General features: G+C 66.3%; 183 protein-coding genes, 1 tRNA gene, 1 other RNA gene and 2 pseudogenes. 79 read left to right on the forward strand and 108 right to left on the reverse strand.

Annotation, left to right across the window (positions count from 1 at the left end; genetic code table 11):
- Both A5624_RS08815 and A5624_RS08820 read left to right on the forward strand, forming a co-directional pair.
- Positions 1-428: SRPBCC family protein (locus A5624_RS08815; RefSeq protein ID WP_066864706.1), on the forward strand; the 428-nt coding region annotated here is incomplete at its 5' end.
- Positions 412-957 carry a TetR/AcrR family transcriptional regulator gene (locus tag A5624_RS08820; RefSeq protein ID WP_066864709.1) on the forward strand — a complete coding sequence of 182 codons (546 nt, stop codon included), beginning with the start codon at positions 412-414 and terminating at the stop codon, positions 955-957. The genes A5624_RS08815 and A5624_RS08820, both read left to right, overlap by 17 nt.
- Here the strand turns inward: A5624_RS08820 and A5624_RS08825 are convergent.
- Positions 929-1,501 carry a TetR/AcrR family transcriptional regulator gene (locus A5624_RS08825; protein ID WP_066864712.1) on the reverse strand — a complete coding sequence of 191 codons (573 nt, stop codon included), beginning with the start codon at positions 1,499-1,501 and terminating at the stop codon, positions 929-931. The genes A5624_RS08820 and A5624_RS08825 overlap by 29 nt on opposite strands.
- 102 nt (positions 1,502-1,603) lie before the next feature.
- On the opposite strand from A5624_RS08825, the gene A5624_RS08830 reads away from it, so the two are divergent.
- On the forward strand, positions 1,604-2,524 hold the full coding sequence (locus tag A5624_RS08830; protein ID WP_066864715.1) for an SDR family NAD(P)-dependent oxidoreductase: 921 nt from the start codon (positions 1,604-1,606) through the stop codon (positions 2,522-2,524).
- On the opposite strand, the gene A5624_RS08835 is transcribed toward A5624_RS08830, so the two are convergent.
- From A5624_RS08835 to A5624_RS08845, 3 genes are all read right to left on the reverse strand, one after another.
- Positions 2,521-4,059, reverse strand: coding sequence for an NAD(P)/FAD-dependent oxidoreductase (locus A5624_RS08835; RefSeq protein ID WP_066864718.1), 1,539 nt, complete (start codon positions 4,057-4,059; stop codon positions 2,521-2,523). The two genes, A5624_RS08830 and A5624_RS08835, sit on opposite strands and share 4 nt — an antisense overlap.
- A 153-nt stretch (positions 4,060-4,212) precedes the next feature.
- The gene (locus A5624_RS08840; protein WP_156748738.1) at positions 4,213-4,941 is read right to left on the reverse strand and encodes a TetR/AcrR family transcriptional regulator; all 729 of its coding nucleotides are present in this window, start codon (positions 4,939-4,941) and stop codon (positions 4,213-4,215) included.
- 80 nt (positions 4,942-5,021) lie between these two features.
- Positions 5,022-5,804 carry a helix-turn-helix domain-containing protein gene (locus A5624_RS08845; protein ID WP_197497871.1) on the reverse strand — a complete coding sequence of 261 codons (783 nt, stop codon included), beginning with the start codon at positions 5,802-5,804 and terminating at the stop codon, positions 5,022-5,024.
- 75 nt (positions 5,805-5,879) lie between these two features.
- On the opposite strand from A5624_RS08845, the gene A5624_RS08850 reads away from it, so the two are divergent.
- Entirely contained in the window at positions 5,880-6,347 is a 468-nt protein-coding gene (locus A5624_RS08850) for a glyoxalase/bleomycin resistance/extradiol dioxygenase family protein (RefSeq protein WP_066864725.1), read from the forward strand.
- 63 nt (positions 6,348-6,410) lie between these two features.
- Here the strand turns inward: A5624_RS08850 and A5624_RS28970 are convergent, their stop codons facing one another.
- The 8 genes from A5624_RS28970 to A5624_RS08890 all read right to left on the reverse strand — a co-directional run bounded on the left by A5624_RS28970 (position 6,411) and on the right by A5624_RS08890 (position 16,115).
- Complete coding sequence (locus tag A5624_RS28970) at positions 6,411-7,385, reverse strand: AraC family transcriptional regulator (protein ID WP_066864728.1); 975 nt, start codon at positions 7,383-7,385, stop codon at positions 6,411-6,413.
- A gap of 279 nt (positions 7,386-7,664) precedes the next feature.
- Complete coding sequence (locus A5624_RS08860) at positions 7,665-10,520, reverse strand: RND family transporter (protein ID WP_066864731.1); 2,856 nt, start codon at positions 10,518-10,520, stop codon at positions 7,665-7,667.
- Entirely contained in the window at positions 10,517-10,960 is a 444-nt protein-coding gene (locus A5624_RS08865; protein WP_066864734.1) for an MmpS family transport accessory protein, read from the reverse strand. The genes A5624_RS08860 and A5624_RS08865 overlap by 4 nt, the downstream gene beginning before the upstream one ends.
- A gap of 71 nt (positions 10,961-11,031) precedes the next feature.
- The gene (locus A5624_RS08870; protein WP_066864737.1) at positions 11,032-11,934 is read right to left on the reverse strand and encodes an SAM-dependent methyltransferase; all 903 of its coding nucleotides are present in this window, start codon (positions 11,932-11,934) and stop codon (positions 11,032-11,034) included.
- Between the two features lie 159 nt (positions 11,935-12,093).
- Entirely contained in the window at positions 12,094-14,259 is a 2,166-nt protein-coding gene (gene nrdE, locus A5624_RS08875; protein WP_066864740.1) for a class 1b ribonucleoside-diphosphate reductase subunit alpha, read from the reverse strand.
- The gene (nrdI, locus tag A5624_RS08880) at positions 14,229-14,750 is read right to left on the reverse strand and encodes a class Ib ribonucleoside-diphosphate reductase assembly flavoprotein NrdI (protein WP_232002227.1); all 522 of its coding nucleotides are present in this window, start codon (positions 14,748-14,750) and stop codon (positions 14,229-14,231) included. The genes nrdE and nrdI overlap by 31 nt, the downstream gene beginning before the upstream one ends.
- 32 nt (positions 14,751-14,782) lie before the next feature.
- Positions 14,783-15,022 carry a redoxin NrdH gene (locus A5624_RS08885; protein ID WP_064877378.1) on the reverse strand — a complete coding sequence of 80 codons (240 nt, stop codon included), beginning with the start codon at positions 15,020-15,022 and terminating at the stop codon, positions 14,783-14,785.
- Between the two features lie 505 nt (positions 15,023-15,527).
- A complete protein-coding gene (locus A5624_RS08890) occupies positions 15,528-16,115 on the reverse strand; it encodes an NAD(P)H-dependent oxidoreductase (RefSeq protein ID WP_066864743.1) in 588 nt (195 codons plus the stop codon).
- A 59-nt stretch (positions 16,116-16,174) separates the two neighbouring features.
- On the opposite strand from A5624_RS08890, the gene A5624_RS08895 reads away from it, so the two are divergent.
- Together A5624_RS08895 and A5624_RS08900 are read left to right on the forward strand one after the other, a co-directional pair.
- The gene (locus A5624_RS08895) at positions 16,175-16,783 is read left to right on the forward strand and encodes a TetR/AcrR family transcriptional regulator (RefSeq protein WP_066864746.1); all 609 of its coding nucleotides are present in this window, start codon (positions 16,175-16,177) and stop codon (positions 16,781-16,783) included.
- Positions 16,780-17,817: a DNA polymerase IV gene (locus A5624_RS08900; RefSeq protein ID WP_066865206.1), complete on the forward strand. Its 1,038-nt coding sequence runs from the start codon at positions 16,780-16,782 to the stop codon at positions 17,815-17,817. The genes A5624_RS08895 and A5624_RS08900 overlap by 4 nt, the downstream gene beginning before the upstream one ends.
- Here the strand turns inward: A5624_RS08900 and A5624_RS08905 are convergent.
- Positions 17,752-18,681 (reverse strand): SDR family oxidoreductase, encoded by a 930-nt coding sequence (locus tag A5624_RS08905; protein WP_066864749.1) that lies wholly within the window; start codon positions 18,679-18,681, stop codon positions 17,752-17,754. The two genes, A5624_RS08900 and A5624_RS08905, sit on opposite strands and share 66 nt — an antisense overlap.
- 30 nt (positions 18,682-18,711) lie before the next feature.
- Positions 18,712-19,347 (reverse strand): TetR/AcrR family transcriptional regulator, encoded by a 636-nt coding sequence (locus A5624_RS08910; RefSeq protein WP_066864752.1) that lies wholly within the window; start codon positions 19,345-19,347, stop codon positions 18,712-18,714.
- A gap of 114 nt (positions 19,348-19,461) precedes the next feature.
- Here A5624_RS08910 and A5624_RS08915 point away from each other — a divergent pair, with 114 nt between their 5' ends.
- Entirely contained in the window at positions 19,462-20,940 is a 1,479-nt protein-coding gene (locus tag A5624_RS08915; RefSeq protein WP_066864755.1) for a cytochrome P450, read from the forward strand.
- Between the two features lie 108 nt (positions 20,941-21,048).
- On the opposite strand, the gene A5624_RS08920 is transcribed toward A5624_RS08915, so the two are convergent.
- Positions 21,049-21,555 (reverse strand): homocitrate synthase, encoded by a 507-nt coding sequence (locus A5624_RS08920; protein WP_066864758.1) that lies wholly within the window; start codon positions 21,553-21,555, stop codon positions 21,049-21,051.
- Positions 21,556-21,803: 248 nt separating this feature from the next.
- Here A5624_RS08920 and A5624_RS08925 point away from each other — a divergent pair, with 248 nt between their 5' ends.
- Both A5624_RS08925 and A5624_RS28120 read left to right on the forward strand, forming a co-directional pair.
- The gene (locus A5624_RS08925; protein ID WP_156748952.1) at positions 21,804-22,052 is read left to right on the forward strand and encodes a hypothetical protein; all 249 of its coding nucleotides are present in this window, start codon (positions 21,804-21,806) and stop codon (positions 22,050-22,052) included.
- A gap of 357 nt (positions 22,053-22,409) precedes the next feature.
- On the forward strand, positions 22,410-22,631 hold the full coding sequence (locus A5624_RS28120; RefSeq protein WP_066864764.1) for a hypothetical protein: 222 nt from the start codon (positions 22,410-22,412) through the stop codon (positions 22,629-22,631).
- Between the two features lie 67 nt (positions 22,632-22,698).
- Here the strand turns inward: A5624_RS28120 and A5624_RS08935 are convergent, their stop codons facing one another.
- The 3 genes from A5624_RS08935 to A5624_RS08945 form a co-directional block, all read right to left on the reverse strand.
- Positions 22,699-23,691 (reverse strand): sensor histidine kinase, encoded by a 993-nt coding sequence (locus tag A5624_RS08935; RefSeq protein ID WP_066864767.1) that lies wholly within the window; start codon positions 23,689-23,691, stop codon positions 22,699-22,701.
- Positions 23,692-23,832: 141 nt separating this feature from the next.
- A complete protein-coding gene (locus A5624_RS08940) occupies positions 23,833-25,290 on the reverse strand; it encodes a FadR/GntR family transcriptional regulator (RefSeq protein ID WP_066864770.1) in 1,458 nt (485 codons plus the stop codon).
- Between the two features lie 22 nt (positions 25,291-25,312).
- Complete coding sequence (locus A5624_RS08945) at positions 25,313-26,506, reverse strand: thiolase family protein (protein ID WP_066864773.1); 1,194 nt, start codon at positions 26,504-26,506, stop codon at positions 25,313-25,315.
- Between the two features lie 56 nt (positions 26,507-26,562).
- On the opposite strand from A5624_RS08945, the gene A5624_RS08950 reads away from it, so the two are divergent.
- On the forward strand, positions 26,563-26,898 hold the full coding sequence (locus A5624_RS08950) for a Zn-ribbon domain-containing OB-fold protein (RefSeq protein ID WP_066864776.1): 336 nt from the start codon (positions 26,563-26,565) through the stop codon (positions 26,896-26,898).
- Between the two features lie 3 nt (positions 26,899-26,901).
- On the opposite strand, the gene A5624_RS08955 is transcribed toward A5624_RS08950, so the two are convergent.
- Positions 26,902-29,091: an acyl-CoA dehydrogenase gene (locus A5624_RS08955; RefSeq protein WP_066864779.1), complete on the reverse strand. Its 2,190-nt coding sequence runs from the start codon at positions 29,089-29,091 to the stop codon at positions 26,902-26,904.
- Positions 29,092-29,223: 132 nt separating this feature from the next.
- Positions 29,224-29,991 (reverse strand): SDR family NAD(P)-dependent oxidoreductase, encoded by a 768-nt coding sequence (locus A5624_RS08960; protein ID WP_066864782.1) that lies wholly within the window; start codon positions 29,989-29,991, stop codon positions 29,224-29,226.
- Positions 29,992-30,103: 112 nt separating this feature from the next.
- On the opposite strand from A5624_RS08960, the gene A5624_RS08965 reads away from it, so the two are divergent.
- From A5624_RS08965 to A5624_RS08985, 5 genes are all read left to right on the forward strand, one after another.
- Positions 30,104-31,633: an ATP-dependent DNA ligase gene (locus A5624_RS08965; RefSeq protein ID WP_066864785.1), complete on the forward strand. Its 1,530-nt coding sequence runs from the start codon at positions 30,104-30,106 to the stop codon at positions 31,631-31,633.
- Between the two features lie 54 nt (positions 31,634-31,687).
- Positions 31,688-33,949, forward strand: coding sequence for a carbon starvation CstA family protein (locus A5624_RS08970; RefSeq protein ID WP_066864788.1), 2,262 nt, complete (start codon positions 31,688-31,690; stop codon positions 33,947-33,949).
- Between the two features lie 100 nt (positions 33,950-34,049).
- On the forward strand, positions 34,050-34,352 hold the full coding sequence (locus tag A5624_RS08975) for a hypothetical protein (protein ID WP_066864791.1): 303 nt from the start codon (positions 34,050-34,052) through the stop codon (positions 34,350-34,352).
- 183 nt (positions 34,353-34,535) lie between these two features.
- Positions 34,536-36,053: an Hsp70 family protein gene (locus A5624_RS08980; RefSeq protein WP_066864795.1), complete on the forward strand. Its 1,518-nt coding sequence runs from the start codon at positions 34,536-34,538 to the stop codon at positions 36,051-36,053.
- A gap of 14 nt (positions 36,054-36,067) precedes the next feature.
- A complete protein-coding gene (locus tag A5624_RS08985) occupies positions 36,068-36,733 on the forward strand; it encodes a nitroreductase family protein (RefSeq protein WP_066864798.1) in 666 nt (221 codons plus the stop codon).
- 11 nt (positions 36,734-36,744) lie between these two features.
- On the opposite strand, the gene A5624_RS08990 is transcribed toward A5624_RS08985, so the two are convergent.
- Positions 36,745-37,701 (reverse strand): LLM class F420-dependent oxidoreductase, encoded by a 957-nt coding sequence (locus A5624_RS08990; RefSeq protein ID WP_066864801.1) that lies wholly within the window; start codon positions 37,699-37,701, stop codon positions 36,745-36,747.
- Positions 37,702-37,782: 81 nt separating this feature from the next.
- Here A5624_RS08990 and A5624_RS08995 point away from each other — a divergent pair, with 81 nt between their 5' ends.
- The 5 genes from A5624_RS08995 to A5624_RS09015 all read left to right on the forward strand — a co-directional run bounded on the left by A5624_RS08995 (position 37,783) and on the right by A5624_RS09015 (position 44,182).
- On the forward strand, positions 37,783-39,597 hold the full coding sequence (locus A5624_RS08995; protein WP_232002228.1) for a glycoside hydrolase family 15 protein: 1,815 nt from the start codon (positions 37,783-37,785) through the stop codon (positions 39,595-39,597).
- A gap of 141 nt (positions 39,598-39,738) precedes the next feature.
- On the forward strand, positions 39,739-40,947 hold the full coding sequence (locus tag A5624_RS09000) for an acetyl-CoA C-acetyltransferase (RefSeq protein WP_232002232.1): 1,209 nt from the start codon (positions 39,739-39,741) through the stop codon (positions 40,945-40,947).
- Between the two features lie 2 nt (positions 40,948-40,949).
- Positions 40,950-41,726: an enoyl-CoA hydratase/isomerase family protein gene (locus A5624_RS09005; RefSeq protein WP_066864804.1), complete on the forward strand. Its 777-nt coding sequence runs from the start codon at positions 40,950-40,952 to the stop codon at positions 41,724-41,726.
- Positions 41,723-42,865, forward strand: coding sequence for a CaiB/BaiF CoA-transferase family protein (locus tag A5624_RS09010; protein WP_066865216.1), 1,143 nt, complete (start codon positions 41,723-41,725; stop codon positions 42,863-42,865). The genes A5624_RS09005 and A5624_RS09010 overlap by 4 nt, the downstream gene beginning before the upstream one ends.
- A 21-nt stretch (positions 42,866-42,886) precedes the next feature.
- A complete protein-coding gene (locus A5624_RS09015) occupies positions 42,887-44,182 on the forward strand; it encodes an acyl-CoA dehydrogenase family protein (RefSeq protein WP_066864806.1) in 1,296 nt (431 codons plus the stop codon).
- 13 nt (positions 44,183-44,195) lie between these two features.
- Here the strand turns inward: A5624_RS09015 and A5624_RS09020 are convergent, their stop codons facing one another.
- Positions 44,196-44,879 carry an MspA family porin gene (locus A5624_RS09020; RefSeq protein ID WP_066864809.1) on the reverse strand — a complete coding sequence of 228 codons (684 nt, stop codon included), beginning with the start codon at positions 44,877-44,879 and terminating at the stop codon, positions 44,196-44,198.
- Positions 44,880-45,050: 171 nt separating this feature from the next.
- On the opposite strand from A5624_RS09020, the gene A5624_RS09025 reads away from it, so the two are divergent.
- On the forward strand, positions 45,051-45,296 hold the full coding sequence (locus A5624_RS09025; RefSeq protein ID WP_066864812.1) for a hypothetical protein: 246 nt from the start codon (positions 45,051-45,053) through the stop codon (positions 45,294-45,296).
- 14 nt (positions 45,297-45,310) lie between these two features.
- Here the strand turns inward: A5624_RS09025 and A5624_RS09030 are convergent, their stop codons facing one another.
- From A5624_RS09030 to A5624_RS09045, 4 genes are read right to left on the reverse strand one after another with little or no spacing between them, the layout of a single operon-like run.
- Positions 45,311-46,276 (reverse strand): phosphotransferase family protein, encoded by a 966-nt coding sequence (locus A5624_RS09030; RefSeq protein ID WP_066864815.1) that lies wholly within the window; start codon positions 46,274-46,276, stop codon positions 45,311-45,313.
- A complete protein-coding gene (locus A5624_RS09035; RefSeq protein WP_066864819.1) occupies positions 46,273-47,079 on the reverse strand; it encodes an SDR family NAD(P)-dependent oxidoreductase in 807 nt (268 codons plus the stop codon). The genes A5624_RS09030 and A5624_RS09035 overlap by 4 nt, the downstream gene beginning before the upstream one ends.
- A gap of 60 nt (positions 47,080-47,139) precedes the next feature.
- A complete protein-coding gene (locus A5624_RS09040; RefSeq protein ID WP_156748954.1) occupies positions 47,140-47,577 on the reverse strand; it encodes a DoxX family protein in 438 nt (145 codons plus the stop codon).
- Positions 47,574-48,497 carry an alpha/beta fold hydrolase gene (locus A5624_RS09045; RefSeq protein WP_066864822.1) on the reverse strand — a complete coding sequence of 308 codons (924 nt, stop codon included), beginning with the start codon at positions 48,495-48,497 and terminating at the stop codon, positions 47,574-47,576. The genes A5624_RS09040 and A5624_RS09045 overlap by 4 nt, the downstream gene beginning before the upstream one ends.
- A gap of 57 nt (positions 48,498-48,554) precedes the next feature.
- On the opposite strand from A5624_RS09045, the gene A5624_RS09050 reads away from it, so the two are divergent.
- From A5624_RS09050 to A5624_RS09095, 11 genes are all read left to right on the forward strand, one after another.
- Complete coding sequence (locus A5624_RS09050) at positions 48,555-48,878, forward strand: multidrug efflux SMR transporter (protein WP_082972124.1); 324 nt, start codon at positions 48,555-48,557, stop codon at positions 48,876-48,878.
- Between the two features lie 254 nt (positions 48,879-49,132).
- Positions 49,133-51,577: a glycogen/starch/alpha-glucan phosphorylase gene (locus tag A5624_RS09055; protein ID WP_066865222.1), complete on the forward strand. Its 2,445-nt coding sequence runs from the start codon at positions 49,133-49,135 to the stop codon at positions 51,575-51,577.
- Positions 51,578-51,753: 176 nt separating this feature from the next.
- Entirely contained in the window at positions 51,754-53,244 is a 1,491-nt protein-coding gene (locus tag A5624_RS09060) for a hypothetical protein (protein ID WP_066864828.1), read from the forward strand.
- A gap of 31 nt (positions 53,245-53,275) precedes the next feature.
- Positions 53,276-53,449, forward strand: coding sequence for a hypothetical protein (locus tag A5624_RS28530; RefSeq protein ID WP_197497970.1), 174 nt, complete (start codon positions 53,276-53,278; stop codon positions 53,447-53,449).
- Between the two features lie 36 nt (positions 53,450-53,485).
- Positions 53,486-53,911, forward strand: coding sequence for a hypothetical protein (locus A5624_RS09065; RefSeq protein ID WP_066864831.1), 426 nt, complete (start codon positions 53,486-53,488; stop codon positions 53,909-53,911).
- 205 nt (positions 53,912-54,116) lie between these two features.
- Positions 54,117-54,560: an MmpS family transport accessory protein gene (locus A5624_RS09070; RefSeq protein WP_197497969.1), complete on the forward strand. Its 444-nt coding sequence runs from the start codon at positions 54,117-54,119 to the stop codon at positions 54,558-54,560.
- Positions 54,557-57,385, forward strand: a complete 2,829-nt coding sequence (locus A5624_RS09075) for an RND family transporter (protein WP_066864837.1) — start codon at positions 54,557-54,559, stop codon at positions 57,383-57,385. The genes A5624_RS09070 and A5624_RS09075 overlap by 4 nt, the downstream gene beginning before the upstream one ends.
- Positions 57,386-57,439: 54 nt before the next feature.
- Positions 57,440-58,057: a TetR/AcrR family transcriptional regulator gene (locus tag A5624_RS09080; RefSeq protein WP_066864840.1), complete on the forward strand. Its 618-nt coding sequence runs from the start codon at positions 57,440-57,442 to the stop codon at positions 58,055-58,057.
- The gene (locus A5624_RS09085) at positions 58,050-59,618 is read left to right on the forward strand and encodes an NAD(P)/FAD-dependent oxidoreductase (RefSeq protein WP_066864843.1); all 1,569 of its coding nucleotides are present in this window, start codon (positions 58,050-58,052) and stop codon (positions 59,616-59,618) included. The genes A5624_RS09080 and A5624_RS09085 overlap by 8 nt, the downstream gene beginning before the upstream one ends.
- Positions 59,615-60,442 (forward strand): mycofactocin-coupled SDR family oxidoreductase, encoded by an 828-nt coding sequence (locus A5624_RS09090; RefSeq protein ID WP_066864846.1) that lies wholly within the window; start codon positions 59,615-59,617, stop codon positions 60,440-60,442. Before A5624_RS09085 ends, A5624_RS09090 begins: the two co-directional genes overlap by 4 nt.
- A 45-nt stretch (positions 60,443-60,487) precedes the next feature.
- Positions 60,488-63,370 (forward strand): ATP-binding cassette domain-containing protein, encoded by a 2,883-nt coding sequence (locus tag A5624_RS09095; protein ID WP_066864849.1) that lies wholly within the window; start codon positions 60,488-60,490, stop codon positions 63,368-63,370.
- A gap of 5 nt (positions 63,371-63,375) precedes the next feature.
- Here the strand turns inward: A5624_RS09095 and A5624_RS09100 are convergent, their stop codons facing one another.
- On the reverse strand, positions 63,376-64,656 hold the full coding sequence (locus A5624_RS09100; protein WP_066864852.1) for an enolase C-terminal domain-like protein: 1,281 nt from the start codon (positions 64,654-64,656) through the stop codon (positions 63,376-63,378).
- Between the two features lie 164 nt (positions 64,657-64,820).
- Between A5624_RS09100 and A5624_RS09105 the strand changes: the two genes are divergently transcribed.
- A complete protein-coding gene (locus A5624_RS09105) occupies positions 64,821-65,012 on the forward strand; it encodes a ferredoxin (RefSeq protein WP_066864855.1) in 192 nt (63 codons plus the stop codon).
- A gap of 13 nt (positions 65,013-65,025) precedes the next feature.
- Here A5624_RS09105 and A5624_RS09110 read toward each other — a convergent pair whose 3' ends face one another.
- From A5624_RS09110 to A5624_RS09155, 10 genes are all read right to left on the reverse strand, one after another.
- Positions 65,026-65,577, reverse strand: coding sequence for a carboxymuconolactone decarboxylase family protein (locus tag A5624_RS09110; protein WP_066864859.1), 552 nt, complete (start codon positions 65,575-65,577; stop codon positions 65,026-65,028).
- A 1-nt stretch (position 65,578) separates the two neighbouring features.
- Positions 65,579-66,424 (reverse strand): TauD/TfdA family dioxygenase, encoded by an 846-nt coding sequence (locus tag A5624_RS09115; RefSeq protein ID WP_066864862.1) that lies wholly within the window; start codon positions 66,422-66,424, stop codon positions 65,579-65,581.
- Between the two features lie 41 nt (positions 66,425-66,465).
- Positions 66,466-66,804 (reverse strand): hypothetical protein, encoded by a 339-nt coding sequence (locus tag A5624_RS09120; protein WP_066864865.1) that lies wholly within the window; start codon positions 66,802-66,804, stop codon positions 66,466-66,468.
- Positions 66,801-68,063, reverse strand: coding sequence for an aromatic ring-hydroxylating dioxygenase subunit alpha (locus A5624_RS09125; RefSeq protein WP_066864869.1), 1,263 nt, complete (start codon positions 68,061-68,063; stop codon positions 66,801-66,803). Before A5624_RS09125 ends, A5624_RS09120 begins: the two co-directional genes overlap by 4 nt.
- Positions 68,064-68,076: 13 nt before the next feature.
- A complete protein-coding gene (locus A5624_RS09130) occupies positions 68,077-68,820 on the reverse strand; it encodes an SDR family NAD(P)-dependent oxidoreductase (RefSeq protein ID WP_066864872.1) in 744 nt (247 codons plus the stop codon).
- A gap of 22 nt (positions 68,821-68,842) precedes the next feature.
- Positions 68,843-69,931, reverse strand: a complete 1,089-nt coding sequence (locus tag A5624_RS09135; RefSeq protein WP_082990522.1) for a ferredoxin--NADP reductase — start codon at positions 69,929-69,931, stop codon at positions 68,843-68,845.
- Positions 69,932-70,008: 77 nt separating this feature from the next.
- Positions 70,009-70,461 (reverse strand): MarR family winged helix-turn-helix transcriptional regulator, encoded by a 453-nt coding sequence (locus A5624_RS09140; RefSeq protein ID WP_066864875.1) that lies wholly within the window; start codon positions 70,459-70,461, stop codon positions 70,009-70,011.
- A gap of 11 nt (positions 70,462-70,472) precedes the next feature.
- Positions 70,473-71,720: an amidohydrolase family protein gene (locus A5624_RS09145; protein WP_066864878.1), complete on the reverse strand. Its 1,248-nt coding sequence runs from the start codon at positions 71,718-71,720 to the stop codon at positions 70,473-70,475.
- Positions 71,717-72,052, reverse strand: coding sequence for a hypothetical protein (locus A5624_RS09150; RefSeq protein ID WP_197499536.1), 336 nt, complete (start codon positions 72,050-72,052; stop codon positions 71,717-71,719). The genes A5624_RS09145 and A5624_RS09150 overlap by 4 nt, the downstream gene beginning before the upstream one ends.
- Entirely contained in the window at positions 72,049-73,317 is a 1,269-nt protein-coding gene (locus tag A5624_RS09155; protein ID WP_066864881.1) for an aromatic ring-hydroxylating dioxygenase subunit alpha, read from the reverse strand. The genes A5624_RS09150 and A5624_RS09155 overlap by 4 nt, the downstream gene beginning before the upstream one ends.
- 185 nt (positions 73,318-73,502) lie before the next feature.
- Between A5624_RS09155 and A5624_RS09160 the strand changes: the two genes are divergently transcribed.
- Positions 73,503-74,906 (forward strand): aldehyde dehydrogenase, encoded by a 1,404-nt coding sequence (locus tag A5624_RS09160; RefSeq protein ID WP_066864884.1) that lies wholly within the window; start codon positions 73,503-73,505, stop codon positions 74,904-74,906.
- A gap of 4 nt (positions 74,907-74,910) precedes the next feature.
- Here the strand turns inward: A5624_RS09160 and A5624_RS09165 are convergent, their stop codons facing one another.
- Positions 74,911-75,105, reverse strand: coding sequence for a long chain fatty acid-CoA synthetase Faa4p (locus tag A5624_RS09165; protein ID WP_066865232.1), 195 nt, complete (start codon positions 75,103-75,105; stop codon positions 74,911-74,913).
- Positions 75,106-75,403: 298 nt separating this feature from the next.
- Here A5624_RS09165 and A5624_RS09170 point away from each other — a divergent pair, with 298 nt between their 5' ends.
- Positions 75,404-75,619, forward strand: coding sequence for a hypothetical protein (locus A5624_RS09170; RefSeq protein WP_066864887.1), 216 nt, complete (start codon positions 75,404-75,406; stop codon positions 75,617-75,619).
- A 20-nt stretch (positions 75,620-75,639) separates the two neighbouring features.
- Here the strand turns inward: A5624_RS09170 and A5624_RS09175 are convergent, their stop codons facing one another.
- The 5 genes from A5624_RS09175 to pgm form a co-directional block, all read right to left on the reverse strand.
- Complete coding sequence (locus tag A5624_RS09175) at positions 75,640-77,769, reverse strand: hypothetical protein (protein WP_066864890.1); 2,130 nt, start codon at positions 77,767-77,769, stop codon at positions 75,640-75,642.
- Positions 77,770-77,907: 138 nt separating this feature from the next.
- Positions 77,908-78,204 carry a hypothetical protein gene (locus tag A5624_RS09180; protein ID WP_066864893.1) on the reverse strand — a complete coding sequence of 99 codons (297 nt, stop codon included), beginning with the start codon at positions 78,202-78,204 and terminating at the stop codon, positions 77,908-77,910.
- Positions 78,205-78,250: 46 nt separating this feature from the next.
- Positions 78,251-78,326: transfer RNA gene (locus tag A5624_RS09185), tRNA-Ala, on the reverse strand.
- Positions 78,327-78,382: 56 nt separating this feature from the next.
- Complete coding sequence (locus A5624_RS09190; protein ID WP_232002234.1) at positions 78,383-79,570, reverse strand: MFS transporter; 1,188 nt, start codon at positions 79,568-79,570, stop codon at positions 78,383-78,385.
- Positions 79,571-79,644: 74 nt separating this feature from the next.
- Positions 79,645-81,276 carry a phosphoglucomutase (alpha-D-glucose-1,6-bisphosphate-dependent) gene (gene pgm, locus A5624_RS09195; RefSeq protein WP_066864900.1) on the reverse strand — a complete coding sequence of 544 codons (1,632 nt, stop codon included), beginning with the start codon at positions 81,274-81,276 and terminating at the stop codon, positions 79,645-79,647.
- 102 nt (positions 81,277-81,378) lie between these two features.
- On the opposite strand from pgm, the gene crcB (A5624_RS09200) reads away from it, so the two are divergent.
- A complete protein-coding gene (gene crcB / locus A5624_RS09200) occupies positions 81,379-81,777 on the forward strand; it encodes a fluoride efflux transporter CrcB (RefSeq protein ID WP_066864904.1) in 399 nt (132 codons plus the stop codon).
- Positions 81,774-82,157, forward strand: a complete 384-nt coding sequence (crcB, locus tag A5624_RS09205) for a fluoride efflux transporter CrcB (protein ID WP_066864908.1) — start codon at positions 81,774-81,776, stop codon at positions 82,155-82,157. Before crcB (A5624_RS09200) ends, crcB (A5624_RS09205) begins: the two co-directional genes overlap by 4 nt.
- Before the next feature lie 7 nt (positions 82,158-82,164).
- Here the strand turns inward: crcB (A5624_RS09205) and A5624_RS09210 are convergent, their stop codons facing one another.
- Both A5624_RS09210 and A5624_RS09215 read right to left on the reverse strand, forming a co-directional pair.
- Complete coding sequence (locus tag A5624_RS09210; RefSeq protein WP_066864911.1) at positions 82,165-82,791, reverse strand: GNAT family N-acetyltransferase; 627 nt, start codon at positions 82,789-82,791, stop codon at positions 82,165-82,167.
- Between the two features lie 8 nt (positions 82,792-82,799).
- Entirely contained in the window at positions 82,800-83,156 is a 357-nt protein-coding gene (locus A5624_RS09215) for a DUF488 domain-containing protein (protein WP_066864914.1), read from the reverse strand.
- Between the two features lie 52 nt (positions 83,157-83,208).
- Here A5624_RS09215 and A5624_RS09220 point away from each other — a divergent pair, with 52 nt between their 5' ends.
- Positions 83,209-84,483 (forward strand): HNH endonuclease signature motif containing protein, encoded by a 1,275-nt coding sequence (locus A5624_RS09220; protein WP_066864917.1) that lies wholly within the window; start codon positions 83,209-83,211, stop codon positions 84,481-84,483.
- Between the two features lie 3 nt (positions 84,484-84,486).
- Here the strand turns inward: A5624_RS09220 and A5624_RS09225 are convergent, their stop codons facing one another.
- Positions 84,487-85,410, reverse strand: a complete 924-nt coding sequence (locus A5624_RS09225) for a CoA ester lyase (protein WP_066864920.1) — start codon at positions 85,408-85,410, stop codon at positions 84,487-84,489.
- Between the two features lie 92 nt (positions 85,411-85,502).
- Positions 85,503-86,465 (reverse strand): hypothetical protein, encoded by a 963-nt coding sequence (locus A5624_RS09230; protein WP_066864923.1) that lies wholly within the window; start codon positions 86,463-86,465, stop codon positions 85,503-85,505.
- A gap of 341 nt (positions 86,466-86,806) precedes the next feature.
- On the opposite strand from A5624_RS09230, the gene A5624_RS09235 reads away from it, so the two are divergent.
- From A5624_RS09235 to A5624_RS09245, 3 genes are all read left to right on the forward strand, one after another.
- Positions 86,807-87,079, forward strand: coding sequence for a WGxxGxxG family protein (locus tag A5624_RS09235; RefSeq protein WP_066864926.1), 273 nt, complete (start codon positions 86,807-86,809; stop codon positions 87,077-87,079).
- 230 nt (positions 87,080-87,309) lie between these two features.
- Complete coding sequence (locus A5624_RS09240; RefSeq protein ID WP_066864929.1) at positions 87,310-87,876, forward strand: hemerythrin domain-containing protein; 567 nt, start codon at positions 87,310-87,312, stop codon at positions 87,874-87,876.
- A 30-nt stretch (positions 87,877-87,906) separates the two neighbouring features.
- Positions 87,907-89,382 (forward strand): YdiU family protein, encoded by a 1,476-nt coding sequence (locus A5624_RS09245; protein WP_066864933.1) that lies wholly within the window; start codon positions 87,907-87,909, stop codon positions 89,380-89,382.
- Positions 89,383-89,384: 2 nt separating this feature from the next.
- Here A5624_RS09245 and A5624_RS09250 read toward each other — a convergent pair whose 3' ends face one another.
- The 5 genes from A5624_RS09250 to A5624_RS09270 all read right to left on the reverse strand — a co-directional run bounded on the left by A5624_RS09250 (position 89,385) and on the right by A5624_RS09270 (position 93,236).
- Positions 89,385-90,212: an LLM class F420-dependent oxidoreductase gene (locus A5624_RS09250; protein WP_066864936.1), complete on the reverse strand. Its 828-nt coding sequence runs from the start codon at positions 90,210-90,212 to the stop codon at positions 89,385-89,387.
- Positions 90,213-90,244: 32 nt separating this feature from the next.
- Positions 90,245-91,816, reverse strand: coding sequence for an adenylate/guanylate cyclase domain-containing protein (locus A5624_RS09255; RefSeq protein WP_066864939.1), 1,572 nt, complete (start codon positions 91,814-91,816; stop codon positions 90,245-90,247).
- A gap of 70 nt (positions 91,817-91,886) precedes the next feature.
- Positions 91,887-92,297, reverse strand: a complete 411-nt coding sequence (locus tag A5624_RS09260) for a DUF4267 domain-containing protein (protein WP_066865234.1) — start codon at positions 92,295-92,297, stop codon at positions 91,887-91,889.
- 58 nt (positions 92,298-92,355) lie between these two features.
- Entirely contained in the window at positions 92,356-92,628 is a 273-nt protein-coding gene (locus A5624_RS09265; RefSeq protein WP_066864943.1) for a hypothetical protein, read from the reverse strand.
- A gap of 11 nt (positions 92,629-92,639) precedes the next feature.
- Entirely contained in the window at positions 92,640-93,236 is a 597-nt protein-coding gene (locus A5624_RS09270) for a TetR/AcrR family transcriptional regulator (protein WP_066864946.1), read from the reverse strand.
- A gap of 97 nt (positions 93,237-93,333) precedes the next feature.
- On the opposite strand from A5624_RS09270, the gene A5624_RS09275 reads away from it, so the two are divergent.
- The 3 genes from A5624_RS09275 to A5624_RS09285 are packed head-to-tail and all read left to right on the forward strand — an operon-like array spanning position 93,334 to position 95,497.
- Positions 93,334-94,338 (forward strand): oxygenase MpaB family protein, encoded by a 1,005-nt coding sequence (locus A5624_RS09275; RefSeq protein WP_066864949.1) that lies wholly within the window; start codon positions 93,334-93,336, stop codon positions 94,336-94,338.
- 50 nt (positions 94,339-94,388) lie between these two features.
- Entirely contained in the window at positions 94,389-94,886 is a 498-nt protein-coding gene (locus A5624_RS09280; RefSeq protein ID WP_066864953.1) for an RNA polymerase sigma factor, read from the forward strand.
- Positions 94,887-94,900: 14 nt separating this feature from the next.
- Entirely contained in the window at positions 94,901-95,497 is a 597-nt protein-coding gene (locus A5624_RS09285; protein WP_066865237.1) for a methylated-DNA--[protein]-cysteine S-methyltransferase, read from the forward strand.
- A 46-nt stretch (positions 95,498-95,543) separates the two neighbouring features.
- On the opposite strand, the gene A5624_RS09290 is transcribed toward A5624_RS09285, so the two are convergent.
- Positions 95,544-95,933: a DUF732 domain-containing protein gene (locus A5624_RS09290; RefSeq protein WP_066864956.1), complete on the reverse strand. Its 390-nt coding sequence runs from the start codon at positions 95,931-95,933 to the stop codon at positions 95,544-95,546.
- Positions 95,934-96,117: 184 nt separating this feature from the next.
- On the opposite strand from A5624_RS09290, the gene A5624_RS09295 reads away from it, so the two are divergent.
- The 3 genes from A5624_RS09295 (at position 96,118) to A5624_RS09305 (ending at position 100,259) form a co-directional block, all read left to right on the forward strand.
- Positions 96,118-97,575 (forward strand): phospholipase D-like domain-containing protein, encoded by a 1,458-nt coding sequence (locus A5624_RS09295; protein ID WP_066864959.1) that lies wholly within the window; start codon positions 96,118-96,120, stop codon positions 97,573-97,575.
- 82 nt (positions 97,576-97,657) lie between these two features.
- Positions 97,658-98,524, forward strand: coding sequence for a phytanoyl-CoA dioxygenase family protein (locus tag A5624_RS09300; RefSeq protein ID WP_066864964.1), 867 nt, complete (start codon positions 97,658-97,660; stop codon positions 98,522-98,524).
- A gap of 193 nt (positions 98,525-98,717) precedes the next feature.
- Positions 98,718-100,259, forward strand: a complete 1,542-nt coding sequence (locus A5624_RS09305) for an LCP family protein (RefSeq protein WP_066865240.1) — start codon at positions 98,718-98,720, stop codon at positions 100,257-100,259.
- A gap of 7 nt (positions 100,260-100,266) precedes the next feature.
- Here the strand turns inward: A5624_RS09305 and A5624_RS09310 are convergent, their stop codons facing one another.
- Positions 100,267-101,763: a serine hydrolase domain-containing protein gene (locus A5624_RS09310; RefSeq protein WP_369827462.1), complete on the reverse strand. Its 1,497-nt coding sequence runs from the start codon at positions 101,761-101,763 to the stop codon at positions 100,267-100,269.
- A 192-nt stretch (positions 101,764-101,955) separates the two neighbouring features.
- Here A5624_RS09310 and A5624_RS09315 point away from each other — a divergent pair, with 192 nt between their 5' ends.
- Complete coding sequence (locus tag A5624_RS09315; protein ID WP_066864970.1) at positions 101,956-102,660, forward strand: M15 family metallopeptidase; 705 nt, start codon at positions 101,956-101,958, stop codon at positions 102,658-102,660.
- Between the two features lie 28 nt (positions 102,661-102,688).
- Entirely contained in the window at positions 102,689-103,198 is a 510-nt protein-coding gene (locus tag A5624_RS09320; protein ID WP_066864973.1) for a DUF2505 domain-containing protein, read from the forward strand.
- A 95-nt stretch (positions 103,199-103,293) separates the two neighbouring features.
- On the opposite strand, the gene A5624_RS09325 is transcribed toward A5624_RS09320, so the two are convergent.
- Genes A5624_RS09325 through A5624_RS09340 form a run of 4 tightly spaced genes read right to left on the reverse strand, consistent with a single transcriptional unit; the run spans position 103,294 to position 106,602 of the window.
- Positions 103,294-104,172, reverse strand: coding sequence for a TIGR03619 family F420-dependent LLM class oxidoreductase (locus A5624_RS09325; RefSeq protein ID WP_066864976.1), 879 nt, complete (start codon positions 104,170-104,172; stop codon positions 103,294-103,296).
- Positions 104,169-104,999, reverse strand: coding sequence for a TauD/TfdA family dioxygenase (locus A5624_RS09330; RefSeq protein ID WP_066864979.1), 831 nt, complete (start codon positions 104,997-104,999; stop codon positions 104,169-104,171). The genes A5624_RS09325 and A5624_RS09330 overlap by 4 nt, the downstream gene beginning before the upstream one ends.
- Before the next feature lie 5 nt (positions 105,000-105,004).
- Positions 105,005-105,328, reverse strand: a complete 324-nt coding sequence (locus A5624_RS09335; RefSeq protein WP_066864982.1) for a hypothetical protein — start codon at positions 105,326-105,328, stop codon at positions 105,005-105,007.
- Positions 105,325-106,602, reverse strand: coding sequence for an SRPBCC family protein (locus A5624_RS09340; RefSeq protein WP_066864985.1), 1,278 nt, complete (start codon positions 106,600-106,602; stop codon positions 105,325-105,327). Before A5624_RS09340 ends, A5624_RS09335 begins: the two co-directional genes overlap by 4 nt.
- Positions 106,603-106,699: 97 nt before the next feature.
- On the opposite strand from A5624_RS09340, the gene A5624_RS09345 reads away from it, so the two are divergent.
- The 3 genes from A5624_RS09345 to A5624_RS09350 are packed head-to-tail and all read left to right on the forward strand — an operon-like array spanning position 106,700 to position 108,274.
- Positions 106,700-107,623, forward strand: coding sequence for a LysR family transcriptional regulator (locus tag A5624_RS09345; protein WP_066864989.1), 924 nt, complete (start codon positions 106,700-106,702; stop codon positions 107,621-107,623).
- Positions 107,624-107,651: 28 nt separating this feature from the next.
- Complete coding sequence (locus A5624_RS28535) at positions 107,652-107,810, forward strand: hypothetical protein (protein ID WP_165827775.1); 159 nt, start codon at positions 107,652-107,654, stop codon at positions 107,808-107,810.
- Between the two features lie 26 nt (positions 107,811-107,836).
- On the forward strand, positions 107,837-108,274 hold the full coding sequence (locus tag A5624_RS09350) for a nitroreductase family deazaflavin-dependent oxidoreductase (protein WP_066864994.1): 438 nt from the start codon (positions 107,837-107,839) through the stop codon (positions 108,272-108,274).
- 32 nt (positions 108,275-108,306) lie between these two features.
- On the opposite strand, the gene A5624_RS09355 is transcribed toward A5624_RS09350, so the two are convergent.
- Complete coding sequence (locus A5624_RS09355) at positions 108,307-109,812, reverse strand: adenylate/guanylate cyclase domain-containing protein (protein ID WP_066864997.1); 1,506 nt, start codon at positions 109,810-109,812, stop codon at positions 108,307-108,309.
- An 86-nt stretch (positions 109,813-109,898) separates the two neighbouring features.
- Between A5624_RS09355 and A5624_RS09360 the strand changes: the two genes are divergently transcribed.
- The 3 genes from A5624_RS09360 (at position 109,899) to A5624_RS09370 (ending at position 112,748) form a co-directional block, all read left to right on the forward strand.
- Entirely contained in the window at positions 109,899-110,357 is a 459-nt protein-coding gene (locus A5624_RS09360; protein ID WP_066865000.1) for a hypothetical protein, read from the forward strand.
- Positions 110,358-110,565: 208 nt separating this feature from the next.
- A complete protein-coding gene (locus A5624_RS09365) occupies positions 110,566-111,582 on the forward strand; it encodes a UDP-glucuronic acid decarboxylase family protein (RefSeq protein ID WP_369827457.1) in 1,017 nt (338 codons plus the stop codon).
- Positions 111,579-112,748, forward strand: coding sequence for a glycosyltransferase (locus A5624_RS09370; protein ID WP_066865243.1), 1,170 nt, complete (start codon positions 111,579-111,581; stop codon positions 112,746-112,748). Before A5624_RS09365 ends, A5624_RS09370 begins: the two co-directional genes overlap by 4 nt.
- 7 nt (positions 112,749-112,755) lie before the next feature.
- Here the strand turns inward: A5624_RS09370 and A5624_RS09375 are convergent, their stop codons facing one another.
- Both A5624_RS09375 and A5624_RS09380 read right to left on the reverse strand, forming a co-directional pair.
- Positions 112,756-113,484: a class I SAM-dependent methyltransferase gene (locus A5624_RS09375; protein ID WP_066865006.1), complete on the reverse strand. Its 729-nt coding sequence runs from the start codon at positions 113,482-113,484 to the stop codon at positions 112,756-112,758.
- 134 nt (positions 113,485-113,618) lie between these two features.
- Positions 113,619-114,947: an adenylate/guanylate cyclase domain-containing protein gene (locus A5624_RS09380; protein WP_066865011.1), complete on the reverse strand. Its 1,329-nt coding sequence runs from the start codon at positions 114,945-114,947 to the stop codon at positions 113,619-113,621.
- A gap of 60 nt (positions 114,948-115,007) precedes the next feature.
- On the opposite strand from A5624_RS09380, the gene A5624_RS09385 reads away from it, so the two are divergent.
- The 5 genes and pseudogenes from A5624_RS09385 (at position 115,008) to A5624_RS09400 (ending at position 118,210) form a co-directional block, all read left to right on the forward strand.
- Positions 115,008-115,376, forward strand: a complete 369-nt coding sequence (locus A5624_RS09385) for a VOC family protein (protein ID WP_066865015.1) — start codon at positions 115,008-115,010, stop codon at positions 115,374-115,376.
- Positions 115,304-116,083, forward strand: a pseudogene (locus tag A5624_RS29460) (BadF/BadG/BcrA/BcrD ATPase family protein); the annotation flags it as partial. The gene A5624_RS09385 and the pseudogene A5624_RS29460, both read left to right, overlap by 73 nt.
- 96 nt (positions 116,084-116,179) lie before the next feature.
- Positions 116,180-117,082 carry an N-acetylmuramic acid 6-phosphate etherase gene (gene murQ / locus A5624_RS29465; protein WP_369827463.1) on the forward strand — a complete coding sequence of 301 codons (903 nt, stop codon included), beginning with the start codon at positions 116,180-116,182 and terminating at the stop codon, positions 117,080-117,082.
- A 217-nt stretch (positions 117,083-117,299) separates the two neighbouring features.
- Complete coding sequence (locus A5624_RS09395) at positions 117,300-117,872, forward strand: N-acetylmuramoyl-L-alanine amidase (protein WP_255362943.1); 573 nt, start codon at positions 117,300-117,302, stop codon at positions 117,870-117,872.
- A gap of 107 nt (positions 117,873-117,979) precedes the next feature.
- Positions 117,980-118,210: a hypothetical protein gene (locus A5624_RS09400; protein WP_066865019.1), complete on the forward strand. Its 231-nt coding sequence runs from the start codon at positions 117,980-117,982 to the stop codon at positions 118,208-118,210.
- A gap of 50 nt (positions 118,211-118,260) precedes the next feature.
- On the opposite strand, the gene A5624_RS09405 is transcribed toward A5624_RS09400, so the two are convergent.
- From A5624_RS09405 to A5624_RS28985, 19 genes are all read right to left on the reverse strand, one after another.
- Positions 118,261-118,671 (reverse strand): cupin domain-containing protein, encoded by a 411-nt coding sequence (locus A5624_RS09405; RefSeq protein WP_066865023.1) that lies wholly within the window; start codon positions 118,669-118,671, stop codon positions 118,261-118,263.
- 12 nt (positions 118,672-118,683) lie between these two features.
- Entirely contained in the window at positions 118,684-119,454 is a 771-nt protein-coding gene (locus A5624_RS09410; RefSeq protein WP_066865026.1) for an SDR family oxidoreductase, read from the reverse strand.
- Complete coding sequence (locus A5624_RS09415; RefSeq protein ID WP_066865029.1) at positions 119,451-119,861, reverse strand: GNAT family N-acetyltransferase; 411 nt, start codon at positions 119,859-119,861, stop codon at positions 119,451-119,453. The genes A5624_RS09410 and A5624_RS09415 overlap by 4 nt, the downstream gene beginning before the upstream one ends.
- A gap of 5 nt (positions 119,862-119,866) precedes the next feature.
- Complete coding sequence (locus tag A5624_RS09420) at positions 119,867-120,178, reverse strand: hypothetical protein (RefSeq protein ID WP_066865033.1); 312 nt, start codon at positions 120,176-120,178, stop codon at positions 119,867-119,869.
- A 93-nt stretch (positions 120,179-120,271) separates the two neighbouring features.
- Positions 120,272-120,802 carry a cupin domain-containing protein gene (locus tag A5624_RS09425; protein WP_231998451.1) on the reverse strand — a complete coding sequence of 177 codons (531 nt, stop codon included), beginning with the start codon at positions 120,800-120,802 and terminating at the stop codon, positions 120,272-120,274.
- Between the two features lie 17 nt (positions 120,803-120,819).
- Positions 120,820-121,587: an SDR family NAD(P)-dependent oxidoreductase gene (locus A5624_RS09430; protein ID WP_066865036.1), complete on the reverse strand. Its 768-nt coding sequence runs from the start codon at positions 121,585-121,587 to the stop codon at positions 120,820-120,822.
- A 563-nt stretch (positions 121,588-122,150) separates the two neighbouring features.
- On the reverse strand, positions 122,151-125,087 hold the full coding sequence (locus A5624_RS09435) for an RND family transporter (protein ID WP_066865039.1): 2,937 nt from the start codon (positions 125,085-125,087) through the stop codon (positions 122,151-122,153).
- Positions 125,084-125,509, reverse strand: coding sequence for an MmpS family transport accessory protein (locus A5624_RS09440; RefSeq protein WP_066865042.1), 426 nt, complete (start codon positions 125,507-125,509; stop codon positions 125,084-125,086). The genes A5624_RS09435 and A5624_RS09440 overlap by 4 nt, the downstream gene beginning before the upstream one ends.
- Positions 125,510-125,750: 241 nt before the next feature.
- Entirely contained in the window at positions 125,751-126,779 is a 1,029-nt protein-coding gene (locus tag A5624_RS09445) for a methyltransferase (RefSeq protein WP_066865045.1), read from the reverse strand.
- Positions 126,780-126,824: 45 nt separating this feature from the next.
- Positions 126,825-128,294: an MFS transporter gene (locus A5624_RS09450; RefSeq protein ID WP_066865048.1), complete on the reverse strand. Its 1,470-nt coding sequence runs from the start codon at positions 128,292-128,294 to the stop codon at positions 126,825-126,827.
- Positions 128,295-128,301: 7 nt separating this feature from the next.
- Positions 128,302-128,967, reverse strand: coding sequence for a nitroreductase family protein (locus A5624_RS09455; protein ID WP_066865051.1), 666 nt, complete (start codon positions 128,965-128,967; stop codon positions 128,302-128,304).
- Positions 128,964-129,353, reverse strand: coding sequence for a RidA family protein (locus A5624_RS09460; RefSeq protein ID WP_066865053.1), 390 nt, complete (start codon positions 129,351-129,353; stop codon positions 128,964-128,966). The genes A5624_RS09455 and A5624_RS09460 overlap by 4 nt, the downstream gene beginning before the upstream one ends.
- 33 nt (positions 129,354-129,386) lie before the next feature.
- Entirely contained in the window at positions 129,387-130,286 is a 900-nt protein-coding gene (locus A5624_RS09465; protein WP_232002229.1) for an NADP-dependent oxidoreductase, read from the reverse strand.
- 97 nt (positions 130,287-130,383) lie between these two features.
- Positions 130,384-131,862, reverse strand: coding sequence for an NAD(P)/FAD-dependent oxidoreductase (locus tag A5624_RS09470; RefSeq protein ID WP_066865059.1), 1,479 nt, complete (start codon positions 131,860-131,862; stop codon positions 130,384-130,386).
- Between the two features lie 81 nt (positions 131,863-131,943).
- Positions 131,944-132,372: a cupin domain-containing protein gene (locus A5624_RS09475; protein WP_066865062.1), complete on the reverse strand. Its 429-nt coding sequence runs from the start codon at positions 132,370-132,372 to the stop codon at positions 131,944-131,946.
- A 17-nt stretch (positions 132,373-132,389) separates the two neighbouring features.
- Positions 132,390-133,310 carry an NADP-dependent oxidoreductase gene (locus A5624_RS09480; protein WP_066865066.1) on the reverse strand — a complete coding sequence of 307 codons (921 nt, stop codon included), beginning with the start codon at positions 133,308-133,310 and terminating at the stop codon, positions 132,390-132,392.
- On the reverse strand, positions 133,310-133,555 hold the full coding sequence (locus tag A5624_RS09485) for a hypothetical protein (RefSeq protein ID WP_156748961.1): 246 nt from the start codon (positions 133,553-133,555) through the stop codon (positions 133,310-133,312). Before A5624_RS09485 ends, A5624_RS09480 begins: the two co-directional genes overlap by 1 nt.
- 120 nt (positions 133,556-133,675) lie before the next feature.
- Entirely contained in the window at positions 133,676-134,905 is a 1,230-nt protein-coding gene (locus A5624_RS09490; protein WP_066865072.1) for a PPE family protein, read from the reverse strand.
- A gap of 400 nt (positions 134,906-135,305) precedes the next feature.
- Positions 135,306-135,521 carry a hypothetical protein gene (locus tag A5624_RS28985; protein WP_231998329.1) on the reverse strand — a complete coding sequence of 72 codons (216 nt, stop codon included), beginning with the start codon at positions 135,519-135,521 and terminating at the stop codon, positions 135,306-135,308.
- 161 nt (positions 135,522-135,682) lie between these two features.
- Between A5624_RS28985 and A5624_RS28550 the strand changes: the two genes are divergently transcribed.
- The 10 genes from A5624_RS28550 to A5624_RS09545 all read left to right on the forward strand — a co-directional run bounded on the left by A5624_RS28550 (position 135,683) and on the right by A5624_RS09545 (position 153,090).
- On the forward strand, positions 135,683-136,045 hold the full coding sequence (locus A5624_RS28550) for a hypothetical protein (RefSeq protein WP_197505192.1): 363 nt from the start codon (positions 135,683-135,685) through the stop codon (positions 136,043-136,045).
- A 213-nt stretch (positions 136,046-136,258) separates the two neighbouring features.
- On the forward strand, positions 136,259-139,054 hold the full coding sequence (locus A5624_RS09505) for a LuxR family transcriptional regulator (protein WP_066865082.1): 2,796 nt from the start codon (positions 136,259-136,261) through the stop codon (positions 139,052-139,054).
- 91 nt (positions 139,055-139,145) lie between these two features.
- Positions 139,146-141,953 (forward strand): LuxR family transcriptional regulator, encoded by a 2,808-nt coding sequence (locus A5624_RS09510; RefSeq protein WP_066865085.1) that lies wholly within the window; start codon positions 139,146-139,148, stop codon positions 141,951-141,953.
- Positions 141,954-142,039: 86 nt separating this feature from the next.
- The gene (locus A5624_RS09515) at positions 142,040-144,844 is read left to right on the forward strand and encodes an AAA family ATPase (protein ID WP_066865089.1); all 2,805 of its coding nucleotides are present in this window, start codon (positions 142,040-142,042) and stop codon (positions 144,842-144,844) included.
- 336 nt (positions 144,845-145,180) lie between these two features.
- Positions 145,181-146,269: an alpha/beta fold hydrolase gene (locus tag A5624_RS09520; protein WP_082984743.1), complete on the forward strand. Its 1,089-nt coding sequence runs from the start codon at positions 145,181-145,183 to the stop codon at positions 146,267-146,269.
- A 453-nt stretch (positions 146,270-146,722) separates the two neighbouring features.
- Positions 146,723-148,999: a LuxR C-terminal-related transcriptional regulator gene (locus A5624_RS09525; protein ID WP_066865095.1), complete on the forward strand. Its 2,277-nt coding sequence runs from the start codon at positions 146,723-146,725 to the stop codon at positions 148,997-148,999.
- Positions 149,000-149,383: 384 nt separating this feature from the next.
- Positions 149,384-149,974 carry a GNAT family N-acetyltransferase gene (locus tag A5624_RS09530; RefSeq protein WP_066865098.1) on the forward strand — a complete coding sequence of 197 codons (591 nt, stop codon included), beginning with the start codon at positions 149,384-149,386 and terminating at the stop codon, positions 149,972-149,974.
- Positions 149,975-150,211: 237 nt separating this feature from the next.
- Positions 150,212-150,727 (forward strand): YkgB family protein, encoded by a 516-nt coding sequence (locus A5624_RS09535; protein ID WP_066865101.1) that lies wholly within the window; start codon positions 150,212-150,214, stop codon positions 150,725-150,727.
- Between the two features lie 50 nt (positions 150,728-150,777).
- Positions 150,778-152,016 carry a thiolase family protein gene (locus A5624_RS09540; protein WP_066865103.1) on the forward strand — a complete coding sequence of 413 codons (1,239 nt, stop codon included), beginning with the start codon at positions 150,778-150,780 and terminating at the stop codon, positions 152,014-152,016.
- Between the two features lie 75 nt (positions 152,017-152,091).
- Entirely contained in the window at positions 152,092-153,090 is a 999-nt protein-coding gene (locus tag A5624_RS09545; RefSeq protein WP_066865106.1) for an NAD(P)/FAD-dependent oxidoreductase, read from the forward strand.
- Here the strand turns inward: A5624_RS09545 and A5624_RS09550 are convergent.
- The 8 genes from A5624_RS09550 to A5624_RS09585 form a co-directional block, all read right to left on the reverse strand.
- Complete coding sequence (locus A5624_RS09550; protein ID WP_066865109.1) at positions 153,027-153,518, reverse strand: DUF421 domain-containing protein; 492 nt, start codon at positions 153,516-153,518, stop codon at positions 153,027-153,029. The genes A5624_RS09545 and A5624_RS09550 overlap by 64 nt on opposite strands.
- Before the next feature lie 179 nt (positions 153,519-153,697).
- On the reverse strand, positions 153,698-154,126 hold the full coding sequence (locus A5624_RS09555; RefSeq protein WP_066865112.1) for a Rid family hydrolase: 429 nt from the start codon (positions 154,124-154,126) through the stop codon (positions 153,698-153,700).
- A gap of 78 nt (positions 154,127-154,204) precedes the next feature.
- Complete coding sequence (locus tag A5624_RS09560; RefSeq protein WP_066865115.1) at positions 154,205-154,855, reverse strand: RraA family protein; 651 nt, start codon at positions 154,853-154,855, stop codon at positions 154,205-154,207.
- Positions 154,855-155,130 carry a DUF6510 family protein gene (locus tag A5624_RS09565; protein ID WP_066865118.1) on the reverse strand — a complete coding sequence of 92 codons (276 nt, stop codon included), beginning with the start codon at positions 155,128-155,130 and terminating at the stop codon, positions 154,855-154,857. The genes A5624_RS09560 and A5624_RS09565 overlap by 1 nt, the downstream gene beginning before the upstream one ends.
- 14 nt (positions 155,131-155,144) lie before the next feature.
- Positions 155,145-155,873, reverse strand: coding sequence for a ferredoxin reductase (locus tag A5624_RS09570; protein ID WP_066865121.1), 729 nt, complete (start codon positions 155,871-155,873; stop codon positions 155,145-155,147).
- A 13-nt stretch (positions 155,874-155,886) separates the two neighbouring features.
- A complete protein-coding gene (locus tag A5624_RS09575) occupies positions 155,887-156,486 on the reverse strand; it encodes a sulfite oxidase-like oxidoreductase (RefSeq protein WP_066865125.1) in 600 nt (199 codons plus the stop codon).
- 23 nt (positions 156,487-156,509) lie between these two features.
- Positions 156,510-157,925, reverse strand: coding sequence for an NAD(P)/FAD-dependent oxidoreductase (locus tag A5624_RS09580; RefSeq protein ID WP_066865128.1), 1,416 nt, complete (start codon positions 157,923-157,925; stop codon positions 156,510-156,512).
- Between the two features lie 247 nt (positions 157,926-158,172).
- The gene (locus A5624_RS09585) at positions 158,173-159,588 is read right to left on the reverse strand and encodes an NAD(P)H-quinone dehydrogenase (protein WP_066865131.1); all 1,416 of its coding nucleotides are present in this window, start codon (positions 159,586-159,588) and stop codon (positions 158,173-158,175) included.
- A 490-nt stretch (positions 159,589-160,078) separates the two neighbouring features.
- On the opposite strand from A5624_RS09585, the gene A5624_RS09590 reads away from it, so the two are divergent.
- A complete protein-coding gene (locus tag A5624_RS09590) occupies positions 160,079-160,774 on the forward strand; it encodes a sigma-70 family RNA polymerase sigma factor (RefSeq protein WP_082984603.1) in 696 nt (231 codons plus the stop codon).
- 281 nt (positions 160,775-161,055) lie between these two features.
- On the opposite strand, the gene ctaD is transcribed toward A5624_RS09590, so the two are convergent.
- From ctaD to A5624_RS09620, 5 genes are all read right to left on the reverse strand, one after another.
- Positions 161,056-162,762, reverse strand: coding sequence for a cytochrome c oxidase subunit I (gene ctaD, locus A5624_RS09600; RefSeq protein WP_066865134.1), 1,707 nt, complete (start codon positions 162,760-162,762; stop codon positions 161,056-161,058).
- A gap of 45 nt (positions 162,763-162,807) precedes the next feature.
- Positions 162,808-163,896, reverse strand: a complete 1,089-nt coding sequence (tal, locus tag A5624_RS09605) for a transaldolase (RefSeq protein ID WP_066865140.1) — start codon at positions 163,894-163,896, stop codon at positions 162,808-162,810.
- A 155-nt stretch (positions 163,897-164,051) separates the two neighbouring features.
- Positions 164,052-164,600 carry a peptide-methionine (S)-S-oxide reductase MsrA gene (msrA, locus tag A5624_RS09610; RefSeq protein ID WP_066865143.1) on the reverse strand — a complete coding sequence of 183 codons (549 nt, stop codon included), beginning with the start codon at positions 164,598-164,600 and terminating at the stop codon, positions 164,052-164,054.
- Positions 164,597-165,085: a peptide-methionine (R)-S-oxide reductase MsrB gene (gene msrB / locus A5624_RS09615; RefSeq protein ID WP_066865146.1), complete on the reverse strand. Its 489-nt coding sequence runs from the start codon at positions 165,083-165,085 to the stop codon at positions 164,597-164,599. The genes msrA and msrB overlap by 4 nt, the downstream gene beginning before the upstream one ends.
- 68 nt (positions 165,086-165,153) lie before the next feature.
- Positions 165,154-165,924 carry an SDR family NAD(P)-dependent oxidoreductase gene (locus tag A5624_RS09620; RefSeq protein WP_066865148.1) on the reverse strand — a complete coding sequence of 257 codons (771 nt, stop codon included), beginning with the start codon at positions 165,922-165,924 and terminating at the stop codon, positions 165,154-165,156.
- A gap of 582 nt (positions 165,925-166,506) precedes the next feature.
- On the opposite strand from A5624_RS09620, the gene A5624_RS29470 reads away from it, so the two are divergent.
- Entirely contained in the window at positions 166,507-166,818 is a 312-nt protein-coding gene (locus A5624_RS29470; protein ID WP_082984604.1) for an antibiotic biosynthesis monooxygenase, read from the forward strand.
- Between the two features lie 277 nt (positions 166,819-167,095).
- Here A5624_RS29470 and A5624_RS28125 read toward each other — a convergent pair whose 3' ends face one another.
- The 12 genes from A5624_RS28125 to prfB form a co-directional block, all read right to left on the reverse strand.
- Positions 167,096-167,410, reverse strand: coding sequence for a hypothetical protein (locus tag A5624_RS28125; RefSeq protein WP_066865155.1), 315 nt, complete (start codon positions 167,408-167,410; stop codon positions 167,096-167,098).
- A 376-nt stretch (positions 167,411-167,786) separates the two neighbouring features.
- Positions 167,787-168,154, reverse strand: a transfer-messenger RNA (tmRNA) gene (gene ssrA / locus A5624_RS09630).
- 88 nt (positions 168,155-168,242) lie between these two features.
- Entirely contained in the window at positions 168,243-169,088 is an 846-nt protein-coding gene (locus A5624_RS09635) for a maleylpyruvate isomerase family mycothiol-dependent enzyme (RefSeq protein WP_066865158.1), read from the reverse strand.
- 18 nt (positions 169,089-169,106) lie between these two features.
- The gene (locus A5624_RS09640; RefSeq protein WP_066865161.1) at positions 169,107-170,144 is read right to left on the reverse strand and encodes a tetratricopeptide repeat protein; all 1,038 of its coding nucleotides are present in this window, start codon (positions 170,142-170,144) and stop codon (positions 169,107-169,109) included.
- A 6-nt stretch (positions 170,145-170,150) separates the two neighbouring features.
- Positions 170,151-171,398 carry an AAA family ATPase gene (locus A5624_RS09645; protein WP_369806902.1) on the reverse strand — a complete coding sequence of 416 codons (1,248 nt, stop codon included), beginning with the start codon at positions 171,396-171,398 and terminating at the stop codon, positions 170,151-170,153.
- 58 nt (positions 171,399-171,456) lie between these two features.
- Complete coding sequence (locus A5624_RS09650; protein WP_156748963.1) at positions 171,457-172,299, reverse strand: DMT family transporter; 843 nt, start codon at positions 172,297-172,299, stop codon at positions 171,457-171,459.
- A complete protein-coding gene (smpB, locus tag A5624_RS09655) occupies positions 172,296-172,805 on the reverse strand; it encodes an SsrA-binding protein SmpB (RefSeq protein ID WP_065052255.1) in 510 nt (169 codons plus the stop codon). The genes A5624_RS09650 and smpB overlap by 4 nt, the downstream gene beginning before the upstream one ends.
- 2 nt (positions 172,806-172,807) lie before the next feature.
- The gene (gene ftsX, locus A5624_RS09660) at positions 172,808-173,701 is read right to left on the reverse strand and encodes a permease-like cell division protein FtsX (protein WP_066865170.1); all 894 of its coding nucleotides are present in this window, start codon (positions 173,699-173,701) and stop codon (positions 172,808-172,810) included.
- Positions 173,702-174,391: a cell division ATP-binding protein FtsE gene (ftsE, locus tag A5624_RS09665; protein ID WP_066865258.1), complete on the reverse strand. Its 690-nt coding sequence runs from the start codon at positions 174,389-174,391 to the stop codon at positions 173,702-173,704.
- Between the two features lie 43 nt (positions 174,392-174,434).
- Complete coding sequence (locus A5624_RS09670) at positions 174,435-174,932, reverse strand: hypothetical protein (protein WP_066865173.1); 498 nt, start codon at positions 174,930-174,932, stop codon at positions 174,435-174,437.
- The gene (locus tag A5624_RS09675; protein WP_231997745.1) at positions 174,929-175,915 is read right to left on the reverse strand and encodes a mechanosensitive ion channel family protein; all 987 of its coding nucleotides are present in this window, start codon (positions 175,913-175,915) and stop codon (positions 174,929-174,931) included. The genes A5624_RS09670 and A5624_RS09675 overlap by 4 nt, the downstream gene beginning before the upstream one ends.
- Positions 175,905-177,017, reverse strand: coding sequence for a peptide chain release factor 2 (prfB, locus tag A5624_RS09680; protein ID WP_066865179.1), 1,113 nt, complete (start codon positions 177,015-177,017; stop codon positions 175,905-175,907). The genes A5624_RS09675 and prfB overlap by 11 nt, the downstream gene beginning before the upstream one ends.
- A gap of 171 nt (positions 177,018-177,188) precedes the next feature.
- On the opposite strand from prfB, the gene A5624_RS09685 reads away from it, so the two are divergent.
- Entirely contained in the window at positions 177,189-178,550 is a 1,362-nt protein-coding gene (locus A5624_RS09685) for an FAD-dependent oxidoreductase (RefSeq protein WP_066865182.1), read from the forward strand.
- Between the two features lie 71 nt (positions 178,551-178,621).
- Positions 178,622-179,053, forward strand: a complete 432-nt coding sequence (locus A5624_RS09690; protein WP_066865185.1) for a pyridoxamine 5'-phosphate oxidase family protein — start codon at positions 178,622-178,624, stop codon at positions 179,051-179,053.
- Here A5624_RS09690 and A5624_RS09695 read toward each other — a convergent pair.
- Entirely contained in the window at positions 178,995-179,468 is a 474-nt protein-coding gene (locus tag A5624_RS09695) for a group III truncated hemoglobin (RefSeq protein WP_066865188.1), read from the reverse strand. The two genes, A5624_RS09690 and A5624_RS09695, sit on opposite strands and share 59 nt — an antisense overlap.
- A gap of 195 nt (positions 179,469-179,663) precedes the next feature.
- Positions 179,664-180,449, reverse strand: a complete 786-nt coding sequence (locus tag A5624_RS09700; RefSeq protein ID WP_066865261.1) for a universal stress protein — start codon at positions 180,447-180,449, stop codon at positions 179,664-179,666.
- Between the two features lie 144 nt (positions 180,450-180,593).
- Between A5624_RS09700 and A5624_RS28130 the strand changes: the two are divergent.
- The 3 genes and pseudogenes from A5624_RS28130 to A5624_RS09710 form a co-directional block, all read left to right on the forward strand.
- Positions 180,594-180,842: pseudogene (locus tag A5624_RS28130) on the forward strand (slipin family protein); the annotation flags it as partial.
- A 474-nt stretch (positions 180,843-181,316) separates the two neighbouring features.
- A complete protein-coding gene (locus tag A5624_RS09705) occupies positions 181,317-182,486 on the forward strand; it encodes a PPE family protein (protein ID WP_066865191.1) in 1,170 nt (389 codons plus the stop codon).
- Positions 182,487-182,577: 91 nt separating this feature from the next.
- Positions 182,578-183,678: a PPE family protein gene (locus A5624_RS09710; RefSeq protein ID WP_066865194.1), complete on the forward strand. Its 1,101-nt coding sequence runs from the start codon at positions 182,578-182,580 to the stop codon at positions 183,676-183,678.
- Between the two features lie 7 nt (positions 183,679-183,685).
- On the opposite strand, the gene A5624_RS09715 is transcribed toward A5624_RS09710, so the two are convergent.
- Complete coding sequence (locus tag A5624_RS09715; RefSeq protein WP_066865197.1) at positions 183,686-184,036, reverse strand: hypothetical protein; 351 nt, start codon at positions 184,034-184,036, stop codon at positions 183,686-183,688.
- Positions 184,037-184,103: 67 nt separating this feature from the next.
- On the opposite strand from A5624_RS09715, the gene hisN reads away from it, so the two are divergent.
- Together hisN and A5624_RS09725 are read left to right on the forward strand one after the other, a co-directional pair.
- Positions 184,104-184,904 (forward strand): histidinol-phosphatase, encoded by an 801-nt coding sequence (gene hisN / locus A5624_RS09720; RefSeq protein ID WP_066865200.1) that lies wholly within the window; start codon positions 184,104-184,106, stop codon positions 184,902-184,904.
- 80 nt (positions 184,905-184,984) lie between these two features.
- Positions 184,985-185,436 (forward strand): acyl-CoA dehydrogenase family protein (locus tag A5624_RS09725; RefSeq protein WP_197518937.1); only part of this gene is annotated, 452 nt, incomplete at its 3' end.

Consider the following 185,436-nt stretch of genomic DNA (forward strand, 5'->3'; position numbering starts at 1 on the left):
TCGAGATCGACGCACCGCCCCGACTCGTCTGGGACGTCTTCACCGACGTCGAGCACTGGCCGGACTGGACCGCCTCGGTCACCTCCCTGACCGGGCTGGACGGCGCGGCCCTCGCCGTCGGCAGGCGCTTCGCGATCAAGCAGCCCGGCATGTCGAAGCTGAAGTGGCGGGTCACCGAGCTCGACCCCGGCAGGTCCTGGACCTGGGTGCAGCGCTCGCCCGGAGTGCGGGTGCGCGCACGCCACGACGTCATCGCCCAACCCGGCGGCCGCACGTTGGTGCGCCAGCAACTCGACCAGGGCGGCGCGCTGGGGGCCCTCGTCGGGCGGTTGATGATCAAGAAGACCAAGCGCTTCCTCGACCTGGAAGCCCAAGGCCTCAAGGCCCGCGCCGAGCAGCTCAGCCGCGCCGATGGCGCGCACCCCTGACACCGGGCGGCGCCAACAGCTCCTCGAGGCACTCGTCGCCGAGTTCGCCACCGGCGGCATCGGCGACCGGTCCCTGCGCGAGGTGGCCGCCGCAGTGGGCACCAGCCACCGAATGCTGTTGCACCACTTCGGCTCTCGCGAAGACCTGCTCCTGGCAATCGTCGAGGCGGTCGAGCACCGGCAGATGGGTGTGCTGTCCGAACTGCCGACCGGCCCTGCCGAGGGCTTCGCGGCGATGTGGGCCGACCTGCGTCGACCCGAGCTGCGCCAAGCCGAGCGCTTGTTCTTCGAGTGCTACGCCCGCGCCGCCCAGGGCGAAAAGCCTTTTGCCCGAATGGTTCCCGGGGCCGTCGAGAGTTGGCTGGCCGAGGTCGACGCGATCGCCGAGGCTCCGGTCGATCCCGCCTTGGCCCGGCTCGGGTTGGCCGTCGCACGCGGCCTGCTGCTGGATCTCGTCGCGACCGACGACGAGGCCGGCGTGGATGCGGCCGCGCAGGCTTTCATCCGGCTTTTGGCAACACCGAAATAAGCGTGTCGACGAGTTCCTCGGCGCTGGTGTGCCACTTGTCCAGATCCATGTAGCCACTCAAGTCGAGGCCCGTAATGCCATGCGCGCTCGTCAAAATGAGCGCCCCGTAGCGCGGGGCCTGCTGCGGACCGGTGATGCGACCGACCATCTGAAGAAACAGCTCCTGCGTGCGTTGGGCCGCCTGCATCGCCGCGGTCGGGTCACCCGCCGGCGGGGTGAACATCAGGCGGTAGAGATGCGGGCGGGTGCGGCCGATGTCGATCAGCGACAGCAGGGCCGACCGCAGACATTCCTGCGGCGAATCTTCGCTACCCACCAACGCTTCGAGCGCGTCACCCAGTTCGCGCAGTGCGTTGGTGGCCAACTCGGCGAGCAGAGACTCCTTGTCGGCAAAGTGCCGATACGCCGCCGAGCGCGACACGCCGCTGCGGGCGCCGACCTCGCGCAGCGTCACCGCGTCGACACCGCCGAGGTCGAGCAACACCCCCGCCGCCTCGACCAACGAACGGCGCGTCGCCGCCGCGCTTTCGGCCCTTGTCGTCACCCGCAGAGCATAAGCCGGTCGTTGGGTTGACAATGTCAACTCGACTGCTAGTTTGAGATGACAGCGTCAACTCAAACTAGGTCCCCTCGATCGGAGAACCCCATGATGTCGTCGAATCGCGCCAACCGTAATGAGCTGATCGTCGTCACCGGCGCCTCGACCGGCATCGGCGCGGCCACCGCTCGAGAATTGGCCCGCAAGGGTTTTCATGTGCTGGCCGGTGTGCGCCGCGACGCGGACGCCGAGGCGCTGCGCGCACAAAACATCGAGCCGCACATCCTGGACATCACGATGGAAACGGACGTGGCCGCCATCGCCGACCGCGTCGCGCGCGATCCGCTGCGCCGTCCCCTGCGCGCGCTGGTCAACAACGCCGGCATCGCGGTCAATTCTCCAGTCGAAACGCTGCCGATCGACCAGTGGCGCCGGCAATTCGAGGTAAACCTCTTCGGCCACATCGCGATGACCCAGAAGCTGTTGCCGGCCCTGCTGCTCAGCGGAGGCACCGTCGTCAACATCAGCTCGGTCGGCGGCAAGGTGGTGTTGCCGACGTATGGCGCGTATGCCGGTTCGAAGTTCGCCCTGGAAGCCGCCAGTGACGCGTTGCGGCGGGAGGTCGCCGAACTCGGCATCAAGGTGGTCGTCGTCGAACCCGGCGCGGTCAAGACCGAGATGGCCGAGCGCGGCATCAGCACCGCCGAGGGCCTGATGGCCAGCCTGACCGAGGCGCAACTCGCCCGCTACGGCGATCTCATCGGGGCCGTCACGGCGCAAGCCCGGTCGTTCGGCGAGGAGGGCGTTTCGGCCGAACACGCCGCGAAGGTGGTCGCCAAGGCCGCGACCGCACCGCGTCCACGCACGCGCTACACCATCGGACGCGATGCCGCAATCCTGTTGTGGATCAACCGCGTGGTGTCCGACCGGGGGCTGGACCGCATCGTGCGGCAGAACCTGCGATCCTTCGCCAGGAAGTCACAGGCCCGCGAACAACGCAGCGCCGCAACAACTTCGGTCGGCCTTTAGACCGCCGCCCGTGCGCCCGTGTTGACGCCGTAGAACTGGTATTCGTCCCGCTTCACCGAACGGGTCGCCCGCCAGTACTCCCAGGTGTAGCCGCCCCAGAGCACGGTGTTCTTGCCGTGCTCGTCCAGATACCAGCTGCTGCAGCCACCGCTGTTCCACACCGAGGGGCCCAGCCTGCGCTGCAGCTCGTCGTTGAACTTGTCCTGGGCGGCGCGGGTCGGGGCCAGCGCCTGGGCGCCCAGCTTGTCGCAGGTCGCGATCGCGTCCGCGACGTAACGGATTTGGGATTCGATCATGAACACCACCGAGTTGTGTCCCAGCCCGGTGTTGGGTCCCAGCAGGAAGAACAGGTTGGGCACGTCGGCGACGGTGATGCCGCGGTGCGCGCCGATGCCCTCGCGGTTCCAGCGGTCCACCAGGTCCTCGCCGTGCAGCCCCTTGATCTGGACGTAGGTGTAGGAGTCGGTGACGTGGAAGCCGGTGGCGTACACGATCACGTCGGCGGGCCGGTGGGTGCCGTCGGCGGTGACGATGCCGTCGGCGGTGATCCGCGAGATGTGGTCGGTGACCAGTTCGGTCTTCGGGTCCGCGACCGCGCCGTAATAGGTGGAGGAGTTCAGGATTCGCTTGCACCCAATGCGGTAATTCGGGATCAGCTTGCGCCGCAACTCCTTGTCCTTGACCGCTCGGCGAATGTTGTATTTGCAGTAGGACTCGATGAACTTGAGCAGGTTCGGCCGCTTGGTCATGCCGAAGGCCAGCGCTTCCTGCCCCCAGTAGATCGCGAGCCGCACCAGCGCGCGCAGCCCGGGCACGTTCTCCATGGCCCGGCGCACCGCCGGCGGAATCTCGGGGTTCGACCGCGGCACCACCCACGGCGGAGTGCGTTGGTAGAGCTGAAGTTCGGCGACCTTCCCGACGATCTCCGGCACGATCTGGATCGCACTGGCGCCGGTCCCGATGACGGCCACCCGCTTGCCGGTCAGGTCGACGCTGTGGTCCCACTCGGCGGAATGGAAAGCGGCGCCGGCAAACTCGTCGCGGCCTTCGATGTCGGGCATGGACGGGATGTGCAGCGCGCCCGCACCCGAGATCAGGAACTGGGCGACGTATTCGCGCCCGTCGGCGGTGAACACGTGCCAGCGGTTCTCGTCATCGTCCCAATGGGCCCGATCGACCAGCGAGTCGAACTCTATGTAGCGACGCAGCCCGTACTTCTCGGTGACGCCCTTGAGGTAGTCCCAGATCTCGGGCTGAAAGGAGAACGGGTTCTTCCAGTCGGGCTTGGGCTCGAACGAGAACGAATAGAGGTGCGACGGGATGTCGCAGGCGCACCCCGGATAGCTGTTGTCCCGCCAGGTGCCGCCGATGTCGCCGGCCTTTTCCAGGATGACGAAGCCGACGCCCTGCTTTTGCAGCGCGATCGCCATCCCCAGACCGGAGAACCCGGTCCCGATGATGACGGCGCGCGTGTGCACGGGCTTCGAGGCGCTGGCCGCAGGGGTTGTCTCGGTTTGTGTCACGACGTCGGTCACGGTCGATCGGTCCTTCTATCCAGGCGTGTCGCGGGTCGGCGTCAGCCGGCGTCTTCGGCTGCGGCCCCGGCCGGCGCAGATACCCAGTACCCAGGGTATCGGTTTGGACGAGTGTTATCGATGGCCGCGGCGGTTGTCAACGCGGAACCGCGCTCAGCCCACGGCCGGCTTGACGGTCACCATGTCGTGAATCGGCAGGTCAGGATTCATCGTGATGCCCAGCGCCTCGGCGGTCCCGACGATGACCCCCATCATGATGGTGGTCAGGTGCGCGACGAACTGCTCGCGCGACATCAGCCGGGGGCTGTCCGGCTCGGGGCCCAGCCACCACTCCGTGGCCGACGCGGCGCAGCCGAACGCCGCGTTGCCGGCCAGTTCGACCGCCGCGTGGTCGAGTTCCATCTCGCGCAGCTCGTTGTCGAACATGTCGGCCACGGCCAGGGTGATGCCGCGTCCCTCGTCCAGGATCTGGGGGCTGGCCGCCGAGCGGCCCTGGATGAAGACGCGCAGCACATTGGGGTGCTTGTCGACCAGGATCACGTACTCCTCGACGCTGCGCCGGATCACCTCACGGGCCGAGTCCGTTTTCAGGTCGATGGACGCGAAGATCGCGGCCCACAGCATGTCGCGTAGCCGCTCCCCGATCGCCTGGAACAGGTCCGACTTGTCGTGGAAGTGCCGGTAGATCTTCGGCTTGGCGGTGCCGGCCTCCTCGGCGATTTCCCGCACGGACAGTTCGGGGCCGAGCCGGTCGATGGCGCGGAAGGCCGCGTCGACGATTTCGCTGCGCACTTTCTTGCGGTGCTCGCGCCAGCGCTCGCTGCGCGCGTCGACCTTGGCCCCAGGCTTGACAGCCGGGTGGGGTCTAGGAGGCCGAGGAATTCTCACCACATCAAGCACTGTACCGCGCGACGGGCGCTGACCTGGGCAGACTGCCCGATCAAACGGCTGGGCGTGCCCGTTCAGGCGTATCGCTGGGCGTACTCACCGGGACTGCAGCCGAGCATCGAGCGGAAGTCGTTGGTGAAGTGGGCTTGGTCATACCAGCCGAGGCGAACCGCCAGATCGGCCAGATCGACGGATCGATCGGTCTCGATTGCCAACGCCGCCTGCTGCAGGCGGTAACGGCACAGGACCCATTTGACCGGAACCCCGACGTAGTGGCGGAAAACCCGCTGGGTGGTTCGCACGCTCCACGGTGAGCACGCCATCACGTGCTGTACTCGCTGGATGGCGTCGTCGTCACGGATCCGGTCTAGCAGCGCGTTGAGTGACGTATAGGTCGGGTCGGGGTCGGTGCGTGTCCCGATCATGGCGTCCAGTTGCGCGGTCGTGCCATCGATATCATCGTCGAAAAGCGCTGGGCTGTCGAATAAGTCGTCATCGACGCACACAACCCGGCCGGTCAGCGCGCTTGCATCGCGTCGGAATCGGGCGGTGAATCCGCCCGGCCGGAAGCGCGCGCCGACCACCGCGCCGCGTCCCGACAACTCGATGGCGAAGATCCGCTGAACCACGCCGTGCACCAAGGTGGCCGGCAGGGTGAACCCATGGCGGGGTGAGTCGGTGCCCCACTCATGGGTGAGATTGATGGATGGGAAAGTGATGACCAAGCTTTCCTGCGGGGTCCGCCCGGTCAGGTCCCAGCGCACCGACCAGAAGTGCTCGACGAATTCGGCAGCCGCCACCGAGGGCACCGTGCGGTCGAGCTCGAATATCGAGCCGGTGGCAGCCCGCCCGACCACACCGGGCTCCGGCGCTCCCGCCGGTGGCGTGTTTTTACAAGCGTCCACGCGACGAATCTAGCCAAGCTGAACGACATGAATCCCGAACCGATCCCCGAGGGCTACACGAGTTTGACCCCTTTTCTCGTTGTCGACGGAGCCGCAGCCGCCATCGAGTTCTACACCGACGTCTTCGGCGCGGCACTCGTCGAGAAGATGCTCGGGCCCGATGGCACGGTCGCGCACGCGGAGTTGGACTTCGGGCGCGGCAGGTTGCAGCTGTCCGACCCCAACCCCAGCTATCAGCTTGAAGCCCCGAGCCGCACCGAGGCGGTCACCCACTCGATCGCGCTCTACTGCGCGGACGTCGACGCCGTGCTGGCGCGGGCCCAGAACGCGGGGGCCACACTGCGGGAGGCGGCCCAGACCTTCGTCACCGGCGACCGGTTCGGGTCCATCACAGACCCGTTCGGGCAGCGGTGGTCGATCATGACGCGGGTCGAAGACATCGACTCAACCGAACGCGAACGCCGGCTGGCCAACTGGGGCGCCGAGAACCTTTGATCGGTCGCGGTCCTCGAGCATGCAAGACACGCAGCCCTCGACTTCTGTTCCGCCGATGCGTCGCTACGGCCCGTGCAGTACCTCGCTCGGTGAGCGGCCGAACTCCCGCCGGTAGTCGGCCGCGAACCGGCCGAGATTGCCGAAACCCCAGCGGTATGCGACGGCGGCCACCGTCGTCCCGTCCTCGACTGATGACTGCCTGAGCTCCGCGTGCGCTCGCGCGAGGCGGATCGACTTCAGGTGTGCCATGGGAGTCGTGTCCAGGTGCCTACGAAAGGCCTCCTGGAGGGCACGAGTGCTCAACCGTGCTGCGGCCGCGACGTCACCGATCCTGATGTCCTCAGCGGCCGCGTCCTCGAGGTAGGCGATCGCACGCCGAACGGCCGGAGGTTCGACGCGGCCACTCGGACCCGCATCGGCCGCCGGAAAAATGCCGGCGTAGGCCTCCACGATGCTCGCTATCAACATGCGACGTATCTGGGCGGACAGCAATGTCTCGGACGTGAGGAGCCCGTTCGGTCCGGCGTTGCGGAGCAGGAACTGCATCACCTTCGCAACGGCCACCGTTCCCGCCCGGGAGGCGTGCCGGTCCAACGGGAATCGGACCGCGGCCGGCTCGCCCGCGCCGGTGAATTCACCAACCGCCGCCTCGAACTCGGTGCGGCCGATCCGCACATGGAAGAGGTTGCAGTTCTCTTCCCAACGCAACTGATACGCGGTGTGCGCGTCCAGCACGACATGTTCGCCGGGCAGCAGCAACCGTTCCCCACTCGCGGCACGGACCGCAAACCGCCCGCTGATCTGCTGGGAAACCAGGACGAAGTCGTCGAACGTCGACGATTCCATCAGGGTTGTAGCCGACCCATACGAGAGGGCGTAGACGCCTAGCCCAGTGGTGCCGCCCTCGGCGTGCCGGGCCCGGAACGCCGATAACCTGCCTTTTACAGCGAGGCGATGGGGACAGTAGACAGACGCGACTTGAGTTCTCGCGTCGTCCGGATCCGAGGTGTCGATCCGGATGCGCAGGCCGTCGATCATCAGGCTGTGGCCCGTTCGTGGATCGCCGTCGCCATTTCAAGCACGCTCAAGCCCCGCCCGACGGCTGACGTCGTCGGTTTCGCCGGCAGGCGCGGAGGGCGCCGCGACGAGGGAAAGGCCGCGGAGGCCGGCGGCGCGGTCGCGCGCGCAATCGCCTGCAAGCGGTGTCACCTCGTTCACGCTCGTCGTTTGGTAAGGGCCAATCAAGCCTGCACCAGCGCAGCGCGATTCACCCATGGCTATCGAGCCGTTGTGCCCACGAAATGCGACACCCTGACGTCAAGGAACAGCCGCGTATTCGATCGGCATCACCGGACGCCCGGTGGCGGCGCGCGCCGGCCTGGAGCGGACCAGTCGGGGCCACCAGAAGAAGGGTCCGAGGAGCCGGGCAAGCGCGGGGGTGACGAACGAACGCACGATGAGAGTGTCGAGCAGCAAACCGATCCCGATCGTCGATCCCATTTCCCCCACCGAGACCAGCTTCCCGGAAACCATCGCCATCATGGTGACGGCGAAGACCAGGCCCGCGGTGGTGACCACCTTGCCCGAGTTGGCGACCGCTCTGATCAGACCGGTGTTCAGGCCCGCTCGGCTTTCTTCGAGGTAGCGGGCGATGAGCAGCAGGTTGTAGTCAGAGCCGACCGCAACCAGGATGATGAAGGTGAGCGGCAGGCCAAGCCAGCTCATCGGGATGCCGAGCACGTGCTGCCAGATCAGGACCGATAGGCCGAACGCTCCCGAGTAAGAAAACGCGACGGTTCCGATGATGACCAACGCCGCGATCACGCTTCGTGTGATGAGCAGCATCACCAGGAAGATCAACGCGAATGCTGCGGTGGCCGCGATGATCAGGTCCGTTTTGGCCGCATCCTGGATGTCCCAGTACGTCGTCGCCGCGCCGCCGAGATAGACGCGGGCGCCACCGAGGGTGGTGCCCTTCAGCGCCTCCTGCGCGGCCGCCAGATAGGTCTGGTCATGCTGGATGCCTTGCGCAGTGAGCGCCTCACCGTCGTGGTAGATCATGTATCGCGCGGCTTTGCCGTCCGGAGACACGAAGTATTTCAGGTCGATCCGGAAAGAGGGATTCGCGAAGGCGTCTGGTGGTAGGTAGAAGAATTCGTCGTTCTTCGCACTGTCGAAAGCGTAACCCAGGTCCATCATCTGGCGGCTCAGCTCGTCGAGTTGGGCCAACTGGGGTTCGATCGTGCTGTGCTCAGCCAGGATGACCCGGTGGAGTTGGTCGAGCTCATCGACGTTGCGGCTGAGTAGTTCGACCAGTTGTGGCAGCACCGAGTCCTGGATCAGTGCAGCTTGAAGATTCTTGTCCATCTGCTCGTCCAGCTGGTCGAACTTGTCGGTCGCGTCGAACAGCGATCGCAATGACCAGCAGAGCGGGATGTCGAAACAATGCTTCTCCCAGTAGAAGTAGCTTCGGACCGGACGCCAGACGTCGTCGAACTCGGCGATGTTGTCCCGCAGCGCATCCGTGACGTCTTTCATGCCCTGGGCGGCGTTGGCGGCGAGATGCGTCGCGCCGGCCTGTTGTGACGTCAATTGCTGCTGATGACGCATCAGTTCGGTCATGCGACTCGTGATGTCGGCCATGTCGGTCAGCCGGGTGTTCAGGTCGGTGAGGAACGGCACGAGCTCCTTGATCTTCGTTCCCATCGAGCCCATTGTGTAGGTGAAGGATGAATGCTCGAGCGGAGTCCCCAGCGGCCTGGTGACGCTCTGGATCAACCCCACGCCCGGAGTGTGAAAGACGCTGCGCGCCACCCGATCTAATGCGATCATATCCGTGCTGTTACGCATATCGTGATCGGACTCGACCATGAGCATGTCGCCGTTGAGCCTGCTGACCGGGAAGTGCCTGTCGCTCGCGGCATATCCCAGCTTCGACGGGCTGTCATCGGAGATGTAGATGCGGTCGTCGTAGTTGGGCCGGTAGCTGGGCAACGTCAGCGATCCCACAAGCACCACCAGGCAACTTGCCAACAGGACCCGGCCAGGCCACCGGACGGTAACCGTGCCGATCTTGCGCCAAATGCCGGCGCCTCCTTGGCGTTTCGGTTCGAATACCCCAAATCTGCTGCCGAGTGCCAGCACGGCCGGCCCGAAGGTCAGGGCGGCGCTGACCGCGGTGAGCATTGCCACGGCACAGGGGATCCCACAGGTGTTGAAGTAATTGAGCCGGGTGAACTTGAGGCAGAACGTCGCGCCGGCAACCGCAAGACCAGACCCCAGGATGACGTGCGACACGCCGTTGACTGCGGAATAGTATGCGGTTTCCCGGTCTTCGCCAGCGTGGCGTGCTTCGTGATAGCGGCCGATCAAGAAGATCGCGTAATCGGTGCCCGCGCCGAGGATGAGGGATACCAAGAGGTTCGACGCGAACTCCGATATCCCGATGAGCTTGTGGAAGGCCAACAAGGACACCAAGCCCCGCCCGCAGTTCAGTTCCAGCATCACCATGAGCAGGACGAGCAGCGCGGTCGAGACCGAGCGGTAGACGACCAGCAGCATCACGGTGATCAGGACGATGGTGACGAACATGATCATGATCAGGCTCTCGTTACCGGCTTCGAGCATATCCGCCGACAGCGGTGCCGAACCCGAGACGTAGACCTTCAGACCGGGCGGGGTTTTGTTCTGCGAGACCAGGTCTCGCACCGCCTTGATCGACTCGTCCGAGACCGCCGAGCCGAGGTTGCCGGCGGTCCGTACCAGCGTGTAGGACGCCTTTCCGTCGTTGCTCTGCACCCCCGCGGCGGTGGTTCCCTGCCCCCAGAGGTTCATCACGTATTGAACGTGTTTGTCGCGCCGTAGTTTTGCGACCAGATCGTTGTAGAACACATGGTCGCCTTCGTCCAACTTGTGTTCGCCTTCCAGCACGACCATCACCAGGCTGTTGCTGTCGGACTCTTTGAATACCTGCCCGATGTGGATGAGTGCTTGTGACGATGGCGCGTTGACCGGGACCAGCGGACCCCGGTTCGCTTCGGTGACCGGCTCCAGCTGCGGAACGACCGTGTTGAGTACAACCATGAGGGCGATCCACGCGAGCACCACGGGCACGGCGAACCTGCGAATGGCCTTGGCGAAGAACGGCCTTCGCGTGTTATCACTATGGTTCATGCGGACAGCACCTGGCACCATACGCCGGCATGGTCACCGGTTGCCGTGTGTTCGGAACGCACCTGCCCGTCGACAGTGATACGGCAGCCGATGTTGCCGCCTGCCACCTGCGCGGCGATATCGGCGGTGGCCGTCGTCAAGACCGTTACTTCGGTGTGTGTCCACGGCAGCGCCGCGAGGTCGACCAGTACGGGGCGGGAGTTCACGTCCCAGTAGCTGGCCCTTCCCCACCCCGCGAGATCGCCGAAAATGTCGTATTCGATGCGTTTGGGATTGAACTGGGCTATCGAGAATTTGTTGCCCGGACTTCGAGTTCGGTCCTGGGAACCGAAGATCCCGTGTGCGGAGTCGATGATGAATGCAGCCAGGACAACCACGACGGCCACCAGGGCGGGCAGCCAGAGCCTGCTGACCAGCCGCCGACGTACGGACGCGACCATGAGTGTGACCCCTCCTGCGGGCCAAGGAAAGACATGCGGGGATGACAGTGAACGCAGCTGCGACGAAACCGCTAGGTGCGCAACCCGCTGAGCATCCGGGTGAAACTCGCAAGCTCGGCGAAGCCGTCCCCGGTGGGAGCGGGTCGCCCGGCGTCCCGAAAGACGGTGTCGAGATCCGCACTGCTTGCCTTCCAGCCACGCTCGGCCAGATACGCCACCGGATCGGCGTGCTTTCCGGCGAAAGTCAGGTCGCGCATGTCTATTTCGGGGTCCCGCTCATTCCACATCGCATGGTGCATTCGCAGGTTATCGCCAAGCGCGTCGGCCCGGGGGCTGTCGATGTAGTCGGCCCCGAGCCGGCTGCCAGGGGCACTCAAGGCGGTGATCGCGTCGAGTATCTCGTCGTGTGTCTCGGGCGGTAGGTACCCGATGAGTAGGCCCTCGACGATCCAGACGGTCGGCTGAGCGCCATCGAAACCCGCTTGCCGCAATGCCGTTGACCAGTCCTGGCGCAAATCGATGCCCAGGCAGTGGTGCCCCTCTGCAGGCGGCCAGCCCAATCCGGTCAGGACGCTGCGCTTCCACTCGATTACCCGCGGTTGGTCGACTTCGTAGATGGACATCGCCGACGGCCAATCCAACCGGTAGGCGCGACAATCCAATCCGGCGGCCAGGATCACGGCTTGCCGAATGCCCGACCGACACGCGTCGAGGGCGAAGTCATCGAGGCTGCTACTGCGCATCCCGAAGTAGGCGGGCATCCAGGCGACATCGAGGTCGGAGAAACTGATTGTGCCGTCGACTATTTGGGTGAACAATCGTAGTCCGACCGCCCGGACCAATACCTCGGCGAACGGATCCCTGATTACCGGGTCGGTTTGCCTGCTGGCGACCGCCCGTGCCGCGGCCACCATCGTCGCCGTCGCGCCTACGCCGGTCTTGAGGTCCCAACTATCGTCACGGGTCCGTGGCATGATCGCCCCTTTGCATCATCTGGCCCCCGAACGAATCTGCGTCGCTCGGGTCGCTGTCTGATGCAAAGTTAGGGCGGCTACGACAGCCGGTCTACCCGGATTACGCGGGCGGTGGCCGGAAAACGCGGTGGCGCCCGGCTTTACACCGGGCGCCGGGCCTTAGAGCATGCAGGACACGCAGCCCTCGACCTCTGTTCCCTCCAAAGCCATCTGCCGCAGCCGGATGTAGTACAGCGTCTTGATTCCCTTGCGCCAGGCGTAGATCTGCGCCTTGTTCACGTCGCGGGTGGTGGCGGTGTCCTTGAAGAACAGCGTCAGCGACAGGCCCTGGTCCACGTGCTGGGTGGCCGCGGCATAGGTGTCGATGATCTTCTCGTAACCGATCTCGTAGGCGTCCTGGTAGTACTCCAGGTTGTCGTTGGTCAGATACGGCGCCGGGTAGTAGACACGGCCGATCTTGCCTTCCTTGCGGATCTCGATCTTGCTCGCCACCGGGTGGATCGAGCTGGTCGAGTGGTTGATGTAGCTGATCGATCCCGTCGGCGGGACGGCCTGCAGGTTCTGGTTGTAGATGCCGTGCTGCTGCACCGACTCCTTCAGCCGCTGCCAATCCTCCTGCGTGGGAATGCGAATGCCCGCCTCGGCGAAGATCTCGCGCACCCGCGGGGTGGCCGGTTCCCACACCCGCTCGGTGTACTTGTCGAAGAACTCACCCGAGGCGTACTTCGACTTCTCGAAGCCGCCGAACTTGCTGCCCCGCTCGATCGCGATGCGGTTCGAGGCGCGCAGTGCGTGGTAGAGCACGGTGTAGAAGTAGATGTTGGTGAAGTCGATGCCTTCTTCGGAGCCGTAGTGGATGCGCTCGCGGGCCAGGTAACCGTGCAGGTTCATCTGGCCGAGGCCGATCGCGTGGGACTCGTTGTTGCCCTGCTCGATTGAGGGCACCGAGGTGATGTGGGTCTGATCGCTCACCGCCGTCAGCGCCCGGATCGCGACCTCGATGGTCTGCGCGAAGTCGGGCGAGTCCATCGTCTTGGCGATGTTCAGCGACCCCAGGTTGCACGAAATGTCCTTGCCCACTTTGGCATACGACAAGTCATCGTTGAACACCGACGGCGTGGAGACCTGCAGGATCTCCGAGCACAGGTTCGAGTGGGTGATCTTGCCGTCGATCGGGTTCGCCCGGTTCACCGTGTCCTCGAACATGATGTAGGGGTAGCCGGATTCGAACTGCAGCTCGGCCAGCGTCTGGAAGAACTCGCGCGCCTTGATCTTGGTCTTGCGGATGCGGGCGTCGTCGACCATCTCGTAGTACTTCTCGGTGACCGAGATGTCGGCGAACGGCAGGCCGTAGACCCGCTCGACGTCGTACGGCGAGAACAGGTACATGTCCTCGTTCTTCTTGGCCAGCTCGAAGGTGATGTCGGGAATCACCACGCCCAGGCTCAGCGTCTTGATGCGGATCTTCTCGTCGGCGTTCTCGCGCTTGGTGTCCAGGAACCGGTAGATGTCCGGGTGATGGGCGTGCAGGTACACCGCGCCGGCGCCCTGCCGCGCGCCGAGCTGGTTGGCGTAGGAGAAGGAGTCCTCGAGCAACTTCATGATCGGGATGACGCCAGAGGACTGGTTCTCGATGTTCTTGATCGGGGCGCCGTGCTCGCGAATGTTGCTCAGCAGCAACGCAACTCCCCCGCCACGCTTGGACAGCTGCAGCGCGGAGTTGATCGATCGCCCGATCGACTCCATGTTGTCCTCGATGCGCAGCAGAAAGCAGCTCACCGGCTCGCCGCGCTGCTTTTTGCCCGAGTTCAGAAACGTCGGGGTGGCCGGCTGGAATCGCCCGTCGATGATCTCGTCGACCAGCTTTTCGGCCAGCACGGTGTCGCCGGCGGCCAGCGTCAGCGCCACCATGACCACGCGGTCCTCGAAGCGCTCCAGGTAGCGCTTCCCGTCGAACGTCTTCAGCGTGTAGGAGGTGTAGTACTTGAACGCGCCCAGAAACGTCGGGAACCGGAACTTCTTGGCGTAGGCCCGGTCCAGCAGCGTCTTGACGAAATTGCGGCTGTACTGGTCGAGAACCTCGCGCTCGTAGTAGTTCTCCTTGATCAGGTAGTCGAGCTTCTCGTCCTGATTGTGGAAGAACACCGTGTTCTGGTTGACGTGCTGCAGGAAGTACTGATGCGCGGCCTCGCGGTCCTTGTCGAACTGAATCTTGCCGTCCGCGTCGTACAGATTCAGCATCGCGTTGAGCGCGTGGTAATCCGTCTCCCCCGGCAACGCGTGGGCTCCGGTGGTTACAGGCTCTGCAGCGACGGTTGGTGGCACGTCTGTTCCTTCCAAAAATTGGCTAAGCCCGCGCGGACGGCATCCACGTCGTCCTGGGTTCCCATGAGTTCGAAGCGGTAGAGGTACGGAACGCCGCACTTGCGCGAGATCACGTTGCCCGCGTAGGCGAATTCGGCGCCGAAGTTGTTGTTGCCCGCGGCGATGACGCCGCGGATCAACGACCGGTTGTGCTCATTGTTCAAAAAGGCGATGACCTGCTTGGGCACGTAACCGCCGGCGTTGAGGTCCGGGGTGGCCCGGCCGCCGCCGTAGGTGGGCAGGACGAGGACGTAGGGCTGGTCCACCTCGATGCGGCCGTGCAGCGGAATCCGCGTGGCGGGGATCCCCAGCTTCTCGACGAAGCGGTGGGTGTTCTCCGACACCGAGGAGAAATAGACCAGTGGCGATGCCGCGGACGCGGCAACCAGGTCCGGAGCCGCGCGCAGCGGGTCGCCACTCGTCCAACCTGGGTTGCGCCCCCTGACGTCCATGGCACCGCAACCTCCTTACCTGACGTCTTGCCTTACGCGCTCAGTTCCGCCGCCGATAGCGCCTTGATGCGGTCCGGCCGGAAACCCGACCAGTGGTCGTTGCCGGCCACCACGACGGGAGCCTGCAGGTATCCCAGGGCCATCACGTAGTCACGCGCCTCGGCGTCCAGCGAGATGTCGACCTTCTCGTAGGCGATGCCCTGCTTGTCGAGCGCCTTGTAGGTGGCGCTGCACTGCACGCATGCCGGCTTGGTGTACACGGTGATGCTCATAGAATGCCGCTCCTTTGCGGAAGAGGGGGACCCAATGGACTGGCAACTACTTTTGGACTGCGTCTTTGCTAGGTTCAGCGATCCGCCAGGCCCCCTGATTCCCGTCGTACGGCGGGCGAGTTCGAACGACCTGTGGGTGCCGATTTCGGGGGGTTCGCCGAGCCTGGCTGGCTCGGCGGCCCGGGGATCTGCCGGTGCTCGAAACACTACACCTAGTGGGTGACAAGTTGTCGAGATACAAGATGTTCTGAATAACAATTTTGAAATTCCCTGGTCGTGAGCCTTGTCGCGGAAAAATCCGGACACCCGCTCGGCGTGTCGCAGATCACACGCCGGGGCGGGGGTTCCGATAGGGATTGGTATAGCAGCGGCCACCGACAACACCGCCGGCGGCGACGAACCCATCCGCAGCCAGCAAAGCCGCCAGGCGGACCTGGCGGCTTCTGCTATTCGGTTAGGGCAACCGCGCTGGTCGCCCGGCGAGCGGCTTGTTGACTTCTGCCAATCAGTCGACTTCGGCGGCCAGCTTGCCGACCACGTCGCGCACGTTCGCCGTCACCTCGGGGTGCTCGCCGGGCGCCTTGCCCGCCAAGGTCTTGAACGGCACCGACAGTTTGATCGCCTCGACCACCCGTGCGCCGGCGATGCCGAAGGACTTGCGGGTGTCGTCGTGCGCCCACACCCCGCCGTACTGGCCGAAGGATCCCCCGATGACCGCCAGGGGCTTGCCTTTCAGCGCGCCGTCGCCGAACGGGCGCGACAGCCAGTCGATCGCGTTCTTGACGACGGCCGGGTAGCTGCCGTTGTACTCGGGAGTCACCACCAGGGCGGCGTCGGCATCGGCGGCCGCGGCGCGCAGCGCGGTCACCGGGGCCAGCGGCGGCGCGCCGGTGTTCATCGCGTCGTCGATCTCTTCGTTATAGAAGGGCAGTTCCGCGAGGCCTTCGAAGATCGTGACGGTCACGTCGTCGGCGGCGACCTCCCGCGCCAGTTCGGCGATCTGGCGGTTGATCGACGCGGCCCGCAGGCTTCCCACTAACGCCAAGATTTTGATTGCCACTGTTCCCAGGTTCCCTTCGATCGTTGCGTACATCCTCGCACGGCCTAACCGGACTGTAGTCCACTTTATTCCGGCGGCGTTAAAGTTCAGGGGTGAGCGAGCGGTCCGGTGAGTTGCACGTGTGCGCGCCCCAGGTGGTGCACCAGGAACGGGGCGACGCGGCGCGCAACCGCGCCCTGCTCCTCAAGGCTGCCCGAAACCTGGTCGCCGAGCGCGGCGCCGACGCCGTCACCACCGACGACATCGCCGCGGCCGCCGGGGTGGGCAAGGGCACGCTGTTCCGCCGCTTCGGCAGCCGGGCCGGTCTGATGATGGTGCTGCTCGACGAGGACGAACAGGCCGTTCAGCAGGCGTTCCTGTTCGGTCCGCCGCCCCTGGGCCCCGGCGCGCCCCCGGCGGACCGGCTGGTCGCGTTCGGCCGCGAGCGGATCCGTTTCGCTCACGACCACTGCGAACTGCTGTCCGCCGCCAATCGCGACCCGCAGAACCGGCACAACGCACCGGCGATGGTGTTACGCACGCACGTGCGGATGCTGCTCAAGGCGGCCGATTCCACCGGCGACCTCGATGCCCAGACCGACGCATTGCTCGCGCTGCTGGACGTCGATTACGTCGAACATCAACTGGCCGAGGGCGGTCACACGCTGGCGACGTTGGGCGACGCGTGGGAGAGCCTGGCACGCAAGCTGTGCGGGCGGTGAACGCCACGGATTGGGTCCTGCACGTCGACCTCGATCAGTTCCTGGCCTCGGTCGAGTTGCGCCGCCACCCCGAATTGGCCGGGCTGCCGGTCATCGTCGGCGGCAGCGGCGACCCGAACGAACCGCGCAAGGTCGTCACCTGCGCCTCGTACGAGGCCCGGGAGTTCGGTGTGCGGGCGGGCATGCCGCTGCGCGCGGCCGCCCGCCGCTGCCCCGAGGCCACCTTCCTACCCTCGGATCCGGCCGCCTACGACGCGGCCTCCGATCAGGTGATGGGGGTGCTGCGCGATCTGGGCCATCCGGTCGAAGTGTGGGGCTGGGACGAGGCCTATGTCGCGGTGACGGCACAGGACCCCGCCGAGGTCGCCGAGCAGATCCGCAGCGTCATCTCCTCGGAAACCGGGCTGTCCTGCTCGGTCGGCATCAGCGACAACAAGCAGCGCGCCAAGGTCGCCACCGGATTCGCGAAACCGGGCGGCATTTTTGTGCTGACCGATGCGAACTGGCTGCCGGTGATGGCCGAGCGCCCCGTCGACGCGCTATGGGGCGTGGGCCCCAAGACGGCGAAAAAGCTTGCCGAACTTGACATCACGACGGTCCGGCAACTGGCCCACTGCGACGCCGAGCTGCTGACGGCGACGTTCGGCCCGCGCACCGGGCTGTGGCTGCTGCTGTTGGCCAAGGGCGGTGGCGACAGCCACGTCAGCGCCGAGCCGTGGGTGCCGCGCTCGCGCAGCCACGTCGTCACCTTCCCGCGCGATCTCACCGATCGCTCCGAAATGGACACGGCCGTAACGGATTTGGCCGAACAGGCGCTGACGGACGTGCTGGCGGCGGGCCGGGTCGTGACCCGGGTGGCGGTCACCGTACGGACCGCGACCTTCTACACGCGCACCAAGATTCGCAAGCTCGACGCGCCCAGCACCGACCGCGACGTCATCGTGGCCGCGGCCCTGCGGGTGCTCGACCTATTCGAGCTCGACCGGCCGGTCCGCTTGCTGGGGGTGCGCCTCGAGCTGGTCATGGGGGACTAGCGGCGGGCCGGGCCGCAGCGCCTTGGTGAAGATCACGTTCACCTGGCGCATCGCCACGCTATAGGGCCACCACGCAAGCCTTTTGAAGGCGTAGAACGCGCGGATGTCGGCCGAGGTGTAGATCAGGTATCGGTTCTTGGCCACCCCGGCCAGGATCTTGTCGGCGGCCTTCTCCGGCGACACGGCATGGCCGGTGAATCGGCGCACCCACCGCGCGACGTTGGGGTCTTCGCGGTCCACGCCCGCGATCTCCACGGTGTTCACCAGCGGGGTGTTCACCGCGCCGGGCACCACCACCGACACGCCTATCCGGTGGCGGGCCAGGTCGAAGCGCAGCACCTCCGACAGGCCGCGCAGCCCGTACTTGCTGGCGCTGTAGGCGGCATGCCAGGGCAGGGCCACCAGCCCGGCCGCCGAGGACACGTTGACCAGATGCCCGCCGCGCTTGGCCGCCACCATCGGCGGGACGAACGTCTCGATGACGTGGATCGGGCCCATCAGGTTGATGGCGATCATCTTGCTCCACTGCTCGTGGGTGAGCCGGTCGACCGTGCCCCACGCCGAGACGCCGGCGATGTTCAGCACGACGTCCATGCTGGGATGTGCGGCGTGGATGTCGGCGGCGAACGCCGCCACCTGCTGGTAGTCGGCGATGTCCAGGGCCCGATGCTTGGGGACCTGAGCGCCCAGTGCGCGCGCGTCGGCGACCGTCTGCTCCAGGCCGTCGCGATCCCGGTCGGTCAGATAAAGTTCGGCGCCCTGCGCGGCCAGCCGTAACGCCGTGGCACGCCCGATGCCGCTGGCCGCACCGGTGACCAGGCACCGCTTCCCCGCGAAAGACCGCCCGGATCCCCTCTGCGCCATGGCGGTGACGATACCGGCGGTACCACCGCGCTAGGGACGGCCCGCCCACAGCGCGTGCAACCACAGCCGCTCGAGCACGCGCACCCGCCGGTCCCGATCGCTGTCGGCTCCGGCCAGCACCGGGTCGCCGGTCAACATCAGCGCGGTGGTGCCGGCCAGGGTGCGGATCAGGGTCGGCAGGTCGTCGCTGATCGGATTGGCGGTTCCGGCCTTCATCTCGGCCTCCACAATCGCGACGATCTGGCCCAACACCACCTCGAACTGCTGGTCCAGCAGGTCGCGGATCTCGACGTCGGTGTGGCGGGCCTCGTTGCAGGCGGTCATCAGCGGGTCGTTGTGCGCGTACACCACGGCCGCGCTGCCGACCATCCGCTTGGCGAACTCCTCGGGCGACTCCCCCGGCTGGCGTGGCGCGAAGTACTGCGTGAGCTCTTCGAGTTCCTCGGTGGCCTCGGCCATCAGTTGCGCCAGCACCGCGTATTTGGAGTCGAAATAGAAATAGAAGCCGGACCGGGCCACCCCGGCCCGCAGGCTGATGGTGCTGACCGACAGCTCCGCAAAAGGCTTTTCCTGCAGCAATTCACGCACCGCAGCCACGATCGCCTGGCGTTGCTTGTCGCCACGCCGTCGGGCGCCCGGCTCGGGAGTGGCAGGGTCGCTGGTCACTCCCTGACCTTGCACCACGCCGCCCGAAAAGCAAACTTGACAGCCGTCAAGTTTTTCAGCGAAGGTTATGAATCAGTGACGGCCGTCACCGGGAGGGCACGCAAAGGAGCGTTTATGACCGCCACCATCAGCACCCCGCAGTACCTGTTGGATCAGGCGCGGCGCCGGTTCACCCCGACACTGCAGACCATCCCGGGGATGGGGGCGATCGAGAAGCGTCTGCTGGCCCACGAGTGGCAGACCAAGATCCTGGCGGAACCGCCGGCGGGCAGCGACCTCAAACCCGTGCTGGGCGACGCCGGGCTGCCGATCCTCGGCCACATCATCGAGCTGTTCCGCGGCGGCCCGGACTATGCGTTGCACCTCTATCGAAACCACGGCCCGCTGATCTATCTGGACTCGCCGATCATGCCGGCGGTCACCGCGCTGGGACCCGACGCCACCCAGGCCGTCTTCTCCAACAGGAACAAGGACTTCTCGCAGAAGGGCTGGCACCCGGTGATCGGGCCGTTCTTCAACCGCGGCCTGATGATGCTCGACTTCGATGAGCACATGTACCACCGCCGGATCATGCAGGAGGCCTTCACCCGCAGCCGGCTGACCGGATATGTCGAGCACATCGATCGGGTGGCGACCGACATCGTCGCCAACTGGCCGACCAATGACGCGCGGTTCCTGTTCCACCCGGCGATGAAGGAGCTCACCCTCGACATCGCGTCGCTGGTGTTCATGGGTCACGAGCCGGGGTCCGACCACGACCTGGTCACCAAGGTCAACCAGGCGTTCACCACGACGACGCGCGCCGGCGGCGCCATCATCCGCCAGCCGATCCCGCCGTTCAAATGGTGGCGGGGCCTGAAGGCCCGCAAGTTGCTGGAGGACTACTTCGTCGAGCGGGTCCGAGATCGCCGCAACGCCACCGGCAACGACATGCTCACGGTGCTGTGCCACACCGAGGACGACGACGGCAACAGCTTCACCGACTCCGACATCGTCAACCACATGATCTTCTTGATGATGGCCGCCCACGACACGTCCACCTCGACGACCACCACGATGGTCTACAACATGGCCGCCAATCCGCAGTGGCAGGAGCGGGCGCGCGAGGAGTCGGCCCGCCTCGGCGACGGGCCGCTGGACATCGAGTCGCTGGAGAAGCTGGAAACGCTCGAACTCATCATGAACGAGTCGCTGCGCATGGTGACTCCGCTGCCGTTCAACATGCGGATGGCGGTGCGCGACACCGAGTTGCTGGGACACTACATCCCGGCCGGAACGAACATCACCATCTGGCCCGGCATGAACCACCGGCTGTCCGAATTGTGGACGGAGCCAGACAAATTCGACCCGGAGAGGTTCGCCGAACCGCGCTCGGAGCACAAGAGGCACCGGTATGCGTTCGCGCCGTTCGGCGGCGGCGCGCACAAGTGCATCGGCATGGTGTTCGGTCAGCTGGAGGTCAAGACCGTCGTACACCGGCTGCTGCGCCGCTACCGCATGGAGCTGGCCCGGCCCGGCTACCAGCCGCACTGGGATTACGGCGGCATGCCGATTCCGATGGACGGCATGCCGATTGTGCTGCGCCCGCTGTAGAGCATCCCCGGCGGTGGCCGCCGTCGGGGTAGGGACGGAGTTTCATGTGCGCTATCACCGGCGCTAGCGCACATGAAACTCACCCCGTGATCGCCGAGAGCGGCCGCCTCACTCGAGAGCGAAAAGCCGGTTGGCGCAAGCGATCACCGCACGCAGCGCGGACTGCGTCGCATCGTCCGACCAGCCCATCGCCCATTCGGTGCGCGCGCCGTCGCCACCGCGGATGAACGTGGCGATGCCGGTCGCCGACCGCATCTGATGAAATCGGACGATCTCGACCGTCGTCCCGCACTCATGCAGCATCGCGGTCAGCGCCGCGATCGGCCCACCGGCGGCGGCGGTGAGCGTGCTGATGCGATCGCCCATCGCGATCACCGCCCGGAAGTCGCGGGCCTGCGGGCCCAGCCGGGTCGCGACGCGATCTGCGTCGGCGCATTCCCAGTGGCCGAGCCGCAGTGGGCCGGTGTTGCGTCCGTAGGTCGCGACGAAGCCCTCCCAGGGCATGGTGTCGGCCTGTTCGCGCAGGCCGCGGGGCAACGCGACGCCGAAGCGTTCGCCGAACCACGCGCTGGCGGGGTGGAAAGAGTGGAGCTGATTGCGCTCGGGAAAAGTCATCGTGCCGGTCTTCGCTGGCCTGCTGGAGCGACCGACGGCAGTAGCTTCCGACCCACAGCGGGGGGTCGGTCAGGATCAGACCCCGCTGCGGGTGCTAGCTACTACGAAACGCTCGAAAAGACGCACGAGCGTTGACATTAGACCTCCGGGCGCCGCAGCTGCAACTCCCGCCCGACCACAAACGCACCGTACAAAAAAATATAGAAACTAATCCTAAAAGTTTGGTTTACCCATGTTTAACAGGGGGTATGACGGCGATCGACAGTCAATTAGACGGCTGTTCAACTACCCCTCACATGGAAGGCACGATCATGAAGGCGAAGAGCACCAAGAAAACCCTCAAAGCTGCCGTCGCGGCCCTCGGGGTGGCCGTGGTGTTAGCAGTACCGGGGTGCGCGACAACGGTTACCGGGGGCGCCGGGGGCTCGGGCCTCATCGGCGGCGCCGGCGGCGGCGTCGGCACCATTGGTGGCATTCTAGGCAGCCTCGGCCTTTAATCCGATTGAGCTAGCGTCCCGCCGGGGACCGCCGTTCTCGGCGGGGCGCTATTTCCGCACTGACCCGCGTTCGACCGGGTAGCAATTGCAATTCCGCGCATTGATGAATGCTCTATCGATGCTGCAATTCAGCCGGTAATTCGTCGCGCGGCGTACGTCACCGCGTCCTTTCGCGCCCGTCGGCCGCTCCGGTCAATCATGTTGTCTTAGTTGGTGTTTGCCGCGCGCTGGCACACGCCCCGCATGACAAATTGATTGCTGATTGCCTCTTTACGCGTGTTGAATAGCCGTTATAACATCCGATCAGTCGGGCGGTTCACCTGCGGGGCTATGCCCTCCAGACGAAAGGATGTTTCGATGAATTCAACGGGGACAAAGAAGGCCCTCAAAGTTGCCGCGGCCGCCGCGGGATTTGTCGTGGTGTTGTTCGCACCGACCGGATGTTTGGTGACGGGGACGACCGGTGCCACCACCGGCGGCACGCTGGGCGGCACCACCGGCGGGACGGTCGGCGGCACGATCGGCGGCACCATCGGCGGCGTGGTGGGCGGTATCACCGGGGCGCTCGGCGGCCTCTGACCGAAAAACGAGCGACCCGCTGGGACTGACGTCTCGGCGGGTCGCTTTTTGCCTGGGACCCTTACGGCTAGCCGGCCGGCCCTGCGGCGGGCTCGAACCGCAGATACGCCTGGATCGTCGTACCGGTGCGGGTGGTGTGGGTGCGCACCAGATCCGATATGGCGTTGACGAGGTACAGACCGCGACTCGCGGGACCGCAGGGGCCCGGGTCCAGGCGGCCCACCAGCGGGTCGTCGAGTCGTCCGGAGTCGCGCGCCTCGCAGACCAGATGGCCGTCGTCTTTCCAGAAGGCCAACCGACAGGCGCCCCCGGTGTACATCAGGCTGTTGGTGGCCAACTCGGTGGCGACCAGTTGCAGATCTTCGATGCTTTCCTGGGACAGCCCCATCCAGCCCGCGTAGTCGACGGCAAAGGACCGGGCGGGCCGAAGGTCCGCCGATTTGCGGACCATGTACGTGACGGCCCCGGGACCGGCGGCCAGCGGCCGGTTGCAGCGTTCCAGGACGTCGCCGGGAGCATACGCCGGGCTGTGCTGCAGCGCACCGGATTCCCACAGCAGCGGATGGGTCGCGCGCGCGTCCGCCAGCACCTCATCGTCGAGCTGGCTGGCGTCGTACAGGCACAGGCTGGTCGCCGGGTAGCCGTCCATGGCCTCGTTGACCAGAGCCTCGTGCTCGATACAGGCGACGAACTCCTCATCGCTGCGGCCGGGCCACGCGAGCTGGCTGACGATCCGCACGCGCTGCTCCGGGTGCTCGTCGATGAACGCGCCCTCCGTCGCCATGAACCGGCTCGGATTGCGTGCCACCTCGGTGACGTCGACCATGCGCACGCCTGCGGGCAGCTGGTCGCCGCCGTACAACGCATCGCGCAGCACCTTGAGCGGCTCGGGCGGCACGGCAAGCAACACCGCCTCGTCCAACGCCAAACCGTCGCCGACGAAGCGGCCCACCAAGTCCACAAACTCCTGCTGAGAGTGGTAAATCCCTGCGGTGTGGACGAAACCGTATTGTCTGGTTTCGTTACCCGCCGTCACTTCAGCGCTCTCGCTTTCGATCACTTACGCCAACCCCCTGCTGGATCGGCTGACGCCTTTCCCCCGTGTCAGTACCCAAGTCGGGCCTTCGCTATACCGCGCAACGGATCACATTTAGGTTCACCTCATATGGCGGGGCCGTTTCGACGGCCGCCGCCGCGGCGGCTACAGCCACCAGGAGGCGGCGGCGTCGAGATGACGGCGGAGGCGATAGCAGGCGACGCTGTCGTCGGCGGCCTCGACCGCCTCGACGATCCGCAGGTGGGCGTGGTGCACGGCGAGCACGTCGGACCAGGTCGGCAGCGCCTGTCCGGTGCTCGACCAGTGCCGCCGGAACAACTCGACGATGATCCGCAGGAACAGATCCAGCATTGCGTTGCCGGCGAGTTGCGCGAGGCCGACGTGGAAGTCGAACTCCTCCGCGATCGCCCGGCGCACCTCGTCGGCCGTCTGTCGGGAGTTGTCCGGCAACCCGTGCCGGTGGGTGGCCAGAAACGCCGCGACGTCGGATTCCCCGAGCCGCTTGACGACCTTGGTGACGTTGTCGATCTCGATGGCGTCGCGGACGCAGCGCAGGTCTTCGCGGCTCGGATCGCGGTATTGCAGGTACAGCGCGATCGTGTCGATGCTGGCCTGTGCCGCGGGTTCGGCGACGACGAGCCCGCCGCCGGGGCCGCGGCGCATGTGGGCTATCGAGTGGTATTCGAGCAGCCGTACCGCTTCGCGCAGCACCGCGCGGCTCACCCGGTAGCGCTCCAGCAGAGCCGTCTCGGTGCCGAAGACCGAACCCACCTGCCAACCGCTGGCGGCGATGTCGTCACCGATGGTGGTCGCGAGCAACTCGGCCAGTTTGCCCCGGGGCGCCTCAGAATCGAGTCGCCGGCGCGTCGCACGCCCCGGGCCGCCGTCGCCGGCGTGATGCCGCTGCAGCCAGCCGGTCACGGCCTCGACGTGTCGCTCCGACAGCGTCTTGGCGCGCGCCGAATCGCCGGCGGTGACGGCGGCGACGATCGCGGAGTGGTGGGCGTGCAGATGGTCGACCGCCTCGCTGGCCTCGGTTGCCGAATCCGTTCGCGACGCCAGGGCGTAGCGGGTGGTGAGCCGCATCAGGACGTCGATAAACAGTTGCAGCACCGGGTTTTTGGATTGCTCGGCCAGCGCGATGTGGAACTCGTCGCGCGGCGCCGGTAAGCCGGGCCGCCACTGCTGCTCGGCGTGCAGCACCGCACGCAGCCGCGCGATCCCGGCCTCGTCGATGCGCTCGGCGGCGAGCGAGGCCGCCAACGGCTCGAGCACGAGACGCGCATTGAGCAAGTCGCCCAGCGTCGTGCCGAGGTATTCGAGATAGATGACGACCGCGCGGGTGGCCGGTCCCGCGTCGGGCTCGCAGATGTACAGGCCGCCATTGGGTCCGCGGCGCATCCGCGCGACCTGATGGTGTTCGACCAGCCGCACGGCCTCGCGCAGCACCGACCGGCTCACCCCGAAGCGCTGCTGCAGGGCATGTTCGGATCCCAGCGATTCGCCGACCGCCCAGCCGCGGCGGACGATGTCGGCCTCGATGTCGCGGGCCACCAGCGAAGCGAGTTTGTTCGCCTGGCCGGTCGCGGGCTCCTCAGTCATCCGGGCTCGATCACGCTCGCGCTCAACAGGTCAGCAGCATGCACCCGGCGACGGGCCCACCGCCGACGGAGACCACGCCCACCTCGGGGCGGCGGGCGACCTGCCGCTCCCCCGCGTCGCCGCGCAACTGCAGACACCCTTCGTGCAGCGCCCAGTAGCCGTGCATGCGGCCGGCCGACAGTTGGCCGCCGTAGGTGTTCAGCGGCAGCTGCCCGTCCCGGGCGATCCGCTCCCCACCCTCGACGAACGGGCCACCCTCGCCGTCACCGCAGATGCCGAGCGCTTCCAGCCAGGCCAGGGTGAGGTAGGTGAATCCGTCGTAGAGCTGGGCGACCTGGAGGTCGGCGGGTGTCAACGTCGTGCGCGACCACATCTGGGCCGCGGCATCCGACATCGCCATCTTGGGGTAGTCGGCGCGGTGAAACCAGCCACCGGCGCCGTCGGACCCGCCGATCGCCTCCACCTTCACCGCGCGGTGCGGACAGTCGGCGGCGTACTCCGCGTGCGACACCACCACCGCGATCGAGCCGTCGATCGGGACGTCACAGTCCAGCAGCCCGAGTGGGGTGGACACCAATCGCGCGCCCAGGTAGTCGGCCATCGTCATCGGATCCCGGTACACCGCACGGGAATTCAACGCGGCGTTGCGCCTGCCGTTGAGCGCGATCCAGCCCAGCTGTTCTTTGGTGGTCCCGTACAGTTCCATGTGACGGCGGCAGTTGAGCGCCAGCCAGTTGGCGGCCGAATAGGCATGCGCGGCAACCAGATCGTTGACGTCGTCCATCGCACCGACGGCCGGCTTCGGCTCGCCCTCGGGGGTTTCGAACATCCGCGCCAGCGGCGGGGCCGCGGCGTTCCCCTCCTGCTTGACCGGCACCGTGCCGCCGAGCATTTGTATCGTCCGGTACACGACGACGTGGCGGGCCCGGCGTTCGGCGACCGCGCGGCAGGCCGACATCACCGGCGAGAGCAGCCCGCCGGTGCCGAAGCCCGCCCCGCAGTCCGCGGCGTCGATGTGCAGCTGGGCGTTGACGTCCGCGGCGGGCGTGTCGCCGAGGGTCGCGATGCCGTCGATGTCGGTCGCCGCAAGTCCGGCGTCCTCGATGGCGGCGCGCACCGCCTCCATGGTCAAGTCCAGGCCGGGGATACCGGTGCGGCGGCCGATCCGGGAGATCCCGATGCCGGACAGGATCGCGTCTTTCTCGAAATGCGTCATGCACACCGCCCGTCAGACCACACCGCATCGAATCAATAGAGTGTACTGTATTCGTCGTGTCAGACGGGCCGCTGCTCATCGAGTACTGCGACGACTGCGCGCGCTGGGTGCATCCAGGCAGCGGCGTATGCCGCGAGTGCGGGGGTTCGCTGCAGGCGCGGCCGGTTTCCGGGCGGGGCACCGTGTTCACCTACACGGTCAACCATCACCCCTACAACCCGGAGATCCCCACCCCCTACGTCATCGCCATCGTCGAGCTCGCCGAACAGAGCGGTCTGCGGGTCGCCGCCAATATCGTTGACTGCGAACCGGATTCGGTGATCTGCGGCATGCCCGTCGACCTGCGGCCAAAGCGTGGCAGCGGTGGCGCGGCGCAGTTCGCGCCGGCGTGACCCCTAGTTGATCAGCGGGTCGCGGGGCATGCCGAGGATCCGCTCGGCGATCTGATTGCGCGTCACCTCCGACGTGCCGCCCGCGATCGCCATGCCGCGGGCTCCCATCATCAGCCGGCCGGCCAGGGCGCCGGGACCGTCGGTCAGGGCGACCTCGGGACCCAGCAGCGCCGCCATGATCGCGGCGCCTTCCACCATGTGCTCGGCCAGCTTCAGCTTGGTGACGTTGCCTTCCGGTCCGGGGCCCGCGCCTTCCACGCTGCGCGCGGCGCGCCGCAGGTTCAGCAGCCGCAACGCGGTTTCCTCGGCGAGGTACGAGCCGACCCGAACCCGCCCGCCCGCCAACCGATCCGGGCGCTGCTCGGTCAGCTGCACCAGTTGGTCGGCCAGCCCCTCATAGAACGATCCGCTGCCGCCGATGCTGACTCGCTCGTTGCCCAGCGTCGCCCGCGCGACGGTCCATCCGGAGTTGGGCGTCCCGACGACGTCTTCGTCGGGGACGAACAGGTCGTTGAAGAAGACCTCGTTGAAGTCCGAACCGCCGGTGATCTGGCGCAGCGGCCGCACCTCGACCTCGGGCGCCTTCATGTCCACGATCACCGTGGTGATGCCGGCGTGCTTCGGGGCGTCGGGGTCGGTGCGCACCGTGGCCAGGCCGCGCGCACAGTAGTGCGCCCCGCTGGTCCACACCTTCTGGCCGTTGATCTTCCAGCCGCCGTCCACCCGGGTGGCCCGCGTCTTGATGGACGCGGCGTCCGAGCCGGCGTCGGGTTCGGAGAACAGCTGGCACCAGATCTCGTCCTTGCGCAGCGCCTTCTCCACGAATCTTTCGATCTGCCATGGCGTTCCGTGCTGGATCAGGGTCAGGATCACCCAACCGGTGATCCCGTAGTCGGGACGCTTGATGCCGGCCGCGCGGAACTCCTCCTCGATCACCAGCTGCGCGACCGCGTCGGCCGCACGTCCCCACGGCTTGGGCCAGTGCGGCATTACGTAGCCGGTCTCGATCAGCTTGTCGCGCTGGGCCTCCTTGCTCAGCCCGGCGATCTCGGCGGCGTCGGCGCGGATGCCGGCGCGCAATTCCTCGGCTTCGGGCGGCAGGTCGAGGCTGTTCTCCCGGACAGCGCCGGCGGCGGTGCGCTCGAACACGTCGGCGGCGGGGGCGTCACCGCCGAACAGCGCCGCGCTCACCACCGCCCGGCGCAGATGCAGATGCGCATCGTGTTCCCAGGTGAAGCCGATGCCGCCGTGCACCTGGATGTTGAGTTCGGCGTTGCGGACGTAGGCGGGAAAGGCCAGCGTCGCGGCCACCGCGGCGATCAGGCGGAACTGCGCTTCGTCCTCGGATAAGTCCTCGGATGCCGCCCGGGCGGCGTCCCAGACGGCGGCGATCCCGGATTCCGCACCGACCAGCATGTTGGCGCAGTGATGCTTGACCGCTTGGAAGGTGGCGATGGTGCGGCCGAATTGCTGGCGCACCTTGGCGTAGTCGACAGCGGCGTCGACGCAGTCCGATGCCCCACCCACGGCCTCGGCGGCCAGCAGGGTGCGGGCGCGGGCCAGCGCCGATTGCCTTGCCCCCGTCAAGATGTCGTCGTCGCCGACGCGCACGTCGCGCAGGCGGACGCGTCCGGATCGCCGCGTCGGATCGAAGTTCTCCGGCACCTCGACCGAGACACCGTCGCGGCCGCGCTCGAGCACCAGCACGTCGTCGCCCGCGGCGATCAGCAACAGGTCGGCCAGCCCGGCGCCCAACACGATTCCGGCCTCACCGTCGGCTGTCCGACCGTTCGAGCCGTCGTTGATTCGCACCTGGCTGTCCAGCCCGATGCCCGCGGTGACCGTCCCGTCGATCAGGCCGGACAACAGCCGCGACTTCTGTTCGGCGGTACCGTCTTTGGCGATCACCGCGGACGCGATGACGGTGGGCACGAACGGTCCCGGCGCCACCGCGCGGCCGAGCTCTTCGATCACCACGACCAGTTCGGGCAGCCCGTACCCGGAGCCGCCGTACTCTTCCTCGACGTGCAGGCCGAGCCACCCCAGCTCGACCAGGTTCGCCCAGAACCCGGGCCGCGGCTCGTCCGAGGCGTCGAGCAGCGATCGGGCCGCCCACCGCGCCTTCTGCGAGGTCAAGAACCCGCGGGCCACCTCGGCCAGTTCACGATGGTCGTCGGTTATTGCGATACCCATCAGGGCCCTCCTCGCGCAGCATGCCGGCCGGGTGTGATCGCCCCAGAAGCTGGGTGGCCTGCCCCGCTTCGAGGGGAAGCGGGGCGGCTGCCTAAAGAGTGTACTTAATGCGGGGAGGGCCCCGACGGGGGGTTACTTGGGTGCGAACCGCTGCCCGGCGTCCAGGCGCAGACACTGTCCGTTGAGCATCGGGTTGTCCACGATGGCGGCGGCCAGCTTCGCGTACTCCTCGGGACGGCCGAGGCGCTTGGGGAACGCCGCGTCCTTGGTGAGCTGCGTGGCGAACTCGTCCGGAATGCCCTGCGTCAGACCGGTCGCGAACAGGCTCGGGGCGATGGCCAGCACCCGGATGCCCACCGAGCCCAGGTCGCGGGCCATGGTCAGGCACATGCCGGCGATGCCCGCCTTGGCGGCGGTGTAGGCGACCTGGCCGATCTGGCCCTCGTAGGCCGCGATGGAGGCGGTGTTGATGATGACGCCGCGCTCACCGGTGTCGGGGTCCTCGGGCTCGTTCTTGGCCATGTGCGCGGCGGCCAGCCGGCTGATGTTGAACGTGGCGATCAGGTTGAGGTCGATCACGGACTGGAAGGATTCGAGGTCGTGCGGACCGGACTTGGTCAGCGTCCGCTTGGCGATGCCGCCGCCCGCGGTGGTGATCACGACGTGCAATCCGCCGAGCTTGTCGACCGCGGCCTGCAGCGTCTCCTCGGTGCCGGTGAAGTCGGTGACGTCGACGGGATAGAAGGTACCGCCGACGCCCTCGGCGACCGTCTTGCCGTCGGAGCCCTCGCGATCGAGGATGGCGACATCCGCGCCGCGTTCATGCAGCAGCTCGGCGCTGGCACGCCCCATTCCCGATGCGCCGCCGATGACGACGACCTTCTTCCCGTTGATCTCCATCCGGACGTCTCCTTCTTGGGTTGTCAGATCCTGTGCAATCTGTAACGTTACGTAGGCACGCTAGCGTGTCCGCACTCCAGGCCTGTCACCGAGCCGTGCCAAGCTGGCAACCGTGCTCCTTCTCGACGTGGCCGCGACGTCATCCGACGTCTCGAGCACGTCGTCGCGGCTGACCAAAGTCGCCCACATCGCCGACCTGCTGCGCCGCGCCGCGCCGGATGGCGCGCTGGTCGCCGTCATCGTGTCGTGGCTGTCCGGCGAGTTGCGGCAACGCCAGATCGGCGTGGGCTGGGCGGCGCTGCGCTCGCGCCCGCCCGCGGCCCCGCACGCCTCGCTGACCGTCGGCGGGGTCGACGCCACCTTCTCCCACATCGGCGCCGTGTCCGGCAAGGGCGCGCAGGCCCGGCGCGCCGCCCTGCTGAACGCGTTGTTCGCCGCCGCCACCGACACCGAGCAGGCCTTCCTGCTGCGGCTGCTCGGCGGCGAGCTGCGCCAGGGCGCGCTGGCCGGGATCATGGCCGACGCGGTCGCCAAGGCCGCGGGCCTGCCGGCCGCCGCGGTGCAGCGCGCCGCGATGCTGGGCGGCGACCTGCCTGCGGTGGCGGCGGCCGCCTTGTCCGGTGCACCCGCGGCGCTGGACCAGTTCACCCTGCGGGTCGGCCGTCCGGTCGGCCCGATGCTGGCGCAGACCGCGACGAGCGTTGCCGACGCGATCGAACGCCACGGCGGCCCAACCATTTTCGAAGCCAAGCTGGACGGGGCGCGGGTACAGATCCACCGCGCCGGTGACGAGGTCACCGTCTACACCAGGAGCCTGGACGACGTCACCGCCCGGCTGCCCGAGGTGGTGGACGCCACGCTGGCACTGCCGGTCGATCGCCTGATCGCCGACGCCGAGGCGATCGCGCTGCGGCCCGACAACTCACCGCAGCGCTTCCAGGTCACCGCCTCACGCTTCGGCCGCTCCGTCGACATCGCCGCAGCACTTGCCGCACAACGACTTTCGGTGTTCTTCTTCGACGTCCTGCATCGCGACGGCGTCGACCTGCTCGACGCCCCGACCGCCGACCGGCTGGCCGCCCTGGACGCGTTGGTGCCACCGGCGCAGCGGGTCGACCGGCTGCTCACCGCCGACCCCGCGGCGGCGGGCGCCTTCCTGGACGCGACGCTGGCCGCCGGGCACGAGGGCGTGATGGCCAAGGCGCCCGACGCGCCGTATCAGGCGGGGCGCCGCGGCGCCGGCTGGCTGAAGGTCAAGCCGGTGCACACGCTGGATCTGGTGGTGCTCGCGGTGGAGTGGGGCTCGGGGCGCCGCCGCGGCAAACTCTCCAACATCCACCTGGGCGCCCGCGATCCGGGCAGCGGCGAATTCATCATGGTGGGAAAGACTTTCAAGGGCATGACCGACGCCATGCTGGAATGGCAGACCGCCCGGTTCAGCGAACTGGCCATCGACGGTACGGACGGTTACGTCGTCGAGGTCCGGCCCGAGCAGGTCGTCGAGATCGCCCTGGACGGCGTGCAGAAGTCGTCGCGCTACCCCGGCGGCCTGGCGCTGCGGTTCGCCCGCGTGGTGCGCTATCGCGACGACAAAAGCCCCGCCGAGGCCGACACCATCGACGCCGTGCGCGCGCTGTACTGAACGAGCCGCTTTCCGGCAGGCACAGTTCATTTTGCGCGCGTAGGGTTTCCGTCCGTGGCGATCACAGGGCACGACAACGACGTCAGCTATATCCACACCGGCGCAGACCTGCCGCCCGTCGCCATCGTCGACCGCTCCCCCATCACCGCGCGGCACAAGATCGTGTTCGCGATCATCGCGGTGCTCGGCGCCGTCGCCTGGGCGATCATCGCCTTCACGCGAGGCGAGACGGTCAACGCGGTGTGGTTCGTGGTCGCGGCGATCTGCACCTACCTCATCGGGTTCCGGTTCTACGCCCGCCTGATCGAGATGAAGATCGTCCGCCCGCGCGACGACCACGCCACGCCGGCCGAGGTTCTCGACGACGGCACCGATTACGTGCCGACCGATCGCCGGGTGTTGTTCGGCCACCACTTCGCGGCCATCGCGGGGGCCGGACCGCTCGTCGGCCCGGTGCTGGCCACCCAGATGGGCTACCTGCCGTGCAGCATCTGGATCGTCATCGGCGCGGTGTTCGCCGGCGCGGTGCAGGACTACCTGGTGTTGTGGATCTCCACCCGGCGGCGCGGGCGCTCGCTGGGACAGATGGCCCGCGACGAACTCGGCGCCACCGGCGGGGTGGCCGCGCTGCTCGGCGCGTTCGTCATCATGGTGATCATCATCGCGGTGCTGGCGCTGGTGGTGGTGCGGGGGCTGGCCCAGAGCCCCTGGGGCGTGTTCTCCATCGCCATGACCGTTCCCATCGCTGTGTTCATGGGCTGCTACCTGCGGTTCCTGCGCCCCGGCCGGGTCGCCGAGGTTTCGCTCATCGGTGTGGCGCTGCTGCTGCTGGCCGTGGCCGGCGGTGCCTGGATCGGCGAAACCCCTTGGGGTGCATCGTGGTTGAACCTGTCGGCGGTCACGGTGTCCTGGCTGATCATCGGCTACGGGTTCGTCGCGTCGGTGCTGCCGGTGTGGTTGCTGCTCGCCCCGCGCGACTACCTGTCGACGTTCATGAAGGTCGGCGCCATCGCGTTGCTCGCGGTCGGCATCTGCATCGCCCGACCGGTCATGCAGGCGCCCGCGGTGTCGCAGTTCGCGTCCCGCGGCGACGGGCCGGTGTTCCCCGGCGCGCTGTTCCCGTTCCTGTTCATCACCATCGCCTGCGGGGCGCTGTCCGGATTTCACGCTCTGATCTCGTCGGGGACCACGCCCAAGCTGCTGGAGAAGGAAAGCCAAATGCGGCTGATCGGCTACGGCGGCATGCTGACCGAATCGTTCGTCGCGGTCATGGCGCTGATCAGCGCGGCGGTCCTGGACCAGCACGTGTACTTCGCGCTCAATGCGCCGGCCGCGCAGACCGGCGGCACCGCGGCCACCGCCGCGCACTACGTCAACGGCCTCGGGTTGCGCGGCGCCCCGGCGACCGCGGACCAGCTCGCCGCGGCCGCCGCCGGGGTGGGCGAGAAGTCGATCGTGTCGCGCACCGGCGGGGCGCCGACGCTGGCGGTCGGCATGTCCGAGGTGCTCTACCGGGTGTTCGGCGGTGCCGGCCTCAAGGCGTTCTGGTACCACTTCGCGATCATGTTCGAGGCGCTGTTCATCCTCACCGCCGTCGACGCCGGCACCCGCGTCGCCCGCTTCATGCTCTCCGACACCCTCGGAAACCTCGGCGGACCCCTCACCAAGCTGCGCAACCCGAGCTGGCGCCCGGGCGTGTGGCTGTGCAGCCTGGCGGTGGCCGCGGCCTGGGGCGGCATCCTGCTGATGGGGGTGACCGATCCGCTGGGCGGCATCAACACGCTGTTTCCGCTGTTCGGCATCGCCAACCAGTTGCTCGCCGCGATCGCGCTGACCGTGATCACGGTCATCGTCATCAAGAAGGGCCTGCTGAAGTGGGGGTGGATCCCCGGTATCCCGTTGCTGTGGGATCTCGCGGTCACGCTGACGGCGTCGTGGCAGAAGATCTTCTCTCCCGACCCGGCCGTCGGCTACTGGACGCAGCACTCGACGTACCTGGCGGCCAGGCAGGCGGGCAAGACGGTGTTCGGTTCGGCCAAGAACGCGCACCAGCTCGACGACGTCATCCGCAACACCCTCATCCAGGGCACGCTGTCCATCCTGTTCGCGGTGGCCGTCGTCATCGTCGTGATCGCCGGGGCCGTGGTCGCTCTCGGGGCGATCCGCGGGCCCGGCCGGCCGCTGACCGAGGACGACCCGGTGCCCTCGAAGTTCTTCGCCCCCTCGGGTCTGATCCCCACCGCCGCCGAGCGCGAATTACAGCGGCAATGGGACGAGCTGCCGAAGCGCGGGAGCGAGTCGCGCACAGATAGGTAGTCGACTACGCGTGCGTACCGGCGGGCACCGACCGTACGTTAACCGCATCAGCGGCCGAACTACCTGGTCAACGCGGCCGCACGCGAAGAAGGTGAACGAAATGCTGGTCACGCCAACGGGACTGCGGACCTCACCCCGCACTGCCAACGAGCCCACCGCACCACCGTCCTCGGCGGCGCCCTCGGTCGAGGTGGCCCCCGCCGAGGTACTGATCACCACCCAGCAGGTGCTCTTCGGCGCCGCCGTTGTCCAGGGGGCGCGTCGTGCCCCCCTCGCCCGCCGCATCGGCGCCGCGCTGCGGCGGATGGCCGCGAACGCGAACACACCGCGCCATCCCCACCCCCCGCGGTACTACGGCTACATCGAGGACGCCCGCATGGCACGCGCGATGGACCGGCTGTGAACGCAACCATCAGCGTCGTCTGCGCCGGGTTGATGGTGCTGCTGGCGATGGGGACCTACAACCTGCAGTGGTGGCTCGAGCGCAACGACTACGAGCGCCATTTCGAGGACTGACTCCAACGCGGACGGCACGCCGGGCAAAAAGGTTGTGCCCAAGCCCGCGCCGCGGTCCTAAACTTGCGCGATGAGAGTCGGTATCGACTTCGGCACCACCCACACCGTCGTCGCGGCCGTCGATCGCGGCAACTATCCCGTCGTCTCCTTTGAGGGCGACGATGCGTGGCCGTCGCTGATCGCCGCCAACGCCGCCGGGCAGTTGCGCTTCGGCCCGGACGCGGCCGCCGTTCGCCACGACCCGGCATGGTCGGTGCTGCGCTCGTTCAAGCGCCTGCTCAACGATGCCGGACCGCAGACCGAAGTCAGCCTGGCCGGGCGCGCCTATCGGCTGGCCGACCTGCTCACCGGCTTCCTGTCTCAGCTGAAAACCGCTCTGCAGCGCACCTCGAACGTCACCCCGTCCCCGGGCGAAGCCATCGAGGCCGCGATCAGCGTGCCGGCCAACGCCTCGAGCGCCCAGCGCCTGCTCACCCTGGACGCCTACGTGGCCGCCGGTTTCCGGGTCGTCGCGCTGCTCAACGAACCGTCGGCCGCCAGCCTGGAATACGCCCACCGGTACCGCTCTACCATCACCGCCAAACGCGAATACGTGCTCATCTACGACCTCGGGGGCGGCACGTTCGACGCGTCGCTGCTGAAGATGACCGGACACGCCAACGAGGTGGTGGTCAGCGAGGGCATCCAGCGCCTCGGCGGTGACGACTTCGACGACGCGATCGTCGAGCTCGTGCTGGCCGGCGCCGGCCTGCCCGGCCTCGACCCGGCACAGCGCGACCTGTTGGCCGAGGAGTGCGCCACCCGCAAGGAGGCCGTCGGGCCGCAGACGCGCCGCTTCCTGGTGGACCTGTCCCCGCTCGATCGGCCTCCCTTCTCCTGCCCCATCGACGACGTCTACGGCGTGTGCGCACCGCTGGTCGACCAGACGATGGTGCTGCTGCGCCGCGTCCTGCACGATCCGGCGCGCGGACGCACGGACGTGGACTGGTCGGAGGTGGCGGGCATCTACGTCGTCGGCGGGGCGGGCGGTTTCCCGCTGGTGTCGCGCATGCTGCGCAGCACCTTCGGCGAGAAGCGGGTGAAACGCTCGCCGCATCCCTTCGCCGCCACGGCCATCGGCCTTGCCGTCTTCCTCGACAAGGAGTCCGGTTTCGCACTGTCCGAACGTTTTTCGAGGAATTTCGGGGTGTTCCGGGAGGCCGAGGCGGGCGCCGGGGTCGTCTTCGACCCCATCGTGTGCAAGGACGTTTCGCTGCCGGCCGACGGGCGTTCCCCGCTGGTGGTGAAGCGCAGATACCGAGCGGCGCACAACATCGGGCACTTCCGCTTCGTGGAGTGCAGCCGGCTGGTCAACGGGCGGCCGGACGGCGATGTCACGCCATATGACCCGGTGCTGTTTCCATTCGACCCGGCCCTGCACGACCGAGACGACCTGCGGCGTCAGCCGGTCGGCCGCTGGACCGACGGACCCGACGTGGAGGAACGCTACGTCATCGCCCCCAGCGGTGCCGTGGAGGTGACGCTGACGACGCACCCGGCGGGGTTCGAACGCACCTTCCGCCTGGAGCGGCGCGCGTCCGCGAGTTGATGAGCCATCCCGCCATGCAGCTGTACGACGTGATGCGAACGACCTTCGCGGCACGGGAATTCACCGACGACCCGCTGCCCGACGAGGTGCTGAGCCGCATCTTCGAGCACGCCCGGTTCGCTCCCAGCGGTGGCAACCGGCAGGGCGCCCACGTCACCGTGGTGCGCGACGAGGCGATCCGCCGGCGGCTGGCCGAGCTCGGCAAGCCCGCCGCCCGCCGTTACTTCGCCCAGCTGCAGGCGGGCGAAAACCCTTGGAACTCGGTGCATCCCAGCGGCGTGCCGCAAGACGTCGTTGACGCAACCGAGGTCCCCGACACGTTCGTGGCACCGATCGCCAAAGCGCCTGTCGTCCTCGTGATTTCGGTGGACTTGGCCGTCGTCGCGGCCGTCGATCAGGACCTGGACCGCGTCGGCATCGCCGGGGGCGCGTCGGTTTACCCGCTGATCTGGAACATCTTGCTCGCCGCGCGCGGCGAGGGTTACGGCGGCACCATCACGACGATGGCCATCGCGGCCGAAGATCACGTCCGTCGCCTGCTGGGCATCCCCGACCAGCATGCGGTGGCCGCGGTCGTGCCGCTGGGAAAACCGGTGCGGCAGTTGACCAAGCTGCGCCGGCGGCCGGTCGCGGAGTTCATCACTCGTGATCGATTCGACGGCCCGGCATGGTGCGGGTGACCGGCTGAGCCCTACCCGCGCACCTGGGGCAGCACGTCACGCTGCCACGCCGCGAAGAACCCGTCCATGTCGGGACCGATCTGCTGCACGTAGATCTCGTCGACGTCGGCGTCGATGTACTCGCGCACCTGCGCGACGTGCTTGTCGGGGTCCGGGCCACAGGCCACGCTCTCGCCGACGGTCTCCGTAGGCACCAGCGACTGCAGCGCGGCGAAATCCTTGGGCCGGGGCAGGATTTGGGACGTCTGGCCGGGCAACCCCTCGTTGGCCCACAACCGGTGCGCGGTTTTCAGCGCGGCGTCGGCGTCGGCGTCCCAGCACACCTTCGTTCCGCCCTGCACCGGCTTGTTGCCGCCCCCGGCCTCGCGGAACTGCTTGACCAGGTCGCCGTCGGGCATGGCGATGCTGTAGCCGTCGCCGATGCGGGCGGCCAGCTCCACGGCCTGCGGGCCGAATGCCGAGACGTAGATCGGCACCGGCTGCTCGGGCCGGGTGTAGACCTGGGCCTCCTGCACCTCGTAGTGCTTGCCGTGGTGGCTGACCTCGCCGCCCTTGTGCAGCTTGCGAATGACGTCGATCGCCTCCTCGAGCATCTCGAGCCGCACACCGGCCGACGGCCAGGGATCGCCCAGGATGTGCTCGTTGAGCGCCTCGCCGCTGCCGACCCCCAGCACGAAGCGCCCGTCTAGCTGCACGGCCGCGGTGGCCGCGGCCTGCGCGATGATCGCCGGGTGGATCCGAATGGTCGGGCAGGTGACGGCGGTGCTGACCGGTAACGACGTCGCCTCCGACAACGCACCGATCACTCCCCACACGAACGGGCTCTGACCCTGCTCGTCATTCCAGGGGTGATAGTGGTCGGAGATCCACAGCGCGTCGAATCCCGCGTCCTCGGCCCGCTTGGCCTGGTCGATGAGCTCCTTCGGGCCGAATTGCTCGCAGGTGAGAAAGTATCCGATCTTGGTCATGGCGCCCGGCTACCCGCTGCGCGCCCGGTTATGCACCCACCGCGCCGTTTACCTGCGGCGTGTGGGGGAACCCGTTCCTACGTGCCGGCGCCAGAACTTGATACCGAGACCTCGGCGCCGACCGAATCTTTCTACCGCACAGCCGGTTTCGCGGCGCTGAGTAGCTATGCGGCGATCGGTGACGGCCGCACGGTGGCGCTGGTGGCCGAAGACGGCGCCATTGATTGGTTTCCGATTCCGGATTTGGATTCGCTCCCGGTATTCGCCGCGCTGCTCGACCAACCCAACGGCGGACGCCTGGACCTGACGCCGACCGTCCCGTTTCACACGCGGCGGCGTTACCTGCCGAAGACCAACGTGCTGGAAACGACCTTCGTCACCGAGTCGGGACGGGTCCGGGTCACCGACGCGCTGAACATCGGCTTCGGTGGCCGGCTGCCGTGGACCGAACTCGCCCGCCGCGTGGAGGGCCTCGACGGGACGGTGCCGATGCGCTGGCGGGTCGCGCCGGGGACCTGCTTCGACCATTCCTCGCCGTGGGCGCGGCGCACCCCGCACGGCGCGGTGCTGCGAGCCGGGTCGCTCAACGTGGGCGTGTGTGTCTCGGAGCAGCTCGACGTCGAGTGGACCGACCAGACGGCGTCCGGAACGTTCACCGCGACGGCCGGCCTGCGGAGGCTGATCGGCCTGGTCGCCTCGGAGTCCGAACCGCTGATGCTGTCGTCGGCGTCCGACATCGACGAGGGGCTGGACAAGACCATCGCGTTCTGGGGGAACTGGTCCGGGCAGTTCGAATGCCCCGAGTCGTGGGCCGAGGCGGTGCGTCGCAGTGTGTTGCTGCTCAAGCTGCTCATCTTCAGTCCGACCGGCGCCATCGCGGCGGCCGCGACCACCTCGCTGCCCGAACGGATGTCGGGCGGAAAGAATTGGGACTACCGCTTCGCATGGATCCGCGATACCGCATACACGCTGTCCGCCTTGCGCCGCTTCGGGATTCGCGAGGAGACGCACGCCGCCGTGGCTTGGCTGCTGCGAACCGTCCGCCGGCACATTCCCGATGTGGGTGTCTTCTACTGCCTCGACGGTTCACCGCCTCCCCCGGTGAGCCGGTTCGAGGCGGCCGGCTGGCGCGGAATCGGCCCGGTGGTGACCGGTAACCGCGCCGACGGGCAGCTGCAGCTGAGCATCTTCGCCGACCTCTTTGACACAGTGCGGCTCTACGTCGACAGCGGCCACGTCCTGGATACCGAAACCGGCCATCTGCTGGCGGATTTCGCAGATCGGGCGTGCGACGCCTGGCGCCACCGCGACGCCGGCATGTGGGAATTGCCGCGGCAAGAGCACTACACGACGTCCAAGCTCGGCTGTTGGCAGGCGCTGCGGTGCGCGGTCTACCTGGCCGACCAGGGCCAGATTCCCGGCGACCCCGGCCGCTGGGCCGGCGAGGCCGAGCGGATCAGCGATTGGGTGCAGCGCCACTGCTGGAATGACGAGCTGGGCAGCTACGAATGGTTTCCGGGCAGCGGTCAGCTGGACGCGTCGATTCTGCTGCACGCCGGCAGCGGGTTTGACCGTGGCGAACGGATGTCCGCCACGATCGACGCACTACGTCGCGAGTTAGGCTGCGGGCCTTTGCTTTTCCGGTTCAGTGGCGCGCGTGAGGAGGAACGCGAAGGGGCGTTCGTCGCATGCTCGTTCTGGGCCGTCTCGGCGCTGCACCATGTAGGTCGCACGTCAGAGGCCCGTGACCTGATGGCCGAACTCGTCGAGCTGACCAACGACGTCGGCGTGTTGCCCGAAATGATCGATGCCGACGACCGCTCGTTCATGGGCAACCTGCCGCAGGGCCTCAGCCACCTCGCGTTGATCGGGGCGGCGCTCGACCTGGAGTCGTGACGACCTGGGGCCCCGAACGAGAACAGCTTCGCTAATTTTGAGAAGGCGGTTCTCCACTGCCGAGAGACGGATTACGATCGCTGGTGACCTGTGCCGGTCTCGTCCGAACCACAACGATCGGAGTCCCTCATCGACGCCTGGATTCTCGACGCGGTCCGCACGCCCCGCGGGCGCGGCCGCCCCGACGGCGGACTGCACGGCGTGCACCCGCAGGCCCTGCTCGCGCGGTGCCTGACCGCACTGGCCGAGCGGGTCGGCTTCGACCCGGCCGACGTCGACGACGTGATCGCGGGCAACGGCATCCTGTCCGGAGACCACGGCGACGACATCGCCCGCCTGTCGGTGCTGCTGGCCGGCTGGCCGCAGAGCGTGCCCGGGATGACGCTGAGCCGATTCTGCGGGTCGGGTCAGCAGGCGGTGACCGTGGCGGCCTCGGCCATCGCCGCCGGCAGCGAGAATCTGATGATCGCCGGCGGCGTCGAATCCATGTCACGCTGGGACGTCACCGCGGGAGTCCCGACCATCGACGGCAACAACCCGGATCTTCGTGCGCTGTATCCGACCGTCCCGCAGGGTATTTCGGCCGACCTGATCGCCACCCTGGAGGGATTCGACCGCGAGACCGTCGACGCCTACGCCGCGCAGAGCCAGCGCCGCGCCGGCGCGGCCATCGAGCAGGGCCGCTTCGAGCGGTCGCTGGTCGACGTGCCGACTCCGCACGGTCACGTCGAACGCGACGAGCATCCCCGCCCCGGTACCACCACCGAGTCGCTGGCCCGCCTCAAACCGGCCTTCGCCGCGCTGGGCGCCGCGTGCGCCGACGGCGAGCAGCGCACGTTCGACGAGATCTGCCTGCAGCGCTACCCCGACATCGACCGCATCGATCACGTGCACCATGCGGGCAACTCGTCCGGCGTCGTCGATGGCGCCGCGGCGGTTGCGCTGGCCTCGTCGAACTGGCTGCACACCCATCGTGTCACACCGCGCGCGCAGATCAGGGCCACCGCGGCCATCGGTAGCGAACCCATCATCATGCTCACCGCCCCCGGCCCCGCGGCCCAGCGATGTCTTCAGCGGGCGGGCATGACCGTGGCCGACATCGATCTGTGGGAGATCAACGAGGCCTTCGCCGCCGTCCCGCTCAAGACGATGCGCGACCTCGACATCGACCCCGAGGTGGTCAACGTCAACGGCGGGGCGATCGCGCTCGGGCACCCCATCGGCGCCACCGGCGCCATGCTGATCGGCACCGTCCTGGACGAGCTCGAACGTCGTGACCTGACAACGGGTCTGGTCACCATGTGCACCGGCGGCGGGATGGGCACGGCGACGATCATCGAGCGGGTGTGAACATGGCGGACACCGTGTCCCTCGAACGGCCCTGCGACGGGGTCGCCGTCCTGCGGCTGAATCGCCCGCAGCGGCTCAACGCCATCAACGAGGCGATGCAGACCGAATTGCGCGACGGGCTCGGCGATCTGGCCGCCGACCCGGCCGTACACGCCGTGGTGCTGACCGGCGCCGGACGCGGGTTCTGCGCGGGCATCGACGTGCGCGACTTCGGCCCCTCGATGCTCGAAGCGAGCGCACCCGCGTTGGACCGGATGCGCTTCCAGGAAAGGATGGCCGCCCTCGCCGAAGCGGTGCGCGCGTTGCCGCAGCCCGTCATCGCCGCGGTCAATGGCCCCTGCGTTGGCGCCGGACTCGCGCTGTGCCTGGCCGCCGACATCCGAATCTGTTCGACGGCAGCATCTTTCGCCAATGCCGCCATCCTGCTCGGGCTCTCGGGTGCCGAGATGGGCATGAGCTACCACCTGCCGCGCATCGTCGGCACCAGCGTGGCCGCCGACTGGATGCTGTCCGGTCGCACCGTTTCGGCCACCGAGGCCGACCGTCGCGGGCTGGTCAGTGAGGTCGTCGAGCCGGACCGACTGGCCGACCGCGCGGTCGAGCTGGCGTCGCTGATCGCCGGCCACGCCCCGCTGGGCGCGCAACTGACCAAGCGCGCCCTTCAAATCAACACCGACGCCCCGAGCCTGACGTCGGCGATGGAACTGGAAAACCGCAACCAGGTGATTTCCCACGCCACCGACGAGGCGGCGCAGCGCCGCAAGAAGTGGTCGTCATGACCGGTCCGCTGCGCGGTGTGCGCATCGTCATGATGGGCGGCTTGGGGCCCGCACCGCTGTGCGGAATGCTGTTGGGCGACTTGGGCGCCGAAGTCATCCGCATCGACGCGCTGGCCGGTGTCGACGGTCCGCCGCCCGTCGACCACACGGTCCGCCGCAACCAGCGGTCACTGGCCGCCGATGTGAAGGACCCACGCGGGCGCGACCTCGTCCACCGCCTGACCGCCGACGCCGATGCCTTCGTGGACGTGTACCGGCCTGGGGTGGCCGAACGCCTGGGCATCGGCCCGGATGCGTTGCGGACGCGCAACCCCCGGCTGGTCTATGCCCGCATGACCGGCTACGGACAGGACGGGCCCTTGGCCGGTCACGCCGGGCATGACATCAATTACCTTGCGCTCACGGGCGCCCTGCACGCCATCGGCACCGCCGAATCACCGGTGCCGCCCTTGAATCTCGTCGGCGATTACGGCGGCGGTGCAATGCTATTGGCGGTCGGGCTGCTCAGCGCGATCCTGGAGGCCCGCCAGTCGGGTCAGGGGCAGGTCCTCGACGTGGCGATGGTCGACGGCGTCGCCGCGCTGCTGGCACCGTATTTCGGCATGCTGTCGGCGGGCACGTGGCGCGACCGGCGTCAGGACAATCTGCTCGACGGCGCCGCGCACTTCTACGGCACCTACGCCACGGCCGACGGGGGCCACATGGCCGTCGGCGCCATGGAGCCGAAGTTCTACGCCGAACTGTGCGATCGGCTCGGCGTGGACGTGCCGCACGACGACGACGATCCGACGGCGTGGGCCGGCCACCGGGCCGCACTGGCCGCGCGCTTTGCCGAGAAGTCCCGCGCCGAATGGGAGCGCCTGCTGGGCACGCCGGGATGCTGTGCGACACCGGTGCTTTCGCTGACCGAGGCGCCGCGACATCCACACAACGTCGCGCGGCGCACGTTCGTCGAGCTTGACGGCCTCACCCAGCCCGCACCGGCCCCGCGCTTCTCCCGGACCCGTCCGGCCACGCCCGCGCCTCCGTCGCTTCCCGGCGATCACACCCGCGCGGTGCTGCGCGAGCTGGGCCTGGCCGCCAACGACATCACCGCGCTGGAGGATGCCGGCGTGGTGGCCCAGAGCAGTGCAAAGTGACCGATCCAGAGAGGACGACACATGTCGTGGGACTTCTCCACCGACCCGGAGTGGGCCGAACAACTGCAGTGGGTCGAAGGCTTCGTGCGCGAGGAGTGCGAGCCGATCGACTTGATTGTCACCGAATCCCACGACCTCAATGACCCGGTGCGTCAGGCGCTGATCCCGCCGCTGCAGGACATCGTGAAAAAGCGCGGGCTGTGGGCGACCCACCTGGGCCCGCACCTGGGCGGTCCGGGCTATGGGCAGGTGAAATTGGCGCTGCTCAACGAGATTCTGGGGCGCTCGGAATGCGCGCCGATCGTCTTCGGGTCACAGGCCCCCGATTCGGGCAACAGCGAAATCCTGGCGCACTACGGCACGCCCGAGCTCAAAGAGCGCTATCTGGAGCCGCTGCTGGACAACCGCATCATCTCCTGTTTCTCGATGACCGAGCCACAGGGCGGCGCCGACCCGAAGGTGTTCCGCACCACCGCCGTACAAGACGGTGATCACTGGGTCATCAACGGGGAGAAGTGGTTTTCGTCGTTCGCCTCGATGGCGTCGTTCCTGATCGTGATGGCGATGACCGATCCCGACGCGCCGCCCTACGAGCGCTACTCGATGTTCGTCGTCCCCGGCGACACCCCCGGCATCAACGTGCTGCGCGACGTCGGGCTGGGATACCAGCCGATCGGCGGTGGGCGTGAGGGTTATGTGCGCTACGACAACGTCCGGGTGCCCGCCGAGAACATGCTGGGGCCGCGCGGCGGGGCGTTCGTCGTCGCGCAGACCCGCCTGGGCGGCGGGCGGATTCACCACGCGATGCGCACCGTGGGACTGGTCCGGCGGATCTTCGACATGATCTGCGAACGGGCCGCGTCGCGCTACACCCAGGGCGAGGTGCTGGCCAACAAGCAGCTGGTGCAGGAGATGGTCGCCGACTCCTGGATGGAGATCGAGGCGTTCCGGCTGCTGACGCTCCAAACAGCTTGGAAGATCGACCAATTCAACGACTACAAGGCCGTTCGGGCCGACATCTCGGCGGTCAAGGCGATGATGCAGAAGGTGCTGCACGACGTGTCATCGCGGGCGCTTCAGTTGCACGGCTCGTTGGGCACCACCCACGAGATGCCGTTCGTGCAGTATCTGGTCGAGTCGTTCGTGCTCGGGCTGGCCGACGGTCCGACCGAAGTGCACAAGGTCACGCTGGCCCGGCTGTTGCTGAAGAACCGTGAACCCGCGCCGGATCTGTTTCCCTCCGAACATCTGCTGCGGTTGCGGGCGGCCGCCGAGGCCAAGTTCGCCGCCAAGCTGGCGGGCATCCCCCGGGGCTGAGCGGCGAGCCCGCTCAGACTTTCTTGGTGACGCCGACGTAGGACAGCACCACATCGGATTGGTCGGTCACTCGATTGAGCACCGCGTAGGAGCGGATGAACGACTCACCCACGCAACCGTCGATCTTGACGTGGAAGTTGCTGACCATCACCCAGGGATTCGGTGCCCTGAACTGTTTCTTGACCACCGGCACCACGACGACCAGGCCCGGCTTGAGCCCCACGTTGAGGATGCCCGCGATCGGGGCGACGACCAACGGAAGCACGTCTCCCGGCACTCCGGTCACCGGTCCGGTCACACCCGGGGTGATGCCGGCGCTGCCACCGATCGTGACGCCGTCCGACGTGCTCATGTCGATGCCACAGCCGATCTCATAGCCCACCTCGAGGACGCCCTGGGGCGGTCCCGGCCCGATGAGGGAGCCGACGAATATCCCGCTGGCGACGTATTCGCGGGACGACACCGCGGTGGTCAACGGTGCCACCGGAACCTGCTGCTCGTCGCGGGCGCCCAGACCGAGGGTCCAGCCGTCGGGGGTGTGCAGGACTGCGGGGGGATTCGAGGGAATCGCTCCCTCCGCCTCCGGCGCCGCTTCCGCAGCAACCGGGGCGGCGTCGGGATCCGCGCATGTCGACGGCGCCGTAGGCAGCGAAACGGCCAGGCAGGCGGCGGCCACCAGGGCGCGACGAACGACCACGGCAATCGGCCTCACGGGCGACACCGTACGCACCCGGCGTTTCGAGTCACGAGATTTGCTGGGCGGCCCACCGAAGTCGTTGTGGGTTTGTAACTGTTACGCGATATGCGGTCAACGGTAGAATCGGCGTTTCAGCAGCCAGCAATTCGGCCAGAAACCGAGGAGGCGGCGATGACGGTTCGCACCCGGACTCGCGCAATGCTGGTCTGCGCGACGACGGCCATCGCCCTGGCGAGCGGCGCCGGCATGGCCCACGCGGACCCGAACGTCGATCCCCGCCCCCAGCCGCCGGGCATGGACGACGTCTACAATCCGTTTCCCACCACCTGGATCAATCCGTCCAATGAAGGCCAGCCCGTGAACGATACGGGCGATGTCGGAATGATCTGCGAAAATCTTCTGGTCCGCTGCCAGTAAGGCTCCGGCGGGCACTAAGTTAGCGACGTCAGGGCGCGGTCGAGCAGCCTCGGCAAAATCGTTGCCATCGCTTCCAATTCGGCTCGCGGCGCCGCCCGGCGGCGATTGTGTTTGACGATCAACGACCAGGTCGCCGTCGATTTGAAACACGCCAGCGCCGTGAACCACGCCAAATCGGTTATCTCGCAACCTAACTCGGATGCATAGAGCTCGGTGAGTTCGTCGATCGGCGGTACCATACCGTCGGGTGCGTCGACCCGCCGGTAGGTGTCCGGGTCGCAGTTGATTAGAAACCAGCCCGCATCGATGCGCGGATCGCCGATCGACCAGATCTCCCAGTCGATGATCGCGTTGACCCGCGATCCGGCGGCGAGCAGGTTGCCCAGCCGGAAGTCGCCGTGCACCACACGCGGCGCCATCGCACGCGGCGCGCAATCGAGCAGCGCGTCATACACTTCCGGCCAGTCGGGGGTCAGCGCCGGGTCGACGGTCCGCAGCGTGTCGGACCACCGGTGGACTTCGGCGACCGGGTCGACCACGCGCTCATCGCCCAGCCCGAGGTCCGCCGGCGCGAGCCTGTGCAGCGCGGCCATCGCGCGGCACGCGTTCCGGTATCGATCGCTCAGCCCGCCGACATGCGGGCAGCCGTCGAACAACGGTTCCACACAATCGCCTTCGACATGGCTCATCACATACAGCGGCGGTGTGCCGGGCGGGTCCCCCGCATCTTCCCACAGCACCTCCGGGACCGGAACGTGAGTTGTCTTGAGCGCCTTGATGATGCGGGCCTGGCGGAGCACGTCGCGATGCGCGACGGGTGCGACGCCCGGCGGAGCCACCTTGATCACCACCCGCCGGCCATCCCTGCTGCCCGCGAAGGTGAGGCTGGAGGCGCCGCCGGCTAGCGGGGCGACGTCGGTGACGCCCGCGCCGTCGAGTCGGCGGCGCAGCTCGGTCGGATCGAGCTCGGCTCGGCTCATCCCGTCAGCGGGCCGGTCCTCGTCCAGCCGACCTCGGCGAGGAAGGGCTGGGTGTGCGCGATGCGCCCGGTTAGGGTCTTCGGATCGCCGGTGCAGAGCCGCAAGGCCGTCTCGGTGATCAACGCGATGTCCTCGGTGTCGGTCTTGGCCAGGTCGAGCGTGCCGGCGCCCGGCGTGGCCACGGGATTGGACGGGGCGGCGGCGTTGACCGCGATTCCGTCGTCGTACAGCTCGGCCGCAAGGCTTTTCGTCAATCGGTTGAGGGCGGCCTTGGCCGTGCCGTAGATGCCGAAGCCCGCCGTGCGGTCGAACTCGGAGAACGGCGGGCCGGGTGGCAGGTCACCGCCGACCGAGGTCAGGTTCAGGATCCAGCCGCGTCCGCGCTCGCGCATCGCGGGTATCGCCAGCTGACACAGATGCAGGGGCCCGAGCACATGCATCTCCATCATCAGCCGCGCTCGCCGCTCGGGAAACCCGTCGAGGGGCCGCAGGAAGGTCACCGCGGCGTTGTTGACCAGGATGTCGGGTGCGCCGACCGCGCCGGCCACCTCGGCGAAAAGCCGTTCACGGTCTTCGGTCTGGGACAGATCCGCCTGGACCGCAATGGCTTTCCCGCCCGCGGCGACGATCTCGTCGCGGGTCTGGCTCAGCGACCCCTGATACTTGGGGTCGGGGTCCATCGTGCGGGCGGTCAGGGCCACCGTGGCCCCGTGCTCGGCCAGCCGTGTGGCGATCGCCCTGCCCAGGCCCCGGCTGCTGCCGGTGACCAGGGCCACCATCCCGTCGCACCGCTGCGCGCTCATCGTCGTCCTCCTCGGCCTGCCGGCCCTGCGGAAATGGCTTCTCCGTATCAGAGAATGCCATTATCGCCGGCGGAGGGGAAGCATTCGGCGTCGCGCGTCCAGGGCGTAGCTGCCGCCGCCGGTGAAGACCAGCAGGAAAAACGCGAAGCAGAACAGAACGGCCAACGCGCCCCCGTTGCCGGCCGGCGGATCGGCGACCGGCCACAGCGCCTGGGGTTGGTGGACCGAGAAGTAGGCGACCGCCATCTCCCCCGACGCGACGAACGCGGCGGCGCGGGTGAACAACCCGGCGGCCACCAGCAGGCCCGCGACGATCTCGACCAGTGCGGCATACCAGCCGGGCCAGGATCCGAACTCGACGACAACCGGCGAGCGGACGGGCCAATTGAACAGGCTGCGCGAACCGTACGCGGCGAAAAGCAAACCGTAGACGAGGCGAAACAGGCTCAGCACCCCCGGAGCGTGCCGGGCCAGGCGAGCGTCGAGACCATTCCTCACGAGGGACAGGCTACGGTCGCCGCCCAGGCGAGCAGGCGCCGCCACAGCCGATGCCGGCTCGACGCCATGTTGTGGCAGTGCGCGCTGCCGGCCACCACCAGGGTGGTGATGTCCGGGCTGCTCCGGTACAGCCCGGCCTCGGCGCGCGGGTCCGGCGAGACGTCGACGACGCCGTAACCGACCAGCACCGGGACGTCGATGCGCGCCGCATGCTCGGCGACGATGCCGGGGACCATCGCCGTGCCGAACACGCGCGGTACCACCGACTTGGCGGCGCTGGCGTCGGCCGCGACGACGTCGGCGGGAACGTCGGGGAGATGGAACCAACTCTGCAGGTGCTCGCGTGGCCCCTCGAAATACGGCCTGTCGAGCGCGGACAGTATTTCGGCGGCCGCCTCGGCGCGGCCTTGCGGCGTGGCGCAACGCGCGATGAACGCCGCGTCCAGGTTCAACGGCGCGACGTGCTGGTTGGTGCAACCCAGCACCGCCAGCCCGGCATAGCCGGGAAACAGCGCTTGCTGGGTGATGGCCAGGTACCCGCCCAGCGAATGCCCGACCGCGATCGCCGGCGCCTCGATGCCGATGGTGTCCGGCAACGCGCTGACGGCTCGCGCCAGCGCGCCGGCGATATCGCTGAAGCCGAAATCGCCTGTGGGCTGCGAGCTTTCGCCGGTCCCCAGCGGGTCGATGGTCACGACGGCGTAGCCGTTCTCGGTGGCGAAGCCGGCGAAGCTGTACCCGTGGTGGCCGGGAATGGTGAGGTCCCAGTAGTCGCGGCTGTAGGTGCCGCCCGGCAGACATACCAGCAGCGCGGCCGCGTCGGCGACGTCGCGCGCGGGGTAGTACGTCGCCGCCAGCGACGCCGGCTGCCCGGCCACCTCGCCGACATCGAACGTCAATGAGCGCGGGGTGCGGGTCATACGGCGTAATCCTTGGAGGTAAACACGTACCTGTACAGGGGTATGCAAGGAGGCGTTTTGACCTATCTCTTTCTCCTCGGCGCCATATTCGCAGAGGTGATAGCGACCAGCCTGCTCAAGAGCACCGACGGTTTCAGCCGGCTGTGGCCGACCGTCGTGTGCCTTACCGGTTATGCCGTCTCCTTCGCGCTGCTGGCGGTGTCGATCTCGCGCGGCATGCAGACCGACGTCGCCTACGCGCTGTGGTCGGCCATCGGTACGGCCCTGATCGTGCTGATCGCGGTGCTGTTCTTGGGTTCGCCGATATCGCTGACGAAGGTCGCCGGTGTCGGGCTGATCATCGCCGGGGTGGTCACGCTGAATCTGGCCGGCGCGCACTGACCGCGGGGCCATTTCGTCGCCGGCAGGTGGACTCCCGTTCACGTTTCCGACCTCTATTGCGGGCCTGGTGTGCAAATATCGCTGCAAGACTGACGGTCTGTCGCCACCGGGCATTGCAGCGGCCCGGGGCGGTGCTGCCCGCCACCCCCTAGCGAGTAGGACTCACCATGACCGATGTCGATCAGACGCCCTCCGATGGCCTGTCCCCCGGCAACCCCACCCGGGCCGACCTGATCGAGCACTCGCGCACCGGGATGAGCGCGGCCGCACTCCAGCGCGCGATCAACGACCACCTGCGCTATTCGATCGGGCGTCCGGCGGCGGCCCTGCGCCCCGAGCACTACTACCGCGCGCTCGCCCTGGCGGTCCGTGATCGCATGCAGGACCGCCGGGTGGCCTCCACGCAGACCTCGCTGGACCTCGGTCGCAAGGTGACCTGCTACCTGTCGGCCGAGTTCTTGATGGGCCCGCAATTGGGCAACAACCTGCTGAATCTCCAGATGGAGCGGGCGGCTCGCGAGGCGCTGGCGGCGATGGGCCAAAACCTCGACACGGTGCTGGCCTGCGAGGAGGAACCCGGGCTCGGCAACGGCGGCCTCGGCAGGCTGGCCGCGTGCTACCTGGACTCGCTGGCCACCCTGGAGCGCCCGGCGATCGGCTACGGCATCCGCTACGAATTCGGCATCTTCGACCAGGAAATCCACGACGGCTGGCAGGTCGAGCAGACCGACAACTGGCTGGACAACGGAAACCCCTGGGAGATCGCCAAACCCGACGTCAGCTTCCTGGTGAAGTGGGGCGGCTACGCCGAGCACTACACCGACCCCGATAAGGGGGCCGGCCACGATCGGGTCCGCTGGGTGCCGGGCCGGTTGCTCAAAGGCACCGCGTATGACACGCCGATCCAGGGCTACGGCGTCAACACCTGCAACGTGCTGACGCTGTGGAGCGCGCGCGCCGTCAAATCGTTTGCTCTGGAGGCCTTCAACACCGGCGACTACTACAAGGCGGTGGAGGACGAGGTCACATCCGAGACCGTTACCAAGGTGCTCTACCCCAACGACGAACCCGAGGCCGGCAAGCGGCTGCGCCTGCTGCAGCAGTACTTCTTCGTGTCCTGCTCGCTGCAACACGTGCTGCACATCATGGACGATCTCGCCGACGTGTCCGTCAAGGAGCTTCCGCAGCGGTTTGCCCTGCAGCTCAACGACACTCACCCGTCCATCGGGGTCGCCGAGCTGATGCGGCTGCTGGTCGACGAGCGCGAGCTGGACTGGGACGCGGCGTGGGACATCACCGTCGCGACGTTCGGATACACCAACCACACCCTGCTGCCCGAGGCGCTGGAAACCTGGCCGCTGGAGATGTTCGCCGAGTCGCTGCCGCGCCACCTCGAGATCATCTACGAGATCAACCGCCGGTTCCTCGACGAGGTGCGCGCCCGCTTCCCCGGCGACGAGGACCGGGTCGCCCGGATGTCGTTGATCGGGGAGAACGGCGGCAAGAATGTCCGGATGGCGCACCTGGCCACCGTCGGCAGCCACGCCGTCAACGGCGTCGCCGCCCTCCATTCGGAGCTGCTGAAAAGCAGTGTGCTGAAAGACTTTTACGAGATGTGGCCGGAACGGTTCAGCAACAAGACGAACGGCGTGACACCGCGCCGCTTCCTCGCGCTGGCCAACCCCGGGCTGCGCGAACTGCTGGACCGCACGGTCGGCGACGGCTGGTTGACCGATCTGGGCCGGCTGCGCGGGCTCGAGCCGTTCGTCGAGGACGCGGCCTTCCGGCGCGAGTGGCGCGACATCAAGCGCAACAACAAGTCCCGCCTGGCCAGATACGTCCACTCGGTGGCCGGCGTCGAACTGAACCCGGACTGGATGTTCGACGTCCAGGTCAAGCGCATCCACGAGTACAAGCGCCAGCACCTGAACGTCCTGCACGTCGTCGCGCTGTATCATCGCCTGAAGTGTGACCCCGGCCTGTCGATCCCGCCGCGGGCCTTCATCTTCGGCGGCAAGGCCGCGCCTGGATACTTCCTGGCCAAGCGGATCATCAAGCTCATCAACGCGGTCGCCGAAACCGTGAACGCCGACCCGGACGTGAACCGGTTCCTCCAGGTGGCCTTCGTGCCGAACTTCAACGTGCAAAACGCCCATCTGATCTACCCGGCGGCCGATCTGTCCGAACAGATCTCCACCGCGGGCAAGGAGGCCTCGGGCACCGGGAACATGAAGTTCATGATCAACGGGGCCCTGACCATCGGCACCCTGGACGGGGCGAACGTCGAGATGCGCGACGAGGTCGGGCCGGAGAACTTTTTCCTGTTCGGGCTCACCGAGCAGCAAGTCGGGGCGGTCAAGGCCGACGGGTATCGCCCGGGCGATTACATCGACGGCAACGACGAGCTGCGCGCTGTGCTGGATCTGATTGCCGCGGGGACGTTTTCGCGCGGGGACACCGAGGTGTTCAAGCCCGTCGTGGACAACCTGCGTTACGACGACCCCTTCCTGGTGTGCGCCGACTACGCGTCGTATGTGGACTGTCAGGAGCGGGTCGGCGCCGCGTGGCAGGATCGCGAGTCGTGGACCAAGATGTCGATCCTCAACACCGCGCGCAGCGGCAAGTTCTCGTCGGATCGCGCCATCACCGAGTACTGCGACGAGATCTGGAACGTCTGGCCGCTGACGGTCAAGATCTAGCGCCGGCCGGGTAGTCCGGCCGCGCCCGGCGTGCCATCGACCACCGCCGCGACCGGCGCCGCCCGGCCCCGCGGCAGAGCCGCCCGAAACGGGCTAGGGTGGGCGCTCACGCGCAGGGTGCACTGGGACGTTGTCGCGGCCCCGCGATCGACAGAACGACTCGTGGCAGGAGAGATGTGACCACACGCTTGCGCAGCCTTGTCCTGGTCCCGTTGACCGTGGCACTGGCCATGCTGCTGGTGCCGACCGCTTCGGCCGACACCTACACCGACCAGCTGGTGAGCAGGTTCGACGCCCAGACGCATGTGGTGGTCGATCCGGGCGCCAGACCGCCGCTGCAGAATCCCGACAAGCTGAACCAGCAGATTCTCACCAGCTCGTGGCGGTGGAGCGCGGGCCCACCGGTCTGGGTGGCGGCGGTGTCGCCCGCCCAGAGCGGGGTCACCACCGCCGACGCCGTACACACCGCCATGCTGGGCCGCAACGCCGGATTCAGCGGCGTCATCCTCGTCATCGACGCTCGCGGCTACCACGTGCGCGCCTACAACGTGCCCAAGGCGATCGCCGACAACGTCGACCAATTCATGAATCAGTCGGCGAGGGATCATCGCAACGACCCGTACGGCGCCACGAGCGCGTTCGTCGCCAGGCTGGCGAGCGCCAATGCAAGCCCCGCCGGACCGGCGACCACCTCTGAAGTCGCGCACCAAAAGCACGACGAGTGGGCGTGGCTGAAGGTCACGCTGGTCATCTTCGGCATCGCGCTGGCCATGGCCGGCCTGTTCTGGTTCGCGATCGGCCGAAATCGTAAGCACCGCAAGGACTCCGAGGCACGTGAGGAAATCAAGCAGGAATTGATCGCGGCCACGTCGAACGTCAGCGACCTGGACAACGCGGTGCTCACCACCGGCGGCGCCGATGTCAGCGCCGAGTCGCTGAAAGCCAACGCCAGCCTGTACGACGCCCGAAAGGCCTACGAGAAGGGCGATTACGGCTCCGCGCGGGCGCATCTGCGGGTGGTCGAGTCCACGGTCGCCAAGGCCAACCGGAAGCTCGACCCGCGCCAACCCGACGTCGCGGCCGTGACTTCTGTCCCGGCCGACGACCGCAAGCAGGCCACCGTGCGGGCCAAGAATCCGGACACCGGCGAAACGGTGACGATCAACAACAACAACTACAGCACCACCGCGCAGCCGGGTTACCCGCACTACTACGGCGGCGGCTACCACAACGGAATGTTCTTCTACCCCGGCTATTACCCGTACGCGTTCTGGGGTCCCGGCTGGACGTGGGCGCTGACCGACGTGCTGCTGATGGACGCGTTGCTGGACGACCATTGGGGCGGCAGCTACGAGCGCGGCTTCGAGGCCGGCCGCGACTCCGCGTTCGCCGATGCCAACAGCTACGGCTATGACGGCGGACAGGCAGCCGGCTACGACAGCCCGCCGGCCGATGTGGGGTTCACCGGCGGCTACCAGGACTCCGGTGGCGCCGACGTCGGATTCGCGGGCAACGACGCCACCTACTCCGGCGGCGGTGACGTGGGCTTCGACGGTGGCTGGGACTCCGGCGGCGGCTGGGATTCCGGCGGCTCCGATTTCGGGGGCGGATCGGATTTCGGCGGCGGCGGTTCCGATTCCGGCGGCGGTGGCGACTTCGGGTTTTGAGGTCTCGCCGTCGAGAAGTTAGGTTCCTGCAATGAGTACGGACAAGATCAATCGCGCGATCCTGCTCACCATGGTGGTGATCGGGACGGTCGCCTACTGCTTGCTGTACAGCCACGCCTCGATCGTCTTCAGGCTCCTGGTGCCGCTCGGCCTGATCGTCCTGCTCGGGCTCGTCGTCCGGGATGTGATCAGGGACCGGCAATAGTCTTCGGAAGTCCAACAGCGGAGCAAGGACTGGAAAATGAGCACGTATCTCTACGGTCTGCTGACCCTGGTCACCCTCGTCCTGGCCGTGGCGCTGGCCGCCGTCGCCGCCGTGCACGTAAATCGCTTGGAGCGCCGAACGACTGCTCCGGTCAGTGAAGAAATCGGCAGCGCCAAAGCGGTTTTGCACAAGGTCCGCAAGGGCAAACCGATGTCGCGCGACGAGGTGGACTACGCCAAGCAGGTCGTTGCCGATCGCGGTTCGTTGATGACCCTGTGCATCCCGGGCGCGTTGTTCATGCTCGGCTGCTTCTTCGTCTTCGGCAGTCTCTACCACCTGCAGGGAGCGACGCCCTCGGAGCGCACATTCCTCGGGGTGATCCCCATGTTGACCTCGACAAACCTGGCCATTCAGATTCGCCGCAGCGCGCGGTTGCGGCGGCGGCTGAAGAAGCTGGCCTGACGCACGACGAGACCGGACGTGCGGCGCCCACCGGGCGCCCGGGTGGGCCGGCCGGCCTTCGAGGTCGTGTCCGGGTTGCGCTGTCCGGAGTCTTTGCACCATGATGTGTCAATTGAGCACATGACCGTCTACTATTTGGCGGGCACGAGGGCGAGGGCGGGGGGCACGAACACGATGTCCGGACCGGGTCGCGAGAGGTGATCGAATGAGCCCTCGTTTCGTCGGTCGGACCGTCCTGGCGCGAACCTGGATGCCGTTGGTCGCCGTGGTCGCGGTCGGCGTGGGTCTGCTCTGCATGTACAAGGTGCATCAGTTCTCCGAACCGGAGCCGGTCATCACCGTCAACGGTCCGCAGGCACCCGAGGAGTTCAACATCAAGCGGATCACCTACGAGGTGTTCGGCGACGCCGGCCAGGGCGGGAAACTGGTCTACGTCGACATCGACGGTCATCCGCATCAGGTCGACATCACCACCCTGCCGTGGTCCCACACGGAGACCACCACGCTCACGGTGGCGTCCGGCAGCATCTCGGTGCACGTCCACGGCGGTCAGGTCGGTTGCCGAATGCTGGTGGACGGCGTCATCCGCGACGAACAATCGGGCGATCATCAGGACGCCGACGTCCAGTGCAGGGTGAAGTCGGCATGACCGAGCATCGCCTCGAGGATCCCAGGGTCAAGCGTCCGTTCATCCCGAAAATGGTGCGCGCCCTGGCGATTCCGATCATCTTGTTCTGGGCCCTGCTCGCGGTCACCACCAATACCTTTATGCCCCAAGTGGAACGGGTCGCCGAAGAGCTCGCCGGGCCGATGGTTCCGCATTACGCGCCCTCGCAGCGGGCGCTGCTGCACATCGGCGAGAAGTTCCACGAATCCAACTCCACGAATCTGACCATGGTGGTCTTCGAGGCGAACCGGCGACTGGGCGACCAGGATCACCGGTACTACGACGATTTGATGCGCCGCCTGCAGAACGACACCAAGCACGTCCAGTACGTGATGGACTTGTGGGGCAAACCGTTCACCGCGGCCGGCGCGCAATCCGTCGACGGCAAGTGCACCTATGTGCTCCTTCGTCTCGCCGGTGACATCGGCCAGATCCAGGCCAACCAGTCCGTGGACGCCGTCCGCGACATCATCAAGAAGGACACGCCTCCGCCGGGCCTCAAGGTCTATGTCAGCGGTGCGGCTCCGCTGGCCTCCGACACGCTCACCATCGCCAACGCCAGCCTGAACAACGTCACCATCGTGACGATCATCCTCATCGTCGTGATGTTGCTGCTGGTGTACCGCACCCCGTCCACCCTGCTGGTGCCCCTGCTCGGCGTCCTCATCGAAATGCTTGTCGCCAAGGGCATCGTCTCGACCCTCGGGCATTACGGATACATCGAATTGTCGTCGTTCGCGGTGAACATCGTCATCGCGCTGACCCTGGGGGCCGGAACCGACTACGGCATCTTCCTGATGGGCCGCTATCACGAGGCGCGCCAGGCCGGTGAGAGCCGGGAGGACAGTTTCTACATCGCCTACAAGGGCGTGGCACCCATCATCATCGGCTCCGGACTGACGATCGCCGGCGCCTGTTACTGCCTGACGTTCGCGCGGCTCAACTACTTCCATACCATGGGGCCGGCCGTCGCGATCACCATGCTGTTCACCATCGCGGCGGCGATGACGCTGGGCCCGGCGGTGCTGACCGTGGGCAGCCTGTTCGGGATGTTCGACCCGAGAACCAACGTCCACGGGCGGCTTTATCGGCGCATCGGTGCCAGCGTGGTGCGCTGGCCGGTGCCGATCCTGGTGGCCAGTTCCGCCGTCGTCATGCTCGGCGCGATCTTCGTGCCGAGCTACCGGCAGAACTACGACGATCGCCAGTACCAACCTGCCAGTGCGCCTGCGAATCTCGGTTTCCAGGCCGCCGATCGGCACTTCCCCAAGAGCAAGCTGTTCTCCGAGATGTTGATGGTCGAGACCGATCACGACATGCGCAACTCGGCCGACTTCATCTCGCTGGACCGCGTCGCCAGGGCGCTGATCCGGCTGCACGGCGTGGCGATGGTGCAGGGCATGACGCGGCCGTTAGGCCGGGCGCTCGAACACGCCAGCATTCCCTACCTGTTCACCACGCAGGGCAGCGGCAACGGTCAACAACTCCCGTTCAACAGGGAGCAGAACTCCAACACCGATGCGCAGGCCGAGATCCAGGCGCACTCCGTGGCGGTGCTACGCAAAGAGATCGGCTTCTTCCAGAAGGTGTCCGACGAACTGCACCAGACGGTGCTCACCGTCGAGGACCTCAAACGGGTCAGCAACGAAATGAACGAGGAAGTCTCGAACCTCGACGATTTCTTCCGGCCCATCAAGAGCTACTTCTATTGGGAGAAACACTGTTTCGACATCCCGATCTGCTGGGCGTTCCGATCGCTGTGGGACACCATCGATCACATCGACCACTTGGCCGAAGATATCGACAAGGCCGAAATCTCCCTCGCGGAGGTGGACAAGGCCTTCCCGCAGATCATCGCCCAACTGAAGGCCACCGCCGATGACACCGAGGCGCTGCAGCTGAAGTTGGTCAACAGTTACGGCTCGGCCGACCTGCAGTCCATCCAGACCGAGCAGACCTTCGACGATTCGATCAACGTCGGCAACGACTTCGACAGGTCCCGCAGCGACGACTACTTCTATATCCCGCACGAGGCCTTCGACAACGAGGACCTCAAGGCGGGCATGAAGCTGATGATGTCGCCGGACGGCAAAGCCGCCCGTTTCATCGTCACCCACGAGGGTGACGCGATGGGACCCGAAGGCGTGGAGCACGTCGAGCAGTTCCCCGACGCGATCAAGACGATCCTCAAAGAGACGTCGCTGGCCGGCGCCCGGGTGTATATCGGGGGCTCGGGGTCCAACGACAAGGACATCAAGCAATACGCGATGTCGGATCTGTTGATCGCGGCGATCGCGGCCTTCGTGCTGATCTTCCTGATCATGTTGTTCATCACGCGAAGCCTGGTGGCGGCCTTGGTGATTCCCGGCACCGTGGCCTTCTCCTACGCCGGGGCGTTCGGCCTGTCCATCCTTTTCTGGCAGCACCTGGTCGGCCTGCATCTGCACTGGCTCGTGCTGCCGCTGACGTTCATCATCCTGGTGGCCGTCGGATCGGACTACAACCTGCTGCTGATCAACCGGGTCAAAGAGGAGCTGCACGGCGGGATCCACACCGGCCTGATCCGCGCGCTCGGCAGCACCGGCGGTGTGGTGACCTCCGCCGGTTTGGTGTTCGCCTTCACCATGCTGGCCATGCTCACCAGCGATCTGAGGACCATCGGTCAGGTGGGATCGACCGTGTGCATCGGCCTGCTGCTGGACACGTTGATCGTGCGCTCGTTCGTCGTGCCCTCCATCCTGCGGATCCTGGGGCCGTGGTTCTGGTGGCCGACGCTGGTACGCCCCCGTCCGCTGCCACAGCATTGATGCGGATCTGACGAATCGTTGACCGGATTGAACACATCTCGTTAATGTGTTCACATGTCGACGACGACGCCACGTGAGACGATCCGCGCGGTCTCACCGTCGCTGCTCTCGGCCACCACCAGCACGCTGCGCCGGCTGGGCCCCCGCCAGTTCAACCTGACCGCCGTCGCCGAAATCGCCGGCGTGTCGCGCGGGACCGTGCACAACGCGTTCGGAAACCGCGAAACCGCACTGAAAACCGCGCTCGACGAACTCGCCACCGGCTTCATCACCACCATGGCGGCCGAAGTGCAGCGGCAAGACAACCTCGCCGGCCAGGTGGCCGCGGCCGCCAACGTGATCTGCAAACACCGGCAGACCTCAGACCCGCTGGGCCCGAAGGGGTTCAATCAGAGCCTCATCGTCCTGCTGCTCGACAACCTCGGCGAGGACCTCATGCAGCGCTCCATCAACCTCTGGGCGCCGCTGGTCCGGGCCGCCCAGCGCCGGGGCGAAGTCGGCAAGTCGGTCAATCCCCGGCACGCCGCGGAATGGATCGTGCGCGTGCTGCTCAGCTTCGAACTGCTGCCGCCGATGGTGGTCAATCTGGAAAGCCCCCGCGCCGTCGGCAAATTCGTCTCCGACCACATCGTGGCCGGACTCACCGGAAGCGAGAGGAGACGAGATGGCTGATTACGACGTCGCCGTCATCGGAGCCGGCCCGGGCGGCATCGCCGCCGGGCACCTGTTGCGCCAGCAGGGGATTTTCGACTTCGTCATCCTGGAGCGCGGCGACGACGTCGGTGGCACCTGGCGCGACAACCACTACCCCGGCCTGGCCGTGGACATCCCCAGCCTGTGGTATCAGCTCTCCTTCGCGCCGAACCCCAACTGGTCACGCTTCTTCGCCCCGGGCCGCGAGCTCTACGACTATTTCCGCGACACCGCCCGGTCGCTGCATCTGTACGACCATTTGCAGACCGGCTGCAACGTGCTGCGCCAGTCCTGGGATGACACGACGCAGCGTTGGTACCTCGACATCGAGGGAAAGCCCTGCGTCACAGCGTGTTTCGTCATCAGCTCGGTGGGTGGCTATGTCAACGCCAAGCAGCGCGTCGACATCGACGGAATCGACGACTTCGCCGGCACCATCCTGCGGCCCAACGCCTGGGACGACGGCTACGACCCGCGCGGCAAGCGCGTCGCGGTGATCGGCACCGGCTCCAGCGGTGTCCAGATCGCCGCCGCCCTATCGGGTCAGGCTGCCAATCTCGAGGTGTACCAACGCACACCGGCCTGGGTGCTGCCGAAGATCGACTTTGACATTCCCCCGCTGATGCGTCGGTTCCTGCGGGTGCCCGGCGTGGTCGGCGCCGTCAACTCGGCGGGACGATGGGCAATGGACATCGCGATGATCGCGCCCATCGTCCACCTGCTGTCGCGGCTGCCGCAGCGCGTCCTGGTTCGCACGATGCCGTTGTACGACGCGTACTGCCGCGCCTTGTACCGGCTGCTGCTGCGGGCGGTGGTGCACGACCCGGCCACCCGCGCCGCGCTCGTCCCGCGATACGGGATCCTCGCCAAGCGGCCGGTGATCTCCAGCAGCTTCCTGCCGGCACTGAACAATCCGAACACCCACCTGATCACCACCGCCATCGATCGAATCACCGCCACCGGCATCCGTACCGTCGACGGAGTCGAACATCCCGCCGACCTCATAGTCGCGGCAACCGGTTACGAGCTGTGGACGGACCCGGAGACCTATCGACCCGGAACCGTGGTGGGCACAGCCGGATTCGACCTCGGCGAGTATTACCGCACGCACGGCCTGCACGCCTATGCCGGCACGGCGCACCCGCAGTTGCCCAACCGGTGGGAGATCGTCGGGCCGCTGGGCTTCGTCGGCTTCGCGTGGCCGGACTTCGTCGAGACGATGGCCGCCCACGCGGTCCGGATCATCGACGTCGCGCGCCGGCAGGGCACCGAGGTCGTGCGCGTCAAACCCCAAGCGTTCCAGCGGTGGAACGCGCTGATGCGGCGCCGCGCAAAAACGGCCCACCTGTACTTCACCGAGTGCAATCCGGGGTTGTCCACGTATTTCATCAACTCCCAGCGCGACACCGTCTATCACCGGCCGCAAACGATCGCCGCCTCGCGGCGCTTCGCGCGCAAGTCGGCACTGTCCGACTACGAGTTTTCCCGCGCCGCCGCGCCGTGCGAGGCGGCCCCGACCCGGAAGGCCCAGATAGCATGAGCGACAACGACAAACCGTTGGCCGGCCGGGTCGCGTTCGTCACGGGCGCCGCGCGCGGACAGGGCCGTTCGCATTGCGTGCGGCTGGCCCGGGCCGGGGCGGACGTCGTGGCCATCGACGCGTGCGGCCCGGTGGCGGCGAACAACGGCTACCCGGCCGCGACGCCGGAGGACCTGGCCGAAACGACGAGCCTGGTGGAAAGCGAAGGCCGCAAGATGCTGGCCGCGCAGGTCGACGTCCGCGACGCGGCGGGGCAACAACGGCTCGTCGACGACGCGATCACCCAATTCGGCCGCCTGGACATCGTCGTCGCCAACGCCGGCGTGCTCAATTGGGGCCGGCTGTGGGAGATTTCGGCGCAGCAATGGCAAGACGTCCTCGACACCAACCTGACCGGAGTCTGGAACACCATCAAAGCGACCGTGCCGGCGATGATTCAGGCGGGCAACGGGGGCTCGATCATCACCATCAGCTCGGCGGCGGGCATCAAGGCCGTACCGGGATGCGGTCACTACTGCGCCAGCAAGTTCGGCGTGGTCGGGCTGACGAACTCGTTGGCGGTCGAACTGGGTGGATACGGCATCCGCGTCAACTCGGTGCACCCGTACGGCACCGACACGCCCATGGGCAACGACCCCTCGATGTGGCAGCTCTTCGCCGACAACCAGACCTACATTCACAGCTTCTCCCCCGGCGCGCTGCCCACTGACTCACTGGCCGACCCGAACCTGGTCTCCGACATCGTGTTGTGGCTCGCCAGCGACGCCTCGTCGCTTGTGACGGCCGCGCAAATTCCCGCCGACAAGGGCTACCTGAAGATCTGATAAGAGACGCACAGGCGCCCCGCCGACGACGGGCATAATCGTGTCGTGAAGGCGCCCGGCGCTGCGATGCCGAAAACGCGGGCCGGATCGCTGCGACCCGGCGAGCTGGCGCAGGCATCGGTGATGGGCGCGTTGTGCGCGGCGATCGCCATCATCGCGGTCGTCCTTCCCCATGGCGGGGGGCTGGGCCTGCTCGGCAGCGTGCCGACCGGGCTGCTGGCCTACCGCTACCGGATCCGCGTTCTGATCGCCGCTACGGTCGCCGCCGGTGTGATCGGCTTTCTGGTCGTCGGGCTGAGCGGCCTGGGAGCGATCGCCCTCTGCGCCTATGTCGGTGGGCTGGCCGGAACCGTCAAGCGCCACCGCCGCGGCACACCGACCGTGATCGCGGTGTCGTTCGGCGCGGGTGTCGTCGTCGGCGCCGGCATGGTCGCCGCCTTGACCGTCCTGACCCGCTTCCGGCAGCTCGCCTTCCACGCCGCCAGCGCCACCGTGGACGGTGCCGTGACGGTCGTCTCGCGGGTGGCGCAGTTGCGCGCGCCCGCGCAACAGTTCAAGGCGTTCTTCGCCGAGGCGCTGCACTACTGGCAGTGGCTCGTGCTGGGCTACGCCGTCTTCGCCATCGTGGGTGCTTCGCTGGTCGGTTGGTGGGCGCTGTCCCGGGTGCTGGAGCGACTGCGCGGGATCCCCGACGTACACAAGCTGGACGCGCCGGCCGGCGGCGGCCCGATCCGGCCGGTCCCGGTGCGCCTGGAGCGGGTGCGGCTGCGCTACCCGCACGCCGACCACGACGCGTTGCGTGCGGTCAGCCTGGACGTGCGGACGGGCGAGCACATCGCGGTCACCGGCGCCAACGGGTCCGGGAAAACCACGCTGATGTTGATCCTGGCCGGGCGCGAACCGACATCGGGCGTCGTCGAGCGCCCGGGGGCGGTGGGGCTCGGTGAGCTCGGCGGCACCGCGGTGATCATGCAGCACCCGGAAAGCCAGGTGCTGGGCACGCGGGTCGCCGACGACGTGGTCTGGGGACTGCCGCCCGGCAAGACCACCGACATCCCCCGGCTCCTCGGCGAGGTCGGCTTGGGTGCGCTGGCCGACCGCGACACGGGCAGCCTGTCCGGCGGGGAGCTGCAGCGTCTGGCGGTGGCCGCGGCCCTGGCGCGCGAGCCGGCGCTGCTGATCGCCGACGAGGTCACCAGCATGGTCGACCGGCAGGGCCGGGAGCAGTTGCTCGCCGTCCTGTCCGGCCTCACCGAACGCCACCAGACGACCCTGGTGCACATCACGCACTACAACGACGAGGCCGAATACGCCGACCGCGCAATCAACCTCGGCGACGCGTCACTCGACGCCGACCTGGTCCGCAGCGCAACCGCGCCGGCTCCGACGGTGACGAACGGACGGCCCGCCAGCCCGCCGGTGCTCGAACTCGTCCATGTCGGACACGAATACGCCAGCGGCACGCCCTGGGCTCAGACCGCGCTGCGCGACGTCAGCTTCGCGGTGCACGAGGGCGACGGGCTGTTGATCCACGGCGGCAACGGTTCCGGCAAATCGACCCTGGCCTGGATCATGGCCGGGTTGACCGTGCCGGCCACCGGCGCCTGCCTGCTGGACGGACGCCCGACCGCCGACCAGGTCGGAGCGGTCGCGATCCAATTCCAAGCGGCCCGGCTGCAACTGATGCGCGGCCGGGTGGACCTGGAAGTGGCCTCGGCGGCCGGGTTTTCGCCCGCCGATGACGCGCGGGTGATCGCGGCGCTGGCGGCCGTCGGCTTGGACGCAGGGCTGGCCAAGCGGCGCATCGACCAGCTCAGCGGCGGCCAGATGCGTCGGGTGGTGCTGGCCGGACTGCTCGCCCGGTCGCCGCGGGTGTTGATCCTCGACGAGCCGCTGGCGGGACTGGATGCCGCCAGCCAGCGCGGCCTGGTCCAGCTGCTGGCCCAGCGGCGCCGTGACACCGGCCTGACCGTGGTGGTCATCTCGCACGACTTCGCCGGGCTTCAGGAGCTGTGCCCACGCACCCTGCACCTGCGTGACGGTTCGCTGGAACCGTCGCCGGCCGCGGCGCAGCACAATTCGGTGGCCGCCGCCCCGCCGGCACAGCACCCGGCCGGCCGCCGTCGACCCTTCGTGCTGCTGCGGCCGGTGCCGGGCACCTCCCCCATCCACAACCTGTGGGCCGGGACGAAATTGCTTGTGGCATTCGGCATTTCGTTGCTGTTGACGTTCTTTCCCGGCTGGGTCGCGATCGGGCTCACCGCCGCCCTGGCGGCCACGGGAATCCGGCTCGCCCGCATCCCGCGGGGCGTGCTGCCGTCCGTGCCGCCCTGGCTGTGGATCGTGCTGGTGATCGTCGGCGCCAACGCGGCATTCGCCGGCGGGAGTCCGTACATCCGGCTGGGATCGGCGTCGCTGGGCCTGGGCGGGCTGCTCGACTTCCTGCGCATCACCGTGCTGTCGGTGGTGTTGCTCGCCCTGGGCGCCCTGGTGTCGTGGACGACCAATGTTGCCCAAATCGCCCCGGCGGTGGCTACTTTGGGCCGCTTCCTGCGGCCGGTGCGGGTCCCGGTCGACGACTGGTCGGTGGCATTGGCGCTCGCGCTGCGCACCTTTCCGATGCTCATCGACGAATTTCGGGTGCTCTTCGCCGCTCGCCGGTTGCGGCCCAAACAGCCCCCGCAGACCCGCTGGGCCCGGCTGCGGCGTCCGGCGGCGGACGTGATCGACGTGGTCGTCGCGGTCATCACGGTGACGCTGCGCCGCGCCGACGAGATGGGCGATGCGATCACCGCCCGCGGCGGCACCGGCCAGATCTCGGCCGCCCCGTCGCGCCCGAAACGGGCCGACTGGGTGGCGCTTTCGATCGTGTTGGCGGTGTGCGGGACCGCGGTGGCCGCCGAACTCGCCCTGGTCGCCGGCCACTGACGTTTTCAGAACCTCGCCAACGCCGGCACGTCCGCCAACGCGCAATCCGGGATGTCTTCGGCCGCGCGCAGCAGGAAGTTGAGCTTTGCGATGCGCTCGCCCGAGCGCGGCGCGCCGTTCTTTTGAAACGGTGCCGCCAGGCCCACCGCCAGATCCATCACGACATCGTCGATGACGCCACCCGAGCGGCCCGAGGGAATCGCCAAAACGGCGTTGCGCGTGGCGTATTCGAAGCAGTCGAGCGCCTCGGCGATGGTTCCGACCTGGTTAGGCTTCAGCACGAAACCGTCCACGGCGCACGATTCGACCGCCCGCTGCAGGCGGGCGCGGTTGGTGACGATCAGGTCGTCGCCCAGGATGATCGAACGGTTCACCGTCTGCACCGCTTTGGCGAACCCCGCCCAGTCGTCGCCGTCCAGCAGGTCCTCGATGAACAACATCGGAAACTCCTGGGACAGTGCGCGGGCGAAGTCGATCAGCTCCTCCGCGGTCACCCGCTCACCGTTGAATGCGTATGTGGCAGAGTCGCTGTCGTACACCTCACTGGACGCGCAGTCCAGGGCGAACGCCATGATGTCGGCGCAGCCGGCGCGCTCGACGGCCTCGGCCAGCACCTCCATGACGGCGTGCGGGTCACTGGACGGCGCGATGTATCCGTACGACGATGCCAGCATCGGCGCGCGGCCCAGTCGCTCGGCGAGCACCTCGCCGAGCGTCTCGAACAGACTCACCCCCCTTTCGACCGCCGATTCGATCGAGTCCGCGCGGTACGGCACCACCAGGAATTCGCTGAACGTCTGGCGGACGTCGCCGTAGTGCCCGCCATTGATCATGTTGAAGCTGGGCACCGGGACGGTGGTGGGCGGTTCGAGCCCGAGCAGTTCGCCGACGTAGGTATAGGTGGACGTGCCCGCCGCGGCGGCGGCCGCGCGCAGCAGCGCGATCGACGTGGAGTAGATCGCGTTGCCGCCGAGCCGGTGCTTGTCCGGTGTGCCGTCGAGCGCGATCAGCACCCGGTCCAGGGATCGCGGATCGTCGAGCTCCGCGCCGATCAGGGCCGGGGCGATTTCGTCGTCCACCGCGGCGATGGCGCGGTGCACGCTCAGGCCGTTGTATCTGGTCCGGTCCCCGTCCCGTAGGACGTACGCCTCGTGCGACCCCACCGAACTGCCGGTCGGAGCTGCGCCGCGGCCGACAAAGCCGGTGTCGGTGGTGATTTCGACTTCCAGAAGGGGCCGGGCTTTGCAGTCCAGCAGTTGGCGGGCGATGACGGATGCGATCTTCATCGTCGACCTCCCGGACCCAGGGTTCCAGCCTAAGGCCGCGGCACTGAGAGGTCACTGAGAAGTCGCGAATCGGAGGCCGTTTCCCGCCCGGCCGCCCTAAGCTAGCGTTTACACAAGTTGTACTGTAAAAACTCCGAGCTCTCGATCGGAGAAGGAGGATCTTCATGCGGCCGGTAGTGAACCTTGATCGGTGCGAAGGCAATGCCTACTGCGTGAACATCGCGCCGGATGTCTTCCGGCTCGACGATGACGACTACGCGGTGGTCACCGCCGATCCGGTGCCCGTCGAGCAGGAGGCGTTGGTCGAGCGGGCGATCGCCGAATGCCCGCGCGCCGCCCTGTCCCGCGAGGACTAGCGGGCGACCAGGTCTAGCCGTGCTCCTCCTGGACGCCGAAGGTGTTGACCGCCAAGGCCAGTAAGAGGTAGCCGCCGATGGTGAAGGTCAGGTCCATGCACTGCTGCTGGGTGAACAACTCGCACAACAGATCCCAGGTTGCCTGGCTGATCGTGCTGTCGGCGGTGAGATCGTCGACGGCCCGGATCACGGCCTGGTCCGTCCGATCGGCGCAGTGCCCGGATCGGATGCCGTCGATCTCGGATTCGGTCAGGCCGGCGCGCAGGGCGATCGGGACGTGGTGTGACCACAAGTAGCCGCAGTTGCTGCGATGTACCACGCGCAGCAGCGCGACTTCTCGCACGCGGGGCGACAGCGTCGACCGCGCGAGCAGGTAGGCGTTGAACGGCAGGTAGGCCGCGGTCAGCTCGGGATGACGGACCATGGTCGACAGAACATTGCCCGCGCCAACGGGATTCGCCCGCTCGGCCGGGATCAGGGACGCCAGCGCCGTGCGCGCGCCCTCGTCCCACTCGTCGGCGGGTAACGGTGACAGGCGCAGTGGATGTCCGTCGGACGCGGTCATGCTATTGGATCGGTTCGTCGCCGAGCACGGTGGTGCGCAGCATTTCGCGTTGTGAGTCCGGGTCGTAGGGGGCCGCGCGGTGCAGCACCCCGCGGTTGTCCCAGATCACGGTGTCGCCGACCGACCAGCTGTGGCTGTACACCTTGTCGGGCACCGTTGCGCGCTCGAGCAACTCGTCCAGCAGGGCGCGTCCCTCGTCGAGATCCATGCCGACGACGTAGTCCGCGGAGGCGCCCAGCACCAGCGATTTGCGGCCGCTGCGGTGAGTCCACACCAGCGGATGTTCGTGCGTGCGCCGGGACCGCCAGCGCTGCACCTGTTCCGGGGAGGGGTCGGGGTAGACGCGGCGCTGGGACGCTTCCAGCGAGTGCACCACACGCAGCGTGCCGAACCGCTCCTTCTCGTCCTCGGTCAGGGCGTCGTAGGCGGCGTAGGAGTTGGCGAACTCCGTTTCGCCGCCCCACTCGGCGACCTGGACGGCTGTCAACACGGTGGCCTTCTGCGGGCATTCGTCACCCAGCGGTGTGCAGCCGTCGATGTGCCAATCGAAGGTGGCCTTCAAGTAGGCGGCCGAGGCATTCTTGGACTTGTCCAAGGTGATCGGATAGATGCCGGCCACCGGGTGGTGACCGTCGGACGAGTGGTCGATCGAGCCGAGGCGGCGGCAGAACTCGACCTGGGCCGCCGGGTCGAGCTGCAGGCCGCGGAACACCAGAACGCCGTTGTCCTCCAACGCGTCCAGGACGGCTGCACCCACCGAGTCGTCGCCCGCCAGCGCGGCCGGCTCCAGGCCCGCGACTTCGGCACCGACGGATTCGGTGAGCTTGGTGATGGTGAGCAGACTCATCGTCGCTCCTTTCGATGAAGGGATGTCTGACGGCGGAAAGCTCAGGGCACCGGGCCACCGGTGCGGATCATCACCGCGTCGGCGGCGTCGACCGGGGCGGGTTGATGCATGATCTCCACCGCCATGGCGACCATGATCAGCGAATAGATCATGTGCAACAGGTTCAGCGCGTCGTCGGGCACGTTGTCCAGGGGAAACTTGTCGCAGTAGTCGATCGCCTCTTCGAGCCGGGGGAAGAACGCGTCGTAAAATTCGCGCAGTTCGGGCATCGACGAGTTGACCCGGGCGTTCCAGCGTTCGGTTTCGGTTGCCAGGCACCATGTTTCGGCATGGCCCTCCAGCTCGGCGAAGGCGCTGGGCAACTTGACAGGCATGGTCACACCCCCACCGAATCCCGTTCGCGGCGATAGGCGTCGACCCAGTCGACCACGACCTTGTGCAGGTGGCGCACCAGGATCTCTTGATCGTTGAGCGGGAAGTCGTCGACGACCCCGTACTCGAGTGCCGCCTGCGTCCCGCCGAGCATCCCGGCGTCTTGCAGCGCAAACTCTTTCAGCACCACCGAGGCGACCTCGTGCTCGATGCGCTCCCGCACGGTTCGCGCCGGATGGAAGTAGGTGTAGGCCTCGAATCGATGCGTGTTGTGCGAGGTGGGCCAGTACCGGTACAGCAGATACCACCCGCCATAGATCAGGATCTCGCTGTTCGGGAAGATCTGGAAATTGCTGATGCCCCAGGGCTCGATCCCGCCGGGGTTGAGTCCGGCCGGCAGTTCGCCGATGTCGGGGGTTCGCCACGGTCCCACCAGTCCGCTGCGGGTCGCCCGCTCGATCGGATACATGTATTCCGGCGGCAGCAGCCAGCGCCGCCGCCCGGCCGTGGAGACCAACCGGTGCGGGCCGTCGAGTTGGAAGTGCCCGCAAGTGAATCCGGCGTTGGGGTCGCGCACCTCGGAGGGGACCTGCTGTGAATGCAGCGAGGGCACGTGGTAGTACTCCTGGAAGGCGTCGGCGAAGATCTTCCAGTTGCTGTTGTTGTGCGCCACCCAGTCGTAGCGCTCGGTCAACTTGTCGAACGGGTAACCGTCGAGGCCGGTGATCATCGGACCGAGGAACTCCCGCAGGCTCTGGCGGGGTTCGGGGTCGAAGTTGATGAAGACGAAGCCGTTCCACACGTCGCAGTGCACCGGCCGCAACCCGTACTGCGCGGGGTCCAGGTCGAAGAACTCCGATTCCTGCTGGACGAACTTCAAGGCGCCCTGCAGGTCGTAGCGCCAGCCGTGGTACTTGCAGGTGAACTGCCGACACGTCCCGCGCGTCTCCTCGCCGGGAAAGTCGTTCCACACCAGCTTGTTTCCGCGGTGCCGGCACACGTTGTAGAACGCCCGGATGCGCTCGTCCTTGCCCTTGACCAGGATCACCGAGACGCCGACGACTTCGATCTCCTTGGTCAGGTAGCTGCCGACACGCGGCAACTCCTCCACCCGCGCGAGGTTGAGCCATGCCCGTTTGAAGATCGCCTCGCGCTCGAGTTCGTAGAACTCTTGCGACGTCGAGTCCTTGAAAGACACGGGCCCCGTTCCCAATTCGGGATAGTGCTCGGTCCAGGAGCCCTCCGGGGGCCTGCCTGCTCTGGTCATCGAATCCTCACAATCACATCACCGCTCCGCCGTTGACGCCCAAAACCTGGCCGGTGATGTACCTGGCTTCTTCCGAACACAGGAATCCCACGGCCGCGGCGATATCGGCGCCGGTGCCGAGGTAACCCAACGGGATGTTGCTGGCGATTTGCTCGTTGGACGGCAGGTATCCGGCGGCCTGGCCCTGGTGCTGCATCGGGGTTTCGATGCCCGAGGGCGGAATGTTGTTCACCGTGATCCCGTGCGGCGCATATTCACGGGCCAACGACTTGGTCAAGGTGATCACCGCGCCTTTGGACGCCGCGTAGTGGGCGGCGAACGGCGAGCCCCGCTGGGCGCTCGACGACGAGATCATCACGATCCTGCCCCAGCGCGCCTCCACCATGTCCGGCAGCGCGACCTGGCAGCAGTGAAAGGTGCCGGTGAGATTGACATCGATGATCCGCGACCAGGTTTCGGCGCTGATCTCCAAGAACGGCGAGAAGTCGAACATGCCGGCACTGGTCACCAGGACCGTCACCGGGCCCAGCTCGCTGCGCACCTTCGCAAACGCCTGCTCCACGGCGGACCGATCGGTCACGTCGGCACCCACCCCCAGCGCGGTCACACCGTCGGCGCGCAGATCGTCGGTGACGCGTTGTGCGGCATGCTCGTTGACATCGAGGACCGCGACCTTGAGTCCGCGCCGACCCAATTCATGGCACGTCGCTTCGCCCATACCCGAGGCGCCTCCGGTCACCACCGCCACCCTGGTCATCGACTCCGCTCCACCCTTTCCCTCACTCGTAGACCACCCGCACCGTGGGGCTGGTGGGCAGGGCCTGACACGTCAGCACCCAGCCCTCCTCGACCTCGTCCGGATCGAGGGCGTCGTTGTTGATCATCCGGGCGCTGCCGTGGGTCAGGCGGCCCATACACGTTCCGCACGAACCGATCTCACACGACGACGGCGCGCGCAGCCCGGCCATGCGGGCCGTCTGCAGCAACGTGTTGCCCGAGTGGTACGGCGCGGTCGTCGTCGATCCGTCCAGCACGATGGTGACCTCGTCGGTCACCACCTCGGTGTCCGGGGGCGCCGCCGCGGCCACGTCGTCGACGTCGAAATGCTCGATGTGCAGGCGATCCGCCGGCACGCCGGCCGCGCACACGGCGGTTCGCACAATCTCCATGAACTCGTTGGGCCCGCAGATGTATACCTCGGCGTCGCCGGGATCGCGGACGAACGCCTCGATCTCCGCTCGGGTGACGAAGCCGGTGTGGTCGTCGAGGTGGTGGTGCAGGACGAAACGATCGGCGTGCCGCGCGGCCAGCGACGCCAAGGCCTCGTCGAAGATCACCGCGTCGCGGCTGCGGTTGGCGTAGAACAGTCGCGTGGCGCGGGTGCCCGACATCAGGGCCGTCCGCAGCAGCGAAAACACCGGCGTGATGCCACTTCCCCCGGCGAAGGCGATCAGATCTCGGTCGGTCTCGCGCAACACGAAGCGACCCTGCGGCGGCAGGGCGGGCAGCCGGTCGCCGGCTGCGGCCGTGTCATTGAGCCAGTTCGACACCACACCGTCTCGGTCGCGTTTGACGGTGATCTGCAGGTCTTCGTCCGGTAACGACGACATCGAATAACACCGTCGATGCTCGCGTCCGTCGACGGTGACCAGCAGCGTCAGAAACTGTCCGGCCTGGTACCCGAACTGTTCCGCGCTGCCCGGTGGGACATCGAGAACGATCGACACGGCGTCGCGGGTCTCGCGAACCACGCGCTTGATCCGCAGTGGCACAAAGCCATCCGGCGACGCGGCGATGCCGACACCGGCGCCCCCGGCGTCGGTCGCGGTCGCCGAACCGGCGGTTGTGGTCGCGCGGATTTCACCCATCCCGGCCAGAGTATCAACTACTTGCGATTGGTCTCAAGTACTAGATACAGGCGCAGCCCGTCGCTGCCCACGGGCGGTCAGCCCTCGACGTGGTCGTTGAACAGTTCGTGGCCGGTGCCCTTTTCGACCACCCGGCCCAGCAATTCACGCAGGGTCCGTTGCTCCTGCTCGGTCAGCACGCCGAACACCTCCTGATGGGCGGCGATCGCGTCGTTCACCACCGTTTCGGCGACCTTGCGGCCCTCGCCGGTGAGGTAGGCCCGCAGGATGCGCGCGTGCTGGGGATCCTGCTTTCTTTCCACCAGGCCGCGGCGTTCCAGGGCGGTGAGCGCGAGCTGGACGCCCTGCGGGCTGATCAGCAGCCGCCGCGCGAGCTCGGCGCCGGACAAGCCGGGTTCGTTGGCCAGTTGGCGCAGCACGCCGATCTGCGCGGTGCTCACGCCGTGTTCGCGCATCGCCTCGTTGATGGTGGTCAGCGAATAGTAGAAGGCCTGTTTGAGCAGCCACAGGATGTTGTCGGTGAGTTCCATGCCCGCCTCCGTTACGTCGCGGGGGTCTTGTAGATCTGCCCGCTTTTCATGACAAAGCGGACGTCGAGGGTGGTGGCGATGTCGTCGAAGGGGTTGCCGGGGACGGCGATGATGTCAGCCAGATAACCGGGCGCCAGCTTGCCCAACTCGTCGTCCGCCTCGATCAGCTCGGCTGCCACCACGGTGGCCGCGTGGATCGCTTGCGCCGGCGTCATGCCCCGTTCGACCAGCGCGCCCAGTTCCTTGGCGTTGTGGCCATGCGGGATGGCCGGCGCATCGGTGCCGCAGGCGATCCGCACCCCGGCCTCGATCGCCTTGGGCAGCATCGACTTTGCCCGCGGGAACACCTCGAGCGCCTTCTTGCGAAGCTCGGGTGCGATCCGATCGATGGCCATGGCGTCGGTCAAATACGTGGTCGAGACCAGGAATGTGCCGTGATCGACCATCATCTGGATGGTCTCGTCACTGGCCAGAAATCCGTGTTCGATGCAGTCGATCCCGGCGCGAATGCACGCTTGAATTGCGCTGTCCCCCACGGCGTGCGCGGCCACCCGCACCCCGGCCCGGTGGGCCTCGTCGGCGATGGCGGCGAACTCGGCATCGGAGTACTGCTGGGCACCCGGCGCGGTGCTGTGTGACATCACCCCGCCCGAGGCGGACACCTTGATCAGCTTGGCGCCGTGCCGGATTTGGTAACGCACGCAAGCGATCACGTCCGGCACCCCATTGGCGATGCCTTCGGCGACCGAGAGCGGCATGACCCCGGGGGCCAACCGCTGGAAGACCGTCGGGTCCAGGTGCCCGCCGTACGGGGTGACGGCGTGTCCGGCGGGATAGATGCGCGGTCCGATGTGCCAACCCTGGTCGATGGCGCGCTGCAGCGCCACGTCGAGCAGGTATCCCCCGGTCTTGACCATCAGCCCGAGATTGCGCACCGTGGTGAACCCGGCCTCCAGCGTGGTGCGCGCGTTGACCGCGCCGCGCAGCGTGCGATACGCGGGGTCGTCCTGCACGCCATGCATGGGCGACGGCAGTCCCTCGGGGCCGCCGGGTCCGCCGATGAGTAGGTTGAGCTCCATGTCCATCAGCCCGGGCAGCAGCGTCACGTCGCCGAGATCGACGATGGTGGCCGAATCGTCAAGCGGCTCTTGGGGATTGATCGCGGCGATGCGTTCGCCATCGATCACCACCTCCGCCGGCGTGTGGATCTGACCCGTCACGACGTCAGCCCAACGCGCCGCCCGCAGCACGCAGGTCATGGAACGGGCTCGGACACGCAGTCCAGGCTCGAAGCACCCGAATCGGGGACGCGGGGCTGTTTCCAGCACTCCACCGGGAACGACACCATGATCATCGAATACAGCAGATGCATCAAATTTTGTACGTCGTCGGGCAGGTCGTCGAGGGAGAACTTGTCGCAGAACGCCAGCGCCTCTTCGGCACGCGGGGTGATCGCGTCGTAGAAGGCCTTCATTTCCGTCATGGAGCTGGCCAGCCGCTTGGCGTAGCGTTCCGGTTCGCTGGGCAGGCACCACTCGGCGAACCGTTCGAGGTCGGCGAACTCGGCGGGCAACATCGACATCGTGTTCACACTCCTGCCGTCGAGGTCCGGCGATAGTCATCGATCCAGGCCGCCGTCTCCTTATGCAGGTGACGGATCAGCACCTCCTGGTCGCACAGCAGGAACTCGTCGATCACCTGAGATTCGAGCATCGTCTGCGTCGCCTCCAGGGTGTTGGCGTCCTGCAACCCGTATTCCTTGAACGACACGGCCGCCAATTCCTGAGCGACCCGCTCGCGCGGGGTACGCGGCGCCGGGAAGTACAGCGTTCCTTCGAAAAGGTGGCTGTTGTACGACGTCGGCCAGTAGTGATAGGTCAAATACCAGCCCTGACCCCAGAACAGGATGACGAAGTTGGGGAACAGCTGGAACGAGTCCAGGCCCCACGGGTCGCATTTCGCGGGGTTGAGCCCGGCGGGCATCGCCCCGAGATCGGGCTTGTCCCAGGGCCCGAACAGTCCGCTCTGGCAGATGTCCTCGATCGGCTTGCGCATCTCGTCGGCCATTTCCCAGGCCCGCACCCCCGACGTGCTGACCAGCCGGTGCGGCCCGTCCAGCCGGTAGTGCGGGGCTTCAAAACCCGCCTGGGCGGCCGCCTTTGAGTACGCGGTCGGCGACTGGTTCGCATGCAACACCGGGGCGTGATAGAACTCCTGGAACGCGTCCATGTAGAGCTTCCAGTTCGCCTTGACTTCCGAGCGGTAATACCAGCGGGAGGTCATCTTGTCGAAGGGGTAACCCTCCAGCCCGGTGATCATGGGCCCCAAGAACTCTCGCAACGACTGCTCGGGTTTCTTGGCGAAGTTGACGAAGATGAAGCCTTCCCAGACCTCGCAGTGCACCGGCACCAGGCCGTAGCGACTCTTGTCGAGGTTGAAGAACTCCTCCTCCTGCTGCACGAAGGTGAGGTTGCCGTTCAGGTCGTAGCGCCACGCGTGGTATTTGCAGGTGAACTGCCGGCACACGCCGCTCGTTTCTTCCTGCGGCATGTCGTTCCACACCAACTTGTTGCCGCGGTGCCGGCACACGTTGTGGTAGGCCTTGATGTCACCGGATGCGGTGCGGACCAAGATGATTGACGTGTTGACGACCTTCAGCTCCCTGGTGAGGTAACTACCCTTACGCGGAAGCTGTTCCACGCGACCGACATTGAGCCAGGCCCGTTTGAAGATGGCCTCGCGCTCCAGCTCGTAGATCTCCGGGCTGATGGAGTCGTGGTACGACACCGGGTCGGTGCCCAGTTCCGGGTAGTGCTCGGTCCAGCTGCCCTCCGGCGGTTTGGGGAATCGAGCCATGATCGCTCCTTAAGCAGTCCAATCTCGGCAAACCGTCGGCGCCCAGCCGCGTCTCGCAGCACTGTCTGCGCGAAACAACCGCCTGCGCACCGGTTTCACCGATCCCTGAGAGCTCCGTCACGGCCGACGGTATATCCTCGACCCCATCAATAGCAAGTAGTTGATAATGGCCTCGGGAGGCACGGATGGACCGCAGCGTCGTGCAAGTCATCTCACCACATACCGAAGAACCCATCGCCGAGGTCGATGCGGCGGGATCCGACGGCGTCGACGCCGCGGTAACCGCCGCGCGCGCGGCCTTGACCTCGGCGCCCTGGGGCCACAGCGAACCGTCGGACCGGATCGCCGCGATCCGGCGGCTGGCCGACATCTACGACGGGCGCCGCGGCGAGATGGCCGACATCATCACCGCCGAGATCGGTGCGCCGATCAGCTTCGCCCAGCGCGCCCAGGTCGGCCTGCCCGCGTTCATGATCCGCGCGTTCTGCGACCTGGCCGAGCGGCATCAGTGGCAGGAGACCAGGACCGGGTTCTTCGGCAGCGACGTGCTGGTCCGCAAGGAGCCCGTCGGCGTCGTCGCCGCGATCGTGCCGTGGAACATGCCCCAGTTCCTCATCGTCACCAAGCTGGTGCCGGCGCTGCTGGCCGGCTGCACCGTCGTGCTCAAGCCCGCGCCCGAAAGCCCGTTGGACGCCCTGCTTTTGGCCGAGATGATCGACGAGGCCGGCCTGCCGCCCGGTGTGGTCAGCGTGCTGCCCGGCGATGCGAGCCTCGGCGCCTACCTGGTCGCCCACCGCGGAGTGGACAAGGTGTCGTTCACCGGCTCCACCGCGGCGGGCCGCGCCGTCGCCGCCGCTTGCGCGGCCAACCTCACCAAGGTCAGCCTCGAACTCGGCGGGAAGTCCGCGGCGCTGGTCCTCGACGACGCGGCACCGGACAAGGTCGCCGCCGGCGTGCGATCGGCCAGCCTGTCCAACAGCGGCCAGATCTGCAACGCGCTCACCCGCGTCCTGGTGCCGCAGGAGCGCCATGACGAATATGTCGACGCGCTCGCCGCCGAGATGTCCGGCCTTCGCGTCGGCGATCCGGGCGACCCCAATACCCAGCTCGGTCCCCTGGTCTCCCGTCGCCAGCAGCAGCGCGTTCGCGACTACATCAACGTCGGTCAGCAGGAGGGGGCACGGCTGATCGTCGGCGGCGCCGACAGGCCCGACGGGCTCGACCGCGGCTGGTACGTCCGGCCCACCCTGTTCGCGGCGGCCGACAACACCATGCGGATCGCGCGGGAAGAGATCTTCGGCCCCGTCATCACCGTCATCCCCTACCGCGACGAGGACCAGGCGGTGGCGATCGCCAACGATTCGGACTACGGCCTGGCCGGATCGGTGTGGGGAAACGACACCGACCGGGCCCTCGCTCTCGCCGCGCGGATCCATACCGGCACCGTCGGCATCAACCAGGGCTACACCATGGACCCGTTCGCGCCCTTCGGCGGCGTCAAAGGCAGCGGCTATGGCCGAGAACTCGGCCCCGAAGGTCTCGACGGCTACGTGGATACGAAATCAATCGCCGTCGCCCAAGCCGGCTAGGTAGCTAGCTGGTCTCGCTGGCGACGTAAACGGCGACATATCCGATCGGGATGCCGGTCCAGGTCGCGATGGACTCGCGGGCGGCCAGCTCCACGGTGGCCCGGCTGCTGGCGCGGGTGGCCCTGCCGATCTCGGCAATCCGGATCATCCATCCATCCGCGTCGCGAGTGATTTCGATGTCGAAGCACTGGCCGACCATCGGGCACTTCACGCGGGGAGCGACCCGCGTTCGGCGGGCGCCGCGCAACGATTGGCGGCGCAGCAGAGTGGGCTGAACAGACATGGCTGCTTTCCTGAGTCGCGGACGAACCGCGGGCAACAGTAATCCGCATCGAGGCGAAAACCTAATTGGCGGTCTCAGGTGGATAACGACGAATCGTAATGCCGCCGCGACGTTCCGTGCGGATAACCGAGCGGTCGACGGCTGGAGGCCTATCATGTGATGTAGACCACATCTCGCCGTGGCATGTTGCGGGCGTCACACCGAAGGAGATTTCATGGTTGGCGTGGATCGTCCTCATAAAACCGTCATCGCGCCTCGTACCGGCGCGGCGGTCAATTCACACCGTCTGCTCGTCGCCTTCCTGACCGTCACCATCTTTATCTGCGCAATCGTGGGCGTCATCGCGGCCGCGATGATGGGGCAAACCACCGCGGCGCTCCTCATCGCGCTGGTGGCCGGGGGATGGTTCTCGGCCGCCGCCTTCTGCTGATCCCGGAGGATCCCGTCTCGCTACGGTGAGTCGCGCTCGTCGCAGTGCGCCAGCCGGCGCAGTACGCCGGGATCACCGTGCACCCGCAGTCGGCGTCGCCCGCCCTCTCCGATGTCGACGCCAATCGGCAACTCGTGGCCGCCCGCGCCGGCCGGATCGACGAAGAGCTCCAGTTCGTCGGCGTCGACGAACAACACGGCGTCATCGTGCGACAGCCGCCACGGGTGGCCGTCGCTGGGCCAGCGGCCACCGACGACGCGAATGCCCGCGTCGTCGGCTTCCCGGTCCTCGTCGGCATCGGCCATGACGCAATCGATCCACAATTTCGCCGGCACCGGACGGAAGTACACCGCGAGGCGTTGGCGATTGAGGTCGACGCCGATCGGCATCCCGATCGGGGGAAGCGATGTGCCCTCGGGTTGGTCGTTCAGCGATTTCTTGACCTGACGCGAACCCAAGCCGGTACCGAACCAGTCGATGGTCAGGACGGTGGTGAGGTACTGCGCGATCGCGGCGGTCAACAGACCGCCCGCGCCGGCGGCCCCCCCCCCGGCCGCCCCCGCTACCCAGGTCACCGGCAGCGCGAGCAGCCCGACGACGGCCGCCGCCCCCGCGGCCGTGGCCACCTTGCCGGCCGCGGTAAGGCTGAAGTCGGCGTTCACCTCCGGCTCGGAGTTCTGCGCCGGTCGCACCCCCACGGTCTGGGGTAGCCGATCGAATCGCTCGCGGACGCGCTTGACTTCGGCCTCGTAGTCTTCGGCGCCGAGGTGGCCGGCGCGCTTCCTCGCACCCGCCAGTTTCAGCGTCTCTTCGAGAAGCTCGATGGTGTCGACATCCTCGCGCAGCAGCTCATTGTCCTTCGGGTCGCGGGGGATGTCGCCGAGGCCCATCTCGTAGGTCACCTTGAAGGTGGCGTTGAAGTCATAGAGCGCGGTCTCGGCGCTCACGGTGCCGTCCACGACCAACCGGCCATCCCCGGTTCGCGGCACGATGTCGGCGTCGAGGGCATCCAGGCTTCGGTCTTGCCCGCCGATGCTGATGGTCTTCGGACCCGCCAGCGCGCACGGCGCATCGGGGTCGAAGTCGCCCTCGTCGAGATCGAAACTCTTCATCACCGTGTCCCGGACCTGCCGCAGAATGCTCCACCCGGTAGCGGCCAAAGCCGCTCGCTCACATGGGTTTTCGGCGAGAATGGACGGGGGCAGCTCTTCGCCGGGCGGCAAATCGCGCAGCGTCTGCAGCTGCACCACCATGGATTCCTCGGTCGCCTCGCCGACGTCGAAGCGCTGCACAATGGCGTCGAGTTCCTTGACCGTACTGTCGTCTTGCGCCTCGGGGTCGACGTCCACCGGCGTCGGCAGCAACGTCTGAATCCCCTTGTCGCCCATCGCCTCCAGCTGCGGGCGGACCGCATCGGCGATCTGGGCGGCCAGCGAGTCGAGCACCCTGGTCCTGGCTTCTTCGTCGGAGAGGCCGGGGTGCTGCAGCTTCTCCAGGTTCACCATCAGCTCACCGGCGATGCTGTGGGTGATCCAGTGCGCCTCGGCATAGTCGAGTTCCCAGCTGATCCGCGGATCCTGCCCGGCGAAGACCGTGATCCCGTCCGCACGGCGTTCGACGTGCGGGCCGAACAGCCACCCGGCGTGCCCGTCGGGCAATGGGTGTGCCACCAGCGCGGGCGCGTCCTGGGCGGTGAAGTTCAGTGCGATCGTCTGCTTGCCCGGCTCTAGCTGGTGCGGCTCGAGCTGATCGTGAATCGTCAACCGCCCGAACAACGGAATCTCGTTGTACGCAATCTCGCGCGATTCTCCGGCACGCGGGCCATCCGGGATGGTGACCGTGGCCGGGGGCAGCGATACCAGCGGGATGCAGGTGACCGAGTCGATGACGATCTTCGAATCGAAAATCACCAGGTCTATCGCGAAGTGCCGCAGCGGGTCGCGGGATGCACCGTCAGCTTCCTCCTGCCACAGCCGCCCACGGGCGTCGAGGATGAACCAGACGCGGTCCAGGGTGAGGTCGAGGGTGGCCGTCGCCGAGTAGCCGGCGCCGTCGACGGACTGCGTGTACTTGTCGCCGCTGAACATCTCGGCCGTTTGATCCTGCACGCGTTCGCGATGGATCTCGATGATCGTGTCGGGGCGATGCATGTGATAACTCCGTCCCTCGGGACCCATGGTGCCCGACCGGTGGGCTCAAGTCGGCTCGTGCATGCTGTACCCAGAAAAGGCGACCGCCAAAGCTGTTGCGCTCGACCATGATTCGTTCGCAGCCTGGCCTGGACTCGGCTACGGACGTTCTTCAATCACGCACTGGACGATGCCGTTGGCAAAGCTCGGGTCGAATCCCATGTGCGCCACTCGCTGGGCCTCCGCGGCCGGGGAGACACCGGAATCGAGATCCTGCTCAATGACGCCGACGAGTTGCAGGTTCTGGGGGTCGTGGCCCGCGATCGGCTCGGTCATCTTTCCCACGCAGCGGCGATAGCCGCTGTAATCCGCGTGCGCGGACGCGGTGAGCACCGCCGGCCCGACAATCGAGGCCCCAATCGCTACGCCAACCGCGACGACGTGGATGCAACGCACGGTTTGCTGGATACCCAGCTATAACGATCGATAATCAGCAAACAATTGGTGGAGCTAAGGGGACTCGAACCCCTGACCCCCACACTGCCAGTGTGGTGCGCTACCAGCTGCGCCATAGCCCCGAGAAGTCGTGCCCATCGAAGCTACACCACCGGTAACCGTCCATCAAAGTTGCTGCTCAGACCGGCTCCACGTCCGCCTCGGAGGCCAGCAGATCGGCCTCGAGATCCGCCGCCGTCCGGGTCTCCGGCGCCACCACCCAGCCGATGGCGGCGATCAGCAGGACGATCCCGCTGATGACGAAACCCCACATGTAGCTGAACTGCTCGGCGGCCCAACCGACCGCCATCGACCCGATAATCGCGCCCAGGTCCGACATCATCTGCACCGTCGCCACCGGAAGACCCGCCCGCGCCTCATTGCCCAGGATGTCGGCGACGGCGGCCTGCAGCGGTGACATATAGATGCCCGTCATCGCCCCGACCACGCCCGCCGCCACCATGAACACCGGCAACGACGAGACGAAACCCAACCAGACGGTCGCCGCCCCGGACGTCACCAGCCCGATGATCAACAGGGTGCGCCGCCCCATCCGGTCCGACAGGTAGCCGCTGGGGATGACCGCCAACGCGTTTCCACCCGCGAACGCCGCGAGCACCACGCCGATGATGCCGATGCCCCGGCCCATCACATCGGAGATGAACAGCGGCACCAGCGCGACCCGAAGGCCGAACGCGGACCAGCCGGTCGCGAAATTTGACAGCAGCGCCGAGCGGTACGCGCGCACCCGCAGCGCCTCGCGCAGCGTCACCGTGGATCGCGTCGGGGGTGGCGGCGCAGCCAGCGCCGAGTTCCGCAGGCTGTAGAACAGCACCACCGCGACGGCCAGCATGGCGACGCCGTAGACCACGAACGGAGCGGTCAACCCCCAACCCGCCGCCAGGCCGCCCACCGCCGGGCCGCCGACCGCGCCCACCATGAACGAGGTGGTGAACAGCCCGGCGATCCGGCCGCGCGCATCGGGAGGGCTGATGTGGATCATCAGCCCCAGCGCCGAGACGTAAAACATCGTCGACCCGATGCCGCTGAAAACCCGGCAAAGCATTAACTGCCAGTAGGCCTGGGAAAAGGCACACGCGGCGGTGGACACCGCCACGATCAGCAAACCGCCGATGTAGATCCGCCGCTCGCCCAAGCGTTCGGTGAGCAGTCCACTGATCGGCGCGAAACACAACCTGCTCAATGAAAAGACGGTGACCAAGAAAGTCACCGCCTTGATGCTCACCCCGAACGTGCGCGCAAAGGTCGGCAGCGCCGGCGAGATCACGCCGTAGCCCAGGGCGATCATGATATTCGCCCAGCTCAGGATCCAGACTTCGCGCGGCAGCCGGCTAGAACGGGATGCACGTCCCCCCGGGCGGGCAAGACGGAGGGAAAAGGTCACCCAATGACTTTATTAACCACCTCGCGCGCGGTCTCCTGCACCTGGGCCAAATGCTGCGGCCCCTTGAAAGATTCCGCGTAAATCTTGTACACGTCCTCGGTGCCCGACGGGCGCGCGGCAAACCACGCATTGGCCGTCGTCACCTTCAATCCGCCCAGTGGTGCGCCATTGCCGGGCGCCGCGGTCAGCTTCGCGGTGATCGGCTCCCCCGCCAATTCGGTCGCGGTCACCTGGTCGGCGGAGAGCTTCGACAGACGCGCCTTCTGCTCGCGATCGGCGGGCGCGTCGACGCGCGCGTAGTAGGGCGTGCCGTACTCGCCGGCCAGCTGCTGGTAGCGCTGCGACGGACTCAGCCCGGTGACGGCGAATATCTCGGACGCCAGCAGCGCCAGGATGATGCCGTCCTTGTCGGTGGTCCACACCGAGCCGTCCCGCCGCAGGAACGACGCCCCGGCCGACTCCTCGCCGCCGAAGCCGATGGTCCCCTCGATCAGGCCGTCGACGAACCACTTGAATCCGACCGGCACCTCGATCAGCTTGCGGCCGAGGCCGGCGACCACCCGGTCGATCATGGACGAACTGACGGCGGTCTTGCCGACGGCGATACCGCCCGGCCACGACGGCCGCCGGGTGTAGAGGTATTCGATGGCCACCGCGAGGTAGTGGTTCGGGTTCAGCAGACCCCCATCGGGCGTGACGATGCCATGGCGGTCGGAGTCCGCGTCGTTGCCGGTGGCGATCTGATACCGATCGCGGTTGGCGATGAGGCTCGCCATCGCGTCCGGCGAACTGCAGTCCATCCGGATCTTGCCGTCGTGGTCGAGGGTCATGAACCGCCAGGTCGCGTCGACCAGCGGATTGACCACGGTCAGGTCCAGGCGATGCCGCTGGGCGATCTCGCCCCAATAGTCGACGCTCGCCCCGCCCAGCGGGTCGGCGCCGATGCGCACCCCGGCGTCGCGGATGGCATCGAGGTCGACCACGTTGGGCAGGTCATCGACATAGTTGCCGAGGTAGTCGTGGCGCTGCACGGACTGTAGCGCGCGGGCCAGCGGAACGCGCTTGACCCCCGACCCGTCGCGCAGGATCTCGTTGGCGCGCTTGGCGATTGCGTTGGTGGCGTCGGTATCGGCCGGTCCGCCGTTGGGCGGGTTGTATTTGAAGCCGCCGTCCGCGGGCGGGTTGTGCGACGGCGTGACCACGATCCCGTCGGCCAGCGCGTCGGTGCGCTCCCGGTTGTAGGTGAGGATGGCGTGGCTGATCGCCGGCGTGGGCGTGTAGCGGTCCCTGCTGTCGACGACGGCCACCACCTCATTGGCGGCCAGCACCTCCAGCGCCGACACCCAGGCCGGCTCGGAAAGCCCGTGCGTGTCCCGGCCGATGAACAGCGGACCCGTCACGCCGTGCGCGGCGCGGTATTCGACGATGGCCTGCGTGATCGCCAAGATATGCGCCTCGTTGAACGCGCCGCCCAGTGCCGAGCCGCGATGGCCCGACGTGCCGAACGCCACCTGCTGGGCGACGTCGCCGGGGTCGGGCGCGATCGAGTAATACGCCGTCACCAGGTGGGGCAGATCGACGAGATCTTCGGGCTGGGCCGGCTGTCCGGCGCGAGGGTTGGCGACCATGGTTGTCAATTCTGCCCGTGTCCGCGTCCCCCCGGGCTGCGCCGGTCTGGACTTCGGCCATACGCTGCGTAGCGCACCGGCAAACGAAGGGAACCGACGCCAGTGGCTCAACGGGACTATCGCGAATTGGCCGCGGTGTTCGCCGGTGGTGCGCTGGGGTCGGTGGCCCGTGCCGCGCTGAGCACGCTGGCCGGCGGCGATCCGGCGAGTTGGCCCTGGGCCACGTTCGCGGTCAACATCGTCGGGGCCTTCCTGGTGGGTTACTTCACCACCCGGCTGCTGGAACGGTTGCCGACGTCAAGCTATCGGCGGCCCCTGCTCGGCACCGGATTGTGCGGCGGTTTAACCACTTTCTCGACGATGCAGGTCGAGACGCTGCGGATGATCGAGCACGGTCATTGGGCGCTGGCCGTCTCTTACACGGTCACCAGCATCGTGCTGGGCCTGCTGGCGGTGCACCTTGCCACCAAGTTGGTGCGCCGGGTCCCGGTGCGCCGATGACGGCCGCCACCGTGACGACGGCTCTGGTCTGGGTCGGCGTCGCGCTGATCGGCGGCATCGGGTCGGTCCTGCGTTTCGTCGTCGACCGCACGGTGGCGCGGCGGGTGTCTCGGCCGTTTCCTTTCGGTACGCTGGTCGTGAATGTCAGCGGCGCAGCGCTTTTGGGCTTTCTCGGTGGCCTGGCGTTGAACAAGGAGGCGGCCCTGCTGGCGGGCACCGCCTTCGTCGGCGCCTACACCACGTTTTCGACCTGGATGCTGGAAACGCAGCGGCTCGGCGAAGAACGCCAACTCCGCGCGGCACTGGCCAACATCGTCGTCAGCGTCGCGCTGGGTGAGGCGGCGGCCTTCATCGGACAGCAGCTGGCACAGCAGCTTTGATGGCTGTTCAGCTATCGCGCTGACGCGGGACGTCCTCTGGAGTGCGGGGCAGCACGTACAGCGCCATCCGCCGATTCGACATCTGATGCTCACCGAGGAATGTGCAACCGCTGCGCTCACAGAACTTGCGCGCCAACACGTTGCGATGGTCGGGATCGAACATGATGCGGCGACATCGCGGATCGAGGGTGAGGATGCTGACCACCAGGTAAGGCAGCAGGTAGCTGACCTGGCCGCGCTCGATGTGGTCCAGATCGGCGACCGCGACGTGCAATCCCAGATCGTGCGGGTCGTGCTCATACCGTCGGGCGATGGAATCCTTTGCCGCCCTGTATAATTCGATATACGCGCGATCGACCCCGTCCAGGGTGGCGATGAAGGGACGCGAAAACGCGCCTTCCAATTGCGCCTGCAGATACCGATGCCAGCGCTGCACCGGCCAGTTGGACTCCCAGGCCTGCACCAGATGGGGCCGGCTCATCCACTCCGCGATCATTTCGGCGTCGGCGTCCGGGTCGACGACGCGCAGACCGTAGGGCTCGGGGAGGTGCGGGATGGGCGGCGGCGGGACGCTGCTGATCGCCTCGGGAAGATCGGTCAGTTCCCGCGGAAGGATGGGCTGGGCGTCACTCATCACTGGACTCAGCGCGGCTTGAGCAGCTTCGCCAGGACGGCCGCCTGGCTGATGTCCAGGTCGCGGGTCGCCGTCACCAGCGTGACCGGGCCCTGCTTGGCAAGCGCGCACAACTCCTGCAGGGCGGCATTGCCGTGCAGCTCCTCCTTGTAGCGTGCCGCGAATTCGTCGAACCGGTCCGCGTCGTGGTGATACCACTCGCGCAGGTCCTTCGACGGCGCGACGTCCTTGCACCACATGCCCACTCGCGGATCGTCCTTGCGCACTCCCCGCGGCCAGACCCGATCGACCAGAACCCGCTGCCCCTCGCCGGGGCTGACTTCGTCGTAGACCCGCGCCACCTGGATGCGCCTTCTGGCGCTCATCCGTTCAGCGTAGCGATGGGCGCTTGTCGGTGGGCCGTTTATAATCGAATATATGTTCGAAGAATTGGCGGCGGTCGACCCGGCTGCCGACGAAGCGGCGCTGATCGAGCGCATCGCCGACTTGGAGTCGATCAAGTCTGCGGCGGCAGCGGGCCAGGCCCGAGCGGCGGCGGCCCTGGATGCGACGCGTCGGGCCGCCGAAGCGGCCGCCGGGGTGCCCGCGGCGCGGCGCGGCCGCGGCGTGGCCGGCGAGGTCGCGCTGGCGCGACGGGACGCACCCGCGCGAGGCGGCCGGCACCTGGGCTTCGCCAAGGCTCTGGTGTACGAGATGCCACATACGCTGGCGGCGCTGGAGAGTGGGGTCTTGTCCGAGTGGCGGGCCACGTTGATCGTGCGCGAAAGCGCATGCCTGGACGTCGAGGACCGCCGCGCCCTGGACGCCGAAATGTGTGCCGACCCGACGAGTCTGACCGGCATGGGCGATGCGCGCGTGGCCGCGACCGCGAAGGCGATCGCCTACCGGCTCGATCCGCACGCCGTCGTCGAGCGGGCGGCCAAGGCCGCGAATGACCGGACGGTCACCATTCGGCCGGCGCCGGACACGATGACCTATCTCACCGCGTTATTGCCGGTGGCCCAAGGGGTTTCGGTGTACGCGGCGCTGCGCCGTGAAGCTGACACCCGCGGCGACGGGCGGCCGCGCGGGCAGGTGATGGCGGATACGCTGGTGGAACGAGTCACCGGGCGCTGCGCGACGGTCCCTACGCCGATCGCGGTCAACCTGGTGCTGTCCGACGAAACGCTGCTCGGCGGCGGCAATGCACCGGCCGACGTCTGCGGCTACGGTCCCATTCCCGCCGCGGTCGCGCGGAGCATGGTCGCACAGGCCGCCACCGACGATCGTTCGCGAGCGACCCTGCGCAGGCTCTACACGCATCCCCGAGCGGGGGCACTGGTGGCCATGGAATCACGGGCACGACTTTTCCCGCGCGCACTCGCCGCGTTCATCGGGTTGCGCGATCAACGCTGCCGCACGCCCTACTGCGACGCGCCGATCCGGCATCGCGACCACGCACAGCCGTGGGCCGACGGCGGCCTCACCACCGCAGACAATGGCCTGGGCCTGTGCGAGCGCTGCAACTACGTCAAGGAGAACGCGGCGTGGAAGGTTAGCACCGGTGTTGACGAAAACCATACGCACACCGCGCTTGTCACGACACCGACCGGCAAAACCTACCGGTCGGCGGCCCCGGCGCGTGGGCCCACGATCACCGTCAGCAAGCTGGAGATCCGCGTCGGTGTCGCGCTCGCGCGACACGCCGCATAGCGCTCAGTAGTGATAGGTGTCCGACGGCGCCGGCGAATGGTCCCGTTCTTCGTCGTCGAATTCCGACGATTCGATGCCGTACGCCCGGGCGAGCTCGAGAATCTTGGTCGCCCGGGCGATGCGCGGGAGGTCGGAGCCGTTGCGGATCTCTCCCCCGTCACGCTCGAACTCAGCGAAAAACTCTTTAGCCCACGAGATTTCGTCGTGTGAGGGTGACAGGCCCTCGTTCACAACGGCGCATTGGTCCGGGGTCAAGCAGATCTTGCCGGTCATCCCGAACTCCACGGAAACCGCCGTGGCCTCGATCAGCTTCAAAGCGTTGGAGCCGATCGTGGGCCCGTCGATGGCGCTGGGCAGGCTGGCCGCCTTGGCCGCGATCGTGAATCGCGACCGGGCATACGCCAACGTGCCCGGGTCTTCACCGAACCCCGTGTCGCGGCGGAAGTCGCCGATGCCGAAGGCGAGTCGGAAGGTTCCCTTCGCCGCGGCGATCTCGGTGATGCGCTCCAGGCCGCGGGCCGTTTCCACCAGCGCGACGATCGGCACGTTGGGCAACCGTTGCGCCGTCTCGGTGACGTGGTCCACCGATTCGACCATCGCCAGCATCACCCCGCCGACCGGAGTGGCGGCCAGGGCGGCGAGGTCGTCCGCCCACCACGGGGTGCCGAAGCCGTTGATGCGCACCCAATCGGTGTTCCCGGCGTTCAACCAGCGCACCACGTTGTCGCGGGCGGCGTGCTTGTCCTTGGGAGCGACCGCGTCCTCGATGTCGAGGACGACGATGTCGGCGCGCGAGTGCGCCGCGGCCTGAAACCGGTCGTCGTGCGCACCGTTGACCAGCAGCCAACTCCGGGCCAACACGGGGTCGATGCGGAAACCGATGACGTCGTCGGAGTCCGGCGCGCTGCTGTTGACCTGCTCGTACATTCCCCAACCGTAGCGATATCGCAGACGGCTCGGCCGCCCGACCGAGCGAGAACTCGGGCCGGGCGGCCGTGCCACCTGATCGGATGTTCGAACTAGTTGATGCCCACGACCTCTTGCGCAATGGCCGCGATGCGCGTTTGGGCAGCTGAGACGACCCGCTGGCGATTCTTGTTCGCCTCCTCGTAGGCGATGATCGCCCGCACGTCGCTCGGGCTGGTGAGCTCCTTGACCGCGGCCGCCGCCTCGTTGACGTTGAGCTCGTCGTAGTTGGCGATGGGCAGCTCGTCGGCGTCGAGCACGCCCACCGCGGCGCGCGCCGAGTGCAGGGCATCGGCGGTCTGCCGGGCGCCCTCGTTGCGAGTGACCTTCTCGGCCGCCTCGAGCGCGGCATTACGCGACGCGGCGAGCGCTTTCGTCGCCACATCACCGGCGTGGGCGCCCCTGCCTACCAGGTCATTGATCGCCGGCCGCGCCGAACGCAGTGCGTCGGCGGCGCGGTCGATTCCGCGGGTCGACCACTCAACGGGCAGGTTGAACAGTTTCACCGCGGTCCCGGTCGCCGCCTGCAATGGCGTGCGCCGCAGCGCGGCCGGACCGCCGAGGGCGTCCTCGGCAAGGACGGTCGTCAGCCAGGCGACGGTGGCCGAGTGCGCAGTGATCAGCCGCGTCGCCAGGCTTTCGATGTCGGGGAGCTCGGCGGCGACGGCCAGCGCCTTGAGGTAGCGCGAGCGGTCCAGCAGCTGGTTTTCCAGCGCCAGATCACCCAAAAGCGCCTCATCGAAAGGTTGGGCCTGCTCGGTCAAGGCCTTGACCGCGGCCGCGGCGCGGCCCAGGAACGGGCCGACCACGTCGGGGACGCCACCGAGGTCCCGGATCGCCTTCTCGATGGCCTCCGATCGCTCACGCCCGTTCGAGGCGTTCTGCGTCAGCTCCCGTTGCACCGCCTCGGTGCGTGCCTGCGCGATGCGGGTTTCGGCGACCTGGATTTCGGTGTTGGTCAGCTGGTGCAGTGCGCGCAGCTGCGCAAGCACTGTGGTCTTGTCCGATGAAGTCATGAAGATTTCGCCTCCTGCGTTGATTACTTGGATCGGCACGAGAGCGCCTTGTTTCTGCGGCTACCCATTCGCCGGGGGGCGCTCAACATCTGCGGCGGACGTGTGACACATCTCGCTTTTTTGGTTGGCGTCCGACCGGCCCGCCAATCGCTGCGGCGGTGGCCAGCAAACGAAAAAGGTCTGGCGTCGAGTTTCGGCGTGGTTTGCCGGGGTAGCCCACACCTCGCTACGTTGCGGCCATCGGTCGTGCGTCGCGTCATGCGGAGACTAGAGCATCCTGGTCCCGAAATGCGTGTCGATCAGTCGTTATGGCTCGATCAGCAAACTCACTAGGAGTAGAAATGCGTAAGACCATTGCAATCGTTTCAGCCACCGGAGCGCTGTTGTTCGGTGGCGCGGGTGTCGCCAATGCCTCCAGTGCTCCGGCGCCCTCGTCCACGACGACGACGTTGGCGGACAGCAACAACAACAATGACCAGCACAGCGACAAGACCGGGCTGTGGGGCCTGGCTGGCCTATTGGGCCTGGGCGGACTCGCCGGACTGATGCGCCGCAAGGACACGCCCGCCGGCACCGGCGTCGGGCCGGCCACCACCCGCGACCGCGGCGTCTAACTAACCCGCGCTTCCCAGATCCCCGTCGGACGTCCGCGCGGTTGACGGGGATCTGGGGACCCGCGCACAAACACCCTGTGCCGCAAGCTATTTCAGCTGACGGTCGAGTGCCGGCGTGCGTCGCGCACGGTGAGGCGCCGTTTGGCGGCTTGTGCAGCGGGTATGCCCTGGCTCAAGCCGCACACAGCCCAACGTGCGTTTCCCACTCTCTCCTCACAGGAGGTACGGCGATGGCCGAGATGATCATTCAGTCACCCGACGAAGTCGTCGCGTTCCTGAAAGCCCAGCACAACCTCATCGAGGACATGTTCGATCAGGTGCTGCACGCCACGGACCCGAAAGCGCGTGAAGAGCCGTTTGCGGCATTGCGCCAGTTGCTGGCCGTCCACGAAACGGCCGAGGAAATGGTCGTGCATCCGCGGGTGCGGCGGGAGGACGACGCCGGCGACGCCATCGTCGATGCCCGTCTCAAGGAAGAGCACGAAGCCAAGGAGCTGCTCTCGCAAGTGGAGAAGCTCGATATCACCTCCCAGGAATTCATCGACGAACTCCGCAAGCTGCGCGAGGCCGTCCTCGAGCATGCCCGGCAGGAGGAGAACGACGAATTCCCCGTGCTGGAACGCGAAGTGGACCCCGACGATCTCAAGCGGATGGGCGCGGCGGTACGTGCGGCCGAGGCCATCGCCCCGACGCGTCCGCACCCGGGCGTGGAGTCGGCGAAGCTCAACTTCGCGCTCGGGCCGTTCGCATCCATGCTCGACCGTGCCCGTGACCTGATCGGGAAAGCGCTCGGATAGAGCACCCGGGTTTTCCGTAGGCTCGATGAGATGAGCGTCGCCCCGGATACCACCGTCGCGCTTCAGGATCGGTTCTTCCGCGAGCTGCCGGAGATGGCGGTCCGCTGGCAGGCGGAGACGTTCCCCGAGTTGCGGCTGCTGGTGCTCAATGAGCCGCTCGCCGCCACACTGGGCCTCGACCCCGGCTGGCTGCGCGGCGCCGAAGGGCTGCGCTTCTTGGCAGGCAACCTGGTGCCCGACCGCGCCACTCCGGTAGCCCAGGCCTACGCCGGGCATCAGTTCGGCGGCTTTGTTCCGCGGTTGGGCGACGGGCGTGCGCTGTTGCTCGGCGAACTGGTCGACGGTGACGGACGGCTACGCGATGTCCACCTCAAGGGCTCCGGAGCCACCCCGTTCGCCCGCGGCGGTGACGGGCTGGCGGCGGTGGGGCCGATGCTGCGCGAATACATCGTCAGCGAGGCGATGCATGCCCTGGGAGTGCCCACGACGCGGTCGCTGGCGGTGGTGGCCACCGGGCGTCCGGTCCATCGCGAAGAAACGCTGCCGGGGGCGGTACTCACCCGAGTGGCAAGCAGCCATCTGCGCGTCGGCAGCTTCCAATTCGCCGCAGCCACCGGCAACCACGACCTGCTGCGCCGCCTCGCCGACCACGCGATCGGCCGCCACCACCCCGCTGCCGCCGGGGCCGAGAATCCCTACCTCGCCCTGTTCGAAGCCGTGGTCGCCGTCCAGGCATCGCTGATCGCCCAATGGATGCTGATCGGGTTCGTCCACGGGGTGATGAACACCGACAACACGACCATCTCGGGCGAAACGATCGACTACGGACCGTGCGCCTTCATGGAGGCCTACGACCCCGACACCGTCTTCAGTTCGATCGACTTTTGGGGCCGCTATGCCTACGGCAATCAACCCGTGATCGCCGGATGGAACCTCGCCCGGTTCGCCGAGACGCTGCTGCCACTGTTCTCGGACAACACCGAGCAGGCGATCGCGCTCGCCGAGGGGTCGTTCGGGATCTTCCAAACCCGCTACGACGCGGTGTGGTCCTCCGGGATGCGCGCCAAGCTCGGCTTGCCCGCCGACATCGACGCCGAATTCGCCACGGTGTTGGTGGAGGAATTGCTCCTGCTGCTCAAGCAGAATCACGTGGACTACACCTCGTTCTTCCGCCGGCTCAGCGACGCCGCGCGCACAGAAGCCAAGTCGGGCGCCGAACCCGTCCGCGGGTTGTTCGCCGACCTCGCCGGTTTCGACGCCTGGCTGACGCAGTGGCGGGCGCTGGGTCCCGACGCCGATGCGATGGATCGCACCAACCCGATCTACATTCCGCGCAACCACCTGGTCGAGGAGGCCCTCACCGCCGCGACGGCCGGCGAGCTCGGCCCGTTGGAACAACTGCTCGCAGCGGTGACGCAGCCCTATGCCGAACGGCCGGGTCTGGAACGCTACGCCACCCCCGCCCCCGAGGACTTCGGGAAGTACCAAACCTTTTGCGGGACTTGAGTTTAGGATAGCTTGGCGAGCTCGGCCTGCAGCCCGTCCAGGCGTCGCAGCGTCTGATCGCGAGGCTCCGTTGGCAGGTCCACCAACAGGTGTGTCACTCCCAGATCGCGATAAGCCTCGAGGTTCTCCGCCGTCGGTTCGCCACCGTGAAAGTGGATCACCGGCACGTCCTGGCCGGCCACCTCGCGCAACTGCTCGAGCGGAGCCGACAGCTCCTTCGCCGATGGTGTCATCGACAGCCACCCCGCGTTCAGCCGGGCGATGCGCTTGAAGCCCGCCGGCCCGCCGCCAAGATAAAGCGGCGGATAGGGCCGCTGCACCGGCTTGGGCCAGCTGTAGATCGGGTCGAAGTTCACGAATTCGCCGTGGAATTCCGCCTTTTCGTGGGTCCAGATCTCGATCATCGCTTCGAGCCGCTCGTCCACCACACGTCCGCGAACCGCGGGATCCACACCGTGATTGGCGATTTCCTCACGCAACCAGCCGACGCCCACACCGAACCGAAACCGGCCCTGCGACACCAGATCGAGCGATGCCACCTCTTTGGCCGCGTGGATCGGGTCGCGCTGGGGCACCAGCGCGATGCCGGTGCCCACCACGAGTCGTTCGGTGGCGACCGCCGCGGCGGTCAGCGCCACGAACGGATCCAGGGTGCGGTAGTACTTCGGCGGGATCGGCCCACCGCTCGGGTACGGGGTCTTCGCGTCGACCGGGATGTGTGAGTGCTCGGCGAGGAAGAGCGATTCAAACCCGCGCTGCTCGAGCGCCTTGCCCAGATCGACGGGACCAATGCCGTCGTCGGTAACGAAAGTCAGCACACCGAAACCCATGACGCTTAGTCAACCGCATCGCCGCGCGGCTGTCAGCGCCACGTCGTTCCGGCGGCCAGTTGGCCGCCGTCGGTGATCGGGGCCAGACGCGCCATTCCGCGCAGGATCCAGGGGGTGCGCCGGGCCAGCACCGCCACCGCCCGGTCCGATCGACGCATCGAGGTCCGTGGGCCGGGCGTGGGTGCCGAGGCCAACTGCGCTTCCCGCGACGCTATGCCGGTGCCGTGGCGGTCGACGGCGACCAGCTCCCACTCGCCCGGTACACCGCGCAACTCGACGAGACCGCGCTCCCGGAAACCGATCCCGGAGCCGACCACCAGGTCACGAACCGTGCGCGACACCAGGATTTCCCCACCACCGGCTTGACCGAGGATCCGCGCCGCGATGTGCACGGCGATGCCACCGATGTCGGTGTCCATGAGTTCGCACTCGCCAGTGTGGATGCCGATGCGAATCTCGACGCCCAGTCTCTCGACACCGTCGCGCAGGTTCTCGGCGCAGCGGATGCCCTGGGTGGGCGCGTCGAAAGTGATGAGGTAGCCGTCGCCGGTGCTCTTGACCACGGTGCCGCCGTATCGTCGCGCGGCCTCTGCGGTGATCTCGCCGAAGCGCTGCAGGATCGCGCGCCATCGCTCGTCGCCGGTCGCCACCACGCGTTCGGTCGAGGAAACGATGTCGGTGAACAGCACGGTGCGCAGGGCGCGGTTCGACGGCGGCGGAGTGGCGTGGCTGCCGGTGAGAAGCTCCTCGATCTCGGTGGCGATCTTGTCGGGATCGGTGAACCACGGCGCGTGATCGGTGCCGTCGAGTTCGACCATCCGCGCGTTGGGAATGTGTGCGGTGAGGTACCGCCCCGCCTGCACCGGGACGCCGGGGTCCCGGGTGGCGTGCACGACCAGCGTGGGCATGGTCAGCGTCGGCAAGATCGGCCGCACATCGATCTGGAACGCCGCTTCGAGCGTGGCCCGGGCCATTCCGGGGCTCGCGCACATCCGCTCCAGCATGCCCAGCTGCCGAGAGGACCGGACGGAGGGCAGCAGACATTTGAGGGCCTCGCCACTTCCCCACGCCGACAAGACAGCCCGGCCGAACCTCTGAAAGCCGCTGATCTGTTCTTCGGACGGGGTGTACTCCTCGCCGAGCTCGGCTATGCAGCGTGCCCGCAGTTCGGCCGGATCAAGATCGAGGTCGTCCCATCCCTGGCTGGGAAGGTATGCCGCCGTGCCGGTGAGGATCAGCGCCCTCGTCCTTTCCGGTCGCGTCGCGGCGAACAACATGGCGGCCGGGCCGCCCTCGCTCACGCCCAGCAGGGCGGCCCGCTGGAAGCCCGCGGCGTCCATGACGGCCTCGATCTCGGCGGCCCGATCGTCCAGGGTGCGGACCCGCGGCACCGGGTCCGACAACCCGACGCCCGCCTTGTCGAAGAGGATCACTCGGCAGAAGGTGGCCAGCCGCTCCATGAAGGCCTGGAACTCCGGCATCGCCCAGTACAGCTCGACATGGCTGGCGAACGAGCCAGCGAAGACAAGTTCGATCGGCCCGTCACCAAACACCTGGTACGCGAGGCTGAGACCACCGCAGTTTGCATACGCCGTCTCCGGCACGCACTGAGCGTACCGAGTGCATTCCGTTCTAGGGCAGCAAAAAATTAATGATTCGCTCGGGTATGTCAGCTCAGGGCGCTGGCGGTTCGGTCACCGCGCGGTTGGCCGGACGGCGGCTCGGGCGTACCGCACCCCAGAGGCCGGTGGCGACGCCGACGGCGGCGCCGCCCAGGCCGATGATCTGTTGGGAGGGCTTCAGCTCGCCGTGCACGCTCAGCCCGCCGACCAGGTCGGCCACGTCGGCGCCGGCGGACGCCAGAAACCAGCCGCGCGTGTTCTTACCGCGCAGCGCCGCCGCGGCGAGCAGCACACCGATCAATGCGTCGCGATAACCCATCGAGCGCAACAACAATTGCGCGGTCGGCGTCGGCTCTTCCGGGTCGCCCCATAGCTTGTTCGCCCGTAAGGGATCGACGAGGAATGAAACGCCAGAGGCGAGGCGGATGGTGCCTGCAAGAAGGCCGAACCGGTCGATTGACATGTTCACAGAGCCTAGGAGCAAACCGTCCCGTCGTGCACGCATTGCATCCGCACGTCGCTCACGGCGCGGGGCAGGAATCGGCGATCTGCAACGACGCCGGCCAGAGCACCGTGGCCGCCCCGAAGGCTATGGCGTCCGCGCCGGTGGGCGACACGGCTTCGATCCGTGCCTGGATTCGCTGGGTCTGCTCGGGATGAAAGACGGTCCACGCGAACCCAATACACAGATACGGAATGGTCAGCCACACCGCCAGTTCGATCAGCGCGCCGACGCTGACCTTGTGCCCGAGAATGCGTCGGACCGGGGCCATCGCATGATCGATTCCGCCCATGAGACTCCCAGCTACCGCAGCACCAGTTTGAGAGCGTAGTCGACGACGGCGTCGAGATCACTGCCCAGATGCCCGGCGAGCCACTGCTGAGCAAGCTCGGCCATGGCACCCGTGTACAGGGCGGCGGCCACCTCCGCGGCCACCGGATCGGAATCCGGATTGAGCCGCCAGCCCTCGGTCAGCACGCCCTGGCGCAGCATGTCCTGCGTCGCGCGACGGCGCGCGGCCAGCACGGGATTCGTGCGGGCATCGGTGAACAACACGCGACCGCGCCGCGGATCGGCCGACGAGAAGCCCAGCACCGCCGCGATGCCGGCGCGGGTTCGGGCCCCCAACGAGTCCCCCGCCTCCTCGATGGCGGCCGCGATCACCTCGGTCAGCTGCTCGCTCACCCGGTCATAGACCGCGCCGAGCAGTTCGTCGGTGTCGCCGAAGCTTTCGTAGAAGTACCGCGTGTTCAGCCCGCATTCCCGGCATACCGAGCGCACCGAGACGGCCGCCTCGCCGCCGTTGCCGAACAGGCGATAGGCGGCCTCGACCAGCAGCGCACGACGCTCGGCGCGGCGGTCCTTGAGCGGTATACCGGCCCACCGGGTGGGACTCGACATTCCTACAGCGTAAGTCGAGTGGGCTTCGGTCTTGTCACACTCGTAGCCAAAACTTATTCTGGTTACAGTCGTGACCAGAACTGCCGAGGAGCGCGCCGTGTTTCTGCCACACCAGATCGTCGGGCAGCTGATCAACAAAAAGTTGGACGACAACATGCGCCGGTACTTCTTTCGTGGCATGGAGTTCGCCGCACCCGTCGGCGATCCGGGCTGGTTCGGTCCCGACAGCGCCGTGTGGCGGGTGCATTCGCACCTGCCCGCCCTGATCTTCGGCCTGCAATGCGCCGCCTTCATGGAGACCCTGGACCCGTCGATCTATTGGATGGGGATGCATCACTCGCGGCTGATCAAGCGGGACAGCAACGGGAACCCGGTTTCGCATGTGCCCCAGATCGATCCGGAAGGCGCAGCGACGCGCCTCGGCCACTCGGTGGCCTTCTTCATCGGCACGGCATACGGGTCGACGGAAACCGCTGAGCGACTGGCGAAATCGGTGCGCGCGATGCACCACACCATCAGGGGCACGCGCCCCGACGGCGCCCGCTACGACGCCGACGACCCCGAGTGGCTGCGGTGGAACTATGCAACGGTGGTCTGGGGCCTGGCCACCGCACACGAGCTTTATCACCCAATGCCCTTGCGCGGCAAGCAACTCGACCGATACTACGGCGAGTTCGTCCGGGTCGGACACGCCCTGGGCGGCACCGATCTGCCGGCCACCAAGGCCGAAACGCTCGAGTGTCTCGAGTCCTACTTGCCGAAACTGGCTGTCACACATGGCAAAGCGATGGGTACCGGCCCCAACGTTCCCATGCCGCAGGCGGCCGTCGACTGGGCCATCCGTGACACCATGCCGAAGTGGGCCAAGCAGCTGCTGCAGCACCGCGACTGCAACATCATCGAGCGCACCGCCCGTCGCACCGCGGTGTGGTCGATCATCAACGGGATCAACGCCGCATGCGGCCCGGCCCCGGAGTTTCGGCAGGCCCAGGCCAGGGTCAAGGGCGGCACCGCCGTCCCACACACCCTGCCGACCTACGTCCTCGGCAGCGATCAGGTTCGCAGCCGCTCCGAGGTGGAGCGCAGCTTCCAGTCGGTGTAGCCCACACTAAGGGCATCTCACAAAACTCCCGGCCCAAGCGTCTACACAGCGTGACAGCCAAACGCCCCTTCGAGGCGGTGGTGGTCCACCACGGTCCCGCGGTGTTGCGGGTGTGCCGTGCCATCGTGGGGCCGGTCGACGCCGACGACGCCTGGTCGGAGACGTTCTTATCCGCGTTGCGCAGCTACCCCGACCTGCCCGCCGACGCCAACGTCGAGGCCTGGCTGGTCACCATCGCACACCGCAAAGCCATCGACGTCACCCGGGCCCGGGCGCGGCGCGCGGTGCCCACCGATCAGGTTCCCGAGACCGCCGGCCCGGCGGACCCCGGCAGGGACGACGACCTCGCCGACGCGCTGGACAGGCTGCCGGCCAAACAGAAGCAGGCCGTGGCCTACCACTATCTGGCCGGCCTGCCCTACGCCGAGATCGCCGCCATCCTCGGCGGCAGCCCCGACGCCGCCCGGCGCGCCGCCGCCGACGGCATCGCCACCCTCAGGCGCACGTACCCCGGCATCGCCACCACCGGGACAGGAGAACACCGATGAGCAACGAACAAGTGATGGCCCACGAGCTGGCGCGGATCACCGACGCCACCGCCGGCGATCTCGACGCGCTGCACGCCCGGCTAGCCACGTCCGCCGAACACCAAGGCATCCTCGACATCGCCTACCGTGTCGTCGACAGCCCGGTCGGCGCCCTGCTCATCGCGGCTACCGAGCACGGCCTGGTCCGCGTCGCCTACGCCAGCGAGGGCCACGACACCGTCCTGCAGAGCCTCGCCGACAGAATCAGCCCACGCATCCTGCTCGCGCCGGCCCGTCTCGACACGGCCGCCAGGCAACTCGACGAGTATTTCGCCGCCACGCGCCAAGAATTCAGTGTGCCGCTGGACTGGCGGCTCTCGGCCGGATTCCGCAACACGGTGCTTCGCCATCTGCCCGAGATCGGCTACGGCCACACCGCGAGCTACGCCGCGGTGGCCAGGCTGGCGGGCAACCCCAACGCCGTTCGCGCCGTCGGCAGTGCCTGTGCCACCAACCCGCTACCGGTCGTGGTCCCCTGCCACCGCGTGGTGCGCAGCGACGGCGCGCTGGGCGGCTATCTCGGGGGCGTGGAAGCCAAACGCATCTTGCTCACCCTCGAGGCCGCGGCGTAAGGGCGAAACCGGTTGCTGCATAACGTGATAGCGGCCGAGCCGACCGCTAGGCGGCGCCTGGGGTGAGCGGCGGAAGGTCGACGACCGGCGCCGGCTGCGCCGGCGGCGCCTGGTTCACGCGTTGACCCAGGTGCTGCGGGCAGTAGGCGCTCGCCGCGATCATGGTGAACTGCGCGGCGCCGTCGACCGTGAACCCGGGATTGCTCGACGACACGCTCTTGATGACGTCCACCTGGGGACTGCCCTGGTCCATCAGCTCACACGCCCTTTTGCCCACCCCGACGGCGGCGGCCGGATCCCGATAGGTGATGCCCGCCTGGTTGAGCGCGGCGATGAAGCTCGCATCAGGTCCCGAAGTCCCGACCGGGTCGGCGTAGGCGGGCGCGGCCGCGCCGACCAGGGCGGCGGAGCCCGCAAGCACTACCAGCATTCGCATCGCTTCATCCTCATATAGATCGGCGCCATTGTCCTGCCGAGGCCCTCCGACCCCGCATAACCGCGGTGAAGGTGCAAGTCGAGCGGTCGGGCGGCGGTTGCGCAGCAATCCTGACAGCCGCCTCCGATGTGGTACACAGTGGCTATGTCCGCGCTGCCCTATCAACCTCGTTGAGAGCCCCGGCGTGCACGACGATCGACTTCTGATTCCCGGCCAGACCTGCTGGCGCGTGGCGCGTGCCGACCAGTTCGCCCCCATCATCGACGCGGCCGACTACTTCAAGCACGTCAAGGCGGCCATGTTGCGCGCCCGCCATCGAATCGTGCTGATCGGCTGGGATTTCGACTCGCGGGTGACGTTCGAGCGGGGCGAGAAAACCCTCCCCGGGCCAAATCAGTTGGGCGCGTTCCTTTATTGGATGGTGTGGAAACGCCCCGGCCTGGACATCTATGTACTGAAGTCCAATCTTCGTCTGCTGCCGGCCTTCGATGGGCTGTGGTTCGCCCTCACCCCGGTGTCGCTGCTCAACCAGATCAGCAGCAGGCGACTGCACTTCGCCATCGACGGCGCACACCCGATCGGCTCCGTGCACCATCAGAAGATCGTCGTCATCGACGACGCCGTGGCCTTCTGCGCCGGCATCGATCTCACCCTGGAACGGTGGGACACCCGTGCGCATGAGCACGACAATCGCCATCGGCGCACGGCGGGACGCGGCTATGGGCCGCGGCACGACGTCGGGCTGGCGGTTGACGGCGCGGCGGCGCGGGCGCTGGGCGAGCAGGCGCTGGCGCGCTGGGAGACCGCGACGAAACAATCGCTGAGCCAGGTCGAGGCCAAGCACAGCGCCTGGCCCGCCAAGCTGCGGCCGAGCCTGCACAACGTGGACGTCGGAATCGCCCGCACCGTGCCGGAGCTGCTAGATCGCCCCGAAGTGCGGGAGGTCGAGGCGCTCAACCTGGCGGCGATCGCGGCGGCACGCCACACCATCTATGTCGAGAACCAGTACCTGGCTTCCCGGACCATCGTCGAGGCGCTGGCCGCGCGGCTGGCCGAAGACGACGGTCCCGACGTCGTCATCGTGCTGGCCCGTAGGGGCAACAACCCTCTCGAGCGCGGAACCATGGACAGCGCACGGCACCGCCTCATCCGGCTGCTGTGGGAAGCCGACGAGTATGACCGGTTGGGCATCTACTGGCCGGTGACCGACGGCGACGGACCGATCTACGTGCACTCGAAGGTGTTGGTGGTCGACGATCGGCTGTTGCGTATCGGCTCGTCGAATTTCAACAACCGGTCCATGGGCTTCGACAGCGAGTGCGACGTGGCCATCGAGGCGCGGCCGGATGATCCGCGACACGACGAGCTGCGCCGCGAAATCTCTTCGTTCCGGGACGAATTGGTGGCCGAGCACCTCGGTGTTTCGGTGGGCGAGTTGACAGAGGCGATCGGCGAACACCAGTCGGTTTTCAAGGCGATCGAGGCGCTTCGCGGAGAGGGCAAGACGTTGCGGCCATTCACCGAGCGCACCGTGGCCAACGAGGCGGGTCCGCTGGCCGAGAACGACCTGATGGATCCCGACCACGTTCCGCGGTCGCTGACCCGTAGCGTGCAACGCTTCATCACCGGCCTTCGGGGCTGACGAGTCGGCGATTCGGGGTGTGGGCCGAGGCGAAATCGGCTTAGTGTGGGCAGAAGTGCCAGTGGACTAAGGACGAGCACCGATGAGCATCGACGACGAATCCGTCACCACGCTGGAGGATCTGCGGGGCGATCTGGCGCAGCGGTACAAGCGCACGCCGACCGGCGGAAGTTCGGTCGACAACGCGATTGTCGAGGCGGACATGGCGGCCCTGGACCGCGACGGCTACGTCATCTGGGAGAACCTGATCAGCGCCGAGCAGTGCTCGCAGATCCGCGAGGTGGTGCGGCCGTGGCTCGGGCACACCGGACGCAACTCGTTCGAGGGCCTGCGCACCCAGCGCATCTACAGCGTGCTGAGTAGGACCCGGGTGTGCGATCGACTTGTCGATGATCCCCGGGTGCTGGCGGTGCTCGACCGCTTGCTGATGCCCAACTACCTGCTTTCGGCGTTGCAGGCCATCAACATTCAGCCCGGTGAGGCCGCACAGCTGGCGCACCACGACGACGGCTTCTACCCGATTCCGCGCCCCCGCGCACCGTTGGCCGCCGCGACGATCTGGGCGATCGACGACTTCACCGCCGACAACGGCGCCACGGTCCTCTACCCCGGCAGCCATCGCTGGGGCAAGCGCCGGCCCGCTCCCGGCGATGAGGCTTTACCGGTCGTCATGCCCGCCGGCTCGTGCGTCTTCTTCGTGGGCACGCTGTGGCACGGCGGCGGCGCGAACAACACCGACGGTGAGCGCCTCGCCGTCACCGCGCAGTACTGCCAACCCTGGCTGCGCCCGATGGAGGCCTTCACCTTGTCGGTGTCGCGAGATATCGCGCGAACCGTTTCCGATGACATCCGCCGGATGCTCGGCTACAGCATCCACCCGCCGTTCGTCGGCAACGTCGACGGGCTGCATCCGTTGCGGCTCTTGGAGATTGAGTTCGGGCCGCAGTAACACCGTAGCCGCGCCACCCGATGCCGACCTCTCAATCCGCGCAAACCGCGGTTTGAAGCGCCGCTACCTGGCTATTCTCAGTCCTGTCATGACGCGTCGAGCGGGGCCGCCCGGCGAAGAAGCATCGGATTCAGCGACGGCCGAGCCCCGGAATCGCCTGCACCGCAACCACAGAATCGTGGCCGGTGCCAAGATGCTGGCCGCGTTGATCTCCCTGGTGGTGGTCGCGGTCATCGGCATCGCTTGGCACGCGTATCGCAGCGCGTCGGCGGGCATCACCAAATCCGAGGCGCTGGCCGGTGAACCGGCATCGACCGGAAGTGATCAGAACATTCTGATCATGGGTCTGGACAGCCGGCGCGACCAGCATGGCAGGCCGCTTCCACCCGACATCTATGACGCGCTGCACGCGGGCAACGAGGACTCCGCCGACGGGGATTCCGACGCGCTCATCGTCGTGCACCTGCCCGCCGGCGACGCTGCGGCCACGGCGATCTCAATCCCCCGCGACGACTATGTCGATCTGGCCGGATGCCCCACCTCGGACTGCCGCGGCAAGATCAAGGAGGCCTACAGCTACGCCTACCAACGGGTGATGACCGGCCGCACCTCCGCCGGCTCGCAATCGAGTCCGACCCCGACTCAAGGTCAAGACGCCACCGCGAAGGAACAGGCCGCACGGGAGGCGGGCCGCAAAGCCGAGATCAGCACCGTCAAAAGCCTTTTGCAGATCCCGATCGACCACTTCATCGAAGTCACCTTGGCCGGATTCTTCCAAATCGCCCGGGTGGTGGAACCAATCACGGTGTGCCTCAACGAGGACACGTCGGACCGCTACTATTCCGGCGCGGACTTTCATAAGGGCATGCAACAGATCAGCGCAGGCCAGGCAATGGCCTTCGTTCGACAACGCCGCGACCCCAACGATGCGGCGTTCACCGACCTCGATCGAAGCCGGCGCCAGCAGGCCTTCATCGTCTCGGTTCTCAGCGCGCTGCGTCGCGGCGGGGCGCTGTCGGACCCCAGCCGGCTGCGCGCCCTGTTGGACGTCGCCAAGCAGAACGTCGCCGTGGACGCCGGCTTCGACTTCGACGATTTGGTGCGAAATGCGTTGACATACCCCAATAGGCCGGTGGAGCTGTACACGCTGCCGGTCACCGGCTTCGGTCAACTCTCAGATGGCGCCTATGTGAACTTCATCGACACATCCACCGTCCGATCCATCGCACACAACCTGGTGGGCGCCGATTCGTCTACCGCACCCTCGACCACCAGCCCCACCACGGCGGCGCAACCGGACGGCGACGCGCAGAGCACCGCGGGCAGCGTCGTCCTCGACGTCGTCAATGCCTCGGGACGCCAGGGTGAGGCCGCAACTGTCCAAATGCTCTTGGCGACTGGGAAATTCAGCCAGGGCAAGGTGAGCACGGCCGACTCCACCACCGAGACCAGCACCATCACCTATGGGGTCGGCGCGAAGGTGGCGGCCACCGAGCTCGCCGACCAGTACGACATAACGGCGACCGCATCCGACAGCGTCGCCCTCAACACGGTGCGGCTGACCGTCGGGACCGATTTCTCCCGGTTCGACCAGACCCATCGTTCCACGTCGGAATCGACGACGACGGCAGCGGCACCGGTCACCACCGTGCCCGCTACCGGCGCCGGTACGCAGCAACCCGCCGTTACCAACCTCTCCCGCATGACCGCCGACGGCATTCCCTGCGTGAAATGACAAAGAGCTACGGTTTTTTCCGCGGCGCGGGCGTCGTTTCCATTGGTGCGGCGCCGTAGAGGTGCAGGGCCTGCGCCGCGGCTGTGGCCACCGCGCCCCGGAGGTGCGAGATCGGCGGGCTGCCCCGTAGGTGAATCGAGTTCGAGAGCAGAATGACGTAGGTATTCGACCCTGGGTCCATCCACAGCGTGGTTCCGGTAAATCCGGTGTTGCCGAAGCTGCCGACGGGAAAGACCGTCCCGCGCGGCCTGGAGAAGGCCGTGTCGATGTCCCAGCCAAAACCGAACAGGCTCTGCCCCTCGATCGCCGGATATTTCGGAGTGCGGGCTTGCTGGGCGGCACGGTTGGCCGCTTCTACTTGTTCCGGGCTATGGCCGGGCTGCTGCGGTGTCGTCATCAGCGCGAGAGTCGTTGGCCGCAAGGGGAATTCACTCGGGCGATCCGCCAGCCGATCAAGCAGCGCCTGGGCAAAGACGCCGACGTCGTGGGCCGTCGAGAACAGGCCGGCGTTGCCGGCCACTCCTCCCATGCGGCGCGCCGTCGGGTCATGCACCGTACCCCGAAGCAGCGCAAAGAAATCCGGATTCTTGCCCGGGTCGTCTCGGCTTTCCTCGTCGCGCGCTGTCGGGGCGATGCGCGGCAAAACGTTCGTGTTCCAGGTCCCCGCAGGACATGTCACGGGCGCCGACCCCGCTGCGGCGGGGCCCCACGCTACGGCGGCCCCGCGCACTACATGTGGTCCGCACGCTTTGTCCACCGGAAGATACCGAGTGTCTTGCAGCCCAAGCGGCGCAAATACATTGCGCTCGACGTAGGTGTCCTCGGCCTCGCCGGTCGTCTTTTCCAGCAGCGCGCCCAGCAGGATGTAGTTGATGTCGGAATAGCGGAAAAGCTCCCCCGGGCCCGACTGCAGTGGCGTGGTGAGCGCGCGATGAATGCCTTCGGCTTTGTCGGGTCCGCCCAGTCCCCAAGGGTCTGCGAGGTTGACGTCGATCCCCTCGCCGGAGGTGTTGGTCAGCAGCATGCGGACCGTGACCTTCGCCCGCTGCGGGTCGTTCGCCGCGTTGAAGTCGGGCAGATACTTCTGCACCGGATCGTCGAACGCAACCTTGCCCTGTTCGTAGAGCTGCATGATGGCGACCGCCGTGGCGAGACACTTCGTCAGTGACGCCATGTCGAAGATGGTGTCCTCGGTCATCGGCTCGGCCGGTGCGGGCGACCCGTCCAGGCCCGGCTCGCCCGCGAGCTTGCGCGACCCGTAGGCCTGGTGGAAGACGACCTTGCTGTCGTGCCCAACCATCACCACGCCGCCCGGGAGCCCGCCTGCCGCGATCGCGTCATTCATCAGCTTGGAGATGGTCTCGAATTCGGGGGCGGGAGCCGCAGTCGGCGCCGCCGCGGGCGCCTGCGTTTGTGCGGGTGTCTGCACGGGCTGCGGTGGGCGCTCGGTGACCGGTGTGTGTGCCGTGAACGCCCACGGCGAAGCCGCGATGAGGGCGAGCAACACAATCGCGACGACAACCGTCTTGCGCAGCGAGGGTGGCCAGAACTTCCCCCTGCCACTGACTACCGGCATATCGCAAGGGTAAGGCGGGGGCTTGGCTGTCTGCAGTAGCGTTGGCGCCGGACCCGTCTCGCGACGCCCGGTTGCGACGGTCTTGTTCGCGATGGAGCAAGCGGTGAGGACCCATCCCCGTTGATTGCCGGCAGGCGGTGGGGTGCCGTGCTGGCCGGCGCGTTGGCGGTCGGGGTCACCGCGACGCAGTGCACCGCCGCGCCGCCACCCCCGGTGGCCGGGCCGTCACCTCCCGCATCCACGACGTCGAGGCCGCCGCCGGCGCCTGGCAATCCCGACGTTCGCCCGGTCACCGCCGGGGAGCTCGGAGCGAGCTGGCGCCCTGGCTGCCCGGTGAGCCCGGCGCAGTTGCGGCGCGTCGGCGTCGACCACATTGGCTTCGACGGCCAGACCCACCGCGGTGAACTGATCGTGCACGAGGACCTGGTGCCCGACGTCATCGCGATCTTCGAGCGGCTGCACCGACTGGGCTTCCCCATCGAGAAGATCCGCACCGCGGACCGCTATCCGGCCGCCGACGACGAGCAATCGATGGAGGACGACAACACGTCGGCGTTCAACTGCCGCGGCATCCCGGGAAGCGAACACTGGTCACCGCACGCCTACGGTCGGGCCATCGACCTGAACCCGCGCCTGAACCCCTGCGTCTACGCCGACGGCACTTTTCAGCCGCACAACGCAGCGGGCTATCTGGATCGCGGCCGCGGTGACCCGGGGCTCTTACACGACGGCGACCCGGCCGTCCGCGTCTTCACGGACGGCGGGTGGCGGTGGGGCGGCCACTGGACGGAGCCCATCGACTACCAGCACTTCGAGCGGCCCTGAGCCAGGCTTGCGGTAAGAATGGATGCATATGTCGCGATCATTCGACGTCTCGACCGAGTCGTCCGCCACTGTAAAGCAGATCCATTCCGCCTTCGGCCGCGAGGACTATTGGCTGGCCCGGATAGCGGCCGCTGACGGCGTGCTCGTCACATTGGATTCTCTGCTGGTCGACGACGACGGCACGGTGACGGTCCGCACGACCCAGCACCTGGGCCGCCAGCTCCTCCCTGGACTGATCGCCAAGTTCGTCACCGGTGACGTGAAGATCGTGCAGGCGGAGACGTGGCGACCGGACGGTGACGGGCAGGTGCGCGGACACGTCAACGTCTCGGCGTCCGGCGGTTTGGGGTCGGGCCGCGCGGAAGTCTGGCTGGCGCCGACGGACGACGGGGGCTCGCAAATGCGGTCAGCCTTGCGGGTCGAGGTCAAGATCCCTTTGGTGGGCGGCAAGCTGGAGAAGTCCATCGGGTCTGACCTGGCCAAGGGCATCCCCGAGATGCTGCGCTTCACCACCACGTGGATCATCCAGAACGCCTGAGGCGTGGATCGTCGATCGCGGCCTTCGGGCCGGATGCTCCACGTTGATTTAGCCGGCAGCCGCTAGGGGTCGCGGATGGTCATCGCCAGTCCTGTCTACTGCGTCCGCGCGTCGGCGCCGAAGACTTCGCGGTGCAATTCGATCAGAGCGTGGAGTTGCTCGAGGTAGTGCCGCAACGAATGGTGGACGAAGCGGGCCGACAGGGTCGTGGTGCCGCCGTCGGCCAATTCCCGCAGCGTTTCCTGGGTCGCTTCGGGCCTCCCGGCCGGGTCGAGGGGCTGCTCAGCTGGCATCACCACCTCGAAATCCGGTGGCAGGTCAAACCGCCGAAGCCAGTCCGCCGCGGTGCGGATCGACACGTAGTACGGGCACCAGCCGTCCGCGAGGGTGACCGCGCGCCGTAGCGAACGGCGCGTGCGCCCGCCGACCCAGATCGGCATGTGCGCCTGTACCGCACAGGGATCCACCGTCAGCCCGTCGAACGAGTAGAACTCGCCGTGATACGCCGGCTCGTTGCTCGTCAGAGCCGCCCGCAGCGCCTTCAGGGCGTCGTCGCCGCGGGCGCCGCGATCATCGAAAGGCACACCGAGCAGGTCGAACTCCTCCTTGAGCGAGCCGACGCCGACTCCGAGGATCACCCGCCCGCCGCTCACGTGATCTAGTGTGCCGTAACGCTTTACGATCGCCAGCGGATGATGGTATCCGAGCACCAAGGTCATGGTGGCCAAGCGAATCCGCGTGGTGCGCCCCGACACGTAGCCGAACGTGGCCAGTGGATCCCAGTAACGCGCTCCGCGCCGCCCGGATTCGGTCGATGGGATACCGATGTGCTCGCTGCAGGTCATGTGGTGGTAGCCGAGGCGGTCGGCGACCTCGGCGGCCCGGCTGATGTCCTCGATGCCCGCGTCTTTTTCCCACTCCAGCGGTGCCCCAGCGACATTGGTGACGACCGGGGTGGCGATGCCGACTTTCACTGCAGGGGCTCTTCGCCCGCGAGGATGGTTCGGTGCATCAGTCGCCCGCTGTCCGCCGGATACGGCAAGACCCGGTGCATGGTTCCGGTGTTGTCCCAGATGAGCAGGTCGCCCGGCTGCCACTGATGCTGGTAGACGTATTGGGGCTGGGTGGCCCAATCACGAAGCCGGGCAAGCAGAGCGCGGCTTTCCTCTAGCGGCAAACCGATGACGTAGTCGGACGTCGCGCCCAACAGCAGCGACTTGCGCCCGGATTGGTGGGTCCACACGATGGGGCAGGCCTTGGTGGGCGACTTCTGCCAGAACGCCACCTCGTCGTAGCTCATCTCCGGGGTGACGTAATACTGTGACCGCTCCGCGCTGTGCACCACCCGCAGCTTCGCTATCGCCTCCTTGTCGGCGTCCGGAAGGTCTTCGTAGGCCGCGTAAGTGTTGCAGAATTCGGTCTGCCCACCGGTGTCGGAGAGCTGCACCGCACGCAGCAGCGTGGCCAGATTCGGTAGCGGCTGCAAGGAACCGTCGAAGTGCCAGAACATCGAGCCTTTGAGATATTTGGCGCGCTGGTTGACCTTTTCGTCGAGGGAGATCTTGTTGATGCCACCCTGGCCTTCGTTGGCGACCAACGTGCCGAGGGTCTTGGCGATGGCGACTTGCTGCTCGTCGCCGATGTCCAATCCGCGGAAGAACACCACACCGCGCCGTTCGAGTACCTCGCGAATGGTCGAAGCCTCGCGCCCACTCAGCAGCGTGTCGAGATCGGTCCTGATCTCGCTGCCGATTCTCGGGGTGAGGTCGACAATCTCCAGCTGTGCGGAGGTGAGTCCCATGGTCTTCAGCCGACTCTCGTGAGGATGGTGTTGGCCGAATGCTTGACCCGCGGCTGCTTCCACAGCTCGACCGCCAGTGAGACGGTGATCAGCGAGTAGAGCAGGTTGCGCAGGTTGGCGACGTCGTCGGGCAGCGGCTCGGAGTAGTCGAACTTGTCGATGTAGGCGACGGCCTCCTCGGCGTGCGGAAACACCTCGTCGTAGAAGGCCCGGATTTGCTCCATCGAGCTGTTGACGCGTTTGACGTAGCGCTCGTGGCCGTCCTCGATCGCCCACTCGGGCACCAGGTGCTCGAGTTGCGAAAACTCCGGCGGCAGTGCGGTGTTCATTGCTGACCCGATTCGCCGGCCGCGACATAGTCGCCGACCATCTTGTGCAGGTGGCGCAGCAGGATCTCCTCGTCATTCATCGTGAAGTGGGTCAGCACACCGCTGTTGAGCATCGCCTGCAGGCCCTCCGACGGACTGGCGTCTTCGAGGATGATGTCGTTGAGGAAGGTGACGGTGAGCTCCTGGCCGAGCCGTTCCCTGTGCGTCTTGGGCGGCTGATAGAACATCTCGACTTCGAACACGTGCGAGTGCGGTCCGGTGGGCCAGTGGGCGTGGGTGGTGAACCCCGATGCGCCGAAGATGAGGACGAAGTTGGGGAAGAACTGGAACGAGTCGAACCCGTACTTCTCGGACCGTGTGGGATTGATCCCTGGAGGCATCGGTCCCCGGTCGAGCTTTTTGTTCCAGGGCCCCGCCGCGCTGGCTTCCATGACGCATTCAATCGGCTTGGAATATGGCGTCTTTCGCGATGGCTCACCGGCGAAAGAGAACATCCGATGCGGGCCGCTCAGTTGGTAGGCCAGGGCATCGGTGAACGGGTTCGGCTGGTCGAAGGCGTCCCTGGCCTCCGCGGTGAGAGCGCCGAACGACGACGCGTGCAGGTACGGTCCGTGGTAACTCTCGGCGAAGCTGTCGACGAAAATCTTCCAATTGCACTGCAATTCGGCCGAAAACTTATAGACCTGGTGCGGGCCGTCAAATGGATAGCCCTCGAGGCCGTGGGCCAGTTCGCCGAGGAAGGAACGCAGCGGCTCGGTGTTGTCCGGGTTGAGGTTGATGAAGATGAAGCCTTCCCACACCTCACACTGCACCGCCGGCACCCGGCAGCTGTCGGCGTCGAAGTCCAGCAGCAGGTCCTTGCGGGTGGCCGAGTGCAGCGAGCCGTCCAGCTTGTAGCGCCAGCCATGGAAGCGGCAGTACAGCAGCGGAGCGCGGCCGGAGACTTCTTGGAAGGGGTCGTCTTCCCACAACATCTTGTTGCCCCGGTGCGGGCAGATGTTGTGGAAGGCGCGGATCACCCGGTCCTTGCCGCGCACGATGATGATCGATGTGTTCAGGAATTTGAACTCGCGGGTGAAGTAGCTGCCCGTGCGCGGGACGCGTTCGACCCGTCCGACGTAGAGCCAGGTCTTCTTGAAGACGTGTTCGCGTTCCTTCTCGTAGAACTCTTCGGACACGCAGTCTTCGAGCGACACCGGGCCGCGGCCGAGTTCGGGATATGCGTCGGTCCAGTGCCCGGTCGGGGGCTTGGCGACGGCGATGGGCTGATTCATCCCCGTTCCTCCTACGTGGTGCGGCCGACGGTAGCAGTCGCGCGAGGCACCAATAAGGTGTACCGACGCAACACCCTGTTGCATACTTGGAACACCGATGGAACAGAATCTGCCCTTTGACCTCGATGCCCTGCTGGTATTCGGCAAGGTGGTGGACTGCCGCAGCATCTCGAAGGCGGCGACATCGCTCGGAATGCCCAAATCCACGGTGAGCCGCAAGCTGACCAAGCTGGAATCCGACCTGGGCATCAAGCTGCTGCGCAAGAACACTCATCAATTCACGGTCACCGACCTCGGCGAGCGGATCCACGACCACGCGATGAACATCTTGGCCGAGGCCAATGGCGTGCGGGCACTGGTGGAGGCCAGCAAGCAGGAACCGCACGGGGAGCTGCGGGTCGCGATACCGGTGAGCCTCGGCATCGACTACGCGTCCCGGGTCGGCGCCACCTTCCTGCAGCGGTACCCCCACTCCCGGTTGGATATTCGGTTGGTCGACGCGATGGTCGACCCGATCAAAGACGGTTTCGACGTCGTGTTCGGTCCGGGACCGCTGCAGGATTCGACGCTGATCGCACGAAAAGTGTTTGACCTGAATCTGTTCCTCTGCGCCTCGACGGGATTCGTGCAGACGCTGCCGGAGCCGGTCACCGATCCGTTGCAGTTGAACGCGCTGCCGTTCATCGACTTCGGCTTCTGCGGGCCCCAGAAGCTGGCGCTGACAAAGTTCGACCGACGATTCGAGCTGTCTCCCCGGGTGCGGGCCCGAGCCAACAACTTTCAGGTGTGCAAGGAGTACATTCTGCAGGGCCTCGGCATCGGCGCGATGCCCACCCAGATCATCTGCGCGGAAGAATTGAGACAGGGCACCATCGTGCCGGTCCTTCCCGAATGGGCGGTCGAACCCCTCGCCGTGCACATGATCTACCCCTTCGAGCTGTCCTTCTCCACCCTGATCAGCGCCTTCTACGACACGGCCTGTCAGATCATCGTCGAGAACATCGCCAGAGCCGAGACCTAACGCTCGTCGACAATGAGACAATCGCCTGATGTCCAGCGAATCCGAAAAGCGACCGCCGGCCGCGCCCACACCGCCACGGGTGCAGGTCACGCCCGAGGACGTGGAACGGTACGCCGACGAGGACCAGGCGCGCGAGGCGCTGGACGAGCGCCGGCTCCGCGACGAGCAGCCGCCGCATCACCACTAGCCCTAAAAAGGCGCAGACTGGTAGCTATGAGTCTGGCAGAAAAGCTGCTCCCGCAGGTGCTGCGGGTGCACGACACGGTGTATCAGAAGACGAACGGCTGGATCGGTCACCGCACGCTGTGGATACCGAGCCTGCTGCTGCATACCGTCGGCGCGAAGACCGGTAAGCAACGCACGACGTCGCTGACCTACGCCCGCGACGGTGACAACTACCTGGTGGTCGCCTCCAAGGGAGGCGCGCCCGAGTCTCCGGGCTGGTACCACAACCTGAAGGCGCATCCCGACGTCGAGATCAACGTCGGCCCAAGGCGTTTCGCTGTCACCGCACGACCGGTGCTGCCCGACGATCCGGACTATTCGCGGCTATGGCAGATCGTCAACAAGAACAATCAGAACCGGTACAACGAATACCAGAAGCGGACGTCGCGACCCATCCCCGTCGTCGTCCTGGCCCCGAAAGGCTAAAGGCCGCAGGCCGCGCAGCTCAGGTCGCGCCCCTAACCGAGAGCGAAGACCCGTACCTCCGCCGATTTCCCCTTCAAAGCGTGCGGTCCCCGATCGAGGAGTCCGGGCGGTCGAGAGGCCAGTGCGTCAACGCACGAACCGGTGATAAGGATGGCGTCACCCGTCGTCTTGGTGAGTTGCTCGACGCGCGCGGCGACGTTGACCGCGTCACCGATCAAGGTGAACTCGAGCTTGCCTGCGCCTCCTATGCTGCCGGCGATCACCTTGCCGGTGTTGACGCCGATTCCGATGCGAAGTTCACCGCCGAATCGCTGCGTCACCAGACGATGGATAAGTGCGGCCGCTCCCACCGCCGCGTCAGCATGGTGTGCGAGGTCGTTGGGCGCCCCGAATACGGCCAAGGCCCCGTCGCCGAGGAATTTGTTGACGTGACCACCGGCCTCGACGACGGCGGGCACCACGATTTCGAACAGCGCGTTGAGCCGGGCGACCGTGTCCTCGGCGGAGTTCGCCTCCGCGAACGGGGTGAAGTCGCGAATGTCGACGAACATCACGGTCACCTCGCGGCGCTCACCGGTGAACACGTCGTCGCCCTGCTGAAGCAACCGCGCGGCCAAAGCGGGATCGACGTAGGTGCCGAACGCGCCCTGAAGTCGTTGGCGCTCAGCCAAACCCGCCTGCATGCGGTTGAACGACGCGGCCAGTGCACCCAGGTCGTCGTCCTGAACGACCGGCAAGCGTCGGCCATAGTCGCCCGCGGCGACGCGTTCGGCGCCTTTGGCGAGGTCGCGGACGGGTTGCAGCGAGAGCGAGAACCCGATGCCGACGGTGATCGGCACCGCGAAGACGAGCGTCAAGGCGCAGCCGACCAGGACGGACAGGATCGGGGCATCGCTGACCGGGTGCAGCACCGTCGCAAGCATGGCGCCACCGACGGTGTACGCGAAGGCGGCCGCGAGCATGGACACGTTCGATCGCGTGGCAAACGTGGGGCGCGAGCGCGGCAACGAATCGCCGATGCCCGTGTCACCGGCGAGGGCGATCCTGACGGGCCGCTGCATCGCCTCCGCGATGCTGTGAAAAGCGATCAGCTGCACCGCTATTCCGATGACGGCGCCGCGGATCCCGTATTGCAGCAATCGTGGCCCCGTCGCACCGGCGATCGCGCCGACGACGACCGACAAGGCGGCGGCCCATATGCCGGTACCCCACACCGTTCGGACGGTCGAGCTGCGCACATACCGGTACGTGGCCTCGAGGGCGGTCACTCCGTCGGCGCCGTCGCCCCTGGCCCACTGTTTCACCAGGCGCGCCCATCCGTGGTCCGGGAAAACCATGATGCCTACGAGCACCACCACGGCGACAACGGTGACGGCGGTCGCACCGAGGTAGCGGCCGGACTTTTCGGAGACGACGATCGGAAGCGACACGAACACCGTGTAGACGGGCAGCGACACGAGAAACCCCGCAGCGCACAGGGCCCACCAGTAATACCTCGGTCCGCAACGATCCCATGTCCACTGCCAGATACGGTCCATGCCGGGAGGTTAAAGCGTCCCCGGGGGCGATGCGCGGGAAAAGGCCCACATCGGCCCGGCTGCGGCGCTGAGGCACGATGTCTCCCATGGTTGCCGTGTACCGCGCGCCGATGCGATCCCGCAACGATGCCGTCGACCCACAGGCCGCGATCGATCGCGCCCGCCGGCTCGGGGTGTGCGGGTTTGGGCAATTCGTGAACCGGCCGGGCGAACAGGAGCGGCTTGTCCATCGGGTCGACCGATTCGTTGACGTCGACGAAGGCTCGTTTGTGTGGACCCGCGACACCCACGGGTGGTTCTGGTTGGGTCGCATCTGCGGGCCTTACTGCTACGACGCCGACCCAAGCGCCGCAGCGGTGGACTTGGTGCACATACGACCCTGCGAGTGGCTGTCCGTCCCGATGCTGGAGCAAGACGTGCCGGTCGCCGTCGTCGCGACATTTCGTCGAGGCGGACGGAACTTCCAGGAGATCCATCACGCCTCGGTCGGTGTTGAGACACAAGCCATTTGGGATGCGCGGACGAATAAGCCGGCCGGAACCTAGAGCACCGCGGCGCTGCCCAACGCGCTTGACGTCGGCGAGTGCGGAAACGCGGCGACAACCGACGGTGAACCGGGGCAGCGCACATTCAGACGTGCACGCCGATGGGCGTCGTGTTCGCATCGACGGTGAACTTCCGCTGAACGAACCAATAACGCCAGTGTGAGTCGGGACAGTTCCAGCGGGCGTCTTGCAGGAAGTCAGCTCCGCCATGCGAAGCTACGTGTTCGATGGCCGGAACCAAGGAGTGCAAGCAGTGAGAGCCCTCGTCGCCGGCGCCGCCGGATTCCTGGGGTCCCACCTGTGCGATCGTCTCCGCCGCGACGGCATCGAAGTCATCGGACTCGACAATTTCTGCACCGGTAGGCGCGAAAACATGATGCATCTCGAGGCAGACCCGGGCTTCCGTTTCATCGAGCACGACATCACCCGGCCCGTAGCCGCGGTCATGCCAGGTCCACTGGACGTCATCTTCAACCTGGCCTGCCCCGCATCGCCGCGCGCTTACCAGCGCGATCCGCTGTTCACCCTCGAGACCAACTACACCGGGACCAGAAACCTACTGGAACTGGCGCGCGAGCGCGGGGCGACGATCCTGCAGGCCTCCACCAGCGAGGTCTACGGGGATCCGACTATCCATCCGCAGGCCGAAACGTACTGGGGCAACGCCAACTGCTTCGGCATGCGGGCCTGCTACGAGGAAGGCAAGCGGGTTGCGGAGACGCTGATGCTCGAATACGCGCGGCGCTACCGCGTCCGCATCAAGGTCGTCCGCATCTTCAATACCTACGGTCCGAGGATGGATCCGGCCGACGGGCGAATCATTTCGTCGTTCATCGTCCAGGCGCTACGCGGTGAACCGATCACCGTCTTCGGGGACGGCAGCCAGACCCGTTCCTTTTGTTACGTCGACGACCTCATCGAAGGGCTCGTGAAAATGGTGGCGAGCGAAGCTTCGTTCACCGGACCCGTCAACCTCGGCAGCCCAGCCGAACGCACCGTGCTCGAAACAGCAAGGCTGATCAAGGAAATGACCGGCTCCCCCTCCGTGACGGTCTTTCAGCCACTGCCGGCGGACGACCCGAAGCAGCGCAGGCCGGACATCGCCCTCGCCGAGTCCGCCCTCGGCTGGAGGCCGCGAGTCAGTTTCGAAGAAGGCGTCGAGCGGACAATCGAATATTTCACCGGCATCGGCGGATCCGACTCCCAGACAGGCGTCCAGTGGTGAGGATTGCACTGGCTACCTTGGGAACTCGGGGCGATGTCGAGCCGTGCGCCACCATCGGTCGCGAGCTGCAGCGCCGAGGTCACGACGTACGCATGGCGGTCCCGCCAAACTACCTTGGCTTCGTCGAGTCGGCGGGGCTTGCTGCGGTCCCCCACGGCCCGGACCAGATTCGGCAGAACGCGGAGATCGCCCGCAAATACGGGGAGACTCCGAACCCAGTCTTCATGGCGTGGGTGATTGCCGAGGATCTCAAACGGCTCTGGCCGCAGCTGGGCACAGCGCTCACGTCACTGGCAGACGGGGCGGACTTATTGTTGACCGACGCGAGCCAGCAGGGGCTGGCCGCCAATATTGCGGAATACTACGACATCCCGCAGGCCGCGCTGCACATCTACCCGCTCGGGCGTGACACGGGTACGCAAGTAACCAAAGAGGCCGAAGACGCCGTGCGCCAAACGTTGGGCCTGCCGGAGGGATCGGGGTCCTCGGCGCGACAACCGCTGGAGATCCAGGCCTACGACGAACTCTTCTTCCCCGGGCTGGCAGCCGAGTGGGCGAAATGGGATGTCCGACGGCCTTTCGTTGGCGGGCTGACGCTGGAATTACCGACGGAGGTCGACGACGAGGTCTCGTCATGGATTGCCGCGGGCACGCCGCCGATTTACTTCGGCTTCGGGAGCAGCGCGCGAGTCGCTTTCCCCGCCGGCCTGCTCGAGATGATCAGCTGGGCCTGCGCGCAACTAGGCGAGCGTGCGCTGATCTGCAGCGGCGTAAGCGATCTGGCCGACATCCCGCAAAACGACCACGTGATGGTTGTGGGCGCGGTGAACCACTCGGCCGTCTTTCCCGCTTGCCGTGCGGTCGTTCACCACGGGGGCCCCGGCACCACGTTCGCCGGCATACGGGCCGGTAAACCTACGCTGGCCCTTGCCGTTTCGGTCGATCAGCCGATGTGGGCTGCTGCGGTCGGCCAGCTGGGCGTCGGCATCGGACGGCACTTTTCCGCAACCACTCCGGATTCGCTGCTCGCCGACCTGCGGGCCATCCTCACTCCGCATTGCGTAGCTCGAACCCTCGAGGTCGCCGCCCAGATGGCCACACCCGCCGAAAGCGCCGCCACCGCAGCCGGTCTGCTGGAAGACGCGGTCGTCCAATACGCCGGCTGAACGCCTGTCAGCGCTCATCGGAGCGGCGAAGTTGCCTGTCCGAAACGCTCCGATAAGACGGCATCTCGAAGTCGGGGAAAGCGCAGATGTCGCCGCGATCCCTGACCCGCTCTAACCAGTAACGCTGATCGGCGGCCGAGGTGCAGGCATAGATTTTCATGTACGTCGCCGCGAACGGGAACAGGAAGCCGTTGCCGACAGCCTGCCAAACGGCTGCCGCCACACCGGGGGTTTCGACCCCTCGATAGTCGTCCAGCGCGATCACTCCCCGTCTGGCCGTGTGAGTCACGGCGAGGATGATGTCATTGGCGACGCACTGGTACCCGTGACAACCGTCGATGTGGACGAAGCGGAGGCTGCGGTCTCCGAGATCGAGCTCTGAGGATTCGCAGACCTCCAGCGTTGGCCGGCGAGTGTGGAAACGGTCCCAGTTGGTGAGGAACTGCTGCTGGTCCAAGCCCGAGTACTGCTGGCGTGGGGCTTCGGCGATGTCGGCGTGATTCATCACGCCGCCGAACAGATCGCAGATCACCAGTTCTTCGTCGTCCCGCAGGCCATAGCCCATCAAGATGGCGGACTTGCCCTGATATGCGCCGATTTCGAGCATGTCGCCCTTGACGCCCTCGGCCGTCTGGCAAGCGAGCAGTTTGCTGAACAGCTCGACGTCGGCCTCGAAAAACCAGCCGTCGACCTTGTCCATCTGCTCGGTGTAGAGGGCCCAAGTGGCATCGGTCATGACGCGCTCCTGCGCATGAACTCCTCCAGCGCGGTTGTGGGCCGCCGATTTTCGTGAGGTCAATATGGCGAGCGGCGTGCGGTTTGAACGGTATCAGTTCTGCGCCCAGCCGCAATCGATGCCGCAGCCAGCCGTCAGCCCTCGACGGCGAACAGCCCCCACTCGCCCGTCACACCCTTGAGCGTGTGCTCGCCGCGACCGGCGAAGCGCAGGTCCGACCCGGCGACCAGGTCGACGACGATGCGCGAAACGAGCACCTCGCCGGCCCGGGCCGCTGCCGCCACCCGCGCTGCGATGTGGACGGCGATGCCGCTGATGTCGTCGTCGCGCAACTCGACCTCACCCGTGTGTACGCCCGCCCGAACCTCGAGACCGAGGCTCCGCATGACGTCGCGGATCGCCATGGCGCACCGGATCGCCCGCGCGGGCCCGTCGAACCGGGCGAGAAAGCCGTCGCCCGTCGTGTTGACCTCACAGCCCTTGAAGCGTGCGAGCTGGCGTCGTACCTGGGCGTCATGCCTGCCGAGCAGCTCCTTCCACCGTTGGTCGCCAAGCTCGACCGCCCGCTTCGTCGAGTCCACGATGTCGGTGAACAACACGGTGGCCAGGACGCGCTCGACCGCCGGCTGCGGGCGGACGCCGGTGAGGAACTCCTCGACCTCGTCGAGCAGCGCGTCGGCGTCACCCGTGAAGAACAGATGGTCGCCGCCGTCAATCTCGACGAACTTGGCCCCGGGGATGCGATCGGCGAGGTAGCGACCCATCTCGCACCTCACCATCCGGTCGTCGTGCCGGTGCAGCACGAGCGTCGGCGCCTGGATCGCCGGCAGCACGTCACGGATGTCCAGCTGCGGATAAAGCGCGAAGATGTTGCGGACCATGCCGGGGCTGGCCGCCACGCGCTGCAGCCGCGCCCACCACCGCCGAAAATCGGCGTCGCCCCGCCGGCTCGGCGCCCATGCACCCAATCCGACGCCCTCGCCCCAGCCTGCCGCGCTCACCTCAACCAGCGCCGACAGCTGCTCCTCGGTGACACCGAGCGGGTAGTCGGCCGTTCGGAGCAGGCGGGAGAACGAGCCATAGAGGACAAGCGCATTCACGCGATCGGGATGGCTGGCCGCCGTCAGCATCGCCATCGTGCCGCCTTCCGAGACGCCCACCAGGTCGGCGCGTTCACATCCGGACGCATCCATGACGGCGCGCAGGTCATCGACGGACTCTTCCAACGTCGGCGCGTGCATCACCGGATCCGAGAGACCGGTGCCCCGCTTGTCAAAGGTGACGACGCGACGAAAGGACGCGAGCCGCGAGTAGAAGTGAACGACCGACGGCTCCTCCAACATGATGTCGAGGTGCGAGATGAAGCCGGGCGCGACGACGAGGTCGGGACCCATTCCGGCTACCGAAAACGCGATGTTAAGGCCACCGCTCTTGGCATAGTGAATGTCCGTCGGGACGTTCATGGTCGAACCTTACGCCGCGTGGGCCCTACGACGGCGCACGGAACGGATACCGTGCATGACATGCGTCGGGTGGACTACGTCATTCACTATGTCGAGTCGCTGCGCCGGTCGGTGGCGTTCTACCGCGACGTGATCGGCCTTCAGGTCCGAATCGAGGGCGACGGCTATGTCGAGTTCCACATGGAGAACACCAAGTTCGCGCTTTTCGAACGCTCGAAGCTGCCGGAACTCATCGGTCGCGAGGGCGGCAACCCGCCCTGCGGTGAGATCGGCTTCGTGATCGACGACGTCGATGCGGAAGCGGAACGGCTGCGCGGGCTCGGTGTCGAGATCCTCACCGGACCGGTGGATCGACCATGGCGCGAACGGACGCTGCACATCGCCGACCCGGACGGCAACATCGTCGAGTTGGCGCAGAAGCTGCGGTGATCCTCGCCGTCGACCTCGGTAAGACGTCCTGCCGGGCCGCGGCGGGCGGCCGCAGGGCCGAGGGCGCGGGCGCGCCGGGGCTCGCGACGCCCGGCGGCGTGCGGGCCGCGGAGGCGGCCATCTTGGCGGTGGCGCAAAAGTTCGGGCCGGTCGACGAGGTGGTCGTGGGCGCCGCCGGTGCGCTGGCGGCACCCGACGCGGCGCGCGCACTGGGCGACGCGCTGTTGGCATCGCTGCCGGCCCGACGCGTCGCGGTGACCAGTGACGCCGTGATCGCGCACGCGGGCGCGCTGAACGGACAGGCGGGCGTCGTGCTGATCGCGGGCACCGGCGTGGTGGCGCTCGCGATCGACACGACCGGCGCGCTGCGCACCGCCGACGGTTGGGGCCCCTGGCTGGGCGACGAAGGCGGCGGCGCGTGGATCGGCGCCGCCGGGCTGCGTGCGGCGCTACGCGCCCACGACGGGCGCGGTCCGTCCACCGCGCTGCTAGAAGCTGCACGCGCCCGCTTCGGCGCGCCGGAGACCTGGCCCGCGCAGCTCACGGGCGCCGCCGCGGTCGCGTCGTTCGCGCCCGACGTCCTGGCGGCGGAGGGTGACGCCGCGGCGCTGGGGATCGTCAGCGCCGCCGCGCAGGCGCTCGCCGCGACCGCCCGCGCGGCCGGCCATGGCCCGGTGGCGATGGTCGGTGGGCTGGCGGGAGTCCAGGCGCTCCGCTCGGGGCTCGACCTCATCCCCGCGGCCGGCGACGCGCTCGACGGCGCGCTGCGGCTTTCAGCGATCCACGAGCCCTACCTGATTCGCGTGCAGGCGGATCCGAAAGTCCCTGTCCCGCAAGGGCTCGACGCGCTCGCCACCGAGGCCGTGCGGCCAGGCCTGGACGACCTCGACGCGCGGCCCATCGGCGAGGTCGTCGCGCTGCTCGTTGCAGCCGAGGGCGAAGCGCACGAGGCGGTGGCCACGGCGGTCCCGCAGATCGCGGCGGCGGCCGAGGCGATCACCGCACGGCTCGAACGCGGCGGCCGCCTGATCTACGCCGGTGCCGGGACACCCGGCCGGCTCGGGGTGCTCGACGCGGCCGAGTGCGGGCCGACGTTCGGCACCGACCTGGTGCGTGGCGTGATCGCCGGCGGGCCAACGGCTTTGACCGAGGCGATCGAGGGCGCGGAGGATGCGTTCGATCCCGCCAATCTCGCGGACCTGACCGCTGCCGACGCGCTCGTGGGGATCACGGCGTCGGGCCGCACGCCGTACGTGGTGGGAGCCCTCGCGCACGCCCGCACGATGGGTGCGCTGACCGTCGCGATAGTCAACAACCCGCGAAGCGAAGCGTCCGCCGACCTCGTGATCGAGCTGCTGACCGGGCCGGAGGTGCTCGCCGGGTCCACCCGGCTCACCGCCGGGACGGCGCAGAAGGTGGTGCTCAACGCGCTTTCGACGAGCGTGATGATCGCGCTCGGCAAGGCCTTCGGACCGCGGATGGTCGACGTGCGGGCGACCAATGCGAAGGTGCGTCGTCGCGCGGTGCGGATCGTTCGCGACGTGGCCGGCGTCGACGAGGAGACCGCGGCGACCGCGCTGGCCGCCGCGGGCGGTCACGCCAAGACCGCGATCGTCGCATTGCTCGCGGGCCTCGATGCGGCCGAGGCCGCCGCCCGGCTCGACCGGGCGCGCGGACGCGTGCGGGCCGCGTTGGGTGGGACATGAATGAAGTCGTCCCGCGGGCCGGTGTCACGCCCGTATCGTGAGGATCGTGTGTGAGCCAGCGTGCGGCCCGCCGGCTCTGGTCAGCCGCCGTCAGCTGCTAGCGCTCGCCGGCGGCGCCGGGGCGGCGTCCCTGCTCGGCAGCCCGCCTTCGGCACCGGCTCCTCCCCCGACATCGACAATCGGTGCGCACCTGACCGCCACGACTTCGGCACTGCTGCTGTGCCGGGACGCCTGGGGCGCCCGACCGGCCCGCTCCGGAGGGAAGCGCCACACCATCACCCGGATGACGCTCCACCACGAGGCCGTCGTCCTCGGCGAAAACCGCAATGCCCCAAACCATCTCCGCCAGGATCAGCGATTCCACCAGGATCAGCACGGATGGGTCGACATCGCCTATCACGTCGGCGTCGACCGCAATGGCAACATCTACGAACTGCGCAGCACCGAGATCGCGGGCGACACCGCGACGGACTACGACACGACGGGCCATTTCCTGGTTCTTTGCGAAGGAGACTTTGATCAAGAGGCCGTGCCGGAGGCCCAGCTTCAGGGGGCGGCGCGCGCGTTCGCCTGGGCCGCCCAGAATTTTCGCGTTTCGACCGACACGCTGGCGGGCCATCGGGACCTGGCCCAAACCTCGTGCCCGGGTCGAAACCTGTACGCCCACCTATCCTCGGGCGACCTCAAGCGCCGCATCGACGATCTCCTCGGCGCGGGCGGAGTGGATCTTCAGCGCTTCTGCGGACCCGACGCGGCCGCACGGGTCGCGTCAATCGAGGCCGGCAACTGACCACCGCCATCCGCTCGTCGGAGGCCGCCGGGATGCGAATCGCCGGAAATGTTTGCAGTCCTTCAGCAGCGGGCATCTCGCTGAGCACGGGCTAAGAAGGGGTCAGCATGTCGGTCACACATCTCAGCGGTTTCGCCAACGCCTGCCAGGAGGCCGTGACGGCCGTCCTCCATGCCATCACCACTCACGGGGACGAACGCCGAGAGCACCTCTCTGATGCCAAATCGGCGGTCGACACGGCCTTACGCGATGCCCATAGCGGTGAGGAATGGTACCTGGCCGAGCACCTGCGTCAGGGGATCAAGGGTGTGGAGACCCGCCTGCGCGACGCTTCCTAGCCGCTCGCCATCCCACTGGTCGTCCTCGTCGACCTGGCGAGCCGAGCCAGTCAACCGGTGACGCGCAATCCCTTTCGCTGCGCCAACTCCTCGTCGGTAACCCGTTCGAGCATCGGCTGCCCGGGCACGCGGAACAGGGTGAGGACGAAGCTGCAAGGAATGTCGGTGCGGTTGTTGGCGTCCTGATAGTGGATCACGTCGCCGCCCGGCCCCCAGAACGCGTCTCCAGCGCGCAGGACGCGTGGCGGCTCACCCTCGATCTCGAACAACAACTCACCGTCGATCATGTAACCGAACCCCGGGCCGCCGGGAAGGCGATGTGGTGGGTAACCCGGGGCCCCCGGCGGATGGCTGATGAGAACCGTCATCACATGGGCATCGTCGGGAATCAACGCCGACGGTACTTCCTGCAACACGGTCATAGTTGAGGTCGAATCGGAGTCGGTCGTGTCCTGCACCATTCGTTGCCCCTCTTATGGTTGCGAAACGGGCGCACGACCGGAGTGTGCGTCGATCCAGTCGGAGTATCGGGTGGTGAAGATGGTGGCGTTCTCAGCGGGCGCGAGGGTGTGATCGTCGATCACGGCACCGAAGTAGGGCGCCAGTGCGTCGGTCACGACGTGACGATGATCGCCAACGGCGGCAAGGCCCATGCGAACAAAGTCGTCCATCCCTATTGCCTCTGGCCCGGCGATCTCCATCACTGCGTTGATGGGGCTCCCGCCGGCCGCGTGGGCCACGGCCGTCGCGACATCGTTGGCGGCGATAGGACGAAACAACGCGTGCGGCAGCCTGACCACGTCACCTTCGGTCGCGGAATCGGCCAGTCCAACGGCGAATTCGAAGAAGGGCGTCGCTCGCACGATCGAATAAGGCCGACCGGACTTCCTGATCAGGTTTTCTTGAACGGCTTTCGCGGTGTTGTAGCCGCTGTCCGGCATCGTCTGCGCACCCACAACGGACAACGCCACATGGTGGTTGACTCCGGCTTCTTGTTCAGCCGCAAGGAGATTGGTGGTCGTGGTGGTGAAGAAGCGCATCACGGGTTCATCGTCGAACTCTGGCGAATCAGCGACATCGACCAGCACATCAGCACCGGCGAGCGCGCCGCCAAGGCCTGCGCCGGTGAATGAATCGACACCTGATCGGCGTGAGGCCGCGATCACGTCATGCCCCTGGGCGCTGAGCTTGGAGATGACTTTCGAGCCGATCAGCCCGCGTCCGCCGATGACGACGATCTTCATGATGAACCTTTCACAGTTCGGGTTTCGTCGGGCGCGGCAGGCCGCGACACCGGGCGGAGCAATCCCCGGTATTGGTCGGTCACCAGATCCCGATATTCAGGATGGCGCAGAATGTAGTCACCCGTGATCTTGCACCGCGGGATAACCGTGTGCCCGGCCCTGCGGATCAGTGTGAGCACACCACCGATCATCGCCGAGGACACACCCCGATCACGCCATTGCGAATCGACTTCGGTGGCCATCAACACGATGTGGCCGCGGTAGCGGCGGTAGGGCTGCCAACCGATCACCTGGTCGTCTACGGTGGCCTCGAACCGACCTTCTCGGGCGTTGTCGGCGATGATTGTTAGCAGGCCATGGTTTGCCCTGCGTTCGATAGTGCCCATCGGCGTTGGTGATTCACTCATAGCGGTCAGCCGACGTCCTCGTCATCCCGGTCAAACTCTTGGCGCGCCACACCATAGAACGATGTGCCGTCGTGTGGGCTGCCACTGATCTGACCGCGGTGGCGCCGGGGCCGCAGCGGCGGTTGCTCGGTGTACCCGAACTCGGGCTCCTCAGCGGCCAGGCGCTCATCCAGCGCCAAATTTTCCTTGGGCGAGATCCATCGCAATGGAGCGTCGACCACGATGTCACCATCGTCGTTGCGCACCTCGTCGGAGTCCAGAGATTCGCTGGGGCCCAGCGTATTATCGGGTCCCGGGTCGTCGTAGTCGCCGTCCAAGGTTGTCCTCCTTGACTTTTCGCTCGCCGACCTGTGGCTTTCCCGCCGACTTTGCTTGTGTGTACCGGGAATTCGGACTCCGGGGGTCCACTATCAAATAGGTTCACCGGGGAATTTCAATCCGAAGCGTTTGCATAGTTCGGGGACGCTGTCGACATCCATCTCAAGTTCGTACCGCGCGCAGAGTTGATCCAGCGTCTCTGTCGATATCTTGGCTATGCCGCCGAGGTCGGAAAGTTCGTCGAAGAACTGCTCAAATCCTGCGGGGGAAATGATCTCCAGGATGCGGGCCGGCTCATCGCCCGCGTTCCAGAATGTATGCCATTGGCCTCGTGGCTTGAAAATGAAGTCGGCTGGTCCGCCATAGAGCACCTCGTCGCCAAGCAAAGCGCCCACGCGTCCCTCAATGATGAAGCTGTACTCATCTTCGTTGTGGTGGCGATGAAGTGGTGCGGCCAACGCTCGGGGTGACATGGGATGCTCGAGCACGGAGAAACGCCCTTCCGCCTGAAACCTATCCAGGATGTGGCGGATACCGACCGTCCCGTTGAACACGTACTTGCCTTCGGTGCGGCCGACCGACTTGGCCGACGGGCCGCCTGGCCTCAAGATGTCGTTTGTCACTGGGATCCTCCGTCAGCTCAGTTGCGCCCGGCCATGATGCCGCCGTCGACATTGAGAATCGCGCCGGTGACCCAGCTGGCCGCGTCGGAGAGCAGATAGGTGATGGCGTTGGCGACGTCGGCGGGGGTGCCGACTCGCCCCAGGGGATGAATCGGCGCGAAAGTGTCCAGGGTGGAGTCGATCTCGTCCTTCGGGACCCACCGCTCGAGAGCGGGGGTTTTGACGGCGGCCGGCGCTACGGCGTTGACGCGGATCTGATGCCCGGCAAGCTCGATGGCCAGGTTGTGGGTGAGCGCATGCAGCCCGGCTTTCTGCATCGAATGGCCGGTCGATGGGGTCACGCCCAGTGCCTGATGCGCCCACATGCTACCGATGTTGACGATGGACCCGCCCTCGCCGCGTGCGATCATGCCCGCGACGACGGTCTGCGTCAGGAAGAACAAGGCGAAGTTCAGCTCCATGTAGGAGTCGTAGTCCTGCGAGTCGTACGCGAGAAACGGCTTCGGGATGAAGAATCCGGCCGCATTCACCAGGAGCGTGGCGTCGCTGTGATTCTCGGAAAGCGCGCGCTGCGCGTCGGCGACCGCCGCACGGTCCGTCAGGTCGGCGACGATGCCCGAGGCTTCCCCGTCGCTCGTCAGCTCGCTGACGGTGTCGTCGACGCGCGCCTTCGACCGTCCGACGATCACCGCGCTGCCGCCGTGACCGACGATGTCGATCGCGACCTGCCGCCCCATGCCGGCACTACCGCCGACAACGATGACCTTCTTGCCATCGAAATGCATAAGCGGGGTCCCTTCCTGGCTCTCCTTGACAGCTACGAGTGGACCCGGACGGACGATCCCGCGGTCGCTCGTACCTAGGCTGCGGCCGGCCCGGGTGAACTGTCATCACCCCAACCACCCATTCACCCGGGTGAGAATGCGCCGCCTGAAGCGACGCGTGAATGAATAGGGCGGTAACGATTAGTAATTACGTTCGCGTAAATACAGTTACCTTTGACTGCACGATCTTTTGGCGAAACGCAGACCGTTGACCCTCGCCCTGGAATCAGCCCCGATTTGGGGCGATGGCGCGTACCCTGAGCGGTATGTCCAAGACCAAGACCAGGGTCTGTGTACATTGCGGCCATACGTTCGATCCAAACGACCGGCCGCGGGATTTGTCCGATCCGGAATGGCTTCCGGCCGCCTCAGTCTATTGTTCGCATGATTGTAGTGACCGGTTCCATTGCGATATGGGTCATTGCTGCTCGGCCCACGCGAAGGGGAAGGCTCGGCGCCACGCCGCCAAGGCGGCCCGGTAGCCGAGACCATCCGGCGATCGGCGACGCCCGCTGTGCGGGGTGCTAGGTCTGCGGGTCCGGTGGGGCACCGTGCCGCGGGTGGTACAGCAGAGCACGGACCAGCGGCCGCGGGCCGACGGACCGGAGCATCTGGCTGGCCGGACGGACCCGCACTCGCTTCGGCCACCAGAACCAGCGGCCCATCACCGTCATGATCGACGGCGTGATGAGGGTTCGGACGACGAAGGTGTCGAACATCAGACCGATCCCGATCGTGGACCCGAACTGACCGATCGCCCGCAGATCGCTGGAGAGCATCGCGGCCATCGTGACGGCGAAAACCACACCGGCCGCGGACACCACCGGGCCCGTCACGCCGACGCCGCGGATGAGTCCCGTGTTCAGGCCGGCTCCGATCTCTTCCTCGATTCGGGACACCAGCATCAGGTTGTAGTCGGACCCCACCGCCAAGAGCACGATCAACGCGAATTCCGTTGCCACCCAGTGCAACTGGAAGTGGCCCAGGTGCTGCCAGATCAGCGTCGAGAATCCGAACGCCGCGCCCAGCGACAGCACGATCGTGCCGACGATGACTCCCGCGGCGACGAGAGCGCGGGTAACGATCACCATGATGATGAAGATCAGCACGATCGACGCCACCGCGGCGATCAGCAGGTCGTACCAGGCGCCAGTGGCGATGTCGTTGAATGTTGCGGCGGTGCCGCCGAGATAGATGTCGGCGTTCTCCAGCGAGGTGAGCTTCAGCGCCTCCTTGGCCGCGTTGCGCTCTTGCTCGACGGACTTGATGCCTTCCGCGGTCGCCGGGTCCACGGAGTGAGTGATGATGAAGCGCGCTGCCTTTCCGTCGGGCGACACCATCAGGCTCAACCCGAACTGGAAGTCGGAGTTCTGGAAGATCTCCGGCGGCAGGTAGAACAGGCTTTCCACCCGAGCGTCGTTGAACGATTTGCCCATTACGGCGTTCGTGTCGGTCAGCCGATCGAACTGATCGACCAGGTTGTCGAACGTGCTGTAGATGGTCAGCGTCGTATCGCGGATCGACTTGGTGACGGCGATGTTCTCCGGGATGATCGCCAGCAATTCGCGCGTGGCCTTGGCTGTGTTGGAGAGATCGCCGGTGAGGGCGTGGAACTTTTCGGCCAGCTGATCGAATCCGTCCAGCGCGTCGAACAGCGACCGTAGCGACCAGCAGATCGGGATGTCGTAGCAGTGCTTCTCCCAGTAGAAGTAGCTGCGAATCGGCCTCCAGAAGTCGTCGAAATCCGCGATGTGGTCCCGGATCTCGTCCGTGATGGCCGCCGTCTCTCCGGTGGTCTTCGAGCTGTCCTCCGCGGCGTCGGCGAGCTTTTGGGTTATCGCGTACTGGCGCTCCAACAGCGCGATCTGGGTGTCGAGATCTCCGATGATCTTCTTGATGTCGGCGACGCGGTCCTTGAGGTAGTTCAGGTTGCTGCGGATCGGCGCGGTTTGCACACTCAGCTGGAACGGAATGGACCCGTCTTCGATCGGTGGGCCGAGCGGTCTGGTGATGCTCTGCACCCGTTCGATGCCCGGCACCCGGAAAATGGCACCGGCAACTTTGTCCAACACCAGCATGTCTCGGGGATTGCGCAAATCGTGGTCCGATTCGATCATCAGCAGGTCCGGGTTCAGGCGGGCCTGGGTGAAGTGCCGATCGGCCGCGTCGTACGCCTGCACCGAGGCCGCGCTCTTCGGCAGGTAATACAGGTCGTTGTAGCGCGGGGTGAAGCCCGCGAGACCAAGGGCGCCAACGATCGCCAGGATGACCGAGGTCGCGAGGATGGGCGCCGGCCAGCGCACGATGGCCGTCGCCAGGCGGCGCCAGCGGGTGTAGTTGAACTTGCGCTTGGGGTCCAAAAGGCCGAAGCCACTGGCGACTGCAATGAGAGCGGGCGTCAGCGTGACCCCAGCCGCCACCACCACCAGCAGTCCCACCGCGCACGGGAACGCCAGCGAACTGAAGTAGGGCAGCCGGGTGAACTTCAAGCAGGCCAGCGCCCCGACGATCGTCAGCCCGGAGCCCAGGACCACCTTGCTGACGCCGGCGAACGTGTCGTAATAGGCGGCCTCACGGTCCAGACCGCGTTCGCGGCCCTCCTGGTAGCGGCCGACCATGAAAATCGCATAGTCGGTACCCGCTGCGATCGCGAGTGAGGTCAGCAGGTTCACGGCGAAGGTCGACAACCCCATGACGCCGGTTTCGCCCAACAGCGCCACCGCGCCGCGGCCGGCCGCGAGTCCCACGAAGAGGATCACCATGGTCAGCAACACGGTGCTGATGGACCGGTAAACGAACATCAGCATGAGCGCGATGATCACGACCGTGATGATCGTGATCTTGGCCAGGCTCTTGTCACCGACAACAATCACGTCGGCGGTCAGCGCTCCCTGGCCCGCGACGTAGGCCTTGACGCCGGCGGGCGGCTTGGAGTCCGCGACGATCTTGCGCACCGCGGCAACGGATTCGTCGCCGACCGCCCCACCCTGATCGCCTTTGAGGTTGACCTGGACGTAGGCGGCCTTATGGTCGTAGCTCTCCACACCTGAGGACGTGAATCGCTGCCCCCAGAAGTTCAGCGCATGCTCGACGTGTTCGTGGTCGGCCTGGATCTTTTTGACCAGGTCGTCGTAGAACCGGTGGGCGTCCGGGCCGAGCGGTTTGTCACCGACCAGGGTGACCAGGACGAGGTTGTCGGAGTCGTACTCCTTGAACTTCTCGCCGATGTGTTTCATCCCGGTTACCGATGGTGCGTCTGACGGCGAGAGCGGGACGGAAATCTCCTCGGCAACCTTCTCCAACTGCGGGACGAAGACGTTCACCCCGATCGCGATCAGCACCCAGGCCACGACGATCGGCAGCGCCAGCGCGCGGATGGTACGAGCGAGGCGCGGTTTGCGCTCGAGCTCATAGGGCTGCGCGACGGGGATTTCGTCCGTGTCGCTGGTTTGGTCGGTCATGCCGACTTGTCCAAGCAGGAAACTTGCGCGTTGTGCCCGTTGGCCTGTTGCTGATCGACCAATTTGCCGTCAACGGTGATGCGGCAACCGATGAAGGGGCTGTCACCTTGGGCGACGACATAGGCGAAGATGCCGGGCATCTCGGCGACGATCGTCTTCGACCACGGCAATGTCGTGAAGTTCGCCTTCTGCGGCAGCGACTCCGCATCCATCCAGTTGACGACTCCGGTCGTCCCGGGCGGCCCCAGTATTTCGTAGATGGCGGTCTTGGCCGCATAGGGCGGGGTGGCATCCCGGGGATCGGGCTTGGGCAAGCCGGGTCCAGGGAAGACGCCATTGAGTCGCATCACCGCGATGCCGCCGACGGCCAGCGCCACCACCACGACCAGCGGAACCCATGCCCGCGTGAGAAGCCTCAACACCGCGCCCCCCGATTTGGAATGCCCGAAGGGCTGATATTAAGCCATCTCTTCGCTTGTGCCACGGCTAGCCGAACGCCATCACGATCGAGTTGATTCCCGGGGTGGCCGCTAGGGCGACGCTGCAGCAGCGAGCAGGCATCGTCGTCGCCCCTGTGATAGTGAAAGTCGAGCGCCTTTCGCTGATATCTCTGGCCGATCGCGTCCGCTGCCAATACATCGGCCCCCCGTGGCGGCTACCATGTCAGATCCCTACGGTTTCTATGACGGCGAACTGCCCAGCCTGTCCGACGGTGGTGCGGCGAAATCCGGTGGAGGCGAAAAGCGCGTCGAACTCTGCGATGTCGCGTTCCTTGCCACCGGTCATGACCAACATGTTCATGTCCATCATTGTCGGCAGCACGGGACCGCCGAATTCTCCGACGAGATAGTCGATCACGACGAGGCGCCCACCCTCTTGGAGGGCAGCACGGCAGTTTGTCAAGATCCGTATGCAGTTCTGGTCGTCCCAGTCGTGCAGGATGTATTTGAGCACGTACAGATCTGCGGGCGGTACCGACTCGAAAAAGTCTCCCCCCACTGCGTTAAGGCGTTCCCGCAGGCCATCTTTGCGAGCCGCCGCCGCCGCGTAGGGCACGATTTGCGGCAGGTCGAAGACGCCGCCGCGCAGCTCGGGATTCGACCGCATCATCGCCCGAAGAACCTCGCCGTTTGCTCCCCCGACGTCGAGCGCGTACTCGACGCCTCGGGTATCGACCAGCTTCGCGATCTCGATCGCAGCGGCCGCACTGAGATTCGACATGGCTTCGGTGAAATGACTCGCCTCGTCGGGATGTGTGGCTAAGTAGTCGAAGATCGTGCCAGGTATACCGTGGGCAGCCTCCATCTGCCTGGTGCCGCTGCGAACAGCATCCGGGAAGCATCCCCAGGTCAACCAATGACCAGGTGCGGCTTGCGCAAGGACCATGCCACGCAACGAGTTCGGGTCGTCTCTGAGCAGCGTGCTGAGCAGGGGCGTCCCGCTCAGCTGCACACCGTCGGCCGACGTCACAAGCCCCAGCGAGGCGCAGGCCCGGATGAGCCTCCGAGTGGCGTCGGGATCGAGGGACTCCTCCGCAGCGATCGATTCAGCCGTATCGATACTCCCAGCGAGATGATCCGCTAAGTTGAAAGTCGCTGCGGCACGAACGATCTGGGTGACCCAGTAACCAGTCAGCATGGTCATCATCCGCTCGTGGTCTCGGGCTTCGGACGGTACGGGTGGTGTGGTCATCTTTCCTCCAACTTGCCGTGCCTGTTGCGGTACCTTCCTGCGACATCACGGCGGCGGGGATGGTTCGGTCGCGGCCGACGGCTGGCCGGCCAGGGCGGGTTGCGCACCGGGCCGGTCGCGGCAGAGCGCCGCGATGTCACAGGGCACAGGTTGGCACCCGGCGACGGGGTTGGTGATCAACAGCGCGGCGCACAATGCGCCCAGGCCGAAGAGCGCAGCGCTCACCCCTAACACGTGGGCGAATCCGGTGGCGCTCGCCACGCCAACGGTGATCAGGCCCATGGATCCGATCGACATCAGCGCGGCGAGTCGCGAGACGGCGTTGTTGATCCCCGACGCCAGGCCGCCGTGTTCGATCGGCACCGAGGCCAACGTGACGGACATCAGCGGTGTGATGGTCGCGACCAGTCCAATGGCCAGCACGGTCATGCCGGGGATCAGGTCGGTGATCGCGTGAAATCCGTTGGGCTTCGGGCGAATCAGCAGCAGCCCGACCCCCGCCACGGCGGGGCCGACGATCAGGAACGCGCGTGGTCCCACCCGCGCGGCGATGCGGCCGACGTGACGGGCGAACAGGAACGACACCGCTGGGATCGGCAGGGTGGCCAGTCCGGCCGCGGTGGCTGAGTAGCCGCCGATCTCTTGGGTGTAGAGGGCGACGGCCAACGACCCCAGTGTCAACCCGCCGTAGACGAAGGCGGTGACGAGGTTGGCGGCAGCGAAGTTGCGAAAGGCGAACAGCGGCAACGGAAGCATCGGGCATCGGCTGCGGTGCTGCCAGCCCACGAAGCCGGCCAGTGCGGTAATCCCGACCACCGATGGCGTGATGACCATCGGGGCGGTCCAGCCGTCGTGTTGTGATTCGATCAACGCAAACACGGTCGCGGCCAACCCAATCGACGATAGGCCCACCCCGGCCGCATCGACGTGGGCGCCCTCGATGCGCGCCGACATCGGGCACAACCAGAAGGTCAGCGCATATCCGATCGCCATGGGAATCGCAGACACCACGAATATCCAACGCCAGCTGAGGAAATCGACGCACAGTCCTCCTAGCAGGGGGCCCAACGCGAACGCGGCTCCCGTCCATCCGGTCCAGACGCCGATCGCTGCCGACTGGTGCGCTTTGTCGAACACCGAGTTGATCAGCGCCAGCGAGCCCGGCACGAGGAACGCCGCTCCCAGGCCTTGGATGAGGCGCCCCGTGATCAGCATCGTCGGCGCGATGGCGGCCGCCGCGAGAACCGAGCCCGCCCCGAAAGCCGACAGCCCGAACCGCATTACGGGTACCCGTCCGATCAGATCCGAGATGGACCCGCCGGGCAACATTGCGGCCGCCATCGCCAACAGGTAGCCGTCGACGATCCATTGCTGCAGCACCAGGCCACCCCCGAGGTCGTGCTCGGTGGCCGGCAAGGCCAGGTTGATCACCGTCGAGTCGAGGAACGCGACCATCGACACCGTGACCGCGACCACCATGGCACGTCTGGTCGGCGCCGCGTCGCGCAACCTCATTGCGGGGTCACCATCGGTCGAAATGCAGCACGTCGTCCAGCGGAATCCGCTTGGCGGGGCGGAAGGTCGTGCCGGTGTAGTAGGCGGTGGGGACGGTCGTGGCGTGATAGACGTTGTCCGGCAGGCCGAGGATGGCCCGCATCTCGTCGTCGGCCATGATGGTCACCCCGGTCCACGTGGTTCCCAAGCCCCGAGAGCGCGCGGCCAGCATGTAACTCCACGTGGCGGGCATGACCGAACTCCAATACTGGTTGGCGTTTTCGCCGGTCAACCTGCCGTCGCCGTCGATGACCGCGACGCACGGAATCATTAAAACCGGGACCTCGCTGAAATGCTCGGCCAGATACGCCGCACTGTCGGACACCTTGCGCTGCTCCCGATTGCGCGCGGGGTCCTCCTTGAACCGATCGGCGACCGCGTACGGCGACGCGGCGATCAGGTCCCAGGTGCGGCGGTACACATCGGCGATCGCACGACGCTGTTGGGCGTCGGTGACCACGATGAAGCTCCAGTTCTGCACGTTGGCCGACGTCGGTGCTTGCACCGCGATCTCCAGGCATTCCCGGATCAGGCCGATGGGAACGGGTTTGGTCAGGTCGAGGCGTCTGCGCACCGAGCGGGTCGTGGTCAGCAGTTCGTCGGTGGATAGCTGGAGTTTCGCGTAATCGCTCATGCCGGCAGGACGGCGATGACTTCGACTTCCACCCGGATGTCGGGCCATACCAGCCCGTCGATGATGCTGAACATGCCGCCGGGTCGGTGGCGGATGAACTCTTTGCTCACCGCCAGGTAGGCGGACGCGTTGTCACGGCTGGTGACCCATTGGCGCATGTAGACAATGTCGGTGAGTTCGGCACCGGCCTTGCGGAGCGCGGTTTCGACATTGGTCCAGCATTGACGCGCCTCCTCGGTGAAGTCGTCGGGCAACGTGCCGTCTTCGCGTACCCCGGGTGTTCCGGAGACGAAAATTGTTGTGCCACCGCCGGATACGGTGACCGCGTCGGCGTAGTGCCCGATGTGATCGGCCACTCCGGTGTGGATGGGGGTAATGGTGGTCATCTGCAGACTCCTTCTGTGGTGTGAGGTTTGCGGCTAACTTGGTGAGTTCGTTTGCGTGATCACTACTCCGCTGGGCTCGTGGCCCGCGACGACGTGCGCGAGGGCGGCGGCGGCCTGATCGAGGCCGCAGGAACGCGGGGTCGGCATGCTCAATCGACCGGAGGCGAGTAGCGCGGTGAGGCGGCCGAGTTGGGCCCCGTCGGAGCGGACGTAAACCGCTGTCACGCTGATCCCCCGGGTCGATGCGGGTGGATCGGGGGTGATGGTGGCCAGCCGGCCGCCGTCGGCAAGCGCGGTCATCGCCGCGGCAGCACCGCCTGGGGCCGCGTTGGCGACGGCGTCGATGGAGTCCTTGGCCAACGCACGTGCGTGTCGGGGCCAGAGCGGATCGCGGTAGTCGATGACTTCGCGGGCGCCATGGCCGCGGACCCGGTCGGCGCTGCGCGGGCCGGCGGTCGCGAGCACCTCGGCCCCGCGCAGGGCGGCCAGCTGGACGATCAGCCCACCGGTGATTCCGCCCGCGCCATGAACGAGCAACGTTTCTCCACCGCGCAGTGCCAACGCCTCGGCAACCACCTGCTCGGCGGTCAAGGCCGGCACCGGAAAGATCGCTGCGATCTCCCACGGAACCTCGGGCGGTTTGTGGGCGAGCGACCCGGCGGGTGCGATCAGCAACGGCGCCCACGTGCCTTGGTCGCGTAGCGGCACGGGGTGGCACAGCACCTCTTGATCTACGCTGAATCCGCTCGAGTGGCCACCGACGGCCTTGATGATCCCGGCGGCCTCGACGCCGAGCGCCAGCGGCGGCGGTGTTCCGACGTCCCAGCCGCCATAGCGAATGACGTTGTCCCAGTTGCCGACGCCGGCACTTCGAATGTCGACAAGAGCCTCGTCGGCCGCCAACGGTCGCGGGTCGTCCGCTTCGAACGTCACCACGTCGCCGCCGAGCGTACGGACCCCCGCTACCAGCATGGTCACAGTCGCACGACCGGCCACTCGTAGGTCATTGCCGTACCTCTCAGGGATTCGCTCACGCGCTCTTCTGCGCTTGCCGCGCCTCGTTCTCCAGTAACGGGCCGAGCTCGGATTCTTGGGTCAGTAGCGGATCCCAAACCTGGTTGACCGTCGGATGTGGTGCGACGGCATGGCGTAGCAGACTGACCGGGACCTCCGCGAGGATGGCCAGTGTGGCTGCTTGAACCAGTTCGGAGAACTGCGGGCCCACGAATGTCGCGCCGAGAAGTGTGTTGGTCTCGGCGTCGATCACCAATTTTGCCCATCCTTGGAAGCCGTCCCGGTACAGGGCAAGAAACGACACCGCGCCGGGGTAACGGGCAGCCCGCGTCCGAACCGCGAACCCTTCTGCCCGGGCCTGACTTTCGGTGCGCCCCACCCAGGCCACTTGAGGTTCGGTGTAGATAACCTGCGCCACATTGCCGGCATCACGGGCGATCAACTCGTTGTCGGATAGTTCACGTCCCGCGGCGCGGGCCGCGATGATGTCGGCCACGACCCGGCCGTGGTAGGTGGAGATATGAGACAGCCGGGCACGCCCGGTGGTATCCCCGAGGGCGTAGAGCCAACCGCCCGAGACGCCGACCGCCTGGAGATGGTCGTTCACTGTGACGAAGCCGCCGCTTGGCAGGCCAAGGGATTCCAGTCCGATGGTGTCGGTGTTGGTGCGGCGTCCCGCGGCCAGGACGATTTCGTCTACCTCGATGGTCTGGTCGTGGAAAGTTGCCGTGACGCAGCCGCCCGGCACGGGCCGGCATACCGCCGACAACTCCGTCTCGAAGTGAATCGTCACGCCTTTGCTTCGCAGCGATTGCGTGACCAGCTCTCGAGCTTCGGGTTCGCAGTTGGCTAGCAGAGTGTTCTCACGCACCAGAAGCGTTACCGCTGAGCCTAACCCGCTCAGGATGGTCGCGAACTCGACAGCGACGGGGCCGCCACCCACCAGCAGCGCGCGAGGCGGCACCCGCGTCATGGTCGTCAGGTCCCGATTGGTCCACGGGCGTGCCTGCGCCAGCCCAGGTATCTCCGGCACGTTGGGACGAGTGCCGGTGGCCAGCACGACCGCGTGACGTGCGGTCAAGACGGCTTCGGTGGTGTCTCCCAGGGTGTAGGCCACCCGCACTGTTCGTTGGCCGCTCAACCGGGCGAACCCGTGAAACACCGCAACACCGGCTTGCCGCAGCGACTCTATTCGGTCTTGGTCCGACAGGTTCTCGACGATCGCGTCGCGCTTCTTGAAGACGGCCGCAACGTCCAACCTGCGGTCCGAAATCGCCTCTCGCACACCGGGAACCGCCTTTGCGAGGTTGAACACCTCGATCGGGCGGAGTAACGTTTTGCTTGGGTTGCAACCCCAGTAATGACATTCTCCGCCGACCAGACGATCCTCGACGAGCGCTACCGAAAGGCCCACGGATGCAAGCTTGCGCACGGCGGCCACACCGCCCACTCCGCCACCGATGACGATCACGTCGAAGTCTTTACTGGCTTTCATCTGCCCTCTTTTCCAAACCGACTCGATGGATTAGCCGTCGTGCGACGGTTTCGAGCGCCCGGAGTGAACGATGTCTCATCTTCAGGCGTTGTCGTTGGTGGTGAGCGGGCCGTCTCCGGTATCGAGCAGGAAAACCGCCAGTAATTCGGCGGGTTCGGTGGTGCTGGCGTTTTCGCTGATCGTGTGGTGCGCGCCAGGGGCTTCACTCCACGTCTCACCGGCGTGGTAGACGCGTGCCGGCTCACCTTCCACCTGACTGCGGATCGCTCCGGAGATCACGTACGCCATGATGAACGCCGATTTGGCGTGGTGGTGGGCTTCGCTTTTACCGCCGGGCGGATAGCTGACGGCCACCGCTTCCAGCGATTTACCGGGAACATTGGTGGGTTGGCTGAAAACTGGTCGGATCACGGGGTTTTGATCCGAATTCTCCGGCACCGGCGCGGCATCGCTTGCGGGCGCGAGCATTACCGCAACCACCAGTGCGGCTAGTGCTATTTTCATGGCCATTTCGGCTGCCTTCGTTTTCAGTCTTCGGCGACGCGCAGGATCGTCTTGCCCGGGACGCGCTTCGCGGGAGCGAATGCGGCGGCTGCTTCGGCAAGTGGCAGCACTGCACCGACCACCGGCCGAAGGCGTCCATCGCGCACTCGCGCGGCGAGGGCGGCGAGCTGGGCGCGATCGGCCTCGACAAGGAAGAAAATTGCCCTTCCGTCTTGCGGCTGCGTCTTCGGCGGCTCAGCAATGGTGACGAGCGTTCCGCCGGCGCGCACCAGAGCGGCCGATCGGGCGAGAACCTCTCCGCCGATCACGTCGAACACCACGTCGACTTCGCCTGCATCTTCGAGCTTTTCGGTCTCCAGGTCGAGGAAGGCGTGGACGCCGAGCTCCGTCGCCCGGTCCCGGTCCGCGGTCCGGCCGGTACCGATGACGCGCGCACCGATCTCGCGAGCGAGCTGCACCGCGATCGACCCCACCCCGCCGGCGGCGCCGTGGATCAGAACCGTCTGCCCGGCGGCGAGGCGGCCGTGGTCGAACAAACCCTGCCAGGCGGCCAATCCCGAGATCGGCAGCGCCGCGGCCACAGTATGGTCGATGTCCATCGGCAGCGGTGCGAGATTACGGGCTTCCACGGCGGCGTACTCCGCCAGCGAGCCGTTGCGGGCCCAGTCGGCAAGGCCGAACACCCGCTGTCCAACGGTTAAAAGTGTGGTGCCGTAGCCCAATTCAACCACCACGCCCGACAGCTCGTGGCCGGGCACGCTCGGCGTCCGGTCGTGACCCGAGCGGTCGATCCACGTGTGCGGCCAGTCGAGCTCCCCCGGGGTGAAACCGGCGGCGTGGACCCGCACAACGACATCGTTGTCGGCCGCCTGAGGGTAAGGCAGGTCCGTCAGTGACAGACCAGCGGTACCGGCGTCACGATCTGAAACAGTTATGGCTCGCATTACATGTCCTTCCTGATGTGGGTTGTTGTCGTCGGGTCAGCCGCGGGCTGCGGTTGTACGCTGACGAGCTCGAGGCCGAGATCACGGACCCGGTCCAGGAGTCCGTAAAGCTGTGACTGGTCGCGGATTTCGCCGGTGAACACGGTTTCGGTCGTACCGGCCTCGAGGCGCATCCCTTCGAATGCGAACCCGAGCCGCTCGGTCACGCGGCCTTGAATGCACATCCGGTACGTGGTCGGCTGCATTTGCCCTCCGCTCGCCAGCTGCTGAGTCAGCATTCACCGGCGCGGGGTGAGTCGTCATCACCCGGCGAGCTAATTCACCCGGGTGAGCACAGCAGGCATCGCTGGGCGGATGGGCACGCATCAGGGCCCGCGGTGGTTATCCGGCGGATGCTGCGTCACGGTGATGGTGATCGTGGGCCGGCCCTGAGTGGGAGCACCGCGGATGCCGCGCACGGCCATACCCGCCAAAAGCATTTCGTTGAGCAGATTTTCCGGGTTCGCTGCCAGGACCGTCGGGGCAACACCGGGGAGGGTGTTCGGCCACGCTGCCGCGGCACGTCTGATCGGCGGGAGAGCTGCGGACCAGCTCGGGGGCACCGACAGCGCACCGACTGAGGAGGCTCGACTCAAACCCGCCGACGACTCAGGCGCCGTACCGCCGCCTGCCTCCAGGTCTTCCGAGCCCGATGACGCTATTGTGCCCGGTCCGGAGCCTGCCCGAGCCGCCCCCAACCGTTGCAGTATGGCGTCCATCTTGCTGGCACCGTCTGGGTCGTAGTGCACCGCATACCCCAAGCCCGCGTACGACCCGGCCATGCCCGTCGACGTGATGCCCGTCGACGCCGAAGCAACGGCCAGGTTCACCGGGCTCAATAAGCTCAGCAGTTGCGAGAACGATGGCAGTGATGCCGCGGCGGCCGGCAAGGGCACCGCAAGTCCCTGAATCGCATTGGGTACTACGGCGATCAGCTGCGATCCGGTCGACATGACGGTCTGGTTCGCTTCGCCGGCCGGCGTGGCGCTGGCGTGGGCAACCGCAACAACCTGGCCGGCGACCCCGGCTGGATTTGTGGTAGGCGGGGGCGGGGTGAATGGCGGTACCGCCGAAGCGGCAGCGGATGCGCCGGCATACTCGTACATCGCGCCGGCATCCTGGGCCCACATTTCGGCGTACTCGGCTTCGGTGGTAGCGATCGCCGGGGTGTTTTGACCGAGGATGTTTGTCGCGATCAGCAACATCAGCCGCGCGCGATTGGCTGCGACCACGGGTGGGGGCACGGTCATCGCAAATGCGGCCTCGTAGGCGGCTGCGGCGGCCCTGGCCTGGGTGGCGGCCTGCTCGCACAGCGCAGCAGTCGTCGTCAGCCACCAGGCATAGGGTGCGGCGGCGGCCTCCATCGCCACCGACGCGGCACCCAGCCATGCCGCGGTGGTCAGGTCCGAGATCACCGACCCATAGGCTGCGGCCGTCGCATGCAAGTCGGCGGCCAGCCCGTCCCAGGCTGCCGAGGCGGCCAGCATCGACCCGCAGCCGGGCCCGGAATACATCCGGCCGGAGTTGATTTCTGGCGGCAGCGCCCCAAAATCCATCTTCGAAAGCTCCAGCGTGCTGTCAACACTTCCGGGCCCGGCTCATCGTGCCGGCTCTAGTTGAGGGCCGGCGCGCATGCCGCACATAAGCGCGCGGTCTGCCGATCAACGAATCTGGGTGAGTCGCTTAATTTTTGGCGCGCGGCTCCGCATAACACGCACTGTTGGCCGGCGGCGGCCGCCTGCCGGTCACGGCGCTCCCAGACGGCCGCTCGTCCCCGCGCCATCGCCTCGCGGCGTCGCCTGCCCGCGTAGGCGATCAGCCCGGCCGCGACCAAGGAGCCCGTACAAATGGCGGCGGTGACACCGAAATCGATTGGCTGCCCATTGATCAACGTGAGGACCGCGTAATCACCGGAAACCACGGCCGCAAACAGGAAGGCAACGCGTAGCCGTCGGGTCATGGTGCCAGCCCCTCGAGCCCGATCGGGCGCACAGTGAAGACACTGCCCAGGTATCCAGTGGGACGCCCGCAGGTAGTGCACGCCGGGTGGGCGCCGCATCGGGACGCCATCTCGCGCTTCTCGCCCACGTAGGTCGCCATCGCCCATTGCAGAGTGGACAGGCAGGCCTGGCAGAGCGTCTCGACGAGGTCGCCGTCTGGGCTCAGCCCCATCTGGTCGCATCCGTCAATGGCGTGTATCTCGGCGACCGTCACCGCCGGTGCACCGCACGTAATGCCGGTCGACACCCGCTGGGCACTGCAGACGGGCTGCAGCGCGTGAAGTTGATCCTCGATCGCCGGGACGGCGTCCCTCGCGCCTTCTCCCTTCCGATATGCCCAACGCCGTGCAAAGGCGGCGGCATCACGCATTCGATGCGGCAGCCATGGTGATCGCGCGGCGCCGCCGCCGTATTCAGCTGGCGATCGTTGAAATTGGCGAGGCTTCATGTGGTTTCTCCCATTTGTGGCGATGGCGTTCGGTGGTGCTCAACGCAGCCAAGTCGTCCACGTCATCGCGAGGCGTGGCTCACTTAAGCGGCCCCGAACGCAGATCCGAAAAACATGGCCGGCTCCACGTACCGTCGCTCGCCATCCATCTGTTGAGCGAGGATCAACCGATGTGGGATGAGTGGTCATCACCCGGCGAACTGATTCACCCGGGCGATTCGGCGAGTGTTTCGAGCACCAGGGGATGAAGCACCCCGGGCCTGCCGGCCCAACCGGCACCGCCGGCGTCGGCCGCAGGTATCCGGTGAGGACGCATCTGATGCAACCGAATGGCAGTTCACCAAACGGGGCGGAGAAGCTCGCCTACACTGACTGCCAGCGCTAACGGTGGCGAGAACTGTGGATTACATAGGTTGGAAGTCTTCCCCCCGCCTACTTCACTTCGGTGGGCGGCGTTTCGCGTGAACACCGCGAGGGCGTCGGGGAAGGCCCGCACACCGCCGATTCGCGGGCGTGCAGTCGAGCTGAAGGTGATCGGCACGCAGATCGCGGCGCTCGCTCAGGGGCGCGGCGGCGTACTGGTCATCGAGGGGCCGCCCGGCATCGGCAAGAGTCGGTTGCTCACCGAGGTCTTGGCGCTCGCCGAGAAGGCCGGTGTGCGGGCACTATTCGGCGAGGCGTTCGAATACCAGCAGACGGTGCCATTTTTCTCGCTGTTCATGGCGACGCTGCGCGCGGATCCCCCCGTCGGTGATGCGGAGGCATTGCGCCGCTTGGGCACGTCGGCCGATCTCCGCTACTGGGTGGTGCGCGATCTGCAAGCCGCCATTCATGCGGCCGCGTCCCGAATACCCTTGGTGATCCTCCTCGAGGACATCCACTGGGCCGATAACGCCACCCTGGTGGCGCTGCGATCGCTGGCCGCGACACGTCCCGACGCCCCGGTGCTGTGGGTGCTCACCGCACGAACCGGCGCCGGCGGGCCGGCCGTTCGCGAGACGCTTACCGCGCTGGAACGTGAGGATGCCAGGTTTCTGCGGTTGACGGCGATGACACCGAGCGCCGTCGCGGACATAGTGCAGGACGCCGTGCGGGCCAACGCGGATGCGTCGCTCCTGACTCTGGCCGACAAGGCGCACGGCAACCCGTTCCTGCTGACGGAGCTGCTGCGAGGACTGGACGAGGAGGGCCGGCTCGACGTCAGCGGCGGCCGCGCGGTCGCCACCGGAGAAACGTTGCCGCGGCGACTCAGCGACACTATGCAGCAACGACTCGACCAGCTCTCGCACGCCGCGAGCCAGGTCGTGCGAGTCGCCGCTGTGCTGCCTGACCGATTCTCGGCCCGGCTGCTCGCCGCGATGCTGGAACGCCGACCGGCCGCCCTGGTATCGGCGGTGGAAGAGGCAGTCCACGCCGACTTCCTCACCGACGACGGCGATCAGATGAGGTTTCGTCACGATCTGCTGCGCGAAGCGACGCGGCAGTCGCTGCCCCAATCGCTGCGCCGAGCGATGGAACGGCAATCGGCGACCGTCATGCTGGACATGGGGGCAGCGCCCGAGGAGGTGGCAACCCAGCTCGGCCGCAGCGCTGAGGTGGGCGATCAGGTCGCGGTTGCCGCACTCCGCGAAGCCGCACAGTCGGTGGCCAACAGCGATCCCGACGCTGCGGCGGATCTGAGCATGCGCGCCTTGGAACTCCAGCCACCCCAAGATCCAGGACGTGGGCCGCTCGTGGCGGAAACGATCGTGCTGCTCAACCGGGCCACACGTTACGAGGAGGCGCAACGGTTGGCGAGCACCACCCTGTCCGCCGAGCTGGAGCCCGAAGAAGAGGCCAAGATCCTCCTCCGGCTTCGGACGGCAATCACAGATACGACCGCGCGACACATCCAAGAGAACCGCCGCGCACTTCAGTTGCCCGACCTCAGCGACGTCACCCAGGCGCGACATCGGGCATGGCTGGCGTACAACCTGACGATGTACGGCCAACACGGACAGGACAGCGCGGCAGCCAACGAGGCGGCGGTCGCCGCCGCATCCACCGGCGATCTGGAGTCGAGGATTCTGTCCGGAGTTGCACTCGCCTACCTCGACTGCTCGAACGGGTACGCGGCCCGCGCTCTGCACCGCGTTGAGGAACTCCAGGCCCTGCCCCCCGCGGGCGATATGACGACTCATAACCTCGCCGGGTGCCACCTGGCAAACCTGCTCGCTGTGGTCGGACGGCTGGAAGATGCGGCGGTGCTGGTCGCGGACGGCACAGAAACATCCCAGAAGGAACGCGACGGCATGGCGCTCCACATCTGGGCCCTGATGGCGGGGGTGGTGGAGGCGGCCGCGGGCCGGCTGTCAGCGGCCCGCGTCACCACCGAGCGGCTGCCGAAGCCGGAGCGACCGGGGTCGACTTTTGTAAACGCTATGCGCTTGTTCACCCTGGCGGAGGTGGCGGCGCGCACCGACGACCGAACGTTGTTGGTAGAGACCATGAATGAGGCGCGCGACGCGTACTCCAACGGTTCACCCGCCGTACGCCGCGGGGCGGCGTGCGCGCTAGGGCTGGCGGCGTGGCAGCGCGACGACGTTCATGAAGCGGTTCGCTGGCTCGGCGACGATATCTCGCTACTCATGACACCGTTCTTGCCGACCGTCCTGGATCAGCTGACCTTGACCGCGCGGGTAGCGTCAGCCGCCGGTGATGCAGGCTTGCGCGCGCGCCTCCTGGACGCCGTCGACGTGCTCGAACACGAGCCGTGGGGGGTTCCGTTGTTCTCCACAGTCGCCCGACACATTCGCGGCATCCTCGAGCGTGACGCCCAGGCATTGGTGGTTGCCGCCGAGTTGCTCCAATCATCGTCGCGGCCGCTTCTTTACGCTGGCGCCGCCGAGGACGCGGGCGGCGAGCTGAGTCGCGCACAGCGCAAAGCTGATTCGCTCGACCATCTGAACGCAGCCTTCGACACCTACATCGAGTGCGGGGCGGCCGCGGATGCCCGCCGGGTCGGTCGCGCGCTGCGCCTATTAGGCGTGGAACGGCGCATCGTCACCCACCCACGCGCAAAAACGGGCTGGGACAGCCTCACCGACTCTGAACTCACGGTCATCAACCTCATCGCACAAGGCGCGACCAACCGCGACGTCGCTACCGAGCTGCACCTCTCCCCCCACACGGTGAAGACCCACGTCCACAACGCATTCGCGAAGCTCGGCATCACTTCCCGCGCCCAATTGGCGCAGCTGATGCGCGGCGCTGATTGACCCACAGCAAAACGGATAGATCACCTGTGCGGGCCTACAATGACGTGCACTGCATGGCAGTCCCGTAAACGGTAGATAGGACACACACCCGATGGGGCCTCCAACCGGCTTATTTGGCTTCGGCGGCCCGGCCCTGGTCACTCCGCCGATTCGGGGGCGGGCAGACGAGTTGAAAATGATCGGCGCACTGGTTGCCGCGGTGGCCCAGGGGCGTGGCGGCGTGCTGGTCATCGAAGGGCCGCCCGGCATCGGCAAGAGTCGGTTGCTGACCGAGGTGTTGGTGCTGGCCGACAAGTGCGGGGTGCGCAGCTTGTTCGGTGAGGCGTTCGAGTATCAGCAGACGGTGCCGTTTTTCTCGCTGTTCATGGCCACCCTGAACGCCGATCCCCCGGTGGGAGACGCCGAGGCGTTGCGCCGACTAGGCGGCTCGGCCGACCTGCGCTACTGGGTGGTGCACGATTTAGCGGACGCGATTCATGCCGCGGCCGCGGCAACGCCGCTGGTGATTGTGCTGGAGGACGTTCACTGGGCCGATAACGGCACGCTGTTGGCGCTGCGGTCGCTCACCACCGCGCGGCCGGATGCGTCAGTGCTATGGGTCTTGACTGCCCGCACCGGGGCCGGCGGGCCAGCGGTGCAAGAGACGTTTTCGGTGCTGCAACGCGCGAATGCCACATTTTTGCGATTGGGGGCCATGACGCCGGATGCGGTCGCCGACATGGTGTGCGACGCCGTGCGCGCGAAAGCCGATGTGTCGCTGCTGAATCTGGCCGCCAAGGCGCACGGAAATCCGTTTTTGGTCAGTGAGCTTGTCGGGGGGCTGGGAGAGGAGGACCGACTGAACGTTAGCGGTGGGCGCGCGGTGGCCACCGGACATGAGCTTCCGCGGCGTCTGCGCGCCAGCATGCATCAACGACTCGATCTGCTCTCCGAAGGTGCCTCAGAGGCGGTCCGGGTGGCCGCGGTGCTGCCGGACCGGTTCTCGGCCGGCTTGCTGGCCGCGATGCTGGAACGATCGCCGACGTCGCTGCTGTCGGCGCTCGAGGAGGCCGTGCGCGCGGATCTTTTCATTGAAGACGGTGAGCAGTTGAGATTTCGCCACGACTTGTTGCGCGAGGCCACCCGCCAGTCCTTGCCGCAGTCGTTGCGGCGGGCGATGGAGCGCCAGTCGGCGTCGGTCATGCTGGGGATGGGCGCGGCGCCGGCCGAGGTGGCCACCCAACTGGCACGCAGCGCCGAGCCGGGAGACCGGGAGGCGATCGAGGCACTGCGCCGAGCCACGCAAGCGGTTGGCCGTGGCGATGCGAGCGCGGCCGCGGATTTGAGCAGGCGCGCGTTGGCGCTGTTGCCCGCCGATGACGCTGACCATGGATTCCTGGTCGCGGAAACGGTGGAGTGGCTCAACCGGGCCGGCCGCTATGGCGAGGCCGAAGAATTGGCCGACATGGCGCTCGCGGAGGCGGCGTCGCCCGAAGTGGAGGCCGAGATCCGTCTCCGGCTTCCGGTGCACACCAAGCACACTGACCAGCGGCGGGTGGAGGAGAATCGTCGGGCGCTCGAGTTGACCGGGCTGAGCGAGGTCACCCGGGCACGACATCTGGCGTGGCTGGCGTACAACCTGGTGTTCGACGAAGGTGGGCAACGGCGCGAGGCCGCCGACGAGGCTTCCTCGGCCGCGGCGGTCACGGGTGATTTCGAGGCCACGATCATGGCCGGCGTCACCCACGCTTTGCTCGATGCCGGTGAGGGATACACCTCCCGCGCACTACGCCGTTTCGAAGAGCTTGGTGCGCTCGCCCACACGAATGAAACGGCGTTGGCGCACGCCTACGCCGGAATGTACAACGCAAACCTGCTGGCAGTGGTCGGCCGGTTGGACGACGCCACGGCCCAGGTCGCCGACGGGATTGAGCAAGCCAGCCGGGAAGGCAACGCGATGGCCCTCTCTCTGTGGGCCGTCTTCAATGGGCTCGTGCACCTCGCTGCGGGCCGGCTGTCGGCCGCCCGCGACGCGACGGAATGCCTTGCGCCACCTCAGCGGACGGGGGCCACCGAACACGACGTACTTCGCACAGTGATTCTCGCCGAGGTGGCGGCACACACCGATGACCGGAACTTGCTGCAACAAATGGCCAATGACGCCCGCGAAGCCCACTCTGCCGGCTCCGCCGGCATACGTCGGGGATCGGCGTATGTGCTCGCGCGGGCGGCGTGGCAGCGCGACGACATTCACGACGCGATGCGGTGGCTCGGCGACGTCATCCTGCTGGCGACACCGTTTTTCCCCCACGCATTGGTTCGACTGATCTTGGGTGCGCGGGTGGCCTCGGCCGCCGGTGATGCGGGCTTGCGCGCCCGGGTCCTGCAAGCCACCGAGGTGCTTGATCGTGAGCGGCCCAAAGTGCCGCTGTTCGCGGCGGTGGCCGGCTATGCCCGCGCGATCCTCGAACACGATGCCCTGGCGTTGGTGGCTGTTGCGGAGTCGCTTCGCACATCGCCGCGGCCGCTTCTATATGCCAGCGCCGCCGAGGACGCCGGCGGTGAGTTGAGTTGCTCACAGCGCAACGCTGAGGCGCTCGATCAGCTGAACGCGGCATTCGACGCCTACATCGAGTGCGGGGCGACCGCCGATGCCCGTCGGGTAGGCCGCGCGCTGCGCGAGTTGGGCGTGGAACGGCGAATCGTCAACCACCCGCGAGCAAAAACGGGCTGGGACAGCCTCACCCACTCTGAACTCACCGTCGTCCACCTCATCGCCGAAGGCGCGACCAACCGCTCCGTTGCACAGCAACTGCACCTCTCCCCCCACACCGTGAAGACCCACGTGCGCAATGCGTTTGCCAAGCTCGGCATTACTTCCCGCGCCCAATTGGCGCAGCTCATGCGAGGCGCTGACTGATCGACAGCGCATCGGGTACTTGACATGCGCGGCCTAGAATGACGTGCACTGCAGCGCCAGTCCGCTAGACGGAAGACAGGGAACCCGTGGGGCCTTCAACCGGCTTATTTGATGTCGGCGGCCAGCGGCTGGTCACCCCGCCGATTCGGGGGCGGATAAACGAGCTGAACAAGATCGGCGCACTGGTTACCGCGGTGGCCCAAGGGCGTGGGGGGGTGCTGGTCATCGAGGGCCCGCCCGGCATCGGCAAGAGTCGGTTGCTCACCGAGGTCCTGGCGCTCGCTGAGAAGGCCGGCGTTCGGGCACTGTTCGGCGAGGCATTCGAGTATCAGCAGACGGTGCCGTTCTTCTCGCTGTTCATGGCGACCCTGCGCGCGGAGCCCCCTGTCGGTGATGCGGAGGCTTTGCGTCGCTTGGGCACGTCGGCCGATCTCCGCTACTGGGTGGTGCACGATTTGGCCGGCGCCATTCATACAGCAGCCGTGCAGACCCCGCTGGCGATCCTTTTGGAGGACGTCCACTGGGCCGACAACGCCACTCTGTTGGCGCTGCGGTCGCTGGCCGCCGTGCTGCCGGGTGCACCGGTGTTGTGGGTGTTGACTGCCCGCACCGGGGCCGGCGCGCCGGCGGTGCAAGAGACGCTGTCGGTGCTGCAACGCGCGGGGGCGGTGGTTATGCAGGTGGGCGCGATGACGGCGGACGCGGTCGCGGACATGGTCCAAGACGCCGTACGGGCGAAAGCCGATGTGTCGCTATTGAATCTGGCAGCCAAGGCGCACGGAAATCCGTTTCTGGTCAGCGAGTTGCTCGGGGGGCTTGGAGAGGAAGGCCGACTGAAGGTCAGCGGCGGGCGGGTGCTGGCCACCGGCGACGCGCTACCGCGGCGTCTGGGCTCAACGATGCACCAGCGGCTGGACCTACTCTCCGGCGACGCGTCAGAGGTGGTGCGAGTGGCCGCGGTGTTGCCCGACCGGTTTTCGGCCCGACTGTTGGCCGCGATGCTGGAACGCCAGCCGGCATCGTTGCTGTCAGCGCTCGAGGAGGCGGTGCGCGCGGATCTGCTCGTGGAAGATGATGTGCGGCTGAGGTTTCGACATGACTTGCTGCGTGAGGCCACCCGCCAGTCCTTGCCGCAGTCGTTGCGGCGGGCAATGGAGCGCCAAGCGGCGTCGGTCATGCTGAGTATGGGCGCGGCCCCGGCGGAGGTGGCCACCCAGCTGGCACGCAGCGCCGAGCCGGGAGACCGGGAGGCGATCGATGCGCTGCGGCAAGCCACGCAAGCGGTTGGTCGTGGCGATGCGAGTGCGGCCGCCGACTTGAGCAAGCGCGCATTGGACCTATTGCCCGCCCACGACGGAAGCTACGGGTCGCTCGTCGCCGACACGGTGGAGTGGCTGAATCGGGCGACCCGGTATGACGAGGCCCAGGCGCTTGCCGACAGGGCGCTCGCAACGCAGCTGTCGCAAGACGACGAAGCAGAGATTCGGCTGCAGGTGGCCGCGGGCACCGAGGACCCGGAGCAACGCATTGCCGAGCTCCGTCGCGCGCTGCAATTGGTCGGCATCAACGACGTCACCAGGGCGCGCCATCAAGCGTGGGTGGCCTACTTCGAGGTGGTCAACGGTCTGTATACGGACGCCTCGGCAGCGGGTGTGGCCGCGGCCGCGGCCACGGCGACGGGTGATTTGGAGGCCCGGATCGTCAGCGACACCGCGCTTGCCCTGATTGACTATCAGGACGGTTATGCGGTGCGCGCGCTTCAGCGCATGGACGAGGTAGAAGCCATGACGCGCAGCGGTGAGGCTACCTTCGGCGGCATATACGCGGCCAAGCGGCGCGTAGGCCTGATTGTTTGCACGGGCAGCTTGGCGGACGCCAGCGCGCAGGTTGCCGAGGGCACCGAGAAAGCACATCGCGAGCGCAACGCGATGGCGCTTCCCGGCTGGACCCACCTGGGCGGGATGGTTCATGTGGCGGCGGGTCGTCTGGTCGCGGCGCGCGGCACCATCGAGGCGCTGCCCCGGCGCGAATGGGCGAACAGTACCGAGGTCAACATTGAGCGCATGCTCGTTCTGGCTGAGGTCGCCGCGCGAACAGGTGACCGAATGTTATTGCAAGACCTAGTGTCTGAGGCTCTGGTCCTGTATCCCAGCACCTCACCCTTGTTGTCCTGCGGCGCGGCCTACGTGGTCGCGCTTGCCGCGTGGCACCGCGGCGACGTTCACGATGCGGTGCGCTGGCTTGGGCGCCAGAACACGCGTGTCATCACACCGCTATGGCCTAACGTGTTCGACCAAGTCATCTTGATGTCGCGGGTGGCGTCAGTGGCCGGCGACGCCGGGCTACGCGCGCGGGTGCTGCAGAGCGTCGAGGTGCTGGAACGCGAGCGCCCCGGAGTGGCGTTGTTCGCGGCGGTCGCTCGGCAGGCCCGCGGAATCTTGGATGGTGACGCCGATGCGCTGTTGGAAGCGGCCAACGCGTTGGAGACGTGGCGTCCGCTTCTTTACGCCGGTGCCGCCGAGGACGCCGCTGATGAACTAGCACGCGCCGGACGCGATGCGGAGGCGATTGAAAGTCTCAATCAAGCATTCGACACGTTCGCGGAATCCGAAGCGCTCGCCGACGCCCGCCGGGTCGGCCGCGCGCTGCGCCGATTAGGCGTCGAACGGCGCATCGTCACGCACACGCGGGCGCGAACGGGCTGGGACAGCCTCACCGATTCCGAACTCACGGTCATCAACCTCATCGCCCAGGGCGCGACCAACCGCTCCGTCGCGCAGCAACTGCACCTCTCCCCCCACACAGTGAAGACCCACGTACACAACGCATTTGCCAAACTGGGGATCACTTCCCGCGCCGAATTGGCGCAGCTGATGCGCGGCTCTGATTGACCGACACGTCAAATACGGGGCCGCCTAGTACTACATCCATCCGGCCCTCAAGATCATCCCTTGGGCGATGGTTTTCCGCTGCCTGCCCGACGACCGTAGTACTCGACAACTAATCACATTCTCACCCAAAGCGACGGGCCTGCCAGGCCACACACCATGCCGGTGAGCGCACAAGGGAAAGAGCGAACAATGTTGAATGCGGCGCTTGGAATGCTGGCGATGGTGCCAGTCGCGTTCGGTGTCGCCGGGTACACCATGGTGTCCCGATGACCGCCGGTCGCGCCAGAAACAGCAAGTCGGACTGCACATCTCGATGGCAATGTCAGTGACAAAGCGATGACGCCACAAGGGTCGCCATCGCGTTGCGGCCGTAGACGAACGCCCGGCACACGCCGATCGCCGGCCTGCGAGCGCACAGTCACCACGAGCGATGGCGTCCCGCTGTCCGTTCGTGACTGGGGATCTCCCGCTGCTGGCCACACAGTCGTACTTCTCCACGGCTTTTGCTTGAACAAGGAATCGTGGAATATCCAGATGGCGCAGCTGATCCGTCGCTGGGGCAACGACATCCGGATCATCAGTTACGACCACCGTGGTCACGGCGAATCCGGCAATGCGTCAATGCACACGTACCGGATCGGCCGACTCGCCGACGACCTCGCCGAGTTGCTGGTCGCGCTTGGCGTTGCGGGCGCTCTCACCCTGGTAGGGCACTCGATGGGTGGTATGACGGCCTTAGCCTATCTCCGCCAGCCGGCCGGCAAACGTCCCGTTGAGCCGGAGAGCCTTGTTCTCGTCGCGACCGCTGCGGGAAATCTCGCCTCGCACGGCCTCGGCCGACTGCTGAGCACCCCCGCGACAAGCATGCTCTACCACCTCGTGCACCGCATGCCTCGCGCGGGTACGGATGAGGTCGTTCAATTCCTCGTCCGGCCGGTTTGCGCGGCACTGACCAGGTTTGGCGGATACGGTGAAGCTGCCCCGAAATCGTTGGTCACTATGTCCGCGGCCGCCGTCAACGCCACCCCGTCGACGACCAAAGTCGGCTTCCTACGCGGTCTGAAAGAGTACGACTGCTCGACGACCCTGAGCTCTATCACGGCCAAAACAACCATCATCAGCGGAGGAGCGGACAAGCTCACGCCAATGTGGCACGCCCGCGAGCTGGCCGACGGTATCCCCGGGGCGACGCTCATCCACCGGCCGACCGCAGGGCACACGCTCTTGCATGAAATCCCGCAGGTGGTCACCGGAGCCATCAGCTCCGCCATCGCCGACACCAGCCCAGCTCTTGCGGCTGGGTGTCACTATGACCCCGGTGCGTCCACGGCGTCGGAAAAGCCGCTAGGCGGCGACTTCCGCATCGACCATTGCGATTCGGCATTTACGGCATCACCCGTCGAAGTCGAGGACCGAGTGTCATGACCCGGTTAGACGGTGCCTCCGCTTTACGCGGAGTCTTCGCGGGCAGTTGCGCGATCAGGGCCACTAGGCATACACCCACCCGACCCTAAAGATCACCCGTGGGGCGATGGTCAGGCGGTGCCCGCGCTGCCAACGTAGTCATTGAGTTCTGAATTGCCAACGAGGAGAAATACGGTGAGCGGGCAAAGCGTGAGCACGACTCACGAGAAAATCATTGGGCCGCTGGCGGGATGCCGGTCCCCCAACCCAAACGGGCATCGCCGGCGGGCGCAGGAGTTAATCGCGGAGAACGCATCTGATTCAATAGGGTCACCGCAATTGCCGGGCAGAACGAGACCGGCCGACCCTGCAAGAAACAATCGGGATGCCGACCCGCCAGCGTCCACCCAAGGCGCCTCAACACCGAGTTTTCCCGCCCGGCTGCTGGATTCAACGGAGTGGCGGAGTTCGGGCATGAGCGGCTCAGCTGGGCGCAGCGACAACGGCGTCGGAGAAGCCGCTGCGCGAGCAGTTCTGCTCGCCACCAAGCTGCACGTCCCTGCCATCGGCGCGCAACTCGTTCACCGGGGCGCCCTGCTGGACGCACTATCGGCGGGACGCCGCCGCAAGCTGACCCTACTGAGTGCGCCGGCAGGCTGGGGCAAGACGACATTGCTGGCGCAGTGGGCTTTGGGCGCGGGCGAGGACGAGCGGTTCGCCTGGCTGTCGCTTGACTCCTCCGACAACGACCCGGTGTGGTTTTGGATGTACGTGGTCGCCGCGCTGCAGAAGGTCAGTCCCGGGATAGGGATTCGCGCGGTCGAACTCCTAGCGATGGGCGCCGACCCAGTGCAGGTCGTACTGCCTACCCTGCTGAATGATCTGGACACAATCGCCAACCCGGTCGTGCTCATTCTAGATGACTACCATCTGGTGGTAGGTCGAGCGGCGCATGAGCAGCTTGCGTTCTTCATCAGCCGGATGCCGGCGAATCTTCACCTGGTATTGGCCACCCGGTCCGATCCGATGTTGCCGTTGGCTCGGCTGAGGGCCAGCGGCGAGCTTGCCGAGGTGCGAACCGACGATTTACGTTTCGGGCCGATTGAGGCGGACCATCTGCTGAACGATGTACTCGGGCTGGGCTTGGCCCCCAGAGATATTCAATTGTTGCACCGCCGCACTGAAGGGTGGGTCGCCGGTCTCTACCTTGCCGCCCTCTCGCTTGCCGGGCGTGCCGATACCGCCACGTTCATCAGGACGTTCGCAGGCGATAACCGTCATATCGTCGATTACTTGATGGCCGAAGTGCTCGACGGTCAGCCGCCGCAGCTGCGCAGCTTTTTGCTACGGACGTCGGTCTTGGGACGACTAAGCGGTGCGCTGTGCGACGCGGTGCTGCAGACGTCTGGCTCGGCCTCGGTCTTGCAGAAGATCGAGCGCGAAAACCTGTTTGTGGTGCCATTGGACACGTCGCGTCACTGGTACCGCTATCACCAGCTATTCGGAGAGTTGCTGCACACCGAGTTGCGCCGCACCGAGCCCGATCTCGTCGCCGATCTGCACCGGCGAGCCGCGACGTGGTTCGAGGCCGAGGGGCTCATCGATGAGGCGGTGCGTCACCTGCTCGCGGCCGGTGACATCGCGCGCAGTGCTGACCTGATCGCCGCGGACTGGGTCGACGAATTCAACGGGGGAGGCGTATCGACCATCTCCGGCTATCTCGATCTGCTTCCCGAGGAGACGGTCATACAGGATCCGCGGCTGAGCGTGGCCCGGGCCTGGATCGCCTTGAGCGTCGGTCAACTCGATGACGCCGCCGAGTGGATCGAGGCAGTCGAAACCCGATCCGCGGCCGACACCGCAGATGGTCGCGCTCTCAGCGCTCAAGTCGTCGTGTTGCGCGCGATTCACTCGTTCAAGACGGCCGACATCACCGGGGCGCTTGAGACAGCGCGCCGGGCAATCACCCTCGATCTCGGCGAAGCGCCGCTCGGCCGATCAAGCGCCTACTGCATCTATGGTGCCGCACTGTACTTTTCGGGCAATACCCCCGAGGCGCAAGCCGCCTTCCGGCGCACCGTAGAGCTGGCCGAAAAGGTGGGCGATCGTCGCGCCCGCATCTACGCGTTGGGTTATCTGGCGCTGATTTCGGCCGAGCATGGCCGGCTTGCGGACGCCGAACGTCAAATCCGTCGGGCTTCCGGCAGCTCCCGCGATCTCGCGGATGCGGAACACCTCGTGGACGTGGTGGTGTCGCTTGCCACGGCCAAAGTCCTTCGTCTGCGCGGTGAGGCGAACGCAGCGGCGCCTGCCGCCGACATGGCCGTCAAGTCGGCGCGCCAAGGCGGAGCAATCCTCGAGGTGGCTAAGGCGCTGTTGATCACAGCGGAGATCTTCGAGGACCTCGGCGACCACCAGAACGCAAAGGCGAGTCTCGAAGAGGTCGCGACGCTGGTATGCGGTTGCGCTGATGCCGGCATCGCCCCGACGCTGCTCGCAGGGGCCCAGCGGAGTGCGGGCGTCGCGGCGAGTTCGCGCAATGAGAGTTGCGTTGCCGGTGAGGAACTGACCCCCAAGGAGCTTGAGGTTCTTCGCCTGCTCGCCACCCGGTTGTCGCGACGTGAAATCGGTGAGCGGCTGTACGTCTCGCTCAATACCGTGAAGACCCACCAGCGCGCCGTGTACCGCAAGCTGCGCGTCGAGCACCGTGGCGCGGCGGTGAGCCGGGCGCGAGAACTCGGCCTTTTGTAGTTGGCATGCCTCGTGGCTGTCGGCCTAACCTCACCCGGGTGAAAGGTGGTGAGGGTGATGACAGCTGAATCGGTTTCGGGTCATGCTGAGAATATTGCTTGCCATCGACCTGCCGGGCAAGAGCTTCGGATCAACGGGTTGTTCCGGGCTGGGTAAGCACACAGCTCTGCGAAGAACGCAATGACGGAGGACATGTGATTACAAGGCAATCCGTCTCGGGACAACCGCGAGCCCGGACCACTACGTGGAACCGATAAGTAACGCCAACAAGGACTTCGTGGTCACATGGAGGCCATCGCTGCTGAGCACTGGGTGATCAGTGCAGAAGACGTCGATGACTTTTGGGTGCCATACCAACTACGTGCAGACAACGCTAGGAGCCGAATGGTTGCGCATCGTCACGTTGAATCGGACGCCGACACGCGGCGCATCACCACCCCCCGGCTGACGTTACGGCCATGGCGGCTCGATGACGATGTCGCGGCTCATGCCATATACGGTGCGCCCGAAGTGATGCGTTGGCTGTGTCCGGCCTTGTCCCCCATCGTCGATGGGACCGAAATGCGACGCGTCCTGGCGGCGTGGATCGCTGAAAGCGACCCGACCGGGCTGCCGTTGGGCCGATGGGCGATCACCGACAGAGACTCCGGCGACGTGATCGGGGGCGTGGCCCTGCTTCCATTGCCGCCGGGCGGCACGGATCTAGAAATCGGGTGGCAGCTGTCTCCGCAGGCCTGGGGCCACGGGTATGGCGCGGAAGCGGGTCACGCGGTCGCCCATCAGGCATTCGAAAACCTCGGTGTCAGCGAGGTCTTCGCAGTCGTGCGGCCGGACAATCGCCGTGGTGTGGCTACCGCCCGACGGGTAGGAATGGATTGGGTCGGCGAGACCGACAAGTACTACAACCTCACGCTACAGGTCTACCGTCTGACGAAGGCCGACCTGGACCTACCGGAGCCGGCGTGCGCGGGATGAACACGGACGGAAGGATGTCGTAGCGTAACCCGTTGCCGGTCGATGTCGCTACCTGGCTAACGATTCTGCCGCACAGCGGCTATCGCCGTCTCACCCGGGTGAATTGCACCGGTGGATGACGACAACTCACCCTCTGCCCAGAGATCCTTGTCGCTGATCTGAGCCGCAACCGAAACTGCCCGGATCACCGTGTCGACAGCCACGCGGTGAAACGCATACACAAAGAACGGAGACCACATGTCGCAGAGTGAGGCCACCGCCGTGATGACTGATGGGCCAGGAAAGTCTCGAGCGACCGACATTGCGCCTCTTGTCGCACGCTATGGTCTGGTTATAGTCCTGGCCTGGTTCGGCGCCATGAAATTTACTCACTATGAATCCCAAGGTATTTCGCATTGGGTGGCCAACAGCCCCTTCTTGGGTTGGATCTACGAGATCATTTCGATCGATGCGTTTGGTCGATTGAACGGATCAATAGAATTGATCACTGCGGCACTGCTGGCCGTCAAGCCATGGTTCCCCAGGGTTTCCGTGGTAGGCGGCGCCTTCGCCTCGCTGTTCTTCGTGACCACGCTGAGCTTCATGATCACGACCCCCGGGGTCGGCGAGGCGTCTGCTGGTGGCTTCCCCGTTTTGTCCGCCGACGGGGAATTCTTGATGAAGGACATCGCGCTCTTCGGCTTAGCGCTGTGGCTGCTGGTGGACGCGATTGACGCAACCCGCAGACAGGCGACGCTCGCCAAAACGGGCTGACACCTCACGCTGATGAAGTTGCGCGCTATGCATGCGGAAAAAGGGTAGCGATGACTGAGGCTTATGTTTTGGGTGGCGTACGAACCCCGTTCACCCGCTATGGGGGCACACTGTCGGGTACTCGGGCCGATGACTTGCTGGGTATGACGATGAAGGGCGCGTGCGACCGGCTCGGTGTGCCGCTCAATGCCGTGGAAGACATCGTAGCGGGTTGCGTGAACCCTGCTCACGAAGGCATGGGCGATGTCGCCCGGTGGGCGGCACTGGCTGCCGGATTTCCTGACACCGCGGCCGGGGCCACCGTGAATAGATTTTGCGGATCATCACTGACCGCGGCGGTGACCATTAGCCACGCGATCAAAGCCGGCGACCTCGGCCTGGGCATCGCCTGTGGAGTCGAGTCGATGTCGCGATCGGGGTGGGCGCTGATGAAGGGCGACGCAGCGTTCAGTCCCCGGGGTCCGGTCCTCATGCTCGACACCATGTGGAGCGGCGCTGGAGGACCGCCCAACCCGGTTTTGTTGGCCCGCAACGCTTACATCAGCATGATCGAGACCGCGCAAAATGTTGCCGACCGCTACTCACTGGACCGCGAGGAGATCGATGCCTTCGCGCTGCGGTCCCAGCAACATGCCAAGGCTGCGCGTGATCGAGGACGGCTAGCCAAAGAGATTATGTCCGTGCCGATTCCGGCGACAAAAAAGACACCTGCCCGGCTGGCAGAACATGATGAGTTCATCCGCGATGACACCACCGCCGAGGCGCTGGCGGCTTTACCGGCCCAGCCCGGAACGACTCAAATGACGGCGGCCAACTCCTCGCCTTTAAGTGATGGTGCCAGTGCCGTGGTCATCGCTTCCGGGGAGCGAGCCGGCGAGCTCGGCATTCAGCCGTTAGCCCGAGTGGTATCGAGTGCGGTCTATGGCATCGACCCGCTCATTATGGGCGTGGCCCCCGCATGGGCGATCCCGGCCGCGATCCGGCGGGCAGGACTCAGCCCCGAGCAGATCGACGTGTGGGAGGTGCACGAGGCGTTCAGCGCCCAGGCGCTGGGCGTGCTGCGGGAATTGCCAAACCAGCTGGACGGTTTCGTGGTGCCCGATGACAAGCTGACACCCAATGGCGGTGCGGTCGCGATCGGACATCCCTTCGGGGCTACGGGTACTCGCTACTTGTTGACGCTGGCGACCGAATTGCGTGAACGAGCCGCCCATTATGGGGTGATCGGGGTCTGTATCGGTTCTGGTCAGGCAGTAGCAGTGGTTTTGGAAAACGTTGGCGCAGAATAGGAGCCGTGCACACTCCACCGCCGAAGGTGGGCACGCTTTGACGCACGACACTCCAGATCGGGCCCACGCCGATTGATGGCCGATACAACCCGGATTCGTGATGTCATCGTTGTCGGGTCAGGTCCAGCCGGATACACCGCGGCGATCTATTCGGCTCGGGCCGGACTGGACACCCTGGTCATCGAAGGCCGCCAGCCCGGCGGTGCGCTCTTAGCTGCCGGGCGGGTAGACAACTACCCCGGTGTCGCGCCATTCGTCACGGGTCCCGTGCTGGCGGCCACAATGCGGCGACAAGCTCAGCAGTTCGGCGCCGAGCTCTACCCCGGCTACGCCGACAGATTCGATCTTGGCGGCGCGCTCAAGACGGTCGGCGCGCGTGATGCCCAATACCACGGCCGCGCAATCATTCTCGCCATGGGTTCAGCGGGCCGGCCCCTCAACGTGGCGGGCGAACGTGAGCTCCTCGGCCGCGGAGTGAGCACCAGCGCGAAACTCGACGGCGCACAGTTCACCGGTCGCACCGTCGCCGTCATCGGCGGCGGCGACGGTGCCGTTGAAGAGGCGCTTCACCTTGTGCCGCTGGCCCGCCGCGTCACCCTCATCCACCATCGCCTCCGACTACGGGCATCAGCCATCGCGGTCGCTCGCCTGCGAGCACATCCCAACGTCGCGATCCTGACCTCCACCGAAGTGCTGGCCGTACACGGCGCCCAACATGTCACCGGACTGCGCATACGCGACACGCGACACGCCGGCGATTCCACCATCGCAGTCACGGCCGTTTTCGTCGCTGTCGGCCAGAAACCCTGCTCGGGTCCCTTGATTGGACTCGTCGACCTCGATGCCGGTGGCCACATCGTGACGAATGGCGATACGACCCGTACCTCCGCGGAGGGCGTATTCGCCGCCGGTGACCTGATCGACCGCCGCTACCGCCAGGCGGTCACCGCCGCAGCCAGCGGCTGCGCGGCCGCGCTCGATGCCCAGCGCTGGCTGAGCCAACGGCACTGTCACCCGGTCCCATGCGTTAACAGCACGGAGATCGCGCCTTTGGCTTCGAAGACCGCGAGGTGAATACCATCGGAGCTTTCGTGCCCGTGCTGTCGTAGCACAGCTTCGAGGTCGGCAATGGTTAGCCCGCACCGACGCAGGTTGCGTCGGTCGACGTGTCCGTTGCGGATCAGCACCTTCAGAGGCGGATCGATGAAACGCCGAATCCCCGGAATGAACCGCAGTCTCGCTAGTACCGCGTGGGTGGCGAGAAGACAAATGAGCGCCGCGGTTGCGTTGAGCCACGTGGTATCGCTGGCGGTAGCAGCCCGGCCGACGATGGCTCCGGCGGCGACCGCCGCGATCCAGTCGAACGGAGCGAACTCGGCGAGGGTGCGGCGCTCCATGAAGCGAAACAAGATCGCAGCCGTGAGGAACAGCGCCGAGGTTTTGATGGCAGCATCGACGGCACCGGTCGGGTCACCGATCAGGACATGAAGTATTCGGTCCACGGGTGCCTCCGTTTCAAGGGTGAGTCATCGACTTTTGCCGCCTTTTGCTGCCGGCCGGTACGGCGCTGCTGGATCAGGCAATCACTGTGTAGGCGCCGATAACCGTTGCCACTCAACGTAGTTTGGGTTGCCGAGGCGTCGGCGCCTCGGGGCGACGCCTCGCGACCTGGTACCGGCGGTTACTTGCTGCCGGACTCAACGATGGCGACGACCTCGATCTCGACGCGCTGGCCGGGCAGGGCGAGCGCCTCGACGCCGAGCGCGGTCCACAGCGGCAGAGTTTCGCCGAACCTCTTGCGGAACTGGTCCACCATCACCGACATGTGTTGATTACCAATGGAATCGTCTTCGGTCGGAACGTGGTAGGAGTGGACGTTCACGACGTCGCGCCAGGCGGCGCCCGCCTCAGCGAGGGTCTTTTCCACGTTGTCGCATGCCTTGACGATCTCGTCCTCCAGGGATGTGGCCGTCAAGGTGAAGTCCGCGTCCCAGCCGCCTTGGCCCGAGATCTCGATGCGATCGCCGATGCGTAGGGCTTGCCTGTAGCGGTTGCGGGTACGGGCGATCTCGCCGTATCCGGGGGTGTCGAAGAATTCGACCTTTGCCATGCGGGTTTCCTCTCATCGTTGATTGTTAGAAGCGCGGTCGTGGACCACATAAAGCTGGGTGCGCTAGCGGCAGGCCCGTCAGTTCTCATTGCCTCCCGGAGTGGTTGGGGTTTCGCCTCTGATGATGGCGATGGCCTCCGCGTCCTCCATCGCGACTTGGTTCGCGGCGCGTAGTACGGCGCGCACGGCGCCGGCGGGTATGACAGCGGCGCCGGAGGCATCGGCGAAGACGTAGTCGCCGGGACGGACCGCCACCCCGGCGACCACGACCGGACGGTTCGCCTCGTACGGGGTGACGACGTCGCCGCCCCACCGCGTTGTTTCGCCTCGGCAATAGATGGCGAGATCGTAGAGTTCGAGCTCGGCGAAGTCGCGCAGCCGCCCGTCCGCGAGAATGCCGGCGAGCCGATGGTTTTGGACACGCGACAGCTTTGTCCCACCGCCCAGTGACGCATCGGTATAGCCGTTGCTGGCCAGGACCAGCACGTGCCCGTCGGCCCCGCCTTCGATGGCGTCGTAGAACAACCTCTTGAAGTTGTAGCGCTCGGCGGGGAGAGCGGCCCGGCACGCCGGGAAATAGGAGATGGTCACGGCAGGGCCAAACAGCCGGCGACCGGGTGTCGGGCTCACCAAGTCGAGGAGATGACACCGATGTTGGTGCCCTCGCCCCATGGCGTCCACGATGTCGGCGGTGCGCACGCGACCGGCGAGCGCGTGGAGGGACTCCATCAGCGGGCGGAGATCGGGACACGCCAGGACTGGGCGCCGCGGAAGTCGAGCCACACATCGGTGGGCGTTTGCACCAGCCGGGCCAGCACGTCTCCGCAGCACGCGCAGCGCACCACGATGCCGGGCCCGCGCTGATAGACGTGACTCTCAGCGAAAGCTCCGGTGCGACAACATTTCCCGCAGGTCAACATCGCGGTGGTGACATCGAATCCCAGCACTTCCGCGAAGGCGCCGGCGGCGGCGTTACCGTCGACGTGCATTGGTTCGGTCATCATTCCTCGTTCCTGGGTTAGTTGCTCGGTCCGAAGCGCTCGGTCCGGATGGCTGACGGCTGATAGCCCTGCTCGATCAGCTTCGCGCTTACTGATTCAACGAATCCCGTTGGACCGCAAACGTAGACGCGTGTGCGACGGTCGGGGGTCCACCCGGTCGGCGCGAGGTCAGCACGGCCGACCCGGCCGGGCGGCCGAGCGGTTTGTAATGCGGCCGCGCGGGTGTAGACCAGCGCGACCTGCAGCCAGCCACATTCGCGTTCGAGTTCGCCCAACTCTTGGGCGTAGTACACATCGGCAGGACTGCGCACCGAATAGACCAGCCGAAAGTCGGAGCTGCCCGCCGTTACCCGCTGTCGCAGCATGGCCATCAACGGCACGATCCCCGATCCGCCGCCGACGAGCAGAACCCGAGCCTCCTCGTCCGGCCGCCAGACGAACCAGCCGCCGATGGGTCCGCGAAGTTCGATCTCATCGCCGGCGGCAAGCCCGATGAGGTAGGGCGAGACCTCCCCGTCGTCCGTCCGCTGCACGGTGAGTTCTATGCGCTCGCCGTCGACCGGTCGGCCCAGTGAGTAGCTGCGTTGCGCGCTGTACCCGTCCTCAGCGGTCAGCTTGAGATCGATGTGCTGGCCGGCCAAGTGGCCGCCCCAGCCCGGCACATTCAACCCGATCGTTTGCGCGGACTGGGTCTCGGGTACGGAGTCCACTACGCGCGCGACCCGCCAGCGCAACTTCGGTTCCATCTCGTAGCCGTCGTCAATCCCCGGCGTACCGTTGTTCTCGCCACGGGTCGCCGTAGCTGTGGTAGCCCAACCGTTCCCAGAATCCGGGTGCGTCGCTGTCGCGTAGCTGAATGGATCTAACCCACTTTGCGGACTTCCAGAAATACAGGTGCGGCACCAGCAGCCGCGCCGGGCCGCCGTGCACTGCGGTAAGCGGTTCGCCCTCATACGCGTAGACGATCCAAGCCTTCCCACCGAGAAGGTCGTCCAACGGAAGGTTGGTGGTGTAGCCGCCGTAGGAACCGACCAGTGCGAATCCGGCAGCGGTGTCGATCGATTCGAAAAGTGTGTCCAGAGAAACGCCTTGCCACTTGGTATTCAGCTTCGACCAGGTGGCGACGCAGTGAATGTCCACATCGAGCCGCTCGCTCGGCAGGAGCTTGAACTGGGTCCAGGTCCACGAGTGTTGGGTGCCGAGCTCGTCGCGAATAGTGAATTGCCAGTCATCGAGATCGATCCGCGGAGTCGGTCCTGCTTGCAGGACAGGGAAGTCCGTAGTCAGATGTTGACCGGGCGGCAGCTCGAGCGCCGCTTCAACGCGGCGTCCACGAAAGCCTTTGTTGACGATACTCATTGCGCCCCGTGTCGTGGTGTTGATTAGTCCAGCAAAGCCGGCGTTGGATGTGCGGGTGAAACAGGAGTGCCGGCATCCGCCCCTGCCACCTTTGGTAGCTGGAAAACTTCGCTGGCCGTGAAACGGGCGTCGGCACCGCAAACGAATCCCATTGACAACACCGTGCGGGGGAAGAAGACGTCGGTGAGATATGCGAGTGCGACCGCCCAGCGGTTGACGAGCCGGGGAAGGGCGTAGAGGTGGTAGGCGCGGGCGATAAGCTTCGCGGGATAGCCCGAAAGGTGCACGCCTAGCGGGTTGGCGACGGCGTAGCGCGGACCCAAGTCGACGACCAAACCTTTGTCGCTGTGGCGGTAGTTTTTCCGCTCGCCGTACCCTAGGCTTGCGGCGACGTTACGGGCCAACGTCTTACCTTGTCGGGTCGCGTGCTGGGCCGTGGGCGGAGCGATCTTGCCCGGCTGGGTCAGGTCCGGAACTGCGGCGGCGTCTCCCCCGGCGAACACATCGGGGTGACCTGGTACCTGCAAGTCGGCCTGTACCTTCAGCCGGCCCCACTCTGTTTCCAAGCCCAGCGTGGCGATCAGCGGTGACGGGGTGACGCCGGCCACCCACGCTACCGTGCAAGTGTCGATGCGCGAATCATCGGTGAGCACGACATGGTCGGCGTGAACCTCCTTCAGGGTCGTGCTCAACCGCACATCGATTCCGCGAGAGCGCAGGACACGCATCGCGGCGTCGCCGAGCTTCTGCCCCACCTCGGGCATGACGTGGTCGGCCAGGTCCAGCAGCACAAACCGCACCGAGGCCCGATCGAAGCCCATTTGCTTCGCCGCTGCATCGGCGAGTGCGCGCAGCTGCGCCGTCAATTCGGAACCGGAATACGAGGCACCGACAACGACAATCGTGCGCCGCGCGGCCGCGCGCGCCTCGTTTTCGTCGACGCAGGCCAGCTCCAACTGCTCGATCACATGATCACGCAGATACAGCGCCTCGGCGGTCGACTTCAGCCCGTGCGCGTGGGTGGCCAAACCGGGCGTATCGAACAGGCGGGTCACCGAGCCTGGTGTCAAGACCAGCCGATCCCACGACAGCGTCCCCACCCGACCCTCCGGATCGGTGAACGAGAGGCTCTGCCTATCGAAGTCAACGTGGTCGACCCGGCCGCGGACCGCCTGCACCCCCTTGAGCGTTCCGGCCAGCGGAACACAGACAAACCGCGGGTCGACCAGCCCACCGGCCACATCAGCCAGCAATGGTGAGTACTGCATGTAATCGACCGGCGAAACAATGGTCACCTTCACATCCGAGGCGCGCGCCCTGCCTAACCGTCTTGCCAGGCCGCGCGCGCACTCGAAAGCGGCGAACCCGCTGCCGACGATCACAACCGAGGTGGCCGGTTCCACCTTCTCCGGTTGACGGTGAAGTGAAACCGCGTTCATATCTCTTCTCCTGTTTGATATTCGGGTCCACATGGAGTCGGGGGTCGATCGCACGAGGTCGTGGTGCCCGTGGTCGCCCCGGCGTCCTGGACTGCGGCGCAGTAGACCGCTGTGACCACCTCGGACATCGTGATCAGATAGTGAGCATCACCCGACCCAGGTCCGCCTGTCATCACCCCTCAGCACGAATCACCCGGGTGATAACGCTCACGCTGCGAAGGAACCGCCGGCCCAGTCAGCCCGTGCATCAGTTCAGATCATCGCGGACTATGAGCCGGCGGGCCGCCTCGGTGACCGAACCGGACAGCGACGGATAGATCGCAAGCGTCTGCGCAATATCGTCGACGGTGATCCGGTTTTGCACAGCCATCGCGATCGGCAGTATCAATTCCGAAGCGATCGGCGCGACTACCACGCCACCGATCACCACGCCGCTGTCCTGCCGGCAAAATAGTTTGACGAAACCCCGAGTCAACTCCGACATCTTGGCTCGCGCATTGGTTTTCAACGGCAGCATGATGACACGAGCCTGGACCGAGCCGTTGTCGATCGCGGTCTGCCCGACGCCGACCGCCGCAACCTCGGGATGGGTGAACACCGTTGCCGCGACGGTGCGCAGCCGGAGTGGATTAACGGCTTCACCCAGGGCGTGATACATCGCGATCCGGCCCTGCATCGCAGCAACCGAGGCTAACGGCAATACACCGGTGCAGTCCCCCGCAGCGTAAATGCCCGGAACCGATGTTTGTGAAACACGGTCGACAGCAATGTAATTGCCGCGCGCGAGGTCGATTCCCGCGCGCTGTAGGCCCAGCCCGCCGGTGTTAGGCACTGACCCGACCGTCATCAATGCGTGGCTGCCCTCGACGGTGCGGCCGTCGGTCATTGTCACCAGCACCCCGTCGTCGGTGCGCGTGACCGATTGTGCCCGGGCATTTTTGACCAGTTTGACCCCGCGTTCGGCGAAAGACTCTTCCAGCACCCACGCAGCGTCAGCGTCCTCGTACGGCAACACCCGATCGCGGCTAGCCACCACCGTTACCGCCACACCCAGTTCGGTGTAAGCGTTAGCGAATTCGGCACCAGTCACACCGCTTCCCACCACGACGAGGTGCTCGGGCAGCGAGTGCAGTTGATAAAGCTGGCGCCAGGTCAGGATGCGCTCGCCGTCGGGACGCGCCGACGGCAGGATCCGGGGGCTGGCGCCAGTGGCGATCAACACCACATCGGCCTCGTGCATCGTGATGCCGCCGTCGCGTGCGCTCACCTTGACACAGTGACGTGCCAGGCCGGGAGTCGGATCAACCAGTTCGCCCCTGCCCGCCACGAGCTCTATACCTGCGTCGAGCAGCTGCTCGATGATATCGGCCGACTGCTCGCTAGCCAGCATCTTGACTCGCTGATGGATTTCCGGAAGAGAGATCTTGGCGTCGTCGATGTCGATGTCGAAACCCAGGCGGGTTGCCCGTCGCAGTTCGGCGCGCAGTCCCGTGGAGGCGATAAAGGTTTTCGACGGCACGCAATCGCAGAGGACAGCAGCACCGCCGACCCCGCCGGAGTCGACCACTGTCACCTGGGCCACGGCGGGATCCCGTCCTGCGGCGACCAATGCTGCCTCATAACCGGCCGGACCGCCGCCGAGGATTACGATTCGGATCGGCACGGCATCACTAGCTGCCCCAATGGCATTTGGGTGGTGACTTCCTCGTGCGACACGGCACACCGATTGATACCGCCCGTTTGCAGTCTCCGCTTTCCTCGAATCCGACGAGACCAGTCGGGGCGTCGTCGCGTTCGAACGTTCGCATCGGGTAGGCCTCCATTCCCAATCGGAGGTTTGTGCACCACAGCTGAACTGATGTAGGCGTCCTCGAGCATTGCCTCAAATGGGATGAGCTGTCGTCGCCCGCGGTCGCTTTTCACCCGGGGTGATCAACGCCTCACGTCAGCAGGTTCCGAGATGCGTGGATCGGATCGGCCCGGGCGCTCATCCGGATGAATTGCTTCGGCGGGTGATGACCACTCACCCCGCGGCGGTGGATGCTGACACCGGAATGGCAAGCGGAGGTCGTCCTCGATCGGGCCCGCGAGCTCAGATCAGGATTCGTCGGCGTGCAATTGCACGCGCATGCACACAGAAAGAAGACGATGCGATGACAGCCGTTGCATCCCCACGCACGCGCATCTGGTCCTCGCGTCCCTCGAAATGCGGGACCGTCGTCCAGGGCAGGACTCATGGGCCGCGGAGCACTCAATTCGAAAGCGCGATTATCCCGCTTCTCGGGCCCCTCTATCGGCAAGCTCTCCGGATGACCTCCAATCAGGCGGACGCGGAGGATCTGGTGCAAGAAACAATGCTCAACGCGTACGTCGGCCTGTCGGCATTCGAGCCAGGAACGAATCTAAAGGCGTGGCTACGGCGGATCATGATCAACACCTACATTGACAGCTATCGGAGGCAAAAGCGCCGCCCCGCACAATATCCGACCGATGAGATCACCGATCGGCAGCTGGCGGCCAGCGCCCCCCGTACCTCGGGGGCGCTACGGTCGGCCGAAGACCAGGCGCTCGAAATGCTGCCAGACCCCTACCTCAAGGCGGCAATGATGGTCTTGCCTGAGCAGTTTCGCATGGCCGTGTATTTTGCTGACATCGCGGGATACTCCTACAAGGAGATCGCCGCCATGACGGACACGCGGCAAGGGACCGTAAGTTCGAGGATCAACCGCGGACGAAAACAATTGCGCGATTTATTAGTTGACTCGCCAGTCGACCATGCGGCCAGGCCCATCGACGAGGCGCCGAGCGGAGCCACCCAGAAGCGTGCAAGTGTCAATGGCGATGAATAAAGCAAGTCTCCAACTCACGTGCAAGGTTTCCCCGCCGTCACCCTGGACTGTCAGCCTGACTCGACCTGGACTGGAACATCTGGCCTTCTATGCCGGCATCGGTGCAGTGGCCGCATTTGGGATGATGGAATGGCCAGTCGTCGCTACGTTGGTGGTGGGGCACACGCTTGTCAACGCGCAGCACAACAAGGTCCTTCAATCACTTGATGAGGCGTTGGAAGAAGCCTAGCAGCAATACATTACGAGTCGCAGGGCCGTAGCAGCTCACAGTTCCCACTTAGTTATCTCGGGTGCGCGCGTGCGCGCAGCACGTGGGCCTCACCGCGCATCCGCTCAATCATGTGCGGATAGTGCAGTTCGAAGGCGGGCCTCTCCGAGCGGATGCGCGGCAGCTCGGTGAAGTTATGCCGCGGGGGTGGGCTGCTGGTGGCCCACTCCAGGGAGTTGCCATAGCCCCAGGGGTCGTCGACGGTGACCGGTTCACCGTACCGCCAGCTGCGGAACACGTTCCACACGAACGGCAATACAGAAGCTCCCAGGATGAGTGCCCCGATCGTCGAGACAACGTTGAGCGTGGTGAAGCCGTCGCTGGGTAGATAGTCGGCGTAGCGGCGTGGCATCCCTTTGTTGCCAAGCCAGTGTTGTACCAGAAATGTGGTGTGAAACCCGATCAGTGTCATCCAGAAGTGCAACTTGCCCAGCCGTTCATCGAGTAGCCGCCCGGTCATCTTGGGAAACCAGAAATACGCCCCGGCATATGTGGCGAACACGATGGTGCCGAACAGCACGTAGTGGAAGTGGGCGACCACAAAGTAGGTGTCGGTGACGTGGAAGTCGATTGGCGGGCTGGCCAGCAGCACACCCGACAGGCCGCCGAGGAGAAAAGTCACCAGAAAGCCCACCGCGAAAAGCATCGGGGTCTCAAAGGTCAACTGACCCTTCCACATTGTGCCGATCCAATTGACGAATTTGATTCCGGTCGGCACCGCAATCAGGTAGGTCGCGAACGAAAAGAACGGCAGCAGCACCGCACCGGTGGCATAGAGATGATGGGCCCACACCGCGATCGACAGCGCCCCGATGGCGATGGTCGCATAGACCATGGTGGTGTAGCCAAACAGCGGTTTACGAGAAAACACAGGGATGACTTCGGTGATGATGCCGAAGAAGGGCAGCGCAATGATGTAGACCTCAGGATGGCCGAAGAACCAGAACATGTGCTGCCACAACAGGACTCCACCGTTTGCTGGGTCAAACACGTGCGCGCCAAGATGGCGGTCGGCGGCCAACCCGAACAACGCCGCCGTCAACAGCGGGAAGGCGACCAGCACCATGATGCTGGTGACCAGGATGTTCCAGGTGAAAACCGGCATCCGAAACATTGTCATGCCCGGCGCGCGCAGGCACACCACGGTCGTGATCATGTTGACTCCCCCGAGGATGGTGCCCAACCCACCGACAATGAGCCCGAGGATCCATAAGTCACCACCAGGGCCCGGGGAATGGACGGCGTCTGACAGCGGGGTGTAGGCGGTCCACCCAAAGGCCGCTGGTCCACCGGGGGCGATGAAGCCCGCTAGGGCGATCAGTGCCCCGAACACAAAGAGCCAGAATGACAATGCGTTGAGCCGCGGAAAGGCGACATCGGGGGCGCCGATCTGCAGGGGCAACACCAGGTTAGCGAACCCGAAGACGATCGGGGTCGCATAGAACAGCAACATCACCGTGCCGTGCATGGTGAACAGTTGGTTGTATTGCTCGTTGGATAGAAACTGTAGACCGGGTGCGGCCAGCTCGGCGCGCATCAGCAGCGCCATGAGCCCGCCGACGAAAAAGAACGTAAAGCATGCGACGACATACATGATCCCGATCACTTTGTGATCGGTCGTGGTGATCAGCCGGTAGATCAGGCTACCCGTGGGGCCGGTACGCTCCGGGAAGGGCCGGCTGGCCAGCAGCTCTTCCAGCTCAGGCGCCGAGGCGGACATTAGATCGCTCTCCCAAAGGGTGAATGCTGCTGGACCACAGTATGTTTAGCGTTGAACCGACCGTAGCCAGGACGCTGCGAACTTGCCCACCCCGTCGTGTTCGAGCACCGCGAACACGTTCGGTAGATCAATACCGATCGCGCTCAGCCGGTCCAACACTTCCTGCGCCTGTGCCGCCTTGCCAGTGATGGTGTCACTGTTGATGACGCCGTGGTCGGCCACCGCCTCCAATGTCGCGGCAGGAATGGTGCTTACCGTGTTCGGCGCCACGAGTTCGGTGACGTACATCGTGTCGGGATACGCGGCGTTCTTCACCCCGGTAGAGGCCCACAGCGGGCGCTGCACGCGAGCACCCGCGGCGCGCAACGCGGTGTAGCGGAGCTCGGCTTCGAAGACCTGCTGGTAGGCCGCATAGGCCACCCTCGCGTTGGCGATGCCGGCTTGCCCCCGCAGCGCGAGCGCATCCGCAGTGCCGATTTTCTCGAGACGCGTATCGACCTCGGTATCCACCCGGGACACGAAAAGCGAAGCCACCGAATGGATCAGGGACAAATCAGCCCCGGCGCACTGTGCCGCCTCCATGCCGGTCAGGTACGCGTCCATCACCTCACGGTGCCGTTGCGCGGAAAAAATCAACGTGACATTGACCGAGATACCTTTAGCCAATGCTGCCGTGATTGCAGGCAGCCCCGCTGCCGTAGCCGGTATCTTGATAAATACGTTGGGCCGGTTGACGATTTCGGCCAACTCGATGGCCTGCATGAGTGTCCGATCGGAGTTGTGCGCATCCAGCGGATTGACTTCGACGGACACTCTGCCATCGATACCGTCGGAGGCCTCCCACTGCGGGCGCAGCACATCGCAGGCCGCCCGGACGTCATCAGTGATCACCGTGCGGACCGCGGCATGCATCGCGAGGCCACGCGCGGTCAACTCGGCGAGCTGCTCGCCGTAGAGGTTGCTGTGGGTAAGTGCTCGCTCAAAGGTCGACGGGTTTGTCGTGACTCCGACGACACTTCTGGTATCAACGAGGCGCTGCAGCTTGCCCGATTGCAGCCAGTCGCGCGACAAGTCATCCAGCCAGACCGACACACCGGCTGCCGACAGCGCCGCAAGGTTCGGGTTCTGAGTCATCGTGTCACCGTCGCTCGCCGATCTCCGGTCGCGGTGACACTCGTCCTGCGATACATGCGGCGCCATAGAACACCAACGGCGCGTAAATGCTCAACAGCACCTGCCAGTCAGGCGAAATTGTCGGGTCCTTGTCCTGCATTACCGAGCCCATGTCGCTATTGAATGGGCTTGGCATGTTCTGCGGTCGCTGCCCTCGCGCCACCGTGGCGGGGCAACGTCCACTCGGGACGGATGTAGTGGCAGGTGTAGCCCGATGGGTAGCGTTGCAGATAGTTCTGGTGCTCGGGTTCCGCTTCCCAAAACTCGCCGGCCGGGTTGATCTCGGTGACGACCGCGCCGGGCCACCGGCCCGAATTCTCGATGTCGGCGATAGTCTGCACCGCGATTTGCTTTTGCTCGTCGTCCAGATAGAAAATTGCCGACCGGTAACTGCTTCCGACGTCGTTGCCCTGACGGTACTTGGTGGTCGGGTCGTGAACCTGAAAGAAGAATTCCAGCAGTGCGCGGTAATCGGTTTCGTCTGGGTCGTAGGTGATTTCGAGCGCCTCGGCGTGGCCGGGGTGATTGCGGTAGGTGGGATGCGCGTTGCTGCCGCCGGTGTAGCCGACACGGGTGGACACCACACCGGGCTGCGCGCGGAAGAGATCCTCCATCCCCCAAAAGCACCCGCCGGCGAGAACGGCGATCTTGTTGTGGCTGCTCATGATTGCTGCTCGGCGACACTTTGGTGTTGCTCCGATCCATCATTCGTGAACAAACGCAGATATTGCCCATAACCCTGGGCTTCGAGTTCATCGCGGTGGATGAATCGCAGCGATGCCGAGTTGATGCAGTAGCGCAACCCCCCGGCTTCGGTGGGGCCGTCCGGGAATACGTGCCCCAGATGGCTATCGGCGTGGGCCGACCGTACCTCGATCCGTTCCATGAAGTGGCTGCGGTCGCGCCTCTCAACGAGGTTGTCCGCGCCGATGGGCCGGGTGAAGCTGGGCCAGCCACTACCGCTGTCGAATTTGTCCACCGAGGCGAAAAGCGGTTCGCCAGAGACAATGTCGACGTAGATGCCGGGCTCATGGTTGTCGCAGTACTCGCCGGTGAACGGAGGCTCCGTGCCGCTCTCCTGGGTGACGTGGTATTGCTGAGGGCTGAGCGCGTCGACCGCGGCAGGGTTCTTGCTGTATTGATGTGACACCTGGTCTCCTTCATTCGCGCAGCCTTTACGAGGATGCGCTTAGCATTTCGGTAGGTAGTGTTGTCGCGTTAATTGCGTCCGGCCATGATGCCGCCGTCGACATTGAGAATCGCCCCGGTTACCCAACTGGCCTCATCCGACAGCAGATACGTGACGGCGTTGGCGACGTCGGCAGGAGTGCCGACTCGTCCCAGCGGATGAAGCGGCGCGAATGTGGCAAGCGTGGCGTCGATCTCGTCCTTGGGGATGAACTTCTCGTAGAGCGGGGTCTTGACGACGGCCGGTGCCACCGCGTTGACGCGAATCTTATGCTCGGCGAGCTCGATGGCCAGGTTATGGGTCAGCGCATGCAGCCCGGCCTTTTGCATCGAGTATGCCGACGATGGAGTCAGACCGATCGCCTGATGTGCCCACATGCTGCCGATGTTGACGATCGAGCCGCCCTCACCGCGGGCGATCATGCCCGCAACGACGGACTGCGTCAGGAAGAACAATGCATAGTTCAACTCCATGTACGAGTCGTAGGTCAGCGCGTCGTACTCCAGGAACGCCTTGGGCACAAAGAATCCGGCCGCGTTCACCAACAGTGTCGCATCGCTGTGCTGCTCAGCAAGCGCGCGCTGAACATCGGCGACCGCAGCGCGATCCGTCAGCTCGGCAGTGATACCCCAGGCCTCGCCGCCCCCGCCGCTCAATTCGGTCACGGTGTCATCAACACGGTCCTTCGACCGGCCGACGATCACTGCGCTGCCGCCGTGGCGCACGACATCAACGGCGACCTGCCGGCCCATACCGGCGCTGCCTCCGACGACGACGACCTTCCTGGAATCGAAGTGCATGGTGAGACCCTCCTGCTAATCATTCTCGAGTGCTTCCGCGGGCCATTACCGCCTTTGCCCGGCAAGAAGATTTGTAGCGTTAGCGTCGACACCCGGCGCACGGTATGTCGACGTTTGAACTGGCTTTAGCTTGGTGCACCGCGGGATGAGCCGTCATCACCCCATCGTCGTTTCACCCGGGTGAGTTTTGGATCCCGAGGCCAACTGCTGAAACAAAGTGGCTTATCAGTGTGCGTGTCGATTACGCCATGAGCGGTGCGGATCTGCGACATCAATTCCACGCTGGCACTCACTCGATTGGAGCCTCCTGCTCCTCACTGAGTTATGAACGCGCAGTGGGTAATTCGGTGCAGTCGCAATCGTCGAGTGTGTAGGCTATACCCCGAACAAGAGGCGAGCAAAACGGTGGCGAATGTCGTTCACCAAGCCGGCGGCCATATCTCAGCCCGGCAGTCAATTCCACAGCGATGAAGCACATCAGAGGTGCCGGTGCGTTACACAAATGACGGCGCCGGCGAGGTAGTCACTCGATCCCCGTTATGGCGCAAAGCCCCTTGAGAAGATGGTGAAGGAGCGTCAACCATGTACGGCCCAGACGAAGAAGTAGTGCTGATCACCGAGGCCACGGCTTTGCCTGGCAGAGGAGACGACCTGCGACGTGCGTTTGTTAGGTTAATCCCTCAGTCACAGGCCGAAGGAGCCGTTAACACATTTCGGCTGCACGAAGATCGCGATCGGCCTGGACATTTCACGCTTTACCAGCGGTTCCGCAACCAACACGGTGTCGACCGTCACGTCCAAACCGATCACTTCGCGGTCAGCGTGGAAGCAATTGCACAATTCGCTGAGGGCGGTAAGGCCCAAACCACCTTCTACCGAGTACTGAGTCGCTAGGCCCTCCAAACTCGGGGGAAGATTTCGGGCTGCTACCCGAAAGCGACGTCGGCGTCGTCCCACACCTGCACCTGAGCCAGGTGACGCATCGTAGATCCCGGCGCGATCCGAGGCACTGGAGTTCCCACCAAGTTATCTCCGCATGTTCGCCGTCAAGCCCGCGTGATCGCGCAAGTTTGGCGGATTCCTCTACCAAGGGTTTGGTTTTCGAAGCTCTGATTCATTACGTCCCGTCCCCGCTCATTACCTGCGGTTTCGCTTTCGGGTCTTGACGGCGTCAGGACCCGCCACGCGACCAGACGTTCACGAAGCCGAGCGCGAGGTGTATAGCCCAGGTGAACCACCTCATGCAGGACGCCGTTACTGTGCATTGCCCGGGGCCGCCGGGCTGGTGGGACTCGTTGTGGTCGTAGAGCTCGTCGGGGTCGTCGAGCTCGTAGGCCGCACAGAGCTGGTAGGAGTCGTCGGGCTCGTAGGAGTCGTGGAACTGGTAGGAGTCGTGGGACTCGTCGGGCTCGTAGGCGTCGCCGGACTCGTCGGAGTCGTAGGAGTCGTAGGAGTCGTGCTCGCAAGACCCGGACCCTCGCCACACCAGTCCGCCACATCTTTCGGGTACTGCTCGATCGGTGGAGGGCAACGCTGCCCCGGCGGGAAATTGGCACCGGCGTTGAGCAGATCGCAGGGCACGTAGACCTGCTTGCCCTTGGGAGTGTTGGTCAGACACTTCGTCGGCGGCTCGCCATGGGCCTGGACCGGAATGACGGCCGCCGCCAACACCGCGCCGAGCGCCAAAGCAAGGCGGCGATAGGTCATGGGAGCTCCTCATCTTGATGCGGCCTCCGGCGTGCACAACTCCGCGTCGCCGGCGTATGACGATTAAAGCCGCTCACCCGGCCCATGACCCAACCCGAGGTCGCATGACCTAGCTGCGGCGCGTAGCGAATCCCCGCGTTGAACAGCACATTCTGTAGTGGAGCTGCCGGGAATCGAACCCGGGTCCTACGGCATTCCCTCAAGACTTCTCCGTGCGCAGTTCGCTATGTCTCTACTCGGATCTCCTGGTCACGCGAACAAGCCAGGATGACGATCCCAGTCGCTGTTGGTGTCCCGATAAGTCCCGCGACCGGACTCATCGGTGGATCCCTCTAGCTGACGCCAGGGTCCGGGTCGAGGGCTTTCCCGGTCTGACGGACTAGCTGTCGCTTAGGCAGCGAGAGCGTAGTCGCGCTGATGTGAATCGGCGCTTATCTGTTTGCAACGACGCTTACGGTGGTCAGTTGCCTGCACCGGCACGCTTCCCTTGATTCGATGCGCGAAGTCGAAACCTTTCAGCCCCTCGCACCCCACCGACTTTCGGCAGGAACATCCATGGTACCTGCCTATCAACCAGCGGCAACGGGATTATCTTCCCCGCTGCGCTGCGATCAGATCACGAAGTTGAGGTGCTCCACGACCTGGGCGGCCACGGCTCTGTCGCCGTCGAGGTCGACGTCGTGGGGACGGGCGGGACACATCGGGCGGCCGCCGGCGAGCCTGGTGAACTGCAGCCCGTCCAGGCGGATCGTCGCCGTCGGTGGTTGGCCGCCGAAGTCGTCGACCACCGCGGCCCGGCCGTCCACGCTGACCCGGATGGTGCGGGCCAGCGGGCCGGTGAGGTCGAACTGGACGCGTGAGCCCTCGGGCGCCTTGGCCAGCTTTCCCACCACGTAACCCATCGTCGCGGCGATCTCGTCGACGGCCAGCGAGGCCGCCGGGCCGGCCAGCTCGTCATCGGACGGCGGGCGCCCCAACGCCACGCGAATGTCTTCTTCGTGCATCCAGCAGTCGAACACCCGGATTCGCATGAACCGGCCGTAGGAATCCGGGCCGGTGGGAGTCATCGTCACCGCGTCCCACTCGTCGTCGGACATGGTCGTCAGCGCTTCGCGCCGGTCGGTGGTGATCGCCCGGAAGCTTTCCAGTACATCGGCGTCGGCGTGCGCGCTCAGATGGCGGACCCAGCACTCGTTCATCACGCCGACGTCGTTGCGCACGTGCTCCAACGCGGAGACGTCGACATCGGGCTGGGGCGCTGCGATGCCGGCAAGGAACGACTCGGTCCCGATCATGTGCGACACCAGGGCCTTGACGTCCCAACCCGGCAGCGGGCTGGCCGCCCGCCATTGCGCTTCGGAGAGCCCGCCCAACAGCGCATCGATGGCGTCCCACACCGCGAAGAGACCGGTGAGCACGGTGGACTTGTCGAGCTTGGTGACGGGGCGATCGGCCATGGTCGGATCGTAGGCCGCTTACTTTCCGATGAAGAGACCGATTCGGATAATGACAAGGGCACTGACTGCCAGCAGCCCGCCGACCGCGATCCACCCGGCGGGCCACGGACAAAACGTGACCCATGCCCCGGCGATGACGGCCATTCCCGCATGGGCGAGACGAAGTGCGAAGAAGTGCTGCTCGCGCAGGACGGCAACGAACACCCGGCGCGGGATCGCGCGAAGCAGCCACCACAACACGGCGATCAAAACCCCGCTGAGCAGGCCGACACCGACGCGCGCCAACGCGGTCGGATGGCCCTCGTCGTAGGCCCCGGCGGTGATAGCGAGGCACACGCTCAACAGCCCCGCGCCAACGGTCACGAGGGTGAGCACCTTTCGGAGAACGACCCCGATATTGCGCCGACTCAACGCCCCGTAGCCAGGATCGCTTCCGGCGGCACCGAGAAACCCCTGAAGGGCGCGTCCAAACTTGAAGCGCCCCAGTCGGTGAACCGCCAAATCGTTGAGGGCCTCGGCGTTCGCGGGATCCAGCTGCAGCGCCGCTCGATACGAAACCTCGGACTCATCCCGTCGGCCCATGGCATGCAGAATCGAACCGCGCCGGATGTGCGCGTCGACGCTTTGCGGATCCAGCCGTAGCGCGCGCTCGATGACATCCAGCGCCGAGCGCAACTGCCACGCCTTCTGCAATAGCAATGCGTAAAGGCGCAGTGGCGCAGGCTCATTCGGGTGTGATGTGACCGCTCGCCAAGCCATCCACAGGCCGTCATACTGACTTCCAAGGTTGAATAGCGCCAGCGCATACAGTCGCATCGCGAACTCGGAGTCGGGTGCGCCGGCCAAGGCGGCGTATGCGCTGCGCGCCGCGCCCGAATAATTGCCGAGCGCGAGTTCGGCGCGGGCGTAGGACGCAAGGAGGGCGGGATCGTTGGGGCTTTGCGAGAGCGACCGGCTCAGGATATCGCGTGCGCTTTCGTATTTTCTGGCGTCGATATAGGCGTCTGCGACTCGGATGACCTCGTCGTTTCGCCCTAATCCAGGCTCCGAAGTCACCGAAGATTACCGAATCTTTTTGCGGCGCATGTACTTCGCCAGTTCGTCGTAGGTTCCGTCGCCGTTGGCGAACTCGACGACGTTGCGGGCGGTCTCAAACCAGGGTCCGGTGCTGGGCCGGATCTGCGCGATGGCGGTGTCGATGTCGGCCATGGTGACCGGACGGACCTGACCGCTGCGCATCGAATCCGCCATGGCCAACTGGGTTGCGGTCTCGCACACGTAGGCCAGGTCGGCGCCAGAAAAGCCATCGGTGCGGTTGGCGATCGACTTGAGGTCTATGCCCGCGACGGGCCGGTCTTGCAGATGCGACCGCACGATCCCGGCCCTGGCCCCGGTGTCGGGCAAGCCGACAAAGATCATCCGGTCGAATCGGCCGGGGCGGCGTAGCGCGGGATCGACGTCCCATGGTGCGTTGGTGGCGCCCAGCACATAGACACCGTCGTTGACGGAGCTGGCCGAATCCATCTCCTCGAGCAAGGTGTTGACCACGGGCCGCAAACCCGAGCTGCCGCTCAGCGCGGAGCGCCGGTGTCCCAACGCATCAACTTCGTCGAAGAACAACACGCAGGGCGCGTTGCGCCGGGCCGTGTCGAAGACGGCGCGGATGCTGCGTTCGCTGTTGCCGAACCACTGGTGCAGGACGTCGGCGATGCCCACCTGGTAGAAGTTCGCCCCCAACTCACCCGAGACGGCTTTGGCGATGAATGTCTTGCCGCAACCCGGTGGTCCGTACAGCAACAACCCGCCGCGCGCGGACACCTTGAACGCCTTCATCAGCTCGGGATTGCGGATCGGGCCGAGCAACGACAGGTCCAGCTGTCGTTTGACTTCATCCATGCCCGCGACATCATCCAACCGGACACGAACGCGCTGCACTACGTCGAAGTCGTCTTCGTTGACCGCGTCAGGGGGTTGCTCGACGAAGGCGGGCTCGATGATGTCGGCGACTTCCTGTTCGGCGCTCGACCAGTCGAAGCTTTCGTTTCCAGCAGGCTGATTTGCAACCGGTGCGGACGCTTCGGCCGGCGGCGCCGCCAGCGCGGCGCTGCACCGTTGCAACAGGCTCAGCGCGTTGACATTGCCGGCGTCCTGCGTCAACACCGTGCTGCAATGGCCCAGTGCCTCGGCGTAGCGGCCTTTGTCCGCCAGCAGGCCGGCCAGATGCAACCGCAGCTCGATCACGTCGGGGCTTTTGTCCACCGCGTCCGACAGCGATCGAATGACGGGATCTTCGGTCTCAAACGCACCCAACGCCATCTCCCGGTCGTGATACGTGCCAACTGCCCAATATTAGGCGGCGGCACAACCGTCAGGCCGAGGCGATCATCGCCACCGATCCCATGGCGAGCACCATGCCGATCCCCTGCAAGCGGGTCACCCGCTCGCGCAGTACCACCATCGCCAGCACGACCGTCGCGGCCGGATACAGCGAAATCAGGATGCTGGCTAACGACAGCAGCCAGGTGTGCAGCGCGGCCAGCATGGTGATGTTGGCGAAGATGTCCAGCACGGCGACGGCCACGGCCAGCTTGAGCGGGCGGCCGCGCGGCATCGCCAGGTTCTGGCTGGTTTTGGCCATGGCGAACACGACCAGGCTGGCCGCCACGCGGGCGAACACCAGCGGCCACAGCTTGCACACGTGCGGCGCCTGGTGCAGGAACACCAGGTTCAGCCCCATCGCCGAACCCGCAACCACTGTGAGCCAGGCCACTTTTGGAGTGAACCGGTATGGCGTTCCCTCCACGGGAGCCTCGCGGCTGACGAGCATCACCGCGGCCAGCGCCAGGACGACGCCCACCAGGGCCGCCTGCCCGGGCCGCTCCCCCAACGCCATGCCCACCGCTACCGGCACCGCGGCATTGAGCACCGCCGCCAACGGCGAGACCACCGAAATCGGGCCGGAGCCCAGCGCCGCGAAGAACGCCCACATGCCGAACGCCATGCCGATGCCGTAGAGGCATCCCCACACGACGGCACCGAGGTGAACAGGCCCGCCGACGAACACGGCCAGCACGCCCAGCAACAGCGTCTCGATCGGGTAGGCGACCAGCATGACGCGCAGCGCGGCCACTCGCCGCGCTGCCACGCCGCCCACGAAATCGCTGACGCCGTAGGTGACGGCCGACAGCTGGGCGTAAGCCGCCCCGATCAGGTCATGCCCTTTGCTCGACGTCCCATTTCACGGACCACCTCACGCTGTGCATCACGTTGCGCCATGTCCTGGCGCTTGTCATAAGCCCTTTTACCGCGCGCGAGGGCCAGCTCGACTTTGACCTTGCCCTCAGAGAAATACAGCGACAGCGGCATCAAGGCGAGGTTACCATCTCGTATCTTGCCCACCAGTCTGTCGATTTGTTGCCTATGTAACAACAACTTTCGGTTGCGACGCGGTTCATGATTGGTCCAGCTACCGTGCTGATACTCGGGAATGTACAAGTTACGCAACCAAACTTCGCCGTCGTCGATCGTTGCGAACGCGTCAGCTAACGATGCTTGGCCCAGCCGAAGGCTTTTCACCTCGGTGCCTTGCAAAGACACCCCGGCCTCGAACAACTCGATGATCGAATAGTTATGTCGCGCTTTGCGATTGGTGGCGATAACCTGTTTGCTACCACCTTTGCCGCCCGCCGCCTTGGCTCGGCCGGAACCCTTGGCCACAGCTACCGCCGTATATAGAGGCGCAAGGTCGCGTACGCCGTCACCGCCGCCATCGACACGCCGAGCAGGAACAACCACGGCGAGATATAGAGGATGTCGGCGTAGTCGACCTTGGCGATCAGATGAGCTTGGTAGAACTGGCTCAGCGCGTTGTCCAGGAACAATGCACGGACCAACATGAGACCGAGCACGGCGATGGCGACACCGATGGACGCGGCCAGCATCGCTTCCACCAGAAAAGGCAGCTGGGTGTACCAGCGGCTGGCACCGACCAGCCGCATGATTCCGATCTCGGTGCGCCGGGTGTACGCGGCGACCTGCACCATGTTGGCGATCAACAGGATCGCTCCGACCGCCTGCACCAGCGCGACGGCGAACGCGGCATCGCGCAGGCCGTCCAACACGGCGAACAGGCGGTCGATGAGGTCCTTCTCGTTGAGGATGCTGCGCACCCCGGGCTGGCCCTGCATCGCGGCATCGAACTCCGCGTGCTGTTCGGGGTTGTTCAGCTTGACGATGAACGACGCGGGAAACGAGTCCTTGCCCGCCACGTCCTTGAACTCCGGGAACTTCTTGATGGCGTCGTTGTAGGCATCCTGGCGATTGACGAAGCGCACCGATTTGACGTCTTGGCGTGCATCGATCTTCTCGCGCAACCCTTTACACGGCGCGGACGTACACGTGGTGTCGTTGGCCGAGATGTCGTCGGTCAGAAACACCTGCGTCTCGACGCGGTCGAGATAGATCTCGCGTGAGTTGTCGGCCAGCCGGACCACCAGCAGACCGCCGCCGAACAGGCCGATGGAGATCGCGGTCGTCAGGATCATCGCGGCCGTCATGGTGACGTTGCGGCGAAGTCCGGTCAGAACCTCGTTGAGTAGGAAACCGAAGCGCACTTAGCGGTCCATCCCGTAGATGCCGCGCTGCTCGTCACGAACCAGCCTGCCCAGCGACAATTCGACGACGCGCTGGCGCATCGAGTCGACGATGTGGTGGTCGTGCGTTGCCATCAGCACCGTCGTCCCCGTGCGGTTGATCCGCTCCAACAAATCCATGATGTCCTTACTGGTGTCAGGGTCGAGGTTGCCCGTCGGCTCGTCCGCCAGCAGGACCAGCGGCCGGTTGACGAACGCGCGGGCGATCGCCACCCGCTGCTGCTCACCACCGGACAACTCGTGGGGCAACCGATTGGCTTTGCCGGACAGGCCGACGGTTTCCAGCACGTCGGGCACCACCCGATTGATCGCGTCGGGTCGTTTGCCGATCACTTCCAACGCGAACGCGACGTTCTCGTACACCGTTTTTTGCTGCAACAGGCGGAAGTCCTGAAAAACGCAGCCGATGACCTGGCGCAGCTTCGGGACGTGCCGACCGCGCAGCTTGTTGACGTGGAACTTCGACACCCGGACGTCGCCGCTGGTCGGGTTCTCGGCGCCGAGCAGCAGCCGCATGAACGTCGACTTGCCCGAGCCCGACGGGCCGATCAGGAAGACGAATTCACCCTTGTCGATCTTGACGTTGACGTCCTCCAGCGCCGGACGGGCCGACGCTTTGTACTTCTTGCTGACATGGTCCAGGGTGATCATCACGGCACGCCAGTGTAGCGGTGAATTTCGCTGGCAAGCGAAGTCAACTGGCCGGCGGCGGCGAACTCGGCACCGGGCCGGGCCCCGGTTGCGGTTGCTGCGGCGTCGGTGTGGCCGGGCTTGAGCTGGGCGGGCAGAACGGCGCCGGCAGGATGCACGGCAGCTGCGGCAGCTGGAACGGCGGCGTCGTGGTCGTGGTCGTCGTCACCGGCGGCGGCGGTGGCGGGGGTGGTGCCGGCGTACTCGTCGACGTCGGCGTGTAGGTGACGGTCGCCGGGGGCGCCTGCACCCGGCTACGGGGCACCCAGGTGTAGTTGGGATCGGGCACGAAACCCGGCGGCACCACTTGCTGGGCCGGCGGCTTGGGTGCCGGCTCCGGGCGGTAGGTGTCGTAGACCCACCACGCCAGGAAGAAAGCGATGATCAGTACGAGCGTCGACGTGCGCATCCGCCCGCCGAACACGTAATTGGGCCAGCGATGCTCCGCATCCTTGTCGTCGCCGTCGCCGCGCTTCTCGAGGATGTTCAGGGTGAACTTCAACGCTTCTGCACCGCACCTTGGACTTCATCGTCGGTTTGCTGTTCGGCGGCCTGGGCGGCCGGCACCGAGGGGTCTTCGACCAGGCCGACCGTCGCATCCGCCGCGGTCACGATCCCGACGCGGGCCAGCGCCCGGATGACCAGGACGCGCAGCTGCCGGCCGACCTCGAACTGCTTGCCGGGCAGCGTGCGGGCCACCATACGCAGGGTGACCGTGTCGACTTCGATGCTCTCCACACCCATCACCGTGGGTGCATCCAGCAGCAACTGGCCCAGCACGGGGTTGTCCATCGCGCGGTCGCATTCCTGATGCAAGACCTCGTTGACCCGGTTGAGGTCGGCGTTGGTCGACACCGGGATGTCCACCACCGCGCGTGCCCAGTCCTTGGACAGGTTGACCACCTTGACGATCTGCCCATTGGGGATGGTCAACACTTCGCCATCGGGTGAGCGCAGCCGGGTGACCCGCAGCGTCACGTTCTCGACCGTGCCGGTCGCGTCCGTCGCGGACACGACGGTGATGGTCACCAGGTCTCCGAAGCCGTACTGGCGCTCCACCAGGATGAAGAAGCCGGACAGCAGGTCCCTGACCAACTGCTGCGCGCCGAAACCCAGCGCGGCGCCGACCACGGTGGCCGGCGCCACCAGCCCCCCGATCGAGAACTGCAGTATCTCGGCGAGCTGCATCATGACCCAGATGCCGATGATGACGACCGACACCCACGAGATCACCGACGCCACGGCCTGGCGGTGTTTCGAGGCCTCCGATCGCACCAGCGCGTCGCTTTCGACGAAGCCCAAGTTGAGCTGGCGGGTCACCTGCTGTGCGACCCAGTTGACGAAACGGGCCGCCAACACTGCCGCGATCAGCACCATGACGATGCGCAGACCCCTGGCGATGATCCATTCACCGACTTCGCCCCGCCAAAAGTCATGCCAGCGGTGCGTCATCGATGCGGCGAGAATGCTTGTGTTATTCGTCATCTTTTCGGTTGCGCCAACGGATTCCCGCTTCCAGGAATCCGTCGATGTCTCCATCCAGGACGGCCGCAGGGTTGCCAACCTCGTACTCGGTTCGCAGGTCCTTGACCATCTGATAGGGCTGCAGAACGTAGGAGCGCATCTGATTGCCCCACGAACTGCCACCTTCGCCTTTTAACGCGTCTAGTTCAGCGCGTTCTTCGGATCGCTTGCGTTCCAACAACTTTGCCTGAAGCACTCGCATCGCCGAGATCTTGTTCTGCAACTGCGACTTTTCGTTCTGGCAAGTCACGACGATACCCGTCGGGATATGGGTTAAACGTACCGCAGAGTCGGTGGTGTTCACCGATTGGCCTCCCGGGCCGCTCGAGCGGTAAACGTCAACGCGCACATCGCCTTCCGGAATGTCGATGTGGTCCGTGGTCTCCACCACCGGGAGCACCTCGACTTCGGCGAACGATGTCTGACGCCGGCTCTGGTTGTCAAACGGGCTGATGCGCACCAGCCGGTGGGTGCCCTGCTCCACGGACAGCGTGCCGTAGGCGAACGGCGCGTGCACGGCGAACGTCGCGCTCTTGATGCCGGCCTCTTCGGCGTAGGACGTGTCGAACACCTCGACGGGATACTTGTGCTGCTCGGCCCACCGGATGTACATCCGCATCAGCATCTCGGCCCAGTCGGCGGCGTCCACGCCGCCCGCGCCGGAACGAATGGTGACCAGCGCCTCGCGTTCGTCGTACTCCCCCGACAGCAGGGTGCGCACCTCGGTGGCTTCGATGTCTGCGCGCAGCGCTTTCAGCTCGGCGTCGGCCTCCGCCAGCGCGTCGGCCGCACCTTCCCCCTCCTCGGCCGCCAGCTCGTAGAGCACCGGCAGATCGTCCAGCCGTCCGCGCAGCTCCTCGACCCTGCGCAGCTCGCCCTGGGCGTGGGACAACTCACTGGTCACCCGCTGGGCCCGAGCTTGGTCATCCCACAACTGGGGATCGGAGGCCTCGTGCTCGAGCTTCTCGATGCGCTTGCGCAGACCGTCCACATCGAGCACCCGCTCCACCGTGGTCAGGGTGGCATCGAGTGCGGCGATATCGGCTTGACGGTCGGGTTCCACAGCCGACCACGTTACCCGGGGCCTCCCACGCGGCTGAGCTCGCAGCGAGTGTCCAGGCCACGACCAGCGGTCATGCGTTTAGCATCGAGTCACGATCATGTGCGACCCGCTCTGCGCGCCGGCCTTTCCGGGAGCCCCCGGCGCTAACCGGGCACGAATAGAAGGTCGAGTATGCGTCCTTACCACGTTGCAATCGTTGGTTCCGGCCCGTCGGGTTTCTTCGCCGCCTCCTCCTTGCTCAAGGCGGCCGACGGGTCCGCCGACATCGATATCGCGGTCGACATGCTGGAGATGCTGCCCACCCCGTGGGGGCTGGTGCGCTCCGGTGTCGCGCCCGATCACCCGAAGATCAAGTCGATCAGCAAGCAATTCGAGAAGACGTCCCAGGATCCGCGCTTCCGCTTCTTCGGCAACATCTCGGTCGGCGAGCACGTGCAGGCCGACGAGCTCGCCGAGCGTTACGACGCCGTCGTCTATGCGGTCGGGGCGCAATCCGACAAGGCGCTCAACATCCCCGGCGAAGACCTGCCGGGCAGCATCGCCGCCGTCGATTTCGTGGGTTGGTACAACGCGCACCCGAACTTCGAGGAAGCCACGCCCGACCTCTCGGGCGCCCGCGCCGTGGTCGTCGGCAACGGGAACGTCGCGCTCGACGTCGCACGCATTCTGGTCACCGACCCCGACGTGCTGGGACAAACCGACATCGCCGACCATGCGCTGGAGTCGCTGCGACCGTGCGGCGTCGACGAGGTGGTGGTCATCGGTCGGCGCGGACCGCTGCAGACCGCGTTCACCACCCTCGAGCTTCGTGAGCTGGGCGACCTGGAAAACGTCGACGTGATCGTCGACCCCGCCCAGCTCGAAAACGTGAGCGACGAAGACGCCGCGGCGGTGGGCAAGACGGCGAAGCAGAACATCAACGTGCTGCGCGATTACGCCAAGCGCGAGCCACGCCCCGGACACCGCCGCATCGTGCTGCGCTTCATGACCTCCCCGATCGAGATCAAGGGTAAGGACCGGGTCGAAGCGATCGTGCTGGGCCGCAACGAGCTGGTCACCGATGACAACGGCCGGGTTTCCGCCAGAGACACCGGCGAGCGCGAGGAGCTACCGGTCCAGCTGGTGGTGCGCTCGGTCGGTTATCGCGGGGTGCCCACGCCGGGGCTGCCCTTCGACGACAAGACCGCCACGATCCCCAACAGCGGCGGCCGGATCGAAGGCAGCCGCAATGAATACGTGGTCGGCTGGATCAAGCGGGGACCGACCGGCGTCATCGGCACCAATAAGAAGGACTCCCAGGACACCGTGGACACGCTGCTCGCCGATCTGACCGGCGCCGACGAGCTCGCGGATCTCCCGGACGACCACGCCGACCGACTTGCCGAATGGCTGGCGTCGCGCCAGCCCAAGCTGGTCACCTCGGCCCACTGGGACCTCATCGACGCCCATGAGCGGGCGGCCGGCGAACCGCACGGTCGTCCCCGCGTCAAGCTGCCGAGTCTGGCCAAGTTGCTGGGGGTCAGCCACGGCTGAGCGCTCGTGCTCGGCGGCGCCGAGTACGAAGGGCTCTACTCAACGACTCAATCCTCCGTAGCGTTGGGCGGGTGGGTAACGACCAACCAGTGACCGTGCTCTCCGAGGACGAGAACTGGAAGCTGTTGGGCAGTGTCGCGCTGGGCCGGCTGGTCACCAACTTCGCCGGCGAGCCCGAGATCTTCCCCGTCAACTTCGTCGCGCAGGACCGCACCGTGCTGTTCCGCACCGCGGAGGGCACCAAACTGTTCTCGGCGGTGGCCAATCACGCGGTGGTCTTCGAGGTCGACGATCACAACGTCATCGAAGGCTGGAGCGTCATCGTGCGCGGCCGCGCGCGCTTGCTGAAGACCGACGCGGACATTCAACGCGCCGAGCGCGCGCAGTTGTTGCCGTGGACGGCGACGCTCAAACCGCACTACGTGCGCATCACCCCGACCGAGGTCACCGGCCGCAATTTCCGGTTCGGTCCGGAGCCTGACCGTCACGAGCCGGTTGCGTGACGAGAAGCTCAGGCGCCTCCGCTCCGGTGAGTCGGCGGTGCATGGCCCAGGCGATCCGCCCGGCCTGAACCTTCGCCCGATCGGCGGCCGGACCGCGATACATCTCATCAACGGTGTTGTGCCACAGCGTGAGCCAGCGACGGAAGTGACGATCCGACAACGGGGCACGCGCGTGGATCTCGCGGTGCGCCTGTAACGCGCTGCCGCGATAGAGCCCCGCCCGGAACAGCACGGTCTCCCAGAAGTCGCACATCGTCGGAACGTGGGCCTCAAGCCCGGTGGCCCGCAACCCGGCAAACGGCTCGGCCAGGACCTCGTCATCCAACGCCCGCGCGTAGAAACGGCGCAGTAGGGCCTCCACATCGGCGCGGTCGACCAGGTCTGCACCCGCCCCGACCGTCGTGAGCTGGCTCACGGGGACTCCTCCATCTATCTGCGACTTACGGTAACACCATCTTGTCCGGCGGGGTGGCTGCGGGACAGGGCCATAAGTCCCTCGACGGCGACGGGGACACCCGGGGAGGAAAATTTCGCGTTCGGGTGCGCCGGCGACCGCGACGACCGCTGCGGGGCAGTATGTTTCAGATCACAGGGGTGGGTCTGACGCCAGTTACAGGTTGCCGCACCGTATCGCGAGCACCGAGTGACCCGCATGGCACAACTCCTCGGCCCGATAGGAGTCCGCGACCACCAGCTGGGCCGCTTCGTGCTGGGCACGCAGGTACCGGTCCACACCGCCGGCCACGATCGCCGGCACGGCCTGCACGTCGGGATACAACCGCCTCCACGGCGCCAGCCGGCGATCCAAATGCGCTTGCACCGAAGGCTTTCCGGGTCTGGTGTCACGCGCGTCGGAGCCCTGCGCCACCCACAACGCCCGCAGCGGCGTTTCGCGCAGTCGCGCCTCGTCGAAGGCGTGCCGCAGCACCTTGCCGTTGTCTGCTTCGACCACCACGCCGCTGACCTGCGCGGCAGTCGACCCTTGGATCACGGCGACCGGACACAGCGCCGAGCGGATCAGGCACGCCGCAACCGCGGGTCCGCCGTGGCGGGCATGGTTGAGCCCGATCCATCCGATGCAGATCATGACCGCCGACTGCGATTCCTCGAGGAGCTTGGAAACCGTTCGGCCCGAGACGATATCGGTTTCCACCTTGACCGGCTCGCCGACGGCGTCGACGGCCCGACGGGCGTCGGCCAGCGCCGCACGAGCTACGGCGAAGCGGGTATCGATGGCGCGCGCGCCCGAAGCATCGTGCGGGTCGATGACATAGACCAGTCGCAGGGGGATGTCGCGGCTGACCGCCTCATCGATCGCCCAGAGTGCCGCTTGTATCGCCGCCCTGGACCCGTCAACGCCTACCAGAATTGCGGGAGCTTGATACATGTTGCCCATCGCGGCTTCCTTCATCGAGCGGAAGAAGGTGATTTCTACACCGTTCACCCACGAGGTTATTGCCCGTAAACCCCGCTCCCCCAGAGGCATTGGTCCTCGAATTGATGCCATTGGACCCTATGGCGCGCCCGGTGAAACGGAATCTGGGGTGTGCAAGTGCGCGTCGTGGAGATCAAGGCGTCGAAATTCCCGCGAAGGTCATCAACGGCCGCGGAGAGCTGCAGGCGTCCGAGGAACTGCGCGAAGCCGCCGACCCTGTCCGAGAGTCCGTCGCTGCAGCTGCGGTAGGTGCAGACGCTGCTGGAGTTGGGGGTGGATCAGAACTCGACCGTCGTCTTCCCGCTACCGGTCGGCATCATTACGCCGTTCCTGCGGCATCCCGAGATGCTGTAGGAAGTGGTCGACAACCTCAACGATCGCGCGTGACGAACCACGCCGCGACCAGATACCAAGCACATCAAATACTTTCGTTGTTCAACAGGCGTCAAGTTAGGCGCGCGCCCATGGTGAACAAAAAATGAACAATCGGTGAACAGAAACTGAATTCTGCCTGGTCCCCGCCGTGAAATAGGCAAAACCCCGCAAGCATCGGCGGCACCTGCGACTTTTAAAGGGCCCGAACCCCCGAAGGTCTTTCGTGATGCCCTGCGCGCACTCTCCGCCATCCCGGTAAGCACCACGCCGCCCGCCCGAACGGGCGTGGTGTCAACGCGCCGGGCCGCCCTCTCATCTGACGGGGGTGAGCTTCGCCGACCGGCCGAGCGAATCGCGGGAGCGGCCCATAGATCCGAAAAACACGCCGATGCGGCGAGCGCCGGCGCCGGTGGCGTTTGTCCGAAAACCGCACATTGAGGGGACGTATCACCCATGGATTGGGCTTTCTTTCCACCCGAAATCAACTCCGCCCGGATGTACACCGGACCCGGATTGGCCTCGCTGTTGGCCGCCGCCGGAAGCTGGGACGCGCTGTCGGCCGAACTGGCCTCCACCGCCGAGTCCTACGAGTCGGTGCTCGCGGGCCTGGACCTGCAATGGCGCGGCGCCGCCGCCGAGTCGATGGCGTACGCGGCCGCCCGCTACGTGAGCTGGCTGCAGGCGACCGCCGAACAGACGAAGCAGACGGCCATGCAGGCGCGGACGGCCGCGGCGGCCTATGAGCAGGCGTATGCGATGACCGTGCCGCCGCCGGTGATCGCCGCCAACCGCACGCTGGTGGCGTCGCTGGTGGCGACGAACATCGTGGGCCAGAACACCGCGGCCATCGCCGACACCGAGGCACAGTACGCCGATTTCTGGGCGCAGGACGCCGCCGCGATGGCCGGCTACTCGGTGTCGTCGAGGGCGGCGACGACGCAGTTGCCGCGCTTCGGCACCGCAAGCAAGTCCACCACCGACTCCGGGGTGAGTGACCAGAACGCCGCCGTGGCCGCGGCCAACACCAATTCCAGCGTGAATAAGGCCGCCACGCAGACGTTTTCGCAGCTGTCCACGCAACAACCGCAGGTTGACCCGGGCACAGGCGACATCTACTACCTCGACGCATCGACGAGCTCGGGCAACAACGCCTTCCGGGTCCTCGACGCCATCCAGGGGACGGGCCTCGGCTTCAGCGCTCCGTACAACATGGAGCAGTTCGTGTCCGGCATCATCGGCGCGGAGAACAATCTGGGCATTCTGGCCAAGCCGGGTGCGGCCGCGGCCAATGTCGCTCCCGCCCTCGCGGCGCCGGCACTGCGCGGCGCCGCCTCGGGCCTGGGCGGTGGGCTGGGCAACGTCACCGCGACCCTCTCGCACGCCGGCACGATCGGGCCGATGTCGGTGCCCGCAAGCTGGGCCGCGCCCACGAGCACCCACATCTCGCCTTTGGAACCCGCCGGCTTCACCACGCTGCCGGGAACCGAAGAGCCGATCGCGTCCGGATATCCCGGCTGCCCGGGCATGCCCGGCGGCGGTGCCGCCCGGTCCGCCGGCGCGGGTGCGCCGCCCCGCTACGGCGTGCGGCTCACCGTGATGCCACGCCCGCCGGCCGCCGGGTGACGTGTCGCCAATCCGCCGACTGCCGCCGGTCATAGGAGAAATCCTCCGCCGCAAGCAGTTTCGCTTCACGCAGCCTTTAGAGCTGTAAGACATGGAATTCGGCTTTCTCCCGCCGGAGGTGAACTCCGGCCGGATGTACGCAGGTCCCGGGTCGGCCTCGCTGTTGGCCGCCGCGGGAGGCTGGGATTCGCTCGCGGCCGAGCTGGGCGTCACGGCCGCGGTGTACGAATCGGTGCTGTCCGGTCTGACGGGTGTGTACTGGCACGGCCCCGCAGCCCAGGCGATGGCGGCCGGTGCCGCCCCCTACGTCGCGTGGCTGTATATGACCGCCGAACTTGCTCAGCAGACGGCAACGCAGGCCCGGGCCGCCGCAGCGGCCTACGAGCTGGCGCATGCCATGACCGTGCCCCCGCCGGTGGTCGCCGCCAATCGCACCCAATTGGCGACCCTGGTGGCAACGAACTTCTTCGGCCAGAACACCGCGGCCATCGCGGCCACCGAAGCCCAATACGCCGAATACTGGGCTCAGGACGCCGCCGCGATGTACGGCTATTCCGCCAGTTCGACTGCGGCAGCACAGTTCTCGCCGTTCTCCTCCCCGCGACGGACCACCACTACCGACGGGGTGGCGGCACAGCAGGACGCCGTCGTCAAAGCCGCCGCGGATGCCTCGAACTCGGGCACGAACTCGGGTTCGCAGGTGGTGGTGGTGAACTCCCCGACTTCCAATTCGTCGTCGCAACTCTTCCGGATCCTCGACACCATCCAGGGCGCCCAGACCACGTTCAGATCCATTTTCACCACCGAGGGCACTACCGCCGGAATCATCCAGGCCGACAAGAACTTAGGCATCTTGCCGAACCTCGCGGCCGCCCCGGTCGCACTGCCCAAGGCGCCCGCACTCAGCGCTGCCACCTCAGGCCTGGGCAACGTCGACGCGGTGCTATCGCGGGCCGGACGGATCGGCCCGATGTCCGTGCCGGCCGGCTGGACGACCGCGGCCGGCAATCCCGCCGCGGCAGCGCCGGGCAGCGGCCTGGCCGACCTGACGGCGACCGAGCTGGTGACCCCAACCGGATCCACGCCGGGCATACCCGGACTTCCGGGCGGGACGGTCCGCCGGGCGGCGCTCGTTGTCCCCCGCTACGGCAGGCGGATCACGGTGATGACGCGCCCACCCGCGGCCGGATGACGGACGCTCAGCCCGCGGGCGGCTGCGGCGGCGCGGGCGGCGGAACCGCGGGGGCGAATTTCCAGTTGTCCGGATTCCTCGGCGAATACACCACGGGAAACAGCTGGCCGATGGTCGGCCACTGGTTCACGTCGACGGCCATGCGCTGATACACCGCGTGTTCGTTGACGGTGGGACCGTTGATCACGCCGGCGATGGTGACGAATTGTTCGCCGGTGGCATCGGGGCGGGGGCTGATCCCGGTGACCAGCAGCGTGCCGCTGAGCAGCTCACCTCGCGGGCCGCGCGGGACGAACCGCTGGACGAGAAACACCCCCAAGATGGCCACCAGCAAAAGCAGCAGTCCGAATTCCCACACGACGCCATGGTAGGACCGTGATAAGACTGCGTCATGAGTCGCGCCGGCGACGATCCGAAGTGAAGCGATGAGGAGGAGCGTGCACAACAGCCAGGACGATCTGGCGCTGGCACTGACGCTGGCCGACCGCGCAGACGCGCTGACTTCCGCCCGATTCGGCGCGCTGGACCTGCGCGTCGACACAAAACCCGACCTGACGCCGGTGACGGACGCCGATCGCGCGGTCGAAACCGAGCTGCGCGAGGTGCTCGCGCGCGAACGGCCCGACGACAGCATCGTCGGTGAGGAGTTCGGCGGCGACACCACCTTCACCGGACGTCAGTGGATCATCGACCCGATCGACGGCACCAAGAACTTCGTCCGCGGGGTGCCGGTGTGGGCCACCCTGGTCGCGTTGCTCCAAGACGGCATCCCCGTCGTCGGCGCCGTGAGCGCCCCGGCGCTGCAACGCCGGTGGTGGGCCGCGCACGCCCAGGGCGCCTTCGTCGCGGTCAACGGTGCGCCCGCGCGGCGACTCTCGGTTTCCTTAGTGGCACAACTGAATTCGGCGAGCCTCTCGTTCTCCAGCCTGTCCGGGTGGGCGCAGCTGGGTGTGCGGGATCGATTCATCGCGCTGACCGACGCCGTCTGGCGGGTGCGCGCCTTCGGCGACTTTCTGTCCTATTGCCTGCTCGCCGAAGGCGCCGTCGACATCGCCGCAGAACCCGAAGTGTCCGTGTGGGACCTCGCGGCGCTCGACATCCTGGTGCGCGAAGCGGGCGGGACGCTGACGGCCCTGGACGGCACCGCCGGACCGCATCACGGCAGCGCCGTGGCCACCAACAGCCTGTTGCAGCAGCAGGTGCTCGACAGCCTCGCTGTGAATTAGTTAACAAGTGTTCTCCGTGAACTTACTCCGGAGTAAGATCGGCGCTATCCGCATCGCCCAACGACCTGAGGCTGCCGAAAATGACCGGTTCCGGTTCTCAACAGACATCCGCCCGCTCCCGCGTCAAACGACGCGACCACAATTCCGCCGTCGGGCTACAACCCCACAAACGCACCGGCGTCGACATCGCCATCGCGCTGATCACCCCGCTCGTCGGGCAGGAATTCCTGGACAAATACCGGCTGCGTGACCCGCTCAACCGCGCGCTGCGCTACGGCACCAAGACGGTCTTCTCCACCGCCGCCACCTCGTCCCGGGAATTCAAGCGAATTCAGAACCTGCGCGGCGGGCCGACCCGGCTCAAGTCCAGCGGCAAGGACTACTTCGATCTGACGCCGGACGACGAACAGAAGATGATCGTCGAGACCCTCGACGAGTTCGCCGAGGAAGTGCTGCGGCCCGCCGCACACGACGCCGACGAGGCGGCCACCTACCCGCCCGAGTTGATCGCCAAGGCCGCCGAGCTGGGCAT

Source organism: Mycobacterium sp. 1482292.6, from assembly GCF_001672995.1.
In the GTDB taxonomy this organism is placed as follows: domain Bacteria; phylum Actinomycetota; class Actinomycetes; order Mycobacteriales; family Mycobacteriaceae; genus Mycobacterium; species Mycobacterium europaeum_A.

Bases quoted from the DNA above. Each gene is read 5' to 3' on its own strand.
- A5624_RS09565 (WP_066865118.1), bottom strand. From the start codon at position 155,130: ATGATGACCGAACCAATGCACGTCGACGGTAACGCCGCCGCCGGCGCC.
- A5624_RS09260 (WP_066865234.1), bottom strand. From the start codon at position 92,297: ATGTCAATCGACCGGTTCGGCCTTCTTGCAGGCACCATCCGCCTCGCC.
- A5624_RS09005 (WP_066864804.1), top strand. From the start codon at position 40,950: ATGGCGGACACCGTGTCCCTCGAACGGCCCTGCGACGGGGTCGCCGTC.
- A5624_RS09520 (WP_082984743.1), top strand. From the start codon at position 145,181: ATGACGCCACAAGGGTCGCCATCGCGTTGCGGCCGTAGACGAACGCCC.
- A5624_RS09015 (WP_066864806.1), top strand. From the start codon at position 42,887: ATGTCGTGGGACTTCTCCACCGACCCGGAGTGGGCCGAACAACTGCAG.
- A5624_RS09365 (WP_369827457.1), top strand. From the start codon at position 110,566: ATGCGAAGCTACGTGTTCGATGGCCGGAACCAAGGAGTGCAAGCAGTG.
- A5624_RS09285 (WP_066865237.1), top strand. From the start codon at position 94,901: ATGGCCCACGAGCTGGCGCGGATCACCGACGCCACCGCCGGCGATCTC.
- A5624_RS28535 (WP_165827775.1), top strand. From the start codon at position 107,652: ATGTCCAGCGAATCCGAAAAGCGACCGCCGGCCGCGCCCACACCGCCA.
- A5624_RS28985 (WP_231998329.1), bottom strand. From the start codon at position 135,521: ATGGGGCTGAGCCCAGACGGCGACCTCGTCGAGACGCTCTGCCAGGCC.
- A5624_RS09055 (WP_066865222.1), top strand. From the start codon at position 49,133: ATGAGCGCGGCCGCACTCCAGCGCGCGATCAACGACCACCTGCGCTAT.
- A5624_RS08905 (WP_066864749.1), bottom strand. From the start codon at position 18,681: ATGGCGCAGAGGGGATCCGGGCGGTCTTTCGCGGGGAAGCGGTGCCTG.
- A5624_RS09475 (WP_066865062.1), bottom strand. From the start codon at position 132,372: ATGGCCATGAAAATAGCACTAGCCGCACTGGTGGTTGCGGTAATGCTC.
- A5624_RS08955 (WP_066864779.1), bottom strand. From the start codon at position 29,091: ATGGGTATCGCAATAACCGACGACCATCGTGAACTGGCCGAGGTGGCC.
- A5624_RS09225 (WP_066864920.1), bottom strand. From the start codon at position 85,410: ATGTACGAGCAGGTCAACAGCAGCGCGCCGGACTCCGACGACGTCATC.
- A5624_RS09100 (WP_066864852.1), bottom strand. From the start codon at position 64,656: ATGAAGATCGCATCCGTCATCGCCCGCCAACTGCTGGACTGCAAAGCC.
- A5624_RS09330 (WP_066864979.1), bottom strand. From the start codon at position 104,999: ATGGGACTCACCTCCGCACAGCTGGAGATTGTCGACCTCACCCCGAGA.
- A5624_RS09175 (WP_066864890.1), bottom strand. From the start codon at position 77,769: ATGCATCGCCCCGACACGATCATCGAGATCCATCGCGAACGCGTGCAG.
- A5624_RS09470 (WP_066865059.1), bottom strand. From the start codon at position 131,862: ATGAAAGCCAGTAAAGACTTCGACGTGATCGTCATCGGTGGCGGAGTG.
- A5624_RS09220 (WP_066864917.1), top strand. From the start codon at position 83,209: ATGTTCGAAGAATTGGCGGCGGTCGACCCGGCTGCCGACGAAGCGGCG.
- A5624_RS09170 (WP_066864887.1), top strand. From the start codon at position 75,404: ATGGTTGGCGTGGATCGTCCTCATAAAACCGTCATCGCGCCTCGTACC.
- A5624_RS09485 (WP_156748961.1), bottom strand. From the start codon at position 133,555: ATGCAGCCGACCACGTACCGGATGTGCATTCAAGGCCGCGTGACCGAG.
- A5624_RS09300 (WP_066864964.1), top strand. From the start codon at position 97,658: ATGAGCATCGACGACGAATCCGTCACCACGCTGGAGGATCTGCGGGGC.
- A5624_RS09555 (WP_066865112.1), bottom strand. From the start codon at position 154,126: ATGGCAAAGGTCGAATTCTTCGACACCCCCGGATACGGCGAGATCGCC.
- A5624_RS08850 (WP_066864725.1), top strand. From the start codon at position 5,880: ATGAATCCCGAACCGATCCCCGAGGGCTACACGAGTTTGACCCCTTTT.
- A5624_RS09030 (WP_066864815.1), bottom strand. From the start codon at position 46,276: ATGAGCCGAGCCGAGCTCGATCCGACCGAGCTGCGCCGCCGACTCGAC.
- A5624_RS08860 (WP_066864731.1), bottom strand. From the start codon at position 10,520: ATGAACCATAGTGATAACACGCGAAGGCCGTTCTTCGCCAAGGCCATT.
- A5624_RS09490 (WP_066865072.1), bottom strand. From the start codon at position 134,905: ATGGATTTTGGGGCGCTGCCGCCAGAAATCAACTCCGGCCGGATGTAT.
- A5624_RS09025 (WP_066864812.1), top strand. From the start codon at position 45,051: ATGACGGTTCGCACCCGGACTCGCGCAATGCTGGTCTGCGCGACGACG.
- A5624_RS08990 (WP_066864801.1), bottom strand. From the start codon at position 37,701: ATGACCAAGATCGGATACTTTCTCACCTGCGAGCAATTCGGCCCGAAG.
- A5624_RS09510 (WP_066865085.1), top strand. From the start codon at position 139,146: ATGGGGCCTCCAACCGGCTTATTTGGCTTCGGCGGCCCGGCCCTGGTC.
- A5624_RS28970 (WP_066864728.1), bottom strand. From the start codon at position 7,385: ATGATCGACGGCCTGCGCATCCGGATCGACACCTCGGATCCGGACGAC.
- A5624_RS09165 (WP_066865232.1), bottom strand. From the start codon at position 75,105: ATGGTCGGCCAGTGCTTCGACATCGAAATCACTCGCGACGCGGATGGA.
- A5624_RS09400 (WP_066865019.1), top strand. From the start codon at position 117,980: ATGTCGGTCACACATCTCAGCGGTTTCGCCAACGCCTGCCAGGAGGCC.
- A5624_RS08960 (WP_066864782.1), bottom strand. From the start codon at position 29,991: ATGGAGATCAACGGGAAGAAGGTCGTCGTCATCGGCGGCGCATCGGGA.
- A5624_RS09250 (WP_066864936.1), bottom strand. From the start codon at position 90,212: ATGGGTTTCGGTGTGCTGACTTTCGTTACCGACGACGGCATTGGTCCC.
- pgm (WP_066864900.1), bottom strand. From the start codon at position 81,276: ATGGTCGCCAACCCTCGCGCCGGACAGCCGGCCCAGCCCGAAGATCTC.
- A5624_RS09415 (WP_066865029.1), bottom strand. From the start codon at position 119,861: ATGAGTGAATCACCAACGCCGATGGGCACTATCGAACGCAGGGCAAAC.
- A5624_RS08920 (WP_066864758.1), bottom strand. From the start codon at position 21,555: ATGACTTTTCCCGAGCGCAATCAGCTCCACTCTTTCCACCCCGCCAGC.
- A5624_RS09360 (WP_066865000.1), top strand. From the start codon at position 109,899: ATGGTTGCCGTGTACCGCGCGCCGATGCGATCCCGCAACGATGCCGTC.
- A5624_RS09320 (WP_066864973.1), top strand. From the start codon at position 102,689: ATGTCGCGATCATTCGACGTCTCGACCGAGTCGTCCGCCACTGTAAAG.
- A5624_RS09445 (WP_066865045.1), bottom strand. From the start codon at position 126,779: ATGACCACACCACCCGTACCGTCCGAAGCCCGAGACCACGAGCGGATG.
- A5624_RS09305 (WP_066865240.1), top strand. From the start codon at position 98,718: ATGCTGGCCGCGTTGATCTCCCTGGTGGTGGTCGCGGTCATCGGCATC.
- A5624_RS09010 (WP_066865216.1), top strand. From the start codon at position 41,723: ATGACCGGTCCGCTGCGCGGTGTGCGCATCGTCATGATGGGCGGCTTG.
- A5624_RS09410 (WP_066865026.1), bottom strand. From the start codon at position 119,454: ATGAAGATCGTCGTCATCGGCGGACGCGGGCTGATCGGCTCGAAAGTC.
- A5624_RS08980 (WP_066864795.1), top strand. From the start codon at position 34,536: ATGAGAGTCGGTATCGACTTCGGCACCACCCACACCGTCGTCGCGGCC.
- ctaD (WP_066865134.1), bottom strand. From the start codon at position 162,762: ATGTCCGCCTCGGCGCCTGAGCTGGAAGAGCTGCTGGCCAGCCGGCCC.
- A5624_RS09210 (WP_066864911.1), bottom strand. From the start codon at position 82,791: ATGAGTGACGCCCAGCCCATCCTTCCGCGGGAACTGACCGATCTTCCC.
- A5624_RS09385 (WP_066865015.1), top strand. From the start codon at position 115,008: ATGCGTCGGGTGGACTACGTCATTCACTATGTCGAGTCGCTGCGCCGG.
- A5624_RS09125 (WP_066864869.1), bottom strand. From the start codon at position 68,063: ATGACCAGAGCAGGCAGGCCCCCGGAGGGCTCCTGGACCGAGCACTAT.
- A5624_RS09145 (WP_066864878.1), bottom strand. From the start codon at position 71,720: ATGACCTGCGTGCTGCGGGCGGCGCGTTGGGCTGACGTCGTGACGGGT.
- tal (WP_066865140.1), bottom strand. From the start codon at position 163,896: ATGACTCAGAACCCGAACCTTGCGGCGCTGTCGGCAGCCGGTGTGTCG.
- A5624_RS09340 (WP_066864985.1), bottom strand. From the start codon at position 106,602: ATGAATCAGCCCATCGCCGTCGCCAAGCCCCCGACCGGGCACTGGACC.
- A5624_RS09245 (WP_066864933.1), top strand. From the start codon at position 87,907: ATGAGCGTCGCCCCGGATACCACCGTCGCGCTTCAGGATCGGTTCTTC.
- A5624_RS09135 (WP_082990522.1), bottom strand. From the start codon at position 69,931: ATGGGTGAAATCCGCGCGACCACAACCGCCGGTTCGGCGACCGCGACC.
- A5624_RS09380 (WP_066865011.1), bottom strand. From the start codon at position 114,947: ATGAACGTCCCGACGGACATTCACTATGCCAAGAGCGGTGGCCTTAAC.
- A5624_RS09035 (WP_066864819.1), bottom strand. From the start codon at position 47,079: ATGAGCGCGCAGCGGTGCGACGGGATGGTGGCCCTGGTCACCGGCAGC.
- A5624_RS09545 (WP_066865106.1), top strand. From the start codon at position 152,092: ATGGCCGATACAACCCGGATTCGTGATGTCATCGTTGTCGGGTCAGGT.
- A5624_RS09110 (WP_066864859.1), bottom strand. From the start codon at position 65,577: ATGACCGCGTCCGACGGACATCCACTGCGCCTGTCACCGTTACCCGCC.
- A5624_RS09635 (WP_066865158.1), bottom strand. From the start codon at position 169,088: ATGGCCGATCGCCCCGTCACCAAGCTCGACAAGTCCACCGTGCTCACC.
- A5624_RS09525 (WP_066865095.1), top strand. From the start codon at position 146,723: ATGAGCGGCTCAGCTGGGCGCAGCGACAACGGCGTCGGAGAAGCCGCT.
- A5624_RS08865 (WP_066864734.1), bottom strand. From the start codon at position 10,960: ATGGTCGCGTCCGTACGTCGGCGGCTGGTCAGCAGGCTCTGGCTGCCC.
- A5624_RS09075 (WP_066864837.1), top strand. From the start codon at position 54,557: ATGACCGAGCATCGCCTCGAGGATCCCAGGGTCAAGCGTCCGTTCATC.
- A5624_RS09080 (WP_066864840.1), top strand. From the start codon at position 57,440: ATGTCGACGACGACGCCACGTGAGACGATCCGCGCGGTCTCACCGTCG.
- A5624_RS08830 (WP_066864715.1), top strand. From the start codon at position 1,604: ATGATGTCGTCGAATCGCGCCAACCGTAATGAGCTGATCGTCGTCACC.
- A5624_RS09685 (WP_066865182.1), top strand. From the start codon at position 177,189: ATGCGTCCTTACCACGTTGCAATCGTTGGTTCCGGCCCGTCGGGTTTC.
- A5624_RS09580 (WP_066865128.1), bottom strand. From the start codon at position 157,925: ATGAACGCGGTTTCACTTCACCGTCAACCGGAGAAGGTGGAACCGGCC.
- A5624_RS08870 (WP_066864737.1), bottom strand. From the start codon at position 11,934: ATGCCACGGACCCGTGACGATAGTTGGGACCTCAAGACCGGCGTAGGC.
- A5624_RS28120 (WP_066864764.1), top strand. From the start codon at position 22,410: ATGAATTCAACGGGGACAAAGAAGGCCCTCAAAGTTGCCGCGGCCGCC.
- A5624_RS08945 (WP_066864773.1), bottom strand. From the start codon at position 26,506: ATGACGCATTTCGAGAAAGACGCGATCCTGTCCGGCATCGGGATCTCC.
- A5624_RS28530 (WP_197497970.1), top strand. From the start codon at position 53,276: ATGAGTACGGACAAGATCAATCGCGCGATCCTGCTCACCATGGTGGTG.
- A5624_RS09455 (WP_066865051.1), bottom strand. From the start codon at position 128,967: ATGAGCGATTACGCGAAACTCCAGCTATCCACCGACGAACTGCTGACC.
- A5624_RS09530 (WP_066865098.1), top strand. From the start codon at position 149,384: ATGGTTGCGCATCGTCACGTTGAATCGGACGCCGACACGCGGCGCATC.
- A5624_RS29470 (WP_082984604.1), top strand. From the start codon at position 166,507: ATGTACGGCCCAGACGAAGAAGTAGTGCTGATCACCGAGGCCACGGCT.
- A5624_RS09115 (WP_066864862.1), bottom strand. From the start codon at position 66,424: ATGAGTCTGCTCACCATCACCAAGCTCACCGAATCCGTCGGTGCCGAA.
- A5624_RS09560 (WP_066865115.1), bottom strand. From the start codon at position 154,855: ATGGAGTCCCTCCACGCGCTCGCCGGTCGCGTGCGCACCGCCGACATC.
- A5624_RS09710 (WP_066865194.1), top strand. From the start codon at position 182,578: ATGGAATTCGGCTTTCTCCCGCCGGAGGTGAACTCCGGCCGGATGTAC.
- A5624_RS09290 (WP_066864956.1), bottom strand. From the start codon at position 95,933: ATGCGAATGCTGGTAGTGCTTGCGGGCTCCGCCGCCCTGGTCGGCGCG.
- A5624_RS09355 (WP_066864997.1), bottom strand. From the start codon at position 109,812: ATGGACCGTATCTGGCAGTGGACATGGGATCGTTGCGGACCGAGGTAT.
- A5624_RS09700 (WP_066865261.1), bottom strand. From the start codon at position 180,449: ATGGGCAACATGTATCAAGCTCCCGCAATTCTGGTAGGCGTTGACGGG.
- hisN (WP_066865200.1), top strand. From the start codon at position 184,104: ATGAGGAGGAGCGTGCACAACAGCCAGGACGATCTGGCGCTGGCACTG.
- A5624_RS09235 (WP_066864926.1), top strand. From the start codon at position 86,807: ATGCGTAAGACCATTGCAATCGTTTCAGCCACCGGAGCGCTGTTGTTC.
- A5624_RS09105 (WP_066864855.1), top strand. From the start codon at position 64,821: ATGCGGCCGGTAGTGAACCTTGATCGGTGCGAAGGCAATGCCTACTGC.
- A5624_RS09045 (WP_066864822.1), bottom strand. From the start codon at position 48,497: ATGACCCGCACCCCGCGCTCATTGACGTTCGATGTCGGCGAGGTGGCC.
- A5624_RS09450 (WP_066865048.1), bottom strand. From the start codon at position 128,294: ATGAGGTTGCGCGACGCGGCGCCGACCAGACGTGCCATGGTGGTCGCG.
- A5624_RS09215 (WP_066864914.1), bottom strand. From the start codon at position 83,156: ATGAGCGCCAGAAGGCGCATCCAGGTGGCGCGGGTCTACGACGAAGTC.
- A5624_RS09705 (WP_066865191.1), top strand. From the start codon at position 181,317: ATGGATTGGGCTTTCTTTCCACCCGAAATCAACTCCGCCCGGATGTAC.
- A5624_RS08890 (WP_066864743.1), bottom strand. From the start codon at position 16,115: ATGTACGCAACGATCGAAGGGAACCTGGGAACAGTGGCAATCAAAATC.
- crcB (WP_066864908.1), top strand. From the start codon at position 81,774: ATGACGGCCGCCACCGTGACGACGGCTCTGGTCTGGGTCGGCGTCGCG.
- A5624_RS09070 (WP_197497969.1), top strand. From the start codon at position 54,117: ATGAGCCCTCGTTTCGTCGGTCGGACCGTCCTGGCGCGAACCTGGATG.
- A5624_RS09460 (WP_066865053.1), bottom strand. From the start codon at position 129,353: ATGACCACCATTACCCCCATCCACACCGGAGTGGCCGATCACATCGGG.
- A5624_RS09230 (WP_066864923.1), bottom strand. From the start codon at position 86,465: ATGACTTCATCGGACAAGACCACAGTGCTTGCGCAGCTGCGCGCACTG.
- A5624_RS09160 (WP_066864884.1), top strand. From the start codon at position 73,503: ATGGACCGCAGCGTCGTGCAAGTCATCTCACCACATACCGAAGAACCC.
- A5624_RS09675 (WP_231997745.1), bottom strand. From the start codon at position 175,915: ATGACGAATAACACAAGCATTCTCGCCGCATCGATGACGCACCGCTGG.
- A5624_RS09130 (WP_066864872.1), bottom strand. From the start codon at position 68,820: ATGACCAGGGTGGCGGTGGTGACCGGAGGCGCCTCGGGTATGGGCGAA.
- A5624_RS09375 (WP_066865006.1), bottom strand. From the start codon at position 113,484: ATGACCGATGCCACTTGGGCCCTCTACACCGAGCAGATGGACAAGGTC.
- A5624_RS09345 (WP_066864989.1), top strand. From the start codon at position 106,700: ATGGAACAGAATCTGCCCTTTGACCTCGATGCCCTGCTGGTATTCGGC.
- A5624_RS09140 (WP_066864875.1), bottom strand. From the start codon at position 70,461: ATGGAACTCACCGACAACATCCTGTGGCTGCTCAAACAGGCCTTCTAC.
- A5624_RS09265 (WP_066864943.1), bottom strand. From the start codon at position 92,628: ATGGGCGGAATCGATCATGCGATGGCCCCGGTCCGACGCATTCTCGGG.
- A5624_RS09085 (WP_066864843.1), top strand. From the start codon at position 58,050: ATGGCTGATTACGACGTCGCCGTCATCGGAGCCGGCCCGGGCGGCATC.
- A5624_RS09540 (WP_066865103.1), top strand. From the start codon at position 150,778: ATGACTGAGGCTTATGTTTTGGGTGGCGTACGAACCCCGTTCACCCGC.
- A5624_RS08915 (WP_066864755.1), top strand. From the start codon at position 19,462: ATGACCGCCACCATCAGCACCCCGCAGTACCTGTTGGATCAGGCGCGG.
- A5624_RS09480 (WP_066865066.1), bottom strand. From the start codon at position 133,310: ATGCGAGCCATAACTGTTTCAGATCGTGACGCCGGTACCGCTGGTCTG.
- A5624_RS09270 (WP_066864946.1), bottom strand. From the start codon at position 93,236: ATGTCGAGTCCCACCCGGTGGGCCGGTATACCGCTCAAGGACCGCCGC.
- A5624_RS08985 (WP_066864798.1), top strand. From the start codon at position 36,068: ATGCAGCTGTACGACGTGATGCGAACGACCTTCGCGGCACGGGAATTC.
- A5624_RS09090 (WP_066864846.1), top strand. From the start codon at position 59,615: ATGAGCGACAACGACAAACCGTTGGCCGGCCGGGTCGCGTTCGTCACG.
- A5624_RS09570 (WP_066865121.1), bottom strand. From the start codon at position 155,873: ATGGAACCGAAGTTGCGCTGGCGGGTCGCGCGCGTAGTGGACTCCGTA.
- msrA (WP_066865143.1), bottom strand. From the start codon at position 164,600: ATGAGCAGCCACAACAAGATCGCCGTTCTCGCCGGCGGGTGCTTTTGG.
- A5624_RS09240 (WP_066864929.1), top strand. From the start codon at position 87,310: ATGGCCGAGATGATCATTCAGTCACCCGACGAAGTCGTCGCGTTCCTG.
- A5624_RS08925 (WP_156748952.1), top strand. From the start codon at position 21,804: ATGACGGCGATCGACAGTCAATTAGACGGCTGTTCAACTACCCCTCAC.
- A5624_RS08975 (WP_066864791.1), top strand. From the start codon at position 34,050: ATGCTGGTCACGCCAACGGGACTGCGGACCTCACCCCGCACTGCCAAC.
- A5624_RS28550 (WP_197505192.1), top strand. From the start codon at position 135,683: ATGCCCAACGCCGTGCAAAGGCGGCGGCATCACGCATTCGATGCGGCA.
- A5624_RS09155 (WP_066864881.1), bottom strand. From the start codon at position 73,317: ATGGCTCGATTCCCCAAACCGCCGGAGGGCAGCTGGACCGAGCACTAC.
- A5624_RS09065 (WP_066864831.1), top strand. From the start codon at position 53,486: ATGAGCACGTATCTCTACGGTCTGCTGACCCTGGTCACCCTCGTCCTG.
- A5624_RS09350 (WP_066864994.1), top strand. From the start codon at position 107,837: ATGAGTCTGGCAGAAAAGCTGCTCCCGCAGGTGCTGCGGGTGCACGAC.
- A5624_RS09430 (WP_066865036.1), bottom strand. From the start codon at position 121,587: ATGCATTTCGATGGCAAGAAGGTCATCGTTGTCGGCGGTAGTGCCGGC.
- A5624_RS09535 (WP_066865101.1), top strand. From the start codon at position 150,212: ATGTCGCAGAGTGAGGCCACCGCCGTGATGACTGATGGGCCAGGAAAG.
- A5624_RS09335 (WP_066864982.1), bottom strand. From the start codon at position 105,328: ATGAACACCGCACTGCCGCCGGAGTTTTCGCAACTCGAGCACCTGGTG.
- A5624_RS08885 (WP_064877378.1), bottom strand. From the start codon at position 15,022: ATGAGCATCACCGTGTACACCAAGCCGGCATGCGTGCAGTGCAGCGCC.
- A5624_RS08820 (WP_066864709.1), top strand. From the start codon at position 412: ATGGCGCGCACCCCTGACACCGGGCGGCGCCAACAGCTCCTCGAGGCA.
- nrdI (WP_232002227.1), bottom strand. From the start codon at position 14,750: ATGGACGTCAGGGGGCGCAACCCAGGTTGGACGAGTGGCGACCCGCTG.
- A5624_RS09590 (WP_082984603.1), top strand. From the start codon at position 160,079: ATGACAGCCGTTGCATCCCCACGCACGCGCATCTGGTCCTCGCGTCCC.
- A5624_RS09435 (WP_066865039.1), bottom strand. From the start codon at position 125,087: ATGACCGACCAAACCAGCGACACGGACGAAATCCCCGTCGCGCAGCCC.
- A5624_RS09620 (WP_066865148.1), bottom strand. From the start codon at position 165,924: ATGCACTTCGATTCCAGGAAGGTCGTCGTCGTCGGAGGCAGCGCCGGT.
- ftsE (WP_066865258.1), bottom strand. From the start codon at position 174,391: ATGATCACCCTGGACCATGTCAGCAAGAAGTACAAAGCGTCGGCCCGT.
- A5624_RS09405 (WP_066865023.1), bottom strand. From the start codon at position 118,671: ATGGTGCAGGACACGACCGACTCCGATTCGACCTCAACTATGACCGTG.
- A5624_RS09575 (WP_066865125.1), bottom strand. From the start codon at position 156,486: ATGAGTATCGTCAACAAAGGCTTTCGTGGACGCCGCGTTGAAGCGGCG.
- A5624_RS08940 (WP_066864770.1), bottom strand. From the start codon at position 25,290: ATGACTGAGGAGCCCGCGACCGGCCAGGCGAACAAACTCGCTTCGCTG.